Annotated in this window: 175 protein-coding genes, 1 tRNA gene, 1 pseudogene and 3 riboswitches (1 of these 180 running past the window's edge); of the genes and pseudogenes, 43 read left to right on the top strand and 134 right to left on the bottom strand. The window is 38.6% G+C overall.

Features of this window, described 5'->3' with window-relative positions; translation table 11 throughout:
* Positions 1 to 95: 95 nt before the first annotated feature.
* Positions 96 to 431, bottom strand: a complete 336-nt coding sequence (locus ACSU6B_RS03500; RefSeq protein WP_439276405.1) for a hypothetical protein — start codon at positions 429 to 431, stop codon at positions 96 to 98.
* On the opposite strand from ACSU6B_RS03500, the gene ACSU6B_RS03495 reads away from it, so the two are divergent.
* Positions 425 to 1,474: a sensor histidine kinase gene (locus tag ACSU6B_RS03495; RefSeq protein ID WP_439276403.1), complete on the top strand. Its 1,050-nt coding sequence runs from the start codon at positions 425 to 427 to the stop codon at positions 1,472 to 1,474. The genes ACSU6B_RS03500 and ACSU6B_RS03495 overlap by 7 nt on opposite strands.
* Before the next feature lie 23 nt (positions 1,475 to 1,497).
* The gene (locus ACSU6B_RS03490) at positions 1,498 to 2,271 is read left to right on the top strand and encodes a response regulator transcription factor (protein WP_410882781.1); all 774 of its coding nucleotides are present in this window, start codon (positions 1,498 to 1,500) and stop codon (positions 2,269 to 2,271) included.
* 71 nt (positions 2,272 to 2,342) lie between these two features.
* Here the strand turns inward: ACSU6B_RS03490 and manA are convergent, their stop codons facing one another.
* A complete protein-coding gene (gene manA, locus ACSU6B_RS03485; protein WP_410882802.1) occupies positions 2,343 to 3,290 on the bottom strand; it encodes a mannose-6-phosphate isomerase, class I in 948 nt (315 codons plus the stop codon).
* A 202-nt stretch (positions 3,291 to 3,492) separates the two neighbouring features.
* Between manA and ACSU6B_RS03480 the strand changes: the two genes are divergently transcribed.
* From ACSU6B_RS03480 to ACSU6B_RS03470, 3 genes are all read left to right on the top strand, one after another.
* Entirely contained in the window at positions 3,493 to 4,551 is a 1,059-nt protein-coding gene (locus ACSU6B_RS03480) for a lactonase family protein (protein WP_410882779.1), read from the top strand.
* 127 nt (positions 4,552 to 4,678) lie between these two features.
* Entirely contained in the window at positions 4,679 to 5,386 is a 708-nt protein-coding gene (locus ACSU6B_RS03475) for a DUF421 domain-containing protein (protein ID WP_410882777.1), read from the top strand.
* 138 nt (positions 5,387 to 5,524) lie between these two features.
* Positions 5,525 to 5,597, top strand: a tRNA-Cys gene (locus tag ACSU6B_RS03470).
* A gap of 110 nt (positions 5,598 to 5,707) precedes the next feature.
* Here ACSU6B_RS03470 and ACSU6B_RS03465 read toward each other — a convergent pair.
* From ACSU6B_RS03465 to ACSU6B_RS03370, 20 genes are all read right to left on the bottom strand, one after another.
* A complete protein-coding gene (locus ACSU6B_RS03465) occupies positions 5,708 to 6,562 on the bottom strand; it encodes a hypothetical protein (RefSeq protein ID WP_410882776.1) in 855 nt (284 codons plus the stop codon).
* A gap of 174 nt (positions 6,563 to 6,736) precedes the next feature.
* Positions 6,737 to 7,843 (bottom strand): acyltransferase family protein, encoded by a 1,107-nt coding sequence (locus ACSU6B_RS03460; protein WP_410882774.1) that lies wholly within the window; start codon positions 7,841 to 7,843, stop codon positions 6,737 to 6,739.
* Positions 7,844 to 7,888: 45 nt separating this feature from the next.
* The gene (locus tag ACSU6B_RS03455) at positions 7,889 to 8,407 is read right to left on the bottom strand and encodes a YdcF family protein (RefSeq protein WP_410882772.1); all 519 of its coding nucleotides are present in this window, start codon (positions 8,405 to 8,407) and stop codon (positions 7,889 to 7,891) included.
* A 119-nt stretch (positions 8,408 to 8,526) separates the two neighbouring features.
* Complete coding sequence (locus ACSU6B_RS03450) at positions 8,527 to 9,756, bottom strand: glycosyltransferase family 4 protein (RefSeq protein WP_410882770.1); 1,230 nt, start codon at positions 9,754 to 9,756, stop codon at positions 8,527 to 8,529.
* A gap of 40 nt (positions 9,757 to 9,796) precedes the next feature.
* Positions 9,797 to 11,611: a polysaccharide biosynthesis protein gene (locus tag ACSU6B_RS03445; protein WP_410882768.1), complete on the bottom strand. Its 1,815-nt coding sequence runs from the start codon at positions 11,609 to 11,611 to the stop codon at positions 9,797 to 9,799.
* 194 nt (positions 11,612 to 11,805) lie between these two features.
* On the bottom strand, positions 11,806 to 12,996 hold the full coding sequence (locus ACSU6B_RS03440; RefSeq protein WP_410882766.1) for an aminotransferase class I/II-fold pyridoxal phosphate-dependent enzyme: 1,191 nt from the start codon (positions 12,994 to 12,996) through the stop codon (positions 11,806 to 11,808).
* Positions 12,997 to 13,053: 57 nt separating this feature from the next.
* On the bottom strand, positions 13,054 to 14,145 hold the full coding sequence (locus ACSU6B_RS03435; protein WP_410882764.1) for a GNAT family N-acetyltransferase: 1,092 nt from the start codon (positions 14,143 to 14,145) through the stop codon (positions 13,054 to 13,056).
* Between the two features lie 95 nt (positions 14,146 to 14,240).
* Positions 14,241 to 15,008: a GNAT family N-acetyltransferase gene (locus ACSU6B_RS03430; protein WP_410882762.1), complete on the bottom strand. Its 768-nt coding sequence runs from the start codon at positions 15,006 to 15,008 to the stop codon at positions 14,241 to 14,243.
* A gap of 24 nt (positions 15,009 to 15,032) precedes the next feature.
* Complete coding sequence (locus ACSU6B_RS03425) at positions 15,033 to 15,635, bottom strand: sugar transferase (protein ID WP_410882760.1); 603 nt, start codon at positions 15,633 to 15,635, stop codon at positions 15,033 to 15,035.
* Between the two features lie 115 nt (positions 15,636 to 15,750).
* Positions 15,751 to 16,800 carry an acyltransferase family protein gene (locus ACSU6B_RS03420; RefSeq protein WP_410882758.1) on the bottom strand — a complete coding sequence of 350 codons (1,050 nt, stop codon included), beginning with the start codon at positions 16,798 to 16,800 and terminating at the stop codon, positions 15,751 to 15,753.
* Positions 16,801 to 16,853: 53 nt separating this feature from the next.
* Positions 16,854 to 17,627, bottom strand: coding sequence for a glycosyltransferase family 2 protein (locus ACSU6B_RS03415; protein ID WP_410882756.1), 774 nt, complete (start codon positions 17,625 to 17,627; stop codon positions 16,854 to 16,856).
* Between the two features lie 69 nt (positions 17,628 to 17,696).
* Complete coding sequence (locus tag ACSU6B_RS03410; protein WP_410882754.1) at positions 17,697 to 19,091, bottom strand: sugar transferase; 1,395 nt, start codon at positions 19,089 to 19,091, stop codon at positions 17,697 to 17,699.
* Between the two features lie 117 nt (positions 19,092 to 19,208).
* On the bottom strand, positions 19,209 to 20,261 hold the full coding sequence (locus ACSU6B_RS03405; RefSeq protein ID WP_410882752.1) for a glycosyltransferase: 1,053 nt from the start codon (positions 20,259 to 20,261) through the stop codon (positions 19,209 to 19,211).
* Positions 20,262 to 20,286: 25 nt separating this feature from the next.
* Positions 20,287 to 21,552, bottom strand: coding sequence for an O-antigen ligase family protein (locus tag ACSU6B_RS03400; protein WP_410882750.1), 1,266 nt, complete (start codon positions 21,550 to 21,552; stop codon positions 20,287 to 20,289).
* A gap of 1 nt (position 21,553) precedes the next feature.
* Positions 21,554 to 23,011, bottom strand: coding sequence for an oligosaccharide flippase family protein (locus tag ACSU6B_RS03395; protein ID WP_410882748.1), 1,458 nt, complete (start codon positions 23,009 to 23,011; stop codon positions 21,554 to 21,556).
* Positions 23,012 to 23,068: 57 nt separating this feature from the next.
* Complete coding sequence (locus ACSU6B_RS03390) at positions 23,069 to 23,713, bottom strand: CpsD/CapB family tyrosine-protein kinase (protein ID WP_410882746.1); 645 nt, start codon at positions 23,711 to 23,713, stop codon at positions 23,069 to 23,071.
* Positions 23,706 to 24,449, bottom strand: coding sequence for a YveK family protein (locus tag ACSU6B_RS03385; protein ID WP_410882744.1), 744 nt, complete (start codon positions 24,447 to 24,449; stop codon positions 23,706 to 23,708). The genes ACSU6B_RS03390 and ACSU6B_RS03385 overlap by 8 nt, the downstream gene beginning before the upstream one ends.
* A gap of 161 nt (positions 24,450 to 24,610) precedes the next feature.
* Entirely contained in the window at positions 24,611 to 25,606 is a 996-nt protein-coding gene (locus tag ACSU6B_RS03380; protein ID WP_410882742.1) for a glycosyl hydrolase family 28-related protein, read from the bottom strand.
* A 246-nt stretch (positions 25,607 to 25,852) separates the two neighbouring features.
* Positions 25,853 to 26,848 (bottom strand): NAD-dependent epimerase/dehydratase family protein, encoded by a 996-nt coding sequence (locus ACSU6B_RS03375; RefSeq protein WP_410882740.1) that lies wholly within the window; start codon positions 26,846 to 26,848, stop codon positions 25,853 to 25,855.
* A 36-nt stretch (positions 26,849 to 26,884) separates the two neighbouring features.
* Complete coding sequence (locus tag ACSU6B_RS03370) at positions 26,885 to 27,223, bottom strand: helix-turn-helix domain-containing protein (RefSeq protein ID WP_410882738.1); 339 nt, start codon at positions 27,221 to 27,223, stop codon at positions 26,885 to 26,887.
* A gap of 207 nt (positions 27,224 to 27,430) precedes the next feature.
* Positions 27,431 to 27,547: riboswitch (SAM riboswitch) on the top strand.
* 82 nt (positions 27,548 to 27,629) lie between these two features.
* On the opposite strand from ACSU6B_RS03370, the gene ACSU6B_RS03365 reads away from it, so the two are divergent.
* From ACSU6B_RS03365 to metH, 4 genes are read left to right on the top strand one after another with little or no spacing between them, the layout of a single operon-like run.
* Positions 27,630 to 28,742: a methionine biosynthesis PLP-dependent protein gene (locus ACSU6B_RS03365; RefSeq protein WP_410882736.1), complete on the top strand. Its 1,113-nt coding sequence runs from the start codon at positions 27,630 to 27,632 to the stop codon at positions 28,740 to 28,742.
* A complete protein-coding gene (metC, locus tag ACSU6B_RS03360; protein WP_410882734.1) occupies positions 28,742 to 29,935 on the top strand; it encodes a cystathionine beta-lyase in 1,194 nt (397 codons plus the stop codon). Before ACSU6B_RS03365 ends, metC begins: the two co-directional genes overlap by 1 nt.
* Positions 29,932 to 31,794, top strand: a complete 1,863-nt coding sequence (locus tag ACSU6B_RS03355; protein ID WP_410882732.1) for a bifunctional homocysteine S-methyltransferase/methylenetetrahydrofolate reductase — start codon at positions 29,932 to 29,934, stop codon at positions 31,792 to 31,794. The genes metC and ACSU6B_RS03355 overlap by 4 nt, the downstream gene beginning before the upstream one ends.
* Positions 31,772 to 35,221, top strand: coding sequence for a methionine synthase (gene metH, locus ACSU6B_RS03350; protein ID WP_410882730.1), 3,450 nt, complete (start codon positions 31,772 to 31,774; stop codon positions 35,219 to 35,221). The genes ACSU6B_RS03355 and metH overlap by 23 nt, the downstream gene beginning before the upstream one ends.
* Before the next feature lie 5 nt (positions 35,222 to 35,226).
* On the opposite strand, the gene ACSU6B_RS03345 is transcribed toward metH, so the two are convergent.
* A complete protein-coding gene (locus ACSU6B_RS03345; protein ID WP_410882728.1) occupies positions 35,227 to 35,430 on the bottom strand; it encodes a hypothetical protein in 204 nt (67 codons plus the stop codon).
* Positions 35,431 to 35,495: 65 nt separating this feature from the next.
* On the opposite strand from ACSU6B_RS03345, the gene ACSU6B_RS03340 reads away from it, so the two are divergent.
* The 5 genes from ACSU6B_RS03340 to ACSU6B_RS03320 all read left to right on the top strand — a co-directional run bounded on the left by ACSU6B_RS03340 (position 35,496) and on the right by ACSU6B_RS03320 (position 40,053).
* On the top strand, positions 35,496 to 35,909 hold the full coding sequence (locus ACSU6B_RS03340; RefSeq protein WP_410882726.1) for a MarR family winged helix-turn-helix transcriptional regulator: 414 nt from the start codon (positions 35,496 to 35,498) through the stop codon (positions 35,907 to 35,909).
* 14 nt (positions 35,910 to 35,923) lie between these two features.
* Positions 35,924 to 37,132 carry an MFS transporter gene (locus ACSU6B_RS03335; protein WP_410882724.1) on the top strand — a complete coding sequence of 403 codons (1,209 nt, stop codon included), beginning with the start codon at positions 35,924 to 35,926 and terminating at the stop codon, positions 37,130 to 37,132.
* A 221-nt stretch (positions 37,133 to 37,353) separates the two neighbouring features.
* On the top strand, positions 37,354 to 37,917 hold the full coding sequence (locus tag ACSU6B_RS03330; RefSeq protein ID WP_410882722.1) for an NAD(P)/FAD-dependent oxidoreductase: 564 nt from the start codon (positions 37,354 to 37,356) through the stop codon (positions 37,915 to 37,917).
* 27 nt (positions 37,918 to 37,944) lie between these two features.
* On the top strand, positions 37,945 to 38,328 hold the full coding sequence (locus ACSU6B_RS03325; protein ID WP_410882720.1) for a VOC family protein: 384 nt from the start codon (positions 37,945 to 37,947) through the stop codon (positions 38,326 to 38,328).
* Between the two features lie 213 nt (positions 38,329 to 38,541).
* Complete coding sequence (locus ACSU6B_RS03320) at positions 38,542 to 40,053, top strand: MDR family MFS transporter (protein WP_410882718.1); 1,512 nt, start codon at positions 38,542 to 38,544, stop codon at positions 40,051 to 40,053.
* 48 nt (positions 40,054 to 40,101) lie between these two features.
* Here ACSU6B_RS03320 and ACSU6B_RS03315 read toward each other — a convergent pair whose 3' ends face one another.
* A complete protein-coding gene (locus ACSU6B_RS03315) occupies positions 40,102 to 40,941 on the bottom strand; it encodes a pirin family protein (RefSeq protein WP_410882716.1) in 840 nt (279 codons plus the stop codon).
* Between the two features lie 285 nt (positions 40,942 to 41,226).
* Here ACSU6B_RS03315 and ACSU6B_RS03310 point away from each other — a divergent pair, with 285 nt between their 5' ends.
* Positions 41,227 to 42,201: a nuclease-related domain-containing protein gene (locus ACSU6B_RS03310; protein WP_410882714.1), complete on the top strand. Its 975-nt coding sequence runs from the start codon at positions 41,227 to 41,229 to the stop codon at positions 42,199 to 42,201.
* Positions 42,202 to 42,465: 264 nt separating this feature from the next.
* Here ACSU6B_RS03310 and ACSU6B_RS03305 read toward each other — a convergent pair whose 3' ends face one another.
* From ACSU6B_RS03305 to ACSU6B_RS03275, 7 genes are all read right to left on the bottom strand, one after another.
* Entirely contained in the window at positions 42,466 to 42,864 is a 399-nt protein-coding gene (locus ACSU6B_RS03305; RefSeq protein ID WP_098930793.1) for a cytosolic protein, read from the bottom strand.
* A 110-nt stretch (positions 42,865 to 42,974) separates the two neighbouring features.
* Complete coding sequence (locus tag ACSU6B_RS03300) at positions 42,975 to 43,154, bottom strand: hypothetical protein (RefSeq protein WP_088089437.1); 180 nt, start codon at positions 43,152 to 43,154, stop codon at positions 42,975 to 42,977.
* A 100-nt stretch (positions 43,155 to 43,254) separates the two neighbouring features.
* Positions 43,255 to 43,404 (bottom strand): hypothetical protein, encoded by a 150-nt coding sequence (locus ACSU6B_RS03295; protein ID WP_410882711.1) that lies wholly within the window; start codon positions 43,402 to 43,404, stop codon positions 43,255 to 43,257.
* Between the two features lie 19 nt (positions 43,405 to 43,423).
* The gene (locus ACSU6B_RS03290) at positions 43,424 to 44,644 is read right to left on the bottom strand and encodes a tetratricopeptide repeat protein (protein WP_410882709.1); all 1,221 of its coding nucleotides are present in this window, start codon (positions 44,642 to 44,644) and stop codon (positions 43,424 to 43,426) included.
* A 166-nt stretch (positions 44,645 to 44,810) separates the two neighbouring features.
* On the bottom strand, positions 44,811 to 45,749 hold the full coding sequence (locus ACSU6B_RS03285; protein WP_168245545.1) for a magnesium transporter CorA family protein: 939 nt from the start codon (positions 45,747 to 45,749) through the stop codon (positions 44,811 to 44,813).
* A 226-nt stretch (positions 45,750 to 45,975) separates the two neighbouring features.
* The gene (locus tag ACSU6B_RS03280) at positions 45,976 to 46,872 is read right to left on the bottom strand and encodes a cation diffusion facilitator family transporter (protein WP_410882707.1); all 897 of its coding nucleotides are present in this window, start codon (positions 46,870 to 46,872) and stop codon (positions 45,976 to 45,978) included.
* Between the two features lie 107 nt (positions 46,873 to 46,979).
* Positions 46,980 to 47,120 carry a hypothetical protein gene (locus ACSU6B_RS03275; RefSeq protein WP_215002630.1) on the bottom strand — a complete coding sequence of 47 codons (141 nt, stop codon included), beginning with the start codon at positions 47,118 to 47,120 and terminating at the stop codon, positions 46,980 to 46,982.
* Between the two features lie 99 nt (positions 47,121 to 47,219).
* Here ACSU6B_RS03275 and ACSU6B_RS03270 point away from each other — a divergent pair, with 99 nt between their 5' ends.
* Entirely contained in the window at positions 47,220 to 47,438 is a 219-nt protein-coding gene (locus tag ACSU6B_RS03270) for a YozQ family protein (RefSeq protein WP_410882705.1), read from the top strand.
* A 50-nt stretch (positions 47,439 to 47,488) separates the two neighbouring features.
* Here the strand turns inward: ACSU6B_RS03270 and ACSU6B_RS03265 are convergent, their stop codons facing one another.
* The gene (locus ACSU6B_RS03265; RefSeq protein ID WP_410882703.1) at positions 47,489 to 48,247 is read right to left on the bottom strand and encodes a yteA family sporulation protein; all 759 of its coding nucleotides are present in this window, start codon (positions 48,245 to 48,247) and stop codon (positions 47,489 to 47,491) included.
* Between the two features lie 229 nt (positions 48,248 to 48,476).
* Between ACSU6B_RS03265 and ACSU6B_RS03260 the strand changes: the two genes are divergently transcribed.
* Together ACSU6B_RS03260 and ACSU6B_RS03255 are read left to right on the top strand one after the other, a co-directional pair.
* Positions 48,477 to 48,638, top strand: a complete 162-nt coding sequence (locus ACSU6B_RS03260; RefSeq protein WP_179195943.1) for a hypothetical protein — start codon at positions 48,477 to 48,479, stop codon at positions 48,636 to 48,638.
* Positions 48,639 to 48,654: 16 nt separating this feature from the next.
* On the top strand, positions 48,655 to 50,010 hold the full coding sequence (locus ACSU6B_RS03255) for an amino acid permease (protein ID WP_410882701.1): 1,356 nt from the start codon (positions 48,655 to 48,657) through the stop codon (positions 50,008 to 50,010).
* A gap of 35 nt (positions 50,011 to 50,045) precedes the next feature.
* On the opposite strand, the gene ACSU6B_RS03250 is transcribed toward ACSU6B_RS03255, so the two are convergent.
* From ACSU6B_RS03250 to ACSU6B_RS03230, 5 genes are all read right to left on the bottom strand, one after another.
* Positions 50,046 to 50,672: a LysE family transporter gene (locus tag ACSU6B_RS03250; protein WP_410882699.1), complete on the bottom strand. Its 627-nt coding sequence runs from the start codon at positions 50,670 to 50,672 to the stop codon at positions 50,046 to 50,048.
* A gap of 113 nt (positions 50,673 to 50,785) precedes the next feature.
* The gene (locus ACSU6B_RS03245) at positions 50,786 to 51,235 is read right to left on the bottom strand and encodes a GtrA family protein (RefSeq protein ID WP_410882697.1); all 450 of its coding nucleotides are present in this window, start codon (positions 51,233 to 51,235) and stop codon (positions 50,786 to 50,788) included.
* The gene (locus tag ACSU6B_RS03240; protein ID WP_410882695.1) at positions 51,186 to 52,226 is read right to left on the bottom strand and encodes a glycosyltransferase family 2 protein; all 1,041 of its coding nucleotides are present in this window, start codon (positions 52,224 to 52,226) and stop codon (positions 51,186 to 51,188) included. Before ACSU6B_RS03240 ends, ACSU6B_RS03245 begins: the two co-directional genes overlap by 50 nt.
* A gap of 20 nt (positions 52,227 to 52,246) precedes the next feature.
* The gene (locus ACSU6B_RS03235; protein ID WP_410882693.1) at positions 52,247 to 53,923 is read right to left on the bottom strand and encodes a DUF6044 family protein; all 1,677 of its coding nucleotides are present in this window, start codon (positions 53,921 to 53,923) and stop codon (positions 52,247 to 52,249) included.
* A gap of 135 nt (positions 53,924 to 54,058) precedes the next feature.
* A complete protein-coding gene (locus ACSU6B_RS03230) occupies positions 54,059 to 54,220 on the bottom strand; it encodes an aspartyl-phosphate phosphatase Spo0E family protein (protein WP_215015433.1) in 162 nt (53 codons plus the stop codon).
* A 241-nt stretch (positions 54,221 to 54,461) separates the two neighbouring features.
* Between ACSU6B_RS03230 and ACSU6B_RS03225 the strand changes: the two genes are divergently transcribed.
* On the top strand, positions 54,462 to 55,448 hold the full coding sequence (locus ACSU6B_RS03225; protein WP_410882690.1) for a potassium channel family protein: 987 nt from the start codon (positions 54,462 to 54,464) through the stop codon (positions 55,446 to 55,448).
* A gap of 1 nt (position 55,449) precedes the next feature.
* Here ACSU6B_RS03225 and ACSU6B_RS03220 read toward each other — a convergent pair whose 3' ends face one another.
* The 6 genes from ACSU6B_RS03220 to yugI all read right to left on the bottom strand — a co-directional run bounded on the left by ACSU6B_RS03220 (position 55,450) and on the right by yugI (position 61,832).
* The gene (locus tag ACSU6B_RS03220; RefSeq protein ID WP_410882688.1) at positions 55,450 to 55,863 is read right to left on the bottom strand and encodes a YugN-like family protein; all 414 of its coding nucleotides are present in this window, start codon (positions 55,861 to 55,863) and stop codon (positions 55,450 to 55,452) included.
* Between the two features lie 107 nt (positions 55,864 to 55,970).
* A complete protein-coding gene (locus ACSU6B_RS03215; RefSeq protein ID WP_215002648.1) occupies positions 55,971 to 57,317 on the bottom strand; it encodes a glucose-6-phosphate isomerase in 1,347 nt (448 codons plus the stop codon).
* Between the two features lie 121 nt (positions 57,318 to 57,438).
* Positions 57,439 to 58,602, bottom strand: coding sequence for an iron-containing alcohol dehydrogenase (locus ACSU6B_RS03210; protein WP_410882686.1), 1,164 nt, complete (start codon positions 58,600 to 58,602; stop codon positions 57,439 to 57,441).
* A 118-nt stretch (positions 58,603 to 58,720) separates the two neighbouring features.
* Positions 58,721 to 60,004, bottom strand: coding sequence for a Glu/Leu/Phe/Val family dehydrogenase (locus ACSU6B_RS03205; protein ID WP_410882684.1), 1,284 nt, complete (start codon positions 60,002 to 60,004; stop codon positions 58,721 to 58,723).
* A gap of 25 nt (positions 60,005 to 60,029) precedes the next feature.
* Entirely contained in the window at positions 60,030 to 61,229 is a 1,200-nt protein-coding gene (locus tag ACSU6B_RS03200) for an ornithine--oxo-acid transaminase (RefSeq protein ID WP_410882682.1), read from the bottom strand.
* 195 nt (positions 61,230 to 61,424) lie between these two features.
* Positions 61,425 to 61,832: a S1 domain-containing post-transcriptional regulator GSP13 gene (gene yugI, locus ACSU6B_RS03195; RefSeq protein WP_215002656.1), complete on the bottom strand. Its 408-nt coding sequence runs from the start codon at positions 61,830 to 61,832 to the stop codon at positions 61,425 to 61,427.
* A 144-nt stretch (positions 61,833 to 61,976) separates the two neighbouring features.
* On the opposite strand from yugI, the pseudogene ACSU6B_RS03190 reads away from it, so the two are divergent.
* Positions 61,977 to 62,246: pseudogene (locus tag ACSU6B_RS03190) on the top strand (helix-turn-helix domain-containing protein); the annotation flags it as partial.
* Between the two features lie 180 nt (positions 62,247 to 62,426).
* On the opposite strand, the gene ACSU6B_RS03185 reads toward ACSU6B_RS03190, so the two are convergent.
* The 7 genes from ACSU6B_RS03185 to ACSU6B_RS03155 all read right to left on the bottom strand — a co-directional run bounded on the left by ACSU6B_RS03185 (position 62,427) and on the right by ACSU6B_RS03155 (position 67,050).
* Positions 62,427 to 62,690 (bottom strand): DUF1871 family protein, encoded by a 264-nt coding sequence (locus ACSU6B_RS03185; protein WP_215015418.1) that lies wholly within the window; start codon positions 62,688 to 62,690, stop codon positions 62,427 to 62,429.
* A gap of 55 nt (positions 62,691 to 62,745) precedes the next feature.
* The gene (locus tag ACSU6B_RS03180) at positions 62,746 to 63,123 is read right to left on the bottom strand and encodes a PH domain-containing protein (protein WP_410882680.1); all 378 of its coding nucleotides are present in this window, start codon (positions 63,121 to 63,123) and stop codon (positions 62,746 to 62,748) included.
* Between the two features lie 171 nt (positions 63,124 to 63,294).
* Positions 63,295 to 64,491 (bottom strand): alanyl-tRNA editing protein, encoded by a 1,197-nt coding sequence (locus ACSU6B_RS03175; protein ID WP_410882678.1) that lies wholly within the window; start codon positions 64,489 to 64,491, stop codon positions 63,295 to 63,297.
* Between the two features lie 140 nt (positions 64,492 to 64,631).
* Positions 64,632 to 65,207, bottom strand: coding sequence for a hypothetical protein (locus ACSU6B_RS03170; protein ID WP_410882676.1), 576 nt, complete (start codon positions 65,205 to 65,207; stop codon positions 64,632 to 64,634).
* 153 nt (positions 65,208 to 65,360) lie between these two features.
* Entirely contained in the window at positions 65,361 to 65,909 is a 549-nt protein-coding gene (locus ACSU6B_RS03165) for a superoxide dismutase family protein (RefSeq protein ID WP_410882674.1), read from the bottom strand.
* 95 nt (positions 65,910 to 66,004) lie between these two features.
* Entirely contained in the window at positions 66,005 to 66,214 is a 210-nt protein-coding gene (locus ACSU6B_RS03160) for a hypothetical protein (protein WP_410882672.1), read from the bottom strand.
* 95 nt (positions 66,215 to 66,309) lie between these two features.
* On the bottom strand, positions 66,310 to 67,050 hold the full coding sequence (locus ACSU6B_RS03155) for a peptidylprolyl isomerase (RefSeq protein ID WP_410882670.1): 741 nt from the start codon (positions 67,048 to 67,050) through the stop codon (positions 66,310 to 66,312).
* Between the two features lie 111 nt (positions 67,051 to 67,161).
* Here ACSU6B_RS03155 and ACSU6B_RS03150 point away from each other — a divergent pair, with 111 nt between their 5' ends.
* The gene (locus tag ACSU6B_RS03150; protein WP_215002671.1) at positions 67,162 to 67,542 is read left to right on the top strand and encodes a kinase-associated lipoprotein B; all 381 of its coding nucleotides are present in this window, start codon (positions 67,162 to 67,164) and stop codon (positions 67,540 to 67,542) included.
* Between the two features lie 39 nt (positions 67,543 to 67,581).
* Here ACSU6B_RS03150 and kapD read toward each other — a convergent pair whose 3' ends face one another.
* The 9 genes from kapD to ACSU6B_RS03105 all read right to left on the bottom strand — a co-directional run bounded on the left by kapD (position 67,582) and on the right by ACSU6B_RS03105 (position 74,367).
* A complete protein-coding gene (kapD, locus tag ACSU6B_RS03145) occupies positions 67,582 to 68,205 on the bottom strand; it encodes a 3'-5' exonuclease KapD (RefSeq protein ID WP_410882667.1) in 624 nt (207 codons plus the stop codon).
* Positions 68,206 to 68,397: 192 nt separating this feature from the next.
* Complete coding sequence (locus ACSU6B_RS03140; RefSeq protein ID WP_410882665.1) at positions 68,398 to 68,781, bottom strand: hotdog fold thioesterase; 384 nt, start codon at positions 68,779 to 68,781, stop codon at positions 68,398 to 68,400.
* 126 nt (positions 68,782 to 68,907) lie between these two features.
* Complete coding sequence (locus ACSU6B_RS03135; RefSeq protein WP_215002675.1) at positions 68,908 to 69,171, bottom strand: hypothetical protein; 264 nt, start codon at positions 69,169 to 69,171, stop codon at positions 68,908 to 68,910.
* Between the two features lie 216 nt (positions 69,172 to 69,387).
* Positions 69,388 to 70,896, bottom strand: coding sequence for a leucyl aminopeptidase (locus tag ACSU6B_RS03130; RefSeq protein WP_410882663.1), 1,509 nt, complete (start codon positions 70,894 to 70,896; stop codon positions 69,388 to 69,390).
* Between the two features lie 111 nt (positions 70,897 to 71,007).
* The gene (locus ACSU6B_RS03125; RefSeq protein ID WP_214714946.1) at positions 71,008 to 71,616 is read right to left on the bottom strand and encodes a 3D domain-containing protein; all 609 of its coding nucleotides are present in this window, start codon (positions 71,614 to 71,616) and stop codon (positions 71,008 to 71,010) included.
* A gap of 175 nt (positions 71,617 to 71,791) precedes the next feature.
* On the bottom strand, positions 71,792 to 72,115 hold the full coding sequence (locus ACSU6B_RS03120; protein WP_214714945.1) for a YuiB family protein: 324 nt from the start codon (positions 72,113 to 72,115) through the stop codon (positions 71,792 to 71,794).
* A 176-nt stretch (positions 72,116 to 72,291) separates the two neighbouring features.
* A complete protein-coding gene (locus ACSU6B_RS03115) occupies positions 72,292 to 72,417 on the bottom strand; it encodes a YuiA family protein (protein ID WP_215002681.1) in 126 nt (41 codons plus the stop codon).
* Between the two features lie 156 nt (positions 72,418 to 72,573).
* On the bottom strand, positions 72,574 to 73,092 hold the full coding sequence (locus ACSU6B_RS03110) for an NUDIX domain-containing protein (protein ID WP_410882660.1): 519 nt from the start codon (positions 73,090 to 73,092) through the stop codon (positions 72,574 to 72,576).
* Between the two features lie 57 nt (positions 73,093 to 73,149).
* A complete protein-coding gene (locus ACSU6B_RS03105; RefSeq protein ID WP_215002685.1) occupies positions 73,150 to 74,367 on the bottom strand; it encodes an NAD(P)/FAD-dependent oxidoreductase in 1,218 nt (405 codons plus the stop codon).
* A gap of 459 nt (positions 74,368 to 74,826) precedes the next feature.
* Between ACSU6B_RS03105 and ACSU6B_RS03100 the strand changes: the two genes are divergently transcribed.
* Positions 74,827 to 75,825 (top strand): NAD(P)/FAD-dependent oxidoreductase, encoded by a 999-nt coding sequence (locus ACSU6B_RS03100; RefSeq protein ID WP_215002687.1) that lies wholly within the window; start codon positions 74,827 to 74,829, stop codon positions 75,823 to 75,825.
* A gap of 45 nt (positions 75,826 to 75,870) precedes the next feature.
* Here ACSU6B_RS03100 and ACSU6B_RS03095 read toward each other — a convergent pair whose 3' ends face one another.
* On the bottom strand, positions 75,871 to 76,236 hold the full coding sequence (locus tag ACSU6B_RS03095; protein ID WP_410882658.1) for a HesB/IscA family protein: 366 nt from the start codon (positions 76,234 to 76,236) through the stop codon (positions 75,871 to 75,873).
* Positions 76,237 to 76,401: 165 nt separating this feature from the next.
* The gene (locus ACSU6B_RS03090) at positions 76,402 to 76,641 is read right to left on the bottom strand and encodes a YuzB family protein (protein WP_088089474.1); all 240 of its coding nucleotides are present in this window, start codon (positions 76,639 to 76,641) and stop codon (positions 76,402 to 76,404) included.
* 224 nt (positions 76,642 to 76,865) lie between these two features.
* On the opposite strand from ACSU6B_RS03090, the gene ACSU6B_RS03085 reads away from it, so the two are divergent.
* Positions 76,866 to 77,933: an NAD(P)/FAD-dependent oxidoreductase gene (locus ACSU6B_RS03085; protein ID WP_410882656.1), complete on the top strand. Its 1,068-nt coding sequence runs from the start codon at positions 76,866 to 76,868 to the stop codon at positions 77,931 to 77,933.
* 42 nt (positions 77,934 to 77,975) lie between these two features.
* On the opposite strand, the gene ACSU6B_RS03080 is transcribed toward ACSU6B_RS03085, so the two are convergent.
* The gene (locus tag ACSU6B_RS03080) at positions 77,976 to 78,302 is read right to left on the bottom strand and encodes a YuzD family protein (protein ID WP_410882799.1); all 327 of its coding nucleotides are present in this window, start codon (positions 78,300 to 78,302) and stop codon (positions 77,976 to 77,978) included.
* A 135-nt stretch (positions 78,303 to 78,437) separates the two neighbouring features.
* On the opposite strand from ACSU6B_RS03080, the gene ACSU6B_RS03075 reads away from it, so the two are divergent.
* Positions 78,438 to 78,695: a NifU family protein gene (locus ACSU6B_RS03075; RefSeq protein WP_246869831.1), complete on the top strand. Its 258-nt coding sequence runs from the start codon at positions 78,438 to 78,440 to the stop codon at positions 78,693 to 78,695.
* Between the two features lie 67 nt (positions 78,696 to 78,762).
* Here the strand turns inward: ACSU6B_RS03075 and yutH are convergent, their stop codons facing one another.
* On the bottom strand, positions 78,763 to 79,773 hold the full coding sequence (yutH, locus tag ACSU6B_RS03070; protein ID WP_410882654.1) for a spore coat putative kinase YutH: 1,011 nt from the start codon (positions 79,771 to 79,773) through the stop codon (positions 78,763 to 78,765).
* Between the two features lie 197 nt (positions 79,774 to 79,970).
* Here yutH and ACSU6B_RS03065 point away from each other — a divergent pair, with 197 nt between their 5' ends.
* Positions 79,971 to 80,483, top strand: a complete 513-nt coding sequence (locus ACSU6B_RS03065; protein WP_088089479.1) for a phosphatidylglycerophosphatase A family protein — start codon at positions 79,971 to 79,973, stop codon at positions 80,481 to 80,483.
* 33 nt (positions 80,484 to 80,516) lie between these two features.
* Here the strand turns inward: ACSU6B_RS03065 and ACSU6B_RS03060 are convergent, their stop codons facing one another.
* Entirely contained in the window at positions 80,517 to 81,281 is a 765-nt protein-coding gene (locus ACSU6B_RS03060) for a TIGR01457 family HAD-type hydrolase (RefSeq protein ID WP_410882651.1), read from the bottom strand.
* Between the two features lie 67 nt (positions 81,282 to 81,348).
* Entirely contained in the window at positions 81,349 to 81,786 is a 438-nt protein-coding gene (locus ACSU6B_RS03055) for a DUF86 domain-containing protein (RefSeq protein ID WP_410882649.1), read from the bottom strand.
* Positions 81,787 to 82,000: 214 nt separating this feature from the next.
* Here ACSU6B_RS03055 and ACSU6B_RS03050 point away from each other — a divergent pair, with 214 nt between their 5' ends.
* A complete protein-coding gene (locus tag ACSU6B_RS03050) occupies positions 82,001 to 82,267 on the top strand; it encodes a DUF3055 domain-containing protein (protein WP_410882647.1) in 267 nt (88 codons plus the stop codon).
* A 58-nt stretch (positions 82,268 to 82,325) separates the two neighbouring features.
* Positions 82,326 to 82,616, top strand: a complete 291-nt coding sequence (locus ACSU6B_RS03045; RefSeq protein ID WP_410882645.1) for a cytosolic protein — start codon at positions 82,326 to 82,328, stop codon at positions 82,614 to 82,616.
* A gap of 29 nt (positions 82,617 to 82,645) precedes the next feature.
* Here ACSU6B_RS03045 and ACSU6B_RS03040 read toward each other — a convergent pair whose 3' ends face one another.
* A complete protein-coding gene (locus ACSU6B_RS03040) occupies positions 82,646 to 82,921 on the bottom strand; it encodes a YutD family protein (RefSeq protein ID WP_066258581.1) in 276 nt (91 codons plus the stop codon).
* 115 nt (positions 82,922 to 83,036) lie between these two features.
* Between ACSU6B_RS03040 and ACSU6B_RS03035 the strand changes: the two genes are divergently transcribed.
* Positions 83,037 to 83,657, top strand: coding sequence for a YhcN/YlaJ family sporulation lipoprotein (locus tag ACSU6B_RS03035; RefSeq protein ID WP_410882643.1), 621 nt, complete (start codon positions 83,037 to 83,039; stop codon positions 83,655 to 83,657).
* A gap of 104 nt (positions 83,658 to 83,761) precedes the next feature.
* Here ACSU6B_RS03035 and lipA read toward each other — a convergent pair whose 3' ends face one another.
* Entirely contained in the window at positions 83,762 to 84,679 is a 918-nt protein-coding gene (gene lipA / locus ACSU6B_RS03030; protein ID WP_410882641.1) for a lipoyl synthase, read from the bottom strand.
* 207 nt (positions 84,680 to 84,886) lie between these two features.
* Here lipA and ACSU6B_RS03025 point away from each other — a divergent pair, with 207 nt between their 5' ends.
* Positions 84,887 to 85,885: a M23 family metallopeptidase gene (locus ACSU6B_RS03025; protein ID WP_410882639.1), complete on the top strand. Its 999-nt coding sequence runs from the start codon at positions 84,887 to 84,889 to the stop codon at positions 85,883 to 85,885.
* A 27-nt stretch (positions 85,886 to 85,912) separates the two neighbouring features.
* On the opposite strand, the gene yunB is transcribed toward ACSU6B_RS03025, so the two are convergent.
* The 23 genes from yunB to ACSU6B_RS02910 all read right to left on the bottom strand — a co-directional run bounded on the left by yunB (position 85,913) and on the right by ACSU6B_RS02910 (position 109,303).
* Positions 85,913 to 86,698, bottom strand: coding sequence for a sporulation protein YunB (gene yunB, locus ACSU6B_RS03020; protein ID WP_410882637.1), 786 nt, complete (start codon positions 86,696 to 86,698; stop codon positions 85,913 to 85,915).
* 81 nt (positions 86,699 to 86,779) lie between these two features.
* Entirely contained in the window at positions 86,780 to 87,082 is a 303-nt protein-coding gene (locus ACSU6B_RS03015) for a YunC family protein (protein WP_410882797.1), read from the bottom strand.
* Between the two features lie 62 nt (positions 87,083 to 87,144).
* Positions 87,145 to 88,497, bottom strand: a complete 1,353-nt coding sequence (locus ACSU6B_RS03010; RefSeq protein WP_410882635.1) for a bifunctional metallophosphatase/5'-nucleotidase — start codon at positions 88,495 to 88,497, stop codon at positions 87,145 to 87,147.
* Between the two features lies 1 nt (position 88,498).
* Positions 88,499 to 89,326 carry a sulfite exporter TauE/SafE family protein gene (locus ACSU6B_RS03005; RefSeq protein ID WP_410882633.1) on the bottom strand — a complete coding sequence of 276 codons (828 nt, stop codon included), beginning with the start codon at positions 89,324 to 89,326 and terminating at the stop codon, positions 88,499 to 88,501.
* 39 nt (positions 89,327 to 89,365) lie between these two features.
* Positions 89,366 to 90,211 carry a DUF72 domain-containing protein gene (locus ACSU6B_RS03000; protein WP_410882631.1) on the bottom strand — a complete coding sequence of 282 codons (846 nt, stop codon included), beginning with the start codon at positions 90,209 to 90,211 and terminating at the stop codon, positions 89,366 to 89,368.
* Positions 90,212 to 90,474: 263 nt separating this feature from the next.
* Entirely contained in the window at positions 90,475 to 91,872 is a 1,398-nt protein-coding gene (gene sufB, locus ACSU6B_RS02995; RefSeq protein WP_088089493.1) for a Fe-S cluster assembly protein SufB, read from the bottom strand.
* Between the two features lie 90 nt (positions 91,873 to 91,962).
* Positions 91,963 to 92,406, bottom strand: coding sequence for a Fe-S cluster assembly sulfur transfer protein SufU (gene sufU / locus ACSU6B_RS02990; RefSeq protein WP_410882629.1), 444 nt, complete (start codon positions 92,404 to 92,406; stop codon positions 91,963 to 91,965).
* A complete protein-coding gene (locus tag ACSU6B_RS02985; RefSeq protein WP_410882627.1) occupies positions 92,396 to 93,625 on the bottom strand; it encodes a cysteine desulfurase in 1,230 nt (409 codons plus the stop codon). The genes sufU and ACSU6B_RS02985 overlap by 11 nt, the downstream gene beginning before the upstream one ends.
* Entirely contained in the window at positions 93,625 to 94,935 is a 1,311-nt protein-coding gene (gene sufD / locus ACSU6B_RS02980; protein ID WP_168245597.1) for a Fe-S cluster assembly protein SufD, read from the bottom strand. The genes ACSU6B_RS02985 and sufD overlap by 1 nt, the downstream gene beginning before the upstream one ends.
* A 21-nt stretch (positions 94,936 to 94,956) precedes the next feature.
* Positions 94,957 to 95,742 carry a Fe-S cluster assembly ATPase SufC gene (gene sufC / locus ACSU6B_RS02975; protein WP_088089497.1) on the bottom strand — a complete coding sequence of 262 codons (786 nt, stop codon included), beginning with the start codon at positions 95,740 to 95,742 and terminating at the stop codon, positions 94,957 to 94,959.
* 395 nt (positions 95,743 to 96,137) lie between these two features.
* Positions 96,138 to 96,977, bottom strand: coding sequence for a MetQ/NlpA family ABC transporter substrate-binding protein (locus ACSU6B_RS02970; RefSeq protein ID WP_410882625.1), 840 nt, complete (start codon positions 96,975 to 96,977; stop codon positions 96,138 to 96,140).
* A 16-nt stretch (positions 96,978 to 96,993) separates the two neighbouring features.
* A complete protein-coding gene (locus ACSU6B_RS02965) occupies positions 96,994 to 97,659 on the bottom strand; it encodes a methionine ABC transporter permease (RefSeq protein WP_215005393.1) in 666 nt (221 codons plus the stop codon).
* Entirely contained in the window at positions 97,652 to 98,677 is a 1,026-nt protein-coding gene (locus ACSU6B_RS02960) for a methionine ABC transporter ATP-binding protein (protein WP_410882622.1), read from the bottom strand. The genes ACSU6B_RS02965 and ACSU6B_RS02960 overlap by 8 nt, the downstream gene beginning before the upstream one ends.
* 166 nt (positions 98,678 to 98,843) lie before the next feature.
* Positions 98,844 to 98,953, bottom strand: a riboswitch (SAM riboswitch).
* A 133-nt stretch (positions 98,954 to 99,086) separates the two neighbouring features.
* On the bottom strand, positions 99,087 to 100,403 hold the full coding sequence (locus ACSU6B_RS02955) for an O-acetylhomoserine aminocarboxypropyltransferase/cysteine synthase family protein (protein ID WP_410882620.1): 1,317 nt from the start codon (positions 100,401 to 100,403) through the stop codon (positions 99,087 to 99,089).
* A gap of 65 nt (positions 100,404 to 100,468) precedes the next feature.
* Positions 100,469 to 100,579: riboswitch (SAM riboswitch) on the bottom strand.
* A gap of 79 nt (positions 100,580 to 100,658) precedes the next feature.
* Positions 100,659 to 101,018, bottom strand: coding sequence for an SCP2 sterol-binding domain-containing protein (locus tag ACSU6B_RS02950; RefSeq protein WP_410882618.1), 360 nt, complete (start codon positions 101,016 to 101,018; stop codon positions 100,659 to 100,661).
* A gap of 540 nt (positions 101,019 to 101,558) precedes the next feature.
* On the bottom strand, positions 101,559 to 101,867 hold the full coding sequence (locus ACSU6B_RS02945; protein WP_168245604.1) for a thioredoxin family protein: 309 nt from the start codon (positions 101,865 to 101,867) through the stop codon (positions 101,559 to 101,561).
* A 7-nt stretch (positions 101,868 to 101,874) separates the two neighbouring features.
* Positions 101,875 to 102,231, bottom strand: coding sequence for a toprim domain-containing protein (locus tag ACSU6B_RS02940; RefSeq protein ID WP_410882616.1), 357 nt, complete (start codon positions 102,229 to 102,231; stop codon positions 101,875 to 101,877).
* A gap of 146 nt (positions 102,232 to 102,377) precedes the next feature.
* A complete protein-coding gene (locus ACSU6B_RS02935) occupies positions 102,378 to 102,617 on the bottom strand; it encodes a YusG family protein (RefSeq protein ID WP_214715623.1) in 240 nt (79 codons plus the stop codon).
* 108 nt (positions 102,618 to 102,725) lie between these two features.
* Positions 102,726 to 103,109: a glycine cleavage system protein GcvH gene (gene gcvH, locus ACSU6B_RS02930; RefSeq protein WP_215005408.1), complete on the bottom strand. Its 384-nt coding sequence runs from the start codon at positions 103,107 to 103,109 to the stop codon at positions 102,726 to 102,728.
* 80 nt (positions 103,110 to 103,189) lie between these two features.
* Positions 103,190 to 103,546, bottom strand: coding sequence for an arsenate reductase family protein (locus ACSU6B_RS02925; protein WP_410882614.1), 357 nt, complete (start codon positions 103,544 to 103,546; stop codon positions 103,190 to 103,192).
* Between the two features lie 194 nt (positions 103,547 to 103,740).
* Positions 103,741 to 105,525: an acyl-CoA dehydrogenase family protein gene (locus ACSU6B_RS02920; RefSeq protein ID WP_410882612.1), complete on the bottom strand. Its 1,785-nt coding sequence runs from the start codon at positions 105,523 to 105,525 to the stop codon at positions 103,741 to 103,743.
* A gap of 95 nt (positions 105,526 to 105,620) precedes the next feature.
* Entirely contained in the window at positions 105,621 to 106,796 is a 1,176-nt protein-coding gene (locus ACSU6B_RS02915; RefSeq protein WP_215005417.1) for an acetyl-CoA C-acetyltransferase, read from the bottom strand.
* Positions 106,797 to 106,918: 122 nt separating this feature from the next.
* A complete protein-coding gene (locus ACSU6B_RS02910; RefSeq protein ID WP_410882610.1) occupies positions 106,919 to 109,303 on the bottom strand; it encodes a 3-hydroxyacyl-CoA dehydrogenase/enoyl-CoA hydratase family protein in 2,385 nt (794 codons plus the stop codon).
* 191 nt (positions 109,304 to 109,494) lie between these two features.
* On the opposite strand from ACSU6B_RS02910, the gene ACSU6B_RS02905 reads away from it, so the two are divergent.
* The 3 genes from ACSU6B_RS02905 (at position 109,495) to ACSU6B_RS02895 (ending at position 110,416) form a co-directional block, all read left to right on the top strand.
* Positions 109,495 to 109,629 (top strand): YuzL family protein, encoded by a 135-nt coding sequence (locus ACSU6B_RS02905; RefSeq protein ID WP_215005423.1) that lies wholly within the window; start codon positions 109,495 to 109,497, stop codon positions 109,627 to 109,629.
* Positions 109,630 to 109,732: 103 nt separating this feature from the next.
* Entirely contained in the window at positions 109,733 to 110,026 is a 294-nt protein-coding gene (locus ACSU6B_RS02900; protein ID WP_088089513.1) for a hypothetical protein, read from the top strand.
* Between the two features lie 30 nt (positions 110,027 to 110,056).
* Positions 110,057 to 110,416: a spore coat protein gene (locus tag ACSU6B_RS02895; protein ID WP_410882608.1), complete on the top strand. Its 360-nt coding sequence runs from the start codon at positions 110,057 to 110,059 to the stop codon at positions 110,414 to 110,416.
* Positions 110,417 to 110,461: 45 nt separating this feature from the next.
* Here ACSU6B_RS02895 and ACSU6B_RS02890 read toward each other — a convergent pair whose 3' ends face one another.
* The 5 genes from ACSU6B_RS02890 to ACSU6B_RS02870 all read right to left on the bottom strand — a co-directional run bounded on the left by ACSU6B_RS02890 (position 110,462) and on the right by ACSU6B_RS02870 (position 114,416).
* Complete coding sequence (locus ACSU6B_RS02890) at positions 110,462 to 110,713, bottom strand: YusU family protein (RefSeq protein ID WP_410882606.1); 252 nt, start codon at positions 110,711 to 110,713, stop codon at positions 110,462 to 110,464.
* Entirely contained in the window at positions 110,673 to 111,452 is a 780-nt protein-coding gene (gene fhuF / locus ACSU6B_RS02885) for a siderophore-iron reductase FhuF (RefSeq protein ID WP_410882604.1), read from the bottom strand. Before fhuF ends, ACSU6B_RS02890 begins: the two co-directional genes overlap by 41 nt.
* Positions 111,445 to 112,263 (bottom strand): ABC transporter ATP-binding protein, encoded by an 819-nt coding sequence (locus ACSU6B_RS02880; RefSeq protein WP_410882795.1) that lies wholly within the window; start codon positions 112,261 to 112,263, stop codon positions 111,445 to 111,447. Before ACSU6B_RS02880 ends, fhuF begins: the two co-directional genes overlap by 8 nt.
* Positions 112,264 to 112,359: 96 nt before the next feature.
* Positions 112,360 to 113,415, bottom strand: coding sequence for a FecCD family ABC transporter permease (locus ACSU6B_RS02875; RefSeq protein ID WP_410882602.1), 1,056 nt, complete (start codon positions 113,413 to 113,415; stop codon positions 112,360 to 112,362).
* Positions 113,412 to 114,416 carry a FecCD family ABC transporter permease gene (locus tag ACSU6B_RS02870; protein WP_410882600.1) on the bottom strand — a complete coding sequence of 335 codons (1,005 nt, stop codon included), beginning with the start codon at positions 114,414 to 114,416 and terminating at the stop codon, positions 113,412 to 113,414. The genes ACSU6B_RS02875 and ACSU6B_RS02870 overlap by 4 nt, the downstream gene beginning before the upstream one ends.
* A gap of 189 nt (positions 114,417 to 114,605) precedes the next feature.
* Here ACSU6B_RS02870 and ACSU6B_RS02865 point away from each other — a divergent pair, with 189 nt between their 5' ends.
* On the top strand, positions 114,606 to 115,592 hold the full coding sequence (locus ACSU6B_RS02865) for an ABC transporter substrate-binding protein (protein WP_410882598.1): 987 nt from the start codon (positions 114,606 to 114,608) through the stop codon (positions 115,590 to 115,592).
* A gap of 462 nt (positions 115,593 to 116,054) precedes the next feature.
* Here ACSU6B_RS02865 and ACSU6B_RS02860 read toward each other — a convergent pair whose 3' ends face one another.
* Both ACSU6B_RS02860 and ACSU6B_RS02855 read right to left on the bottom strand, forming a co-directional pair.
* Positions 116,055 to 117,224: an FtsW/RodA/SpoVE family cell cycle protein gene (locus tag ACSU6B_RS02860; RefSeq protein ID WP_410882596.1), complete on the bottom strand. Its 1,170-nt coding sequence runs from the start codon at positions 117,222 to 117,224 to the stop codon at positions 116,055 to 116,057.
* Between the two features lie 132 nt (positions 117,225 to 117,356).
* A complete protein-coding gene (locus tag ACSU6B_RS02855; RefSeq protein WP_410882594.1) occupies positions 117,357 to 118,121 on the bottom strand; it encodes a DUF4931 domain-containing protein in 765 nt (254 codons plus the stop codon).
* A gap of 204 nt (positions 118,122 to 118,325) precedes the next feature.
* Here ACSU6B_RS02855 and ACSU6B_RS02850 point away from each other — a divergent pair, with 204 nt between their 5' ends.
* Positions 118,326 to 119,108, top strand: a complete 783-nt coding sequence (locus ACSU6B_RS02850; protein WP_215005450.1) for an undecaprenyl-diphosphate phosphatase — start codon at positions 118,326 to 118,328, stop codon at positions 119,106 to 119,108.
* A gap of 159 nt (positions 119,109 to 119,267) precedes the next feature.
* Here ACSU6B_RS02850 and ACSU6B_RS02845 read toward each other — a convergent pair whose 3' ends face one another.
* Positions 119,268 to 119,930, bottom strand: a complete 663-nt coding sequence (locus tag ACSU6B_RS02845) for an FMN-dependent NADH-azoreductase (protein ID WP_410882592.1) — start codon at positions 119,928 to 119,930, stop codon at positions 119,268 to 119,270.
* Between the two features lie 239 nt (positions 119,931 to 120,169).
* Between ACSU6B_RS02845 and ACSU6B_RS02840 the strand changes: the two genes are divergently transcribed.
* The 4 genes from ACSU6B_RS02840 (at position 120,170) to ACSU6B_RS02825 (ending at position 123,484) form a co-directional block, all read left to right on the top strand.
* Positions 120,170 to 121,114 (top strand): substrate-binding domain-containing protein, encoded by a 945-nt coding sequence (locus tag ACSU6B_RS02840; protein ID WP_410882590.1) that lies wholly within the window; start codon positions 120,170 to 120,172, stop codon positions 121,112 to 121,114.
* Positions 121,111 to 121,977: a substrate-binding domain-containing protein gene (locus tag ACSU6B_RS02835; RefSeq protein ID WP_410882588.1), complete on the top strand. Its 867-nt coding sequence runs from the start codon at positions 121,111 to 121,113 to the stop codon at positions 121,975 to 121,977. The genes ACSU6B_RS02840 and ACSU6B_RS02835 overlap by 4 nt, the downstream gene beginning before the upstream one ends.
* Before the next feature lie 68 nt (positions 121,978 to 122,045).
* A complete protein-coding gene (locus ACSU6B_RS02830) occupies positions 122,046 to 122,744 on the top strand; it encodes an ABC transporter permease (RefSeq protein WP_410882586.1) in 699 nt (232 codons plus the stop codon).
* The gene (locus ACSU6B_RS02825) at positions 122,741 to 123,484 is read left to right on the top strand and encodes an ABC transporter ATP-binding protein (protein ID WP_410882584.1); all 744 of its coding nucleotides are present in this window, start codon (positions 122,741 to 122,743) and stop codon (positions 123,482 to 123,484) included. Before ACSU6B_RS02830 ends, ACSU6B_RS02825 begins: the two co-directional genes overlap by 4 nt.
* A gap of 96 nt (positions 123,485 to 123,580) precedes the next feature.
* On the opposite strand, the gene ACSU6B_RS02820 is transcribed toward ACSU6B_RS02825, so the two are convergent.
* Entirely contained in the window at positions 123,581 to 124,954 is a 1,374-nt protein-coding gene (locus ACSU6B_RS02820) for a sensor histidine kinase (protein ID WP_410882582.1), read from the bottom strand.
* Positions 124,932 to 125,642 carry a response regulator transcription factor gene (locus ACSU6B_RS02815; protein ID WP_410882580.1) on the bottom strand — a complete coding sequence of 237 codons (711 nt, stop codon included), beginning with the start codon at positions 125,640 to 125,642 and terminating at the stop codon, positions 124,932 to 124,934. Before ACSU6B_RS02815 ends, ACSU6B_RS02820 begins: the two co-directional genes overlap by 23 nt.
* 347 nt (positions 125,643 to 125,989) lie before the next feature.
* Between ACSU6B_RS02815 and ACSU6B_RS02810 the strand changes: the two genes are divergently transcribed.
* On the top strand, positions 125,990 to 127,354 hold the full coding sequence (locus ACSU6B_RS02810; protein WP_410882578.1) for a HAMP domain-containing sensor histidine kinase: 1,365 nt from the start codon (positions 125,990 to 125,992) through the stop codon (positions 127,352 to 127,354).
* Between the two features lie 36 nt (positions 127,355 to 127,390).
* Here the strand turns inward: ACSU6B_RS02810 and ACSU6B_RS02805 are convergent, their stop codons facing one another.
* The 6 genes from ACSU6B_RS02805 to nadE all read right to left on the bottom strand — a co-directional run bounded on the left by ACSU6B_RS02805 (position 127,391) and on the right by nadE (position 133,070).
* A complete protein-coding gene (locus ACSU6B_RS02805) occupies positions 127,391 to 128,908 on the bottom strand; it encodes an SPFH domain-containing protein (protein ID WP_410882576.1) in 1,518 nt (505 codons plus the stop codon).
* 14 nt (positions 128,909 to 128,922) lie between these two features.
* Positions 128,923 to 129,465 carry an NfeD family protein gene (locus ACSU6B_RS02800; protein ID WP_410882574.1) on the bottom strand — a complete coding sequence of 181 codons (543 nt, stop codon included), beginning with the start codon at positions 129,463 to 129,465 and terminating at the stop codon, positions 128,923 to 128,925.
* 357 nt (positions 129,466 to 129,822) lie between these two features.
* Positions 129,823 to 130,557, bottom strand: coding sequence for an amino acid ABC transporter ATP-binding protein (locus tag ACSU6B_RS02795; protein ID WP_410882572.1), 735 nt, complete (start codon positions 130,555 to 130,557; stop codon positions 129,823 to 129,825).
* Positions 130,558 to 130,572: 15 nt separating this feature from the next.
* Positions 130,573 to 131,271 (bottom strand): amino acid ABC transporter permease, encoded by a 699-nt coding sequence (locus ACSU6B_RS02790; RefSeq protein ID WP_215005487.1) that lies wholly within the window; start codon positions 131,269 to 131,271, stop codon positions 130,573 to 130,575.
* Positions 131,258 to 132,088 carry an amino acid ABC transporter substrate-binding protein gene (locus ACSU6B_RS02785; RefSeq protein ID WP_308162593.1) on the bottom strand — a complete coding sequence of 277 codons (831 nt, stop codon included), beginning with the start codon at positions 132,086 to 132,088 and terminating at the stop codon, positions 131,258 to 131,260. Before ACSU6B_RS02785 ends, ACSU6B_RS02790 begins: the two co-directional genes overlap by 14 nt.
* A gap of 160 nt (positions 132,089 to 132,248) precedes the next feature.
* Complete coding sequence (gene nadE / locus ACSU6B_RS02780) at positions 132,249 to 133,070, bottom strand: ammonia-dependent NAD(+) synthetase (RefSeq protein WP_410882570.1); 822 nt, start codon at positions 133,068 to 133,070, stop codon at positions 132,249 to 132,251.
* 127 nt (positions 133,071 to 133,197) lie between these two features.
* Between nadE and ACSU6B_RS02775 the strand changes: the two genes are divergently transcribed.
* Complete coding sequence (locus ACSU6B_RS02775) at positions 133,198 to 133,710, top strand: acyl-CoA thioesterase (RefSeq protein WP_215005493.1); 513 nt, start codon at positions 133,198 to 133,200, stop codon at positions 133,708 to 133,710.
* 42 nt (positions 133,711 to 133,752) lie between these two features.
* Here ACSU6B_RS02775 and ACSU6B_RS02770 read toward each other — a convergent pair whose 3' ends face one another.
* The 14 genes from ACSU6B_RS02770 to ACSU6B_RS02705 form a co-directional block, all read right to left on the bottom strand.
* Positions 133,753 to 134,748 carry a DUF3231 family protein gene (locus ACSU6B_RS02770; RefSeq protein WP_410882568.1) on the bottom strand — a complete coding sequence of 332 codons (996 nt, stop codon included), beginning with the start codon at positions 134,746 to 134,748 and terminating at the stop codon, positions 133,753 to 133,755.
* 112 nt (positions 134,749 to 134,860) lie between these two features.
* Positions 134,861 to 135,835: a cation diffusion facilitator family transporter gene (locus tag ACSU6B_RS02765; protein WP_410882793.1), complete on the bottom strand. Its 975-nt coding sequence runs from the start codon at positions 135,833 to 135,835 to the stop codon at positions 134,861 to 134,863.
* A gap of 123 nt (positions 135,836 to 135,958) precedes the next feature.
* A complete protein-coding gene (locus tag ACSU6B_RS02760; protein WP_168245634.1) occupies positions 135,959 to 136,192 on the bottom strand; it encodes a group-specific protein in 234 nt (77 codons plus the stop codon).
* 66 nt (positions 136,193 to 136,258) lie between these two features.
* Positions 136,259 to 137,260 (bottom strand): AI-2E family transporter, encoded by a 1,002-nt coding sequence (locus tag ACSU6B_RS02755; protein WP_168245635.1) that lies wholly within the window; start codon positions 137,258 to 137,260, stop codon positions 136,259 to 136,261.
* A gap of 96 nt (positions 137,261 to 137,356) precedes the next feature.
* On the bottom strand, positions 137,357 to 138,376 hold the full coding sequence (locus ACSU6B_RS02750) for a polysaccharide deacetylase family protein (RefSeq protein WP_410882565.1): 1,020 nt from the start codon (positions 138,374 to 138,376) through the stop codon (positions 137,357 to 137,359).
* A 164-nt stretch (positions 138,377 to 138,540) separates the two neighbouring features.
* The gene (locus ACSU6B_RS02745) at positions 138,541 to 139,473 is read right to left on the bottom strand and encodes a type II secretion system F family protein (protein WP_410882563.1); all 933 of its coding nucleotides are present in this window, start codon (positions 139,471 to 139,473) and stop codon (positions 138,541 to 138,543) included.
* A 4-nt stretch (positions 139,474 to 139,477) separates the two neighbouring features.
* The gene (locus tag ACSU6B_RS02740; RefSeq protein WP_410882561.1) at positions 139,478 to 140,440 is read right to left on the bottom strand and encodes a type II secretion system F family protein; all 963 of its coding nucleotides are present in this window, start codon (positions 140,438 to 140,440) and stop codon (positions 139,478 to 139,480) included.
* A 2-nt stretch (positions 140,441 to 140,442) separates the two neighbouring features.
* Positions 140,443 to 141,798 (bottom strand): CpaF family protein, encoded by a 1,356-nt coding sequence (locus ACSU6B_RS02735; protein ID WP_410882559.1) that lies wholly within the window; start codon positions 141,796 to 141,798, stop codon positions 140,443 to 140,445.
* A gap of 13 nt (positions 141,799 to 141,811) precedes the next feature.
* On the bottom strand, positions 141,812 to 142,996 hold the full coding sequence (locus ACSU6B_RS02730) for an AAA family ATPase (protein WP_410882557.1): 1,185 nt from the start codon (positions 142,994 to 142,996) through the stop codon (positions 141,812 to 141,814).
* The gene (gene cpaB, locus ACSU6B_RS02725; protein WP_410882555.1) at positions 142,993 to 143,613 is read right to left on the bottom strand and encodes a Flp pilus assembly protein CpaB; all 621 of its coding nucleotides are present in this window, start codon (positions 143,611 to 143,613) and stop codon (positions 142,993 to 142,995) included. Before cpaB ends, ACSU6B_RS02730 begins: the two co-directional genes overlap by 4 nt.
* A 30-nt stretch (positions 143,614 to 143,643) precedes the next feature.
* Positions 143,644 to 144,546 carry a pilus assembly protein TadG-related protein gene (locus ACSU6B_RS02720; RefSeq protein WP_410882553.1) on the bottom strand — a complete coding sequence of 301 codons (903 nt, stop codon included), beginning with the start codon at positions 144,544 to 144,546 and terminating at the stop codon, positions 143,644 to 143,646.
* The gene (locus ACSU6B_RS02715) at positions 144,543 to 144,914 is read right to left on the bottom strand and encodes a TadE/TadG family type IV pilus assembly protein (protein WP_410882551.1); all 372 of its coding nucleotides are present in this window, start codon (positions 144,912 to 144,914) and stop codon (positions 144,543 to 144,545) included. Before ACSU6B_RS02715 ends, ACSU6B_RS02720 begins: the two co-directional genes overlap by 4 nt.
* Positions 144,911 to 145,423 (bottom strand): A24 family peptidase, encoded by a 513-nt coding sequence (locus tag ACSU6B_RS02710; protein WP_410882549.1) that lies wholly within the window; start codon positions 145,421 to 145,423, stop codon positions 144,911 to 144,913. The genes ACSU6B_RS02715 and ACSU6B_RS02710 overlap by 4 nt, the downstream gene beginning before the upstream one ends.
* A gap of 83 nt (positions 145,424 to 145,506) precedes the next feature.
* Positions 145,507 to 145,662 carry a Flp family type IVb pilin gene (locus tag ACSU6B_RS02705; RefSeq protein ID WP_410882547.1) on the bottom strand — a complete coding sequence of 52 codons (156 nt, stop codon included), beginning with the start codon at positions 145,660 to 145,662 and terminating at the stop codon, positions 145,507 to 145,509.
* Positions 145,663 to 145,943: 281 nt separating this feature from the next.
* Here ACSU6B_RS02705 and ACSU6B_RS02700 point away from each other — a divergent pair, with 281 nt between their 5' ends.
* Complete coding sequence (locus ACSU6B_RS02700) at positions 145,944 to 146,270, top strand: DUF192 domain-containing protein (protein ID WP_410882545.1); 327 nt, start codon at positions 145,944 to 145,946, stop codon at positions 146,268 to 146,270.
* 103 nt (positions 146,271 to 146,373) lie between these two features.
* Entirely contained in the window at positions 146,374 to 146,841 is a 468-nt protein-coding gene (locus ACSU6B_RS02695) for a hypothetical protein (protein WP_410882543.1), read from the top strand.
* A 41-nt stretch (positions 146,842 to 146,882) separates the two neighbouring features.
* Here ACSU6B_RS02695 and ACSU6B_RS02690 read toward each other — a convergent pair whose 3' ends face one another.
* Together ACSU6B_RS02690 and ACSU6B_RS02685 are read right to left on the bottom strand one after the other, a co-directional pair.
* Positions 146,883 to 147,269 carry a 2Fe-2S iron-sulfur cluster-binding protein gene (locus ACSU6B_RS02690; RefSeq protein ID WP_410882541.1) on the bottom strand — a complete coding sequence of 129 codons (387 nt, stop codon included), beginning with the start codon at positions 147,267 to 147,269 and terminating at the stop codon, positions 146,883 to 146,885.
* Positions 147,270 to 147,272: 3 nt separating this feature from the next.
* Positions 147,273 to 148,121, bottom strand: coding sequence for a family 1 encapsulin nanocompartment shell protein (locus ACSU6B_RS02685; RefSeq protein WP_215005514.1), 849 nt, complete (start codon positions 148,119 to 148,121; stop codon positions 147,273 to 147,275).
* Positions 148,122 to 148,170: 49 nt separating this feature from the next.
* Here ACSU6B_RS02685 and ACSU6B_RS02680 point away from each other — a divergent pair, with 49 nt between their 5' ends.
* Entirely contained in the window at positions 148,171 to 148,344 is a 174-nt protein-coding gene (locus ACSU6B_RS02680; protein ID WP_410882539.1) for a hypothetical protein, read from the top strand.
* Here the strand turns inward: ACSU6B_RS02680 and ACSU6B_RS02675 are convergent.
* The 12 genes from ACSU6B_RS02675 to ACSU6B_RS02620 all read right to left on the bottom strand — a co-directional run.
* Positions 148,341 to 148,913, bottom strand: a complete 573-nt coding sequence (locus tag ACSU6B_RS02675) for an IMEF encapsulin system ferritin-like cargo protein (RefSeq protein ID WP_410882537.1) — start codon at positions 148,911 to 148,913, stop codon at positions 148,341 to 148,343. The two genes, ACSU6B_RS02680 and ACSU6B_RS02675, sit on opposite strands and share 4 nt — an antisense overlap.
* 345 nt (positions 148,914 to 149,258) lie before the next feature.
* Positions 149,259 to 150,479 (bottom strand): L-2-hydroxyglutarate oxidase, encoded by a 1,221-nt coding sequence (gene lhgO, locus ACSU6B_RS02670; RefSeq protein ID WP_410882535.1) that lies wholly within the window; start codon positions 150,477 to 150,479, stop codon positions 149,259 to 149,261.
* Positions 150,480 to 150,491: 12 nt separating this feature from the next.
* Positions 150,492 to 151,163 (bottom strand): GntR family transcriptional regulator, encoded by a 672-nt coding sequence (locus ACSU6B_RS02665; protein WP_410882533.1) that lies wholly within the window; start codon positions 151,161 to 151,163, stop codon positions 150,492 to 150,494.
* A 220-nt stretch (positions 151,164 to 151,383) separates the two neighbouring features.
* Positions 151,384 to 153,006, bottom strand: a complete 1,623-nt coding sequence (locus tag ACSU6B_RS02660; protein WP_410882531.1) for a sigma-54-dependent Fis family transcriptional regulator — start codon at positions 153,004 to 153,006, stop codon at positions 151,384 to 151,386.
* A 225-nt stretch (positions 153,007 to 153,231) separates the two neighbouring features.
* On the bottom strand, positions 153,232 to 154,623 hold the full coding sequence (gene lpdA, locus ACSU6B_RS02655; RefSeq protein WP_410882529.1) for a dihydrolipoyl dehydrogenase: 1,392 nt from the start codon (positions 154,621 to 154,623) through the stop codon (positions 153,232 to 153,234).
* Positions 154,624 to 154,633: 10 nt separating this feature from the next.
* The gene (locus ACSU6B_RS02650; RefSeq protein ID WP_410882527.1) at positions 154,634 to 155,941 is read right to left on the bottom strand and encodes a dihydrolipoamide acetyltransferase family protein; all 1,308 of its coding nucleotides are present in this window, start codon (positions 155,939 to 155,941) and stop codon (positions 154,634 to 154,636) included.
* A 14-nt stretch (positions 155,942 to 155,955) separates the two neighbouring features.
* On the bottom strand, positions 155,956 to 156,942 hold the full coding sequence (locus ACSU6B_RS02645) for an alpha-ketoacid dehydrogenase subunit beta (protein WP_410882525.1): 987 nt from the start codon (positions 156,940 to 156,942) through the stop codon (positions 155,956 to 155,958).
* 22 nt (positions 156,943 to 156,964) lie between these two features.
* Entirely contained in the window at positions 156,965 to 157,954 is a 990-nt protein-coding gene (locus tag ACSU6B_RS02640; protein WP_410882523.1) for a thiamine pyrophosphate-dependent dehydrogenase E1 component subunit alpha, read from the bottom strand.
* A gap of 60 nt (positions 157,955 to 158,014) precedes the next feature.
* Entirely contained in the window at positions 158,015 to 159,055 is a 1,041-nt protein-coding gene (locus ACSU6B_RS02635; RefSeq protein ID WP_410882521.1) for a zinc-dependent alcohol dehydrogenase, read from the bottom strand.
* Between the two features lie 145 nt (positions 159,056 to 159,200).
* Positions 159,201 to 160,667, bottom strand: a complete 1,467-nt coding sequence (locus tag ACSU6B_RS02630; protein WP_410882519.1) for an NAD-dependent succinate-semialdehyde dehydrogenase — start codon at positions 160,665 to 160,667, stop codon at positions 159,201 to 159,203.
* 55 nt (positions 160,668 to 160,722) lie between these two features.
* The gene (locus ACSU6B_RS02625) at positions 160,723 to 161,496 is read right to left on the bottom strand and encodes an acetoin reductase (RefSeq protein ID WP_410882517.1); all 774 of its coding nucleotides are present in this window, start codon (positions 161,494 to 161,496) and stop codon (positions 160,723 to 160,725) included.
* A gap of 27 nt (positions 161,497 to 161,523) precedes the next feature.
* Positions 161,524 to 161,640, bottom strand: partial view of an NADPH-dependent oxidoreductase gene (locus ACSU6B_RS02620; RefSeq protein WP_410882515.1) — the 3' end only. 639 nt of this gene lie beyond the right edge of the window; 117 of the gene's 756 nt are visible here — the last part of the coding sequence; its start codon lies off the right edge, out of view — the gene reads right to left on this strand; the stop codon is at positions 161,524 to 161,526.

The raw sequence follows: 161,640 nt of genomic DNA, 5'->3' as shown, positions 1-161,640 counted from the left end.
TTCAAACTTAATGCTCCTTCTGTCTTTTTTTAAATTAACGATATATAACGTCAGTTCCAGCGTACAGTAGATTAAGCTAAAAGCTTGTTCTCCTCTTACGCCAATTCAATTTCCACATATTCACTTGCTAGAGTGATTATCGTTCCTTCTGATGTTTGAGTTACACTACCATTTGAAACAGTTTGTATATTATTGATATTCCGCAATAAAATATGGTATTGCCCGATTAGCCCGTTTGTTTTCACTGTAATAAGGTTACCATCTTTTACGGCAGTCACTTCACATACTTTTTCACCCTGAGTATTGTAAATATCTGTGGCAGCAAGCTTCCCATCTTGTAGTTCAAAGAGATGAAGGGTAACATCCTTTGAATAAAGATAAGAAGGCTGGATCCTACTACAAAAATTTAATAATGCTAAAACATTTGACACCAGAAAAAACACATCAAATTAAGAGTCCGATTAATAACTCAAAACAACTCATGACATACTCCCTTTTAGAATCTACTGGTTGGACCATCATTGTAACCCAGAACCAAAAAGAATTATTTTCGTACTTGGATCAGCTGACAAGAGTATTTATTTTAATTACTTTTATTACCCTGTTACTAATCCTAATGATTTCATATTTTGTCTCTAAAAGGGTTACCTTTCCCCTACAGAAGCTGCGGCGTGCCATTGGAAACATGGATCTTGATGATCTTTCAAATAACGATTTTCCAGTTGTGGATAAGGACAACAATTCAATTGCTGAAATTGATGCACTCAATATTGCTTTTACTAAAATGAATCATAAATTGTCGCATTCCTTTAATGAACTGCTCATTGCTAGGTCACAGGAATTGGATGCAAAGTTTCTTGCGCTTCAATCCCAGATGGATCCCCATTTCCTCTATAATAATTTAACCAACATCAGTGTAATGGCAGAAGAGGGAATGAATAAGCAAATCGTTACTTTATGTAACAATATATCCTTTATGTTAAGGTATATCTCCACTCAAAATAAACAAGGTGTTCCACTAGAATCAGAAATTGATTATACAAAAAGATATTTAGATAGTATGAAAATTCGCTATGAAGAAAATTTGACATTTCACTTTGATATTCCAAAAGAAATGAACGATATTGTTGTCCCAATGCTAATCATTCAACCTATTATTGAAAACTCGATTAAATATGGTTTAAATAATTCTCCACCATGGAATATTTCTGTTTCTGGTAAAATCGAAAGTAATAAATGGCGAATTACAATAACTGATAATGGCCCTGGGTTTGATCCGATTGTCCTGGAAGAATTTAATCATTTCATAGAGACTCAGATTGATATACTTCACATACCCGACTTACAAATCAATGGAATGGGACTTAAAAATATTTATATCAGACTCAAGCTATTGTATCAAAATGACACTTTCTTTGAATTACAAAACCATGGTGAAAAAGGGGTTTCTGTTACCATTGGAGGATTAGTTTAATTATAGAGGGGAAGTAATAATCCGTGAATCACACCTTTCAAATTAAAACAATTGTTGTCGAGGATGCATCCCTTATTAGACGAAATATTTCCAGAAAGATAAGTGAGCTCAATCCCAATTTCAAAGTAATTGGTGAAGCCATTAACGGTCAGGAAGCCCTTAATATGATTGAGAAAGATATACCCCAACTAGTTATTACAGATATCCAGATGCCCATTATGAATGGTTTAGAATTAGCCAAAAGCATCTATTTTGCCTATCCAAATACAAAAACTGTTATTTTAAGCGGACATCATGAGTTTGAATACGCTCGTCAGGCAATCAATTACAAGGTAGAAGATTACTTGTTAAAGCCAGTTGTTAATGAAGAGTTACGTTCCTTATTAGCTAAAATCGAACTAAAGTTAAAAGGGGATTTAGACTCTCTTGCAAACATTGCTTTATCAATGTCAGATAAAATATCACCAGAAGAATTAGTTGAATCTGTCAAATTATTTATTAAAGAAAACTATAAAAAAGATTTATCCCTTAAAGAAATAGCTAATGAACTAAACTTCACGGTGGATTATTTAGGGAAGATTTTTAAAAAGTATACAAAAGAAAGTCCTATTAAATATTTAACCCGTTTAAGAATTAGCGAAGCCAAACACATTCTTTCTTCTGATTTGAATATGGAAATTAAAATGGTCGGAAAGGTAGTTGGCTATCCAGACCAGTATTATTTCAGCCGCGTGTTTAAAACGAACACAGGTTACTATCCAAGTGAGTATAGGACAATCATCCAATCAAGCAATTAAGAATGAATCAAGCTCAAAATGATCCCTCACTATAAAAAATAGTGAGGGATTTTGGAGTCAGACCTTTTTTGTTATGGATGTGAGACAATTAATTGGCAATCTCCAGCTATCTCGAATTCCCCAAACCCAACCGGGATAATAAGGTGGGTGCCCTTGTCCAATTGATAGGCTTCCCCTTGATGAACAAGTGTGCCTTCGCCCTTTATCATACTAAGAAGTAAGTAATCATCATGGGGATTAAACGTTGCCTTTCCATTCACATCCCACTTAAATACTGAGAAGAAATCAGATTCTACATAAGTTGTAATGGTTACATTATCCTTTGTTTCTATTTTAGGAACAGTTACGTTTCCATGATGTGGAACAGTAGTCACATCAATCGCTTTTTCTAAGTGAAGATCACGTAAATTTCCTTCTGCATCTCTGCGGTCATAATCATAGACGCGGTAGGTGGTATCCGAGCTTTGTTGTGTTTCTAATACCAGGGTTCCTTCACACAAGGCGTGGATGGTTCCACTTGGTACATAGAAGAAATCGCCTGGCTTAATTTTAACCCTGCGAAGTAAATCCTCCCATCGCCCTTCCTTCGTTTGCTGGATCAATTCTTCTTTTGTCTTGGCGTTATGGCCAAAAATCATGTCCGCATCCTCTTTACAATCGATGATATACCAGCATTCTGTTTTCCCAAGTTCACCGTTCTCATGGATTTTCGCATAGGTATCATCTGGATGAACTTGAACGGATAAATCCATGTTCGCATCCAATATTTTTGTTAATAGAGGGAAAACGTCTTCCTTTGGATTTCCAAAAAGTTCAGGTTGTTCTTTCCAAAGTACGTCCAGAGTTTTTCCAGCAAATGGTCCATTTTCAATCATCGATGGACCGTTTGGGTGTGCAGAAATTGCCCAGCATTCCCCTGTTTTATCGTTTGGTATCGAGTAACCAAATTCTTTTTGTAAGGCGTTTCCACCCCAAATTCGTTCTTTAAAAACGGGTTTTAAAAATAGTGGCTGCAATATAATTCCCTCCGTAGTTCATATGTCTATTGGAATTTTCCCCTTTCAAATTTATCATAATCATTTTTTTATGGAAAGCTATTAATTACCGGCTGCTTCCTTTAATAATTTCTAATTACAGCATTCATCCAAGGATTGCATAGTTTGAGTAATCACTGGAAATTTTGATAAAATAAACAGACTACATTTTTTAAGGAGAGATCAAATGACAAACAACCAAAAATATATCGGTTATATTGGAACATACACGAAGGGGGACAGTAAAGGAATCTATTCCTTCACACTTGATACTAACGAGGGAAGAATAGTAGATATTAACGAGGCCGCACAGTTAGAAAATCCTACATACCTAACGATCAGTAAGGACAATCGCTATCTATATTCGGTTGCAAAAAAAGGGGAAGAAGGTGGTGTCGTTGCTTTTTCAATAGAGGGAGATGGCACATTAACCGAGCAAAATCGTCAGATGCTTCCAGGCTCATCGCCCTGTCATGTGAGTGTAGATAGCAAAAACCGCTATGCATTCAGTGCAAATTACCATAAAGGATCCGTAGAATCCTACTTAATTAACGAGGAGGATGGCACGGTTCAACCGGCTGCCTCAATCATTAAACATGAAGGTTCAGGCCCAGATCCAAGACAGGAAAAACCGCATACCCATTATGCCGGAGTCACCCCTGATGAGAATTATCTGGCCGTTGTTGAATTGGGAATTGATGCACTTATCACCTATGCGGTCCACAATGACGGCACACTTTCCAAAGCGAATCTGCTTCCTTTAAAAGCTGGAAGCGGCCCAAGGCATTTGGTTTTTCATCCGAATGGAAAATTTGCTTATCTCATGACTGAATTTAGTTCGGAGGTCATTGTGTTAACCTATCACCCAGAAAATGGTCATTTTACAGAAAAACAATATATTTCCACACTTCCCGCTGATTTTTCTGAAAATAATCAAGGCAGCGCGATTCATATTTCATCGGACGGACGTTTTGTATATGCGGGCAATCGAGGCCACAACAGCATTGCTGTGTTTCGTGTTGATATAGAAACTGGAGAGCTTAGCTTTGTTGAGAACACATCTACTGAAGGAGATTGGCCGAGGGATTTTATGTTTGACCCAACAGAGAAATTCATCGTTGCATCCAATCAGGAGTCCAGTAATCTTGTTTTGTTTGCGAGGGACGAGGATTCGGGAAAATTAACCCTTATTAAGTCTGATATTGTTGTGCCATACCCAGTTTGTATCAAATTCTTACATGTTTAAAATCAAAGCCAGGAAAGCGATGCGCTATCCTGGTTTAATTTTTCATAAATTGGAGAACTAGGGCGTAAAAATTTACAATCCGTGACAATACTAAGGAAGATGTTCTTAAGATAAAGGATGTGTCTTTATGAGTTTCTTTCATAGTCAAGAAACCCTTAGTTCAATTGAGTGGATATTAAGAGCAGTTATCGGATTTTTCTTTTTGCTTATTGTCGCGAAAATCATGGGGCAACGTGCAATTTCCCAATTAAGATTATTGGATTTTGTTATCGCCTTAGTGCTAGGAAACATCATTGCTCATCCATTATCAGATGAAAAACTTGGCATGAAAGGTTCGATGATTACGACCGTTGTATTGGTGGTTTTGTATACAGGAGGATTGTTCATCAGCTTAAAAGCAAGTCGCATCGAAAAATTCCTAGACCCCGCCCCATTTCCACTGATAAAAGATGGCGAAATTAATTACAAGGGACTAAAGAAAGCTAGAATTTCCATTGATCATTTATTAGCTGAGTTAAGAAAAGAAAAAGTTGCGGATTTAAAAAAAGTGGCTTTGGCGCTTTGGGAGTCCGATGGGAAAATCTCGATTTTTTTGGACCCAAAATATGAAGCACTGACACCGACAAGTTATCAAAAGAAAATTGAGCCCTTTGACCTGCCAAGGACGATCATAAAAGAGGGAAAGATTGATTTCACTGCGCTGCAACAAATTAGAGTGGAAGAAGGATGGATTGTTAACCAGCTTAAGACGCTTTATCAGGTAGAAGTAAGTAATGTTTTGCTTGGTACCATTGATCGCCAAAAAAATTTACAGATTTTCCTATTTAAATCATAGATTTATCAGATTAACTTAAATGAGAAGCGTAAGAAAAAAGGTTGTCGAACCCTTATATATTTTGACGAACGAAATTTACTTACAATCTAGATTATTACTATTATAATACTAATTATAGGAAGAAGTAATTAGTACGTTGGTAGTATAGCCAAGCGGTAAGGCACTGACCCTGCAAGGTCTGTAACCTCTGGTTCAAATCCAGATACTGCCTTAATAAACCATTAAAGGGACAGGGGAAAATTACCTGTCCCCTTTAATATTAACAAGCATCATTAACAGATTGTTCTAATGTTAAATCACAACATGGAGTGATAATCTTTTTTAAAAAGTTTCGAACGTATTTTTTGTTTTCCCACTATTCAAAATACGATTTGCAGGAATAGATCTCATTGCCAATTCATTATAGTTACTCTCAGGTTTAAATATAAACACGGGGTTAGAATGTTGTATCATGTGTAAATCCCAACACATACCATCTACCTTGTTATATTGTCCTTGGATAGTCATGATATGGTTGGTATTGTTTGAAGGTTGAATCTGTAAATTTGTGAAAGTGTTACCACTACATTCATTCGGAATAGTTTCACTGCCTTCTAAAACAATATTTTCAATACAATCTTCCAATGAAATTTTATCAAAGCGATTTGCATTTACGTATGCAAATCCACTAGAAGGTTTAGTGGCTTTCAAATAGATACCTTTCGCAAAAGATACAATTTTTATATCTGTAAAGTTTACAAATGAAATCTCATGTCCGCTCCCACCTGAGTACAAAAAGATTCCTGTGCCTGATACTGAGCCTGTCCAATTTACAAGGACAAGATTTTTTAATGATGTATTATTCCAAGTATTGTAGTATTTATATTTCCCGTCCAAATAAATAGCTTCTTTGGTGTAACCGTTGTAATCAACCATAATACTAGCATCCCAAAATGAAGCATCCTTTTGTAGTTCAAATCCTCGAACGTTGGCACCAATTACAAATCTAGTCCCATAACTCCCTTGTAGCTTAACACCTTGTTTAATGATTACAGTTCCCGTTATATAATAATCTTTATCTGCAGCAATGACTGTTTTCCTAGCATTTTGGGAAGCAAAATCAATTGCTGCCTGAATCTTCGCCTGCGGCGTAGTACCTGAAAAATCCTCTACATAAACGTTTGGATTTTCTGCCAAATAAAATTCCTCCTTTAATATTATTATAGGTTTCAAATTATTATATTGATTTTAAAAAAATAAGCATGGTTAAATCGCACACTGATAAAGAAATTATATAAAGTAATAAGAAAAGCCCTAAATTATGAATAAACATAATTTGGGGCTTTTTTTATTACTTAAGGTGGATATGACTTATCCATGTTTTGTTTTGATATTAGGAACAGCTCTGTCACTAATTTTCTTATCATTCATCCCTATAGATATTCTCCCAGCAAAATAGTATCCATATGGAATTTTATTCAATACAAATGTGGATGCAATTGACAATAACAAACTAGCAAAGAAATATAATCCTGTTAGCAGGGATGGATGATTTTCCAAGGACAAACGCTTGAAAACTACGTACATCACAGCTAAAAAGACAGGATGTATTAAATAGATGCCGAACGAATACTGGCTAATCCAAACGAAGAATTTAGGTACTTTGGGAATTTTTGTAGCAATATAATAGATCAAAAATATCATACTTGTCGTAAAAAAAACCATATCTACTCTTTTGGATGAAATAATCGGTAAAATTTTTGTCCCATATAAAAATAAACAAATGGATCCTAATATGAATGGACTGACAATAACCCATTTTGAATATTTGTTCAAAAGGTTGATAAATAAGGAAAAGTGTTTACCGCAGTAATAAGCAAGTGAAAAATAAAACACCCAGCCTAAAAAGGGAATCCAATAGAATTTTTCCCATATATAAACCCCAATTTCTGATGGATACGGTTTAACAAAGTTGAAAAAACCTAAATAGGCCATATTGATCAAAAATGCGCTCCCCATAACTACTGACGGTTTCCATTTTTGCAAATATTTATTGAAAAAATAATGAAGCAAGTAAAATTGAAAGATAACCAAGATAAAATAGCCATGGAAATCCCCTAATAAAAGATGTCGCCAGAAAAATTGTCCAAACGAACTTAACAAACTAGTTCCTGTACTTAAGGATTGTTCAAAGGCTTTTAATACGGCAAAAAATGTCCCAAACAATACATAGGGAACCATTACATACTTTAGCCTTTTAGCCCAAAAGTTTGAAGGTAGTTCATTTGGGTAGGAACGTGATAAAATGAATTCTGAAATAAAAATAAAGGTGGGCGTACCAAAAGTTAATAAAACTCTTATTAAATTGACTGTATTACTTTCATCAGCGTAAGCTCTTGCAAGTGAATGAAGAAGTAATATACTTAAACAAGATATACTTCTCATTAAGAAAATTTCATTTATCAATTTTTTCTGCAAAATGCCCTCTCCCTTTCAAGGAAAAAATATTTAATAGCACTTTCATTATTCATAAAAGAACATTTCTACATATTGGTATAATTTTCTTTTAGCATCATTTCCATGAACCCCAAAGGTATTTCCAATTATTTTGACATATTCACTAATTGTGATACCAATGTTGTGCCTATTCATCCACCATGCTTTTGGATTATAGGAGGTATCACTAGAAACATAAATTAGCTCAGAATTTTTACTCTTATAAACTCTATTGAAATTATATTTCACCCTCCTCATATGGAAATCAGATGAGACTATGATTGCAGAACGGTAATTATACTTTTTCATTATTTTTTGAACATAAACTGCGCTTTCAAATGTGCTATCTGCTTTACCTTCTAATATTAAAGAATTCCTTGGCAGAAGTGTAACAGCCTTTCCCCAAAGATTATCTGCCAATCCATTTGATACGATGATTTTACTTGCATACCCCAACTTATAAAGCTCAATTCCTTTTTCGAGACGCCCTTCCCCTCCACTCAATACAACAATCACATCTACTTCTTTTGGTTCTTCATTAATCACTAGATATCTTCCTGCGAAAAATAGGACAAGAATAAATACAAGTACCACTAACAAATAAAGTGTATATCGAAAACTCGTTTTTTTATTGATAGTATTCAGCGTACCTTTGCCTCCCGTCGTTAAACAGTTGCGTGTTCAATAAGGTTATAAATTTCTCCATAGGAATGTCTTCTATCAAATTTTTCTTCTGCTAATCTCCTTGCATTTTCCCCATATGCCGCTCGTAAACCTTCATTATTATAAAGCTTTTCAATTAGGGCCGCTAATTTGACAGGATCCCCTGGATTGTAGTTATAGCCAATATTTTCGACCGTCACCATTTCCAAAAATTCCTTATTTAGGCTGCTATTTAATACTGGTAAACCTGCTGATAAAAAATCTCCAATTTTGTTCGTAATACTTTGTTGAGCACCTTTACTGATTGCATTCGCTGCAATATCTGAACTTACTAAATAAGGAATCATTTCCTCATATTTTAAGTGACCCATAAAATTCACTGGTGCCCCCAGCTGATTGGCCAGCTTTTCAAATTTTGGTTGTAATGGTCCGGACCCAAATACTTTAAAGACAATATTGGGTATCCCTTTATTTTTAAGAATTGAAACTGCACGAATCACTGTCTCCAGGTCATAACTATAGCTGATAGTTCCGATATAGGTAATCCAAAATTCATTAGGATCTTCCTTTACTTGCTTATCCTTATAGGAATCAAAAACGCCTAGGTCTGTTCCGATATAGATGGGTAAATAACTTCTGGCATTTATATTGACTTTATTTACTCGCTGTACATAACTCTTTGAAACACCTACAACATAATCTGCTAAACTATAAATTTTATTGGCATAGACTGTAAGCGGATATAATATGACATCAACCAATACCTCTGGTAGAGGGATAGCATTCTTGATTGCTTCTGGCCATACATCCTGAATATCCATCACAAATGGTATCTGAAACTTCTTGGCATATCTTCCAACAATAAAAGCAGCATCCATCATAGGATAGGCACAATAAATCACATCGGGTTTTTGCTTAATATTTTTTAAAAAAAGCGCAAGTTGTTTCGAGAAATGTCTATGGCTTTGAATTCGATCAATACCAATATTCTTTTTGTACCCTAGTTCATCTATCATGACGATTTTATACGTAAGACTCCTATTGATTTTTTCTATTTTAGTTTTATCTCGAAAGTTTTTATCACTGTGCTTAAAATTACTCGTAAGTAAAGTGACCTTATGACCCTTGCTGCTTAATTTTTCTGCAATATAAGTAAATCTATTAAATCCTTTTTCCCCTGGAAGTATTGTAAAGGGAGCAACTAAAAGAATTTCTCTATTATTTGTTAACATCCTTCCACTCTCCATCCGACATCTGGTTAGCATAACTTTTTTAGACAACTACTTTCATAGTTTCTTTAGATTGATTGGTCATAAACAACAATAATTCCTTTAGTGACCTTCTATCTAGATAGTAATAATTCTCAAGTAGGTTTGAAATTTTCGTAACATCTAAAGTCACTGATTTACCAACAAAGATTTTTGGATGTACCTGATAGTCCTGTACTTCATTTTTGTTTAGAATTTCTTCAAATAGTTTCTCCCCTGGTCTTATTCCAGAATAAGTAATTTCTATCTCATCCTCTGAATAGCCGGATAAGCGAATTAAATTTTTAGCTAAATCAACGATTTTAACTGGCTCTCCCATATCAAGCACAAAAATCTCCCCACCTTGTGCTAGTGCTCCAGCCTGTAAAACAAGTCTAGATGCTTCAGGAATGGTCATAAAATATCTTGTCATTTGAGGGTCGGTTACTGTTACAGGACCGCCTTTCGAGATTTGATCCTTAAACAAGGGAATAACACTCCCCCTACTTCCCAACACATTACCAAATCGGACTGCCACAAATCTCGTATTGCTTTTTCGATCCAGCTCTTGAACAATCATCTCAGCTATTCTCTTCGTAGCACCCATCACACTTGTTGGGTTTACTGCCTTATCAGTAGATATCATGACAAAAGTCTCAACACCATTTTCCCCTGCTGCTTCTGCTACATTTTTTGTACCCATCACATTATTCTTAATGGCTTCTTCTGGATTTCTCTCCATTAATGGTACATGCTTATGAGCAGCTGCATGAAATACCACCCTGGGCCTATATTCATTCATAATAGCGAAAATTTTATCCCGGTCCGTAATATCTGCAATTTCAGTAACAATTTCAATTTTATTACTTAAAGAGGATTTCAACTCCATCTCAATTGTATATATACTATTCTCTCCATGGCCAAGGAGGATAAGTTTTGAGGGTGAAAACTGAGTGACTTGACGGCAAATTTCGGAGCCAATCGATCCACCAGCACCGGTTACAAGTACAACGCTGTTAGTAATATATTTTGCAATCGAGTGTGTATCTAATTCAACCGGCTCCCTGCCCAAAAGATCACCAGGTTCTACATTGCGTATTTCATTAACAGAGACCTTACCAGTAACTAAATCTTCAAACATTGGCATCATTTGTGTATTAATCTTGGTTTTGGTGCATTCCACATAAATATCGTGCAACTCCTTTTTATTAAGGGACGGAATAGCAATAACGATATTTTCAATCTTTAGATCTTTAACTGCATCATGAAGTTTGTTTAAGCCCCCATGTACTGGTATTCCCAAAATTTCAAGGTGTTGCTTTTGTTTATCGTCATCAATAAATGCGATAGGAATAAGTTCACCGTTACTTTGTTTTAATTGTCTTGCTACAAGCATGCCAGCAGATCCAGCACCAATAATCAGCGTTCGCTTTTTAACTTTATTGTTTCCTTCCAAGTCCTTATCTTTATATATTCGCCAAGAAAACCGAGACCCGCCAATTAAAAACAAATGCATCATCCATGTCGTTGTTAATATGCGAAAATAAACTTGCTGCCCAATGATATATTGAATAATAGCTGCAGTGATTACTGAAAATGTTACGGCTTTTAGAACGGTTACCATCTCATCAACACTTGCATACTCCCAAGCACTTTTATACAACTTATATTTATAGGCAAATATATGATGACTTAATAATAAGGTTGTTGATACAAGAGCCAATGGCATAGTGGGGACCACACATCCTGAAAACAAAAGAAAACTACATATATAAACCGATGTGAACACGATTAAGGAATCAACAACTAGTAAAGACAGCAACCGTTTATGAAAACTCATGATTTGACATTCCTTTCCGATTCTTTTCAAAAGGCTTATATTCAGCTAACTTTTTCGATGAAAATAAACAGAGGTGCAAAAGTTAGATTTCTGTAATTTTACAAAGAATCATTTGTTCTTATTAACGAACGAATATATAATAGAAATTCGCTATATTACTAGAAAAAACCTTTTTTCAAAGGGATTTTTTCCTACTAACTCGGGAGCTGGATGGAAATATAATTTTTTCTCCTATGATGAGTGATAAATGATTCAATTGTTTGAATAACCCTTGTTTGCTCTTCTTCCGTCATGTTTGTCCCTGAAGGTAAACAAATTCCTCTTTCAAATAAACAGTCAGAGACGCTCAAGTAGTTGGAATGAGGATAGTATTTAAATTGATTTAATAATGGTTGTAAATGCATTGGTTTCCAAATTGGTCTTGCTTCAATATTTTCTTTTTCTAGCGCCTGAATTAACTCAAGTGGAGAAAACAATGGTTGTTCTGAATCTATAAATAGTGTGGTTAGCCAGCGATTATGACGTGTCCCTTGATATTCCGGCATAAAAACAAACTCCTTAAAATGACTTAATTCGCGAACGTATCTGTGAAAAATAGCTTGTTTTTGTTCCACTCTTTCCTCAATAGCCGCTAGTTGAGCAATTCCGATTCCCGCCAAGATATTACTCATTCGATAATTGTAGCCCAACTCACTGTGCTGATAATATGGTCTGTTGTCTCTTGCTTGCGTAGAGAGAAACTTCCCTTTCACAAGTGCCTCTTGGTCATTTGAAACCAACATTCCCCCACCCGAGGTAGTAATAATTTTGTTTCCGTTGAAGGAATACACACCAAATTTCCCAACCGTTCCACTTTTTCTCCCTTTGTAGATAGCACCAAGTGATTCGGCAGCATCTTCAATAATAGGAACCTGATAAAAATTACAAATTTCTACTATTTCATCCATTTTCGCATTCTGCCCATAGAGATGTACGACTATTACTGCTTTGGGCAGGCTTCCTTCTTCTTCCGCATCCAAGAATGCTTTTTTCAAAGCTTTAGGGGACATATTCCATGTATCAAATTCTGAATCAATAAATACAGGTTCAGCTTGTTGATAAAGAATTGGATTTGCACTCGCCACGAAGGTAAGTGTGGAACAAAAAACTTTATCACCAGTTTTCACATCAAGTATTCTTAATGCCAGATGGATGGCTGCCGTACCCGAATTTACTGCTAGAGCACCTTTGGCTCCAACATATTGAGATATATCCTGTTCAAACCTGTCAACATTAGGACCTAAAGGAGCAATCCAATTTGTTTGAAAGGAAAAATCAATGTATTTCTGCTCATTGCCGGTCATATGTGGTGACGAAAGATAGATCCTCTTGTTATTACTCCCCATAAACTCACATCCACTCCTAAATGACGTAATTTCTATTAGACTATATAAAAGCTAAGGTTATTGTTTACTAAGGAGATTTTGCATAGCCAAATCCGGATGTCTGTACAAAGGAAAATAACTTTCAGTAACAGGCAGGCTATTAACAAGTTCTTGATAAACTTCCTCATTACGGATTCTTTTTCCAATGTAAAAAGGCAAATCCCCATATTTATTAAAACGCTTTTTAAAACGATATAATGTATCGTTATCTCCAGCATATCCTCCACCTAAATGTAATACTTTCTTTCCTTTAAACTTTGCCCATTCAACAACATAATGAATTAGAGAATTATTAGGTGCGTACTTTAGGTATTCTTCATCCGAACCTAATAAATGATAATGGATGAAATCACCATAGTGCATAAAAAAGCAAGACATTACGACCTTATCTTCCATCATGACTTCGATTAGTTCCAAATGATCCCTCAAAAGTTCCACATTATTTTCAAAAAAATCTCTCTGAAAATAGTAATAATCATATGCGTTTTTCTTATCCATTGTTTTATAATATAGATCCAAAAAGTTTTCAAATTCGCTTGGAGAGCGATGGACCATCGTGAAATATTCATTGGCTTGCGCCTTCCGTAGTCTATTTCTGTTTTTCTTATCATAATTAGCCCATATTTCTTCTAACTCCAAAGATAAATCAACGTAAATAGTATGACGGTTTAATATAGCCTCAATATCCTTATAATCCAAGTCATTCCGAATTAATGGATGAAATCGAACAAACTCGGAAATAATATTTTTTTGAAAACAAAAGGAACTAAATGAATCCTCAAATTGTCTGTATAATTGTTTTTTAATGGATCCGTCCTTCGTATTAGTAATTGGGCCTCCATAACCGTATGGAGTTGTTATATCATACAAATCCCCATATTTTCTTCTGACGCCATCTGTATAGGATAAGTCATTAAGCCCTCTTAATAAAAACGGGTAATAGACAAAATTCTCTCCATTTTCATATATAAAGAGCTGTGCTTTCCCCTCTCCATTTCTCTCATAAATTTCTAGATATTCCGGTGTAAAATATACATCTTTACTTTCTGTCTTTTCTAAAAATTTGTACCAACTCTCTTTTTCACTTAAATCAAATGTTTTATAAACCACCTTAAGTACCCCCAATAATTCTTTTTAAAAGAGTTCAATTCGACCCATTTTCACGATAACCAATCGAAAATAGATGTCGTTTTTATCATATTTACCTAGCTAATCTCTATATTCATCCTGTTGCTTTTACACGCCAATGTGAACTCGGAGTGGTTGTAGCATACTTCACCGGTCAATAAAAGTATTTTCCGTTTTGGGTCAAGCTGTAAGAGGCAGCTTAGTAGATCATGATCATTCAAGGCATTAGAATCCGTTAATCGATAGAATTGATTTTTAATTTTACCAATTTGATAAACTCCCTCTCTAGTTGAACATGTAAATATAGAAAAATCATATGCATCATGCTGGGCTTCAGCATTAGGATAATTCTCTATATAACATTCGTAAGTGGAGTGAGAACGTGCTGAAGCAAGCTGTCCCCCAACATACCAGTATGTAGAATCATTTCTAACAAAGCCGATTTTTTCATACCAACTGATAGCTTCCTCGTTATGATTAAAAACATCTAAGGACATCTTATATTTCCCATATTCATCCAATAGATGGTATCCGTGTTTTACTAAAAGCGATTTTCCAATGCCAGATCTTTGATATTCAGGGAAAACATAAATATTATTTAAAAAAATATTCTCTTCAAAAATACGCCATTCTGTATAGCCTGCTAAACGGTCATCAACAAATGCCCCAAAAAGTTTCACACGTCGATTTTTCTCGGGAACCGCAAGCAAATTTTTTATATATGCCGCATAACCTTCTGAACTAAAAATAGTGAGTGGAAAAATGTCCTTATTCATTCCGGACTTAATCAGCTTGGGAATAAGATGAGCATCTTTAATTTGTAAAGGTTCAATCCGTATATTCATTAGTTTTATTCCACCTCTTGAAGACTAAGCTTCCATCTGTCGTTCCACATCAAAATCTAACATTTGTTGATCAGGTACATTAGCAATCCCGTCACGTTTTAAAGTTTTACTGATTGTCTTGAAAATAATCCTCAAGTCCAAGCCGAAAGACATGTTTTCTACGTATTTAACATCTAATCCCAATCTGCTGTTCCAATCTAACTGGTTCCTTCCCTCCACTTGTGCATACCCTGTAATTCCCGGCCTTACAGAATGCCGTTTTCTTTCTTCTAGAGAATAGTAAGGCAAGTATCGAACTAAAAGTGGACGAGGCCCAACCAAGCTCATGTCACCTTTCACCACATTTAGTAATTGTGGTAACTCATCCAGACTTAAGCGTCTTATCATAAGCCCGACTTTTGTTAATCGAATAGAATCCGGTAAGTCACTTCCAGTTTCATCCTTTTCATTTGTCATTGTTCTAAACTTAAATAAAGTAAAAATCTGCTCATGATATCCAACTCGTTTTTGTTTAAAAAGAATCGGGGAACCTAATTTCACTCTAACGACAATTGCAACACCAAGCATAATTGGGCTGAAGAGACACAATAGAAGTAAACCCGCAAAAATATCAAACAATCTTTTCATTATTCCCCCCCCAGTCCCATTCAATATAATAGTATCATTATGTTCTTAAAAACGAACGATTTATGAAAAGAGAAATGCTTAGCCAGAGATAAAACTCTTACTAGGATGAATACCCTTATTTTGCAATTACATTTGGTTTTACTAAAGAACGACTTTTTTTCGTAAATACCGCTCTTCTTAAATATCTAGACATTGGCTTTTCAATAAATTTATAGACCAGACATGATGAACTGACCGTTAATAAAATCACGCTTATCATTGAAAAAAAGTAGCCTAATAAACCGATTAAATCTAATTTCTTTAAAAATAAGATATAGATGTGTAGAAATGGGCCATGGGCAATATATATTGAATATGAAGCGTCTCCTAAGAAAGAAAGCACTTTTGGGACTTTTCGATCTTTCTTATCTTTTTCAGAAATACCCAGCATAAGAATCATGGCAAATAGACTATAAAATTTAGGGAACGGTATTTCAATCAAACTATATATATTATTTATCCAAACACCCAAATATCCTAACAGTCCTATCAATATCAACAAGGATGAATTTCTAAATGAATAGTTGAGGGTTAGATGTGCTACTAGACATCCAAATATGATTTCTAAATTGCTGAAATTTGTAAAAAATGAATAATATGGAATGATATTTAGCCCTATTACTAGGGAAGCCACTATCCAAAATAAAATGATTGGTTTAACGATTTTGGGTTTGAACATAAAGGTCGTAAATATGATATAGAAAAACATCACATGACTAAGTGACCATGTTGAAGCAAGAATAGGATTTGTTTGTAGGAGGAGCATTGACTTGATAATATACTCCCAAGAGTACCCCCCGTCTATTGATGGGGTAACAAATGAAATAGCAATTGCTAGTAAGGTAAACATCCAATATAATGGGTAAATTCTAATCACACGCTTCAATATAAATTCAGTGGTCTTTCCTGGTACCCCAGCATGTTTATGATACAAATAATAAATCATAAAACCGGTTACGATAAAAAAGAAATCTACACCACCAGTTCTTTCCCACTGTCCCATATTAAACCAATCATATTTAAAGTTTGTATAAAACAATATATTCACATGGCCTAAGAGCACAAATAAAATTGCTACTGCCCTTGAAATTTGTACAAAGGAAAGCATTCTTCGTCCATTAGCCATCCATGTTCTATCCCCCGTCCAATGAAAATCAATCCGGTAAAGTTATCATAATACTAAGATGTTTTTGCATGTTTCTTAAAAGCGTGTAATGAATAATTAATAAAATACCATAAAGCGGCAGCGATATTGATCTTCTCAACCTTTCTATACGTATTCCATGTTTTCTGAGCGGATCTTAGTTTGTTACTTGAGAGTGAATGTACACATTTTCTATAAATCGCCAACTCCTCATTCAATCCATAAGCGCGGATTCCTTTTGAGAGAATGGAAAGCCAAAGCCCAAAATCTTCAGAACAATCCCTATATAATGGCATTTGTACTATCCCTACTTTTCTTTTATCCAACAAGACAGTTAAAGTTCCGATCATAGTATTTTTCAATAGACTTTTATATTCTAGCTTAGGAGGGGCCCGAAATACGACATCAGTTTTCTCACCATTTTCATTCATAATCCTGTAATCAGTATAAGAAAAAGCAAGATCATTTTTTTCCATAAACACTACCTGCCGCTCTAATTTTTGAGGTAGCCAAAGGTCATCACTATCTAGAAAGGCAAGATAGTTTCCCTTTGCTGCAGCAATTGCTCTATTTCGTGCATTGGCAGGTCCCTTATTTTCTTTAAGTTCAAATAACTTGATTCTAGAATCATGAACCATTTCTTGCCTTACAATATCAACCGTGTTATCTAACGAGCAATCATCTACAATAATCATTTCCCAGTTTGTAAAGGTTTGCTCTTTAACTGAATGAATGGTTTCTGTAATAAATTTTGAAGCGTTATAAGTTGGAGTGATAATTGAAACAGCCGCTTCTGTTGAGTATTCCATTTTTTTACCCCACTCTCTCCACTTTGTATACTTTGAAACGACTCTTCAGACCTCAAAAAGTAAGACTTTCTAATGATTAATTACCTTGTTTTGTTCAAGATTTTTTAGTAATTTCCGGTTGAGAATATTATCTTCTTTTACCCCTTGAGCTTGCTCACGTTGAAGAACAACTCTGATCGTTTGCAATAGGATTTTCAAATCCAACCAAAACGAATAATTGCGAACATAAAGTAAGTCAAAACGTAATTTATCATCAACAGGAGTGGTATAGTTTCCTAACACCTGTGCTAAACCTGTTATTCCTGGCTTCACGGTTAATCGATAAGTGTATTCAGGGAGTTTTTGTTTAAATTGATTAATGAAATATTCTCGTTCTGGTCTTGGTCCTACTAAGCTCATTTCCCCCTTAAGTACATTTAATAATTGTGGAAGCTCATCCAAACGAACCGCCCTTATGAACCTTCCAATTAAAGTAATTCTGGGGTCTCTATCTGTGGCTAATACTGGTCCCGTTCTCTTTTCTGCATCTTGAATCATACTTCTAAACTTATAAATCCAATATGGATTTTCATTTAGTCCTATACGTTCTTGTTTATAAAGAGCAGGTCCTTTAGAGGTGAGTGGGATTAATAAAAATAAAATTAATAAAAAAGGGCTAGCGATTACTAATACAATTGACGATACAATCACATCAAACATCCGTTTAAAAATTTTTTGACTTACGCTTAAAATTGGAGGTTTTATCGAAATAACGAGCATATCATCTATTTGCTGTGTACCGGCACCCAGTATCGACAATTCAAATAATTGTGGTACCACCAATATTTCTTTCCCGTAATTGATACATAAGCCCACAATTTCCTCTTTATCCTCTCTGCTAATAGTGGGGCTAAGAAGGAAAAGATCTCCCTTTTTTACGTAGTCATGGATAAAACCTTTTTTGGCTAGGGGAATAAATCCCGATATTTCGAACCACCCTTTATTATGATTTAAGAATTTGTCAGCTAAATACAGTCCTGTTTTTGAATCTTCACCGATAATATAGACTTTCTTCTTACCGAATATTTTTTTGTTTAAATACCAAATACATACCCGCGTACAGATTAATAAAATCGTTTGAATAAGAAATGCTTCAAAAATAAAGCTTTGCTGGAAGGATAGATAAGGTGTCCATAGTGAAACCATTGAGATGAAACCTGAGAAGACAACCATCGATAATATAATTGAATATACTAAATGCTGAATACTTTTTCTGCGCCAATCTGCATATAGTCCATAAAGATAAAAAACAAAAAGTGAGGAAACCGAAAGTACAATTAACCAAAAGTAATCGATGTTCACCCCCTTACTAGGGATTGAAAATAAATATGAGAACCAATTCGTCATGAAAAATCCTACAGATACTAACGTGATATCAACGATAGCCAGAATTTTTACATAAGTCCCTCTATAGTCTTCATTCATTTCATTTCTCCTTTCTATTTATATTTACTTTAAGAAATCGATATTTAAGGGTGAACAAAGCCAACAAAACCTTTTTCTAATTGGATAATGACTAATACAAGTTGTAATGTAAGAAGATTAGTTACATTTCCAGTACTCCTGTAAAGTATTACTAACCATTTGATCTAGTGAAAAATCCTCTTCTACTTTCCTACGGGCATTTACAATAAATTGATTCAGAACTTGTTCTTCAGATTCTATATATAAAATTTTCTTACAGAAGTCATCTACTGAATGATTATTTATGAGAAAACCAGTTTTATTTTCAATAATAGCTTCCTTAATTCCACCTCGATTAATAGATATGATAGGGGTACCAACTGCCATAGCTTCTAAAATAACCATTGGAAATACTTCTCTATAGGACGTTAAAAGTAAGAGATTCATACTTTTTATAAATTCCTCGGGATTATGAACGATACCCACCATCTTTACCTTATGAGAAAGATTTTGTGAGCGGATTAGGTTGTTTAGTTTTTGGTATTCTGGACCATCTCCTGCAATATAAAACATGAGATTCGGAATGTCTCGAAGCTGGTTTGCAATATTAATAAATAGCTCATGATTTTTTTCTTCTGATAATCTTGCTAATATACCAACATTGAAAAATTCCCCTTTTTCTTTTCCATGGAAAACAAACTGTTTTAAATCAACTCCATTGTAAACTGTTGTAATTTTGTTAGGCTTTATTCCGGCTTTCACAAGGTTAAATTTTTCAAAGTCACTTACTGTGATGATTCTTTCTACATATTTATTTAATAAATATGAGAACAAAAATCGACTTTTCTCCTCAAGAACAGTTACATTATGCTTGGTATAAACAATTTTAAAATTTTTTTTAGTCAATTTTTTAATAAAGATACAATACAGAACCATCCTCAAACTATTCGCGTGAATTAGATCTATTTGTTTATCAATCAATATCTCTTTCAGCTTTTTTATGTTAAGCAAATGCTTAGTCCTACTTATTTCACTAAAGTTATTTTTATGCTTGATTTTCTCGTATAGCTCTCCTGAACCGGCAGCAAAATGAAAATTTATGTTAGGGTCCTGTAATTGATTCTCCAATTTACAAAAATACATCTCTGCTCCTCCAAAAATCAGCTTATCCGTAATGACTAAAATATTCATGCTTTGCAACACCTCCTTTAATACCTTAATTCAACTTTATTCTTTGTTTATGGGAAGTTAAGACAGGGAGAGGATCTGTCTTCTTCACTTCAGTTCGTAATGCCTGCTTTTTATTATGCAAATAGGTAGATAATATCGCTAAATACAAAAAAAATATATCGTTAATAATCACCGAAAGAAAACCCATTTGAAGTATAAACCCGATAAATGTAAAGAATAGATAGGGTTTATTTTTATGTGTTCTACTTTGTATTAATTGAACAAACACTAAAATGATAAATAAGCAAAAGCAGGAAATTCCTAATAAACCGGATTCTGTTAATATCTCTAAAAATGTATTATGAACTTGAAGTGTATCTCCAAATTGAAAAGAATTGTAAGCAGGAAAGTTAAATGCTCCAATTCCAACATATTTGTGTGAAGCAAAAAAATCCCAGGCCCTTCCCCACAATTCTAACCTCCCGCTTCCACCATCCGAGGACATGTCTTCAATTCTCGATTCTAAAATCCCATATATATCGAATTTCAAATGAACGATTGCAATATACAAACTAACCGATAAAGCAGCTACGATGCCAACTAGCAATTTTAACCGTTTTAATGGATTATCATTCAAAATATAAATAAAGAAGATAAAAGCCATTATTAAAAGCCCGCCTCTTGAAAAGGTCAATAAATTCGTAACGATACAAAGGGTTAAACCAATTTTGTTTTTTAAAGAATTAGAATTGCATAAGTAATAACAAAAAAATAGAGTATTATACAGAACAAAAAAGTTTGGATCCTGTACCAACCCGATTAATCGGGGGTAATCCCGATCTAACATCACTCCGAATTCATATATTCTGTCGCCCTCGAAAATAAAGCCCACACTTTTTAATCCGATAAAATAGAGGACTAGGCTAGCTAAATTAAAAAAAAGTCCTACATCTGAAATCGCCCTTTCGACCACCAAATTATTTGATCTTGCAATAATGGATTTAATAATAAAATAACAAGAAATATATAGAACTATCCCTATGAAAATTCTAATACTGGAGGCTGGATATAATGAAAATGCTCCAGTAAAGCTATACATCAAATAAAATAACAACATCGCTACTTCAAACAAGTGAAGCCTATAGAAGTAAAATGAGCCGATATGGATGAATAAATATAAAATAGAGAAGACCAAATACGGTTTTATGGCAAACCCAACATAAATATAGTAATTTGCAAGAGTTACCAGTAAAAAGAGAAAGAAGATTGTGAAGCTATATTTTTGAGAACTTGGAGCTATATTATCGTCCATCTTACACCCCCTGGGATTTCTTGGTCTTCCATTTATAACCTATTCCACATACTTTAATAAACTCATAAATTATATTCTTAAATTCTTTATCTATAAAAAGTACGAAGGTTAATAGAAGGAAGTTAAATACAACAGCTAAAAATGGATGGGAATCTAGAAAAAATTCAATACCACCTAAACAAATGATAAAAAATGATAAGTATGGATATATTGCCCTTTTAGCAATAATCCAACGATTTGGATTGGAAATCCAAAATCCTATTAGGGCAGTTCCTTCAATCATTACACCTGCGAATGCTGCTCCAGTTACACCAAATAACCTACTTAAAAACAAATAAAGAAAGAATCCTGAAATTACTGCAATCGATTGAACAATGGTACGAAGAGACTGTAATCCCTTTGTCGTTAAACCATCTGCTAATGCAATATTAATTGCCTGTAAGGTAAGCATTAAGGATAAAATTTTCAGTGGAGATGATGCATGAATCCACTTATCACCAAACAGTAAATCTATTACAACATTTGACATATAGTAAAAAGGAATTGTCATCGCCATTCCTACTAATGTCATGATCTTGATAAGCGTTATGTTGAATCTTAAATGATCGTCTAATAGATTATTATTAAAGGCTCTGAATAGTACAGGGTAATAAGCTCCAGCAATAATAAATGGAATTTGCTGTAATGCCTGGGGGATTCGATAAGCTACTGCAAATAATGCAACTTCTTCTAGAGTTAAGGTCTTTTCCAGCACTAGGGGTCCTAAATGCGGAAGTATTACAAAAAGCAATCCACCTAAAGTAAATGACCCTAGATTTTGTAAAAGTCCTTTATGGAATTTACCTTTCAATCGAATGTTAACATTTCGACTTACTAGATAGACCCCAAACACACCTCCGGCAAAATAAGACAGACCATATAAAGTGGTAATAATCAATGGCTTAAGGCTAAAGTGAATCCCTACTGTTAGGGTGAGAACTAAACAAACAGAAGAAATAATTCGTATCATCCCGTTATACTGCATTTTCTCAATCATTTGAAAAAACGTTGTACCGATACTTTGTAGGGCAATTCCTAAAACCATCGGAATAATTAAATAATACGCTGTTTGTATTAACTCTTTATTCCCTGAGTTTGAAATATGAATTACGACAAATCCACAGATAAATGTTGCTACAAGTAAAACCATTCTCATTTTCACATATGAAGAGATTAGGATGGATAGATCCATATCCTTTTTAGATCCTTCTCTTAAAACAATGGTACTTAGTCCAGCATCAGTAAAATATCCCATAATCATTGCAAATGCTAACACAACACTAAACATCCCATAATCATACGACTTTAAATAATTGGCTAAAACGATTAGTGCCGTAGCATTTAATACACTAGATAGTGCTGTACTATAAAACAGATGAGTAATATTTTTTGCAATAGAATTTTTCTTTAACTTCTCCATAAAAATAGCCACCTTATATTAACAATCACCTGATTAAAGAAGTTTTCCCCCTAGTAATTATTCTGTTTGATAAATAACTCCTACAATTCTATTGTTTTTTCTATCCAAGTAATCTTTTGTTAGAAGTACATCTTCTTTCTTCGTTTTATTTTCTTTTAGCACTAAAATAACACCATCACATTGATTTGCTAGAATATGAGAATCTGATGCTATTAAAAAAGGTGGGGCATCAATGATTACCACATCAAACTCCGAGACACAGTTACTAACAAATTCCTTTACTTTACTTGCTATCCATATTTCTGATGGATTTAAAGGAATAGGACCAGTCGGTAAAACGAATAGTCCTGGGACAAACGTTTCTTTAATATAAAGTTGGATGTTTTCTTCATCCAAAATCACATTTGTTAATCCATTCTCATTTTTTATCTGAAACAAACTGTTTAATGAAGGTTTCCGTAAATTGGCATCAACAAGTAGTACCTTTTTCCCTTGCTCAACAAATGCAATTGCTAATTTAGAAGAGATAATAGATTTTTGTTCCTCATTACGTGGCGATGTTACCATTAATAATACCGAATCACTAATAGATACTTGATCTATATTCGTACGAATCATTCGGATTTGTTCTGTACTGATTGAATCTTCATTAAGCTGAAGCCTTTGCATTATTTTTTTTGTTTCATCCCTTTTCTTATACACTGATTTGCCCCCTCTTATTATCATTTAAGACGGCTGACTGTTGCTTCCTATTGTTTTTATTCATAAATTTTCTTTTGCTATTTTTTAAATTTATTTGTCCTAATACTGGCAAACCTACAATACCTTCAATCTCTTTTACATCCTTAATCGAATCGTCCCAATACTCTCTAAACATTGCAAGGCCAACTCCAAGGAAAATTCCAATCACTGCACCAATTGCGACGTTTAAAGACAAACTCCCAACGATCTTAATCGAAGGATCTCCATCTGTATCACTTAATAGCTTTATATCCTTAACATTAAACAGCTCATACATTTTATTGACCGATGTTTTAGCTATGGTATGTGCAAGCTTCTTAGTACTTTCCAAATCATGATCCCTTACTACTACATTGATAATTTGTGAATTTCTATTATTTTGAACAACTATCTTTTTCTCTAATTCGTCATCATTTATATTAAGCTCTTTTTTAACAGAATTAAGCACGATTGGACTCTTTATGAAATCAATTGTTGAAGCAAGCAGCATACTAAGTTCTTGTGTATCACTATAATTACCCTCTTCCTTTGTAAGTTTGCCAATTAGGATATTTTCAGTAGCTTCATAGGTTGGCTTTAGTAAAAATAGGGATAAACCAACAGTCAAAAGAGATACACATATTACTGTAAGAATGATGGTTACTATTCTCTTTCTAATAATGCGAAGGAACTTTTTTAGATCTATTCTTTCGTCCATGGTGACCTCCAAAACTAATATTTTTATTACTCAGTTTTTACCATTTGAATCAGTCATGAGAGAACTGAAACATCCCGCTCCATCGTTAGCAATACATTCATCCCTCTAATTACTCTTTATAACGAACACAAAGGTGCAAATTAACAAAAAAGTGTTGGATTCTACCTTGAATTCATCGTGTCTTCTTCTGGAGTAGAATAATAATTATGTACTCCTTTATCCCTAATATAGTTTGATCCTATATTCGAATATAAACTATTTCTCATAGACTCTTTTGAAAATTCTATTATTGGATTATTGCCCTTTACTATATGAGCGTCCCATATTAAACCTTCAAATTTATTATCAGAGCCACTTACTGTTATTACTTCTTTAGTTAATTTAGAGACTTGAATTTGAAGCCCATTAAAATCATTACCAGAACTTTCATTTGGAACACTCATCGAGCTATTAATATCAATACAGCTTATACAGTCATCCAAGGTTAGATTAATAAATCGATTGCCGTTAATAAAGCTATATTTATTACTATCCTTTGGTTTTTCAGCTTCCAATTTAACACCGGTATGAAATCCTGCAATTCTAATATCAGTAAAATTAACAAAACAAATGAATTGACCTGGGCCACCAGCATAAAGATGAAGACCTGTACCCCTATGTGAGCCGCTGGTGTTTAAGAGTGTAACATTTTTGATTTGAGTTCTATCCCATGACCAAAATTTTTGAATACCGTCTAAGTAAATAACATCTGAATCAAAGTTAGCATCTATTATTTCAAGAACTCCATTTGATATTGACGCATTTTTTTTCACATCAATTGCTTGAAAGTTCCCTTCTATTCTTAACCTAGTATTTTGACCAAATTCCAATTCAACACCCTCTTTTAAAACTAATCCTTTCTTTAGAATATAACTCTTATTTCCAAGTAACTTTACTTTTCCAATTTTTGTTTCATGGCTGTAATTTATTGCTTCTTGAATGGATCGTGAATCGTCTTTCAAATCATCACCGTTAGCTCCAAATTCATCCACATTCACATATTCGTTTTGGCCAGTGCCAGTCCTTGTAACGACTTGATGCTCATTTTTAAATAAAAAAAGAAGGCCTACAATAAAAATAATGGCTGAAATATATATAGTTGTACTCCTTCTAATCATAATTCTCTCCTTACAATCCCTCAATTAATTCTTTATATAATTAATTATAGTTCATTATAATGAACAAATCAACAATATTATCCCATAATTAGGTAATTAAGCTCGTGTACAATGGATGTTAATAATACCTTACTAACGCTTCACCCAAACAGAAAGGAGGCACTTACAATTTAGAAGGATCGATCGTCTGCTAGACTTAAAACATTTTCCAATAACATCTTACAAAATTGGCTTGTGCAACAATAACTAAATTTTCAAGATGTTGTATGAATGTTCTGATTTTCGTAATCCATTTTGATTTTGACCGACTGTTGTTGTCCTTTTTTTACTCCTATTATTTTCAAACCAGTCATAAGTTTTCTCTAAACCAGACTGAAAATTATGAAGTGGTTCCCACTCCAGGTCCTGTTTAATCTTTTTATTTTCCAACCTGGAAAATTTGATATCACCTTGCTTTGGCTCTTTATAGATTACTTCTTTTATATCTTCCAAATTTCCGAGAGTATAAATAAAATCGTTCACACTTGTCTCTGTATTAGTTGATAAATTATAAACCCCTTTGAGATCATATTCAACGCCGCGATAAATGGCATATGCAACATCTTCTACATATATAAAGTCCCTAGTTTGCTCTCCGTCACCAAAAACCTGCAGTGGCTGCCCTTCTAAAACATTATTAATAAAAATGGAAATGACTCCACCTTCACCGACTGTTCCTTGCTTAGGACCAAAAACATTTGAAAAGCGGTAACAAAGTGTATCAACACCAAACATTTCAGTCCACTTTTTGCAGTATAGTTCCCCTACCCATTTATTGATTCCGTATAGTGATAGAGGATCACATAAAGCATCTTCTTTCAATGGAATATCACCATTAAGACCATAAACGGCTGCTGAAGAAGCAAATACTACCTTTTCCACTCCATATTTGGTTGATAATTGAAGTATATTTGTCAACCCTAGGATGTTTGATTGTGAATCTAGGTATGGGTTCACCATTGATGTTCCGACATTTACTTGTGCTGCCAGATGAATAACTACATCAAATCGATTAGATTGGAATACACCCTCACACGTTTGGTCTTCTACGTTTAATTGATAAAATTTATGTTTGAACTTCACATTATCCTTATTTCCTGTAGAAAGGTTATCAATAATGTAGACTTCATCACCTTCCTTAAAAAATCTTTCAGCAACAAAGGAACCTATAAAGCCATACCCACCAGTTACAAGGACCTTCATATTTTCACCTCTATATATTTTGTCTAATTGTTATAACTATTTTTTGCCTTTTTGTAGGGCGTTTCTTAACTCAATTAAGTCTTTCTCATTTATCAATCCGGATTCTAGTGCAATATCTATAAAGATATTCCAATTTTTTACATTCCCCTTGCCATTATCATTTGTATCAGATTTTGTGGTATCTTGGCTTAAAAGTGTTTGTATGTCTACATCTAGTATTTTGGCTATTTTACCCAAAATTTCAATTGAAGGGTTACTCTGGATATTTCTTTCGATTTGACTTAAGTAAGATTTTGAGATAGATGTTTTCTCAGCTAATTGAGATAAGGTAAGGTTTTTCTCTTTCCTTAATTTTTGAATTTTTTTTCCTAACATAATAGGCCTCCTAAAATAAATTTCACTCCTCTCTTAAATATCATTATAGTAAACATTTTGTTCTTTGTAAAGAACAAGGGCAATCACCTAATACTTTTGGTAAGTGCTTTATTACGAACAACACTTAACTATTAACTCATTTTTAATAAAATAAATTGACACCACCGCTAAGTTGTAGTAAATTTTATAAATAGTCTAAATATTTGATTCTTATCAAGAGAGGTTGAGGGAATGGCCCTACGACGCCTCAGCAACCATCAATGGCTTCATTCATTGAAAAGGTGCTAAGTCCTGCAAATTAGCTGCTAATTTGCAAGATAAGAAGAATGACATTGTGGTCGTGCCGACAAAAGTCTTCTTCTTATAGAAGACTTTTTTTATTTTTATAAAACAAGGAGAGTGCATTATGTACAAAATTGATACGAAACTTGCCCAAATTGGAAATCGGAGTGAAACAGCAACTGGAACCGTAAATCCGCCTGTATACTTTTCAACGGCCTTCCGCCACGAGGGAATTGGCCAATCAACTGGGTTTGACTATACCCGAACCGGAAATCCTACGCGCCAGCTCTTAGAAAAAACAATTGCTGATTTAGAATGCGGTGATCAAGGATTTGCCTGCAGTTCAGGGATGGCAGCGATTTTAACCATTCTCTCTTTATTTGAAGCTGGTGATGAATGGTTGGTTAGTGAAGATTTATATGGCGGTACATACCGCTTATTAGAAAAAGGTTATAAAAAATGGGGCTTGAATAGTCAGTATGTCAATACCTGTTGTCCGGAAGAGATTGAAAAGAAAATTACGCCTCAAACAAAGGCTATCTTCCTTGAGACACCAACCAATCCACTTATGCAGGAATCCGATATTGCCGCTGTTTCAAAAATTGCAAAACAGCACGGATTATTATTAATAGTGGACAACACTTTCTATACTCCATTATTACAACAGCCGATTACCCTTGGCGCGGACATTGTCATCCACAGTGCAACGAAATACCTAGGAGGACATAATGATGTCCTTGCCGGTCTTGTCGTCGCAAAGGGGAAAGAGCTTTGTGAAGCATTAGCCTTTCATCATAACGGTGCCGGAGCGGTACTGAGCCCGTTTGATTCTTGGTTACTAATGCGTGGTATGAAAACATTGTCCCTTCGCATGGAAAGACATGAAAAAAATGCAAGGAATATCGTTGAATTTCTTTCGGGGCATGATGCAGTTACTGATGTCCTTTACCCGGGACGCGGTGGAATGGTATCTTTCAGAATTAAAGATGAAGCTTGGGTTAATCCATTTTTACAAGGCTTAAATCTAATCAGCTTTGCGGAAAGTTTAGGTGGAACGGAAAGCTTTATCACTTATCCAGCAACGCAAACCCATGCGGATATTCCTGAAGAAATCCGAATTCAATCCGGCGTCTGCAATCGTTTATTGCGTTTCTCCGTTGGACTTGAGGATTCACAAGATATAATTCAAGATTTGGAAAAAGCTTTTGCCCATGTTCAAGAAGGAGTGATTGCATAATGGCACACGAAGAATACACATTTGAAACCAGGCTCCTTCATAATAAGCACAAAATTGATCCTACAACAGGAGCGGTTAGTGTACCCATACAGCATGCATCCACTTTTCACCAATCTGATTTCGATCAGTTTGGCAAGTACGATTATGGCCGCAGTTTAAATCCGACAAGGGAAGCACTTGAAGATGTCATTGCTGAACTTGAAGGCGGGTTAAAAGGCTTTGCCTTTGCATCCGGCATGGCCGCCATTTCCACGGCATTTCTCCTGCTATCTGCAGGTGATCATATTGTCATTACGGAAGATGTCTACGGCGGTACATTTCGGATGGTCACAGAGGTCCTCACGCGGCTCGGAATTGAACATACCTTCGTCGATATGACGAATTTAGATGAAGTAAAACAAGCCATTCAGGCAAATACAAAAGCATTTTATGTGGAAACACCATCGAATCCATTAATGAAAGTGACTGACATTAAGGCAATTAGCAATTTAGCTAAGGAAACGGGCGCGTTAACATTTGTCGATAACACCTTCCTTACCCCTTCCCACCAACGGCCATTGGAGTTAGGAGCCGATGTCGTGCTCCATAGTGCGACGAAATTTTTATCGGGCCATAGTGATGTCGTTGCCGGACTTGCTGTCGTCAAGGACGAAGACTTGGCGAAAAGATTAGGCTTTTTGCAAAATGGGTTTGGGGCGATCTTAGGTGTTCAAGATGCATGGCTCGTTTTAAGAGGGATCAAAACGCTGCACGTCCGACTAGAACAATCACAAAAATCGGCTATTAAACTAGCTGAATTTTTAGATGCGCATCCGCTTGTTGAAAAGGTTCATTACCCAGGGTTGGAAACTCACCCACAATATCAAATTCAAAAAGCGCAAGCAGCTGGTCCAGGAGCGGTCTTATCGTTTGAATTGGCTAATGAAGATGCACTTCGCACCTTTCTTGCCAATGTAAAAATTCCTGTATTTGCTGTCAGTCTCGGAGCGGTAGAATCGATTCTATCCTATCCAGCAAAAATGTCCCATGCAGCCATGCCTCAGGAAGAGCGAGAGAAGCGCGGGATTACAAATAGTCTTGTTCGCTTATCGGTCGGACTTGAAAATCCTGATGATTTAATGAAGGATTTTTCACAGGCATTTAAGCAGGTTGAACAAAGTCAGTTGGTCTTTCAACGAGGAGAAACATCATGAGTCTTTTAGAAAAATTAAAAAATCAAATTTTAATAGCTGACGGAGCGATGGGTACTCTGCTTTATTCCTACGGAGTCGATTCATGCTCTGAGGAGTTGAATTTATCTCAGCCGGAACAAATCCAAAATATCCATCAGGCATACATTGACGCCGGAGCGGATGTCATCCAAACCAATTCCTATGCTGCTAACTATTTAAAATTGCAGCGCTATGGATTAGAAGATTCAGTTAAAGAGATTAATAGTGCCGCAGTCCGTCACGCCAAACAGGCAGCTCAAAATAACGCTTATGTGCTTGGAACAATGGGTGGAAACCGCGGGATTAAAACGAACTCTATTACAATAGAAGAAATAAAACGAAGCTTTCGTGAACAGCTTTATTGCCTCCTTCTCGAAGGGGTGGATGGAATATTACTTGAAACCTTTTACGACCTAGAAGAACTTGAAACCATTCTAACCATTGCGAGGAAGGAAACGAAGATTCCGATTATTGCACAAGTTTCCCTTCAGGAGCCTGGATTTTTACAGGATCGGACGCCAGTAAATGACGCCTTAAAAAGACTTGAAGGACTTGGGGCGGATGTCGTTGGTCTTAATTGCCGACTAGGCCCCCATCATATGCTGCTAGCACTTGAACAGATTGAAATTCCGAAGCATGCCTATCTTTCTGCCTATCCAAATGCCAGCCTTCCAACTTATACAGACGGAAAGTTTCATTATGAAGGGGATCCAGATTATTTTCGGAACTCAGCTAAAGCGTTCCGAAATCAAGGGATTCGGTTGCTTGGGGGCTGCTGTGGTACCACACCTGAACATATCAAAGCATATGCTTCTGAACTAAAGAATAGTGTTCCAATTACTGAAAAAGTAGTAAAATTAGAGCCAAAGAAGATAATCGTTGAATCTCTTGCGCCAAAAAGGGAGTTTACTCCCCTGCAGGAACTCGTGAAAGAGAGACCATCGGTTATCGTTGAATTAGATCCACCTAGAAAACTAGATACAACAAAGTTTTTCCAAGGAGCTAAAGCCTTAAAAGAAGCGGGAATCGATTCGATTACCTTAGCTGATAATTCACTAGCAACGGTCCGAATTTCCAACGAATCGCTGGGCTATTTAGTGAAACAGGAATTAGGAATGCGTCCGCTCATTCATATTGCGTGCCGTGACCGCAATATTATCGGCTTGCAATCGCATTTAATGGGTCTGCATACGCTTGGGATGAATGATGTTCTTGCTATTACCGGTGATCCTGCAAGAGTTGGCGATTTTCCAGGTGCATCATCTGTTTACGATGTCTCCTCCTTTGAACTTATTCAAATGATTAAGCAGTTGAATGAAGGATTGTCTTTTTCAGGGAAAGATCTGGGACAAAAGACAGACTTTAGCATTGCGGCAGCCTTTAATCCCAATGTCCGCTCACTGGAAAAAGCCGTGAAGAGACTTGAAAAAAAAGTTCATTATGGGGCAGATTACTTTATCTCCCAACCGGTTTTTTCAGAGGAAAAATTACTCGAAGTCTATGAACATACAAAACAACTTGATGCACCAATCTACATTGGCTTAATGCCGCTTACTAGCAGTAAAAACGCTGAGTTCCTTCATAATGAAGTACCTGGAATCAAAATTGCGGATTCTATCCGCACCCGGATGGCCCAGTTGGGTGATGATCCGATTCAAGCTGCTAAAGAAGGAATTGCCATTACCAAGTCACTAATTGATACAGCTTTAGATTTATTTAACGGTATTTATTTAATTACACCATTTTTACGCTATGAATTAACTGCTGAATTGGCGTTATATACCCGTCAGCGTGCTAGTGAATTGAGGAGGAGCACCTATGCCGAAAACACCATTTACTGAACAACTCAAAAAACGAATCCTCGTGATGGACGGGGCAATGGGTACCATGATCCAGGAAGCAAATCTTACAGCGGAAGATTTTGGCGGCGAGCAGTATGAAGGCTGTAACGAAAACCTAGTGTTAACCGCCCCCTCTGTCATTGCCAATATTCATCGTGAATACCTAGAGGCTGGGGCAGATATTATTGAAACCAATACATTTGGGGCGACCAGCCTTGTTCTGGATGAATATGATTTAGGGTTTAAAGCCTATGAGATTAATAAAATCGCTGCCTTTCTTGCCGTTAAAGAAGCCTACAAACTTACAACCGATGAATGGCCGCGCTATGTGGCAGGCTCGATGGGCCCGACCACAAAAACATTAAGTGTAACAGGCGGCACGACCTTCGATGAACTTGCAGCATCCTATGAAGAACAAGCAATCGGCTTAATTGATGGCGGTGTGGATTTACTCCTCCTAGAAACAAGTCAAGATATGCTGAATGTAAAAGCAGGATTTGTTGGGATTGAAAGAGCGTTTGAAAAAACCGGTAAAACTCTGCCGCTGTTTATTTCAGGGACGATCGAGCCAATGGGTACAACGCTCGCAGGGCAGTCAATTGAATCGTTTTTTATTTCCGTTGAACATATGAATCCCGTTGCTGTGGGACTTAACTGTGCAACAGGGCCAGAATTCATGCAGGACCATGTCCGCTCATTAGCAAATCTGGCGTCGACGGCAGTCAGCTGTTATCCAAATGCAGGTTTGCCTGATGAAGAAGGTCATTATCATGAAACACCAGAGACTTTAGCCAAAAAGCTGTCTGATTTTGCCGCCCATGGCTGGCTTAATATTGTTGGCGGCTGCTGTGGTACCACGCCAGACCACATTAAGGCTATTGCCGAGGCAATGAAACAATATCAACCAAGGGAAGTCAAAACATCTACTGTTCATATGGTTTCGGGTATCGAGCCATTCATCTATGACGATCCGACGTTAAGACCGATTATGGTCGGTGAACGGACCAATGTCATTGGCTCTCGCAAATTCAAACGGTTAATCACCGAAGGGAAATTTGAGGAAGCGTCAGAGATTGCACGAGCCCAAGTCAAAGGCGGCGCGCATGTAATTGATCTTTGCCTCGCCGACCCTGATCGTGAAGAAATGGTTGATATGGAAAACTTCATTAAAGAAGTCGTCAAGAAAGTAAAGGCTCCCCTTGTGATTGATTCAACCGACGAAAAGGTCATCGAGAGAGCACTTAAATATTCACAAGGAAAAGCAATTATCAATTCGATTAACCTTGAAGATGGTGAAGAACGATTTGAAGCAGTTGTCCCATTAATCCATCGCTATGGTGCTGCTGTCGTTGTAGGCACCATTGATGAGGAAGGTATGGGAGTAACTGCGCAGCAAAAGCTAAAAATTGCCAAAAGGTCACATGATTTATTAGTGAACAAATATCATCTGAAGCCGCAGGATCTCATTTTTGATCCGCTCGTTTTTCCAGTTGGTACAGGTGATGAACAATATATTGGTTCCGCCAAGGCTACAGTAGAAGGCATCCGGTTAATCAAGGAGCAACTCCCGGAAGTACAAACGATTCTTGGAATTAGTAATGTCTCCTTCGGGCTCCCTCCTGTCGGTAGAGAAATTCTAAACTCTGTCTTCCTTTATCACTGCACCCAGGCTGGACTTGATTATGCTATTGTTAATACAGAAAAACTAGAACGGTTTGCATCTATTTCAAAAGAAGAAGTTCAATTAGCAGAGGCCCTCTTGTTTGATACAACAGATGAGTCGCTCGCTACATTCACTGAATTTTACCGCGGCAAAAAGAAAGAACCGAAAACAACCGTTCCAAATATGACCTTAGAAGAGAGACTCGCCTATTATGTGGTTGAAGGTACAAAAGAAGGCTTGCTGCCGGATCTAGACCTAGCGCTTGAAACGTATCCTGCCCCGCTTGATATTATTAATGGACCATTAATGGACGGGATGAAAGAGGTTGGCCGACTCTTTAACGACAACCAGCTCATCGTTGCTGAGGTGCTCCAGAGTGCTGAAGTAATGAAAGCAGCCGTTTCGCATTTAGAACCTCATATGGAAAAAGGCGATGTGTCTGCTACAAAAGGGAAAATCATTTTAGCTACCGTAAAAGGCGATGTGCATGATATCGGTAAAAACCTCGTCGATATTATTCTCAGCAATAATGGCTATGAAGTAATCGACCTTGGGATTAAGGTGAATCCAACTGACTTGGTTCAAGCCATTCTTAGAGAAAAACCAGACATGGTTGGTTTATCGGGTTTGCTGGTGAAATCTGCGCAGCAAATGGTGTTAACAGCACAGGATATGAAGGATTCCGGTATTGCTGTACCTATCCTCGTTGGCGGTGCGGCACTTTCTCGGAAATTCACAGATACGAAGATTGCCAAAGAATATGACGGCCTTGTCCTTTATGCAAAGGATGCAATGAATGGTTTAGCCCTTGCGAATCAATTGAATTCGGAAGAGGAAGTTCAGAAATTAATGCTTGAGAAAAATGAAAAGCTAGCCTCTTTAAATGTGCCGAGAGAGTATGAACGTCCATCCACTGTTTCCGTTGCCGTAAAACCGAAGCCAGCGGTATCGACAAAGGCTCCTGTATTTACGCCAATGGATACAAAGCGACATATCCTTAAATCGTATTCACTTTCTCATATCGAACCATATATCAATATGCAAATGTTGATTGGCCACCATCTCGGTGTAAAAGGGAAAATCGCGAAGTTACTAGCTGAGAAGGATGAAAAGGCTGTTAAGGTAAAAGAAGTGGTGGATCAATTACTAGCAAATGCTAGTGCAAACAATTGGATTACGCCTGCCGCTGTTTACCAATTTTTCCCAGCGCATTCCGATGGGAATAAGGTCATTATTTATCATCCGGAAAATCCTGATCAAATTTTGGAAACCTTCGACTTCCCACGTCAGGAATCAGCACCAGGTCTTTGCTTAGCTGATTTTCTAAAGTCAGTTGATAGCGGTGAAAAGGACTATGTCGGCTTCTTCACCGTCACGGCTGGTAGAGGAATTCGTGAAAAGGCAGAACAATTTAAAGCGGAAGGACGCTTTTTGGAGTGCCATGCACTTCAATCAATGGCACTTGAAACGGCGGAAGGCTTCGCTGAATTAATTCACCGCCAAATGCGTGACCGTTGGGGCTTCCCAGATCCACTGGATTTTACAATGCAAGACAGGTTTTCCGCTAAATATCAAGGACAACGTTTCTCGTTTGGCTACCCAGCGTGTCCAGAACTAGAAGATCAAAAGAAGCTGTTTAAGTTGATTCAACCGGAGGAGATCGGCATCCAATTAACAGATGGCTGTATGATGGAGCCAGAAGCATCTGTTTCTGCCATCGTATTTGCCCATCCGGAAGCTAGATATTTTAATGTGTTAAGATAAGGATTTTATATGAGATTCCGCGGAAGTTCGTCATTCCGCGGAATTTTTCTTTTTCCGTGAGCACCTCTTGTCGTTATTCCGCCAAAAGCGGATTGAATTCCGCCAAACTTGTTTGGGATTCCGCCAAACCAAAACATAATTCCGCGAACTTGGTATTTAATTCCGCGAACCGGATTTACAGCCTTAAATCTGTGAACCTTTCTTGACATATTCCAACAAATCCACTATAGTTACCTAGGTAACTAATTAGTAATTTTTGAGGTGACCTACATAAATGAATAGCCATGAATTATTCCATACGCTGCATCAGCTATCACGCCATCTTACCAATACACTCAATGAAGCATTAAAACCATTAGGGTTATACGGGTCACAATGGTCTGTCATTTTTGTTTTAAAAACCAAAGGCTATTTAAGCCAAAAAGAACTTTGTGATTACTTATTTGTTGAGGCACCTCCAATGACCCGTACCATTCAACGGCTTGTTAAGCAAGGATACGTAATTCAGGCCCCCGGTAAAGACAAACGTGAGAAACTGATTCAATTAACAGATGTGGCGTTAAAGATGTTCCCCGAATGGGAAAGAAGAGTCTTTGAAACGAATCAGTTAATATTGAAGCATTTTCCAGAAACATCACAGGAAGAGCTTTTAAATTTGCAAAAAAGCTGGTTGCAACAGCTTTTATAAAAGGAGCGGATCATATGAATAAACCTAAATTATGGACGAAAAGTTTTATAAGTATTTCTTTAAGTAACTTCTTTCTATTTTTAACCTTTTATGTTTTACTCGTCACACTTCCTATTTATGCGATACAGGAGTTCCATAGCAATGCATCAAAAGCGGGATTGATGACAACGGTCTTTTTATTTTCTGCGATTATCTCCCGTCCTCTGGCTGGTCAATGGCTTGAAAAAGCTGGTCATAAAAAGGTGCTGCTTGCCGCACTGATAATTTTCTCAGGCGCCTCCCTCTTATACTTTTTTCCAAAAACAATCATTGGTTTTCTTTTCATTCGGTTATTACATGGAATTGGTTTTGGCATGGCAACAACCGCTGCAGGGGCAATCGTGGCGGATCTCATTCCGACTTCACGCCGTGGTGAAGGTATGGGCTATTTCATTATGTCGACGAATATGGCTATGGTGCTAGGGCCATTTATCGGCTTAACGGCCATTCAGCAATGGGGTGCAAAAACCCTGTTTATCGTCAGTGTCATTGTCGCGATTGGGGCCCTGATTACAGGTTTAAGCGTAAAGGTTAAAGAAATGGGGCAAGCAGACCACATGGTCGTCCATTCTGCGTTTTCATTTCGAAATTTTTTCGAAGTTTCCGCCATTCCTATCGCAATTGTCGGCTGCTTTCTTGCCATCGTTTATTCAGCGCTTCTTTCTTTCGTATCTGTATTTGCCACTGAAATACACCTTACCGAGATTTCTAGTCTATTCTTTGTCGTCTATGCGATTGTTTTATTGATTTCAAGACCTTTTACTGGAAAATGGTTAGACCAGCATGGTCCCAATGTGATTGTCTATCCATCCATCGTATTGTTTGCCATTGGGATGTTTATTTTAAGTCAAAGCGGCAGCGCGGGCAGCTTTCTCCTTTCAGCAGGAATGATTGGTTTAGGCTGGGGAACACTTTTTCCAACCTTCCAAACCATCGCCATTCAAGATGCTGCGCCTAGAAAACGAGGGTTAGCTACAGCTACTTTCCTATCAATCTATGATATTGGGATTGCATTAGGCTCGTTTCTTTTAGGCTTAGCGGCCACAAAAATGGATTATAGCTCGCTCTATTTCTTATGTTCATTCTACATTCTTTTGGGTATTGTTCTTTATTACTTTCTTCATACGCGAAAACAAGCATCGCTTAAGGAACATAAAACAGAGTTAAATAACGTTAACTCTTAATGCATGCCAACCCCTTTTAAAAATGGATAATTTAACTTCAAGAACCATCAATCCTAAGCAGGAAATGATGGTTCTTTTTATTTTGCTGCCAGCACTAATCGTTGTTTGACGGTCTGCCCATTAAGAAATATTTTCTAGGATGGGCAGTTGATTTTACATAAGTTTCTATTTACGCTAAGCTTAATCTAGCTTTAATTTTTTAAAAAATGGAGGTTATTGATATGTTTGACGTATTAATTGTTGGTGCTGGGCCTACAGGGGCAAGTGCAGCCCTATTTACAGCTAAAGCTGGTAAGAAAACATTGGTTATTGATAATGATAAAAGTGTGACCAAGCGTGCTTGGATTGAGAACCATTATGGTATTACAGAAATTACTGGACCTGACCTAGTTGAAACTGGTAAGAAACAAGCCAGCAAATTCGGTGCAGAAATTGTCCAAGCTACAGTTTCAAATATCAGTAAAACTGAAAGCGGTTTTAAAGTTGAAACCGATCAAGGGGAATATGAGGCTAAACATGTTATCCTTGCCACTGGCATGTCTGTTGATCTAGCTGAAACAGCGGGTTTACAAACAAAGCCAGGTACAGAGCCAAGAATCAAGACTATTTTTGACGTAGATGCTGCTGGAAAAACAAATATTGACGGCATTTGGGCAGCAGGAACAGTTGCCGGTGTGAGTATGCATACCATTATTACTGCTGGTGACGGTGCCAAGGTGGCGATTAATGTTATTAGTGAAATAAACGGTGAACGTTATGTTGACCATGATGTTTTAAAAGCTTAAAAAAGGATACATAAAGGGGGAAGCCAGATGGCAGTAAAGAAAATGGACCATGTCGGCGTAATGGTAAATGACCTTAATGCCTCACTTCTTTTTTATCAAAAAGTGGTTGGGATGGAGTTAAAAGACCAATTTACGATTGCCAACGGTACGATAAATTTAGCCTTCCTTGGGTTCAATGGGTCAGACGAAACAGAATTAGAATTAGTGTATGGTGGAAATCCCGACCTTCCAACTGAAGGGAAAGTTAATCACGTTGCCTTTTTGGTGGACGATATAGAAGATGAATTCACGCGTTTAAAAGGTGTCAACGTAGTTTTCATTAGTGATGAGATCGTGACACTTCCGAACGGATATCGTAATTTCTTTGTGCAAGGACCTGATGGTGAAAAAGTCGAGTTTTTCCAAAGGTAAGTTAAATTTAAGCAAAGGGACTCAGCAGTTGAGTCCCTTTGCTTCATTGTGAGTACAAGATGCTTTTCACATAAAAATTGACAGTCTAAAACCTTCCTTTTAAAATTGGTTTAACTTGATTATCATTAGCTTTGGTAATCTTCCTAAATATTTTAAAACACATACAAGGAGCGGTTTCATTACTTATCATTTTCTAGAGTAAGGGGAAATTTTATGATTAAAAAAGATACGAATCTTAAACCAGTTGTCGCTGGTTTACTGTTAGCAATTTTAATGGCAGCTATGGACAATACCATTGTAGCTACGGCGATGGCTACGATTGTAGCAGACCTCGGCGGCTTTGATAAATTTATATGGGTCACCTCTGCCTATATGGTAGCGGTAATGGCAGGAATGCCTATTTTCGGTAAGCTTTCCGATATGTACGGACGGAAACGCTTTTTTATTTTTGGACTCATCGTCTTTCTGATTGGCTCGGCATTATGCGGTATTGCCCAGAGCATTGTTCAATTAAGTATTTTCCGTGCCATTCAGGGGATCGGCGGCGGAGCCCTGATGCCGATTGCTTTTACGATTGTTTTTGATATTTTCCCCCCTGAAAACCGCGGGAAAATGACCGGTTTGTTGGGGGCAGTTTTCGGAGCATCCAGCGTCTTAGGGCCGTTACTTGGGGCCTACATAACTGATTATATTAGTTGGCACTGGGTTTTCTATGTGAATGTGCCAATTGGTATTGTATCGATTTATTTAATTGTTCGTTTTTATCATGAATCATTACAGCATTCCAAGCAAAAGGTTGATTGGCTTGGGGCGATAACACTGGTCATTTCGGTGGTGAGCTTAATGTTTGCCCTTGAGCTAGGCGGGAAAGAATATGCTTGGGATTCTACTCCAATCATCGCTTTGTTTGCAAGCTTCTTCGTCTTTTTTGTGGCCTTTTTCATTGCTGAAATAAAGGCTGCTGAACCGATTTTACCGCTTTGGCTCTTCAAAAGGCGCTTATTTGCCACCTCGCAAATCTTGTCCTTTTTATACGGCGGTACGTTTATTATTTTAACCGTGTTTATCCCGATCTTCGTTCAAGCGGTTTATGGTGGGTCGGCTAAGAATGCTGGATTGATTTTAACACCAATGATGCTCGGGTCTGTTGCAGGGAGTTCGGTGGGCGGTATTTTCTTGACGAAAACCTCCTACCGCAATTTGATGATTGTTTCGATTATTTCATACGTTCTTGGCATGTATTTCCTGGGTACCTTGACTGTCGATACAGCACGTTCCTTGCTGACGATTTATATGATTTTGGTTGGCTTCGGGGTTGGTTTTTCCTTTTCTTTATTACCAACTGCTTCTATGCACAATTTGGAGCCGCAATACCGCGGGACAGCCAACTCAACAAACTCATTTTTACGGTCATTTGGAATGACACTTGGGGTAACAATCTTTGGAAGCCTGCAAAACTATTTGTTTACGGATAAATTGAAAGATGCGTTTAAAGGCATGCAGGGTGCAGGAGATTTTAAAATGGGCGATCCCCGCCAAATTTTCCAAGCGAGTGAACGCTCAAAAATTCCAGATTTTATTTTAGATAAAATTGTTCATGCGATGTCGGATTCAATCACACATACCTTTTTACTAACATTGATTCCCATTGCGATTGCGGCGATTACAATCTTATTCATGGGCAATGCCCGGGTAGAAGTCAGTAAGAAACAGGTAAAAGGATAATAGTTAAGCACTTGGGCGTTTTTATCCCAAGTGCTTATTTTTGTAATCTTATTCTGCAAACTTCCCGTCCATATAATCGCGATAGGCCTGGCGGATTTCTTCTTCGGTGTTCATGACAAAAGGTCCCCTCGCAACGATTGGCTCATTCAGTGGTTTTCCTGCATATAACAACAAGCGAAGAGATTCCCTGGCGGTAATAGTAACTTCACTGGTTTGTCCCTCCTCGCCTTTTCCTAGCAGAAGCACTTGGCCTTTTTCGGCCTCTGTCTTACTTTTTCCAAACTGACCTTTTCCTTCTAAAACATACATGAAGCCATTGTAGTCTCCCCGAAGATCCTGGGTAACGGTTGCTCCTCGTTGTAAGTTGATTTCAACCATTGTCACCGGAACATAATTTTTCGTTGCCGATTGAATGCCGCCTGATGAACCGGAAAAGATCCTGATTAATACCCCATCCTCTTCGCGCACTGGCATGTCTTTGGCACGGAGATTTTGATAACGCGGTTCAGCCATTTTGTGCTCACGCGGCAGGTTCACCCATAGCTGCAAGGAATGAACTGTCTCTCCTTCAGCCGGGTCTTCGATATGGATCACGCCTTTTCCGGCTGTCATCCACTGGACATCACCAGGCTCAAGCTCCCCCCGTCCCGCTTTATTATCCTGATGCTCAAGTTTACCCTCAATCACATAAGTCACTGTTTCAATCCCACGATGCGGGTGGAAATCAAAGGTACCTTTTTTAAAAAAATCTTCTGCTAGAAATAGAAATGGATCTGACTCTTTCATTTGATTTGGATCCAAAACCATTCCCGCTATATGTATCGGACTATTCTGGTGATGCTGTACCGTCCAAACACGGTCAATACCCCTTTGATAAATTTCGCTCATCCTTTGTATCCTCCCTTTGTAAATTATGATAATGGTATCGTTATAGAGATGTTTTATCAAATTTAAGGATTGATATGTGCAAAAATGGGATTCGCTGATTGAATACCAGGATTCGCCCATTAAACATTGAAATTCGCTCATTAAATACGGGGATTCGCTCATTGAACTCCGAAAATCGCTCATTGAAATATATTCGGATAAATATTTTACAAAAATCGATAAAATTCGGCAGGAATTTCTATACTTCTACTAGAATTCATTCATAAATTGAGAGGAGTGTTAATTTTGCTAATAAAAGAACGGACAAAACCATTAATTATGCTTATATTAGACGCTTTACTGCGGCGACTTCCCTATAGTCACCAAAAGTACCAACAAATTTTAGAAGAGCTAGGAAGGAGGCAGGCCGGCTACCTTGGTGAGAAATCGCTCGATTACTATTATCGTGACCTTCCACAGCAGAAATATATGATCCTCCACGATTTAAACCTACCTGATGGTGACTACAACTGCCAAATCGATACCCTTCTTCTAACACCTGAATTTGCCCTAGCAATCGATGTAAAAAACATGGCTGGAAAGTTAATATTTGATACTGAAAATGAACAGTTTATTCAAATCAACAATGGAAATGAAAAAGGTTACCCCTATCCGATTGCTCAGGGAGAAAGACATCAAAAATACTTACAGAAACTTCTTGCTGAACATCATTTCCCTCAAGTTCCAGTTGAATATTTAGTGGTGATTAGTAATAGCTATACAACATATGCTGTTACAGGAAAAAACAATCACAAAGTTAAACCTCGAGTATGTAAGGCCGACGTCTTCTTAAACAAAATTACCCTATTAGAAAAACAATATCCGAAACCGCTATTGACCGCTAAAGACCTCCGTAAGCTTTGCCGCCTCCTCGTGAAAAAGAATACCATTCCAACAAGCTATGTATTGAATAAATATGGTATTCAGAAATGTGACCTGTTAACGGGTGTCCACTGTCCTACCCACTCTAATCATTCCCTTGTCCGTAAGAACCAAAAATGGTACTGTCCTGCCTGCGATACTTTTTCAAAGGATGCACATATTAACGCACTGAACGATTATTTTCTGCTTTTTGGTCCGACGATAACAAATAAGCAGTTTCGGGAATTTGCTCATATAAAGTCACGGGATGTACCAAAAAGAATACTGCTATCTTGTAATCTGCAATGCCTTGGAAAGTACAGATCCTGGTCCTATGCTCCAAAGAGCTTCCCCCGGTGAGTTTTAATTTCAAATATATTAACAGGGTAAAAATGATTCGCTCATAAAGTTGCGAAATTCGCCCATTAAACGCCGAAATTCGCTCATTAAATCTGTAGATTCGCCCATTGAACGCAGAAATTCGCCCATAAATCAAAAATTCACCACTTGCATTACCCCATTAAAAAATAATATCGATTAAAACCAATAGAGGACACCTAAATTAGGTGTCCTCTACCATAATATTGAGGAAAGCGAGTATATTTTTCAAAAAATGCCCCCTCGTTATACCTCGAGATCCTTTCCTTCTTCGACTACATGGAACAGAAGATGGGCTAGATGATGAATCGGGCCATATTCTTCCTCGTCCTCATCGTCTGGTTCCTCATTAAACTCCATGTCATTTAAGAATAGCGCCATAAATTCGTAAAAGTCCTTCAATTGGAATGAATAGCAGCCAACTGGGTCTTCATTGTCTTCCTCATAATGCAATACCATATAAGAGAGGTCCCCGTCCTCATCTTCTGCATCAAAAAACACAAATAGACCAATATTTGTGTCGAGCTCAAATAAATGCCTTGTTCCACCTTCCGTGGCTTTCGTAAAATCTTCTTGACTAAGTTTTTGAATCTGCATGCTATCTACATTATCTTCTTGATGGAATCCGACAACAAATGATTTCATGTTTTCCTCCTTCATTCTTTTCCGTAATAAAAAACACATGTCAATAGCATGCCCTAATTCAAGCACGTTTCATTCCTAATCAGCTAAAAATAGGTAAAAAGGTAACATCATTAATCACACTGTTTCTCTTCCCCTTCAAAATGTTCATTTAAGAGTGTATTTTCACTTGGAGCGAAATTAACTGACTGTAAACTCATTTTCGGTTCTAGTCCGTAAAGTTCGTCGACTGACTTCCCCTCATTTTTCTCACTTGGAGATTTTTCTTTTTTCATTTTTATCACCTCTTTCATAATAATATTTTCCTAGTATTGTCTGCCTTAATTTTAATTAACATTCCAATCCTCAAAAAAAAAACCCTGATCAGTTCAGTTCAGGGATTTTTGATAACGATCAGCCAATTGGCGGTTGAATGGGATGATATGCAGGGCCAACAGTTGAATAGGCCACGTCACTGCTAGATGTTGACACTTTCACATCCTTAGTTGAAGTAAAAAGAGCAATCAGTGAGATTGAAAACATTATGACAACAAACTTTTTCATATAAATTGCCTCCTTGGCTTTAAGTTATTTTATTTAAATAAGTAACTGCATCAACAACCATACCCTTTTGATTATAGTAATCTGCAAGCATTTTATAAAAACAGGTTAGGTCATCACTATGTTCATTTTCCTCTTCAAAATAGGGAATTACCTTAGATTCCAAATATTTAAACGCTTTTGCAGGAGAGGCCATATGGAGGAGATAAAAGTCCGCCAAGAGTCTATATTTTTTAACCCCCAGCTCTTTTGACAGTAAGTTAACTTCTTGGAAGCAGTCTTTTGCTTTTTCAATGGAGTTAAGTGAATGGTGCAGCTCCCCAATCGCATGTAATGTGACCAGATAGTGCTGATTTTTGTTTGGCTGCAAGGCCAAACTTTTTTGATAATAGTACAGAGCTTCCTTTGCATTCTTCATTTTAAATTGCAAATGGCCCATATTATGATAGATCTCGGGAAGTAATTTAACTTTCTTTAATAATTCTGCGTTACGGATTATGTGCTGAAAACACTCCTGTGCTTCCTCATATATATTGGAGTGGGTATAATTAATCCCGAGCAGCATAAGTGTGTGGAGAATTCGGATGAAGTTATGCTGATTCATGAATATTTGCAGGGCCATCTTACCAAAATGGATAGCATGTCCTGATTGCTCAAGTGAGCTTTTTACAAGTGATCGATGATAGAGAAATTCCCCACTTGATGCTTCCTTATTATTTTCTGTATGTAAAACATCGAGGATTTCATCCGCATTTTGATATTGACCCTTCCACATTAAGAATATCGCATGATAGTATCGAAATAAATAATCTTCATGTTGGGAAAAATTTTTCTTTTGCTTATATAAAAGAGCTCTTTGATGCTCTGCATCTTCAACAAGTCCCTTAAATATAAGATATCTAAATTTATATAGCTCGTAAATATACATATATTTGGAGAATGGGATGAGGTGTTCTATTTTCACTAGTTTCTGATAATTTTCTTCTATTTCATCCCTTAGATAAAAATTAATCTTACCGTCTAGCTTTCTTAGTAAGATCTTTATTTCTTCTTCTTTTTCCTCCATCTCTTCTAGGCTTATGTTTAGCCGCTTGAGTAACAGGGAAATTGTTTCTTCGTTTGCTTCTTTTGAATTGTTCTCAATTTTACTTAAATGCGGGACAGAGCAAATCCCTTTGGCAAGCTCAGCTTGTGTCATTCCTCTTTGAGTTCGATAGAATTTAATCAGAGCTCCAAATTCCATAATACCACCCAGCGTGCCTTTCCTTTTTACACTATTTTACAACAATTTAAGTATTTCATACAGATACTTTTCAGATTATTAAAAAAATAAAAATTTTAGTACACTTAAAACTTGGGAAAATTTTTATAATATACAAAAAAACCAGCCCTCCGAAGGACTGGTAAATCTAAAAATATTTCTTTTTCCAAAAAATAAAGGCTGTTAAACTTGTTAAAAAAGCAGAGATTACTAGTGGTATTGCATAGGAATGAGTAGCATGCTGGAAAGGGATATCAACGTTCATCCCATAAAAGCTCGCTACCATCGTTGGGAAGGATAAAATAATTGTAATGGAAGTTAAGAATTTCATTACAATGTTTAAGTTATTCGAGATAATCGATGCAAAGGCATTCATCATACCTGTTAAGATCGAGCGATAGGTTTCGGCCATTTCAATCGCCTGTGTTTTTTCAATAATAACATCTTCTAATAGGTCCTTGTCTTCTTCATACATTTTTAAATAGTTAAAACGCAAAATTTTATCGAGGACAACCTTATTTGACTTTAACGAGGTCGTAAAATAAACCAAACTTTTCTCTAAAGCCAGGAAGGCGAATAGCTCTTTATTTTTCAACGATTGATGAACGACACGTTCAATTTCATTTGTTTTCTTGTTAATTTGCTTTAAGTACCGAAGATAATAAGAAGAGATGACAAACAGAATTTGCAACGCAAAGCGTGTCTTTTTAAACGTAAAAAACTCTTTCACTCTGTTTTTCCGAAATTCTTCTAAAATCGGTGTATCTTTTAAGGAAACGGTAATGATACATTCGTCCGTAAGAATAATGCCGATTGGAATGGTTTCATAACCAGCAAAACCATCTTCATCATGAACAATGTAGGGAAAGTCAACAATAATATAGACTCGGCCATCATCACGTTCAATCCTCGGGCGTTCTTCATCATCCAGGGCATCTTTGATGATATCCACATCCACTTGAGCATCCATTGATACCTTGTTAATTTCTTCTTGTGTTGGGGCATACATATTGACCCAGCAGCCTTTTGAGATTACATCTACTTGTTCTAAAACTTTTGTCTCCGTGCTTTTAAATATTTCCAGCATGACTTAACCTCCTCACTCATTTTGTTTGAGGAAGCCAACAACCTTTTCTAGAGTTGATATTCTTGATATTCAATTCAATCCATTCAAAGATAACATTGACTTCCCCTCGCCTACTTGGGTCCGGGTCTACGGAATAACTCAAAAATATCAACTCCCTCTAACCTTATATATATCCTTTCCTATCATAAACCCTAATCATCGAAAGTTCAAAGGAGTTTTTTTGGAATTATTCATCTTTCTCAAAATAGGGATTTAAATGAATTAAAACTTCCTGAATGTTATCAAATTTATCCATCAATTTTTGTTTGATGGTTTTTGCGAGGTCATGCCCCTCCTTGATCGTTTTATAGTGATCAATCGCTATACGTAAATCAACTAATACATAATGACCAAGTTCTCTTGCTCTAATCCGGTCAATTCGTTTTACCTCTTGGAACTCGTTAACAACCGCGATGTATTCCTGAAGTGTCTCTGTATTAATATTACGTTCGAGTAAGATGTCAAATGCCTCTGTTAACATTTCCTTCGCTATTTTAAAAATTAAGTAGGCGACAAAAATACTGGCTGCCTTATCTCCGTAAAGTAAAAAATGGATATCGAATCGGTTCCCTGCGATGGAAAGGAGAACCCCTATTGCAGCAGCAATTGATGCGACAATATCTGCTTTATGGTCAAAGGCAATTGCCTCAATGGCTTTACTCTTATTCTGTTTCGCAACCTTTAATGAACTGCGGTATAAAATAACCTTGGTTACATATGAAAATAGGGCAACCCACATCGCTAGAAAACTGGGTGATTCCACTTTATGAAAGAAACCGCTAATGCCTTCGTAAACCACATAAATGGCGACGAGAAAAAGCAATATACCAATAATGCCTGAAACAATGACTTCGGCCTTCCCATGTCCATAAGGATGTTCATTATCGGCAGGCTTATTAGCAATTTTAATCACTAACAGCACAATGACAGATGCAAAAACATCTGCGGCTGAGTGGATTCCATCTGCAAAGACCGCGTCACTATGTCCATACCAACCAATGACTATTTTGCCTAATGTAAGAATAATGTTACTGATTACACTGATCCAGGCTACTTTTTTAGCCAGAGTTTCTCTCATCTCCATAAGTAAACCACCTTTAAAATTACCTCTAGAAATCATAGCAAACGTAACCTAGATGGGTCTAGAGAAAAAGTCTTGCCTGCTTCAAGCTATGTTGGGCATACACAAAATCATAATCCTTCTTCACCTTGACTATCCTCTTTTACCATTTCGATCTCTTCAACAACAGAAATTTTATTGATTTGGTCATGCAGAAAATGAAAAGCTTCGTCTAACTTTTCCCGAGATGGGAATTCATTTTTTTCGTTCATAATGTAACCTCCATTTGAGATTTATTTTTTATTGGGAGTAATCCTGTCAAAAAAAGAAAAAAATACCCTTGTATCAAACACGAAAAGGGAGGAATTAAGATGGACAATAAGAATCAGAAAGCTAATCCAAAGAAAGAATTGGCAGGTAGTTTCTATCATCCAAGTTATTATCAAGAATCAGATGACCTTTCTGCCGGGCTTGCCACTACACATGAGCAAGCTAGTGACACGTATACAGAAGGTGAAATTGGCGCAGTGATTGATGATGTAAACGGTAAGGATATCCCCATTCCACAAAAAGGCTATGATAAAAAATAAAATTAGAGAAAACAGCTCTCACTTGAAAGCTGTTTTCTTTTTTTAACCCATCATTTATCATCATGATCAACGTAAGGGTCGTGTTCAAATGCAGGTAAATCCCCAAAGCTTGTCATGATTCCTTCCTCATCAAGGGCATCTTCATATTTTTCATGCTGAGGGTTTGGATAAACCTTGATTTCATTACCATACATGTCATTTCCAACGAAATTTTCATAGTCCTCGACATAGCCAATGTTTTCGTCTGCTTCAGAATAGATATCACTATAACTATCCTGTGGGAAGGCTAAATCAGATGGAGTTTCGGATGTTCCCCATGCTGCAACTGTCTGCCAAGAATCTTCGGCATCATATGCAACATTCTCATCTTTTTCATCCATATCAAACTTACCAAATGGCGGCATCAAAACGCCTTCTTCAACTGGTCGTTTACGTGAGGTAACCTGATCGGGGCTGTGCTCGATACAATAGGTTGTATTTGGCAAGGCCTCTAAACGTTCTAACGGTATTTCCTTTCCGCATACCTCACAGTTTCCATAGGTTCCATTTTCCATCGCATCTAAAGCATGATTTATATTTCTTAGTTCAAATTGATAATGTTCATTTAAAGCAATATCTTTCTCCCGTTCATATAATTCGGTTCCTTCATCGGCTGGATGGTTATCAATGCTGGATAACTCCCCCATTGACTCATGAAAATGACCTCTTTCTAAACCAAAATGATCATTTTGTTCTAAATGCCCTTCCACTTCACTCTTTTCCTGTAACAACTGTAACCGTAACTCAGCTAACTGCTGTGTCGATAACATGTGATAAACCCCTTTCAATGAAAAGCGCAATTATTTATTACTCGATCTATTTCAGCATTTATTGTTTTTATTTTTTTCGTTCTCCTATATTTTCATTTTTTTCGTGGTTGATTATGTAATGAAAATTTAATTCCATCAAAAACCTAACTAATGCATCGATTATTAACTGAATAAGAATTGACCAGGCGAGTATCTTAAGAAATATCAATTAGAGAAATGAGGAGATTATTTGGTTAATGAAAACTTTGATAAATTCAGACAAGAACAAAAGGAACATCAAGCAGTATATTTAGGCGGTAACAAAACGCAAAAGCCAGGCCTTAATGATCCAGAATATAATAATCAAGATAATACCGACAAATCACCAGGAGCAACCGGACGGGATATTTAGTTAAAGGGGAATTTCAATGAGTAAATCTAAAGCCGGTGCGGGCGAAAAAAACGACATGAAATGGTGGCAGCTTTCCTTATTTGGAGTGGGTTGCACAATTGGGACAGGTTTTTTCCTTGGCTCTGGTTTAGCAATTAAGATGACGGGCCCCTCTATTTTAGTTGCGTTTATGATCGCTGCCCTTGGTACCTATTTTGTCTATGATGCTCTGTCAAAGATGACTTCCCAAGAGCCTCTTAAGGGCGGTTTTAGGTCTTATGCCAAGAAAGCATATGGAAGATGGGCAGGATTTAGCAGCGGCTGGGTTTACTGGTCCTCAGAGGTGCTAATCATGGGAAGCCAAATGACGGCCCTCTCCATTTTTTCTCGTTTCTGGCTTCCAAAAATACCTTTATGGATTTTCGCCACAATCTACGCTGTTTTAGGATTAGCCGTTATTTTAATTGGAGTAAAAGTTTTAAACAAGCTCGAAAATATTCTTGCCATCTTAAAAATCTCAGCGATACTAATGTTTATCGTTATTGCTTTGCTAGCCATTTTTGGGGTCATTAATGGGGATCGCCCGATTCAGTACCCGAATAGTAGAAGCGAAATCCTTCCACATGGCTTTAAAGGTTTGTGGTCGGCTGTAATATTTGCTTTCTATGCCTTTGGGGGAATAGAAATCTTAGGTTTAATGGCAACAAATTTAAAAGATCCAAAGGAGGCTCCAAAAGCAGGAAAAGTGATGTTGTTTACGCTGATGGTTATTTATGTTATTTCGATCGGCCTAGCGGTCATCATCGTTTCATGGAATCAATTTAATACAAAGGAAAGTACATTTGTGGTTGCCTTAGATGCTTACCATCTAACTTTTGTTCCGCATTTTTTTAATGCAGCATTAATTATTGCAGGGTTTTCGACAATGACAGCTTCTCTTTATGGCGTTACAAGCGTTCTTGTTACCCTTGGAGAAGAAGGCGATGCACCTGAAAGTTTTTCAAAACAGGGAAAATTAAAGGTTCCCCTCCCTGCATTGCTAGTTACAATGCTTGGAATTACTGCTTCGATTGTATCCGCGCTTGTACTGCCAGATCAAATTTATGAGTGGGTGACAACAGGAGCAGCATTAATGCTACTTTATAATTGGCTCTTTATCCTTGCATCCTCGAGAAAAATCTTAGAGTTAAAGCTAAAGGAAAAAATAATGTATTCAATTGGTGCCCTATTTATTTTAATTGCTGTCAGTGGAACACTTTTTCACAAAACAAGCAGACCCGGCTTTTTTATAAGCTTAGCGTTTCTTGTGATTATTGGAGCAATTACCTTAATCATGTCGTTCAAATGGAAAAAGTCTAAGAAAAAAGTACTGAACCCTTGGCCAACAGCATAAAAAATCCAGCGAGTTTTTTCGCTGGATTTATTTTGTTATCCAAGTAAAATATTAAAAGCTTGCATGCCAAAATAAAGCCCAAAGCCAATCAATGAAAGACCAGATAGGCAGGAAATGACTACAAGTAAATGGGCTGTTAAAAATTGTCTGAAGCTGCTAGCGACACTTGCCATCGCAATATCCCAGATTAAGAGTCCAATAAAAATTGCACTGCTATAAATCACTAATTGACCAGTATTATAGGTTGCAGCAGTTTTGGCAAGGACAGACCCATAAATACCTAACCAAAAAAGAATGGTTAACGGATTGGATATCGACATTAGGAACCCAGAAAAAAATGATTTGATTAGCGGTTCCCTCCCTCTGGAATGCACTAAATTAATCTTGCCTGCATTCATAAAGGTTTCTATGCCTGTATACATCAGTACAAAACAACCAAAAAACCAGAGAAAGGTTTGCATAAATGGAGTCTCAAGAAATTGGACAACTCCTATGTAAACAACAAACATATATATGCCATCTGCGACAACTGCCCCTACTCCAATAAGCCATGAGTTCATAAAACCGTTTCTTATGCCTCTGTCTATTTGCGCGGCATTAATCGGTCCAATAGGAGCCGCTAGTGACAATCCTAAAAGTATGTAGCTCAAGAATACATTCATCCATATCTCTCCCCTAATAAATGAGTAGAAGCTTGTCTATCCATTTTTATTCAGAGAAATAGGTTTGTACGACAAAAAAATAAAATGAGCTTACTAATAATTCAGGAAAACTATCACGCAGTTTTTAGATTTTTGAAGACAAAATACTTTTGTCCAAGATAATTGGCTATTGTATACAAAGTACTGCCTAATAGAACGGAAGCACTTTCCTTAATAGACGTGCTAAGAAGAACAAATTGACTTGCCAGCTCGACCAATTTCACACTACAGAAATAGGCGGAAAAATAACAAATAAAAAGAAGCGCGAAAAACCTGGGCAGACCTCTATGGAAGGAAACATTACTTTTAAACGTAAACGACCGATTCAATAAAAAGCTTACACATGCCCCGATCGCATTTCCTGCAAATGTGGATGTCCAGTAGGATAAGCCCACAACGTTAAGAAGAAAGAACATAAAAGTCAAACCAATAATTGTATTTACAATGCCTACAAGGAGAAATCGAACAAGTGAGTTAGTTGTTGGTTTCAGATATTTGTCTAAGGTCAAGATTATAAAACTCATCCTCTACTGTTGGATTAAGCAAATGGTGCCTTGGTTTTGCCAGATTAAAGGAATCGATATCAACAATATACTTTGGACGCTGTTTTGATTCTTTATAAATTTTCCCTACATACTCGCCAATCAATCCGATTGCAATTAACTGCAAGCCGCCAATAAGCCAAATCGAAGTAATCAGTGACGTCCAGCCCGTCTCGGTATTCCCAAAAAACTTTAGCGTTAAAAAATAGACTCCAAAGAATAGACTAAAGAAAAAAGAAACCAAACCGATGATTAACACAAAGCGAATCGGCGAAACAGAAAAGGAGGTAATACCGTCAAAAGCAAAGGCGAGCATCTTTTTTAAAGGATACTTCGTTTCACCCGCTTGTCTCTCTAGCCTGTCATAATAAACTATATCTGAGCGAAAGCCGAGGAGAGGAACAATCCCCCGTAAAAATAAATTGACTTCGCTAAATCGTTCTAATTCTTGCACTGCTCTTTTACTCATTAATCGGAAATCGGCATGATTATAAACGAGGTCAACCCCCATCTTTTCCATGATCTTATAAAATCCTTGGGCAGTACTTCGTTTGAAGAGAGTATCCGTGTCACGCCCCTTCCTTACACCGTAAACAATTTCACACCCTTCATGAAACTTCAGGACAAACTCACGGATTACATTGATATCATCCTGTAAATCTGCATCAATGGATACAACGCAATCAGAAAGATCCTTTGCTGTAAATAAACCAGCAAGTAATGCATTTTGGTGACCTACATTTCTGGATAATTTTAAGCCCCTTACAAATTCATTTCTTAATCCCTCTTTATAAATCAATTCCCATGTTCGATCCTGACTTCCATCATCAACAAACAAGATCTTGCTTTGTTTAGAAACAAGCCTATCTTTAATCAGCTCTTTCACCAATTGCTGGAGCTCAGCAATGGTCAAAGGTAAAACCTCCTCCTCGTTATAGCAAGGCACAACAATTGTAAGAACTGGTTCCATCATCTGTTTAAAACCCCCGCTGTCTACAAAGTCTTGTATAGATATATTTTCCATGCTGATGTTTTCGATTCGAATACTTTCATTAGCAACAATTGATTTTCCTTTGCGTTATCGATAGGCAGCGCCGAAAAAATAAAGCGGCCTCCCATTTTTTTAAAGACACCCGTATTCAGTTCTAAATGTTTCAAATGACGTTTAGAATCTTTTTTGATCATATAATGTTTTCCAAGCTGTGCGGTAAAAATGTAACAACGGCCTCCCCATTTATCAAAATAGGTGCGAACCTTTTTATTTTTAGCCAATTCCCTTTCAATTATTTTCCTAAACTGATGTTTATAGGTTAATGGATAAAAATTATTATAGGTATCCAGTGTGTAAAACCCGTTATATTGAGAGATGGCTGGGTGTATTCCTATACTGGCAACACGATATTCTTCCTTTGGAAGTGCGATATATTCCTCTATTTCATGGAACATTTCCTCAGCAAAAAATGCTTTGACAGTAGGCTTTTCCCGATAAATGATTTCATCATTAAATAGGAATAAAAAGAGGAGTTGCAGGACGGCATACCATTTTGCGGCTTTAACCCACCCCTGCCCTTGAAGAGTAAGGACTTTTAATGCAAGGGCAAAGCCTGCATAAATGACCATCGGTCGTAAAAAGTGATAGCGGGCGAAATTAAAGGTAGCCAAAAAATGGAATCGGTTAACTATAGGCGCCCATCCTTCATAAAACCAAAAAGCATACCAGATCGATAGCAAAATATTTAGAGCGAATAAAAAAACAAATAGTCTCTCCTGCCTCCAAAGTTTTTTCCTGAAGACAATCCAAATGGCTGTAAAGGTTGCAGGTAAAATAAACAGTGTATGAACCGTCATCACATGGGTATGTCCGAGCAGGTAATTTTTTATGGTAAGCCTGATCGCTCTCCAAAAAGGCAAGGTGGCATGAAGATACTCGTCCCGGCTATTCTGTTCATCAATTAATAGAAATGAAAAAATGAGCCGATATTCAACGAACATAAAAATGACGGTCATATAAATAATCGCTGCCAAAAAACGAAGGTTCCATCCCTTCCCTCTTACACCATCAGTTATCCATAAGAACCCGATCGCAGTTAAAAAAAAGAAAAATCCTAAAACAATGCTTGCATAAAAAGGTATGAGGGTGAGCACCAATAAATCCGACCAAGCTCCCTCACCTTTGCGAATGTTAAGAAGTGCCCAAAGTGCAAGCGGCATCCCCAAAGTACTCAGCATCCCAGACGGCCAAAAAGGCGTCAGGGCAAAGGCAAGAGCGGTTCCAATTTGTAAAAACAGCCATTTCTCCCCAGGTAAAAAGTGTTTTTTTAAGAGCCAATACATGCCAAAAAAAGCTACGATTCTTGTCAGGGCTTGGCTTAAACCATAGGCAATCATTGTTGGAAAAAGGGCGTAGAGCCAGACAATGATACTATATTCAGTCCCAAAGGCATTTCTCGATAATTGTCCATTGATGATTTGGGGAATCTTCGCATCAACAGGGCCGAACATTTCTCCACTTCTCGTTAAAACCTTATACCAAGCCAGGTTCGAATCAAGATTATCATGAACACGTATATGCGCATCTTCCTGGAGAATAAATAGTGGAGAAAGATAGACCGCTATAACAAGCAGAGCAAAGATGATGAATCTTTGCTCTTTTTTGGTTTTAATAAGCACTCTTCTTCACCTCATAGGTTAAAACTTAAAAAGGACAATTCCGTTTTAACGTTTGCCTATCGGGAAAATATTATTCCCATTTGACAAAAATAAACCTTCCGGGTTTACCGGAAGGTTTTATGTTGTGGACATGAATTATTGTTTTCGAAAATTATAATAGACATTTAATAGAGAATCGAGTTTCTGGCTGCATTGTACTACATTTGGATTAGAATAACCGTAAAGATGCGCTAATTCAACCATTTCTGACCTTGTTTTTTCAATTTTTGATAGTAGCGTATTCAAACCAATCCCCATGAAACCAACCCTCTTTCGATGTTGTAAATATATAAATGTTAATAACCATAATTTATAAGTTTTAAGCATTAAATACAAGTAGATTAGAGAAAAATATTCGTATCTTTTGTGAACATTGACCTATTTTTAAAATTATCAAGTAGTCCTATTAGATCGATTCTTTTTCGTCAATAATAGGAATAACTGGTTCAGCAACAAATCTAAGTGATGGAGCTAGATCACGAGAAAAGAGGTGACATTCGTGCCAAACAGAGTATATATCAGTTTCTTGCGTTTACCGCTCCTCGTTCGAATTCTATTAATTGCGTTGCTAGTGTTTCTCTCATTTGGAATATCCATTCATTTATTAGAACCTGATACGTTTCCAACCATTTTCGATGGCATTTGGTGGGCCATTATTACTGCATCAACAGTCGGATATGGCGATTATGTACCACATTCCTTCTTAGGCAGACTAACAGCGTTAATTTTAATACTGTTGGGTGTTGGATTTGTTTCTTCCTATTTTGGAACATTGGCAGCTGCTGCCGTTACGAAACAAGATGCCTTTTCCGAAGGGAGAATTCCATTTAAAGGCGAGGGCCATATCATCATTATCGGTTGGAATGAACGGTCAAAAGAGTTAATAAGTAAGCTTACCCACACGAAATTCGCACAAATGATTGTTTTAATAGATGAAACACTTGAAGCAAACCCAGTGAACTCACGTTTTGTCCACTTTATCCAAGGGAAAGGCCATGTCGATGAAACGATTATCAAAAGTGATATCAATCGAGCGGAGAAGGTGCTGATTACTGCTGACAGAGGAAACGATGAACTCCAAGCAGATATGAACAGTATTCTTACCTTACTAACGATAAAAGGGATATGTGCTCAAGTAAAATGTATCGTTGAAATATTAACGGCTGAGCAAGTGGTTAACGCCTTTAGAGCTGGTGCCGATGAAGTCATACAATCCAATAAACTGACATGTGTTTTTATGGTTAACAGCCTGCACTCGAATGGGAATGGACTCTTATCAAACATTGTTCATGAGTTACAGGAAAGTCGACTGTCCTCCTATCGAGCCGAGGAACAGGAGATTGGAAAGCCCTTCAGCGATGTTTGCCATATCCTTTTAAAAAAGGGCTTCCTTCTGATTGGGATTCAAAGAGGGGATGAAACCTTGCTAAATCCATCCCACTCCTTGCCAATCGAAGAAAAGGATCAACTGTTAATTTTTAAATAGCCTAATCAGCTAGGAGCAGCATTTCCAATTCCTGTACCAATGCTTTCCCTTCATCGATATATGCTTGTGGAAAGCTAGCATCCTTATCGATTGGCTCTTGAAACTGATTGATGGTTCCAGAAAAGGTGCCTGTTCCTGCTTCGTCATCTAGTTCTGCCTCAAATAGGTGCGACAATAGAAACGGTCGTCCTAGCTTAACGGTACAATTATTAGCATCAAGCTGCCCGTCGACTGCTTGAAAGGGCAAGCGCAAGAACTGATAGCCTTCTTCTTCACCACCATTAATTTTATAATCAAATGCACCATGATCATAATCCCAGTTCCCGCCAATCGTATAGCCGATTGGTTTTAGTTTTTTTTCAAGCTTATACAAATCAAACTGCTTACCTTCCACCTTTGATGGTACCTCAATCATAAAAATTTACCCCCTAATCATCGATACAATTAGTTTCTCCAAATCAGGTAAATTTCAATAAAAAAAAGAGAACTGATTTATTCACTATCAGTTCTCTTTCTGGTTTATTATAATCGTTTTTCTAATTCTGCCTTTTTCTCTTCATATCCCGGTTTTCCTAAGAGAGCAAACATATTTACTTTATATGCTTCTACCCCTGGCTGATCGAAAGGATTTACACCCAGTAAGTAGCCGCTCATCGCGCAGGCCTTTTCAAAGAAATAAACAAGGTAGCCTAATGTATATTCATCCATTGCTGGAATATTAACAATCAAGTTCGGCACGCCGCCATCTGTGTGGGCAAGCATGGTCCCTTGAAATGCCTTATTATTAACAAAGTCAACCGTTTGACCAGCGAGGTAATTCAGCCCATCTAAGTCATTCTCGACAGCTTCAATTTTCAACTCGTGGCGCGGCTTGTCGACCTTAATAATGGTTTCAAATAAATCACGACGACCTTCTTGAACATATTGTCCAAGCGAGTGAAGATCCGTTGAAAAATTTGCTGAAGATGGATAAATACCTTTTTGGTCTTTCCCTTCACTTTCTCCAAATAACTGCTTCCACCACTCTGAAAAATACTGTAGTCCTGGCTCATAATTAATCAGCATTTCAATTGTCTTGCCCTTATTATACAGCACATTTCTAACGACAGCGTATTGGTAGGCGGCATTATCTTCGAGTTCAGAATGACCAAAGTCGGTTTGTGCTTGTGCGGCGCCCTCCATTATTTTTTCAATGTTTGCTCCGCTTACTGCTATTGGAAGCAGCCCTACTGCTGTTAGGACAGAATAACGGCCGCCAATATCATCGGCAATCACAAATGTCTCGTAGCCCTCTTCTGTTGCTAAAGTTTTAAGAGCACCTCTTGCTTTGTCCGTTGTTGCATAGATTCGTTTGCGCGCCTCATCTTGACCATATTTTTCTTCAAGAAGCTTACGGAAAATGCGGAAAGCAATTGCTGGTTCGGTTGTCGTTCCCGATTTGGAAATAACATTAATAGAGAAGTCCTTTCCGTCGAGGACGTCGATTAGATCTCTCATGTACGTAGAACTGATATTATTACCAACAAATATTACTTGAGGTGTCTTTCGTTTTTCTTTTGACAATGCATTGTAAAAACTATGCTGGAGCATTTCGATCGCAGCTCTTGCTCCAAGGTATGAACCACCGATTCCAATGACAAGAAGTACATCAGAATCAGCTTTGATTTTTTCAGCTGATTTTTGTATGCGTGAAAACTCTTCCTTGTCATAGTTGGTTGGAAGTTCAATCCACCCTAAAAAGTCACTGCCTGCACCTGTTTGCTCATGTAGAGAATGATGAGCAACTTTTACAGCATCTCGTAAATATGTAAGTTCATGTTCTCCGAAAAAGCTTAATGCTTTTGAGTAATCAAAACGAACGTGTGTCATGCATGATCCTCCAAAAATTTATTTTTCACTAACCACTTTATCGAATGATGAGATTATTATCAAGGAAGGTCACTTCGTGTAAGCGTATCCAATTTCGACAAATTTCTTCACAATCGATATATTATAGTGATGCACGATAAATAGCCAATACATCCTCACGGTTTAACTTAGTAAAGTTTCCAAATTCTCCGTTTTCCATCGCTCTGTCCGCCATTAACTCAAGCTTGGAATCGTCAATGTCATAATCGGCTAACCGTGAAGGTGCTTCGATGCTATTCCAGAATTCACGTAACTTTTGAATGCCTTCAAGCCCTGCCTCTTCGGCACTCCTGCCTTCAGGATTAACCCCAAACACCCGAACAGCAAGCTGCTTAAAACGTTCCGGCTTCACCGCTAAATTATGGCGCATCCAGTGCGGGAATAGGATAGCAAGACCCCCGCCATGTGGGATATCATAGACTGCTGATACAGCGTGTTCAAGATTGTGAGTAGCCCAATCGCCGCGATATCCCATATTCAAGATGCCATTGAGAGCCATTGTACCGCAATAAAGGATTGTTGCCCGGTGTTGATAATTTTCTAGGTCTGAGAGCAATTTTGGCGCGGTTTCCATTACAGTAATAAGCAGTGATTCACACATGCGATCTTGAAAGTCTGTATTTTCTTCTAAGTGAAAATAGTGTTCAAGGACATGTGACATCATATCGACCATTCCATATATCGTTTGATTCCTTGGAACCGTAAATGTATTAACTGGGTCTAATATCGAGAATTTTGGGTAAGTTACTGGACTTCCCCAGCCATATTTTTCATTTGTTTCCCAATTAGTAATGACGGAACCTGGATTCATTTCTGAGCCTGTTGCCGCAAGTGTTAAGACGGTTCCAAAAGGAAGTGCATTTTCTGCAAGCGCCTTTTTAACGACTAAATCCCAGGCATCCCCATCATGCTTCGCTCCCGCTGCAATTAGTTTTGTACAATCAATGACACTGCCGCCGCCAACTGCCAGCAAGAATTCAATCCCCTCTTGTTTACAAATTTCTACCCCTTTTCGTGCGGTAGTTATCCTTGGATTCGGTTCCACTCCCGGGAGTTCAAAAACCTCAGCACTGATTTCAGCTAATAGGCTAATAACATTTTCATACAAGCCACTTCGTTTGATACTGCCGCCGCCATAGACGAGTAAAACTTTTTTACCATAACGAGGTACTTCTGTTTTTAATTGTTCCAACTCACCTTTTCCAAAAATTAATTTGGTTGGATTCAAAAATGTAAAATTTTCCAAAATAAAACACCATCCTTTACCTTTTCCATTATTAGTTATTATGGTTCAATTTGCAAAAAAAACTAGCTAAGATCTAGACAAAAAAATCCTTGCATCTTGAATAATGCAAGGATTTTTTTTATACCCATCCTCTAAACAGGGAGGCCTCCGCCATTTTTCTTACACCAACCATATATGCGGCTAATCGCATATTGACGTTGCTAGTTTGCGAAAGATGATAAATATCATGAAACGATTTAATAAGCTTGGTACGTAATTTAACCTCCACCTCATCTTCACTCCAATATAACCCCTGCTTATTTTGAACCCATTCAAAATAGGAGACTGTAACTCCTCCAGCACCTGCCAAAACATCTGGAACGAGCAGAATCCCTCGTTCTGTAAGAATATTCGTTGCCTCCAGCGTCGTCGGTCCATTTGCCGCTTCTACGACAATTCCTGCTTTGATGTTGGAGGCATTTTCAGCTGTAATCTGATTTGAAATCGCTGCAGGGACCAACACATCACATTCCTGCTCTAGTAATTCTTTGTTGGTAATTGTCCCCTCAAAAAGCGAAGTCACCGTACCAAAGCTGTCCCGGCGATCCAAGAGATAATTAATATTTAGACCATCCGGGTTATAGAGGGCACCATAAACATCGGATATACCTACCACGATTGCTCCCGCATCATGCATAAATTTAGCGATATAGCTGCCAGCATTCCCAAATCCTTGGACAATCACACGGGCTCCTTTTACCTTCATTCCGCGTTTTTTGGCCGCTTCTTCAATACAAATGGTTACTCCCCTTGCCCCAGCCTTCTCCCGCCCTTCAGAACCTCCAAGTACAAGTGGCTTGCCTGTAATAAAACCGGAAGAGCCAAATTGGCGAAGACGGCTGTATTCATCCATCATCCAGGCCATAATCTGAGAATTTGTATACATATCGGGTGCCGGAATATCCTTTGTAGGTCCGACAATTTGACTGATTGCACGTACATAACCTCTGCTTAATCGCTCAAGCTCACCGAATGACATCGTTCGGGGGTTACAAAGAATCGCTCCTTTTCCCCCTCCAAAAGGCAAGTCAGCAATTCCGCATTTTAAACTCATCCACATCGATAATGCCTTTACCTCATTAGCAGTCACTTGAGGATGAAAGCGGACACCACCCATGGTCGGTCCAACCGCATCATTATGCTGTGCCCTAAACCCGCTAAAAATTTTTGTAGAACCATCATCCATCCGAACAGGAATTCTGACATCCGACATTCTTAACGGTTCTTTTAATAATTCGTACATTTCTTGGTTATAGCCTATTTTTTTTAATGCATCATGAATAACAATCTGTGTTGATGTGAGTAGGTTCAATTTCTCTATATCCTTTTCATCTTCACTACTCGTTACATCATAAATCCCCATTTTGGCACCCCTAATTAGTAGTCCATTATCCTAGAACGTTGTTTATCCTTTCTATCGCCCAATCCAATTCCTCTTTACTGATAACCAGCGGCGGCGCAAAACGAATCACCGTATCATGTGTCTCCTTACAGAGTAGACCTTGGTCCTTTAATTGTTCACAATATTTGCGGGCCGGTGCCGTTAGTTCAACACCAATAAATAAGCCGCGGCCACGAACATCTTTGATTAACGGATTTTTAATTTCTTTTAATTTACTGAGAAAATAATCACCAAGTTCAAGGGATTTTTCAGCAAGTTTTTCATCCGTTAGCACATCAAGTGCAGCAATTGAAACCGCACATGCCATCGGATTTCCACCAAAGGTAGAACCGTGCGATCCTGGATTAAAAACACCCAAAATATCTTTATTAGCAACTACACACGAAATAGGGAACACGCCGCCGCCAAGTGCTTTACCGAGGATATACATGTCAGGTTCGATCCCTTCCCACTCGCAAGCGAACATTTTACCTGTTCGGGCCAAACCAGCTTGAATTTCGTCAGCAATAAACAGAATATTTTTTTCCTTACATAAATCAAAGGCCGCCTTCATAAATCCTTCAGGCGGAATGACAATCCCAGCTTCACCTTGAATGGGTTCAATTAAAAACGCTGCAGTATTAGGCGTAATCGCAGCTTTTAATGCCTCCAAATCACCATAAGGAATAAGTTTGATTCCTGGCAGCATTGGTCCAAATCCGCGTTTATATTCATCATCAGATGATAAGGAGACTGCCGTCATGGTCCTGCCATGAAAGTTTCCAATACATGCAATAATTTCTGCTTGGTTCTCTGCCACACCTTTAACATCATAGCTCCAACGTCGCGCCGTTTTCACAGCTGTTTCCACTGCTTCCGCCCCTGTGTTCATTGGCAACACCATTTCTTTATTCGTCAATTGACAAACTTTTTCATACCATGGGCCCAGCTGGTCATTATGAAAAGCACGAGAAGTTAATGTAACCTTATCTGCTTGATCCTTTAACGCTTGAATAATTCGTGGGTGACGATGCCCTTGGTTTACCGCAGAATAAGCACTAAGCATGTCCATATATTTATTCCCTTCAGGATCTTCTACCCAAACACCCTCTGCATGAGTGATGACAATTGGCAATGGATGATAGTTATTCGCACCGTATTTCTCCGTTTTTGCGATTAATTCATTCGAATTAACGTTTGTTGTCATAATGAAATTTCCTCCATTTCAAAGCTGGGATATGTATATATAGTTCTATTGTAGCCGAGCTTGAAAAAAGAATGAACACTTCATCCAAACTTTTATTTATGAAAAAGGCTATATTTTTGCATAATTTTTGTGCATAAAAAAAAGGCCTAGTCCACTGCTAAAATCATAGCATTTGGACTAGGCTTTTTTTAAAATTTATTTTTTAATTAAATCTTCACGTTGAGACTGGTCAATCCATTCTTGAAGCTTATCTTTTAATGTGTTAAAGCCTTGTTGACCTTCCACTTCTGGAATAATCGCAGCTGCTTGGCGTTTACGAGGCTTCTTTGCTTTTGGAGCAGCCTGCTGTTGAACAGGTGCCTCTTCAGTAGCACGGATGGACAGACCAATCTTGCCTGCACCTTCATCTACTGATAATACTTTAACCTTAATTTCATCGCCTACTTTAAGGTGTTCATTAATATCTTTCACGTAACCATGTGTAATTTCAGAAATATGCACAAGGCCTTGGGTATTATCGTCAAGCGCAACAAACGCTCCATATGGTTGAATTCCTGTAACTTTACCTGCTAATATACTTCCAGTTTCGATCTTTTCTGACATGAAAACACTCCTAAGTGATTAATTATTTTATCCATTATATATGCATTATAATATTATATCACAAAGAATGCCTTTAATCAAAAAAGATTAAAATATTAAATAAAAAGGGCTCATTCAAAAATCTTAACATAATGTTCAAGTTGTGCAGGAGAAAGATATACCAAACGTGATACACTAATAATGAGGAAATCTATTTTTAAAGGAGAGGTGAACCAAATGAATACAATCGGCCAAACCATTAAAAATGCCCGCGAAATGCTCAACATGTCTCAAGAGGAGCTGGCACAAAAAATCAGAGTTGGATCACACACAATTGAGAAATACGAATCTGGCGAACAAATTCCAAGTACGCAGACACTGTTAAAGTTATCTACTGTTTTAGATCTCCCAGCTGCAGAGTTATTAAAACAATAACATATTCAACCATTTTTTTGATGCAATGATCCTTATGGTAAAATAATCCGTTTTTTCTTTCCATGACGGTATAAAAAAAGGGAATACTGGAAAACCTTTATATCATAAGGCTTTCTAGTATTCCCCCCTTTTTGAAGTGGACATCCAATAATGGTATGTCCCTTTTTTTTTCCTAAATTGCTAAATGGAACAAGAATCATTTGCTTTAATAGCTAGTAATTCTTTTGCTACTTTCAGACATTTTTCCATTGGTATTACCTTTTCAAATGAAAATTCATAAATGCTTTGTATTTTTTTTGCCAACTCATCCGAGGCATCAAGTTCATGAATCGCTTGGATCGTATCAGCGATTTCTGTTTCATATCCTCCGTTGGTCAATTGGAATGGGTCCCACTCATTTAATACGTCAACATATTGCAAATTTATTTGAAGCTCTTTTCTCATATGCTTTTACTCCTAATTTTTGCTTTAAATAGTATACCATAATACACTGTTTCACTTACTTAAGAACATACTCAGCTAGAACACTTTGAAGCTCGTAGATGTTTAAGTTCTTGTTAAATTGTTTTTGTAATGGCAGGGCATTTCCAGAAATCCATATTTTCAGTTCCGCATCTAAATCAAAGTTTCCCGCAGTTTCAATGCTGAAATGTGTAATGCTTTTATAGGGAATGGAATGGTATTCAACCTTTTTACCCGTTAGCCCCTGTTTATCCACTAAAATCAAACGTTTATTGGTAAAAATAAACATGTCACGAATTAACTTGTACGCTTTATCAATTTGCTCATTCGGTGAAAGCACTTTTCCAAATTCCCGCTGTACATCGGCGGCATTTACCTCTGATGCGTTACCCATCAATCCATCTAAAAACCCCACTAACTTCACCCTTTCAAACTAATAATTTACTTCAACCATCCTTACCTTTGATTAAATAGGCACTTTTATATTGCCCTGGGGTCAACCCTGTATACTTTTTATATAGGGAGGTGTAATAGCTTTGATTGCATCAGGCCTCCTTGGAATGGAGGCCTCTTTTGCGTTGCGTGACTATTGTGCTGTTTCCAATATATGCTGCAGCATTTGCTCCCCTGACATCAGGGCTTCACCGCCACCCTGGGCAAAGGAATCATTTCCACCGCCCTTTCCGTTTATAAGGAAAAGCGCCTTGGCTATTACTTTCTTCATACTTTCCGTTCCAGATGCCCCCCTTGCACAAACTAGCTGCAGCCGATTTTCAGTTTGTGAAACAAAGTAAACGATAGCTGTTTCATCTTCCGCAGTGATGATTCGGGCAAGTTTTTGCAGATATTGAAGCGATCTATTTTGAAATACTTCACTGACGAGTTTCTGCTTATTCGGATTACTTTTTCCAAGTAAGTCTTGCGCCTCATAATGGAGAAGGTTTTCCTGAGTTTGTTCCAGGGCTTTTTCTAACGTTTTATTATTTTCAAGGAGACGAAGGGCAGCTTGTTCCATTTCTTTTTCCGGTGCATTAAGAATCTTTGTTAATTCTAGCAGCACCTTTTGTTTTTGACCAAGCTGCTTAAGCACTCGGTTTCCACAAACAAATTGGACTCGAACTTTTTTCTTTTGCCTTTCCCAATCCAATACTTTTATTGCGCTAACCTCACCAGTTGCCTTTGGATGCGTGCCACCGCAGCCGTTATAATCAAAATCTGGAATAATAACAAGGCGAATATCCTCTTTGACCTTGGTTTCTTTTCGTAGTGTAAATTGAGTCAACTCTTCTTCAGACACCCATTTAATCTCGATCGGCCTGTTTTCAAGGATGATCTGATTCGCAACTTCTTCTGCTTTTTGAACTTGGTGCTGGGTTAGATTTTCTGTCTCTAAATCAATCGTGAGCAATTCCGCACCCAAATGGAAGCCGACGGTCTTGAACTCGAATAACTGGTCAAAGGCCGCAGATAAAATATGCTGTCCAGCGTGCTGCTGCATATGATCATAGCGTCGTTCCCAAGCAATGATACCAGATACTTCCTTCCCTATCCCTTGTAATGGCCCCACAAGATAATGTCGAATTTCCCCGTCGATTTCTTCAACATTTAATACGTTTTGATCAGCAAGGGTTCCTAAGTCGTGTGGCTGTCCGCCACCAGTTGGATAAAAAGCGGTCTGATTCAAAACCACGTACCAATTACCAGTTGAGTCTTGCTCTTGTTTTAACACCAACGCTGTAAAGGCTTTTATATATGCGTCCTGATAATACAATTTATTCTCCATTTTTGTTGTGCACTCCTATGTATTTAACATTTATTTATAAACTCATTGTCGTGAAAAAAGGGAAATAAATCAAGGGATAAGAAAACTGTTCCCTCGGTTATGAAGGAACAGTTTTCTCTCACCATATTATTTCTTATTTGTTATTTCTTTTCTTTACGCTGCGTGGGTTTAGTTGGTGGTTTTTGTCCACTCTGCTGGGAGCCGCCCATGCCTTGAGAGAACCCAGTATGCTGTTGTCCGCCCATCAGTTGCGGTAATCCGCCCATGCCTTGATGGGATCCTGTTTGTTGTCCTCCCATCATTTGCGGAAACCCTCCCATGCCTTGAGGGGATCCTGTTTGTTGTCCTCCCATCATTTGTGGGAACCCTCCCATGCCTTGAGGGGATCCTGTTTGTTGTCCTCCCATCATTTGCGGGAACCCTCCCATGCCTTGAGGGGATCCGTGATGATATCCACCCATCATATGTGGATAGCCCGGTTGTTGGTATCCCCCCATTTGTGGATAGCCAGGTTGTTGGTATCCTCCCATTTGTGGATAGCCCGGTTGTTGGTATCCTCCCATTTGTGGATAGCCCGGTTGTTGGTATCCTCCCATTTGTGGATAGCCAGGTTGTTGGTATCCTCCCATTTGTGGATAGCCAGGTTGTTGGTATCCTCCCATTTGTTGGTAACCAGGTTGTCCCGGAAATCCTCCAAAGAATTGCCTTTTTTCCATTATTTTCGCCTCCTAAACTGTCTCCCTGCTAGTGTATGTCCACTTTTAGGATAAGCTTAGATTACTACCTATTTAGAAGAAAATTTCTCAAAATAAAAACCTTCATGATGAAAAATAGACTATCACATTTCGGTGATAGCCATTAAAATTTTATTATTTCTCATCCTGTGCATTCTTTTGACCTGCATTTTTATCTTTAGTAATTTCACCGCAAGCAATCCGTTTACCAGAATCTCCTGCAGGTGGTGTCATGCCATCATCTTTTCCTTCATCAACCACAATCGTGGTTCCTTCTTTTGTAAACAATGAAGTTTTTCCATCTTTTAAGGTAACATTGGGTGCCATTAAGTCTGCCTTAACTGACCCATCATCCTCGACGATTAAATTAGGAAGATCCCCTGCGTGGGCACCTTTAGGATGGAGAAGCCCATGTTCCTTATTCTCAGGATTAAAATGGTCCCCTGCAGATTTAAAATCTGGAGCCTCACATTTCCCGCTGTCATGAATATGAATGGCATGTTCCCCAGCTGGAAGGCCCTTTAAATCCACTGATAATTTCACACCACTAGCTTGCTCAGCTAACTTAACTTTACCAAGCGAATCTCCCACTGCATTATACATTTCCACATCAATCTTTCTAATTTCCTTTTCAGTACAACCTGTAAGAATGAGCAGTGGAATGATCAACCAGCTTTTCTTCATATGTATACCCCCACACTAGCCAATTTGCCCTTAGTATGGTCAATCACCCCCTCCTTTATCCAATGGAAGGATAAATGAAAAGGAACAGTTATTTGTTAACTGTTCCTTTGTGGTGGCTGCTGATTTTTTAATTGTTCTTCTAATTCTTTTGCTTTTTGGGCCTCCCGTTTGGAAACCACAATTATTAATCGCATCGTAAGAAAGGCTCCAATTAAAAAAATTGCAAACGTAATTGCAGCAGGAATATATTCTGATTTATCTTCTGGAAAGTATAAAAATAAAGAAAGTACCAATGGTTGAAACATTTTCCTTCTCCCTTTCTATCAAGGAACTGCTCTAAAAATTAATTATAGCAACAAAAAATGTTTCCTACCACTTTATCCATTCGATAATCATTTCTTTATTTTAAAACCTTAATCTTTTCAATGATAACGTCTTTTTTTGGTTTATCTTGGGCACCAACTGGAGTGTTGGCAATTTTATCAACGATATCCATGCCATCAATCACCTGGCCAAAAACCGTATGACGATGATCCAGCCACGGTGTACCGCCGTTTTTATTATAAGCTTCAATAATTTCTTTTGGATACCCAGCCTTTTCCATTTGTTCTTTCATTGCTGGATCAAGTGAAGAGCTTTGCACAATAAAAAACTGACTCCCATTAGTGTTGCTGCCCGAATTTGCCATGGATAAGGCACCGCGGAGATTATAAAGATTCTTTGAAAACTCATCTTCAAAAGGCTTCCCATAGATGCTCTCTCCGCCTGTTCCGTTCCCGTTCGGATCCCCGCCCTGAATCATAAAATCCTTTATGACCCTGTGAAAAATTAGTCCATTATAATAACCTTCTTCACTATGTTTTACAAAGTTTTCAACCGCTTTTGGTGCATGCTCAGGGAATAATTTGATTTTAATTGTTCCCATTGATGTTTCCATTTCAACAAGCTTTTCATCATCGGAAACCTCGGTTGAAAGTTGAGGAAAGCCTTCATTTGTCACTTGTTGGTCCCCTTCCTTCTGTTCCGTTTTTGGTGTCGTCGTTTTCGGTGTGGATTCTTCTTTCTTTGTGCTTGTCCCACATGCGGCCAATACTAAAACAATCGCCCATAATGTAAACAAGATTTGCAAATTCTTTCTCATATATCATTCCTCCATTTTTTTCACTTTAACCGAAATAATTTCCTCACAATGTTTTAAATTTACTATGTTTCATATTAAAATGAAAGAGGAAAAGCGAAAGGGGTGTTTGTTGTGTCAGAATTACAAATCGGTGAAATCGTAACAGCCATTTATAAAACAGGAAAATATATCGGAGAAATAACAGAAGTACGCCCACAGCATTATTTAGTAAGAATCCTCGCAGTACTTAAACATCCGATGCAAGGAGATTTACATAATCCGAAAGATGCTGATGTACTTATTTTTCATGAGAGAAAAGCGCTCAGCTATCGTGAGCAAGCGAATATTCCATACAAAATGGTTAAGGCCTTCGAAAATGAAGTTCCAGACTATATGGAGTCCTTAAAAGAGGCCGTAGCCATTATGAAAAAGGAACTGGCCGAGACATCTTCAGATTGGGCTGAGATGAGCTTAAAGGCATTAGAATCGCTAGAAAAAGATTATAAATTATAAAAATGCTAAAGGCCAAATCAGTTTGAATGATTTGGCCTTTTATGCGAATTCGCTTAATAACTTTGAGAAATCAATCCGATCACCAATTGTCGTTGGTTCTGGTTTTTCTAAATAACGTTTATCCTTTTCAACGAGCTTGAATATATTAAAGGTAGTCAACGCATCATCAAGTGCTCGGTGATGCCTGCCTGTCCCTTCTTTCCCATATTCCTGTACAGCTTTCCAGAGGCCAGTTTGATTTTGGTCACCAAAAAAGCGTTTATATTCCATGGAAAGATCTAATTCACCTGCCTTGAGCGGAAAAGCAACCCCTGCCTTTAAGCAATTATGCCGAAGGACCTTCATATCCATATTTCCCCACGTAACAATGGTTGTTTCATAATTATGCTTATTGAACTCCTCCAATTTTTTTACAAGTTCAAAAATTGATAAACCCTTGTCTACTTGCAGCTGGGAAATATGTAAAAAGGATTTACAGCGTTCCGTAAGTTTTGGGAATTTAAGTGGAGTCACAAAGGAAGAAAACTGTTCCGTCACTTGGTCATCAACGACTGCAACTATTCCAACCTCGATAATTTCTGCATAAAAGTCCTTCATTCGTACATTTCGTTCAGGCATTGTAAACTCAAAATCGATAAACAAATATTGCCGCCTTGCTCTCATCAATTTCACCACCTTTACGTTTCTTCTTAATACATTATATAAAGAAACCTGTACAAAGAATTGTGCTTTTTTTCTATTTTTTTATTTCTTACATTATAACATGAAATTAAAGTTAATTTTTTAAATTTTTCATCAATATAAAAAAGAATGGGAATGACTCCATCCTTATATACAATCTTGGTATGTACGTTTTTATCTTTTTAACTTAATGACCGCCATCGTACATCTAGACACGCAAACAAGGCGGTCTTTCTCATCGGTAATTTTAATGTCCCATACCTGAGTCGATTTCCCTTGATGAAGGACAGTTCCTACCGCTGTAACAACCCCTTCCGTTTTGGGACGAACATGATTAGCATTAATTTCTAAACCAGCTACGGCTTCGGTCTCTTTATTTACCAATTCGTAAGCACCAACACTTGCAACCGTTTCGGCTAATGCAACAGATGCACCCCCATGGAGTAATCCGAATGGCTGTCGGGTTCGTTCATCAACGGGCATTGTTGCAATGACCTTACCTTCTTCTAAATGGGTAATTTCAATTCCAAGAGTTTTCAGTAATGTGTTTTCAATCATTTCTATTCCTCCAATATGTAAAATGTTGTCTATATTAATCTATTCGCTTTATTTATTAATTTTCCTTTTTTGCAATTAATTCTTTTATAGAAAAAAACAGCCCCCACTAGAGCTGTTTCTCTTTCATTAATAGTAATACGGGGCTCCAAAACCAGGGGCTCCAAAACCAGGAACTCCAAAACCAGGGGCTCCAAAACCGGGAGCTCCAAAACCAGGATACCCATATCCAGGGTAACCGAATCCTCCGTAAAATGGACGTGCCGCAAATGAAGCACCTAGTCCGCCTCCTATTAAACCTCCTAAAAAGCTTAGCCCACCTATTGCCAAAGGCAATCCAAAACCTATAAACCTTTGATCTTGTACTGGGTAGTGACTTCGATAAGGGTACATATAACCATACCTCCTTTTGCTCTATACTTGCCTACACTATTTCATATGCGAAATAAAGGGGTTTGGAGTGGGCGAAAAAGATCGCCAAAACGACATATTGGTTTTCTACGGCGAGGAGAAACGCAATCAATAGCAATATAGATAGATGTCATGGAAATCTGCATCTTAAAGCAAAAAACTGTCCTCATGAGGCGGTCATGAGGACAATTCAAGTGGTTATTTCTCGATTGGTTCAAACCGTTCTACAAATAAGGCAAGTGTACGGGTCATGACTCCTGTTGCCCCAGCTGGACCTAAATCATATGCCTTGGAAGAGGTTGCCGTCCCTGCGATATCTAAGTGTACCCACGGTGTTCCTTCGGCAAATTCACCGATAAACGCCCCAGCAACAAGCGCATGGCCTTCACTGCCTGGGGAATTATTTAAATCGGCGACTTTACTGTTTCTTACCCGCTCGATCTCCGTTTCAAATAATGGCAGCTGCCACATCTGCTCACCAGCTTCCACCGAAGCTTCTAACACCTGTTGATATAATTGCTCATGGTTAGTCATTGCTCCAGTAGTATGGAGGCCAAGAGCTGTTATCACTCCACCGGTTAAAGTTGCCACATCTACCAGGTAATCTGCGCCATGATGCTTGGCATAGGTAACTGCATCAGCTAACACAAGGCGCCCTTCTGCATCGGTATTTAAAACCTCAATGGTTTTACCGCTCATCGAGGTAATGACGTCATCAGGTTTAAAGGCATGACCGTTAATCATATTATCTGTGGATGGAATGACCGCGACCACGTTTTGCTCTGGCTGGGTCTCGCCGATGATTTCCATTGCCCCTAGCACTGCTGCTGCTCCGCCCATGTCCGTTTTCATCCCAACAATTCCAGCTTTTGTTTTAATAGAGTAACCGCCTGTATCAAAGGTAATCCCTTTTCCGACGAGGCCGATGACATCTTTCCATTGGTCTTTTCCTTGATATTTCAGGACAATCATTTTTGGCGGCTCTGTGGACCCTTGGTTAACTGCAAGGAAGGCTCCCATACCGAGCTTTTCGATCTCTGCTTTATCTAAGATTTCCACTTCGAAATCATACCTTACAGCAAGGTCTTTGGCATAATTAGCCATATCTGTTGCTTTCAACATATTGCCTGGGAGGTTAACAAGTGTTCTCGCCGAATTCGTTGCTTTTCCAAACGCAAACCCTACAGTTAGTGATGCTTCGACTTCATCTTCCTCATATGTATCACAATAAATCGTCACATGCTCGAGTTTTTTCTCAGGCTCGTTCGATTTTTGTTTGTAGCCTTCAAATTGGTAAGTGGAAAGAGAAAGTGCTTCACTCAACGCATGTGAGGCATCTAAACCATTTACTTCCACTGCTGTAAAGGAATCTAAATAAACAGCGGTTTCCTCAATTTTACTCTTTTGTATTTCCTTAAAAAGCCTGCCAAACGCTTCTTTTAGTTTATCGAAGGTTAAATCCTTTTCTTTCCCTAGACCAACAAACCAAATTCGTTTTGCACCGATTTTACCAAAGCTATGTACTTTACTGATACTTTTTAACTTGGCCGATAAATCACCCGATTTTACTAGGTTTGTAAGCTGGCCTTCGAACCGATAATCAAGACTTGTCAATAATCCTGAAAATTTTTCTGGTTTATCAAAAAGACCAATGATTAAACCCTCATGCTCAGTAGATAGGTCTATTTCCTTTTTAACATCAAACAAACTACTTCACCTCCATAATATTGTATTTTTATTATAACGAATAAACGTTTATTTCGACTAACTAATTATCTTGAAATTTATTAAAAGAAAAAACAGGCCAGCAGCCTGCTTCTATCGTTTCTCCGAGCTAATGTATTGCCCGCGAAAAACTTGCATCGATTTATCTTCATTTAATGATTTGAGTGTTTGCTCTGTCAGTTTCCCATTACCTTTTTCGACGACATAAATATCTAACTTCTTTTTCCCCCATTTATTATAAACATCATCTACCGTTTCATAATAAAGGTCTAGTTCATTCCCTTTAATAGCCCCGCCTTTATCAGCTACAACTCCATACCCGTATCCAGGGATAAAGAGAATCGTTCCAATCGGAAAAACAGATAAATCTGCTGCGATCGTTGAAAATAAATCACGTTTAACTTTTACTCCTGAGTAGGTAATCCCGTATTCAGGATGACCTTTACTCTTTCCTGTTGATTCTACTCCCGCAGTATAACCAGTGGCTGTAACAGTTAGCTTAGGATATTTTGACCAATCAATTTCGTCTTCTAAGGAACGTGAGGTTCCAGCAACGGTTTCAGTGGTTGAGATAACCGATGCAAATTGCTTAATTAGCAACTCGGCATTTACTCCGGAAATAGATTGGAAGGTCGCTAATATTGCCATCAAGAAAAGACACACCATCGCAAAACGCCTAGTCCAATTTTTCATTTTATTCATAAAAATTTTCACTCCTCCCAAAATATTCATTCCCAAGCTAGAGGAAATTATTCAAAAAAGGAGGAGGAAAATTTTTAGAACTGATTTTTCTATTCCTTAAATCCTTGTTCCCCAAAAAAGACCCTTACCTAGAGGTAAAAGTCTAAAATCATCTGGTATTCATTTATTAAAAGTCTTAAAACATTTGGTATCCATTTTTTCGTAAAAGCTTGATTGTAAAACCAGCTGCGACTGCACCAGCAAGCCCACTTATTAAGATAAGAATATCTGCAGTTGCCAGCGAAGTAAACCTGTGGCCCAACTCGTTGAAGGCCATTTTACTATTTGTAAAATATTCACTAAACCTTACTTTATCTACAATAAAAATTGCCACAATTGGATAAACTACTGCCATAACCCATGACATTCTTAGAAGCATATTTAAGATAAATCCAATTCCAAAAAATAAAACAAAGAATAATAAAATCGAAATGATTAAGACCACAATGCTCATTTGCATCCGAGATTCCCCCTTATACATCAACATTTAGTGTACTTAATGTCGAAAAGGGAGTCAATATAAACGAATTATTTTTGCAAGGCAATACTTTCCTTACGAAAAAAAAAAGCCCCTCGAAAGTCTCGAAGAAGCAGTTATGGCTCGTTATCAAACCGGTACAGAAAAGGTAAAAAACCTTATTCTTTTTTCTTGCCTGTTCCATTACAGCACGTACAGGTTTCTGATCCGCCTAGTACTAGTTGAAAATAGCCTTTTCCAGAGCAATAATCACAGGTTGTTGAATCCAAACTCTTAACTGTCATTGTCCATCATCTCCTTAAAAATTAACTTAATTTTCTGATAATATATCAAGGATTAGCTAAAATGGAAAGGTCAGAATTCGAGCGAATTACCCAAAGAAAACGGATACACATTAAGTATTCTTTCATTTACTAAGTGTTCCTTAAATTTTCTAAAAATTATAAAAATATTTTATAGGCTGTATACCCGAATTGATCGCCAGGGTTCAGGTCACTAATACCTGGCTTCGAAAAGGAAACATCATTTTTTATCAGGTAGTGGAGAATAATCGATGCGTCTTTCTCGAGCAGCAGTTCTTCTCGAGACATAAATCTCGCTTCAAAGAGTTCGTTTTCCTGGTGGATCACCTCACCCTCTTCTATCGGTTCAAGCAGGAAATGAAGTAAATTATCACTAATTTCGCCTTTAATAACACCGGTTCTCAATCCCATAAACCCCTTGACCTGACATTGAATACCGGTTTCTTCCTTGACTTCACGAATGACTGCTTCATCCGCAGTTTCCCCCATCTCAACAAAGCCTGCTGGCAATGACCATTGTCCTTTTAAACCGCCATATCTTTTCTTCACGACAAGCCATTGTCCATCGTTAGACTTTACCACGCCAGCAACAGCCAACCAAACCTTCCCACGTTTTTCACGATTGCTCACCCAAACTCCTCCTAACAAAGAATTCATTTGTTCAATCATATCAAAAAGGGACAGATTTCTCTGTCCCTTTCACATTAAAATATTTTAAAATACGTTAAATTTACCTTTTTTCAATACAAGGCCTGCGCCGCCAATCATGTATAAAGAGCGATTATCGACTACTTTTTTCATGAAGGATGCCTTGGCACCAGTTATTTTTTTACCAAAAACAACTCCGATTGCATCATCTTCACCAAGGGAACATACAGTCCCTTTATTGTCAAACGTAAAAGTTTCTAACTCAGCTTTATTGCGAACTAGGGCCGCTATATTACGGGCACAAACTTCGCCTTGCTGCATAGCAATTTGAGCGGTCGGAGGATAAGGACGATTAATCTCCTCATTAATCATAAGGGAGCTGTCACCAATCATGAAGACATCCTCAAAGCCAGGAACACGAAGGTCCGGCTGAACCTTTACCCTGCCTCGCATGGCTTCGAAACCTGATTTTTCAACAATCGAGTTCCCGCGAATGCCAGCGGCCCAAACGACGGTACCAGCTTTAATCTCACGCGGTTCCTCATCACCTTTTGCTACAAAAATTCCTTCTTCCGTGCATTCCTTAATCGCTGTTCCAATTAAGAATTCGACACCTTTTCGTTCCAATTGTGAAACGGCGTAATTCACTAATTCTGGGTCAAAACCAGGGAGTACGGTTGGTGCAGCTTCAACACAAATAATTTTTACTTTATGGGAATCCACATCATACTCATGGCACAATTCCGGTATTCTGTTTGTTAATTCACCTAAGAACTCAATTCCTGTAAATCCAGCACCACCAACAACAATAGACAAGCGATTGTCGTTCTTCTCTTCTTCCATATTGTAGGTGGCAAATTGGTATTCAATATGTTCGCGCAATTGACGTGAAGAATTTACATTAGAGATTCCAAATGCAAATTCTTTTAATCCTTTAATACCAAACGTTTCTGGCTCACCGCCAAGAGCAATAACAAGGTAGTCATAGTTGACCTCACCTTTTTCTAAAATAACCTTTTTTTCTTCTTTGTTTATTTCTACTACTGTATCTTGAACAAAATCCACTTTACTGCGATCAATCACATCACGTATATCATAACGGACACGATCATGATGTAACGTTCCTGCAGAAGCTTCATGGAGCCATGTGGTTTCATAATGATAGTCATTTTTATTCACTAATACAATATCCGCTTCATTAACGCCGATTAATTTTTGTAAGCGAACTGTTGTCATTAGTCCACCATAACCAGCACCGAGAATAACAATTTTAGGCTTTCTCAAAGTGATCACTTCCACCTTTTATTTTTTTTGAATAAACTCTCTTTTTCTTAGCTTCCACTGCTTTATCCATTTTTATTTTGAATAATAGAAAAATGTATGTGATATAATTCACGTATGAGTCCAAAAAAAACGAACTGCTTGGTCAGGATATCGATTTTCGCAGAGATTTATTACGCTAAGAAAGTAAATATTTTTCCATGATTGTCATAAAAATGTGCTTTTTGTGACACAAAAATTTAACAATCTATCCTCAATACATCTTATGCTACTTTCACAGGATTATCAAGCAATTTTTATAAATTAATTAACTTTAAAAGATAAGGAATTGCATCTCCTGTTAGACCTTGTTTTAAATATTGTTTCTATTGCGAATATTACCTTTATAATAATGTGAGAATTTTCTATTTTATGATATTATAGTGTGTAGAGTTTCTAACTACAAGTTGGGGGGGATACGGAGTGCAAGAGAATCAAAAAGTTTATGACATTACAATCATCGGTGGCGGCCCTACCGGTTTATTTACCGCCTTTTACGGAGGAATGAGACAAGCATCTGTGAAGATCATCGAGAGCTTGCCACAGCTAGGCGGTCAATTATCAGCGCTTTATCCAGAAAAATATATTTATGATGTGGCAGGTTTTCCAAAAATCCGTGCACAAGAATTAATAAATAACTTAAAAGAACAGATGCGCAAATTCGAACCTACAGTTGCTCTTGAGCAATCTGTTGAAAAGTTAGAAAAACAAGAAGATGGCACGTTCAAATTAACAACAAATAAGGAAGTTCATTATTCAAAAACGATTATTATTACCGCCGGAAATGGTGCTTTCCAACCGCGTCGGTTAGAGCTAGAAAGCGCTGCTCAATATGAACGGAAAAATCTCTACTACTTTATTGAGGATCTAAATCAGTTTGCAGGCCAAAAAGTTGTTGTTTTTGGTGGCGGAGATTCTGCCGTTGACTGGGCACTAATGCTTGAGCCAATTGCTGAGAAAGTATCTATTGTTCACCGCAGAGATAAATTCCGTGCTCACGAACATAGTGTCGAAAACTTGTATAACTCAAAAGTAGATGTGAAGACACCATATGTTCCTGCCGAACTTATTGGCGATGAAAGTGGAATTAAGCAGGTAGTTCTTGAAACGGTTAATGGTGAAGAGAAAGTAACACTCGATGTGGATGCTGTTATTTGTAACTATGGTTTTGTCTCATCCCTTGGACCCATTAAAGAATGGGGTCTAGACATCGAAAAGAATTCCATTGTCGTAAATTCGAAAATGGAAACCAACATACCTGGCATTTATGCTGCGGGCGATATTTGCACCTATGACGGAAAAGTGAAATTAATTGCTTGTGGCTTTGGTGAAGCACCAACCGCCGTTAATAATGCAAAAGCCTTCATAGATCCTAAAGCAAAAATCCAGCCTTTACACAGTTCATCAATGTTTAATAAATAAGGGAAAAAAGCGTCCCTCAGCGGACGCTTTTTCGTGTTCAATATTTTAGCATTCTTCTGGTGTACCTGTTGTTGTAGCCGTTCTAAACGAAGAGCCACAGCCGCATGATGCAATGGCATTCGGATTATCAATCGTAAAGCCGCCGCCCATCATGGATTCTTTAAAATCAATCTTCGTCCCTTGTAAAATAGCAGCACTCTCTTTATCGACCAGCACTTTAATCCCGAATTGTTCAAACGTGAGATCCTCTTCGTTTACCGTATGCTCAAAGCCCATCCCATAAGATAAACCGCTGCAGCCACCGCCTTTTACACTGACTCGTAACAGCGCACCTTCTTCTTCGTTATGCTTCATCATTTCTTTAATATGGAGCGAAGCTGCTTCTGTTAAAATAACTACTTCATTACTCATTGTATTCCCCTCCTTAAATGAGGCTTTTATTAAATTATATACACAGATTGTTAACTACTCAACTAATTGAATCCTTTTAACTAATATATGGAATAATAAAAAATAAGGGAGCGGCGTTGCTCCCTTATTTTATTCATACTGATGAACTTAGCGCTTCCGCTTTTCTTAAAACATTGGATTTTCTTCTAGATATTGATAAATGTTATCTACCAACTCATCGGCTGTTTTTCCCGTTACCACTTCACCATTTACAAGAGCATATAGGGTAGTTGCACATTTCCCGCAATATCCAAGACATCCATATTCAATAATATCCAAGTTAGGATCTTTTTCTAATTTTTCAAGTGCTTTTTGTGCACCATTAGCAAGATTGCTAATACAAAATTCAATGATGGGTTGAATCATTGCCTTCACCTCTCCACAACTACTTATCCTACTCTATTTAATTTGCTTAGTCAATTACCATGTTTACCCTGCTGATGTCAAGAAAATCATGAATAATGTTGTTATTTCTACACATTTTAGATATACTCGTATTTGGTAAAGAAACGAAAGAATTATACTACTTTTTTTATTGCACACAGCCAATTTTTTAATATGAAAACCGGATATTCAAAGGGGAAATAATAATGAAAAACCTTGTAATTTTAGGTGGAGGATATGGTGGGATGAAAGTTTTAAACGAACTTCTCCCCAACCATTTACCAGAGGACGTAACGATTACTCTTGTGGACCGTGTACCCTACCACTGCTTAAAAACGGAATACTACGCTTTAGCCGCAGGAACCATTTCAGACAAAGAAGTCCGTGTTGCTTTTCCGGAACACCCTCAATTAGTAGTAAAATATGGTGAAGTAATCACCGTTGATACCGCGGGGAAAAGAGTCGTAATGAAAGATGCAGAACCCATCGCCTACGATGATTTAATTATCGGCCTTGGCTGTGAGGACAAGTACCATGATGTTCCCGGCGCAGATCAGTTCACTTACAGTATACAGAGTATCGAAAAGTCCCGCCTTACTTACTCCGTCTTAAACAATTTGGGACCTGGCTCAGTTGTGGGTATTGTGGGAGCCGGTCTTAGCGGTGTAGAGTTAGCAAGTGAATTAAGTGAAAGCCGTGAAGATCTAAACATCAAATTATTTGATCGAGGAAAACATATTCTTTCCTCTTTCCCAGAACGTTTAAGCAAATATGTTGAAAATTGGTTTGTGAAAAACAATGTTGAAATTATCAACGGTTCCAATATTACCAAGGTGGAAGAAAATGTATTATACAATCACGATCAGCCTATTCATTGCGATGTGATTGTCTGGACGGCAGGGATTCAAGCCAATAAAATTGTCCGCGATATGGACGGGGAAAAAGACGGAATGGGCAGACTAGTCCTTACCCCAATTCATCATTTACCAAATGATGAACATGTTTTTATACTCGGTGATTGTGCAAGTCTCCCCCATGCACCAAGTGCTCAATTAGCAGAGGGACAGGCTGAACAAATTGTTGAAGTCTTAAAGAGACGCTGGAAAGGTGAAGAACCTCCTGCTTCCTTCCCACAAATTAAATTAAAGGGGATCCTTGGTTCCCTGGGGAAAAAGCATGGTTTTGGGATGATGGCAGACCGCGCCATTACAGGACGCGTCGCCCGTATGCTTAAAACCGGTATACTCTGGATGTACAAATATCATAATGGCTGAATAAATAAGAAGCATTCCGATGTTATGGAATGCTTCTTCTCATTAAATTGCTTTATACCCATATTTTTCTAGTTCCAAAAAAATAGTTTTTAGGCGAGGGTTCCCTTCGCCAACGACTTTTTCTTTAATGACAACTACCGGGTAAAACATATCCTCTTCGACCACCTTTTTGGCAAAATCGAGTTGTTCATTCTCCCCTGTGGGCTGGTAAATATCAACATACGTCATTTTAAAAGGTTGATCCGGAAATTTCCTAGCTATAGCTGCCTCCAGCCATCCAAACGTTTCTTTTGAAGAAGGTAAATTTACACAACTTGGGCATAATTGTTCCGCTCCATAAACAACAATTTCTACTTCTTGAGTATTCATCATATGATTCCTGCCTTTTCCTTTAAGATTGACTATCTTATTTATACTATACAAACAAAGAAAATGTCTTTAAATGTGTGTTTTCCTAATTTCTGATAATGGATTTTTAGCGCCGATGACATTATAATATAAACTATAGGAAGGGAGTCGATTCATTTGGCAGAACAAGAAATTTTTGAGCAAGTTCAAGAAGTATTAGATAAATTACGTCCATTTCTTCTTCGCGATGGCGGAGATTGTGAATTAGTAGATGTGGAAGAAGGCATTGTAAAACTTCGCCTGTTAGGTGCATGTGGAAGCTGCCCAAGTTCAACAATCACACTTAAGGCTGGTATTGAAAGAGCTCTTTTAGAAGAAGTTCCTGGTATTGTTGAAGTAGAGCAAGTATTTTAAATAATACTCAAAAAAAGCGATTGCCTACCGAGGCAATCGCTTTTTTCGTGATACCTGTAATTAATTATTAATAAAGCCATTCCAATAGCGGGAGTTTTAAAGTCTTAATGGGGGCATCCGTTAGTTGATAAAAACCAGCCAAAAACCGTTCATATTCGCCAGACTGCCGTAAAATTCTAGTTAACTTCTCCTCCAATACCTTTTTATCCTGTTCCGATGTCGTTATATAATAACTCTCGATGCATTCAAAGTAATGAAGCGGGAAAATTAAGCGCGAATATAGTAATCTCCATGTAAAAGGCGACAATGGTGAAATACTTTGGTACTCTTCAAAAAATCGTTTTAATTCCACATCATAGGTTTGAAAATTGTGAAGGTATCTTTCTCTTGTCCATTCAGCTAGGTCACGACTGCGATGGTCAAAAACCCAATCGAATGGGTTTTTAATCATATAATTATTGAGTGGCCCCCATGTTTTTTGGGTAAAACGTTCATGACAAACAGTGCCGCTATCTGTTTCCAATGGCTCATCATCGATTTCGGTATCCACTAAATATTGAATAGCATTCTCCGTTAACCCTAAATAATAGGGGAAAGAATCAATAAACATTCGTTGAAACTCATCTTCAGGTGTTTGAAAAAGCAACCCATTCCAAACCTTTTCCATTTGCTCAAGCCGCTTTTCCCATAATGACTTCCATTGGCCAATCCTGCTGGACCTCTCTATTTGAAAGGGAACCCTTCTCCCACGTTCATGAAATCTAGCCAATTTCCTCCCCAATTTTATTTTTCGCTGAGCTTCCGTTTGTCGATTGGCCAAGACACAATATTTATTTTCTTCCCATGTCGTAATTAGTTGACCTTCTTTCGATTGCAAAAAGACCGGGACATTTTGATCGCCATAATTTCTTAAATGCTGCGATATTTTTTCAAGCTCGGCAAGATCCTCTTCTTCCTTACCAGTTGGTTTGGAGATTAAGTAGAGCCAGCCATTTCCTCTTAACGCATCGTAAGTATCTAATTTTACATATTCATCCACCGTAATGCCATATTGATTTTCCAGCATTTTCTGAAGCATTAAGGTCCCACCTCATTTCTTTCTCTTTTCTTACCTCATGTATATGTATTTAGCTTAAAAAACTTGTTTCTGAATAACGAAGAAAAATGATGGAGAATATAAGGCTTTATCCATGCTCTTTTTTAAGGTGAATTTGCATAAGTTAGAATAATAAAGTATATATTTAGTGAAAATCCATAGAAAAGGTGATCAGAGGAATGGCAGACGACAAAAACGTAAATCTAACCGAAGTAACTGCACGCAGATGGCTGAAAGAAAGAGGCGTTGAAGTACAGGACATCGCTGATTTAGTTTTCTTTTTACAGGAAAAGTATCACGAAAATTTAAAAATGGAAGATTGTTTAGCGAATGTGGAACGCGTTCTTTCAAAACGTGAGGTACAGAACGCAATTTTAACAGGAATACAGCTGGATATACTTGCTGAAAAAGGAATGCTTGAAGAGCCTCTTCAATCCATCATTGGAACAGATGAAAGCCTCTATGGTGTGGATGAAATTCTAGCCTTTTCCATTGTAAATGTATACGGTTCGATTGGTTTTACAAATTACGGTTACATCGATAAGTTAAAGCCAGGGATTTTAGCGCATTTAAATGATAAATCAACGGGAGAGTGCCATACCTTTTTAGATGATATTGTTGGTGCGATTGCAGCGGCCGCATCGAGCAGACTCGCACACCGGGCGGCTCGCGAGGAAAAAGAGAAAAAATAGGTTAGAAAAAGGATGGGGTTGCCCCATCCTTTTTTACATCTCCCATTGATCTAAGGAATCAACGGTATAGGTTGGCTTTCGGCTATAGCCGGAAAGTAGTTCTTTTGTCGTTACACCCGTATGAACTAATAAGGTATCCATGCCTGCATTCATACCTGCTAAGATATCCGTATCATAGTAATCTCCAACCATCAACGTCTTTTCTTTTAGTGTTCCTAGTACCTTTAAGGCCTGGTCCATTATGATTGCTTCAGGTTTGCCGATAAAAATTGGCTGTGTTTGTGTGGAAACCGTAATAACTGATGTAAGTGAACCATTCCCTGGAAGCAAGCCTCTTTCTGTAGGTATGGCAATATCGCCATTTGTCGAAATGAATGTTGCTCCATTTCGAACGGCCAAACAAGCCACCGCCAATTTTTCATAACTAATCTCCCGATCAATTCCCACTACCACAAAATCGGCATCTTCTCCGCCAAAGTTTAATCCCTTCTCTTCTATGGCTGTCTGAATGCCTTCTTCCCCAATCACATAAACGGTGGCATCATTTTTTCGTTCATAGATATAATTAGCTGTCGCTTGGCTGGTTGTAAAGACCTGCTTCTCTTCCGCGGGAATATCAAACTGGGTCAACTTCTCAGCCACCTGTGCCGGTGTTCTTGATGAGTTGTTCGTCACAAATAAATACGGTATTTGTTGATCGCGAAGTTTTTTTACAAAATCGGAAGCTGCTTCAATTCGCTCTGTCCCTTTATACATTGTTCCATCTAAATCAATTAAATAGCCTTGATATTTCTTCATGATTTATCACTCCTAAAATCTATTATGACCATATAAAACAAAAAGACCGCCCAAAACGGTCTGATCATTAGTTCTTAAACGCCGAAACCGGACCTAATTCATTGGCAAGATAATCACGGACATTGGCTGCAAAATTAACCAGTTCATGTAAGTGTTTTGAAAAGACCTCTTGCAGTTCCCGGTGATCAACATCCGTATAAGATTGGACAAGTCTTTTTCGATACTGAATCAGGATTTTTAAAGCTTTCCCCGTTTCAGCTGAAATCACCTTTTCATCCATTAAAATATCAATGATGTCATCGTAACTGCCTGGGTCCCGCATAATAAACCCATCAATCATCGAATTTCCGACATCCAAAACCGACTCAATCATCATCTGGTTTAAACGCTCTAGTGCTGCCTTTTCAAGCGGTGTGGACCACTCCTTTTGACCTAAGAATAATTGTATTTGCTTTTCTAAATATTTTAAGATTTCTTCAATTTTTTCTCTGTCAACAAAATACATCGTATCACTACCTCCATTTTTCTAAATGCTACATTTTTACAAGCGCTGCAGGAGAATTCAGATTAATTGTAACATAATTTGACATCGTTCGTGTTTTTCGATTCCTAAAAGCTTGTGAAATTTTAGGAAAAATCTTTACTCCCCTACATTCACTTTATTTGTTACTATATAGAAGATGTCGAAAATACGTATTTTTTATTAAGGAGACGGTTAGATGAAAGAACGCTTTTTCTTATACGATGATACAGAAGATACAAAAACAAGATTTGTCAGCTTTGTTGGTGAAAATCAACGCTTTGATTTAGCGATTGTTCAAAGTGACCGCCATTTCGGAAAACATTTGGTTCTTGATATGCAAGGAAGCCGATTTGCCATCATTGGTTTAGACGATTTGCAAGAGGAAGGCTATTTAGAGTACGCTTTCAAGTTGAATGATGAAGATGCAGAGGAATTAAGGTCCTTTTTAATGGAATTAATTTAATGTGATGTCATGAATTACACTCCCTTTGAAAATAATAGTAGTAAAAGGGGGATTAATCATGACAAAAAACGAAGAAGAAAAATATACGGAATTATCCAACGTTGAAAAACAAAGGAACTTTCTTACGGCGGAAGAATATCCGGAAGGTCCTTATGGTTCTCCAATCCGTGAAAACGAACCGGTTCAAAACAAAAGCACACCTTGGACAGATGGACAAAGGCCATACAGCGCCTTTAATTACGAAAATAAAACACTGCATCAAGATCTTCCACGGCAGATGGACGGGGCACATCCAACACATAATGACCCTGAAAAAGATGAACAGCCACCCTATATGGAGACAACGTAAAAGAAGGGCCAGTTTAGCTGACCCTTCTTTTATTTCTTTACTTTTTTCAAGACAAAATATGCACAGCCAAAATTGCAGTATTCATAGAGGTATTCACTTAGTGTACTTATTTTTGTATCAAACGTGGCTTTTTGGTTTTGGTCGTCGAAAAAGCCCTTTAACCGAAGTTGACCATAACCCCAATCGCCAACAACATAATCATACCTTGTTAAAATATCACTAAACCTTGCTTTAAGGGCTTCCTCATTAAAGCCGTTTCTATGTTCTTGGACCATTTCATAAACAGTGTTGTTCATTATAATCATGATATTTCACCTCTTTTGCCAGCTAATTCCTATTAACCATTATAACCGATTCCCCATCAATTACTAAGAAAAAAAATCCTCTAAATGGCTATTCTAATAAAAGGAGGTGTTGAAATTGAAAAAATTAGTCATAATCTTGGGATTATGTACAATGACAGCTTTAACAGGGTGTACTAAGGATATGGGAAACCGTGATGTGTATGAAGAAAGTGGTAATACCATAAATGTAAATAATAAAAGGCATGACCTTTACAATGAAGGGGCAAGCCGTGGTGTTCGTAACGTGAGCAACAATTATGGATTTGTCCGCCATCAAAAGAGTCCGTTGATGAATGATAATACGGCTAATGACCACTTTACAGCCTTAAATCGTGAACAGGTGGCGAATATTATCAGTAAATACAGTACAGAAATTCCCAATGTAAATGATGTCGCTACACTAGTGACAGACCAAGAAGTATTAATTGCGTATGATACAGATTCAAAAGATCGCAATTTGACGGCAGACCAAGTCAAGAAAACGGCGATGTCTGTCGTTCCAAGATATTACCATGTCTTCGTTACTGACAATAAAGTGTTAATGAGGGATGTTGAAAATCTCGCGAACCTTGACTCCACAAGCAGGAACGCCCGGAATTTGGTTAATGGGCTAATTAAGCAAATGAAAAAATCCCCACAAGGACAGCGAATGAATGCAAGTGAGGACGAAAATGGACTAACGCCTGACGATAAATAGAAAAGCGGAAGCGCCTTGCACAGGGGCGACAGACATAAGACGAGTTAGACAGTCATTCCCAAATAAATTAAAGAGTTCAGTCACTTTGACTGAACTCTTTGGTTTTAAGCTTGTTGTGCTTCTTGTTCACCAAGGATTTGCTTGTGTTTTGCTGCAGCATTAACTTGCTCATCTGCATGATAGGATGAGCGGACAAGCGGGCCTGCTTCACAATGGCTAAAGCCTTTACTAATTGCAATTTGTTGTAATTCTTTAAATTCATCAGGGCTATAATATTTCTCCACCTTCAAATGACCTTTTGTCGGCTGTAAATATTGGCCAATCGTCATAATATCGATATGATTTGCTCTTAAATCATCCATAACCTCGATTATTTCTTCCTTCGTTTCCCCTAAGCCAACCATTAAGCTGGATTTTGTTGGAATATTAGGCTGCATTTCCTTTGCCCGACGAAGAAACTCAAGGGAACGGTCATATTTTGCCCGGGCTCTAACTCTAGGTGTCAGCCGTCTAACCGTCTCAATGTTATGGTTTAAGATATCAGGTTTAGCATCCATTAATACACGTAAATTTTCTTCTTTTCCTCCCATATCGGAAGGCAGAACTTCAATACTTGTAAATGGATTTTTCCGGCGAATCGCTCGAACTGTTTCCGCAAAAATGGCAGCCCCGCCATCCCTGAGATCATCACGGGCTACCGCTGTTACAACCACATGTTTTAAGTTCATCAATTGAACAGAGTCTGCCACTCGTTCTGGTTCTTGCCAATCAAGCTCTGTAGGTAAACCCGTTTTAACCGCACAAAAGCGGCAGGCACGAGTACAAGTATCCCCAAGAATCATGAAGGTAGCCGTACGTCTTTCTGCCCAGCATTCATGAATATTAGGGCAGCGTGCTTCTTCACAAACCGTGTGCAGATTCTTTTCACGCATCATTTTTTTCAAGCCCGTATAGGACTCGTTAGTATTTAGTTTTATTTTTAACCAATCCGGTTTTCTAAGAATTTCTTCTTTCTTACTCACGTTCAGCACACCCCTTGAAACGATATATATGTTTCTATATGTTGTCACTTTAACATACTGAAATAATATCGACAAGCAAATCGGTTTATATTATCTAATGCAAACCATCTTGATTCAGCTAAAATCTCGTTTACCATTTATTAACCATAATGAAATGGTTTAGAAAACATAAACTAACCTTGTACATTACTCGGAAGGAGGATTCTTGTGCGGACTGTTCTAATCATCGGAACCTTTCTTTTATTCTTTACCACTTCATTCACGGTCAGGGAGGCTCAAGCAAAAACAAACGAAACTGATCCATATCAAGAAAGAATGAAGCTTTATAAGAAGGTTGAAACGGTTACCCAAATTCCTTGGTATTACTTAGCGGCTATTGATCAATATGAAAGAAGCATCCGCCAGGTCCGCAGAGACTTACCTAAACCAGATAGCGTAATCGGCATCTATTTTCGTCCAGAAGAATGGGCTGGTTTAACCAATCCAAATCCTTTGGAAGAAAACCCAGCAATCATCCAGTTTTTTGATGGAAAGGGTGTGGATGGGGATGGGGACAGAAAAGCGAGTCTTAAAAATGATGAGGACGTCCTTTATACGTTTGCCAATTATCTACTTTCATACGGAATTGATCATGATAATATAAAAATCGGCTTATGGAATTACTATCATCGCGATAAGACCGTTAGTATCATTGCTGGAAAAGCAAAAATATATCGACATTTTGGCCGGATTGATTTAGATACACAAGTATTCCCAGTACCGATCCGAAGCAATCACAGTTACCGAAGTACCTGGGGGTCTGCCCGCGGCTGGGGTGGGCGCAGGATTCATGAAGGTACCGATATTTTTGCTGACTACGGTGTTCCGGTTCGAGCAACAAACTATGGCATTATTGAAATGAAAGGCTGGAACAAGTTTGGAGGATGGCGTATCGGCATTCGTGATATCAATAATACCTATCATTACTTTGCCCATCTCAGCGGTTTTGCTAAGGACTTAAAGGTCGGCCATATTGTTGAGCCTGGTATGATTATTGGCGGTGTAGGGAGCTCAGGGTACGGCCCTCCAGGAACCTCAGGAAAATTCCCTCCTCATTTACATTATGGGATGTACAAAGACAACGGTGTGACCGAATGGTCTTTTGATCCCTACCCTCATTTAGCTAAATGGAAACGAATGGAGCGGATGAATGCCAGGAAAAAATAGGACTGTCCATGGTGGATAGTCCTATTTTTAGTTCCCCGATTTTTTCGAGTCCGACTGTTTATCTGGAAGCTGTATTGATGGAGTTACTCCGCCGCCACTATTGTAGAATTGCGGGACATCTCCTTGTATGAGTGATCCGTCAACAGGAATACTTTGGGTAAGCTTTGTTATTTTAGTAGCAAACGGGGTAATAATCTGGACAGACACTTCAATATGAATAGAAACATCGACCCAAGTATTATTGATGCCCATATCTTTCGTCTCGATTTTAACATCCGGTTCGACTTCACCAATGGCATGGAATTTTACCGGGATCTTCGGACCAAAATTTCCTAATAAGGAAATATTTGTTGCTTGCCCTAAAGGGACATACCAAATAATTCCGTCTTCCTTTTCCGAATTTTGCGTTTCAATTTCTACATCAGTTAACTGCTCTAACGAGGCAAGATCACCTTTTTTAGCTGCTTTTAGGTTTTTTTGAATTTGAGCGGTTGTTTCCGCTAAGACCCGGTTTATATAAACTGTATTGAGTTTAACGTTGGAGGCCTTGCCATTTTCACTTGGTAAGATCACAATGACGTTATTGTCTTCACCTGTGTCTGTTGTCCGTTTTGTAATCGCCTTATTAATAACAAGGGAAGCAATATTACGGGTTTCGGAAGTAGCAATTCTCATTAATGTCGGCTCAATCCCCTTATTCACGAGCCATAAGCCGGTGGCAGTTGAAAATAGAAAAAAGACAAACGTCAATAGCATGACATAACGGAAAGGCAACGGTCCCTTCCTCGGAAGCCGCCTGTGAAACTTCGCCAAAAAAATCACCCCTTCAAGCTATATGTATGCTTTATAATGGGGAACTAATCCATAAAAAAAAGCCCGCATGGAGCAAGCTTTTTAAATCATTTTTAACAAGGCGTCCTTACCCATCATTCCTTGGTGAATCCCTAACGCCTCTGCCTCCCATGTTACCGACTCTAACGGCGCATTTAGGAGCTGTTCAATGGTTCTTACTCCAACAGCACGTCCGGCAATAATCTTACGGTCCTTTAATTTATCATTTAATAAACCCACATCCAAGGCACCGCACATGATATATCCCTTATCGTTCGATACGGCAAGCAAGGTTGTTTTTGGAAGTAAAACGGTAACTGCCAAAAAGGTATGGCCGTTTATTTCAATTGGTGAAAGCTCAATCAAATGGTCCACACTCCTTTCCTCTCTATCACTTTATGACAGGTTATGAAAAGCGTGTACCCATTCTATGACTGTATTTGTAATTTCCATTTTAATAAATCCCTTAGGAATTCTGGCAAGAAATACTTCTTTTCTTTTTGCGGAAGAATGTCTTTGAAAAAGTGGCCAAACGTAAACATATCAGGCAGGGCTAACGTATAATTTCTTTCATAATCGACTTCCGTCCCATGAATAAACATGACGTCTCCATGAAAACTAATTCGGTCAAAGACAAATATCCCTAACAGAGTTCCTCTGAATCCAAGTCCTTTGATATGCTTATGGATTAAGCCCTCATCCTTTGTCTGCCAATAAATCTCTTCTAATTCTTTTCCAGTTAGTTCAACCACACACGGATTTATTGGATGTGGACAAATCTTCAGCAAATCGTAAACCGTAACATCACCCGATAAAGGCCCTAACAATAGCCCTGCGTTAATCATGGCACAATCAGTGTTACACCATTCTCTTAAAGCCCTGCAAAGCATAAATGAAAACTCCGTTTCATGAAAAAGATCATTAATTACAGGCTTAGCTAAGGTGGTTACTTTTTGATTTAAATCGGCTTTTCCTTTTGTAAAATAAGCATCGATTTGCTCCTGCTCATTTTTAGCTTTCGGCAGATCTTTACTGTCATATAAAATGGCCTTCTTAGCGGTAATCTCTTTTTGTTCATCTACTTTAAGGGTAACGTGGCCAACAAAATATCCATACTTCCCTGCAGCCCCAAGGAGCGTTTCCCCCACTAGCTTTCCTTTTTCAAGGAAGTGATGGGTATGTGATTCTAATATGACATCAATTTCAGGAAAATCTACAGCAATTCTTTCGTCTTCCTGAAGACCCAGATGGGAGAGTAAAATGATGATGTCAGATTCTGCTTTTACTTTTTCAATCCATTTTTTCAGCTCTTCAATCGGCTCTGTCACCTTCCAGCCCAGTAAACCATAAAGATGGGCAAACGGTGCCGTTAAACCGATGACACCCACCCTTGTGCCCTTTTTCGAATGATAAATCTTATATGCCTTTACCCAGCTAGGATAGCATCCATCTTGCTGATAAAGATTAGCTAACAGAACGTCAAACTGAGCCTTTCCATATAGTTCATTTAAGTCTTCATAGGGAAGGTTAACCCCTTCATTGTTTCCAATCGTAACCGCTGTATACTGGCTCTCATTTAAGAGTTCAATATTCCCTTTTCCTCTAGTAGCTTCTGTGAAAGGATGCCAGCGATCAATAAAGTCTCCTATATCAAATAGAAAGACATCCTCTTCGTTTTGATGATGCCTCTCATGTTCTTTTGCTAGGAACTGCTTAATTCGGGGCCAATTTTCAAAGTGACTGTGGACATCGTTTGTATGATAAATATGTATGGTTTCCATCCTAGACCTGCCCAAAAATTCCTTGATAAATTAACCTGATTCCAACAATGACAAGAATGGTTCGTAAAATTACCACAATTGTTTTACTCTTAAGCTTTGTGTTTAAAAAGACACCCACCTTAGCTCCAATCCAAGCCCCAGGAACCAATGCTAGAGCATAAAGCCAGTCCACATTTCCTAAAGTAATATGTGTAATTGAGCTCAGCAAGGATGTTGGTAAAATCATAAACATTGACGTGGCGGTTGCCACATGTGGTGGAAAGAAAAAAACCAAAATCATGGTCGGAACCATTAAGGACCCGCCGCCCACACCAAAGACTCCCGATAAAAAGCCCACTATAAAAGCAATCAGGACTCCCACTATTGGGTTATAGCCATATTCAAAGGTTTTACTCGCATTATCTGTAAAAGTGCGGATGATTCCCCGATCTTTCTGATAAGGAATGGGCTTTAATTTGTCCTTCAGTAATAAAATAATCGAAATAAAAATAATAAATAAACCGAAAAAGATATTGAACGTCTTCATATGTAAGCCTTCAGTTACCCATGCGCCCAGAATACTCCCTGGACCACTTCCGATTAGAAAAATCAGGCCGCTTTTATAATCAACTGTTTTGTGTTTCATATAAGCTAATGTAGATGATAGACCTGTAAAAATCATCGTAAACAGTGATGTTCCTACCGCAACCTGAGGTGTTATATGTCCAAAGGCTGATAGGGTTGATAAATAAAGCAACGAGGGAACAATAATAATTCCGCCGCCTAATCCTATCAGCGAGCCTAACGAACTCGCAATAAGTCCAATCACTACTAGAATAATCCATTCCATGTTTTCTTTCTCCTAACCTCTCGCTGTTTTGTATCCCTTTTATAATAAATCTAGCTGGCGTGGAGCAAGTCCCTGATATTCAATTTGTAAAAGGTTGACCATTTCCTTGGCATTGCCTGCCGCATCTCCGCCAGAGTTGTTGTTAAAAAGGAGATAAACATCTCTTGATTCCTGGGCTAATTTTTGAATGGAATCTGCCCATTCTTCTAGCTCTTTTTGGTTATAGCGGTAAAGATAACGGACCTCACGCCAATCCTCTCCGATTCGTTTTTGCCAGCCATGGACATTACGGCCATGAAAACGGACAACAACCTTCTCTTGAGTGGTCGCCTGTACTACCATTGGGATAGAACCTTCTCCGGATTGTGGTTCATCACAAATACTATGAATCCATTTTTCTTTTGTCATAAAATCAAGTGTTTTTTGACGATACTGGGGAGTGAACCATGACTGATGTCTAAATTCTAACGCGCAAGGAAGGTCACCCATCTCATGCTTGCACCATCTTAAGTATTCGACATTTTCGCGAGTACATGTAAACCATGGTGGAAATTGAAAAAGGGTCATCGCTAGTTTATTCGTTTCTATGTATGGTTCGAGCGAATCTTTGAAGGCTCGGAACATCGCCTGTTTATTTTCAAACGGAATTTCCCCTCGCATATGTCCGGTCATTCCCTGGTAGGCTTTGACAATAAACTGGAAGCTGGCAGGTGTTTCATTGACCCACTTCTCAGCATTTCTTTTTGGCTGAATCGCATAAAAGGCTGAATCTACCTCTACGATTGGAAAGTGGCCTGCATATGCTTTCAGTTTGTCCCTTGACGAAATTTGGCCTGGATATAAGCTATCATGGTCGCCCCAGCCGGTTACACCGATGTAGATCAAAAAACTCACCTCCAACTATTAATAATAGCATATCCATTTTTCGATTTGAGAAAAAGGGTCGAAGATATTTAGGTGAAAACAACAATTTCATGGCAAATGGGGGCAGTCGCCAGTAAAGTGAGGCTATCCGCCAGTTTCTCACCTTATCCGCCAATATACTGGTGCTATCCGACAGTAAACCACACCTATCCGACAGTAAACTGATTTTCAACGCAAAAACCCGCCTGCCATTGCGGCAAAGCGGGTAAATTTTATAAAAAATATTAACCGATCGATCCTTCCATTTCGAACTTAATGAGACGGTTCATTTCAACGGCGTATTCCATTGGTAATTCTTTCGTAAATGGCTCAATAAAGCCCATAACGATCATTTCTGTTGCTTCCTGCTGAGAAATACCACGGCTCATCAAGTAGAAGAGCTGCTCTTCAGAAACTTTAGAAACCTTAGCTTCATGCTCGAGCGAAATGTTATCGTTTAAGATTTCATTGTATGGGATTGTATCTGATGTCGACTTGTTATCCATAATTAATGTATCACATTCGATATTAGAACGTGCCCCATCTGCCTTACGACCGAAATGAACTTGGCCGCGATAGGTTACTTTACCGCCATGCTTAGAAATTGATTTAGAAACGATGGTTGACGATGTATTTGGAGCTAAATGAATCATTTTCGCCCCAGCATCCTGGTGCTGACCTTTACCAGCAATTGCAATCGAAAGCGTCATACCACGAGCGCCTTCGCCTTTTAAAATAACGGCAGGATACTTCATCGTTAATTTTGAACCGATGTTACCATCAATCCATTCCATTGTTGCATTGGCATCACAAACCGCACGCTTTGTTACAAGGTTAAAGACGTTATTAGCCCAGTTTTGGATCGTTGTATAACGGCAGTAAGCATCTTTTTTTATAACAATCTCTACAACGGCACTGTGCAGGGAGTTTGTTGTATAGACTGGTGCTGTACAACCCTCAACGTAATGCACGTGTGCGCCTTCATCAACAACGATTAATGTCCGTTCAAATTGACCCATGTTTTCAGAGTTAATACGGAAGTAAGCCTGTAATGGCGTATCTACTTTCACACCAGGTGGCACATAGATAAACGAGCCGCCTGACCATACAGCAGAGTTAAGCGCAGAAAACTTGTTATCAGTTGGCGGGATTGTTTTTCCAAAGTGTTCACGGAATATATCTTCATTTTCCCTTAAAGCAGAATCTGTATCCTTAAAGACAATTCCTAAGTCTTCAAGTTCTACCTTCATGTTGTGGTAAACAACTTCAGATTCGTACTGTGCGGATACACCAGCAAGATACTTTTGTTCAGCTTCTGGAATTCCTAGCTTATCAAAAGTTGCCTTGATTTCTTCTGGTACTTCATCCCATGACTTCTCTGATTTTTCGGATGGTTTTACATAATAAGTAATTTCATCGAAATTTAAAGAAGCCATATCCCCGCCCCATTGTGGCATAGGCATTTTGTAAAAATGCTCAAGCGACTTCAAACGGAAGTCTAACATCCATTGTGGCTCATTCTTTAATTTAGATATTTCTTTTACAATATCAGATGTTAAACCACGTTTTGATCGGAATATGGAAACGTCTTTATCGGCAAAACCATATTTATAATCACCGATTTCCGGCATTTTTTTCGCCATCGTCGTGTTCCTCCATTCTTCGAAAAGCGGAAGCGCCTTAGTTAGGCACTGGAGCTGGACATTGCCTTCTCCCACCGCGTTTTCTTAATTTTATGCTTGTTCCTCTTCTTTCAAACCTTTTTCCATCGCTTTCCACGCTAGTGTGGCACATTTGATGCGGGCTGGAAACTTACTAACACCCTGAAGTGCTTCAATATCACCTAAATCGAGATCGTCATCGTCATATTCGATCCCCTGCATCATATCAGAAAAGATCTTCGCTAACTTTAAAGCTTCTTCGATTTTTTTCCCCTTAATTGCTTGCGTCATCATCGAAGCAGATGACATAGAAATCGAGCAGCCTTCCCCTTCTTGCTTTGCGTCGATCACAATTCCATTCTCCACTTTTAGGGTTAATTGAATACGGTCACCACAAGTAGGGTTATTCATATTAATGGTATGGCTGCCATCCTCTAAAACACCGCGATTACGAGGATTTTTATAATGATCCATAATCACCTGACGGTACAGTGTATCTAAATTATTAGAAGACATCGCTGAAATACTCCTTTGTTTTAACAAGTCCTTCAACAAGTTTATCTATATCATCTTCTGTATTATACAAGTAGAAGCTTGCACGTGCAGTCGCGGAGGCTTTAAGCCATCTCATTAGCGGCTGGGCACAATGATGTCCGGCACGAACAGCAATACCTTCCGCATCAAGTACCGTTGCTACATCATGGGGATGTACATCACTTAAATTAAAGGTGATTAGTCCTGCCCGCTTCGCTGCATCAAGTGGACCGTAAATAGTCATTCCTTCTACAGCAGACATTTTTTCTAAAGCATATGCTGCAAGTTTATGTTCATGTTCGGCAATCTGGTCTAAGCCCACTTCATTTAAAAATTCGATAGCAGCCCCAAGACCAATGGCGCCTGCAATGATTGGGGTACCACCTTCAAACTTCCAAGGCAGCTCTTTCCAAGTTGATTCGTACAATTGCACAAAATCAATCATTTCGCCGCCAAATTCGATTGGCTCCATGTTTTCAAGTAGATGTTTTTTTCCATAAAGAACACCAATACCGGTCGGACCGCACATTTTATGTCCTGAAAAGGCTAGAAAATCACAATCTAAATCTTGAACATCAATTTTCATATGCGGAGCACTTTGCGCTCCGTCTACAACCATGATAGCCCCATTCTCGTGTGCAATTTGAGCAATTTCTTTGACCGGATTTATGACGCCAAGTACGTTTGATACTTGCATGACAGATACAACCTTAGTGTTTGCTGTAATCGTCGCACGTGCATCATCGAGTGAAATTGTTCCATCTGCTTGAAGTGGAATGTATTTCAACTGGGCGCCTGTCCGTCTGGCCACTTGCTGCCACGGAATGATATTACTATGGTGCTCCATATAGGTTATAACGATTTCATCGCCTGCTTTTAAATTCGCTGCCGCATAGCTTGCAGCCACCGTATTCAAAGACGTTGTCGTTCCACGGGTAAAAATTACTTCTTGAATGGACTTGGCATTGATGAACTTACGAACCTTTTCCCTTGAACCTTCGTAAGCATCTGTTGCTCTTGTTCCTAGTGTATGCACGCCACGATGGACATTGGAATTGATTTCACGATAATATTTTTCAATTGCCTCGATTACTTGGAGCGGCTTTTGAGATGTTGCAGAACTATCCAAGTATACCAATGGCTTCCCATTGACCTCTTGTTCTAAGATTGGAAATTGTGCACGAATATCCTGGATATTCATTAGCGTACTTTCCTTTCAATTACCTCAGTTAACTGTTTCTTTACTCCTTCAATTGGGAGCTGATTCACAACCGGTGCAAGGAAACCATGAATAACTAAGCGCTCTGCTTCTTCTTTACGAATTCCGCGGCTCATCAAGTAGTAAAGCTGAACAGGGTCAACACGTCCGACAGAAGCAGCGTGGCCTGCTGTTACATCATCTTCATCAATCAAAAGAATTGGGTTAGCATCACCGCGTGCTTTTTCACTTAGCATAAGTACGCGTGATTCTTGTTCCGCATTTGATTTAGATGCACCATGTTCTATTTTTCCGATACCGTTAAAAATGGAGGTAGCACTGTCCTTCATGACACCATGCTTTAAGATATAACCTTCACTATTTCTTCCAAAGTGTACAACCTTTGTGGTAAAGTTTTGCGTTTGCTCGCCACGCCCAACAACGACTGTTTTCGTATCACCGTAGGAGCCATCACCGATCAAATTAGTTGTGTTATCTGAAATTGTATTTCCTTCATTCATTAAACCTAATGCCCATTCAATTCGTGCATCTCTTCCGACAACACCACGACGATTTACATAGGTTGTGATTCCTTTTGCAAGCGTATCAACTGCGCCAAATTGAACTTTCGCGTTTGTATTTACAATGACTTCCGTCAAGATATTTGCAACAGTAGTTGATACTTCCATCGTTGAAATGTAGTTTTCAACATAGGTTACTTTGCTATTGTCCTCAGCGACGACTATGACATGATTAAACAAGTTCGCCTGATCATTATCATGTACATAAATGGCATGTATTGGTTCAGAGACTTCTACATTTTTTGGAATGTATAAGAAAACTCCGCCATTGACTAGTGCAGCATTTAGAGCGGTTAAGCGATGCTCATCGGCATTGATGGCTTGTGTCATATAATACTTTTTCAATAAGTCACCATGTTCTTTAGCTGCTGTAAAAATATCTGTGAAAATAACACCTTGGCTCTTTAGCTCTTCCGATAAAGATAAAAAGGCCGGAGTTTGATTTCGTTGAATATATAAATTATTATTTTCAGCATCCACATCAATCAGTGCTTTTACTTCTTCTGGCAATTCAGCAAGTGAAGTATAAGGAGCACTTTTTACAGTATGTTGTGAGAATTGGGTGAAGTTCCACTTATCAATCTTTGTTTTGTCTGGTCTTGGCATTGGCAGTTGATCGAACTCAGCTAATGCTTTTAGACGTAGTTCTTCAAACCAAGCAGGCTCGCTCGTTTCTTTTGAAAAGGAGCGAACATTGTCCTTGTCAAATGGTAATTTGGTTTCAGTTGTCATTGTAATCCTCCTAACCCTCTCTTACGCTTCTTGCCCAACTGTTTCATCTTCAATTCCTAGCTCTTGTTTGATCCAGTCATATCCTTCAGCTTCTAAGCGTTGTGCCAGTTCTGCTCCACCGGATTTTACAACACGGCCTTGCATCATCACATGCACATGGTCTGGAGTGATATAGTTTAAAAGTCGTTGATAATGTGTAATAACTAAGCAGCCAAAATCTTCACCGCGCATTTGATTGATCCCTTTTGAAACTACCTTCAAAGCATCGATATCTAGTCCGGAGTCAATTTCATCTAAAATTGCAATTTTCGGTTCTAACATCATTAATTGCAGGATTTCGTTACGTTTTTTCTCACCGCCGGAGAAGCCTTCGTTTAAATAGCGTTGTGCCATATCAAGGTCCATTTCAAGGTATTCCATTTGCTTATCCATTTTGCGGATGAATTTCATTAATGAAATTTCATTTCCTTCACCAAGACGGCTATTAAGTGCTGAACGTAAAAAATCCGCATTGGTAACGCCGTTAATTTCACTAGGGTATTGCATTGCAAGGAATAGACCAGCTCGTGCACGCTCATCTACTTCCATATCCAGGACATTTTGTCCATCTAAAGTGATTGTTCCGCTTGTCACTTCATATTTTGGATGACCCATAATTGCAGAAGATAAAGTGGATTTACCCGTACCGTTTGGACCCATGATTGCGTGGATTTCTCCACCCTTTATTTCAAGGTTCACACCTTTTAAAATTTCTTTCCCATCAATTGCTACATGTAAATCTTTGATCGTTAAAGTTGATCCAGCCATATCTATACCTCCGAAAAGAAAGTGTTGTTTCTTGTAGATTGAGTTATTCTATAACTCTATTCTCATTTTATTCTCATTCCAATCTTATAACAAATGAAATGTATTAGCAACTCTTAAACAGTAAAAACAGTCCATCTATTTTCATTAAGCTTGTACCAAATGAGAATGAAAAGGGGATTTGGAGTGGTTTTGAATAATAATTCAGTATATTATTATTAATGGAAATGACACTCGATTAAAATCATACCTCATTTTTTTAGCATTTCCAAGTGAATTCAGGTCTAATGTTCTCTCTATTTTTACCCATCGTCATTGTTTAAATGTATGCCATCTTTAGACACAACTACAGAGAAAAAGCCAGTGTTTCCACACTGACTTTCTTCCTATTTATTACCTTATTTAGAAACTGGTACAACGGCACCTTTGTATTTATCAAGAATGAAGTCTTGAATTTCTTTTGAGTGAAGCACTTCTACAAGCGTTTTGATTTCTTTTCGGTCTTTGTCCTCTGAACGAACGACAATTAGGTTTGCCGGAACAACGTCATCGCCTTCAAATGCGATTCCATACTTTCCGATGTCAATACCGCCTTCTAATGCGTAGTTCGTATTAATGACGACCGCATCACCTTCACCGCTATCGAAAGAAGAAGCTAATAATTTTGCTTCAATTAAAGTTGAGAAATCAAGGTTCTTTGGATTTTCGACAATATCCTCTACTCTTGCATTCGCGCCAACGCCTTCTTTAAGCTTAATTAAACCTTCTTTTTCAAATATAGGTAAGATACGTCCATGGTCACTTAGTGAATCACTCATAATGATTTTTGCACCTTTTGGAAGGTCTTTTAAGCTTTTATATTTTTTAGAATAAATTCCGATTGGTTCCTTATGAATTCCACCAACACTTACAAAATCAAAATCCTTATTCTCTTTCATTTGAAGATCTAAATACCCTGGAGTTTGAAAATAGTTTGCGTCGAGTTCTTTATCCCTTAACGCTACGTTTGGCAGGATATAATCTTGAAAAACTTGCACTTCTAGGTCAATACCTTTTTTCTTTAATAAGGGTTTTGCCGCTTCTAGCACTTCCGCATGCGGCACAGCAGATGCACCAACGACTAATTTCTTGTTACCATCTTTTCCTTCTTTTTCCCCCGCATCGTTTTTAGCACCAGCGCACGCTGTTAGGGCAAATGCTAATAGCGCAACTAAAATAAAACTAAATACTCTTTTCATAATTTAACTCCTCCTGTTATCGTTTATCTGTTTTCTTTGTAAAATAATCTCCAGCAAATTGGATGATAAATACTAAAATTAAAATCGCAATCGTTGCAACTAATGTGACAATCGGTCGATTACGCTGAAAACCTTCAAGGTAGGCAAAATGGCCAAGTCCCCCAGCTCCAATGACTCCGGCCATCGCTGTAAAGCCGACGAGCGAAATTGCTGTAACTGTAATCCCTGAAATTAATGCCGGCAAGGATTCCGGTATTAAAACTTTAAAAATGATATGACCCTGTGTTGCCCCCATCGATTGTGATGCCTCAATAACACCTTTATCAATTTCCCTAAGGGCAATTTCTACCATTCGTGCGTAAAAAGGAGCTGCTCCAATAATTAGGGCCGGCATCGCTGCATTTGCACCGAGCATGGTCCCAAGCAATAATTTTGTAAAAGGAATTAATAAAACAATTAAGATAATAAAGGGGATCGATCTGAAAATATTAACAAAGCCGGCAATAACGACATTAACAGTCCGATTAGCCCATATATTTCCTTTATCTGTTAAAAATAATAGCAGACCGAGGAATAATCCTAATATAAAAGTCGTAAACACTGAAATGGAAGTCATATAAATGGTTTCACGTGTTGCTTCTATTAAATTTTCCCACTTTACCATTTCCATAAAATCAGCCATTACTGATCACCTCCACGCCGACTTGCTGTGAGTGAATATAATCGATGGCTTTCTGTATTTCGCTTAACTGTCCATCCAAGTGAATAAATAATGTTCCGTATGATCCGTTTTGCGTGTGCGATATTTTCCCTTGAAGAATATTTACGACAACATCGAAATCTCGGATGACGTTTGTGATTAATGGTTGTTCTGCTGCTGCCCCGATGAATGAGAGCTGAACCACTTGTCCATGCGGATAAAGTTCGAGTAGATGTTTGATTGTTTCTATCGTTTCATCCGGTTCCGTTACCTGCTGGACAAATCGCTTTGTAATCGGCTGCTGCGGGTTTTTAAACACATTCAACACCGGACCAAGCTCAACGACTCTTCCGTTTTCCATTACTGCCACCTGGTGGCATATTTTACGAATGACATGCATTTCATGGGTAATCAAAACAATCGTTAAACCAAGCCGTTTATTAATATCCACTAACAAATCCAATATAGAATCTGTTGTTTGCGGGTCAAGTGCGGATGTTGCTTCATCACAAAGCAGCACTTTTGGATTGTTAGCGAGTGCCCTGGCAATCCCTACCCGTTGCTTTTGTCCACCGCTTAACTGGGATGGATAAGCATTTTCTCTTCCCTCTAGGCCAACTAATTTAATAAGCTCTTCCACTCTTTTTTTTCTTTGTGGACCATTTACACCTGCAATTTCGAGTGGAAAAGCGATATTTTCACTAACCGTCCTCGACCACAGTAAATTAAAATGCTGAAATATCATGCTGATTTCCTGACGTGCTTTTCGAAGCTCACTGCCTTTAATCTTCGAAATAACGCGGCCAGCTACTGTTACAGTTCCGTCGGTTGGCAGCTCTAATCCATTTAACATTCGGATTAAGGTACTTTTACCAGCACCACTGTATCCAATCACTCCGAATATTTCTCCCTCTTGTATTTCCAGGTTGACATCATCGACGGCTCTTAGCTGACCTTGTTTAGAAGGGAATATCTTCTGGACATTTTTTATTGATATCATTGAATCACCTGCTTCTTATCCAATTTACTTAACATTCTGAAAGATTTGTATTGTAATATACCGCTTATATAATATAGGGTTTGACTTTTTCAACAAAAAGATTCTGTTTTAACAAAATAAAAGCCTTTCTGCGCAGGCAGAAAGGCATCATTAAAAATAATCCTTTCTCCCATCTCCCAAAGCAATCGCTTTGTGTGAATTGGCACCATTTCAATAATAAATATTGACGGTTGCCGGGCTTCATCGGGCACATCCCTCCACCTCTCTTGATAAGAGCATCAAGTAACCTATATTCAATTAAAACGTTAATTTGTTTAAGTAATTATATTACGAAAGTTATCGTATCATGGATAAAAAGGGGTGTCAATGAAAATAACTTCATATTCGGAAAAATAAGTTTTGGTAACTTTTATGCATTTACCTTTAATGAGATTACACCAGTAGCAGCCAAAATAGCTGATTCGAGATCTTCGATTAAATCCTCAACATTCTCGATACCGATTGAAAGGCGAATCAAATCCTCTGTTACACCTGCAGCTTTCAGGCCATCAGCATCTAATTGCTGATGGGTGGTGCTTGCTGGGTGAATAATTAAACTTTTTGCATCGCCAACGTTTGCCACATGCGCCCATAGAGTAATCGAATCGATTAATTTGGCTCCTGCTTCTTTACCGCCTTTAATCCCGAAGACAACCATGGAACCTGCACCTTTTGGCAAGTACTTTTTGGCTAATTCATAATCTGGGTGGGACGGGTGTCCTGGATAAGATACCCATTCCACAGCAGGATGATTAGTTAAATATTCCACCACTTCTTTAGTATTAGCCACATGCTCCTTCATTCGAACATGCAGTGTTTCAAGTCCAAGGATAAACTGGAAGGAATTTTGCGGACTTAATGCCGGTCCTAAGTCACGCAGCAATTGGACACGTGCTTTGATAATATAGGCGATCTCACCTAGGGCTTCTGCATAAACCAGGTCATGGTAGCTGGCATCTGGCGTTGTAAAACCAGGGAATCGCGGCGAATTCCAATCGAACTTCCCACCATCGACAATAACTCCACCTGTAGTTGTTCCATTTCCTAAGAGCCATTTGGTGGCAGAATGAATCACAATATCGGCACCATATTCAATTGGCCGGCACAGATATGGAGTGGCAAAGGTGTTATCAATAATTAATGGAACACCTGCTGCATGAGCAATATCGGCGACTTTTTCAATATCAAGTACACGAAGGCTTGGGTTACCAATCGTTTCAGCGAAAACAGCCTTTGTTTTGTCGGTAATAGCAGCACGGAAGTTTTCCGGATTTTCAGGGTCAACAAATTTCACTTTAATCCCGTATTTTGGAAGCGTCACTGCAAAAAGATTATATGTTCCTCCATAGAGATTTGATGCCGATACGATTTCATCGCCAGCTTCAGCAATATTTAAAATGGCGAGGGTAATCGCTGCCATACCGCTAGCAACTGCTAGGGCACCAACGCCGCCTTCCAATAATGCTACTCTTTCTTCAAAAACGGTAGTAGTAGGGTTGTGAATGCGTGTGTATATGTACCCAGGTTCCGCTAAGCTAAATAGGTTTGCCGCATGCTCTGTATTCTTAAATTGATAGGCGTTGTTTTGATAAATCGGAACGGCTCGAGCCCCCGTTACCGGATCCGGAGACAATCCACCATGAACACTCAATGTTTCAAAACGATACTTCTTTTGATTTTCACCCATACTACTTCCTCCTTTTTTGCAATGCAACAAACAAAACCCCCGCTTCATAGAAGAGGGGGACTCTCTCCTCATCTCTCAGAGCATCTCCGCTCTGCTGGATTTAGCACCGTGTGATTGTGTTATAAACCGGTTGCTGGGCTTCAAAGGGCCAGTCCCTCCGCCACTCTCGATAAGAATGTTTATTGAATTGTCTTTATTATTTGATTATTCACCTAAAACTTTACAGTAAGTTTAATTCCGAGTCAATAGCTCTGATTAGAAATTTGTTATTTTTGGTAAATTTTCCTGTGCCTTTGTCAAATAGAAGACAGATTCTAGTAATAATGTGCTGCGAATTGGAGCGGAAATACGTAATTGGCCGTTATGTTCAAGGGCCCTTAACCGTTCCTTCCCTTCAAGTAGTTGTTTCATTGCCTTAAGGTCACCGCGGATTTCGGATATCGTTCGTGTCACTTCGCTATCATGAAGTATGAAAATTTCTCCATTCTTTATGATAATCTGAATGGCTTTTTGTTCACAAACCAAATTCACTCGCAAATCGATATGTTCTAGTAACGGCAGAACATGCCTTTGCTGTTTGATTGCTAATTGAAAGTTTTTCAGCATCTCTATCATAATCCACCACTCCGGTCTGCTCTCTTATATTAAATATACAGGAACGGGGCATGAAATCCTCTTTAAAGTGGTCGACAATTAACAACCTTTTGGAGGTGATTTACGGAGATTTCCTGAGAAATATGTCGGATGGAGAGAATTTTTTGAAAAGTGTTGAGAATTATTCAAACATTACTGCTGATTAAAGGGCAGCATTTTGTAAAATGAAGTTAGATTCGAAATCGAAAGGATGTGGATTATGAGTTTTAAAGACCTTAATGAATATCGAATCCCTATTGAGGCTTATGTAGTTTTTATCAACCCCCATTTTACTTGTTATAAAGCCCCACTCAATGAACTCATTATCTATCCAAATCAGCTCCCTCGCTTTATGCACAATTTAAATAAGAGACCGTCAACATTAAATGGTATGCACAAAAGGCTAGCTAATGCGTTTTGTCCGTAAGAGACCATGTTGCGGACTGTTCCCTCTCTTCTCGGGTAGGATTTTACTTAAGAGGCTTGAGTACACCTAAAAAGCAGATGCAAGCGCGCATCTGCTTAGGATAAATGCTGTTTTATTTTTTCAAGCAAAAATGGAACTGATTGAAAAGCGTAGAGGGTTTCTTTTATCTTGCCGGCTTCAACAAATAATAGGCAAGGGACACTTTCAATTGCTAAATCCCTAGCAAGGTCTGGGTAGAAATTTAAATTCATTTTTCCCATATCTAACTCTACTAGTTGCTCAATGACCTGCAGCATTTTTGAAGCTACCTGACAGGTACCGCACATGGGTGTATAAAAATAGACTAACCCGGTCGCCTTTTTTTCAAGAAAGGCAGATAAATCTGTTCGATTCCATTCGTTCATATATCTTTTAACCCATTTCTAAAAATTCAGTATGAACATCGATATTCGCCCCTATTAGAACGGTTGCCAAATGGTGCACTGGCGCAGTTGCCACCTCACGATACATCCGGTCAATATACAAATGTTCCGCTTTCGGAAATTCTCGTTTTAACTGTTTGCGAAGCTTTTCACCTGAGGAGTCGGCATCCACAAGAATATAGACATCCTTATCCTCAAGAAATTCAATTAGTTCATCTAATTTTGTGATACTGATTGTACCATTGGTACAAATAATTTCTACTGGTTCCTTAACAATTCTTTTGACCTTATTTTTATCTGATTTTCCTTCGACAATAAGAACTTTGTCAACATACGAATCATTCATCATCCATCACCTGTATTAGAAGTTGTTTATGTTAACATATTCTAAAATATTGATTACGTGTGTATTCTTCTGCCTATGTTAACTTTATCATTATTGTCATTTTAAAAATAGTGTTTTGACTCAGAATTCACGTGAAATTTACCTAGTTAACACCAACCTCCATCATCACAATCTGTATATTTTGCATTAGGGTTTTCTGTTGTCGTGACATGTTGATAGATTTTTTGCTGATCCACTTCAAAATGATGCTCTAATTCTACTTGCATGTGATCTGAAAGCTTCATTTTTCCAATCGGTGTATTATCAAGAAACAGTTCCATTTCCCCATTTTTCATTTTGCCAATCACTCGATCAGTAACATCGACTCTTTGCTGTTTTAACGTCATTCTCCCACCCTCTTCAATATATTTATTATAAGGTCCCCTAAAATAGTAGAAGAAAAAGTGGGAAATTAAGAGAAAAAGCACCTTGACAAGGTGCTTTTTCGGGATTAATTAATCTTCTTTAATCATTTCTTCATATTGTTCAGCAGTCATGAGCTTGTCTAGTTCGCTGCTGTCTGATAATTCAATGACAATCATCCATGCTTTTTCATATGGAGATTCGTTGACAAACTCAGGGCTATCACTTAAATCTTCATTTACTTCAACGACTTTACCACTAACTGGAGCGTAAAGCTCAGAAACGGTTTTTACAGATTCAACACTTCCAAATGGTTCGTCAGCAGATATCTCATCGCCAACTTCTGGAAGTTCAACGAAAACGATATCTCCTAATTCATGCTGTGCAAAATCAGTAATCCCAACACGCACTTTTTCCCCTTCAACCTTTACCCATTCATGTTCTTCTGAATACCGTAATTCTTTTGGTGTACTCATCTTAAAAAACCTCCATTTATTTTTTTAAAATCTATCATCGAAATAAATCGATTCCCATTAGTAATGAAGGAAGAGCAGGCTTACAGCCACATTTTTTCATACTCTTCTTCTTTAAAGCCCACGGTGACATTTTCACCATCAGTTAAAATCGGCCGTTTGATTAACATGCCATCGGAAGCCAGTAATTCTAGCAGTTCTTCATCAGTTGCAGACTTCATTTTATCCTTTATACCTAATTCACGATATTTCATACCGCTTGTGTTAAAGAATTTCTTTAATTCCAGTCCGCTTTTTTGATAAAATTCCTGCAATTCCTCACGACTTGGAGGATGTTCAACAATATGTACTTCTTCATAGGAAAGCTGATGGGCATCCAGCCATTTCTTCGCGTTTCGACAAGTGCCGCATTTCGGATACCAGTAAAACGTCAGAGACATCAATATCACCGCCTTTTCCTATAAAATATCAATGACTTATTAGTGTCAATTGAATATTATCATACCGTTTTTCAAAATCCTAATGCAAAAAATATGTTCTACTTACAAAAAATTCGACTAATTTTTCAAAATTCCTTCCTTTTCTAATATAAAAATTTAAGCCCCCTTCCTAATAGAAAGGGAGCCTGATTTAATTAAACAAGATAGCGTTCAGCCTTAATTATGATATCAGCAGCTTCACGTTTTTTCACAATGACATTAATTGGAGTATGACGTGTAAATTTACGAAGCGAGGACAACATCATACGCAAGGTATCGCCTTGTTCAACAGCCACTAATGTTTCTTTGGCAATCGCCTCAAGCTCATTGAAGGCTTCTTGGCAGTAAATTTGTGTATAAAGAAGTTTCTGCTTGTTCTTATCTAAACCAGTTTTTGCAATCGCCTTTTCAGTACGTAACACAACGGACTCCATTGCATACACGTTAGAAATAAGATCCGCGATATTTGCTAAAACTTCCTGCTCTTTTTCAAGTGCCTTGCCATATTTTTGCGTGGCTAAACCAGCTGCTAAAAGGGCAATCTTTTTTGCATTTCTTACAAGATATTTTTCCTGTGCAAGTGGCTCATCACCAGGTTCTTCTGGTGTTAACATCATTAATTCCTCTTGAAGGGCCACTGCCTTTTGGAATAATGGGAGCTCTCCCTTGAACGCTTTTTTCAATAAGGTGCCTGGCACTAGCAGGCGGTTAATTTCATTTGTTCCTTCAAAAATACGCTGAATACGTGCATCACGATATGCTCTTTCAATTGGATACTCCTGCATAAATCCGTATCCACCATGAATTTGTACACCTTCATCCGTTACATAGGCTAATACTTCACTTGCAAAGAATTTATTCAATGAACACTCAATCGCATATTCGGCAATTGAATTTGCCACTAATTTAATATCCTTTTCTTCTTCAGTTGAAAGTTTGCCTTGGTTTTCTTCGTACAGACCTATGGTACGATAAACAGAGCTTTCTGCCGCGTAAATCTTAGAGGCCAGGGTTCCGAATTTTTCTTTGGTTAAATTGAATTGTGAAATTGGTGTTTTAAATTGTTGACGCCCATTTGCATATTTAACAGTCAATTCAAAGGCCTTCTTGGAACCACCCACACTGCCAACTGCAAGCTTGTAACGCCCGATATTTAAGATGTTAAAGGCAATCACATGACCTTTACCAATTTCACCTAATAAATTTTCGACAGGAACGGGAACATCTTCTAAAATAAGCGTCCGAGTGGAAGAACTCTTAATTCCCATTTTCTTTTCCTCTGCACCAGTTGAAACTCCAGCGAAATCCCGATCAACAATGAATGCAGTGAATTGCTCGCCATTAATTTTTGCATATACTACAAATACATCAGCAAAACCGGCATTGGTAATCCATTGCTTTTCCCCGTTTAGAATATAATGAGTACCTGCAGCATTTAATTTAGCCGTTGCTCTGGCACCAAGGGCATCAGAACCAGAACCCGGTTCAGTTAAGGCATAAGCGGCCAGCTTTTCACCTGATGCAAGGGCAGGTAAATATCTGCGTTTTTGGTCCTCGTTCCCGAATAACACGATTGGCAGGGAACCAATTCCCACGTGTGCCCCGTGAGAAAGAGAGAAACCACCGCCTCCAGCCATTTTTTCGGTAAGTAGCGATGAGGTAATCTTATCTAGGGCTAAGCCTTCATATTCCTCCGGTACGTCAACTGCTAACAACCCAAGTTCACCGGCTTTTTTAAGGAGCTTCACCGTCCGGTCAAACTCATGGTTTTCTAAATGTTCAAGCTGTGGAACCACTTCTTTTTCAACAAAATCTTCTGCTGTTTTCGCAATCATCAAATGCTCTTCGGTAAAATCCTCCGGTGTAAATAGTTGCTCATAAGAAATATCTTCAATTAAAAAGCTTCCGCCTTTAATGATTTTTTCTGTTTGGTTTGCCATTATTTATTCCTCCTAATCTTTGATTAGTGGGGGCAGATAGCCGCCCCCTTGTAAAAGGTATATGTTGCAGTTTGCTTGGGACAGCCCAAAATGGATTAAAGTAATTCAAATACGCCCGCTGCACCCATTCCGCCGCCAATACACATGGTTACTACACCAAATTGTTCTTTCCTGCGTTTTAATTCGTGAATGAGTGAGAGCGTTAATTTTGCTCCTGTACATCCAAGCGGATGTCCTAAGGCAATGGCGCCTCCATTTACGTTAACAATTTCATCATTTAGACCTAATTCACGAATAACTTGGAGGGATTGGGAAGCAAAGGCTTCATTCAATTCAAATAAGTTAATATCCGATAACTCTAGACCTGCAAGTTTAACCGCTTTTGGAATCGCAACAACCGGTCCAACACCCATAATTTCAGGCGGGACACCGCCAACAGCAAAGGATCTGAATTTTGCCAATGGCTTAAGACCAAGTGCCTCTGCCTTTTCACGGTCCATGACAAGCAAGACGGCAGCCCCGTCACTTGTCTGTGAGGCATTACCAGCCGTTACCGAACCTGTCACGGAGAAAGCCGGGCGGAGTTTACCTAATGTCTGCAAATTTGTATCTGGGCGAACGCCTTCATCCTGTGAAAATTGAATTGTTTTTTCAACAAGCTTATTGTCATTACCGACCGTCCGAATCGTCACATCGACTGGAACAATTTCATCGAAGAATTTCCCTTCGGTAATCGCTTTTGCGGCACGCTGATGGCTTCTTACCGCAAAAGCATCTTGATCCTCGCGGGAAATTCCATATTTCATCGCCACTTGCTCGGCCGTGTGACCCATTCCCATATAATATTGAGGAGCCGTTTCTGCTAGTTTGATATTTGGACGGACGACATGCCCCATCATGGGGATCATACTCATGGATTCAGCACCGCCAGCGATAGCTGTATCGGTGTGGCCAAGCATGATTCCCTGTGCGGCATAAGCAATTGCTTGCAATCCTGAAGAACAGAAACGATTCACTGTGATGGCAGGTACAGTGTATGGAAGTCCTGCTAAAGCTCCAATATTACGAGCCATGTTGTTGCCTTGTTCCGCTTCAGGCATTGCACATCCAATGATTAAATCATCAATATTCCCTTCATAATTTCCAGCACGCCTTAATGTTTCCTTTACCACCAATGCTCCCAAATCATCAGGGCGAACATGGGCGAGCGTACCTTTCTTCGCTTTACCTACCGGGGTCCTTGCTCCGGCAACGATTACCGCTTCTCTCATGTAAGTTCCCTCACTTTCTGTTAAATTAGAAAAATACGAATCTATTTTGGGGTCTATCCTCTCGTTCTTAACGATCTAAGCGAAACCTTTTATAAGAGGGGGTCAGCCCCCTTTTTTTAAAATTAGTTTCTTAATGGTTTACCCTTCACAAGCATATGCTGCATGCGCTGCTGGGATTTTGGCTCCGAAATAAGGCTTAAGAAAGCTTCTCTTTCAAGATCCAATAAATATTGCTCATCAACTTCTGTCCCAAATGGCACTTTTCCGCCTGCAATCACATAGGCAATTTTCTTGGCAATTTTCAGATCATGCTCTGAAATATACCCAGATAAACGCATCGCTTCGGCACCAAGTAACAGGGTCGCATAGCCAGTTTCACCAACGACCGGCACCTTTCTGCGTACTTTCGGCTTATAGCCTTGTTCGTGTAAGGCTAACACTGCTTGCTTCGCATCATAAAGTAGATGATCATTATTAAAGCTGATTCCATCAGAAGAATCCAAGAAATTATTTTCACGTGCTTCTTCAGCGGAAGTGGAAACTTTTGCGGTGGCAATCGTTTCAAACACTTTATTTGCGACATTTTGCAGGTCAAATGGTACACCGTTTGGAAGGTTTTCTAAGTGCTTCATATAAAGCTCTTTGTTTCCGCCGCCGCCTGGAAGTAAGCCGACACCGACTTCAACAAGACCCATATACGTTTCGGCTGAAGCTTGAATGTGCGCAGCCGGCAGGCACACCTCAGCACCACCGCCAAGTGTCATTCCAAACGGGGCAGCGACGACTGGCTTAGGGCTGTATTTCACTTTCAGCAAGGCACTATGAAGGTGACGGACAATCATATCCAACTCATAAATATTGTCATCCTGGACTTCCATGAGCATCATCGCTAGGTTTGCTCCGACACAGAAGTTCTTTCCTTGGTTCCCGATGACTAGCCCCTTATAGTTCTTCTCAACTTCTTCCACGGCAAAGTTAATCATTTGAACAATATCAAGACCAATGGCATTGTTAGGTGAATGGAACTCTAATAGAGCTACGCCATCACCGATATCAATCAGACTTGCCCCGCTATTCTTTTTAATAACACCTTTTTGTTTCTTAATCTTTTTCAGGTCGAGTGCCTTCGGATTAAGTTCAACCAATCGATATTGGCCGTTATCATAGAAGAACAACTCGCCATTTTCTTCTAAATAGAAGGATGAATGTCCCTTTTCTAACATTTCCGTTACCCAGGCTGGAACTTCAAGACCGGCTTCCTTCATTTTTTGAACGGATTTTTCCACACCAATCGCATCCCATGTTTCGAATGGGCCTGTTTCCCAGCCAAAGCCCCATTTCATTGCGCGGTCGATGGAAACGATATTATCAGCAATCTCGCCTAATAGCTGAGCAGAGTATACAAGCGACTGTGCCATTGTATTCCATAAGAATTGTCCGGCCCGATCATTGGCATATACAAGCGCTTTCAATTTATTCGCTGTCCCTTTTTCCTGCTTGCTAAGTTCAACCGCAGGTGTCGATAACTTTTTACGTGGACCATATTCTAATGTGTTTGGATCCAATTCAAGAATCTCTTTCCCTTTTTTCAAAAAGAAGCCTTGACCTGATTTGCTTCCAAGCCATCCTTTTTCAACCATTGCTTTCAAAAAGGCCGGGATTTCGAAAACTTCCTTTTCTTTGCCTTCGACTTTTTCATAGACGTTATTAGCCACATGATAGAATGTGTCCAATCCAACCACGTCTAGGGTTCGAAAGGTTGCACTCTTTGCACGGCCAATGAGTGGCCCAGTGATGGAGTCTACTTCGCCGACACTTAAGCCCGCCTTCAGCATTTCCTGAATAGTTACGAGCAGACCGTAAGTCCCGATCCGGTTAGCGATAAAGTTTGGTGTATCCTTGGCGACAACCACACCTTTTCCTAAGACATCCTCACCGAAAGTTTTCATGAATGAAATTACTTCTGGAGCCGTATATTGAGTAGGAATCACTTCAAGTAATTTCAAATAGCGCGGCGGGTTAAAGAAGTGAGTGCCAAGGAAATGCTTTTGGAACTCTTCGGAACGGCCTTCAATCATTGCTTCTACAGAAATTCCAGATGTATTGGAACTGATAATGCTGCCTGGTTTTCGGTATTGCTCGACCTTTTCAAATACCTGTTTCTTGACATTGAGGTTTTCAACAACCACCTCAATGACCCAGTCCACATCTTTCAATTTGACTAAATCATCTTCCAGGTTACCTGCTTCAATCAGTGCCAAATTCTTTTTCACCGCTAATGGCGCAGGTTTTTGCTTCAATAATTTTTGAATAGATGTTGCACTGATGCGGTTACGTACTTGTTTATCCGCTAAAGTCAGTCCTTTTGCTTCTTCTTCTTTCGTTACTTCACGTGGCACAATATCCAATAATAGTGTAGGAATACCGATATTCGCTAGGTGGGCAGCAATTCCTGCCCCCATGACTCCGGACCCTAGGACAGCTGCTTTTTTAATCAATTGGTTCAACCTTGTCTCCCCCTTCAAACTTTGAATGAATACTCATTCATTTTTTTGTCAAAAAAAATTCACATGTGAATGAGTCTTATTATTACTTACTATAGAATATTTTGAAAATTTGTGCAATCCATAAACGTGGAATTTTATAATTTTTTTTAAAAAATATATAAAAGGGCACCCTAATATCCGAGGTGATAACGATGGCGAAAATGAAGAAGGATCCTTCTAAAGCAGGCGTTAGTGCTGCAAGTGTGAAGGGCAATGGCGGGCCAGGCGGCGAAGAGGCTCAAGTTGACAAAAAAAACAGCCAAAACAATCAATTTAGACGAGGATGAAGAAAAACAGGCTGAGCACTTCAGCCTGTTTCTCTTTTTGCATAAAAATTCCTGTTTGAGAGACCATATAGTCGTAAAGATTACACGAATTAGGAGGGTTATTATGCAGCAACAAAATATGAATATGCCCAACATGAACATGCAAAATCAACAAACAAGGATGCCAGAACCTCCCGGAGTTGTATCAACAAAAGATGCCCTTTATTTAACAGATATGATGTCATGGAATTTGCTCTCTGCTAAAAAAGCACACTTTTTTGCCGGTCAGTGTCAGGACCCTGAATTAAAAGCGGAAGCAGAAAAAGTGGGACAAATGCACCAGCGTCATTACCAACAACTGCTAGGTCACCTAGGACAGCACGCCAACCAACAGCAGCCACTCAATAATATGCAATAAAGAAAAGACGCAAAAGGGAGGAAAGTTGAAATGAATCAAAATCAAAATCAAAACCAAAACCAACAACAAAAGATAAAAAACCCTGAGACCCAGGTACCAAAAACGCCGCAAATGAACGAACGCGATTTCATCAATGATTTACTAACAACGGAAAAGTATATGACAAGTGCTTACAGTATGGCCCTGCATGAAGCAAGCCACGAAGGATTGTATCAGGACATTATGCAGGTTTTTACAGAAACTCAGCAATGCCAGCGCAACCTTTATGACCTCATGTTTAAAAAGGGCTGGTATTCAGTTGAAGCCGCTGATCAGCAAAAGCTGCAGCAGTCCTACCAGCAATTTCAAGGGTATACGAACCAATTACCATCTGGCGGTACCCTTCAATAATAGCAAAAACCGGAGGCAGCGCTGCTTCCGGTTTTTGTATGTAGCTTATTTTTGAGATGAGGAACGGTGCTGTTCATTCATGACTTTTATTTCATTAATAATCTGCATCATTTCTTCCTTCGCATCCGGGTAGAGCCCATTCCAGTGCTTAGCCAGAGCAGGCATTGACTTGGCGATATGCGAATACAAAGCCCATACCTTCACCTTTTCCCTCGTCTCATCAGTGGCTTCCCCCACCAAAAGTTCACTATATTTTTCAAGCAAAGCTTCGAACTGCTTCACAAATACTTTCTCCATCATGACACCTTCTGTCCTTTGTAATTTGGGTACATGGGCAAGTTTTGCAGCGTTTACCAGCCGGCAATTGGTATGTAAAACAACAGGTCTTTCTCAATCTTATCTTAGCATCCCATTCTTCCAAATAGATCTTTTCAGCAAAGTATTTTTGCAGTGGATTTAAGTTGTATCGGCCAAATAACGACCCTTCGGCTTCTAATATTAAGTAGCGAAAATCCTCTGCAACTTGCTCATAATCTTTTAGTTCGGTTTCATAGAGCCAAAATAAGTAGACAGCGATATTTTCCCACAGGATTAACTTCGAAATACCGATTGTTTTTTCCAGTTGTGAGATCAGTGGAAAAATGTTCATTGCAAACAGATCTTTCAAAACCCTGGCTCGCCATTCAGAACGGTCGTTTCCATCCCAGTCCTGAACTGTAACATCGTTAAATGAAATTGCCGGAAGCCAATCTCTCCCTTGAACAGCCGACTCCATTTTTATATTATCCAACGATACATTTAGCTTTTTATTCAAAGCAGTCATCGCATAAAGCGACATCACTACTAAAAAGGCATAGCGTTTGATGAAAATGGAAGCAGCTGCTTTTTCAGACGGCGCCTCAAGGGCATCGGTTAAATTTTTCAAAAAGGCCTTAAGGTTCGATTCATCTAAGAGATCAGCAACATTGAATGAATGCTCTAAGCTGGCCTTGAATCTGTATTTTTCCAATTGATTTTCCATGAATAATTTAACCATTCATCGCTACCGCCTTTTCGAGGATACATCTTCCCTTTCCATAAGGAATGCAGAGCGGTGTCCCAAATAGTGGGTCTATTGTTACCTCACAATCCATGCCAAAAACATTTTTGACGAGGCTGCAATTAATGACATGTTCCGGTTTTCCTTGGTCATATACCTTCTGATCCTTGATAGCCACGACATTATGGGCGTAACGGCAGGCCAGATTGAGATCGTGAAGCACCATGACAACGGTCCGCTTTTTCTTTTCATTTAGTTCAAACAGCAAATCGAGGATTTCGATTTGGTGGGTCATATCCAGGTAGGTAGTCGGTTCATCTAATAGAATGATATCAGTATCCTGAGCCAGTGTCATCGCGATCCAGGCACGCTGTCTCTGACCTCCAGAGAGCGAATCAACCGTTCTTTCTTTTAGGTCCACTAATCGAGTTGCCTTGAGGGCGTCATTGACCTTTTTCTCATCTTCCTCTGACCATTGTTTTAACCATGTTTGGTGTGGATAGCGGCCTTGTTTGACGAGTTGCAGGACGGTTAACCCTTCAGGTGCTGCAGGCGATTGTGGTAAAATTGCCATCTTTTTCGCAATGTCCTTCGTGGACAGCTTGGCAATCGCTTTCCCTTCAAGCAAAACAGCCCCAGACTTTGGCTTCAAGAGACGAGCGATTGAACGAAGCAGAGTTGATTTTCCGCAGCCATTTCCGCCAATAAACACGGTAATTTCCCCCTTTGGAATCTTCAAATCTAATTCATCAATAATGAGAGTCTCCCCATAGGTTAGTGATAAATTCTTCGTTTCAATCGCATTCATCATCTGACAGCTCCTTGTCGACTTTTTGGTTTGCTTATTGTCTAGCTCCAGCACCCAGCGACAAGTGTTCTTCGCTAAACGGGCGCTTCCGCTTTTCTAGGCATTTCGTGTTTTAAAAAGTAAGTAAATAAAATACGGTGCCCCGATGCCAGCGGTAAACACTCCGGCTGGGACCTCTAACGGTGAAAACATCGTTCTGCCAATTAAATCAGCGATCATGACAAGAATCCCGCCAATCAAGGCGCTCGCTGGAAGCAATGCTCCAAACGATGAACCCACTAACCTTCTCGCCATATGCGGTGCCATTAAGCCGACAAAACCGATGCCCCCGGCAAAAGCAACGGAGCCTCCTATCAAGGCGGTGCTGATCATTAATAAGAGAAAACGTTGTTTTTGCACCTTGCCTCCTAATCCAGTTGCAACCTCATCACCGAGTTCTTGGAGATTAATCGTCCGTGCCACTGCCAAAGCAATAATCACGAAGACAACCGTCCACGGGACAATAATCGCAACATTACTCCAATTGGAACCATACACGGTTCCGGTAATCCATATATTGGCTTGGCTCGCCTGATAAATCGGGCCCATCACCATGGTTAAAGTGGTGATCGCTTGCATTAGCGTTGAGATCCCAATTCCAATCAACACAAGCCTGATCGGTGAAACACCATTTTTCCAAGCAAGGAAATACACTAAAAATCCTATCACTGTTGCACCTATAAAAGCAGCTAATGGCAGCCATGCGATACTTACCGTTAATGAATGATTTTTATCACTAAAAATCGCTAAAAAACTTACAACGGCAGCCGCTGCGCCACCTGTAATCCCTAAAACATCTGGGGACGCTAGCGGATTTCGGATCATTCCTTGTAAAATACCGCCTGCCATCGCTAGTGAAATACCAACCATTAAGGCGACAATAATTCTTGGGAGGCGAAAAGATGTAATAATAAGCGTTTCCATCTCAGGTCCGCCGCCGAATAACACTTTTAGCACTGTAAGCGGATTAATCTTCATTTCACCGCTTCCAGTGCTAATCACAAAAACAAAGCAGGCAACGACGAGAAGGATGGTAAAAGTTAATGATGCTTTTCGATCAACTAAAAAGGACAATCTGCCATTAAAAAGGCGGAAATTTTTATATTTTCTCATCGTCCATTGAACCCCCTTCTTGCGATGTAAATAAAGAATGGAGTTCCAATGATGGCTGTCATGACACCAACAGGCACCTCAGACGGCATGAAAATGTATCTTGCGGCGATATCTGCCGCGATTAATAGGATCGCACCTAAAACAGCAGAAAATGGTATGACCCAACGATGATCAATTCCTACAATCGATCTTGTAATGTGTGGGACCACAATTCCCACAAAACCAATTGGACCTGCGACAGCTACAGAACCGCCCGCTAGTAAAATAACAATTATGCCTATGGCGATTTTGATAAGTCCTGTGTTTAAACCAAGCCCCTTGGCAACATCTTCCCCCATGGACAGGATATTCATTTTACCAGCAATTAACACAGCACCAATCCAGCCGATCCCAATATAAGGTAAAACTGAGACGAGCGTCTCTAATTTTCGACCCTGAACAGAGCCTGCCAGCCAAAACAAAACCTGATCAAGCATGACCTCATCCAACACTAGCAATCCTTGGGTAAAGGAGGAAAACATCGCTGACATCGCTGCCCCCGCTAATGTGAGCTTCATTGGAGTTAAACCTTCACGGCCAAATGATCCAATGGTGTAAACACTTATCGCTGCAACGGCAGCTCCTAGAAAAGCAAGAATGCTAAACGCTTGTAAACTATTTACAGAAAACACAGTCATAGCTACGACAACTGCAAACCCTCCACCTGCATTGATGCCAAATATACCTGGGGATGCGAGCGGATTCTTTGTTAAGGTTTGCATGAGGACACCGGCAATGGCCAGGCTAGCTCCGACAGCTGAAGCGATTAACGCTCTTGGCAGCCTGACGGTTTGAATAATGATATGTTCATTGGATCCGTTATTATTTGTAAATGCATCAAATGCTGTATGCCAACTGGTATCTGTATAACCATAAATGACACTGGCACACATGAATAACACCATCACCAAGATGGCAATTAGTAAACCAATCCATTTTAATGGAGTACTTTTTAAAAGCATATCATGGTAACCTTTCTAACTTCTTAATAGTTTATTAATTTAAGTCTAGCTCCAATTGATAATTGTTGTCAATGACTTTGATAATCATTTTCAATTAAACCGTTGACATAACGGTAGTACTCATTTTATGATTAAGTTGTCATTGAAAATGATTATCATTAACAATTAGCTAAGGAGGATACATAAACAATGAAGGCAATCAAGACGATACTTACTCTTTTTTCAGTTATGACCATTTTCTTATTAGCTGCTTGCGGCGGCGGTAATGAAGCAAAAACTGGTGATAAGACGAAAACTACTGCAGAAAAATCTTATACGGTTAAGCATGCGATGGGATCTACCACCATTAAAGGTACCCCTAAAAAAGTCGTTATTCTTACAAATGAAGGAACAGAAGCACTGCTTGCACTGGGTGTAAAACCAGTTGGTGCAGTTCAATCCTGGCTTGGAGATCCATGGTATGAACATATTAAAAAGGATATGGACGGCGTTGAGGTTGTTGGAGTTGAAAGTGAAGTCAATGTAGAGAAAATTGCCTCATTGAAACCAGATTTAATTATCGGTAACAAGCTGCGTCAAGAAAAGATTTACGACCAGCTTAGTGCAATTGCCCCGACTGTTTTTTCAGAAACGCTTAGAGGAGATTGGAAGGAAAACTTCAAATTGTATGCAAAAGCATTAAATCTTGAGGCAAAAGGAAACGAAGTGTTAAACGCATACGATACACATGTGGAAGATCTAAAAGCCAAGCTCGGCGATAAAGTGAATCAAGAGGTTTCTGTTGTGCGCTTCATGGCAGGAAAATCTCGTATTTATTACACCGATTCTTTTTCTGGAGTACTTTTCAATCAATTAGGCTTTAAACGTGCTGCCCAGCAGGAAGCACTTTTCACTCCAGATAACAAGCTTGGGTTACTCGCTGTCGAGGTAGGCAAAGAAGTCATTCCTAAAATGGATGGAGACCTGCTTTTCTACTTTACCTATGCGCCACCAGGTGATCAAGCAGCCATAGATACTGCAAAAGAATGGACAAACGATCCACTTTGGAAAAACTTAAATGCGGTTAAGAGTGGCCATGTGTATGAAGTAAGTGACGCAACATGGAATACTTCCGGCGGCGTGCTGTCAGCAAATATTATGCTCGATGACCTTGAGAAAATCTTACTAAAGAAATAAACAATTTTTTTTAAAAAACCTCCCATTATATATTAGAAAAGAGCAAGGCTTGCCATGGCCTCGCTCTTTTTGTTTACTTTGAAAATTTTTTCTGCTAATTTGAGCGCGGATTTTGCCAACCTGACCTAGATACCCATAATTATGTGGTATAGCTCTCCTATCCTGGCGGGATTCCGCCAACTTCCTGATTTATTCCGCCAATCTCATCTGGGATTCCGCCGATTCCCTGATTTATTCCGTCAAGCCAGAATAGACACCCCATAAAATGAGGTATAGTTCTCTTATCCTGGCGGGATTCCGCTAACTTTTCTGGTTATTCCGCCAAACTTATCCGGATTTCCGCGAATTCCTCAATTTTATCCGCCAAACTAAACGGTAATTCCGCCAAATCCCCGGTTATTCCGCCAAACACCAATTTCAAGCACAAAAAAAGAGCGAACCCTGTCGCTCCTTTTTTCTATATTAAGCTGTTGTCGAAAACATGTACTTTTTATAATGGTAGCGAATCGAAAAAATTAAGCCGAGCCCGAACATGTTCCCCATTAAGGCGCTGCCGCCATAACTGATAAACGGTAGTGGAATCCCTGTAATCGGTAGAACGCCAATCGTCATCCCAATATTTTGGAAGACGTGGAAGGTGATCATACTGATGACCCCTACGCAAATATACGTATAAAAATTATTCTTTGTTTCCATTCCGACCTTGGTAATATGATAAACCAATAAGAAAAACAGACTAATCAACACACTTGCCCCAATAAAGCCATATTCTTCGCCAACGACACTAAAAATAAAATCCGTTTGGCTTTCCGGCAGATAAACTTCTCGATTTCCCAGTCCTTTACCGCCCGTTTGGCCTGAACCGATCGCAAGTAATGATTTTGTCAACTGGTAGGCGTCCGATCCTTGGTAACTATAAGGATCTAGCCAAGAGTAAATCCGACGAAGCTGATACTGGCCCACCCCAAGGTACTTTTCCAAGACTTCTGGGTGCATTAATACAAAATAAAAAATCGTCCCAATTAGCGCTATACCTACTGCAAACAATGGTGTGAGCAGCTTCCACGAAATCCCCGAAATAAAGACCATTCCTAATAAAATCGCTAAGAATACAAGCGATGTCCCTAAATCCTGCTTGATGATCAGTGCTAACGGGACCATGGTTACAATGCCAAGCTTAACTAACAGCCAAAAATCCGTTTGCATCGTTTTTATTTGGGTCTTGAGGTGATGATCTTCAATCACGCGCGCAAGCGCCAATATAATGAAGATTTTAACAAACTCAGATGGCTGGATGGTACCAATGCCAGGAACCTTAAACCAGTTTTTCGCCCCATTGATAACTGGTGCGATACTTTCCGGGGCAACAATTAAAAATCCAAGCATAAGTATTCCAAACCCATATGCGTACCAGGTAAGCTTTCGGAGTTGATCTGAATCGAGGGTCATAACCCCAGTGATAATCCCTCCCCCAACCGTGTACCAAACAATTTGCTTGATTAAAAAGTTCTCCTTGTATTGTCCGCTCGCCTGCGCACTATAAATTGCTAAACAGCTCGCTAAAAATAGTAATATCAATATAAAAACAAGATTGTAATCAAGTTTTGAAGTTTTGTCGTTATTTGAAGTCATATCAGTTCCACCTTACTATGAAATGCCGCATTCCTTCATTATATTTTTATTATCAGCAAATCACAACTTCTAAACTGTGAATGGTTTAATTTACATAAATTAGAAAGCGGAAGCGCCCATAGTTTTTTCTTCTTATTTGTTAAAGTAGATCCGCTGTAATTCCATAGCCATCCATTCCAGATTACTTGGAACCTGTGGAATGCCGTATCCAATAAAAAGCGGGGTGGTCACAAAGCGCGAAACAACCTTTGCATAGATTTTATTTTCAATATGATGGAAAAACAAGTTATAGCTCGTTGCTTTGAATGGAAAATGGTTCAAAATATAATGAACAGCCGTTTGCAGGTAATCCGAAAACTTTTCCTGATAACACGAATCCTCCATTTCAATATTGAATTCATAAAATCCAACACGGGGCTTTGTCGACAGGGTAAACCGGGCTTCCGCTGTTTCATCAATTACAATCCCTTCAAACATTTCATGGGTTACCTTCTCTTTATAATCAATATCATCCAATCCAATGATTTGCATATGAGGATGCGAGAGCGTACCTCCTGACAAAGGTCCATGGTTTTTGAAGAAGATCACAGATTGATAGCCGCCAGTTTCCTCCATAGCTAACCAATGCATGATTCCAAATCTCATCAATTTATGTAGATGCTCTTTTGGGTATGTCGATAATTCACCATGACAATCATCCGTTTCAATTAACACCGTTTGATAGGTATTTTCTAGAACAGGATATTTATTTTTTAAAAGAATAATCGGTTCGTCCACAGCGATGAGGTTCGTTAGTTGATCTCTTTCGCAAAATGGACAGGCCTGGTCTTTGTTTCGAATATTTTCGGGCTTCATAACACCGATCGACGTATTAAAATGAAGATGTGAATTTTCCAAATGCGTTTCTCCTCTCGAACGAGTATATTTCTATTTTATGGGAGGATGCCATCTAATTGCACTTATTTTGTTTAGACATTAGATATTTTCATTTCCCAATTGGTAAAGGAATCCTAAAATAGAATAGGATTTCATTAAATAGGTAATTTTAGCATATCTTTTAAATGTACAGGCTTAACATTTCTTTAGAATGTGAGGGTAACTATGTTAACAAAATTAGAAGCACTAATTCTGGGGATTATTCAAGGTTTAACCGAATTCTTGCCGATCAGCAGTACTGGCCATCTTTATTTAGGAAGAAATTTATTCGGCTTACAGGAAGCCGGACTCTTGCTCGATACGATGCTTCATGTCGGTACATTGCTGGCTGTTTTTGTTTTTTATAAGGAAGAATTTATAAAAATTATCAAAAACCCGTTTAGTAAGTTAACCTTTTTGTTGATCGTTGGAACCATCCCAGCGGTAATCTTTGGACTTGCGTTTAAAGATTATATCGATGAAATTTCGAAAACTGGGGTTACGATTGGCTGGGAGTTTTTAATTACGGGGATCTTCTTGTGGATTGCTGATTCAGCGAAAAATGGCTACAAGAAAATGGATGAGATTAGCTATAAAGATGCCCTCATTATCGGTACCTTTCAGGCCGTTGCGATTATGCCTGCGATTTCACGATCAGGAATGACGATCGTTGCGGCGCTTTGGCGAAAATTAGATCGTGAAACAGCCGCTTATTTTTCCTTCTTATTGTCCACACCAGCCATTGCTGGCGCGATTGTCCTGCAAACGAAGGATTTACTCAGCGGTCAAGGTGAAGAAATCTCCTTGTCGGCATTGCTCGTTGGAATTGTTGCTTCTGCCGTCTTCGGTTATGTTGCCGTTAAGTGGATGATTGGCTATTTGAAAAATCATTCCTTAAAACCATTTGCAATTTATGTTTGGGCATTAGGAGTACTTGTGTTAGTTTTCCAATTTACAGGTAAATTTTAGCGAGTTGTGGTTCAGAAAAATAGTTTCGCAAACAAAGGCCCTAGTTGCGCAACAAAAATGGGTTTTCCGCAAATAGAAATGAGAACTCATGCGATATTTATAAAAAAGCAACAAAAAAGCAACAAAAAAGCGACTCGACAGCACTCGAGTCGCTCTTTTTTATAATGAAACAGGCAATTTTGCCATTTCTTTAGCTGCTTTTGCTGCTTGCTCCTTCGCTTTTGCCATAATTTCAGGAATCATCTTTGGATTATGATCCATTCCCTCGGCAAATACCGTTTCCATTAATTCAAAGCCAAGGAATTCAAGGGCTTTACTTAAATAACGGTCTCCCATTTCAAAATCAACCATTCGGCCGATGGAATAAATGCCTCCGCGTGTTTGAATGTGAATGGCCTTTCTTCCGGTAAGAAGTCCCTCTGCACCGTGTTCAGAGTAAGTAAATGTTTTCCCTGCAATAAATAAGCAATCCATGAAGGATTTTAAAATTGCGGGTGCACCAAGGTTCCATACCGGTGTAACAAACACATAGTAATCCGCATCAATAAAACGGTCTGCCAGCGCATGCATTTTTTCTAGTTTCGTCCGCTCTCCTTCGGTAAGCTGATCTTTTGTATAGCCCATAAATGATAGTTTTGCACGTGCATAAAGTAAATCCATATCAATCTCAGGGATATCCATACTATATAAGTGCATATGCTCAATTTCCACATTAGGCTGTTCCTTTTTGAACTCTTCTAGAAACACTTCCCCAATTTGCATTCCTTTTGAAAGTTTACTATCATTTTTTGGATTTGCTATTATATATAGAAGCTTAGACATTTAGATCCGTCCCCTTTTTCGCAAATTTAATATTCTCTCTTTATAATACAATATTTCTCTATGCTCACGATTGAACAATAAGTGAAGTTCGTGAAAATCTTGTGAAAACTGAATTGTTAATTGAACAATCCATGACATTCCCAAACAAAACTTAACGAAACTCAACAAAACTTAACAAAAATCACTTTTATTATGCTATTCTTTTTATAAAATAAAAACTGGAAAAAGGAGGGTAGCTTATGGATGAGAAGGCTTATACACCCGATGAAGTTGCCCAAATCTTTCAAATCTCAAAACATACGGTTTATGAGTTAATTAAAAGAGGAGAGCTGCAGGCATTTAAGATTGGAAACAAAATGAGAATTGAACAAGCTGAGCTGGAGAGATTTAAAGAGAACACAAAGGCTCCCGCCAAAAAAAGTCTATCTGAACCAACAGAGACTCCGAGTAATCCGGCCCAATCCATTCGATTATCCGGCAGTCACGACTTTCTTGTCGAACATTTTGCAAAACAAGCAGCTACAGCATTAAACTTGCAAATCCAGCCTTCGTACATAGGCAGTCTTGAAGGGTTAATGATGCTATACCGGGGACAATGTGATATTGCTGCTATTCATCTATTGGATCCAAACTCACAAGAATATAATCTGCCATTCATTCATCAACTTTTTGTATACGAATCAATTTTGGTGCTTAGATTAGCGGCAAGACAACAAGGCTTTATTGTCGCAAAAGGCAATCCGAAGAATATTCATGATTTTCCTGACCTGACGAGAAACGATGTTCAATTTGTTAATCGCCAGAAAGGCGCAGGAACACGATTTTTACTTGACTCAAAGCTTTCCAGCTATGGAATCAATCCTAGTAAAATTAGCGGGTATAGCAAGGAGGAGTGGAACCATTTATCTGCTGCCTCGTACATTAGCAGGGGCATGGCTGATGTCACCTTCGGAATTCAGTCGGCTGCAAGCCATTTAGGATTGGACTTCATCCCAGTAGCGAAAGAACATTTTGACCTTGTTTTCCGCTTTACCTCTGAAAATAAACAAAGTTTAACAGACCTAATTCAGTATTTACAATCTGCTAGTTTCAAAGACAGTTTAACGGATTTAGAAGGATATGACATATCAGAATTAGGAAAAATTACCTATCAAACTAGTCAAACGGAGGAAACAAAAACATGATAAAAAATCGTTATCTTGGATTCTTATTGGCGCTGATGCTATTAATTTTAGCCGCGTGCGGAAATTCTGAAACAAATGATTCAGCAGAAAAAGTAAAAAAGACTGAACCTAAAGCAGCACCAACTGTAATGATCCTTGCTACAACAACAAGCACACAGGACAGCGGCTTACTAGATGTCCTGATCCCAATGTTTGAAAAAGAAAACAATGTAAAAGTACAAACCATTGCAGTTGGCACAGGGCAGGCATTAGAAATGGGAACAAAAGGGGAAGCAGATGTCCTTCTTGTTCATGCTCCAGCAGCTGAAAAAGCAGTTGTTGATGCCGGTGATGCCATAAACTACAAACGCGTGATGTACAATGATTTTATCCTCGTAGGACCAAAGGACAATCCAGCAGGTGTCAGCGGTGATGACATTAACGCAGCTTTCAAAAAATTGTCTGATTCGAAAGCTACTTTCGTTTCACGAGGTGACGATTCTGGCACACATAAAAAAGAACTTGGTATCTGGGCCGCGGCAAGCATTAAACCCGCTGGGGAATGGTACGTTTCAACTGGACAAGGCATGGGGCAAACTTTACAAGTGGCAGCAGAGAAAAAAGGCTACGTCTTAACTGACCGCGCTACATGGCTGGCACAAGAGAAAAATTTAGATACCCTTCAAATCGTCGTTCAAGGCGGCAAAGATTTAATGAACATTTACCACGTGATGCAAGTAAATCCTGAAAAACATGACAAAATTAATAGCAAAGATGCTGAAAAATTTGTAGAATTTATGGTAGATGCGAAAACACAAGATGTGATTGAAGAATTCGGTAAGAAAGAATACGGTCAATCATTATTTATGAAGTATACAGAATAGTAGATGAAGGCCCTTTTTTAAGGGCCCTTCTGTTTATAAAGCTATAGAAAATCCTGGAGGCACTTTAAATGGAACTACTCATTGATGGACTACAAAAAGCGATAGAGATGCTCCTTTCTGGTGATCAGGAAGTATTTGCGATTACCTGGCTCACTCTTAAAGTTTGTATAATTTCCATTCTGATTAGTACCTTGATAGGATTGCCGCTTGGCATTTTTCTTGGATTAACTAGATTCAAAGGCCGCAGATTTCTATTATTATTCATCAATATTGGTTTAGGGCTGCCTCCTGTTGTTGCCGGACTTTGGATTACGATGCTTTTATGGCGCTCGGGGCCGCTCGGAGACCTCACCCTGCTTTATTCACCAACAGCGATTGTGATGGCACAAATATTAGTGAGTTTGCCGATTGTTACCAGTCTAACCTGCACAGCATTTCAGCAAATTAGTGAAAAAATGCTTCTGCAAATTAAAGCTCTTGGAGCAACAAAACTGCAGACATTATGGATTCTCATTAAACAATTAAAAATTGCCATATTGGCGGCAATAATGGCTGGCTTTGGCCGGGTCATCGCTGAGGTTGGTGCTGCGATGATGGTCGGCGGAAATATCCAAGGAGACACGCGCATTTTAACGACGACAATTGTAATGGAAGTTTCAAAGGGGAACTTTGATATTGCCTTAGCGCTATCGTTCATATTATTATCGGTTGCCCTGTTGATTACGGCAGTGTTAACATTTTTACAGCAAAGGAAGCGAATATCATGAACCCCTTAATTGAGCTGAAGAACATTACCTATAAAGCCCATAATAGAACCATTCTTGATATTCCTGAATTTCAGATTCAGACTGGGGAATTTCTCGGCATTATGGGACCAAATGGTGCGGGGAAAAGTACGCTGCTAAAGGTGCTGGCGTTTCTAGATCAACAAAATAGTGGTGAAATCTTTTATCGAGGACAGGCCATTCCTAAGGGGAATGCACCGCTTGAACTGCGAAGGAAATTCTCCATTGCTCTCCAGCAGTCCTTACTGTTAGATGGAACTGTTTTTCATAACATTGCGATAGGACTAACCTTAAGAAAAGTCTCCAAATCGATTATCAAGGAAAAAGTGGGGCACTGGATGGAGTTATTTGGAATCAGTCATTTGGCGAAAAAAAATGCTCTTTATTTATCCGGCGGCGAGGCACAACGGGTCAACTTAGCGCGGGCGATGATTGTTGAACCAGAGATTCTGTTTTTAGATGAACCTTTTTCCGCTTTAGATTTTCCAACAAAAATAAGGTTAATGGAGGATTTCAAGCAAATTATTGAAGATGCCAAGACAACGGCTGTCTTTGTCAGCCATGATCTAATGGAGGTCAATTATCTCACGAAACAGCTTGCAATCATTGTAAATGGTGAAGTGAAACAAGTAGGACTAACCCCACGCGTCCTAGAACATCCGAATACCTCCACTGCATCGTTCCTAAATGAGTGGAAAAAGTTTTACCCCGTTGCACGTTAATTGACAGTTCCGGTTTGAAGCTGTTTTTTCTTCACTTGGATTAAAAAACAGAAGGCCGCTGCGTATTGCAGAGGCCTTCTGTGCAAATATTTAGGGTTAGTCTTCCTGCGGAAACCACAAAGTAACGCTTGTTCCCTTATTTAACTTGCTTTTTACTTTTATGACACCCCTATGCGCATCCATTAAGGCTTTTACAATCGAGAGGCCAATTCCAACTCCTCCGGTTTTGCGGTCTCGTGATTTGTCCCCGCGATAGAAGCGTTCGAATATATGGGGAATATCTTCCTCAGCCATCCCTGATCCCTCATCTTGAATCTTGAAGCCGACATAGCCCGACATATCCGTTTGGACAGAAATAGTGACATTATTTCCTTCCGGCGTATACTTTAGGGCATTATTGAGGATGTTTGACAGGATTTGCATCAAGCGATCCCTGTCCGCTTCAAACATTTCGTCCTGAACAGGTTCTTCAATATGGAGATGGACACCCTTCTCTGTAAACAACGGCAGAAACATCTCAAATAACGCTGCCAGCACACTTCCTGCATCCAATTCCATTTTTTCAAGTCGAATCTGCGGATTTTCAGCGGCAAGAAGCTTTTCTAGTTCATTGACTAGCCTTACTAATCGCATTAGCTCTTCATGGGTTGTCTGCAAACGCTGTGGAGTCGGCTCCCAAATACCATCCTGAAATGCTTCAATTTGACTTCTCAATGTGGCCAGCGGTGTGCGAAGCTCATGAGCTAAATCTCCCGTAAAGTGCTTTCTTAAGTTTTCTTCCTTTGCCAACGACACTGCAAGATTATTAAACGAAATTGCAATGTCCTTTACCTCGGCAGGCAAGCCCGAAAATGGAATGCGAATGTCAAGATTATGGCTCTGCAGCTCATTTGCCGCAAACGATAGCTTCTGTAATCCTGAAGTGAGTTTTTTTGAAAAAAGCATACTAAAGATAATCGCCAGCACGATCGTCAAACAAACGGCTGCATAAATGTACAATTGAATCGTTTGGATAAATGTATACTCATCATCAATTAAACCTTTCGGATAGATGGCAACGAGTTTCCCAATGATATTATCATCTACCCTTAATGAATAGGTCTTGGAATGCCATTCTTCACCATTTGGAGCAGGTTCAGCTAACCCGAAATTATTCAACATGCCACGGATGTTCGAGGAATCCATTTGCAATTGCCCCAGCCGATCATATAATTGGAAGTAAAGCTGCTCGGTCATCGCATGTTCGTGCAAGAGCCCAAACACGGGGTCACTGGTAAAATGGCCATTTTTTTTATAATCCTTTTCAATTTCCGTGATAATCCGATCAATCTTTTTCTCCCGATTGTGATCTAAATAGCTGCTGAAGCTTTCTTCAAATCCATACTGGATAAAAAAGCTCACAATGATGATGGCGATCATTGAGATGAGTATTAAATAAAAGAGAATTTTAGACCGGAGCGTTTGCAGCATCTAATACGCCTCCAAATTTGTAACCCATCCCGAATACCGTTACGATAAAATCTGGCTGCCGTGAATCCATCTCAATTTTTTTTCGAAGATTTTTGATATGGGTATCCACACTGCGTTCATAGCCTTCATAATACATGCCTTCATCCTGAATCTTTTCAAGCAAATCCATCCGGCTGTAAACCCGGCCCGGATTCACCGCCATATTGGTTAACAGCTTATATTCAATCGGTGTTAGGGTAATATAGTCTCCGTTAACGGTTACTTCCTTTTTTATTAAGTCAATGACAAGTCTTTTCCCATTGAATTCAAGTCGTTCTACTTTCTCCGACTTTTTCACACGCCTTAAAATAGCTTGCACGCGAACAACGACTTCCCGCGGGCTAAACGGCTTGGTTAAATAATCATCCGCCCCCATCACGATTCCGTTGATGCGGTCATCTTCAGCCGATTTGGCGGTCAGCATCAGGATTGGCACGTCCGATTCTTTTCGGACCAGCCGGCAAACTTCTTCACCAGATATATCGGGCAGCATTAAGTCTAATATGATTAAATCAGGGTTTAGTGTTTTTACTTTTTTCAAGGCATCAATTCCATTATCTGCACTATGAATTTCATAGCCTTCTCTTACTAAATAGGCGTCAAGAACTTCTATGATTCTACGTTCATCGTCTACTAATAATATCTTCATTTTTACCACTCCCCACATAATAACTATATCATTTCAAGTCTGTGATGTTTGTAACTTCACAAATTCACCACAAGTTCTTCATAACATCTTCAATCTTTCTCGGTAAGATGTGAGTGTAGTTAGGAATGAGGAAATAACTAAAAGGACTCCCAAGTTTTTGTTATCACCTCATTGATGCAGTAGTTGGTTCAAAACCATCTTACTCATCTCAAATTTAACCTCTCTTTTTTATATAGTTCGGACGTCCCAATCGGTGGGACGTCCATTTTTTTAATAAATTTGCTACAAAATAAGGCGCTCGTACAGCAAACTCTATAGTATGCTTAGGGAGTGAGGTGCTTGGACATATGAATAAAATATCAGTTAAAATAGGCGTCCTATTTTTTATTGCAATCTTTATACTAGAAGGCATTTCGATGTTTTTTTTGCATAATAATATCATTCATTCCCGGGTGCATGAAGAGTTAACTTCTCTCCAGACACGAGGGAATAATCACCGTAAGATCCTCGAGGCTTCATTTCATGATGAAACCATTCGGCACATTGCCATAATGGAGGCACAGACCGATACACAGGTGATTCTGACAAAACCAGATGGAACGATTTATATGTCGTCCAATAAGGTTGCTGATGAAATGAAAAAAATCATGAATATTAGGCCAAAAAGTGTGCCACACGAGGGAGTAATTTTAGAAGACGACTGGAAAAACGAAGCTTATATCGCTTCCATTAGCCCAGTAATTGTTGATAATAAAATCAACGGTTATGTTTATATGTTTCAAAATACAAAAAAAATCAAAAATTTAATTACCGGGCTTAACCAGCATTTCCTGATTGCTGGCCTGCTTTCCCTCTTGTTTATGATTATTATCATTATCTTTTTGACCAGGTTTGTCACTCACCCGCTTATTCAAATGAGTGAAGCAACAAAACGGATCAGTAAGGGTGATTTCTCCGTCTCCCTGCCAAACGTTGGTAAAGACGAAATCGGAGAGCTCGGGGAATCCATTAAGGTGTTAGCTAGTGATTTAGAAATTCTAAAAAATGAACGGAATGAGTTCCTTGCAAGCATCTCGCACGAACTCCGTACTCCACTGACTTATATTAAGGGCTATGCAGACATTGCCCGCCGACAAGGAACGAACAATGAGGACAGAGATAAATATTTAGGAATTATTTTTGAAGAGACTGGCAAGCTATCGAAACTAGTGAAGGAATTATTTAATCTCGCAAAAATGGATGAAAATACTTTTTCAATAGAAAAAGAAGAGGTTCATCTATTACCTTATTTTCAAACAATCATTGAAAAAGTTTCACCGGCTTGCTTGGAGTACCAGATCGAAATCGTTCTCGAATGCCCGGATCATCTTTATGCAAAAATTGACCCGATGCGCTTTGAACAAGTGATCCTCAATCTGCTTGATAATGCACGGAAATATTCGGAGCAGCAAACAAAAATAGACGTCGTCGTTAAAAGAATCGACGGAGCGATTCACATGATTGTTCAAGATGAAGGGAAGGGTATCCCCGAAGAAGATTTACCTCGAATATTCGAGCGATTTTATCGTGTCGATAAATCACGAACGCGTGCTCTCGGCGGTACCGGACTCGGACTTTCAATCGTCAAACAATTAGTGGAAGCCCACGGCGGAACCATTAAAGTTTCAAGCAGCCACAATCTAGGAACAAGCTTTGAAATCATCTTGGAGTAAAAAAATCCTTATCGCCATCGATAAGGATTTTTTTTCTTATTCTGCTTTTTTCTTTACTTCATCTGTCAATTCCTCAATGCTTTTTCTTACATTCGACTTGCCAGAGTAGTTTTCAATCAATTCTTTTACATCAATGCCGCTTGATGCTTTTAATGATTCTTGAAGACTAGCCATTAAATTGGTGGCATAGCTGGTGATTTTATTGGCACCGCCATTCGCTCCAGAGCCGCCCGTGTCGACAACCGTAATTTTATCAATATTGGATAAGGGGCTAGCCACTTGTTTCGCATATTCCGGCAGCATTTTGATAATCATGTCTAGGATTGCCGCTTGGCCGAATTGCTCGAATGCTTCGGCAATTTTCTCCTTCGCTTCGGCTTCTGCTAAACCTTTTAAGCGAATAATTTCTGCTTCCGTCGAACCCTGTGCCTTTTGCGCTTCCGCTTTGGCGAGACCATCCAATCGAATCCGCTCTGCTTCCGCTTTAGCCATGGCTTCGATTCGATATTTATTTGCTTCTGCTTCTGCCATTTCCTTGGCCTTATTTGCTGCAGCCGATTGTTCCACAGAATAACGGTCGGCGTCCGCTTTTTTCTTCACTTCCGAATCGTATTGACGTTCGCGGCGTTGAATTTCTTTTTCTTCCAATTCAATTTGTTTCTGTCTTTCAATAATCTTGATTTGCATTTCTTGTTCCATTACTTCTTGTTTCGAACGTGCACTTTCAAGGTCGTAGGCTTGGTCAGCACGTGCTTTGGCGACATCTTGTTCACGGCGGTACTCGGCAATTTTCAAAAGATTGATTTTCTCAGCCTCAGCAATTTCTGTTGCCCGCTCTAACTCATTCCGCTTTGCTTCCTTAGAGGCCTCTGCTTTTTTAATCCGGGTTTCTTTATCCGCTTCAGCTGTGGCAATATCGGCATCTCGTTTTACTTGAGCAATTCGCGGTTTACCAAGGGATTCAAGATAACCATTTTTATCGCGAACATCCTTAATCGTAAATGATACAATCACTAAACCCATTTTAGCCAGATCCTGTGAGGCAACTCTTTGAACCTCTTGTGAAAATTTATCGCGATTTTTATAGATTTCTTCTACGGTCATTGAGCCAAGGATCGAGCGTAGATGGCCTTCAAGAACTTCCCTGGCCTCACTTTCGCGATCTTCCCTTGGCTTTCCAAGATACTGCTCGGCAGCAGTCGCAATTTCACTAATCGAGCCGCCGATTTTAATAATCGCTACCCCATCGGCCATGACCGGAACACCTTGCTCAGTATAGACCTCTGGAGTCGTTACTTCCAGTTTACTAGATAGCAAGCTTAATGGTTTTGCCTGTTGGAAGACTGGTAAAATAAACGTACCGCCGCCGCGGATAATTTTGATTTTGTTTCCGGATTCGTCCACATGGACACTTCCGTTGCCAAGGAAGCTTCCTGTCACAATTAAGGCCTCATCCGGCCCTGCAGTTCTGTATTTGGTAATAAAAACGCCTATTAAAGCAAGAAAAATAAGTGCAACAATCCCAATGATAACCCAGATAATGTTAAATTCCATATCCTAAAACCTCCCTATAAAAAACTCTCTAATTGATGATGAACCGTTACTTGCAGGACGCCATTTTCTACTTGGACCACAAGGACATTCGTACCGCTTGGGATCGTGTCCCCATCAAAGCTTGATGCTGGCTTGGCAATTCTGCCGCTTGTACTGTCAATCATCACTTCCCCATACCCATCAACAGGGATGGTGGTAATAACCGTACCAATCCGGCCACGTAAATCTGATTCTTTATAGACTAGTGACTCCTCCGCACCAGACAGCGGGACAAGAACAAAGACATTTAATAACGTCACCACAATCAAGGCTGCAGCAGACGAGATGCCTAAAATGAGTAAATAATGTAATGAAGAAAGTCGCTCAAATAAATAACCGCTTGCCGATAGGATGGTTACGAAAGCGAAAATCAAGACTGGGTTAAGAAAATCGAGTCCATCACCAAACCCATGAAAATGAAAGACATCGGCAAACAAGACATAAATTAAGGTTAATACCCCGGAAATGATTAACCCATATAAATAAATCGTTTCTAAAGGAATGCTAAATGGTTCCATGCGCATCAATCCTTCTTATTCATTTGTCTCTATTTAACATGGCTGTTGATTTCCGCTCCAATCAACTTGGCTATAAAAATAACAATGAGCTTTACATAGCCATTTATTAAAAAAACTTTAGTTTCTTTCTCAATCAAGTAGGTAACCACCACTCCTCATCCATAAGCATCATCCTTTCTATGTATCTACCTTAAATACGATTAAATTATGGAAAAGTTTCACTTTTTTATTAAAATTTACCTGATTTATTCAATAATTCGATAATGCTTGTCGAAATCCTGCCGTGCGATTAAGGAGATATTACGAATTTTTACCCTTCAAAAGTAAAAAAGTGCCATAGCACATGGCTACAACACCTTATTGAATCATATTCAAGAACTTCCTCGTTCGTTCTTCTTTTGGATTGGTAAAAATTTCTTCTGGCTTGTTCCTCTCGACAATCACACCTTGGTCCATAAAAATGACTTCATCGGCCGCTTCGCGGGCAAAGCGCATTTCATGGGTAACAACGATCATTGTCATTCCCTCCCTAGCCAGGTCCTTCATGACCTTCAATACTTCACCAACCAGTTCAGGATCAAGTGCGGACGTCGGCTCATCAAAGAGCATTACCTCTGGTTCCATTGCTAGTGCCCGGGCAATGCCGACACGCTGCTGCTGACCACCGGAGAGCTGGGCGGGAAAGTAATCAATTTTATCACCAAGGCCCACTTTTTCAAGTAATGCTTGTGCTTTTTTCCTTGCAGCCTCTTTCCCCTCTCCTTTTACAATGATTGGCCCTTCCATAACATTCTGAAGTGCTGTTTTATGAGGAAAGAGATTATAACTTTGAAAAACCATTCCGGTTAGGCGCCGAAACGAGGCAATTTGTTTTTTAGGAACAGCTTTAGAAAAATCCAAACTTTGACCTTCGATGGAAATGGCACCTTTTGTCGGAGTTTCCAACACATTCAAACAGCGGAGCATCGTTGTTTTACCGGATCCCGATGGACCGATGACAACGACCACTTTTCCTTTTTCAACGACGAGGTCAATCCCTTTCAACACCTCTAATTGACCAAATTGCTTATATAAACCTTTAATTGAAATCATTGTAAAACTCCCTCATTAAGACGTGTACCGGTCCATTCTCTTTTCCAAGTATCCTTGCAAGAACGAAAGGAAAAAGCAAATGACCCAATAAAGAAGCGCTGCCTCTACGTATACCAATAAAAATTCATAGGTGGTTGAAGCAATTTCTTGGGCCCGGCGAAACATCTCTGTTACAAGAACAACTGACGCAAGAGAAGTGTCTTTTACAAGACTAATAAATGAATTCGATAATGGCGGTATGGATACTCTTGCTGCCTGCGGAAGAATGATTCTTTTTAACGCCTGGGTATAGGTCATTCCAATCGAATAACCGGCTTCCCACTGGCCCTTAGGAATGGAGATAATCGCTGCTCGAATGATTTCTGAAGCATAGGCCCCAACACTTAGAGAAAAACCAATCACCGCGGATATAAATGGATCTAAGGTAACTCCGATATTAGGTAGTCCATAAAAAATAATGAATAACTGAACAAGTAATGGTGTTCCGCGAATCGCCGAAACATAAAATCTGGCAATCCCTTGAAAGAATTTAACCTCAGAAATTCGGGCAAGAGCCGTTAACACCGCCAGAATAATCCCAATGATAAACGAAATGATTGTTAATGGAATGGTATTCATAATAGCACCCTCCAGCAGTGGCTGGAGGGAAGTTTTTGCAATATCGATTAACCTTGCCGTTCTTTCTGGGTCAGCAAAAATACTATTTAAGTACATCTTCACCAAACCATTTCTCAGAGATTTTTTTGTAAGTGCCATCGTCGACGATATCTTTTAGCGCTTTATTCACTTCGTCAACAAGTGTGTCACTTTTCTTTCTAAACATAAAGCCGCTTGAAGAAGCATCATTTGCGGTTGCAACAACCTTGATTGGCGCATCTGGCTTTTGCTTTTTATAGTCTAAAAATGAAAGCTTATCGTTAATGGTCACATCCACACGTTTTTGAGCAAGGAGCTCAACTGCTTGCTGGAAACCATCCACTCCAACAATCTTAGCTCCATATTTCTTTGCCATATCTGCGTAGTTACTTGTCATCGATTGAGCTGCATTTAATCCTTTAATATCTTCAAATGCTTTAACCTTATCATTATCTTTATGGGCAATCAGGACACCTGCAGAAGTAATATATGGGTCTGAGAAATCATACTTTTCCTGACGGTCTGGACGAATCCCAACTTCGTTAGCTATCATATCAAAACGCTTCGCATCCAATCCTGCAAACATTGCATCCCACTGTGTTTCTTTAAATTCAGGTTTAACCCCGATACGTTTAGCCACCTCAGTCGCAAGATCCACATCAAATCCAGTTAGATTGCCACTAGTATCATGGAAAGTGAATGGAGGATATGTACCTTCTGTTCCAATCAAAAGTGTTCCTTTGTCTTTTACCGTTTTCAATAAATCATTATCTGCTTTTTCAGCAGTTTTGTTATCAGTTTTTTTATTATCTTTATCGGCATTATCCTTGCCGCACGCTGATAGCACAAACATAAAGCTTAATAAGAGTGCAAAAATAATAGTAAGTTTTTTCACTGGTGAAACCCCCTAATTCTGATTGTTTTTATCGGATTTAATCATATTACACAGATTTGCTTCTGTCAAAGGATAAGATGTGAACGAAATTAAAATTATTTTACCCTTTATTTTAAAATAAAAACCTATCAGAAATGTTTCTTATGATAGGCAGCTATTTTTATTTCCACCACTCGTCAAACATGGTGGTTGGTAGTTGGCGTTTATGTTCTGTCATAAGATAACGCTGTTCAATTTTCTCTGCGACCTCTTTTGAAACTGGTTTTCCTTCCAGATAATCATCGAGTTCATCATATGTAATCCCTAACTCTGTTTCGTCGGCCTGTCCAGGTTTTTGGTCCAGTAAGTCTGCCGTAGGTATTTTTAAATATAAACGTTCATCTGCACCTAGCTCTTTTAACATGGCTTTCCCCTGCCGCTTGCTTAAGCCGCTGAGCGGAAGGATGTCCGCCCCTCCGTCGCCATACTTCGTATAGAAACCCGTGACTGCTTCTGCAGCATGGTCTGTTCCAATCACAAGCAGTCCCTCCATGCCGCCGATTGCATATTGAGCAATCATCCTCATCCTGGCTTTTACATTTCCTTTTTGATAATCACTTAAAGGTGCCCCTTGATAACTTGTATCATATTCTTTTTGTACATCATCAACCGCTGTTTTGATATTAAAGACTGTCTCACGATCTGCACGGATAAAGGCTAATGAACGCTTAGCATCTTCCTCATCTTGCTGGACACCGTAAGGAAGACGAACAGCGATAAACAAGGCATCTAGTCCTTCGTTGCGGAGCTCCTCAACTGCCAGTTGAGCGAGGCGGCCTGCAAGAGTAGAGTCTTGACCGCCGCTAATCCCTAAAACATAGCCCTTAGCCTTTGTTTTAATTATGTAATTTTTCAAAAAATCAATCCGTTTTCGAATTTCTCCTTGCGGTTGAATGGTCGGACTAATGTTTAACTCCTTCATGATCTGTGCTTGCAAACTCATTTATTGTTCCTCCAGACTCACAATTGATATATTAAATAATGTACCACAAATATCTCGATTTCACTAAAAACTACAAGAAAGTTAGTGATTTGGGTAAATTATAATAAACAGTTCTTGGAGGGATTGGATGGAAGCAAAAACATGTAATGAATCTCGAGTCGTGAGAACGAGTCGGATTTTTCCTAATGATGTAAATAACCATAATACCTTGTTCGGCGGAAAGTTAATCAGTGATATTGATATGATTGCTTCTATTTCGGCAGTAAGGCATTCCAGAGCGGAATGTGTCACTGCTTCAATTGATTCGGTCGACTTCCTTAGTCCAATTACACCGAAGGATTCAGTTTGTATCGAAACGTTTGTCTCGTCAACTGGGTCTTCTTCCATGGAGATTTTCGTCAAAGTAATTGCGGAGAACCTGATGTCCGGGGATAGAAAAATTGCCGTGACTGCCTTTTTAACCTTTGTTGCATTGGATGACAATGGGAAACCGACAAAGGTTCCAGGAATCATCCCTGAAACCGAAGAAGAGAAAAAACTATTTGAAACAGGAAAAGAAAGAGCCGAAAAGCGGAAAGAACACAGAAAAAGCAGTAAAGAGCTGGCAAGTGTACTGACCCTACATAAACCTTGGGAATAAGAAAAGCAGAAGCCAAAAAAAGGTTCGCGAAATTCGCGAACCTTACAATTTCTGTAGATCCCTTCGACTTGGTGCATGAGGAGGCAGCTGGGCCCAGCCCCGATCGACCATTAGATCAAACCCTTTAGCGGAATACACCAAAATATCTAAAATGTACTTTTGATAATAGGCAGCCAGGTCTGATCTCATTGATAATGATAACGCATGGCCAATAAGCGTGATATCAATTGCGTTCAATGAATGGAAAAGCGTAACCACCAGCCTATCGGAAAAAGGAGAAACCGTTGAATCCGTCACTTCTACACTTGTTGACACGTTCCCGAGTAGTTCCTCTCTCATAAGGATATCATTGAAGGTAGTGATTTGCTTTTCAGATATTTTCTTACCTTCCTCAATAAAATTATGTATCTCCTTGTCTGATACCACTTGAAGTAACCCCATACATAGAAGGATTGAAAAATAATTCCGCTCTGTATTAAAAAAGATTTCCGTAATTTCAGACACGTTTAACGGTCTTTTTTTCCCGAATCCACTTATATAAGACAGTTTTTCAATGTATTCCACTTTATTTGGATAAGGAATCATCGGCGGACGGTCATAGATTCCCTTTGAAAGCATAAGGTTAGTGGATTGCTGATATAACATCGAAGTTTGCTGAACCATCGTCACAAAAAAATCCATCACATCTTCTCTTGCCGTATTTACCGTGATAAATCCCATGTTAATCATACTCATCCGGCTCATTGAATAAACGAAACTGAGGCCAAACATATCATAAAATAATGGCGGGGCAGATAAATTAATATCCTTTTCTGAAAATCCATCAGGAATTGGGATGCCTTCATCATTAAAGATGGTCGTGATTTTCTGAACATGTCCCTCAGAAATTTCATATGCCTGTTGTAGAATTTTTTTAATCTCTTCATCTTGATTGTGATGAAGAAAATATGTCAGTAAACAAACAGTCATATTCTCCTGGATATACGTAGTCCATAATCCCCCGATTTCCGCACTGGTCAACCGTATATTGTGTTCCACCTTATCTGACCTCCTAAATAGCGCCTTAAGAATAGAATTCCACTTGATAAGCACATTATTCGTTCGTTCAAGACTGAAGGTTTCCAAGTTGATTCATTTACAAGGGTATTCTCTAATCTGCAGCTGATTCACTGCGCGCCTTCCAACTCATTACTCCGTCTTCTTCATCAATCTCAATGGTGACATCGACGACACCTTTTTCTGCCATAATCTTTTCGTGTAAACGGTCTTTAATATTATCAGCCGCGGCCACCGTTAATTTTGGATCGACCTCGATTTCTAACTCCACATGCAGGTCCTCACCCTCTTTAATAACAGTTATCCCTTGAACATCTTTGACATCAGGGTCCTCCATAACAAGAGTGCCGATTTTATTCTCCATCTCTTCATCTGCTTGACCAAGGACTCCTGCCGCATTATCCAAAAAGACTCTTCCAACAACAAAGAGCATCATCCCACCAATAAGCATCGAGGCCAATCCCTCTATTTGATGGAAGGCAGTGAAGTGAGAAATGACAACAGCAATAATCGCCAACAAACCACCCAAGGTTGCAACGAGGTCTTCCATGAAAACGAGCTTTGTCGCAGGTTTAGCTCTTCCTAAATTGGCAAAACTTTCAGAAAAAATTTGAAGCCCACTTGCTTCAAGCTCAATCTCATGTAATATTTCTTTCATTGCTTTAAATAACACAAACATTTCTAGCAGTGTTGCAACGGCTAAAACAATAATATTAATAGCAAATCCACCTGACTCGGTTGGATGAATTACATGGTGGTAGCCTTCTTTTATGGTTTCAAATGCCATAATTCCGACAATTAACACCGCACCCAAAAGAACAAGATTCACTAAGCGCCCGAACCCATTTGGATATTTTTCAGTCGGTGCCTTCTTACTTAAAGCGGAGCCGATAAACACAAAAAACTGGTTCGCAGCATCACCCAGGCTGTGCATCGTTTCAGCGAACATTGCCACATTGCCTGTAAACATAAAAGCGACACCTTTTATAATTGAAATGATCGTATTAATTATTGCCGCCAGCATGGCAGATTTATTGCCACGTTTTAATAATTGCAGTAGTTCGCCCATCATATCCTCTTTTCTTTGTTAAACTTTGCTTTTCTTAATATTTTCAAATACAAGCGATTTCATTATAAATTTTGTTTATGTAAAATAAATCGGGCCCCAATTTTTCATAGGGGCCCTCCTTACTTATACGTTCTTCAGTACCAAATATAAGCGGTTGTTCCTGTGAGCTTGTTCATCTTCTGGAGCTAAATCGTATTTTTTCAGCAAATGGAACACCTCGTTTAAAAGGTCCTGTGTATGCTCTTTTTCAAAGAATTGATTAAATAATGGCTTCATATCTTCAGGTAAAAAAGCAGCAAGAGATACGTATTTACTTTTTACATCTTCATGGGTATGGTCTAGCTTGCATTCGCTCAAACTTACATCCTCCTTAATGGTTTATACCCTTAGTATAAACAAAAAAGCCCAACAAATGGGCTTTTTTTATGCCTTCTTATTCTCTGTCACTTCTAGTACATCCAAAAGGAAAACAAAGACAGGAATTCCGACAATCAATCCCCAAACACCAAAAAAGTGCTCGGAGAATATCAAGACAAGGAATGTATAGAAAACAGGAAGGTTTGTTTTTGAACTCATTAAATTTGGATTGAGAATATACGCCTCAATACCATGAATAATCATAATGGCAATGCCGACATAAAGGACTTTGATCAAACCGCCAATACTATAAGCGATAATTGCAAGCGGAATTAAAGAAATAATCACACCTGCAACAGGAATAAGACCCAAAATAAAAATTAAGATAGATAACCCGCCAAGCTGTGGGAAATCCAGGATCCATAAGGAGATGGTTGTCAAAATACAGTTCACAACAGCAATGATTAGTTGTGCTTCAATCACTTTACCAAACGTTCCAACAAACTTTCGTCCAAAAAATTCAATTTCACTGTAAATGGGTGAAACTTTACTGGTTCTAAATTTCTTTGTAAAGGCAATCAAACGCGGCTTTTCCAACAGGAAGAACAAACTCATTAACAGAGCCAATAAAATTTGCAAACCAATTTTACTAATATCAGTAAAATATTTAAATACAAAGGTAAAGCCTTGCTCTAAATAGCTTGAGATTTTTATTTCTTCCATTCGACTCATTATATAATTCAGCACAATATTATCATGCTTAGTTGTATAAAAGGCGGTTAATTGCTTGATTAATGCGGTAATTTCACCTGCAATCATTGGAAGATACATGACCAATCCATAAGAAAGCAAACCGACAATACTCGCATACGATATTACAACAATTAACTTTCGGTTAAGCGGAATTTTCCTTTCAATGAATTGGACTAACCGATCCATTAAAAAAGTAAGTATGAACGTTAGTAAGATTAGATTAATCATTGACTTCATTGCATAAATAGCAATGGCAATTAAGACAAAAATTGATATTCTCTTGAAACCGGTGCTCTGCAATAGTTTATTCATCATAGCCCATTATCGATCCCCATTATATTCACTATAAATCACATGAAAGAATTTTTAATATATGGTTAGTTTACCAAATCTGCAGATATTTGTCTTATCTCAAAATTGGATTGGAGTAGTAGTATTTTCAATTGGTTTACCTTCAAAGCCTTGTTTCTTTAAATAGTCTAGAAGTAATGGTAAATAAGCAAGAGTTTCCTTTCGCTCATGTAAAAGGATAACTAGCGGTCCATTATGGTCTTTCTTTTGGTTTATTTGGTTGATAACGCTGTTGACATAGCGTTTATCCTTATAGTACCAATCCTTACTATCAATATTCCAGTCCCACATCAAATACCCATTTTCCTTGACGGCCTTTTTATACTCGTCTGTCATGTTTGGTACGCTGCCATAGGGCGTTCGCATAATAAAAGAATTGACACCCGACACTTCCTTTAAGGTGTTACGGTTTTGGGTTAATTCACTAAGCACTGATTCTTTAGATTTATAAAATTTCTTTTGACTGTGAGATACACTATGTAGTCCAAGCGTTTCACCCGTCTTGGTCATTAATTTAACCGCTTCAGGATATCTCTTTATATTCCCATCAATCATAAAGAATGTTGCTTTAAATTGATACTTTTCAAGAAGCGCAATTATCTTATCGGAAAAAGCTGCTGGACCATCATCAAATGTTAAATAGACAATTTTCTTACCACTATTTCTTGGTTGTGTATTTTTTGGTTTAGACGGAGCTGCAATGGATTCCTTTGTCGGTGGTTGAGAAGTAGTTTTATCTTTTGTGGTGGGGTGTGCCACAGCTTTATTTGTAGTATGATTGTTTGGCACCTTACTAGTCTCTCGTTCTTGCTGATTACTCCATATCACGGCTTTGTCTTGTTGCTTTCTTATTAATTCTTTTTCCAATTTTAAATCGTTTGTGTTCCGTACAATCAACTCCGCTGACACATTTTTCTTTACAGGTAGATTAGTAACTTTATTTTTTTGATGATTTTTAGATTCATCACCTGCAGCTTTTGCTTGAAAATAATTACTAACAAATATCCCTGTAAACAAAAAAACAACGGCAATGACAGCAATTAATGTCCCCTTCGACCAACCGCCTTTAAGTTTCCCCATCGATCAATCCCTCTTTGATGTTTATTATTTTTCTTTCTCCATTATAGACGAAATTTTGACCAAAGTGTTACCAATATATGAAAATATTACAATCATAAAAATCAAAAAAAAAAAGCCATCGAGGTGGCTTTTTTGATTTTTTTCACCTTTTCTTCTGTTCCTAATCAACCGCCAAACCCCTTTGTAACTAACTGTATGACTATTGGACCTAGTATCACAATAAATATCGAAGGAAAAATGAAAAACACCATTGGAAATAGCATTTTCACTGGCGCTTTCATCGCCTGTTCACGGGCCGCCTCCCGCCGTTGTTCCCGAACCCGAACTGTCAAATTTCCTAATACCTTTGCCATCCCAATCCCTAGCTGATCTGCCTGGATTAACGATGTGATGATACTTTGGAATGAATCAGAGGGCACACGTTTACGAAGTTCATAAAAAGCATCTTTTCTCGATTTTCCTAGCTTCATATCCTCTAATGTATGCATAAATTCAGCAGACAGGGGGCCTTTTAGTTTTTTTGCTACCTCTGCAATTGCCAAATCAAGCCCCATTCCCGCCTCTAACAAAAGATTTACGGTATCAAAAAAATCAGGCATGGATTTATTAATTTCCTTAATTCTAGTTGTTTTTTTCTTTCCAAGATAAAATACAGGCAGGCGGTAACCCAATAAAGCCAATGCAATCACCATAATCCAGATAGACATTTTATCTTCAATTACAGGCAAAATAAACAGAATAACAGGAATACTCATAACTGCAGTAAGTAACATTTGAAATAACCTAAAATCAGTGGCCGATTTAAAAGGGTAACCCCCATCCCTAAGAAGCATGTCTAATTTTTTTCGTTCCGTTTTTGAAACTTTCCCATTTAACAATTGGGTTCCCTTATTCCAGTATACTAGAAATACCTTTTTTGCCCTGCTTTCCTTATGTTTTCGGGATGTATTCACTTTTTGTTTCTTAACAGGTTCTTCAAAATACGTACTTAAACGTTCATTAAAGGCAATTTTCCCTTTAAATATGGTTAACAATACTCCAGCAAGCAGGAATGTTACAAATCCAGCTATGAGTAAACTAAAAACGATATCCAGCATTCTACTACACCTCGATCCGGATAATCTTCTGAATTAACAACCAACCAATAAAAATGGAAACAACACTAACAAACAACATCATCCACCCCAACGGATGCTCAAGCATTGGCGCAAAATATTCCCTATTTATTAGTGATAAATATAATCCTAGTCCGACCGGCAGTAACGTAATGATCCAGGCTGACATTTTCCCCTGTGCGGTTAAAGTATTCAACTCTTCAAGTATTCGGACTCTGCCCCTGATTGTTTCTTCCATGGTTTCAAGCAATGCAGCCAGATTTCCACCACTTTTTCGCTGTGCTAGGATTGCCCTAACAACTACCTCAAGTTCTTTGTTTGGCACTCGTTCTACTAATTCTTCAAATACCTTTTCAAGCGGAATCCCCAACCCCGCCTGACGGACAACACGCTCAAATTCTGGCCCTAATGGATCGGGCACTTCTTTTCCAACAAGCTGCATAGCCTGCATAAAACTAAACCCTGCCCTCATTGAATTTGCCATCATTCCTAATATATCAACTAACTGATGTGATGAAAGCTGCAGCCGTTTATTTCTTTTTCGTTTCATGATAATTTTCGGAAGGAGGAATCCCATGATTAAAGCAAAAAGGCAAAGATACCATTCTAGTCCTAGTAATGCTGAAATAGTCCCAATACCAGCGGCAGCTAAAATTCTTAGTGCAAAGAACTCTTCCGATTTTAATTTACTTCCGCTCTCAACTAAGATTTTCTCTGTTTTTTCACTAAATTGAACATTTTTAAAAATCAAGGCGACTGAAAGTAAAAACTGCCTAAAAAAAACTTGTTTTTTTTCTTTCTTTTTTATGACTTCTTCCAACTGTGAAGCTGGTAAAAACTCATTTATCCTGTCAGCCATTCTCTTCTTAGTGGAATATTTCCTCAAGAAAATATATATTAAGCTACTAGTAGTGAGAAATATCAATATTAATTCGATTGCTGTTTTCATTTCTACCACTCCCCAACAAACCATGAAGCAGGTAAAGAGTATCCATTTAATTCGAGCTTCTCCGTGAATTTTGGTCGTATTCCTGTAGAAATAAATCTTCCATTAATAAGCCCATCATCTGTAACACCTGTTTCATTAAATAAATAAATATCCTGAAGAACGATAGTATCCCCTTCCATTCCCAACACTTCCGTAACATGAGTAATTTTTCTGGTTCCATCCTTCAGCCTTGTTTGTTGAACGATGATATCTATCGCACCTGCGATTTGCTCACGGATTGCTTTTACCGGGAGCTCAAAGCCTGCCATCAACACCATTGTTTCCAATCGTGAAAGAATATCACGAGGTGAATTGGCATGTCCTGTACTTAAACTACCGTCATGACCAGTGTTCATGGCTTGAAGCATATCTAAGGCTTCAGCTCCACGAACCTCACCAACGACAATTCGATCAGGACGCATTCGGAGCGAATTTCGCACTAATTCTCGAATCGATATTTGACCTTTTCCTTCGATATTCGGCGGACGAGATTCTAAAGCCACAACATGTTCCTGATTAAGGTTAAGCTCGGCTGCATCTTCAATGGTTACGATTCGTTCAGTGTTTGGAATAAATGAAGATAATACGTTTAAAGTTGAAGTTTTCCCCGAACCTGTCCCACCGCTAATAAAGATATTGAGCTTTGATTTAACACAAATATCTAGGAACTCCGCCATATCTTCAGTTAAGGTCCCAAATGCGATTAAATCTTTAATTGTAAAAGGGATATCGGAAAATTTCCGAATGGTTAAACTCGGGCCTTTTAATGCAAGTGGAGGAATGATTGCATTAACACGGGATCCATCTGGTAAACGTGCATCGACCATCGGCGAGCTTTCATCGACACGGCGACCGATTGGTGAGACAATTCGCTCAATAACACGCATAACGTGCAGATTATCTACAAAGTTAATATTACTCCTTAAAATCTTGCCATTTTTTTCATAATAAATTTGATTAAAGCTATTTACCATGACTTCACTAATTAAGGGATTCACTAATAATGGTGTAATCGGGCCATAAGCCAACAACTCATCTTTAACATAATTCAAGATTTCTTGCTTCTCTTCAAAAGTTAGTCTTCCGCCTTCTTGAGCAAAGAAAGCTTGCCCTAACTCGTCAATTTTCTGTTTTTCTTCCTCTTTATTCTGACCAGGATATTTTTTTAATTCTTCTAATAGATAATTGTGAAGTCCAGATTCAAGAGACCAGAAATCTTCTGACCTTTTTTGTACCGGTAATTCTTCGAAGTCTTTATCTATTAAATTCGTACTTCTACTTGTATTCGATCCTTCTTTAAACCTTTCAAAAAGCGACATTGAGAACCTCTCCTCACTTTCCTACTAGAAACCAGCGTTTCTCTTTCTTTATTTTCTCTGTCTCTCCACTTAATTGTTTAATTAGATTTTCCGATAATTTCCATACTGATTTCCCCAGTTGGCTCCGGGAGTTTGATTGTAAAAATGGCTGTCCTGTTTTTATGGAAGAGGACGCCACATTTCTTTGTTCTGGCAAGGTGAAATAAATATTCATCCCTAATATCTCTTCAATTTTCTTTAGTTCGAGACCCTGTCCTTTTTGAAAGCGATTAACGATAAGTTTTACTTTATGTTGTTGCTTAATTGACTCTAGTGTTTCAAGATAAAGCTTGGTTAACCTTAGACCGGATATCTCATTGATTGTTAATAATAATATTTCATCAGACAAATCAAGACAGCGCAAATGGATTTCAGATAAATAAACGGGCATATCAATAAGGACCACGTCGAATTGTTTTTTTGCTGCCATAATAGCACTCTTCATGTGTTCTTCGGTAATTCCTTCGAAGAACTCAGGTCGAGTCGGTGCAGCAAGAATCGAAACATCGCCTTCAACCGAGGTCATATATTGATTGATGGAAGCGTTCGATTGACCGTATCCTTCCTTAACCCATTCATAAACCGTTCGTTTCGGTTTCACATTATAGTACATTGCCACCTCGCCAAATTGCAGGTTCCCGTCTATAACAGCGACCTTCTTTCCCATCCTAGCGAGAGCAATTGCGAGGTTAACTGTTATAAGCGTCCTACCCACTCCCCCCTTAGGATTGGAGACGGCTATAACTCTACTTTTTTCTTTTAATAAATTTACGAACATATTATCCTTATTGGCACGATGCTGCATATATTTCATCGCATGTACAATAGCTTCACCAAGTTCTTCATGATTAAAGGATGAGCGCAGGGTATCGGATGCCCCCATTAACATTGCTTTTTTTAAATTTTCTAAGCTATCAGGGACAATTAAGATGATATAAACATGCGGGTAAAGAACGGAAATTTCCTGACAAAGATCATAAACGTTATAAAATGTATGAGCTTTAATAAATAATACAGACTGATTACTCTCAACTAAAAGTGTATGTAATTTTCCAATTTGATTGGTAGTTGACAAATGAAATTGCTTCTTTTCTAAAAGTGCTTTTACTTCTCCAGGAGGAGTATTCGTATCAGAAAAATAAATCCAGTTTATATTCATTTCGATTTAGTGCCTCCCTCTTTAATTACTTCTCTTGTATGTTTTAACCCTAATTTGCTGCTTCCTGTGTCCTCAGGATTTCTAAGCATTAAATAGAATCCGTCCTGATCCTTTGCTGCTAAACCTAACATGACTCCCTCTTCGGGCGTGACTTCCAAGGTAACGGTCTCATAATGGAGGGCTTCTTCCTTGTTGTCAGCAGATTTACCTGAAGATAGAACCTTCATATTTTCAAGGACTACCACCGCTGATTTATATTCTTTACCTGCAGCATCTTTGGTAGTTTCATAAGCTATTACATCCACTAGTGAATCTTGGGCAATATACCCGGATACACTCTCTTCAAGGTTCACTTTTAATGAGATCGCACGTTTCCCCTTGCTTATATCCTCTAGCGGATTTTTAAATTCCCTCTCAACCTTTTTCTCCTTTTCAGTCACTTTCTTTTCTTGAGATTGCTTATCAGATTTGTTATCTTTTTTATCTTCACTCACTTGATTGACTTGCCCTTCGGAAGCCGAAGAAACATTTTCTTTTGTAAAGAGTGTAATATAGGCAATTCCTGCAACTGTCAAACCCAATATAAATGAAATAATCCAAATCTTTTTCGTATTCATATTGCCCTCCTAAATCTCATGCCTGAAAATTCATTCTATCAATTTGACACTGTATAATGTCCCGATACCATCCTCACCAATTTCTCCTGGCTGAAGCCTTTTAATGAATTCTCCCATAAGTGTTTTATTGTCAAAGCCATCTATCCAATACGTTGCGAAACCTGTCACGTTGAGAGTATCCCTCCCATTTGCTCCATCCCATGTGTCAATGACAACTATATTAATAACCCTTTTGCATTGACTATCAGCAGTTTCTGCGGACTGGCAATGAGGTTTATTTGAATCACTATTAATCAATTCATTTATCGTACTACTCACAGGTCCCCACATTTCACCAGGTTCGGTCTTTACCTGGTTTCCAACAGAATAAATATTTCCGTTTCTAAGAGCATCAGCCAAATTTGAAGCCCCTGTTCCATCCAAAGCTAGGAAACCACAGTTCCCATGTGTTTTTCCTGGATTAGTGCAGGTTAACTCCTTTCCATTAGGTATTTGACTTTCTTCCACAGCAATTGGAGTAATCCCTCTAGCTGTTTTTAAATGACCTACTACTGCTTTTGCCGTAGCGCTAACGTTAGAATCAGTGATACCAATTGCTCTGGCGAAGGTAAGCGAAACATTCGTTTGTTTTGTTGCTCTTATTGAATTGCCTACTATGGTTAAATCACTTTCAGATAAGGAGTATCCATTATCTTTCGCAACACCGTTAGCATTTGCGATTGCTTGAGTTTCACCTTGAATCAACCCTTGAGCGCCAGCAAGAACGGCCGCATCCAAAGCTTTTTGCAGCTTGCTTTTTTCAAAATAAATCCTTCCACCATCTATAGCTAAAGCTGCGAAGCCCAGAAGAACAACCATTGAAATGGCAACTATTACTACTGCCGCGCCGCTTTCATCTCGCAAATTTAATATTCTTAATAGTTTATTCATCATTCCACCCTCATGGTTGTGGTGTCTGTTAAGGTTAATGTTCCTATGATTTGTCCAATTATCGGAGTAAGAAATGTTATTGGATAAGTAATGGTAATTGTTACATTTGAACCAGATTTCCTGGATTCTGAAGAAATACTTATTTTATCAGTAGTTAAACCGATACTAGTCGCATCACTAGCAGCCGTATTTTTTACAGTTGTATTATCATTTCCAATGCTTGCTGAACGTGCAGCTTCTCTGCCCGCATGATCTATGGTCAGATAGGCATGAAATATTCTCGAAAAATCAATAATTCCAAACAAGAGCAAAATTAATACTGGTAGGACCAGTGCTAGTTCAACAAGCGATTGTCCTTTTTGCGATTTCATTTGAATCCACCCCATAAAAGTGAGCATAGTGTTCCCAGTGCTATTGGCACACCATAAGGGAACGAAATACTACCTTCTTTGTCTTTTGTAATATTCATGGAACCCAGATTACTTCTATAAAAAATAACATTGAAGAAGATTGATCTTATAGAGTTCTGAAAACCCTTTTTCTTAATAATCAGCATAAGGGCAATGACTCCACCAAACAATGCTGTGTAGATGAAGGAATAGAATACAAAACTTGCTCCCATCAATGCCCCGATTGCCCCCATCAATTTCACGTCACCTGCTCCCATACCTCCTAATAAAAAGGGAATAATTAGAACTCCAAGTCCAACTAGAAGCCCAACAAAACTAAATAGGAGCCCATTCAAACCTTGTGTTATTGAATAGTATATAAGGCCAAAAAAGATGGTCGGTACAGTGACAAGGTTTAATATTTTTCTTTCTTTGAGATCAGTGATGAGTGAAATGACTAAAGCAATTCCAAGAATTAAGTAAATAATCATAATCCGAATCAACCTGCCCTATTAAAATATGAGCCCTACTATGAAGTAGGGCTGTTAGATATAAAGCTACTAAAGGGTGCTTTTTACGGTAGAAGGTTAGTGAATAATGAAGTAATTTCGGTTTTTAAAAGACCAACTGCTACTCCAACTACTACTACTACTCCAGCTAACACTAATCCATATTCCGATAGTCCTTGTCCTTCTTCTTGTACTACTAGATTCTTCATTTTTTTCAACATGTGTTATTCCTCCTAGAAATTTTTTGTCGGGAGGTTCACTTTATCGAACACCCATCATAATGAGACCCGTGATTTAATTTAACGAGTATCTTACATTCGTTCTATATAGTGAACAACCTTTAAGTAAATAATAGTCCCATTGTCCCGAAATGTAAATAGTTTTATAGGACTTTGTTCTAAATAAAAAAAACGACACCATTCTACATTTTTCATTATTGAGAACAATTCAATCTTGGAGTATATTCAATATATCGAACAAAAATATGATAGGAGGTAGAATAATGGAACAATCAATTAAAACAATTCCATATTCCATTCACTTTGCTGATTCATTTTTTAAGAGATTGAAAGGACTTATGTTTCGGAAGGAACAATTGGTTGACGAGGGTTTGTGGATTATTCCGTGTAATTCGATTCATATGTGCTTTATGCATTTTGAAATCGATGCCGTTTTTCTTAATAAAGAGGGCCAAATCGTTAAAATGGTTGAAGAGCTTAAACCATGGCGCTTTGTCAAGCCTGTTCAGAATGCCTACTCAGTAGTTGAACTTCCAGCCGGAACTGTTACTCAATTAGGTTTAAAACAAGGAGAAATTATTAGTCTGTAAATTTTCAAACAACCTCCACAATTTGGTGCCTGACACCCATTGACAATGATTCTCATTATCTATAATATAACGGTATAGAGATTACATTGGAGGGGGATACAACATGTTTAACATGCTATATGGGTTGAAGGATATTCACACGGTTATTTCAAATCAACGTAAAATCGGCGGTGCGGCTGAGGCTGATTCGATTCGGTTATCATCAGGTGAAACCTATCTAAACCCTGTGTTTACTAATGTTGATATCTCAAAAGGTCATTATGTTTCTGTTGGTTTCATTGATCAAGATGGTGCAAATGTCATTGTTCATGTCGATCAGATCGCTATTATTAAAGGCTTGCAGCACAAATTAATTTGTCAGCTCAATAATACTTATATTAAACAATATCTGTTGCACGATACATTGAAATATTTACAAAAGTTATGTGAAGTGAATGAAGGTTTTGTTACGAGTTCATTTAAAAAAGAAGCGCTGAAACTTGTGCGTGATATCAGTGTAAAAGAATTGAAAAACCATAATTTTTCGCTTCCATTCCCTATTGAAGATAAATTAGTTCAATTATTTGCTTAATAAAAACGCGGTCCGCCTTGTGCTGGACCGCGTTTTGCTATTTATAGAATGACAGCTTGGCAAGCCAATCGATAGCCATTGTTTAATTCGTTCCTTAGCTTGATATGCTCTTGTTCATTTGGCTTCGATAGTCCTGAACCTTGCAGGACCTGTACGGTACATTGTCCGCAGGTTCCTTTTTGGCATTTATATTTGATTTGCTTCCCTTGGTTTAGGGCGGCATCAAGCAACTTTCCTTTAACAGGTGTTATTTCGAATTTATTCTCGCCTTGGAGTACGATTATTTTTTCAGAGTGAAGTTCTTCCCTAATCGTATCGGATGGCTGTTTAGGTTCTTCTTTTTCAAAAAGGGTACTTGCGGGTGGGTGCAGAACAGGCGCCAATGAACCCGGAATGAGTGAGCCAACCGTAAAAACTCGTTTGTTCACACGTTAATCTCCTATTGCCTCGAGTGTGCAAATTGCCCCAGGACGCTTGATTCTTAATACTACGGTTTCATAAACACGGAAAGGGTGATTCATCCCTTCCTGGCCCATGTAGGCTGTATCAAAATCCTCTGATACGGCAAGATCCAGGTTATTTCGGCCTGTATTAAGGATCACTCCCGTTTTCCCTTTTAAAACTGGTGATTGGAACACGCCATCTGTCACAAGCTCACGAATATGTTCAATTTCTAAGACATTGGTATCTTTATGGACACGATGTATTAGCGAATAAAGCTCTGGTGCTAAGACGAGTGCAAACGGTCCATGATGGTTCATTTCGAGCAGTTTATTCCTTGCATCGACAATATCCTGAAATGCGGTTCCTGATTCATACCATTCACCAATCAAGTGCGTCAGCCGTCCTTGGACATTCATTATTCCAGGGATATCAAATTCTTTTGCTCCGTGAAAAATCATCTGGTCTTCCAGATTAGCGACGTCTCGGGCAGCATTTGCAGCTGGTGAAAAATCAATTGGAATATCGAGTACCTTGGTTTGTTCTATGTCGCGCCAATATAGGATGAAATCCTTGTAGAGTAAAGGAATCGTATGGTTTACCCGTTTACTTGTTTCGAATGTGGTATCAAAAGATCCCTGGAAGTCCATTTTCGCTTCTTGGTTTTCGATAAAGATGTCATTTGAGATGCTTTGCATGCCTCGTCCGAGCGGGCCATATAGTTCGATAAAACGACGGCCTATCAACTGTCTGCGTGCTGTTTCGATGACCGTTTTGTCTAATTGGGAGAATTCTTGGTCTGTTATCGGTGAATCCGGAAATAATTGCGATTTGTTCATGTTTCGATCCTCTCTTCTATTTATATTTATTTTTAGGTTGGTTTTATAGATGTGGATTCCGCTGAGTCTGGGATTTATTCCGCCGATTGGATCGGGGATTCCGCCAAATCAGGATGGAATTCTGCTAAACTTGTTCGAGATTCCGCCAAGTTCTCAACTTATTCCGCCAAACATCATAAATCGTTTGAGTTTGAGTCTATTTACTTATGTAAGTACTGCCTAAATTAAGCTCCCAACAGTAAACCCCTTTTTATATTTAGCTGAAGACACGACTGGGACAGCAGCTGATGTTGTACCAGACCGGTCTAGGTGGTCATGATCGTGATCATGATGGGCATGCGGGTCTATGTAGTCATTATCGAAACGTTTATTAATCTCCAGTAACATCGTCTTTACTTGCTGATAATCCCGGTAGGATACTTCCCGCAATTGGTTAAGCATCGTGCTGCGTTCCTCATCGGTAAAGCGAAATAGCGCTAAATCGAGATGTTCCACAAAATTATGTAACCCGAATTTTTCGAGGTTCAACTCTTGCAAGAGCCGATTAAATTCATTATTGGTCGGCGCAAAATCTTTCTCGTCTTTTTCCTTTTCAAATTTACTGATCAGCGGAATCAGCTCTACTAATCGGGAAAGCCGCTGCTCCTCTTCTTCAAAAATATGATGGTAGTAAAGTCGTTCATGGTCATCGGTAGCGTTCTGAATGACCGGATCCAACATATTCATAAATTTTTCAATCGCATCTTTGGTTGTCGTAAAAATTTGATAAAAAATCTTTAATTCCTCTTTCACTAAATGCACCCCCGGATTTCAACTACTTGTCATTATTGACGTTAAATGGAGTTTTCAAACAATTTAACGATAAAATTAAATACACCATATTCTTCCCTGATATACCCTTAAAGACCAAGTATTAATTTATAACACTATGAATCATAAAAAAAACGCAATTCATTCTTATCATTTTAAATGTAAGAATGAATTGCGTTTCCTCGCTATGAAATAATTATTCTATTAAAATCATTTCTGCTACGATTCTAAGGGTAAATATATTTTTGAATCCTGTTATAGCGCCAAGGAGCCTGGTTTGCAATAAACATCATCCTTGAATTGAACATGATTTCTTTTAATTGTTTTTTATATTATTTTTGTAACATTTTCTATTAAGTGCGTTTGATTAGGTATTCTTCTGACAACTTCTTTACCAATTTCAATTGAAGCGGTTGCAGCTGGTGAGGGGGCATTGCATACGTGCACAGTTCGTTTGCCTATAATAATATGGAAATCATCAACCATGGTTCCATTACTTTTTAATGCCTGTGCACGTACGCCTGAAGAAGCCGGAATTAAATCCTCTTCCTTAACCTCTGGAATCAATTCCTGAAGACTCTTGGTAAACTGGGATTTACTAAAGGATCTGATATATTCCTCAAGTCCTTCTTTCATAAATTTTCTTGCAAGCCTCCAGAATCCGCCATATGAAAGGGTTTCAGCTAAATCACGCGGACTAAAATCAGTTTTCTTATACCCTTCCCGTTTAAACCCAAGCACAGCATTAGGACCCGCATCGACTTCGCCTCCTATCATCCGTGTAAAATGAACACCGAGGAACGGGAAGTTTGGATTAGGTACAGGATAAATTAGATTTTTTACTAGATAACGTTTTTCCGGCTTTAATTTATAGTATTCTCCGCGAAAAGGGACAATTTTCATACCTGTTTTATACCCTGACGCTGTAGCAACACGATCACTATGAAGCCCTGCACAATTAATCACAATACGAGCTTTCAATGTGCTACGGTTCGTTTCAATCTGGACAGCATCAACATCTTCTTGCATTTTTTCTACCTTAGTATTAACCTGAATTTCACCGCCATGTGCTTGGATAATCTCTGCAAACTTTTCGCTAACCTGTCGATAATTCACAATGCCGGCTTGCGGAACCCTAATCGCTCCAAGTCCGCGTACATGTGGTTCTATTTCTTTTAATTCATCCGCACCAATCTTTTCAATAGTCAGTTCGTTTTGAAGTCCACGATTATATAAATTATCAAGAAGCGGCATTTCTTCATGCTTCGTGGCGACAATAACTTTCCCACAAATATCATGCTCAATCCCATGAATCTGACAAAATTCTGTCATCGACTGACTTCCTTGCCTAGCGAATCTTGCTTTAAAGCTTCCGGGTTTATAGTAAATACCTGAGTGAATGACACCGCTGTTGTGGCCTGTTTGGTGCTCAGCTACTGCTTTTTCTTTTTCCATGACAACAATTTTCGCATTCGGGTATCGCTCGTAAAGTGCCATTCCTGTAGATAAACCGACTATCCCCCCACCAACAATTGCAAAATCATACATATTCAACGCCCCCTATTTATTTAGATTTTTGCTCTTTAAACTTTCCATATAATTAATTAAATTGTTCTTGGTGCGAAAAATATGATACTCCACCGCCGCCCGTAGTTCATAAGGATCCCCGCGTAACACCGCCTCATAAATGCATCGATGCTCACGTTGTGTTTCCTGAAACTCATCAATTAATAAATTAGGCGCTATTGGTGAAATTCCAAGCGTCTCAACAATTTTAAGGACCCTTGGCCATGGACAACCTTTCCTAAGAGTTTCGTGAAATAAGGCGTTTAGTTGAATATATTCATCATTCGTTTCGTCGGTTAATTTAAGCGCTTCCATTTGAAGTAAGATGTTTTCTAATTCTTGTTTATCATCTTCAGTTAAGAAGGGTAGCGATTTTTCAACAGCTAAGCCTTCAAGTATCGAACGGGTTTGGTAAATTTCTTCAATATTATCATGTGTAATCGGCGTGACTATTGCCCCTTTATGAGGGACTAGCTCTACCAGACCTTCCATTTGCAGTTGCGTCAGTGCTTCCCGTATAGGCATTCGACTGACACCAAGCCGCTCCGCCCATTCTTCTTGAATAAGCCGGTCTCCTTTTTTCAATGTCCCATCTAATATAACTTGTCTAAGAGACTTCGTTACTGTCTTTACTATCGTAGATTTATTTGGAGTTATTTCAGTCATCAGAATATCCACCTCGTTTTATTTTGGATACAATAATAAGTTTATCACACCATTTTTAGCATATCAATGCCTGTATTGTCATAATTTTGTATCCAATCAATTTTATTTAGGATCCAATCTTATATATCGATAATGGCCCCAGAAATGAAATATATAAAATAAAAAACGGACAATGCTGAACTCCCAGCTTGTCCGTTTATCCATATATTCCTTTTATAATTTAGAGTGAAATTCTTTCCTTTGTTTTTTTTAGATTAAACGCTTTCATTTTGTTGTATAATGTTTTTCTAGTGATGCCAAGGAGCTCAGAGGTTTTTGAAATGTTCCCATCATAGACATCTAAAGCTTTGATTATGAATTCCTTTTCCACCTTCTCCAATGTGGTTAATTCTACTCTTTCAGGCAAAAACATATGTTCAATTACTCTATAAGGAAAATGTTCTATAGTAATCTTCTTCCCTTGAGAGAGCACGACTGCTCTTTCTATATAGTTTTCTAGCTCTCTTATATTACCTGGCCAATGATATGATTTTAAATATTTTAAGATAGATGGTTCAAATTCCGGACATTTTTGATTCAATCCCTTACTAATTTTATTTAATAAGTGAATAAATAACTCTGGAATGTCTTCCAACCTTTCACGTAGTGGCGGGATTTGAAATACAATGATTCCTAATCGATAAAATAAATCTCTTCGAAAATTATTTTTGTCAACTAAATTTTCAAGAGATTCATTAGATGCCGCTATTACTCTAACATTGATAGGAATGGGGGTCGATCCGCCCACACGCGTCACTTCATTCTGCTGCAATACCCTCAGTAATTTAACTTGCATATTCTCAGGCATACTGTTGATTTCGTCTAAGAATAACGTACCGCCATGAGCCAACTCAAATTTGCCTGCCATACCGCCCTTTTTTGCCCCAGTGAAAGCTCCTTCCTGGTATCCAAATAACTCGCTTTCAATAAGTTGATCAGGAATGGCACCACAGTTTACTGCTATAAATGGGCTTCCTCTTCTCTCGCTTGCATTGTGAATGGCTTGTACAAACAATTCTTTACCCGTTCCACTCTCCCCTTCGACTATGATTCGTGAGTTTGAATTCGACACTACTCTTGCCATATTAATGGCAGATTGTATTCCCTCTCCACTACCAATAATGTCTTCAAATGTAAAATAACTCCTCTGTGAAGGCCGATTGTTCTTTTTTATTTCTACATTTCTTTCTTTCACAAGAAGTTCGTTTTCTATAGCTTTAGCAAGAGAGACAACCATCCCAAGAGTATGGATATGCTTAAGTGAATAATGTCCTGAAAGTGTCAGGACTCCTATTAATTTCCCATTACCATCATGTATCGGAGCAGCTGCACACGCCCATTGATGAAAAAGTACGTTGTAATGCTCCGGCCCACCAATATGTATTGGCTTCCTTGTTGTAATGGTGACACTGATTGCATTTGTACCGGCACTTTCAGAGCGGTTTGCCCCAATTACGAAATTACTCTTTTTCGCTTGCTCGACCACATGTTTGTCGCCTCTAACATCTAATACATTTCCGTATTTATCCGTTAATACAAACAAAAAGTTCGTTTCTTTTGTTATATCGCTAATGAGATTAATAAATGGAGCAACTTCGTTGATTAATAATTGATTTTTGCTTATTAACTTTTGAATTTCATCCTTTTCCAATAAAGGAGGTTTTTTGAAGGGATTAACATTTAATTTTCGGCAGCGTTTCCATGAATCTGCTACCTCTTTTCTCAGATGGGAAGTATCATTTCCGCCATTAATAAATTGGTCCCATTTATTATAAAGTTCTTTGTAAGAATAATCGGATGGCAAAAAAATTCCTCCGTTCAATAGTAATAATGGGTTTTATAACAAAAGAAGGTGTAAAATTCCGAATTGTCACTTTTATATAATAACAGACATTGGTATATTTCGGAAAGTTTTATACCTTAAACTGGGGGAAATAATGGATATTACTAGGGTATTTGGTGATTTTTCACAAAAAAGAGGAGACTGGTACAAATCTCATAAAATACTTTGTACCAGCCGTTTTTTATATTATTGAATAACTAAATTTTTCTTCTTCTCTAACCAGGCTCTTGCGGTTTCCCATATCCCTTCTGATACGGTAGGATGTGGATGGATTAGTAAAGCTAATTCATCCATCGTGCCTTCGAGAAAAATAGCTGTGGATACCTCAGAAATCATTTCGGTAACATGAGGACCAACCATTACCGCTCCAAGAATTTCATCATAGCGATCATCCGCAATCAGCTTAATAAACCCGGCTGACTCATCCATTGCTAATGTTTTGCCATTTGCTGTTAACTGCAGTGTCTCGCTTCGAAAGGAATAGCCTCTTTCTTTTGCCTCCTTTTCGGATAATCCAACACTAGCAATTTCCGGAAAAGTATAGATACAACGTGGTACAACTTTATAATCAACTTCCTTGAATATACCTGAAGCGTTCGACGCTGCTACTATACCTTCACTACTTGCAACATGTGCCAATTGCCAGCCGCCAATTACATCCCCAACAGCATAAACATTCGGAAAGCTTGTTTCCATTTGCTTATTTACTGCGATAAATGGACCAATCATCTTCAATCCCAACTTATTGACACAACTTACATTTGGTTTACGCCCTGAGGCAAACAGAACTTCTTCCGCGGAAATTGTCACCTGATCTAGATTCTTCAGCTCCACAGTTATCAATTTTTCTGAATCGATTTCACCAGCCTCAACTACTTTTGCAGATGTATGAATGGTGATTCCTTTTTTCTTAAGTTCTTTCGTCATTAACCTCGACGCATCTTCATCTTCTCCAGCAATTAACCTTTCACCCATTTCAATGATCGTAACATCAACGTTCAAACTGGAAAAAATACAGGCAAATTCCACTCCGATAATTCCTCCGCCTATGATGACGATTGATTTTGGTATGTAAGCTAAATCAAAAATCGTATCACTTGTATGGGCCTTAATATGTTCAACACCTTTAATTGATGGTACATAGGGTTTTGAACCAGTAGCAATGATAATTTTTTTACCATACACCTCAGATTGGATATTATTCGCCTCAATTTTCACTCGATAATCGGGTAAAATGGTTGCTAAGCCATTATAGAGATCAACATTTGCGCTTTTCAGGAGGAATTCTACTCCTCTTCGCAAATTCTCTATAACAGTAGTTTTCCGTTTCATCATTTTTTCGAATGACAACTTAACGTTTTCTACTTCTACTCCCCACCTTTTTGCTTTTTCTATCATGTCGAGGAATTCGGAATGCCTAAGAAGCGTTTTTGAAGGGATACACCCAGTATTCAGGCAAGTTCCTCCAAGATACTGATTTTCAATGAGAGCGACTGACAAGCCCTGCTTCCCGGCGAATTCTGCAGCAACATAACCGCCTGGGCCCCCTCCAACTACTATTAAATCGTATATCTTCATATATCTCACCTCAAACCATTAATTCATAAGGATTTTCTAATAAATTTTTCAGTTCAGTGAGAAACTCAGCTGCCGGAGCCCCATCAATCACACGATGGTCAAATGAGAGGCTGAGGGTAACGAATTGCTTTGCCGCAAATGACCCGTTTTCAGAAACGACTTTTTCCCGAATTCGTCCGATTCCCATGATCGCAGATTGTGGCTGATTAATAATAGGGGTAAATGCATCAACGGCATACATCCCCAAATTACTAATCGTGAATGTTCCACCAGCCAAATTTTCTGGAGCTAGTTTATTTTCTCTAGCCTGTTTGACAATTCGCTTATTTTCTTCCGTAAGAGCTGCAAGTCCCTTCCTATCTGCATTTCTGATAACTGGCACTACTAACCCATTGGGAACAGCAACAGCTACGCCGATATTGACTTCCGATAGAATTTCAATCGTATTCCCGTTTAGTGAAGAATTCACCAATTTGTGTGTTTTTAAAGCGGTTGCTGCAGCTTTGATAAAAATTTCGGTATAGGATAAACGATGCCCCGATACCTTCAAAATTTTATCTAATAGTTTCGTTCTTAATTCGATTCCTGCTGTCATTTCGACTTCAGAGGTAAGTGTAACATGCGGTACTGTAGTAACACTTTGGACCATTCTTTCGCCAATAACCTTACGCAAGCCATTATATTGAAGAGTTTGATTCTTCGAGATTGGTTGGTTGTTCAGAACATCAGAGGATACAATTTTTTCGTTTGCACCCGTGCCTTGGATGTTCGCTAAATTGATATTATTGTAATTTGCTAGTTTACTAGCAAGGGGAGTTACCTTTTGTTGATTGCTGATATATAATTCAACATCCCTTACTTGGATTCGATGATTGGGACCTGTACCTTTAATTTGGCGTAAGTCAATCCCATTGTCTTTTGCAAGCTTATTCGCTGAAGGCGTCCTTCTTGGTTTATTTATTCCATTAAAATTTGGTTGTTTTTCTGTACCGATTGACGGAGCAGTGTTTTCTGCTAATGGTTCTACCTCTACCTTTAACCCCTCTAAAACAGTATTTCGCATATCCTTAATAGTTTCATCCGCCTGTCCAATATAGGCGATTGGTTCTAGAACGGCTACTTCTTCATCAACATTATATAATCTTTTTAATAATATGCCTGAGGTTGTAGCTTCCACTTCAAGATTGATTTTATCGGTCATAATCTCAAGAATAGGTTCACCTTTTTCAACTCGATCCCCTTCATTCTTCATCCATTCCAATATCGTTCCTTTTTCCATCGTTGCTCCGAGTTTGGGCATTAATACTTGTTCAGCCATGTTCTATCCTCCTGTCAGGCATACGTTAGTATCATTGATTTAATAACATCCTTAATATCTTCAACTTGGGGAACTGCTTTTTTTTCAAGGGTTGGATTATACGGAATCGGTACAGCTTTCCCTCCAAGTCTTACTACTGGAGCATCGAGGAAATCAAATGCTTCACTTTCATTAATGACACTAGCAATTTCAGCACCGTATCCGCCACGTTGAACTGCTTCATATACAACAACTGCGCGCCCGGTTTTTTTCACAGATTCTACGATTGTTTCTGTATCAAGTGGCACTAACGTGCGTGGGTCTATAATTTCTACACTAATTCCATCTTTTTCAAGCTCTTCTGCTGCTTGCATTGCTCTATGAACCATAATCGAAGTTGCAACTACTGTGACATCATTACCTTCTCGCTTAATATCAGCTTTTCCAAGGGGAATAACATAGGATTCTTCAGGTACGTCGTCCTTCATTCCATATAAAAGCTTATGTTCATAGAAAATAACTGGATTATCATCTTCTAATGCTGCTTTAAACAAACCCTTCGCATCATAAGCTGTAGATGGCTGGACCACTTTTAATCCTGGAACATGTGCCATCCAAGCTTCTAAACTTTGTGAATGCTGAGCTGCAAAACCAGCTCCAGAGCCACCCGGAGTACGGATAACTATAGGAACTTTTCCCTTTCCTCCATACATATAACGTAATTTAGCTGCTTGGTTTACGATTTGGTCCATCGCAACCGTCACAAAATCGGAAAATTGAAGTTCTAGTATCGGACGCATTCCCATTAAGGCTGCACCGATCGCAACTCCTGTAATGGCTTGTTCTGAAATTGGAGTATTTAATACTTTATCTGGTCCCAGCCTTTCAATCATTCCTCTTGTTAATCCGAAGGCACCGCCATAAATACCAATATCCTCACCTAAAATAAAAACGTCTTCATTCGCTTCAATTTCTTGGCACATAACTTCATTAATTGCTTCTGCATAGGTAATTTTACGCATAAATTTTCCTCCTCCCTTTTCGTTATGCAAACACGTCTTCTTCAAGTGAGCTAAGTGATGGTTCCGGACTGTTTTCTGCAAATTCAATTGCTTCGTCGATTACTTTCTTTACTTTTTCTTCTACTTCAACTATTTCTTCTTTTGAAAAAATGCCTTCATTCAGTAGTCTTTCCTTAAACAGCTTGATTCCGTCTCTATTTGTCATCCAATCTTTTTCTTCATCCCGAGTTCTGTATTTCCGAGCATCGCTTTTGGAGTGTCCTCGCCATCTATAAGTCTTAGCTTCTATTAACGTAGGTCCTTCTCCATTTCTAGCACGATCTACCGCTTTTTGTGTCTCTTCCATTACAGCAATGACATCAGTACCGTCTAAGGTGATTCCTGGTATACCGTATGAACTGGCTCGTTCAGATAAATTCTCTATCTTCGTCATTTCTTTTATGGAACTTGACATTCCATACTGATTATTTTCACAGAAGAAAATGACTGGTAAATTCCAAACAGATGCTAGATTAATTGCTTCATGGAAAGCCCCCTCGTTAGTCGCTCCATCTCCAAAAAAACAAACGACCACATAGCCTAAATTCTTCTTCTTAGAGGCTAGGGCTGCACCACAACCAATTGGCAGCCCACCTGCAACAATACCATTAGCCCCAATATTTCCTATTTCTAAATCTGCAATATGCATCGATCCGCCTTTTCCTTTACAGTACCCTGTTTCTTTACCCAATAGCTCGGCCATCATGTATTTAACTTCTGAGCCCTTCGCAATACAATGTCCATGTCCGCGATGTGTGCTCGTAATTTTATCTTGAACTGTTAACACCGAACATGCACCAACAGCGGTAGGCTCTTGTCCGATACAAAGATGCATGGTTCCGTGAATTTTCCCTTGCATAAACTGATTTTCAACCGCTTCTTCAAAGTCACGAATTAGAATCATTTGATATAACAAATCTTTCAATTTTTCTTTTCCTAGCTTTTCAATGCTACCAACTGTTCTTGTCTCCATAAGGGAAACCCCCTTCACATTTAAACTGTTTGCCTTTTTCGATAAATGGAACTTCATTCTTTATTCTTCATAATCGTAATACATCAACACTTTTCCACATTCTCTTGATTCAATGATTTCAAAAGCTCTTTCCCATTCACTTAGTGGAATAACATCAGTAATAATCGGCTTTAAATCAATCGTTTTCGTCGATAAGATTTTCTTTACCTTTTCCCAGGTTTGCATGGAGTGAGCAAAGGAGCCGAATATTTGAATTTGTTTATATAAAATGGAATCAATATCCATTTCTACCGTACTTCCTACAATACCAATCTGAATGTATTTCCCCAGCTTTTTTAACGCTTTAATGGAGTGGTTTACGGCAGATGGTGCGCCAGAGCATTCCACAGCAATATCTACACCTACACCATCCGTCAACTCTTCTATAATTTCATGAAGATCTTCGGTAAAAACATCAACCGTTGTATGTGCTCCAAGTTCTTTAGCAATGTTCAGTCTTGTAATATCCTGACTTGTTCCTGTAACGATCACATTACAGCCTTTACTCAGTAGTAAACTTAAAGAAATTAGTCCGATTGGTCCCGGACCTGAAAGCAGAACCCAATCACCTGCGTTAAACTCCGTCAATTCTTCAATAGCTTGTACTGCACAAGCTAATGGTTCCGCAAGTGCTGCTTCTTGTAAAGAAATGGTAGATGGTACCTTATACACCATTTCTTCGGTTACAACTACATATTTCGTGAAGCTTCCATTCACGCCGCTGCCGAGACTTCTCCGTTCTGAACAAAACATATAATAGCCTTGTTTACAGTACATGCAGTTCTTGCAGGTCCAGGCAATGGAAGGAAGCACCATAACAATATCCCCTGGGTTGATATTTTTTACATTTTTTCCAGATTCGACAACTTCTCCTGAAAATTCGTGACCAATCACAACAGGTGGATAACTCTTATAGCTGTCATGATAAATATGCATATCTGTTCCACAGATTCCGGAATAACGCACTCTTATTTTAATTCCTGTTGCATCACAAACTGGTTCAGGAATATCCAGTATATTTAAATTTCCGAAACCAGGCTCCGTTTTCATAAGTGCTTTCATTCTGATCCACTCGCTTATTAGTTAATAACATTTCAGCTGAAAAAGTGTTATCTTCTCAGGTAAAATATGATAATGTATACATTGGTTAATATGATCCTTCTAAGAAAGGTTTTATTACTTTTTCAGAAGGATCCTTTTTCAACTCTTATAGTCCTAAAGAAATAAACTTCTCTTCTAAGTAATCTCTAATTCCTTGGTGACCGCCCTCACGGCCATATCCACTGTGATTCATCCCGCCAAATGGAGCTTGAGGTACGCCAGGAACAGCATCATTAAGTCCAATCACACCAAAGTTTAATGCTTCAGAAACAGTAACTGCACGTTGAATGTTTGATGTGTAAAGATAAGCGGCTAATCCGTACTCTGTATTGTTCGCTTCGAATATCACTTCTTCATCATTATTAAAAGCTGTGATAGGTGCAACTGGACCGAATGTTTCCTCTGTCATGATAATCATATCTTTTGTAACATTAGCAAGAATAGTCGGTTCGTAATAAAAACCGTTTGGATCCCCTGTAACTTTACCGCCAATCAAAACTTCCGCACCTTTTGATTTAGCATCTTCAACATGCTCTTGCACTTTATCTAGACCATCTTTACTTACTAGTGGTCCAATTTGTACAGTTTGATCCAAGCTATTACCCACTTTTAACGCCTGAACTTTTTCAACAAACAGCTTTGAAAACTCATCTTTAATATTTTCATGAACATAAATCCGATTTGCACAAACACATGTTTGACCTGCATTTCTGAATTTACTCGCTACTGCTCCCTCAGCTGCTTTTTCTAAATCTGCATCTTCAAAGACGATGAAAGGAGCATGTCCGCCAAGCTCTAAAGAGAGCTTTTTCAATTGTTCTGCGGATTTTTCCACTAATTTTTTACCAACTTCAGTAGATCCTGTAAAAGAGACCTTTTTAACTATTGGACTTTCAAAGATTTCATCAGATATTTCTCTCGTAGCACCTGCCACAATATTCACTACTCCACTTGGAATACCAGCCTTTTCAACAAGGCTAGCAAAAGCAAGGGCTGAAAGCGGTGACTGGCTTGCTGGTTTGACAATTCCGGTACAACCGGCAGCCAAAGCAGGTCCTAGCTTTCGAGTCATCATGGCTAACGGGAAATTCCAAGGGGTAATGGCAGCAATTACACCAACTGGTTGCTTCACAACAAACAATCTTTTATTTGGAGAGGAAGCTGGAACCGTTTCTCCATATATACGACGGCCTTCTTCTGCATACCACGATAAGAAGCTAGCAGCATATTTCACTTCTCCACATGCTTCTGAGTAGGCTTTACCCATTTCCATACTCATAATAGTTGCTAGTTCAGCCTCGTGCTCCATCATTAAATCACGTACCTTTAATAAATAATCCGCTCTTTCATTTGCTGTAAGCATAGCCCATTTTGGAAATGCTGCATTTGCGGCTTCAATAGCGGCTTTCGTTTCTTCTCTTGCACCTCTTGGAACCTCAGCAATAACATTACCGGTGTTTGGATTTTTTACTGAGAATGTAGAACCGTTACTTGCCGTTTTCCACTCACCGTTAATGAATAATTTAATATTCTCTAAGTCAATCAAAGATAATAGTTTTGTAGCTTGTAACATTGTAATTCCTCCCATTCTTAATTAGATAAAAAATTAACTTAATACCGCATTATTTTTAGGAAAAAACCATCCCGCCATCAATTACTACCGCTTGTCCTGTCATATAATTTGAATCCTCAGATGCCAGAAATGAAACATAGTTTGCAACATCTGTCGGTTCTTCAATTCTCCCTAAAGGAATTCCATTAACTTTATTTTTCAAGATTTCTCCTAAAGGCACATTCATATATTCACTCATTTTACGGTCAATTTCTTCCCACATTCCTGTTCCTACAATACCTGGACAATATGCATTAACCGTAATTCCGTGACTTGCAAGTTCTTTTGCAGCAGTTTGAGTTAGACCGATGACAGAAAATTTTGTCGCACAATAGTGACCCAGAAATTCTACACCTCTTTTTCCTGAAGTACTGCTTGCATTGATAATTTTTCCGCCATTTTGTTTGATCATCACTTTTGCTGCTGCTTGCATGCAAAACATCGTTCCGAACACATTGATACGAAAAATTCTTTCCATATCCTCTTCTGTAATTTCAAGCAGTGGCTTTACTTGGACAATTCCAGCGTTTGAAACCATAACATCAAGACGTCCAAAATGTTCTACCACTTGATCAACCATAGAAAAAACTTGTTCTCTATTGCTGACATCTGCAATTACTGGCAAGGCTCTTTGTCCTAACTTTTCAATCTCTGAAGCTACATGTTTAATAGATTCCTCACTAATGTCATTCACAGCTACATCAAAGCCATCATTAGCCAACCTTAGAGCAATCGCCCTTCCGATACCTGCCCCGCCACCCGTAATTAAAGCTACTTTATTTTTCCCCATTTTTCATACCTCTATTTTCCAGAAAAGTTATTTTAATTGAAATCCTTTTGAATTCACAAAGTCTTTCATATGTTTTCTTCTAGGAGTGGATAAAAAATCACTCATTGATTCTGTCCAATTGGTCTTTTTTTGGTTTGACAGACG

The sequence above is a fragment of the Neobacillus sp. C211 genome (assembly GCF_051842875.1).
Lineage (GTDB): Bacteria > Bacillota > Bacilli > Bacillales > Cytobacillaceae > Neobacillus.
This window is presented reverse-complemented; position numbering and strand designations above follow the sequence as displayed.

Bases quoted from the DNA above. Each gene is read 5' to 3' on its own strand.
- ACSU6B_RS03480 (WP_410882779.1), top strand. From the start codon at position 3,493: ATGACAAACAACCAAAAATATATCGGTTATATTGGAACATACACGAAG.
- ACSU6B_RS03475 (WP_410882777.1), top strand. From the start codon at position 4,679: ATGAGTTTCTTTCATAGTCAAGAAACCCTTAGTTCAATTGAGTGGATA.
- ACSU6B_RS03450 (WP_410882770.1), bottom strand. From the start codon at position 9,756: ATGTTAACAAATAATAGAGAAATTCTTTTAGTTGCTCCCTTTACAATA.
- ACSU6B_RS03445 (WP_410882768.1), bottom strand. From the start codon at position 11,611: ATGAGTTTTCATAAACGGTTGCTGTCTTTACTAGTTGTTGATTCCTTA.
- ACSU6B_RS03440 (WP_410882766.1), bottom strand. From the start codon at position 12,996: ATGGGGAGTAATAACAAGAGGATCTATCTTTCGTCACCACATATGACC.
- ACSU6B_RS03430 (WP_410882762.1), bottom strand. From the start codon at position 15,008: ATGAATATACGGATTGAACCTTTACAAATTAAAGATGCTCATCTTATT.
- ACSU6B_RS03425 (WP_410882760.1), bottom strand. From the start codon at position 15,635: ATGAAAAGATTGTTTGATATTTTTGCGGGTTTACTTCTATTGTGTCTC.
- ACSU6B_RS03420 (WP_410882758.1), bottom strand. From the start codon at position 16,800: ATGGCTAATGGACGAAGAATGCTTTCCTTTGTACAAATTTCAAGGGCA.
- ACSU6B_RS03415 (WP_410882756.1), bottom strand. From the start codon at position 17,627: ATGGAATACTCAACAGAAGCGGCTGTTTCAATTATCACTCCAACTTAT.
- ACSU6B_RS03410 (WP_410882754.1), bottom strand. From the start codon at position 19,091: ATGAATGAAGACTATAGAGGGACTTATGTAAAAATTCTGGCTATCGTT.
- ACSU6B_RS03405 (WP_410882752.1), bottom strand. From the start codon at position 20,261: ATGAATATTTTAGTCATTACGGATAAGCTGATTTTTGGAGGAGCAGAG.
- ACSU6B_RS03400 (WP_410882750.1), bottom strand. From the start codon at position 21,552: ATGGACGATAATATAGCTCCAAGTTCTCAAAAATATAGCTTCACAATC.
- ACSU6B_RS03395 (WP_410882748.1), bottom strand. From the start codon at position 23,011: ATGGAGAAGTTAAAGAAAAATTCTATTGCAAAAAATATTACTCATCTG.
- ACSU6B_RS03385 (WP_410882744.1), bottom strand. From the start codon at position 24,449: ATGGACGAAAGAATAGATCTAAAAAAGTTCCTTCGCATTATTAGAAAG.
- ACSU6B_RS03380 (WP_410882742.1), bottom strand. From the start codon at position 25,606: ATGATTAGAAGGAGTACAACTATATATATTTCAGCCATTATTTTTATT.
- ACSU6B_RS03375 (WP_410882740.1), bottom strand. From the start codon at position 26,848: ATGAAGGTCCTTGTAACTGGTGGGTATGGCTTTATAGGTTCCTTTGTT.
- ACSU6B_RS03370 (WP_410882738.1), bottom strand. From the start codon at position 27,223: ATGTTAGGAAAAAAAATTCAAAAATTAAGGAAAGAGAAAAACCTTACC.
- ACSU6B_RS03365 (WP_410882736.1), top strand. From the start codon at position 27,630: ATGTACAAAATTGATACGAAACTTGCCCAAATTGGAAATCGGAGTGAA.
- metC (WP_410882734.1), top strand. From the start codon at position 28,742: ATGGCACACGAAGAATACACATTTGAAACCAGGCTCCTTCATAATAAG.
- ACSU6B_RS03355 (WP_410882732.1), top strand. From the start codon at position 29,932: ATGAGTCTTTTAGAAAAATTAAAAAATCAAATTTTAATAGCTGACGGA.
- metH (WP_410882730.1), top strand. From the start codon at position 31,772: ATGCCGAAAACACCATTTACTGAACAACTCAAAAAACGAATCCTCGTG.
- ACSU6B_RS03345 (WP_410882728.1), bottom strand. From the start codon at position 35,430: ATGTCAAGAAAGGTTCACAGATTTAAGGCTGTAAATCCGGTTCGCGGA.
- ACSU6B_RS03340 (WP_410882726.1), top strand. From the start codon at position 35,496: ATGAATAGCCATGAATTATTCCATACGCTGCATCAGCTATCACGCCAT.
- ACSU6B_RS03335 (WP_410882724.1), top strand. From the start codon at position 35,924: ATGAATAAACCTAAATTATGGACGAAAAGTTTTATAAGTATTTCTTTA.
- ACSU6B_RS03330 (WP_410882722.1), top strand. From the start codon at position 37,354: ATGTTTGACGTATTAATTGTTGGTGCTGGGCCTACAGGGGCAAGTGCA.
- ACSU6B_RS03325 (WP_410882720.1), top strand. From the start codon at position 37,945: ATGGCAGTAAAGAAAATGGACCATGTCGGCGTAATGGTAAATGACCTT.
- ACSU6B_RS03320 (WP_410882718.1), top strand. From the start codon at position 38,542: ATGATTAAAAAAGATACGAATCTTAAACCAGTTGTCGCTGGTTTACTG.
- ACSU6B_RS03315 (WP_410882716.1), bottom strand. From the start codon at position 40,941: ATGAGCGAAATTTATCAAAGGGGTATTGACCGTGTTTGGACGGTACAG.
- ACSU6B_RS03305 (WP_098930793.1), bottom strand. From the start codon at position 42,864: ATGAAATCATTTGTTGTCGGATTCCATCAAGAAGATAATGTAGATAGC.
- ACSU6B_RS03300 (WP_088089437.1), bottom strand. From the start codon at position 43,154: ATGAAAGAGGTGATAAAAATGAAAAAAGAAAAATCTCCAAGTGAGAAA.
- ACSU6B_RS03295 (WP_410882711.1), bottom strand. From the start codon at position 43,404: ATGAAAAAGTTTGTTGTCATAATGTTTTCAATCTCACTGATTGCTCTT.
- ACSU6B_RS03290 (WP_410882709.1), bottom strand. From the start codon at position 44,644: ATGGAATTTGGAGCTCTGATTAAATTCTATCGAACTCAAAGAGGAATG.
- ACSU6B_RS03285 (WP_168245545.1), bottom strand. From the start codon at position 45,749: ATGCTGGAAATATTTAAAAGCACGGAGACAAAAGTTTTAGAACAAGTA.
- ACSU6B_RS03280 (WP_410882707.1), bottom strand. From the start codon at position 46,872: ATGGAGATGAGAGAAACTCTGGCTAAAAAAGTAGCCTGGATCAGTGTA.
- ACSU6B_RS03275 (WP_215002630.1), bottom strand. From the start codon at position 47,120: ATGAACGAAAAAAATGAATTCCCATCTCGGGAAAAGTTAGACGAAGCT.
- ACSU6B_RS03270 (WP_410882705.1), top strand. From the start codon at position 47,220: ATGGACAATAAGAATCAGAAAGCTAATCCAAAGAAAGAATTGGCAGGT.
- ACSU6B_RS03265 (WP_410882703.1), bottom strand. From the start codon at position 48,247: ATGTTATCGACACAGCAGTTAGCTGAGTTACGGTTACAGTTGTTACAG.
- ACSU6B_RS03255 (WP_410882701.1), top strand. From the start codon at position 48,655: ATGAGTAAATCTAAAGCCGGTGCGGGCGAAAAAAACGACATGAAATGG.
- ACSU6B_RS03250 (WP_410882699.1), bottom strand. From the start codon at position 50,672: ATGAATGTATTCTTGAGCTACATACTTTTAGGATTGTCACTAGCGGCT.
- ACSU6B_RS03245 (WP_410882697.1), bottom strand. From the start codon at position 51,235: ATGAGTTTTATAATCTTGACCTTAGACAAATATCTGAAACCAACAACT.
- ACSU6B_RS03240 (WP_410882695.1), bottom strand. From the start codon at position 52,226: ATGATGGAACCAGTTCTTACAATTGTTGTGCCTTGCTATAACGAGGAG.
- ACSU6B_RS03230 (WP_215015433.1), bottom strand. From the start codon at position 54,220: ATGGGGATTGGTTTGAATACGCTACTATCAAAAATTGAAAAAACAAGG.
- ACSU6B_RS03220 (WP_410882688.1), bottom strand. From the start codon at position 55,863: ATGATTGAGGTACCATCAAAGGTGGAAGGTAAGCAGTTTGATTTGTAT.
- ACSU6B_RS03215 (WP_215002648.1), bottom strand. From the start codon at position 57,317: ATGACACACGTTCGTTTTGATTACTCAAAAGCATTAAGCTTTTTCGGA.
- ACSU6B_RS03205 (WP_410882684.1), bottom strand. From the start codon at position 60,004: ATGGGGATTTATGATGTAACGAGTAGTGAAGATGAAAAGGATATAGAG.
- ACSU6B_RS03200 (WP_410882682.1), bottom strand. From the start codon at position 61,229: ATGACAACAAACGTTAATTCGAATGAATTAATCGCAAAAACGGAGAAA.
- yugI (WP_215002656.1), bottom strand. From the start codon at position 61,832: ATGTCAGAAAAGATCGAAACTGGAAGTATATTAGCAGGTAAAGTTACA.
- ACSU6B_RS03185 (WP_215015418.1), bottom strand. From the start codon at position 62,690: ATGAGAAAAGAGCTTCAAATAAATTTGCAATATGTTGACGTATTAAAT.
- ACSU6B_RS03175 (WP_410882678.1), bottom strand. From the start codon at position 64,491: ATGGAGAATAAATTGTATTATCAGGACGCATATATAAAAGCCTTTACA.
- ACSU6B_RS03170 (WP_410882676.1), bottom strand. From the start codon at position 65,207: ATGGAAAAAAGGCAATTCTTTGGAGGATTTCCGGGACAACCTGGTTAC.
- ACSU6B_RS03165 (WP_410882674.1), bottom strand. From the start codon at position 65,909: ATGAAGAAAAGCTGGTTGATCATTCCACTGCTCATTCTTACAGGTTGT.
- ACSU6B_RS03160 (WP_410882672.1), bottom strand. From the start codon at position 66,214: ATGTTTCAACCATTGGTACTTTCTTTATTTTTATACTTTCCAGAAGAT.
- ACSU6B_RS03155 (WP_410882670.1), bottom strand. From the start codon at position 67,050: ATGAGAAAGAATTTGCAAATCTTGTTTACATTATGGGCGATTGTTTTA.
- kapD (WP_410882667.1), bottom strand. From the start codon at position 68,205: ATGAGAGCAAGGCGGCAATATTTGTTTATCGATTTTGAGTTTACAATG.
- ACSU6B_RS03140 (WP_410882665.1), bottom strand. From the start codon at position 68,781: ATGATTGAAAACACATTACTGAAAACTCTTGGAATTGAAATTACCCAT.
- ACSU6B_RS03135 (WP_215002675.1), bottom strand. From the start codon at position 69,171: ATGTACCCTTATCGAAGTCACTACCCAGTACAAGATCAAAGGTTTATA.
- ACSU6B_RS03125 (WP_214714946.1), bottom strand. From the start codon at position 71,616: ATGAATAAAATGAAAAATTGGACTAGGCGTTTTGCGATGGTGTGTCTT.
- ACSU6B_RS03120 (WP_214714945.1), bottom strand. From the start codon at position 72,115: ATGCAAATGAGCATTGTGGTCTTAATCATTTCGATTTTATTATTCTTT.
- ACSU6B_RS03115 (WP_215002681.1), bottom strand. From the start codon at position 72,417: ATGACAGTTAAGAGTTTGGATTCAACAACCTGTGATTATTGCTCTGGA.
- ACSU6B_RS03110 (WP_410882660.1), bottom strand. From the start codon at position 73,092: ATGAATTCTTTGTTAGGAGGAGTTTGGGTGAGCAATCGTGAAAAACGT.
- ACSU6B_RS03095 (WP_410882658.1), bottom strand. From the start codon at position 76,236: ATGAGTAATGAAGTAGTTATTTTAACAGAAGCAGCTTCGCTCCATATT.
- ACSU6B_RS03090 (WP_088089474.1), bottom strand. From the start codon at position 76,641: ATGATTCAACCCATCATTGAATTTTGTATTAGCAATCTTGCTAATGGT.
- ACSU6B_RS03085 (WP_410882656.1), top strand. From the start codon at position 76,866: ATGAAAAACCTTGTAATTTTAGGTGGAGGATATGGTGGGATGAAAGTT.
- ACSU6B_RS03080 (WP_410882799.1), bottom strand. From the start codon at position 78,302: ATGAATACTCAAGAAGTAGAAATTGTTGTTTATGGAGCGGAACAATTA.
- yutH (WP_410882654.1), bottom strand. From the start codon at position 79,773: ATGCTTCAGAAAATGCTGGAAAATCAATATGGCATTACGGTGGATGAA.
- ACSU6B_RS03065 (WP_088089479.1), top strand. From the start codon at position 79,971: ATGGCAGACGACAAAAACGTAAATCTAACCGAAGTAACTGCACGCAGA.
- ACSU6B_RS03060 (WP_410882651.1), bottom strand. From the start codon at position 81,281: ATGAAGAAATATCAAGGCTATTTAATTGATTTAGATGGAACAATGTAT.
- ACSU6B_RS03055 (WP_410882649.1), bottom strand. From the start codon at position 81,786: ATGTATTTTGTTGACAGAGAAAAAATTGAAGAAATCTTAAAATATTTA.
- ACSU6B_RS03050 (WP_410882647.1), top strand. From the start codon at position 82,001: ATGAAAGAACGCTTTTTCTTATACGATGATACAGAAGATACAAAAACA.
- ACSU6B_RS03045 (WP_410882645.1), top strand. From the start codon at position 82,326: ATGACAAAAAACGAAGAAGAAAAATATACGGAATTATCCAACGTTGAA.
- ACSU6B_RS03040 (WP_066258581.1), bottom strand. From the start codon at position 82,921: ATGATTATAATGAACAACACTGTTTATGAAATGGTCCAAGAACATAGA.
- ACSU6B_RS03010 (WP_410882635.1), bottom strand. From the start codon at position 88,497: ATGGAAACCATACATATTTATCATACAAACGATGTCCACAGTCACTTT.
- ACSU6B_RS03005 (WP_410882633.1), bottom strand. From the start codon at position 89,326: ATGGAATGGATTATTCTAGTAGTGATTGGACTTATTGCGAGTTCGTTA.
- sufB (WP_088089493.1), bottom strand. From the start codon at position 91,872: ATGGCGAAAAAAATGCCGGAAATCGGTGATTATAAATATGGTTTTGCC.
- sufU (WP_410882629.1), bottom strand. From the start codon at position 92,406: ATGTCTTCTAATAATTTAGATACACTGTACCGTCAGGTGATTATGGAT.
- ACSU6B_RS02985 (WP_410882627.1), bottom strand. From the start codon at position 93,625: ATGAATATCCAGGATATTCGTGCACAATTTCCAATCTTAGAACAAGAG.
- sufD (WP_168245597.1), bottom strand. From the start codon at position 94,935: ATGACAACTGAAACCAAATTACCATTTGACAAGGACAATGTTCGCTCC.
- sufC (WP_088089497.1), bottom strand. From the start codon at position 95,742: ATGGCTGGATCAACTTTAACGATCAAAGATTTACATGTAGCAATTGAT.
- ACSU6B_RS02970 (WP_410882625.1), bottom strand. From the start codon at position 96,977: ATGAAAAGAGTATTTAGTTTTATTTTAGTTGCGCTATTAGCATTTGCC.
- ACSU6B_RS02965 (WP_215005393.1), bottom strand. From the start codon at position 97,659: ATGGCTGATTTTATGGAAATGGTAAAGTGGGAAAATTTAATAGAAGCA.
- ACSU6B_RS02960 (WP_410882622.1), bottom strand. From the start codon at position 98,677: ATGATATCAATAAAAAATGTCCAGAAGATATTCCCTTCTAAACAAGGT.
- ACSU6B_RS02955 (WP_410882620.1), bottom strand. From the start codon at position 100,403: ATGGGTGAAAATCAAAAGAAGTATCGTTTTGAAACATTGAGTGTTCAT.
- ACSU6B_RS02950 (WP_410882618.1), bottom strand. From the start codon at position 101,018: ATGATAGAGATGCTGAAAAACTTTCAATTAGCAATCAAACAGCAAAGG.
- ACSU6B_RS02945 (WP_168245604.1), bottom strand. From the start codon at position 101,867: ATGAACGAATGGAATCGAACAGATTTATCTGCCTTTCTTGAAAAAAAG.
- ACSU6B_RS02940 (WP_410882616.1), bottom strand. From the start codon at position 102,231: ATGAATGATTCGTATGTTGACAAAGTTCTTATTGTCGAAGGAAAATCA.
- ACSU6B_RS02935 (WP_214715623.1), bottom strand. From the start codon at position 102,617: ATGACGTTAAAACAGCAAAGAGTCGATGTTACTGATCGAGTGATTGGC.
- gcvH (WP_215005408.1), bottom strand. From the start codon at position 103,109: ATGAGTACACCAAAAGAATTACGGTATTCAGAAGAACATGAATGGGTA.
- ACSU6B_RS02925 (WP_410882614.1), bottom strand. From the start codon at position 103,546: ATGTCTCTGACGTTTTACTGGTATCCGAAATGCGGCACTTGTCGAAAC.
- ACSU6B_RS02920 (WP_410882612.1), bottom strand. From the start codon at position 105,525: ATGGCAAACCAAACAGAAAAAATCATTAAAGGCGGAAGCTTTTTAATT.
- ACSU6B_RS02915 (WP_215005417.1), bottom strand. From the start codon at position 106,796: ATGAGAGAAGCGGTAATCGTTGCCGGAGCAAGGACCCCGGTAGGTAAA.
- ACSU6B_RS02905 (WP_215005423.1), top strand. From the start codon at position 109,495: ATGGCGAAAATGAAGAAGGATCCTTCTAAAGCAGGCGTTAGTGCTGCA.
- ACSU6B_RS02900 (WP_088089513.1), top strand. From the start codon at position 109,733: ATGCAGCAACAAAATATGAATATGCCCAACATGAACATGCAAAATCAA.
- ACSU6B_RS02895 (WP_410882608.1), top strand. From the start codon at position 110,057: ATGAATCAAAATCAAAATCAAAACCAAAACCAACAACAAAAGATAAAA.
- ACSU6B_RS02890 (WP_410882606.1), bottom strand. From the start codon at position 110,713: ATGGAGAAAGTATTTGTGAAGCAGTTCGAAGCTTTGCTTGAAAAATAT.
- fhuF (WP_410882604.1), bottom strand. From the start codon at position 111,452: ATGGTTAAATTATTCATGGAAAATCAATTGGAAAAATACAGATTCAAG.
- ACSU6B_RS02880 (WP_410882795.1), bottom strand. From the start codon at position 112,263: ATGAATGCGATTGAAACGAAGAATTTATCACTAACCTATGGGGAGACT.
- ACSU6B_RS02875 (WP_410882602.1), bottom strand. From the start codon at position 113,415: ATGAGAAAATATAAAAATTTCCGCCTTTTTAATGGCAGATTGTCCTTT.
- ACSU6B_RS02870 (WP_410882600.1), bottom strand. From the start codon at position 114,416: ATGCTTTTAAAAAGTACTCCATTAAAATGGATTGGTTTACTAATTGCC.
- ACSU6B_RS02865 (WP_410882598.1), top strand. From the start codon at position 114,606: ATGAAGGCAATCAAGACGATACTTACTCTTTTTTCAGTTATGACCATT.
- ACSU6B_RS02860 (WP_410882596.1), bottom strand. From the start codon at position 117,224: ATGACTTCAAATAACGACAAAACTTCAAAACTTGATTACAATCTTGTT.
- ACSU6B_RS02850 (WP_215005450.1), top strand. From the start codon at position 118,326: ATGTTAACAAAATTAGAAGCACTAATTCTGGGGATTATTCAAGGTTTA.
- ACSU6B_RS02845 (WP_410882592.1), bottom strand. From the start codon at position 119,930: ATGTCTAAGCTTCTATATATAATAGCAAATCCAAAAAATGATAGTAAA.
- ACSU6B_RS02840 (WP_410882590.1), top strand. From the start codon at position 120,170: ATGGATGAGAAGGCTTATACACCCGATGAAGTTGCCCAAATCTTTCAA.
- ACSU6B_RS02835 (WP_410882588.1), top strand. From the start codon at position 121,111: ATGATAAAAAATCGTTATCTTGGATTCTTATTGGCGCTGATGCTATTA.
- ACSU6B_RS02830 (WP_410882586.1), top strand. From the start codon at position 122,046: ATGGAACTACTCATTGATGGACTACAAAAAGCGATAGAGATGCTCCTT.
- ACSU6B_RS02825 (WP_410882584.1), top strand. From the start codon at position 122,741: ATGAACCCCTTAATTGAGCTGAAGAACATTACCTATAAAGCCCATAAT.
- ACSU6B_RS02820 (WP_410882582.1), bottom strand. From the start codon at position 124,954: ATGCTGCAAACGCTCCGGTCTAAAATTCTCTTTTATTTAATACTCATC.
- ACSU6B_RS02815 (WP_410882580.1), bottom strand. From the start codon at position 125,642: ATGAAGATATTATTAGTAGACGATGAACGTAGAATCATAGAAGTTCTT.
- ACSU6B_RS02810 (WP_410882578.1), top strand. From the start codon at position 125,990: ATGAATAAAATATCAGTTAAAATAGGCGTCCTATTTTTTATTGCAATC.
- ACSU6B_RS02805 (WP_410882576.1), bottom strand. From the start codon at position 128,908: ATGGAATTTAACATTATCTGGGTTATCATTGGGATTGTTGCACTTATT.
- ACSU6B_RS02800 (WP_410882574.1), bottom strand. From the start codon at position 129,465: ATGGAACCATTTAGCATTCCTTTAGAAACGATTTATTTATATGGGTTA.
- ACSU6B_RS02795 (WP_410882572.1), bottom strand. From the start codon at position 130,557: ATGATTTCAATTAAAGGTTTATATAAGCAATTTGGTCAATTAGAGGTG.
- ACSU6B_RS02790 (WP_215005487.1), bottom strand. From the start codon at position 131,271: ATGTACTTAAATAGTATTTTTGCTGACCCAGAAAGAACGGCAAGGTTA.
- nadE (WP_410882570.1), bottom strand. From the start codon at position 133,070: ATGAGTTTGCAAGCACAGATCATGAAGGAGTTAAACATTAGTCCGACC.
- ACSU6B_RS02775 (WP_215005493.1), top strand. From the start codon at position 133,198: ATGGAAGCAAAAACATGTAATGAATCTCGAGTCGTGAGAACGAGTCGG.
- ACSU6B_RS02765 (WP_410882793.1), bottom strand. From the start codon at position 135,835: ATGGGCGAACTACTGCAATTATTAAAACGTGGCAATAAATCTGCCATG.
- ACSU6B_RS02755 (WP_168245635.1), bottom strand. From the start codon at position 137,260: ATGATGAATAAACTATTGCAGAGCACCGGTTTCAAGAGAATATCAATT.
- ACSU6B_RS02750 (WP_410882565.1), bottom strand. From the start codon at position 138,376: ATGGGGAAACTTAAAGGCGGTTGGTCGAAGGGGACATTAATTGCTGTC.
- ACSU6B_RS02745 (WP_410882563.1), bottom strand. From the start codon at position 139,473: ATGCTGGATATCGTTTTTAGTTTACTCATAGCTGGATTTGTAACATTC.
- ACSU6B_RS02740 (WP_410882561.1), bottom strand. From the start codon at position 140,440: ATGAAAACAGCAATCGAATTAATATTGATATTTCTCACTACTAGTAGC.
- ACSU6B_RS02735 (WP_410882559.1), bottom strand. From the start codon at position 141,798: ATGTCGCTTTTTGAAAGGTTTAAAGAAGGATCGAATACAAGTAGAAGT.
- ACSU6B_RS02730 (WP_410882557.1), bottom strand. From the start codon at position 142,996: ATGAATATAAACTGGATTTATTTTTCTGATACGAATACTCCTCCTGGA.
- cpaB (WP_410882555.1), bottom strand. From the start codon at position 143,613: ATGAATACGAAAAAGATTTGGATTATTTCATTTATATTGGGTTTGACA.
- ACSU6B_RS02720 (WP_410882553.1), bottom strand. From the start codon at position 144,546: ATGATGAATAAACTATTAAGAATATTAAATTTGCGAGATGAAAGCGGC.
- ACSU6B_RS02715 (WP_410882551.1), bottom strand. From the start codon at position 144,914: ATGAAATCGCAAAAAGGACAATCGCTTGTTGAACTAGCACTGGTCCTA.
- ACSU6B_RS02710 (WP_410882549.1), bottom strand. From the start codon at position 145,423: ATGATTATTTACTTAATTCTTGGAATTGCTTTAGTCATTTCACTCATC.
- ACSU6B_RS02705 (WP_410882547.1), bottom strand. From the start codon at position 145,662: ATGTTGAAAAAAATGAAGAATCTAGTAGTACAAGAAGAAGGACAAGGA.
- ACSU6B_RS02700 (WP_410882545.1), top strand. From the start codon at position 145,944: ATGGAACAATCAATTAAAACAATTCCATATTCCATTCACTTTGCTGAT.
- ACSU6B_RS02695 (WP_410882543.1), top strand. From the start codon at position 146,374: ATGTTTAACATGCTATATGGGTTGAAGGATATTCACACGGTTATTTCA.
- ACSU6B_RS02685 (WP_215005514.1), bottom strand. From the start codon at position 148,121: ATGAACAAATCGCAATTATTTCCGGATTCACCGATAACAGACCAAGAA.
- ACSU6B_RS02680 (WP_410882539.1), top strand. From the start codon at position 148,171: ATGTGGATTCCGCTGAGTCTGGGATTTATTCCGCCGATTGGATCGGGG.
- lhgO (WP_410882535.1), bottom strand. From the start codon at position 150,479: ATGTATGATTTTGCAATTGTTGGTGGGGGGATAGTCGGTTTATCTACA.
- ACSU6B_RS02665 (WP_410882533.1), bottom strand. From the start codon at position 151,163: ATGACTGAAATAACTCCAAATAAATCTACGATAGTAAAGACAGTAACG.
- lpdA (WP_410882529.1), bottom strand. From the start codon at position 154,623: ATGAAGATATACGATTTAATAGTAGTTGGAGGGGGCCCAGGCGGTTAT.
- ACSU6B_RS02650 (WP_410882527.1), bottom strand. From the start codon at position 155,941: ATGGCTGAACAAGTATTAATGCCCAAACTCGGAGCAACGATGGAAAAA.
- ACSU6B_RS02645 (WP_410882525.1), bottom strand. From the start codon at position 156,942: ATGCGTAAAATTACCTATGCAGAAGCAATTAATGAAGTTATGTGCCAA.
- ACSU6B_RS02640 (WP_410882523.1), bottom strand. From the start codon at position 157,954: ATGGAGACAAGAACAGTTGGTAGCATTGAAAAGCTAGGAAAAGAAAAA.
- ACSU6B_RS02635 (WP_410882521.1), bottom strand. From the start codon at position 159,055: ATGAAAGCACTTATGAAAACGGAGCCTGGTTTCGGAAATTTAAATATA.
- ACSU6B_RS02630 (WP_410882519.1), bottom strand. From the start codon at position 160,667: ATGTTACAAGCTACAAAACTATTATCTTTGATTGACTTAGAGAATATT.
- ACSU6B_RS02625 (WP_410882517.1), bottom strand. From the start codon at position 161,496: ATGGGGAAAAATAAAGTAGCTTTAATTACGGGTGGCGGGGCAGGTATC.